General features: G+C 63.2%; 214 protein-coding genes and 1 tRNA gene (1 of these 215 running past the window's edge). 121 read left to right on the forward strand and 94 right to left on the reverse strand.

Annotated elements, in window-relative coordinates; translation table 11 throughout:
• The first annotated feature begins 212 nt into the window (after positions 1-212).
• A complete protein-coding gene (locus EJ079_RS07425) occupies positions 213-1,649 on the forward strand; it encodes an amidase (protein ID WP_127808621.1) in 1,437 nt (478 codons plus the stop codon).
• A gap of 155 nt (positions 1,650-1,804) precedes the next feature.
• Here the strand turns inward: EJ079_RS07425 and EJ079_RS07430 are convergent, their stop codons facing one another.
• Both EJ079_RS07430 and EJ079_RS07435 read right to left on the reverse strand, forming a co-directional pair.
• Positions 1,805-3,049 carry a Xaa-Pro peptidase family protein gene (locus EJ079_RS07430; protein ID WP_127808623.1) on the reverse strand — a complete coding sequence of 415 codons (1,245 nt, stop codon included), beginning with the start codon at positions 3,047-3,049 and terminating at the stop codon, positions 1,805-1,807.
• Positions 3,050-3,117: 68 nt separating this feature from the next.
• Entirely contained in the window at positions 3,118-3,684 is a 567-nt protein-coding gene (locus tag EJ079_RS07435) for an invasion associated locus B family protein (protein WP_245481823.1), read from the reverse strand.
• Between the two features lie 258 nt (positions 3,685-3,942).
• On the opposite strand from EJ079_RS07435, the gene EJ079_RS07440 reads away from it, so the two are divergent.
• The 6 genes from EJ079_RS07440 (at position 3,943) to EJ079_RS07465 (ending at position 19,946) form a co-directional block, all read left to right on the forward strand.
• Complete coding sequence (locus EJ079_RS07440; RefSeq protein WP_174800305.1) at positions 3,943-16,308, forward strand: hypothetical protein; 12,366 nt, start codon at positions 3,943-3,945, stop codon at positions 16,306-16,308.
• 194 nt (positions 16,309-16,502) lie between these two features.
• On the forward strand, positions 16,503-17,003 hold the full coding sequence (locus EJ079_RS07445) for a tail fiber protein (protein WP_127267580.1): 501 nt from the start codon (positions 16,503-16,505) through the stop codon (positions 17,001-17,003).
• A gap of 12 nt (positions 17,004-17,015) precedes the next feature.
• Positions 17,016-17,522 (forward strand): tail fiber protein, encoded by a 507-nt coding sequence (locus EJ079_RS07450; protein ID WP_127399261.1) that lies wholly within the window; start codon positions 17,016-17,018, stop codon positions 17,520-17,522.
• Between the two features lie 10 nt (positions 17,523-17,532).
• The gene (locus EJ079_RS07455; RefSeq protein WP_127267582.1) at positions 17,533-18,057 is read left to right on the forward strand and encodes a tail fiber protein; all 525 of its coding nucleotides are present in this window, start codon (positions 17,533-17,535) and stop codon (positions 18,055-18,057) included.
• A 29-nt stretch (positions 18,058-18,086) separates the two neighbouring features.
• Positions 18,087-19,397, forward strand: coding sequence for a hypothetical protein (locus EJ079_RS07460; protein WP_127808625.1), 1,311 nt, complete (start codon positions 18,087-18,089; stop codon positions 19,395-19,397).
• A gap of 18 nt (positions 19,398-19,415) precedes the next feature.
• Positions 19,416-19,946, forward strand: coding sequence for a GNAT family N-acetyltransferase (locus tag EJ079_RS07465; protein WP_281040159.1), 531 nt, complete (start codon positions 19,416-19,418; stop codon positions 19,944-19,946).
• A 297-nt stretch (positions 19,947-20,243) separates the two neighbouring features.
• Here EJ079_RS07465 and EJ079_RS07475 read toward each other — a convergent pair whose 3' ends face one another.
• Positions 20,244-20,504, reverse strand: coding sequence for a hypothetical protein (locus EJ079_RS07475; RefSeq protein ID WP_127329353.1), 261 nt, complete (start codon positions 20,502-20,504; stop codon positions 20,244-20,246).
• 358 nt (positions 20,505-20,862) lie between these two features.
• Between EJ079_RS07475 and EJ079_RS07480 the strand changes: the two genes are divergently transcribed.
• Positions 20,863-21,654 carry a SapC family protein gene (locus EJ079_RS07480; RefSeq protein WP_245481825.1) on the forward strand — a complete coding sequence of 264 codons (792 nt, stop codon included), beginning with the start codon at positions 20,863-20,865 and terminating at the stop codon, positions 21,652-21,654.
• Positions 21,655-21,701: 47 nt separating this feature from the next.
• On the opposite strand, the gene EJ079_RS07485 is transcribed toward EJ079_RS07480, so the two are convergent.
• From EJ079_RS07485 to EJ079_RS07500, 4 genes are all read right to left on the reverse strand, one after another.
• A complete protein-coding gene (locus tag EJ079_RS07485; protein WP_127808629.1) occupies positions 21,702-22,049 on the reverse strand; it encodes a hypothetical protein in 348 nt (115 codons plus the stop codon).
• Positions 22,050-22,091: 42 nt separating this feature from the next.
• Positions 22,092-22,688, reverse strand: a complete 597-nt coding sequence (locus EJ079_RS07490; RefSeq protein ID WP_127267587.1) for a hypothetical protein — start codon at positions 22,686-22,688, stop codon at positions 22,092-22,094.
• Positions 22,689-22,714: 26 nt separating this feature from the next.
• Complete coding sequence (locus tag EJ079_RS07495; protein ID WP_127811290.1) at positions 22,715-24,046, reverse strand: hypothetical protein; 1,332 nt, start codon at positions 24,044-24,046, stop codon at positions 22,715-22,717.
• Between the two features lie 136 nt (positions 24,047-24,182).
• Entirely contained in the window at positions 24,183-26,060 is a 1,878-nt protein-coding gene (locus EJ079_RS07500) for an adenylate/guanylate cyclase domain-containing protein (protein ID WP_127811291.1), read from the reverse strand.
• Positions 26,061-26,607: 547 nt separating this feature from the next.
• Between EJ079_RS07500 and EJ079_RS07505 the strand changes: the two genes are divergently transcribed.
• From EJ079_RS07505 to EJ079_RS07530, 6 genes are all read left to right on the forward strand, one after another.
• Positions 26,608-28,023 carry a tyrosine-type recombinase/integrase gene (locus EJ079_RS07505; protein WP_127808631.1) on the forward strand — a complete coding sequence of 472 codons (1,416 nt, stop codon included), beginning with the start codon at positions 26,608-26,610 and terminating at the stop codon, positions 28,021-28,023.
• A gap of 109 nt (positions 28,024-28,132) precedes the next feature.
• A complete protein-coding gene (locus EJ079_RS07510; RefSeq protein WP_127808633.1) occupies positions 28,133-28,903 on the forward strand; it encodes a hypothetical protein in 771 nt (256 codons plus the stop codon).
• An 83-nt stretch (positions 28,904-28,986) separates the two neighbouring features.
• A complete protein-coding gene (locus EJ079_RS07515; RefSeq protein ID WP_127808635.1) occupies positions 28,987-29,382 on the forward strand; it encodes a hypothetical protein in 396 nt (131 codons plus the stop codon).
• 217 nt (positions 29,383-29,599) lie between these two features.
• On the forward strand, positions 29,600-29,944 hold the full coding sequence (locus EJ079_RS07520) for an AlpA family transcriptional regulator (RefSeq protein WP_245481826.1): 345 nt from the start codon (positions 29,600-29,602) through the stop codon (positions 29,942-29,944).
• The gene (locus EJ079_RS07525) at positions 29,941-32,412 is read left to right on the forward strand and encodes a phage/plasmid primase, P4 family (RefSeq protein ID WP_164873744.1); all 2,472 of its coding nucleotides are present in this window, start codon (positions 29,941-29,943) and stop codon (positions 32,410-32,412) included. Before EJ079_RS07520 ends, EJ079_RS07525 begins: the two co-directional genes overlap by 4 nt.
• Positions 32,413-33,471: 1,059 nt before the next feature.
• Positions 33,472-37,590, forward strand: a complete 4,119-nt coding sequence (locus tag EJ079_RS07530; protein WP_127808638.1) for a hypothetical protein — start codon at positions 33,472-33,474, stop codon at positions 37,588-37,590.
• Between the two features lie 524 nt (positions 37,591-38,114).
• Here EJ079_RS07530 and EJ079_RS07535 read toward each other — a convergent pair.
• The 3 genes from EJ079_RS07535 to EJ079_RS07545 all read right to left on the reverse strand — a co-directional run bounded on the left by EJ079_RS07535 (position 38,115) and on the right by EJ079_RS07545 (position 42,134).
• A complete protein-coding gene (locus EJ079_RS07535; RefSeq protein ID WP_127808639.1) occupies positions 38,115-39,839 on the reverse strand; it encodes an adenylate/guanylate cyclase domain-containing protein in 1,725 nt (574 codons plus the stop codon).
• An 893-nt stretch (positions 39,840-40,732) separates the two neighbouring features.
• Positions 40,733-41,302, reverse strand: coding sequence for a hypothetical protein (locus EJ079_RS07540; protein ID WP_127808640.1), 570 nt, complete (start codon positions 41,300-41,302; stop codon positions 40,733-40,735).
• A gap of 442 nt (positions 41,303-41,744) precedes the next feature.
• Positions 41,745-42,134: a hypothetical protein gene (locus EJ079_RS07545; RefSeq protein ID WP_127808641.1), complete on the reverse strand. Its 390-nt coding sequence runs from the start codon at positions 42,132-42,134 to the stop codon at positions 41,745-41,747.
• 194 nt (positions 42,135-42,328) lie between these two features.
• Here EJ079_RS07545 and EJ079_RS07550 point away from each other — a divergent pair, with 194 nt between their 5' ends.
• On the forward strand, positions 42,329-42,535 hold the full coding sequence (locus EJ079_RS07550) for a helix-turn-helix transcriptional regulator (protein ID WP_127808642.1): 207 nt from the start codon (positions 42,329-42,331) through the stop codon (positions 42,533-42,535).
• 136 nt (positions 42,536-42,671) lie between these two features.
• Here EJ079_RS07550 and EJ079_RS07555 read toward each other — a convergent pair whose 3' ends face one another.
• Positions 42,672-43,433 (reverse strand): DUF3800 domain-containing protein, encoded by a 762-nt coding sequence (locus EJ079_RS07555; RefSeq protein ID WP_127808643.1) that lies wholly within the window; start codon positions 43,431-43,433, stop codon positions 42,672-42,674.
• A gap of 210 nt (positions 43,434-43,643) precedes the next feature.
• On the opposite strand from EJ079_RS07555, the gene EJ079_RS07560 reads away from it, so the two are divergent.
• Entirely contained in the window at positions 43,644-44,666 is a 1,023-nt protein-coding gene (locus EJ079_RS07560; RefSeq protein WP_127808644.1) for an HNH endonuclease signature motif containing protein, read from the forward strand.
• On the opposite strand, the gene EJ079_RS07565 is transcribed toward EJ079_RS07560, so the two are convergent.
• From EJ079_RS07565 to EJ079_RS07575, 3 genes are read right to left on the reverse strand one after another with little or no spacing between them, the layout of a single operon-like run.
• A complete protein-coding gene (locus EJ079_RS07565) occupies positions 44,663-47,506 on the reverse strand; it encodes a Z1 domain-containing protein (RefSeq protein ID WP_127808645.1) in 2,844 nt (947 codons plus the stop codon). The two genes, EJ079_RS07560 and EJ079_RS07565, sit on opposite strands and share 4 nt — an antisense overlap.
• 12 nt (positions 47,507-47,518) lie before the next feature.
• On the reverse strand, positions 47,519-48,511 hold the full coding sequence (locus EJ079_RS07570) for a PD-(D/E)XK motif protein (RefSeq protein WP_127808646.1): 993 nt from the start codon (positions 48,509-48,511) through the stop codon (positions 47,519-47,521).
• On the reverse strand, positions 48,508-49,905 hold the full coding sequence (locus EJ079_RS07575) for an ATP-binding protein (RefSeq protein ID WP_164873746.1): 1,398 nt from the start codon (positions 49,903-49,905) through the stop codon (positions 48,508-48,510). Before EJ079_RS07575 ends, EJ079_RS07570 begins: the two co-directional genes overlap by 4 nt.
• Positions 49,906-50,119: 214 nt before the next feature.
• Here EJ079_RS07575 and EJ079_RS07580 point away from each other — a divergent pair, with 214 nt between their 5' ends.
• Positions 50,120-50,533 carry a very short patch repair endonuclease gene (locus EJ079_RS07580; RefSeq protein ID WP_127808648.1) on the forward strand — a complete coding sequence of 138 codons (414 nt, stop codon included), beginning with the start codon at positions 50,120-50,122 and terminating at the stop codon, positions 50,531-50,533.
• On the opposite strand, the gene EJ079_RS07585 is transcribed toward EJ079_RS07580, so the two are convergent.
• Both EJ079_RS07585 and EJ079_RS07590 read right to left on the reverse strand, forming a co-directional pair.
• On the reverse strand, positions 50,508-51,902 hold the full coding sequence (locus EJ079_RS07585) for a DNA cytosine methyltransferase (RefSeq protein WP_127808649.1): 1,395 nt from the start codon (positions 51,900-51,902) through the stop codon (positions 50,508-50,510). The two genes, EJ079_RS07580 and EJ079_RS07585, sit on opposite strands and share 26 nt — an antisense overlap.
• A gap of 341 nt (positions 51,903-52,243) precedes the next feature.
• Positions 52,244-52,318: transfer RNA gene (locus EJ079_RS07590), tRNA-Gly, on the reverse strand.
• Positions 52,319-52,563: 245 nt separating this feature from the next.
• Here EJ079_RS07590 and EJ079_RS07595 point away from each other — a divergent pair.
• From EJ079_RS07595 to EJ079_RS07610, 4 genes are all read left to right on the forward strand, one after another.
• Positions 52,564-53,061 carry a prolyl-tRNA synthetase associated domain-containing protein gene (locus EJ079_RS07595; RefSeq protein WP_127808650.1) on the forward strand — a complete coding sequence of 166 codons (498 nt, stop codon included), beginning with the start codon at positions 52,564-52,566 and terminating at the stop codon, positions 53,059-53,061.
• 84 nt (positions 53,062-53,145) lie between these two features.
• Entirely contained in the window at positions 53,146-54,147 is a 1,002-nt protein-coding gene (gene trxA, locus EJ079_RS07600) for a thioredoxin (RefSeq protein ID WP_127808651.1), read from the forward strand.
• Positions 54,148-54,248: 101 nt separating this feature from the next.
• Positions 54,249-54,920: an LON peptidase substrate-binding domain-containing protein gene (locus tag EJ079_RS07605; protein ID WP_023810888.1), complete on the forward strand. Its 672-nt coding sequence runs from the start codon at positions 54,249-54,251 to the stop codon at positions 54,918-54,920.
• Positions 54,921-54,929: 9 nt separating this feature from the next.
• Entirely contained in the window at positions 54,930-55,166 is a 237-nt protein-coding gene (locus tag EJ079_RS07610; protein ID WP_127381787.1) for a Trm112 family protein, read from the forward strand.
• 106 nt (positions 55,167-55,272) lie between these two features.
• On the opposite strand, the gene EJ079_RS07615 is transcribed toward EJ079_RS07610, so the two are convergent.
• The 3 genes from EJ079_RS07615 to EJ079_RS07625 are packed head-to-tail and all read right to left on the reverse strand — an operon-like array spanning position 55,273 to position 61,071.
• Entirely contained in the window at positions 55,273-58,620 is a 3,348-nt protein-coding gene (locus tag EJ079_RS07615; protein WP_127808652.1) for an error-prone DNA polymerase, read from the reverse strand.
• On the reverse strand, positions 58,617-60,092 hold the full coding sequence (locus tag EJ079_RS07620; protein ID WP_127808653.1) for a DUF6504 family protein: 1,476 nt from the start codon (positions 60,090-60,092) through the stop codon (positions 58,617-58,619). Before EJ079_RS07620 ends, EJ079_RS07615 begins: the two co-directional genes overlap by 4 nt.
• A complete protein-coding gene (locus tag EJ079_RS07625) occupies positions 60,034-61,071 on the reverse strand; it encodes a hypothetical protein (RefSeq protein ID WP_127808654.1) in 1,038 nt (345 codons plus the stop codon). The genes EJ079_RS07620 and EJ079_RS07625 overlap by 59 nt, the downstream gene beginning before the upstream one ends.
• A 182-nt stretch (positions 61,072-61,253) precedes the next feature.
• On the opposite strand from EJ079_RS07625, the gene EJ079_RS07630 reads away from it, so the two are divergent.
• Together EJ079_RS07630 and EJ079_RS07635 are read left to right on the forward strand one after the other, a co-directional pair.
• Positions 61,254-61,676 (forward strand): metallopeptidase family protein, encoded by a 423-nt coding sequence (locus EJ079_RS07630; RefSeq protein WP_023763026.1) that lies wholly within the window; start codon positions 61,254-61,256, stop codon positions 61,674-61,676.
• A gap of 7 nt (positions 61,677-61,683) precedes the next feature.
• Positions 61,684-62,109 (forward strand): hypothetical protein, encoded by a 426-nt coding sequence (locus EJ079_RS07635; RefSeq protein WP_127808655.1) that lies wholly within the window; start codon positions 61,684-61,686, stop codon positions 62,107-62,109.
• Positions 62,110-62,147: 38 nt separating this feature from the next.
• Here EJ079_RS07635 and EJ079_RS07640 read toward each other — a convergent pair whose 3' ends face one another.
• A complete protein-coding gene (locus tag EJ079_RS07640) occupies positions 62,148-62,825 on the reverse strand; it encodes a TetR/AcrR family transcriptional regulator (protein WP_245481827.1) in 678 nt (225 codons plus the stop codon).
• Positions 62,826-62,952: 127 nt separating this feature from the next.
• On the opposite strand from EJ079_RS07640, the gene EJ079_RS07645 reads away from it, so the two are divergent.
• Entirely contained in the window at positions 62,953-63,639 is a 687-nt protein-coding gene (locus EJ079_RS07645) for a hypothetical protein (protein ID WP_210214656.1), read from the forward strand.
• Here the strand turns inward: EJ079_RS07645 and EJ079_RS07650 are convergent.
• Positions 63,626-63,832 carry a DUF1737 domain-containing protein gene (locus EJ079_RS07650; RefSeq protein ID WP_127808656.1) on the reverse strand — a complete coding sequence of 69 codons (207 nt, stop codon included), beginning with the start codon at positions 63,830-63,832 and terminating at the stop codon, positions 63,626-63,628. The genes EJ079_RS07645 and EJ079_RS07650 overlap by 14 nt on opposite strands.
• A 51-nt stretch (positions 63,833-63,883) precedes the next feature.
• The gene (locus EJ079_RS07655; RefSeq protein ID WP_127808657.1) at positions 63,884-64,759 is read right to left on the reverse strand and encodes a CoA ester lyase; all 876 of its coding nucleotides are present in this window, start codon (positions 64,757-64,759) and stop codon (positions 63,884-63,886) included.
• A gap of 430 nt (positions 64,760-65,189) precedes the next feature.
• Between EJ079_RS07655 and EJ079_RS07660 the strand changes: the two genes are divergently transcribed.
• Genes EJ079_RS07660 through EJ079_RS07675 form a run of 4 tightly spaced genes read left to right on the forward strand, consistent with a single transcriptional unit; the run spans position 65,190 to position 70,203 of the window.
• Positions 65,190-66,719, forward strand: a complete 1,530-nt coding sequence (locus EJ079_RS07660; protein ID WP_127808658.1) for a DUF4173 domain-containing protein — start codon at positions 65,190-65,192, stop codon at positions 66,717-66,719.
• A 3-nt stretch (positions 66,720-66,722) separates the two neighbouring features.
• On the forward strand, positions 66,723-67,415 hold the full coding sequence (locus EJ079_RS07665; protein ID WP_127808659.1) for a response regulator transcription factor: 693 nt from the start codon (positions 66,723-66,725) through the stop codon (positions 67,413-67,415).
• On the forward strand, positions 67,406-69,007 hold the full coding sequence (locus EJ079_RS07670) for an ATP-binding protein (protein ID WP_127808660.1): 1,602 nt from the start codon (positions 67,406-67,408) through the stop codon (positions 69,005-69,007). The genes EJ079_RS07665 and EJ079_RS07670 overlap by 10 nt, the downstream gene beginning before the upstream one ends.
• Positions 69,008-69,036: 29 nt before the next feature.
• Positions 69,037-70,203 (forward strand): FAD-binding oxidoreductase, encoded by a 1,167-nt coding sequence (locus tag EJ079_RS07675; RefSeq protein ID WP_127808661.1) that lies wholly within the window; start codon positions 69,037-69,039, stop codon positions 70,201-70,203.
• 72 nt (positions 70,204-70,275) lie between these two features.
• Here the strand turns inward: EJ079_RS07675 and EJ079_RS07680 are convergent, their stop codons facing one another.
• Positions 70,276-70,701 carry a GNAT family N-acetyltransferase gene (locus EJ079_RS07680; RefSeq protein WP_127808662.1) on the reverse strand — a complete coding sequence of 142 codons (426 nt, stop codon included), beginning with the start codon at positions 70,699-70,701 and terminating at the stop codon, positions 70,276-70,278.
• A 127-nt stretch (positions 70,702-70,828) separates the two neighbouring features.
• Between EJ079_RS07680 and leuD the strand changes: the two genes are divergently transcribed.
• From leuD to EJ079_RS07710, 6 genes are all read left to right on the forward strand, one after another.
• Positions 70,829-71,434, forward strand: coding sequence for a 3-isopropylmalate dehydratase small subunit (gene leuD / locus EJ079_RS07685; RefSeq protein WP_023810900.1), 606 nt, complete (start codon positions 70,829-70,831; stop codon positions 71,432-71,434).
• An 83-nt stretch (positions 71,435-71,517) separates the two neighbouring features.
• Entirely contained in the window at positions 71,518-72,441 is a 924-nt protein-coding gene (locus EJ079_RS07690) for a hypothetical protein (RefSeq protein WP_127808663.1), read from the forward strand.
• Between the two features lie 328 nt (positions 72,442-72,769).
• The gene (locus EJ079_RS07695; protein ID WP_127808664.1) at positions 72,770-73,153 is read left to right on the forward strand and encodes a RidA family protein; all 384 of its coding nucleotides are present in this window, start codon (positions 72,770-72,772) and stop codon (positions 73,151-73,153) included.
• Positions 73,154-73,166: 13 nt separating this feature from the next.
• Positions 73,167-73,517 (forward strand): VOC family protein, encoded by a 351-nt coding sequence (locus EJ079_RS07700; RefSeq protein WP_127808665.1) that lies wholly within the window; start codon positions 73,167-73,169, stop codon positions 73,515-73,517.
• Between the two features lie 161 nt (positions 73,518-73,678).
• Positions 73,679-74,782: a 3-isopropylmalate dehydrogenase gene (gene leuB / locus EJ079_RS07705; protein ID WP_127297862.1), complete on the forward strand. Its 1,104-nt coding sequence runs from the start codon at positions 73,679-73,681 to the stop codon at positions 74,780-74,782.
• A 4-nt stretch (positions 74,783-74,786) separates the two neighbouring features.
• Positions 74,787-75,263 carry a GNAT family N-acetyltransferase gene (locus EJ079_RS07710; RefSeq protein ID WP_127808666.1) on the forward strand — a complete coding sequence of 159 codons (477 nt, stop codon included), beginning with the start codon at positions 74,787-74,789 and terminating at the stop codon, positions 75,261-75,263.
• Here the strand turns inward: EJ079_RS07710 and EJ079_RS07715 are convergent.
• Positions 75,260-75,931 (reverse strand): DUF805 domain-containing protein, encoded by a 672-nt coding sequence (locus tag EJ079_RS07715; RefSeq protein ID WP_127808667.1) that lies wholly within the window; start codon positions 75,929-75,931, stop codon positions 75,260-75,262. The two genes, EJ079_RS07710 and EJ079_RS07715, sit on opposite strands and share 4 nt — an antisense overlap.
• 63 nt (positions 75,932-75,994) lie before the next feature.
• A complete protein-coding gene (locus EJ079_RS07720) occupies positions 75,995-76,708 on the reverse strand; it encodes a DUF805 domain-containing protein (protein ID WP_127808668.1) in 714 nt (237 codons plus the stop codon).
• A gap of 132 nt (positions 76,709-76,840) precedes the next feature.
• Here EJ079_RS07720 and EJ079_RS07725 point away from each other — a divergent pair, with 132 nt between their 5' ends.
• Positions 76,841-78,256, forward strand: coding sequence for a glycosyltransferase (locus EJ079_RS07725; protein WP_127808669.1), 1,416 nt, complete (start codon positions 76,841-76,843; stop codon positions 78,254-78,256).
• Positions 78,257-78,377: 121 nt separating this feature from the next.
• On the opposite strand, the gene EJ079_RS07730 is transcribed toward EJ079_RS07725, so the two are convergent.
• Positions 78,378-80,252 carry a DEAD/DEAH box helicase gene (locus EJ079_RS07730; protein ID WP_127808670.1) on the reverse strand — a complete coding sequence of 625 codons (1,875 nt, stop codon included), beginning with the start codon at positions 80,250-80,252 and terminating at the stop codon, positions 78,378-78,380.
• Positions 80,253-80,448: 196 nt separating this feature from the next.
• Between EJ079_RS07730 and EJ079_RS34145 the strand changes: the two genes are divergently transcribed.
• Positions 80,449-80,580, forward strand: a complete 132-nt coding sequence (locus EJ079_RS34145) for a hypothetical protein (RefSeq protein WP_281040148.1) — start codon at positions 80,449-80,451, stop codon at positions 80,578-80,580.
• Between the two features lie 107 nt (positions 80,581-80,687).
• The gene (locus tag EJ079_RS07735) at positions 80,688-81,722 is read left to right on the forward strand and encodes an aspartate-semialdehyde dehydrogenase (protein WP_023814446.1); all 1,035 of its coding nucleotides are present in this window, start codon (positions 80,688-80,690) and stop codon (positions 81,720-81,722) included.
• Between the two features lie 162 nt (positions 81,723-81,884).
• Here the strand turns inward: EJ079_RS07735 and EJ079_RS07740 are convergent, their stop codons facing one another.
• Positions 81,885-82,292: an ACT domain-containing protein gene (locus tag EJ079_RS07740; protein ID WP_127808671.1), complete on the reverse strand. Its 408-nt coding sequence runs from the start codon at positions 82,290-82,292 to the stop codon at positions 81,885-81,887.
• Positions 82,293-82,454: 162 nt separating this feature from the next.
• Here EJ079_RS07740 and EJ079_RS07745 point away from each other — a divergent pair, with 162 nt between their 5' ends.
• From EJ079_RS07745 to EJ079_RS07755, 3 genes are all read left to right on the forward strand, one after another.
• Complete coding sequence (locus EJ079_RS07745; protein ID WP_245481828.1) at positions 82,455-83,384, forward strand: bestrophin family ion channel; 930 nt, start codon at positions 82,455-82,457, stop codon at positions 83,382-83,384.
• Positions 83,385-83,494: 110 nt separating this feature from the next.
• Positions 83,495-83,905, forward strand: a complete 411-nt coding sequence (locus tag EJ079_RS07750; RefSeq protein WP_127808672.1) for a DoxX family protein — start codon at positions 83,495-83,497, stop codon at positions 83,903-83,905.
• Positions 83,906-84,039: 134 nt separating this feature from the next.
• On the forward strand, positions 84,040-84,303 hold the full coding sequence (locus tag EJ079_RS07755; protein ID WP_027037482.1) for a glycine zipper domain-containing protein: 264 nt from the start codon (positions 84,040-84,042) through the stop codon (positions 84,301-84,303).
• 80 nt (positions 84,304-84,383) lie between these two features.
• On the opposite strand, the gene rpsP is transcribed toward EJ079_RS07755, so the two are convergent.
• The 7 genes from rpsP to EJ079_RS07790 form a co-directional block, all read right to left on the reverse strand.
• Positions 84,384-84,782, reverse strand: coding sequence for a 30S ribosomal protein S16 (rpsP, locus tag EJ079_RS07760; RefSeq protein ID WP_127808673.1), 399 nt, complete (start codon positions 84,780-84,782; stop codon positions 84,384-84,386).
• A gap of 35 nt (positions 84,783-84,817) precedes the next feature.
• The gene (locus tag EJ079_RS07765) at positions 84,818-85,150 is read right to left on the reverse strand and encodes a chorismate mutase (protein WP_127261568.1); all 333 of its coding nucleotides are present in this window, start codon (positions 85,148-85,150) and stop codon (positions 84,818-84,820) included.
• Between the two features lie 7 nt (positions 85,151-85,157).
• Positions 85,158-86,768: a signal recognition particle protein gene (ffh, locus tag EJ079_RS07770; RefSeq protein WP_127808674.1), complete on the reverse strand. Its 1,611-nt coding sequence runs from the start codon at positions 86,766-86,768 to the stop codon at positions 85,158-85,160.
• Positions 86,769-87,045: 277 nt separating this feature from the next.
• Positions 87,046-87,996, reverse strand: a complete 951-nt coding sequence (locus tag EJ079_RS07775; protein WP_127808675.1) for a CPBP family intramembrane glutamic endopeptidase — start codon at positions 87,994-87,996, stop codon at positions 87,046-87,048.
• 172 nt (positions 87,997-88,168) lie between these two features.
• Positions 88,169-88,768, reverse strand: a complete 600-nt coding sequence (locus tag EJ079_RS07780) for a DUF1236 domain-containing protein (RefSeq protein ID WP_127397842.1) — start codon at positions 88,766-88,768, stop codon at positions 88,169-88,171.
• Positions 88,769-88,830: 62 nt separating this feature from the next.
• Positions 88,831-89,928, reverse strand: coding sequence for a putative zinc-binding metallopeptidase (locus EJ079_RS07785; RefSeq protein WP_127382298.1), 1,098 nt, complete (start codon positions 89,926-89,928; stop codon positions 88,831-88,833).
• Between the two features lie 91 nt (positions 89,929-90,019).
• Positions 90,020-91,267 carry an NAD(P)/FAD-dependent oxidoreductase gene (locus EJ079_RS07790; protein WP_127808676.1) on the reverse strand — a complete coding sequence of 416 codons (1,248 nt, stop codon included), beginning with the start codon at positions 91,265-91,267 and terminating at the stop codon, positions 90,020-90,022.
• A 141-nt stretch (positions 91,268-91,408) separates the two neighbouring features.
• On the opposite strand from EJ079_RS07790, the gene EJ079_RS07795 reads away from it, so the two are divergent.
• A complete protein-coding gene (locus tag EJ079_RS07795) occupies positions 91,409-92,206 on the forward strand; it encodes a lytic transglycosylase domain-containing protein (RefSeq protein ID WP_127398635.1) in 798 nt (265 codons plus the stop codon).
• Positions 92,207-92,251: 45 nt separating this feature from the next.
• Here EJ079_RS07795 and EJ079_RS07800 read toward each other — a convergent pair whose 3' ends face one another.
• From EJ079_RS07800 to EJ079_RS07810, 3 genes are all read right to left on the reverse strand, one after another.
• Positions 92,252-92,731, reverse strand: a complete 480-nt coding sequence (locus EJ079_RS07800) for a hypothetical protein (RefSeq protein ID WP_348629730.1) — start codon at positions 92,729-92,731, stop codon at positions 92,252-92,254.
• A gap of 88 nt (positions 92,732-92,819) precedes the next feature.
• Complete coding sequence (locus EJ079_RS33715) at positions 92,820-93,074, reverse strand: hypothetical protein (RefSeq protein WP_245481829.1); 255 nt, start codon at positions 93,072-93,074, stop codon at positions 92,820-92,822.
• A gap of 284 nt (positions 93,075-93,358) precedes the next feature.
• Positions 93,359-94,582 carry an argininosuccinate synthase gene (locus tag EJ079_RS07810; protein WP_127808677.1) on the reverse strand — a complete coding sequence of 408 codons (1,224 nt, stop codon included), beginning with the start codon at positions 94,580-94,582 and terminating at the stop codon, positions 93,359-93,361.
• Between the two features lie 298 nt (positions 94,583-94,880).
• On the opposite strand from EJ079_RS07810, the gene EJ079_RS07815 reads away from it, so the two are divergent.
• A complete protein-coding gene (locus EJ079_RS07815) occupies positions 94,881-96,956 on the forward strand; it encodes a bifunctional diguanylate cyclase/phosphodiesterase (RefSeq protein ID WP_127808678.1) in 2,076 nt (691 codons plus the stop codon).
• Between the two features lie 125 nt (positions 96,957-97,081).
• Positions 97,082-97,723, forward strand: a complete 642-nt coding sequence (locus tag EJ079_RS07820) for a LysE family translocator (protein ID WP_127808679.1) — start codon at positions 97,082-97,084, stop codon at positions 97,721-97,723.
• A gap of 6 nt (positions 97,724-97,729) precedes the next feature.
• Here EJ079_RS07820 and EJ079_RS07825 read toward each other — a convergent pair whose 3' ends face one another.
• Genes EJ079_RS07825 through rlmN form a run of 3 tightly spaced genes read right to left on the reverse strand, consistent with a single transcriptional unit; the run spans position 97,730 to position 99,890 of the window.
• Positions 97,730-98,209, reverse strand: coding sequence for a hypothetical protein (locus tag EJ079_RS07825; RefSeq protein ID WP_127808680.1), 480 nt, complete (start codon positions 98,207-98,209; stop codon positions 97,730-97,732).
• Positions 98,209-98,658, reverse strand: a complete 450-nt coding sequence (locus EJ079_RS07830; RefSeq protein ID WP_127321011.1) for a hypothetical protein — start codon at positions 98,656-98,658, stop codon at positions 98,209-98,211. Before EJ079_RS07830 ends, EJ079_RS07825 begins: the two co-directional genes overlap by 1 nt.
• Positions 98,655-99,890 carry a 23S rRNA (adenine(2503)-C(2))-methyltransferase RlmN gene (gene rlmN, locus EJ079_RS07835; protein WP_127329343.1) on the reverse strand — a complete coding sequence of 412 codons (1,236 nt, stop codon included), beginning with the start codon at positions 99,888-99,890 and terminating at the stop codon, positions 98,655-98,657. The genes EJ079_RS07830 and rlmN overlap by 4 nt, the downstream gene beginning before the upstream one ends.
• Positions 99,891-100,048: 158 nt before the next feature.
• Here rlmN and EJ079_RS07840 point away from each other — a divergent pair, with 158 nt between their 5' ends.
• The gene (locus EJ079_RS07840; RefSeq protein WP_127808681.1) at positions 100,049-101,404 is read left to right on the forward strand and encodes a chloride channel protein; all 1,356 of its coding nucleotides are present in this window, start codon (positions 100,049-100,051) and stop codon (positions 101,402-101,404) included.
• A 68-nt stretch (positions 101,405-101,472) separates the two neighbouring features.
• Here the strand turns inward: EJ079_RS07840 and EJ079_RS07845 are convergent, their stop codons facing one another.
• The 3 genes from EJ079_RS07845 to EJ079_RS07855 form a co-directional block, all read right to left on the reverse strand.
• Entirely contained in the window at positions 101,473-101,976 is a 504-nt protein-coding gene (locus EJ079_RS07845) for an invasion associated locus B family protein (RefSeq protein ID WP_127268363.1), read from the reverse strand.
• Between the two features lie 269 nt (positions 101,977-102,245).
• On the reverse strand, positions 102,246-102,608 hold the full coding sequence (locus tag EJ079_RS07850) for a YkvA family protein (protein WP_127322074.1): 363 nt from the start codon (positions 102,606-102,608) through the stop codon (positions 102,246-102,248).
• Between the two features lie 123 nt (positions 102,609-102,731).
• Positions 102,732-103,028 (reverse strand): 4a-hydroxytetrahydrobiopterin dehydratase, encoded by a 297-nt coding sequence (locus EJ079_RS07855; RefSeq protein WP_127808682.1) that lies wholly within the window; start codon positions 103,026-103,028, stop codon positions 102,732-102,734.
• Positions 103,029-103,078: 50 nt separating this feature from the next.
• On the opposite strand from EJ079_RS07855, the gene EJ079_RS07860 reads away from it, so the two are divergent.
• Positions 103,079-103,597, forward strand: a complete 519-nt coding sequence (locus EJ079_RS07860; RefSeq protein ID WP_127808683.1) for a low molecular weight protein-tyrosine-phosphatase — start codon at positions 103,079-103,081, stop codon at positions 103,595-103,597.
• On the opposite strand, the gene thpR is transcribed toward EJ079_RS07860, so the two are convergent.
• Positions 103,501-104,097, reverse strand: a complete 597-nt coding sequence (gene thpR, locus EJ079_RS07865) for an RNA 2',3'-cyclic phosphodiesterase (RefSeq protein ID WP_127329347.1) — start codon at positions 104,095-104,097, stop codon at positions 103,501-103,503. The genes EJ079_RS07860 and thpR overlap by 97 nt on opposite strands.
• Positions 104,098-104,221: 124 nt before the next feature.
• Positions 104,222-104,866 (reverse strand): arylesterase, encoded by a 645-nt coding sequence (locus EJ079_RS07870; protein ID WP_127268358.1) that lies wholly within the window; start codon positions 104,864-104,866, stop codon positions 104,222-104,224.
• Between the two features lie 85 nt (positions 104,867-104,951).
• On the opposite strand from EJ079_RS07870, the gene EJ079_RS07875 reads away from it, so the two are divergent.
• The 4 genes from EJ079_RS07875 to EJ079_RS07890 all read left to right on the forward strand — a co-directional run bounded on the left by EJ079_RS07875 (position 104,952) and on the right by EJ079_RS07890 (position 109,883).
• Positions 104,952-105,647, forward strand: a complete 696-nt coding sequence (locus tag EJ079_RS07875; protein ID WP_127396961.1) for an ABC transporter ATP-binding protein — start codon at positions 104,952-104,954, stop codon at positions 105,645-105,647.
• The gene (locus EJ079_RS07880) at positions 105,647-108,196 is read left to right on the forward strand and encodes an ABC transporter permease (RefSeq protein ID WP_127808684.1); all 2,550 of its coding nucleotides are present in this window, start codon (positions 105,647-105,649) and stop codon (positions 108,194-108,196) included. Before EJ079_RS07875 ends, EJ079_RS07880 begins: the two co-directional genes overlap by 1 nt.
• A gap of 228 nt (positions 108,197-108,424) precedes the next feature.
• Positions 108,425-109,204 (forward strand): Bax inhibitor-1/YccA family protein, encoded by a 780-nt coding sequence (locus tag EJ079_RS07885; protein WP_127271172.1) that lies wholly within the window; start codon positions 108,425-108,427, stop codon positions 109,202-109,204.
• Positions 109,205-109,310: 106 nt separating this feature from the next.
• Complete coding sequence (locus EJ079_RS07890; RefSeq protein WP_127808685.1) at positions 109,311-109,883, forward strand: GNAT family N-acetyltransferase; 573 nt, start codon at positions 109,311-109,313, stop codon at positions 109,881-109,883.
• A gap of 100 nt (positions 109,884-109,983) precedes the next feature.
• On the opposite strand, the gene EJ079_RS07895 is transcribed toward EJ079_RS07890, so the two are convergent.
• A complete protein-coding gene (locus EJ079_RS07895; RefSeq protein ID WP_127269004.1) occupies positions 109,984-110,370 on the reverse strand; it encodes a DUF2794 domain-containing protein in 387 nt (128 codons plus the stop codon).
• 606 nt (positions 110,371-110,976) lie between these two features.
• A complete protein-coding gene (locus EJ079_RS07900) occupies positions 110,977-111,777 on the reverse strand; it encodes a thioredoxin family protein (protein WP_127269003.1) in 801 nt (266 codons plus the stop codon).
• Positions 111,778-111,949: 172 nt separating this feature from the next.
• Between EJ079_RS07900 and EJ079_RS07905 the strand changes: the two genes are divergently transcribed.
• A complete protein-coding gene (locus EJ079_RS07905; RefSeq protein ID WP_127808686.1) occupies positions 111,950-112,636 on the forward strand; it encodes a ceramidase domain-containing protein in 687 nt (228 codons plus the stop codon).
• An 88-nt stretch (positions 112,637-112,724) separates the two neighbouring features.
• Here the strand turns inward: EJ079_RS07905 and acnA are convergent, their stop codons facing one another.
• Positions 112,725-115,415: an aconitate hydratase AcnA gene (gene acnA / locus EJ079_RS07910; RefSeq protein ID WP_127808687.1), complete on the reverse strand. Its 2,691-nt coding sequence runs from the start codon at positions 115,413-115,415 to the stop codon at positions 112,725-112,727.
• A gap of 280 nt (positions 115,416-115,695) precedes the next feature.
• Here acnA and ccmA point away from each other — a divergent pair, with 280 nt between their 5' ends.
• The 4 genes from ccmA to EJ079_RS07930 all read left to right on the forward strand — a co-directional run bounded on the left by ccmA (position 115,696) and on the right by EJ079_RS07930 (position 117,880).
• Positions 115,696-116,319, forward strand: coding sequence for a heme ABC exporter ATP-binding protein CcmA (ccmA, locus tag EJ079_RS07915; protein ID WP_127808688.1), 624 nt, complete (start codon positions 115,696-115,698; stop codon positions 116,317-116,319).
• 25 nt (positions 116,320-116,344) lie between these two features.
• Entirely contained in the window at positions 116,345-117,010 is a 666-nt protein-coding gene (ccmB, locus tag EJ079_RS07920; RefSeq protein ID WP_127808689.1) for a heme exporter protein CcmB, read from the forward strand.
• Between the two features lie 124 nt (positions 117,011-117,134).
• Entirely contained in the window at positions 117,135-117,302 is a 168-nt protein-coding gene (ccmD, locus tag EJ079_RS07925; protein WP_127268184.1) for a heme exporter protein CcmD, read from the forward strand.
• Positions 117,299-117,880, forward strand: a complete 582-nt coding sequence (locus tag EJ079_RS07930; RefSeq protein ID WP_127808690.1) for a DsbE family thiol:disulfide interchange protein — start codon at positions 117,299-117,301, stop codon at positions 117,878-117,880. Before ccmD ends, EJ079_RS07930 begins: the two co-directional genes overlap by 4 nt.
• 181 nt (positions 117,881-118,061) lie before the next feature.
• On the opposite strand, the gene EJ079_RS07935 is transcribed toward EJ079_RS07930, so the two are convergent.
• Positions 118,062-118,229, reverse strand: coding sequence for a hypothetical protein (locus tag EJ079_RS07935; RefSeq protein WP_013528833.1), 168 nt, complete (start codon positions 118,227-118,229; stop codon positions 118,062-118,064).
• Positions 118,230-118,492: 263 nt separating this feature from the next.
• Here EJ079_RS07935 and EJ079_RS07940 point away from each other — a divergent pair, with 263 nt between their 5' ends.
• Together EJ079_RS07940 and EJ079_RS07945 are read left to right on the forward strand one after the other, a co-directional pair.
• Complete coding sequence (locus EJ079_RS07940; protein WP_127268186.1) at positions 118,493-119,413, forward strand: SMP-30/gluconolactonase/LRE family protein; 921 nt, start codon at positions 118,493-118,495, stop codon at positions 119,411-119,413.
• A 92-nt stretch (positions 119,414-119,505) separates the two neighbouring features.
• Complete coding sequence (locus tag EJ079_RS07945) at positions 119,506-119,712, forward strand: 4-oxalocrotonate tautomerase family protein (protein ID WP_023811297.1); 207 nt, start codon at positions 119,506-119,508, stop codon at positions 119,710-119,712.
• Between the two features lie 25 nt (positions 119,713-119,737).
• Here EJ079_RS07945 and EJ079_RS07950 read toward each other — a convergent pair whose 3' ends face one another.
• From EJ079_RS07950 to EJ079_RS07985, 8 genes are all read right to left on the reverse strand, one after another.
• Positions 119,738-120,268 carry an NADPH-dependent FMN reductase gene (locus tag EJ079_RS07950; protein WP_127808691.1) on the reverse strand — a complete coding sequence of 177 codons (531 nt, stop codon included), beginning with the start codon at positions 120,266-120,268 and terminating at the stop codon, positions 119,738-119,740.
• A 40-nt stretch (positions 120,269-120,308) separates the two neighbouring features.
• Positions 120,309-120,929, reverse strand: coding sequence for a pyridoxamine 5'-phosphate oxidase family protein (locus tag EJ079_RS07955; RefSeq protein WP_023811295.1), 621 nt, complete (start codon positions 120,927-120,929; stop codon positions 120,309-120,311).
• Between the two features lie 51 nt (positions 120,930-120,980).
• Positions 120,981-121,655, reverse strand: a complete 675-nt coding sequence (locus EJ079_RS07960) for a septation protein A (protein ID WP_127808692.1) — start codon at positions 121,653-121,655, stop codon at positions 120,981-120,983.
• A gap of 61 nt (positions 121,656-121,716) precedes the next feature.
• Positions 121,717-123,666: a signal recognition particle-docking protein FtsY gene (ftsY, locus tag EJ079_RS07965; RefSeq protein WP_127808693.1), complete on the reverse strand. Its 1,950-nt coding sequence runs from the start codon at positions 123,664-123,666 to the stop codon at positions 121,717-121,719.
• A gap of 11 nt (positions 123,667-123,677) precedes the next feature.
• Positions 123,678-124,991: a tRNA (N(6)-L-threonylcarbamoyladenosine(37)-C(2))-methylthiotransferase MtaB gene (gene mtaB, locus EJ079_RS07970; RefSeq protein ID WP_127808694.1), complete on the reverse strand. Its 1,314-nt coding sequence runs from the start codon at positions 124,989-124,991 to the stop codon at positions 123,678-123,680.
• Positions 124,991-125,875: a diaminopimelate epimerase gene (gene dapF, locus EJ079_RS07975; RefSeq protein WP_127808695.1), complete on the reverse strand. Its 885-nt coding sequence runs from the start codon at positions 125,873-125,875 to the stop codon at positions 124,991-124,993. The genes mtaB and dapF overlap by 1 nt, the downstream gene beginning before the upstream one ends.
• Positions 125,876-125,971: 96 nt before the next feature.
• A complete protein-coding gene (locus EJ079_RS07980) occupies positions 125,972-126,133 on the reverse strand; it encodes a DUF1328 family protein (protein WP_013528842.1) in 162 nt (53 codons plus the stop codon).
• Positions 126,134-126,215: 82 nt separating this feature from the next.
• Complete coding sequence (locus EJ079_RS07985) at positions 126,216-127,235, reverse strand: MBL fold metallo-hydrolase (protein ID WP_127808696.1); 1,020 nt, start codon at positions 127,233-127,235, stop codon at positions 126,216-126,218.
• Positions 127,236-127,496: 261 nt separating this feature from the next.
• On the opposite strand from EJ079_RS07985, the gene EJ079_RS07990 reads away from it, so the two are divergent.
• From EJ079_RS07990 to EJ079_RS34260, 13 genes are all read left to right on the forward strand, one after another.
• The gene (locus tag EJ079_RS07990) at positions 127,497-128,036 is read left to right on the forward strand and encodes a protease inhibitor Inh/omp19 family protein (protein WP_023811288.1); all 540 of its coding nucleotides are present in this window, start codon (positions 127,497-127,499) and stop codon (positions 128,034-128,036) included.
• A gap of 53 nt (positions 128,037-128,089) precedes the next feature.
• Positions 128,090-129,289, forward strand: coding sequence for a cell division protein ZapE (gene zapE / locus EJ079_RS07995; RefSeq protein WP_127397342.1), 1,200 nt, complete (start codon positions 128,090-128,092; stop codon positions 129,287-129,289).
• A 372-nt stretch (positions 129,290-129,661) separates the two neighbouring features.
• Positions 129,662-130,630, forward strand: coding sequence for a malate dehydrogenase (gene mdh, locus EJ079_RS08000; RefSeq protein ID WP_013528846.1), 969 nt, complete (start codon positions 129,662-129,664; stop codon positions 130,628-130,630).
• 43 nt (positions 130,631-130,673) lie between these two features.
• The gene (gene sucC, locus EJ079_RS08005; protein ID WP_127808697.1) at positions 130,674-131,867 is read left to right on the forward strand and encodes an ADP-forming succinate--CoA ligase subunit beta; all 1,194 of its coding nucleotides are present in this window, start codon (positions 130,674-130,676) and stop codon (positions 131,865-131,867) included.
• Between the two features lie 4 nt (positions 131,868-131,871).
• The gene (locus tag EJ079_RS08010) at positions 131,872-132,243 is read left to right on the forward strand and encodes a cupin domain-containing protein (protein WP_127397252.1); all 372 of its coding nucleotides are present in this window, start codon (positions 131,872-131,874) and stop codon (positions 132,241-132,243) included.
• 41 nt (positions 132,244-132,284) lie between these two features.
• On the forward strand, positions 132,285-133,187 hold the full coding sequence (sucD, locus tag EJ079_RS08015; protein WP_127808698.1) for a succinate--CoA ligase subunit alpha: 903 nt from the start codon (positions 132,285-132,287) through the stop codon (positions 133,185-133,187).
• A gap of 127 nt (positions 133,188-133,314) precedes the next feature.
• Entirely contained in the window at positions 133,315-136,302 is a 2,988-nt protein-coding gene (locus EJ079_RS08020; RefSeq protein WP_127808699.1) for a 2-oxoglutarate dehydrogenase E1 component, read from the forward strand.
• Positions 136,303-136,350: 48 nt separating this feature from the next.
• Positions 136,351-137,631 (forward strand): 2-oxoglutarate dehydrogenase complex dihydrolipoyllysine-residue succinyltransferase, encoded by a 1,281-nt coding sequence (gene odhB, locus EJ079_RS08025; protein WP_127808700.1) that lies wholly within the window; start codon positions 136,351-136,353, stop codon positions 137,629-137,631.
• 10 nt (positions 137,632-137,641) lie between these two features.
• Complete coding sequence (locus EJ079_RS08030; protein ID WP_127382344.1) at positions 137,642-138,223, forward strand: hypothetical protein; 582 nt, start codon at positions 137,642-137,644, stop codon at positions 138,221-138,223.
• Between the two features lie 65 nt (positions 138,224-138,288).
• Entirely contained in the window at positions 138,289-138,741 is a 453-nt protein-coding gene (locus EJ079_RS08035) for a hypothetical protein (RefSeq protein WP_245481888.1), read from the forward strand.
• On the forward strand, positions 138,738-139,493 hold the full coding sequence (locus EJ079_RS08040) for an SDR family oxidoreductase (RefSeq protein WP_127397752.1): 756 nt from the start codon (positions 138,738-138,740) through the stop codon (positions 139,491-139,493). Before EJ079_RS08035 ends, EJ079_RS08040 begins: the two co-directional genes overlap by 4 nt.
• Before the next feature lie 55 nt (positions 139,494-139,548).
• Positions 139,549-140,979 carry a dihydrolipoyl dehydrogenase gene (lpdA, locus tag EJ079_RS08045; protein ID WP_127808702.1) on the forward strand — a complete coding sequence of 477 codons (1,431 nt, stop codon included), beginning with the start codon at positions 139,549-139,551 and terminating at the stop codon, positions 140,977-140,979.
• A 426-nt stretch (positions 140,980-141,405) separates the two neighbouring features.
• Positions 141,406-142,137, forward strand: coding sequence for a DUF2867 domain-containing protein (locus tag EJ079_RS34260; RefSeq protein ID WP_348629382.1), 732 nt, complete (start codon positions 141,406-141,408; stop codon positions 142,135-142,137).
• Positions 142,138-142,147: 10 nt separating this feature from the next.
• Here the strand turns inward: EJ079_RS34260 and EJ079_RS08060 are convergent, their stop codons facing one another.
• Together EJ079_RS08060 and EJ079_RS08065 are read right to left on the reverse strand one after the other, a co-directional pair.
• Positions 142,148-143,218, reverse strand: coding sequence for a TraB/GumN family protein (locus EJ079_RS08060; protein WP_127808703.1), 1,071 nt, complete (start codon positions 143,216-143,218; stop codon positions 142,148-142,150).
• Positions 143,219-143,598: 380 nt separating this feature from the next.
• Entirely contained in the window at positions 143,599-144,537 is a 939-nt protein-coding gene (locus EJ079_RS08065; protein ID WP_127808704.1) for a tyrosine recombinase XerC, read from the reverse strand.
• A gap of 400 nt (positions 144,538-144,937) precedes the next feature.
• Between EJ079_RS08065 and rimM the strand changes: the two genes are divergently transcribed.
• The 3 genes from rimM to EJ079_RS08080 all read left to right on the forward strand — a co-directional run bounded on the left by rimM (position 144,938) and on the right by EJ079_RS08080 (position 146,784).
• Positions 144,938-145,537, forward strand: coding sequence for a ribosome maturation factor RimM (rimM, locus tag EJ079_RS08070; RefSeq protein WP_127330189.1), 600 nt, complete (start codon positions 144,938-144,940; stop codon positions 145,535-145,537).
• On the forward strand, positions 145,534-146,235 hold the full coding sequence (gene trmD / locus EJ079_RS08075) for a tRNA (guanosine(37)-N1)-methyltransferase TrmD (protein WP_127808705.1): 702 nt from the start codon (positions 145,534-145,536) through the stop codon (positions 146,233-146,235). The genes rimM and trmD overlap by 4 nt, the downstream gene beginning before the upstream one ends.
• A gap of 81 nt (positions 146,236-146,316) precedes the next feature.
• On the forward strand, positions 146,317-146,784 hold the full coding sequence (locus EJ079_RS08080; protein ID WP_127808706.1) for a hypothetical protein: 468 nt from the start codon (positions 146,317-146,319) through the stop codon (positions 146,782-146,784).
• Between the two features lie 50 nt (positions 146,785-146,834).
• Here EJ079_RS08080 and EJ079_RS08085 read toward each other — a convergent pair whose 3' ends face one another.
• Entirely contained in the window at positions 146,835-147,587 is a 753-nt protein-coding gene (locus EJ079_RS08085) for a sulfite exporter TauE/SafE family protein (RefSeq protein WP_127808707.1), read from the reverse strand.
• 327 nt (positions 147,588-147,914) lie between these two features.
• Here EJ079_RS08085 and rplS point away from each other — a divergent pair, with 327 nt between their 5' ends.
• From rplS to leuC, 7 genes are all read left to right on the forward strand, one after another.
• Positions 147,915-148,466, forward strand: coding sequence for a 50S ribosomal protein L19 (gene rplS, locus EJ079_RS08095; RefSeq protein ID WP_013528861.1), 552 nt, complete (start codon positions 147,915-147,917; stop codon positions 148,464-148,466).
• A gap of 154 nt (positions 148,467-148,620) precedes the next feature.
• Positions 148,621-149,034, forward strand: a complete 414-nt coding sequence (locus EJ079_RS08100) for an organic hydroperoxide resistance protein (protein WP_027037425.1) — start codon at positions 148,621-148,623, stop codon at positions 149,032-149,034.
• Positions 149,031-149,540, forward strand: coding sequence for a MarR family transcriptional regulator (locus EJ079_RS08105; protein ID WP_127808708.1), 510 nt, complete (start codon positions 149,031-149,033; stop codon positions 149,538-149,540). Before EJ079_RS08100 ends, EJ079_RS08105 begins: the two co-directional genes overlap by 4 nt.
• Before the next feature lie 177 nt (positions 149,541-149,717).
• A complete protein-coding gene (locus EJ079_RS08110; RefSeq protein WP_127808709.1) occupies positions 149,718-150,515 on the forward strand; it encodes a transporter substrate-binding domain-containing protein in 798 nt (265 codons plus the stop codon).
• A gap of 66 nt (positions 150,516-150,581) precedes the next feature.
• Positions 150,582-151,394 carry an amino acid ABC transporter permease gene (locus EJ079_RS08115; RefSeq protein WP_127808710.1) on the forward strand — a complete coding sequence of 271 codons (813 nt, stop codon included), beginning with the start codon at positions 150,582-150,584 and terminating at the stop codon, positions 151,392-151,394.
• Positions 151,395-151,449: 55 nt separating this feature from the next.
• On the forward strand, positions 151,450-152,085 hold the full coding sequence (locus tag EJ079_RS08120) for a class I SAM-dependent methyltransferase (protein ID WP_127808711.1): 636 nt from the start codon (positions 151,450-151,452) through the stop codon (positions 152,083-152,085).
• Between the two features lie 288 nt (positions 152,086-152,373).
• Positions 152,374-153,783 carry a 3-isopropylmalate dehydratase large subunit gene (leuC, locus tag EJ079_RS08130; protein WP_127808712.1) on the forward strand — a complete coding sequence of 470 codons (1,410 nt, stop codon included), beginning with the start codon at positions 152,374-152,376 and terminating at the stop codon, positions 153,781-153,783.
• A 39-nt stretch (positions 153,784-153,822) separates the two neighbouring features.
• On the opposite strand, the gene EJ079_RS08135 is transcribed toward leuC, so the two are convergent.
• Entirely contained in the window at positions 153,823-154,140 is a 318-nt protein-coding gene (locus EJ079_RS08135) for a hypothetical protein (protein ID WP_127267369.1), read from the reverse strand.
• Positions 154,141-154,300: 160 nt separating this feature from the next.
• Here EJ079_RS08135 and EJ079_RS08140 point away from each other — a divergent pair, with 160 nt between their 5' ends.
• On the forward strand, positions 154,301-155,497 hold the full coding sequence (locus EJ079_RS08140; protein ID WP_127808713.1) for a GGDEF domain-containing protein: 1,197 nt from the start codon (positions 154,301-154,303) through the stop codon (positions 155,495-155,497).
• Positions 155,498-155,572: 75 nt separating this feature from the next.
• Complete coding sequence (locus EJ079_RS08145; RefSeq protein ID WP_127808714.1) at positions 155,573-156,781, forward strand: GGDEF domain-containing protein; 1,209 nt, start codon at positions 155,573-155,575, stop codon at positions 156,779-156,781.
• On the opposite strand, the gene EJ079_RS08150 is transcribed toward EJ079_RS08145, so the two are convergent.
• A complete protein-coding gene (locus tag EJ079_RS08150; RefSeq protein ID WP_127808715.1) occupies positions 156,765-157,127 on the reverse strand; it encodes a hypothetical protein in 363 nt (120 codons plus the stop codon). The genes EJ079_RS08145 and EJ079_RS08150 overlap by 17 nt on opposite strands.
• Positions 157,128-157,390: 263 nt before the next feature.
• On the opposite strand from EJ079_RS08150, the gene EJ079_RS08155 reads away from it, so the two are divergent.
• The 6 genes from EJ079_RS08155 (at position 157,391) to EJ079_RS08180 (ending at position 162,390) form a co-directional block, all read left to right on the forward strand.
• Complete coding sequence (locus EJ079_RS08155; protein ID WP_127808716.1) at positions 157,391-157,819, forward strand: hypothetical protein; 429 nt, start codon at positions 157,391-157,393, stop codon at positions 157,817-157,819.
• 260 nt (positions 157,820-158,079) lie between these two features.
• Entirely contained in the window at positions 158,080-158,499 is a 420-nt protein-coding gene (sdhC, locus tag EJ079_RS08160; protein WP_032900823.1) for a succinate dehydrogenase, cytochrome b556 subunit, read from the forward strand.
• Between the two features lie 2 nt (positions 158,500-158,501).
• Positions 158,502-158,897, forward strand: coding sequence for a succinate dehydrogenase, hydrophobic membrane anchor protein (sdhD, locus tag EJ079_RS08165; RefSeq protein ID WP_127330207.1), 396 nt, complete (start codon positions 158,502-158,504; stop codon positions 158,895-158,897).
• Position 158,898: 1 nt separating this feature from the next.
• On the forward strand, positions 158,899-160,734 hold the full coding sequence (gene sdhA / locus EJ079_RS08170) for a succinate dehydrogenase flavoprotein subunit (protein ID WP_127808717.1): 1,836 nt from the start codon (positions 158,899-158,901) through the stop codon (positions 160,732-160,734).
• 9 nt (positions 160,735-160,743) lie between these two features.
• Positions 160,744-161,523, forward strand: coding sequence for a succinate dehydrogenase iron-sulfur subunit (locus EJ079_RS08175; RefSeq protein ID WP_013528877.1), 780 nt, complete (start codon positions 160,744-160,746; stop codon positions 161,521-161,523).
• A 237-nt stretch (positions 161,524-161,760) separates the two neighbouring features.
• Complete coding sequence (locus tag EJ079_RS08180) at positions 161,761-162,390, forward strand: DUF480 domain-containing protein (RefSeq protein ID WP_127808718.1); 630 nt, start codon at positions 161,761-161,763, stop codon at positions 162,388-162,390.
• Positions 162,391-162,442: 52 nt separating this feature from the next.
• Here EJ079_RS08180 and EJ079_RS08185 read toward each other — a convergent pair whose 3' ends face one another.
• Positions 162,443-162,868, reverse strand: coding sequence for an OsmC family protein (locus EJ079_RS08185; protein ID WP_127322672.1), 426 nt, complete (start codon positions 162,866-162,868; stop codon positions 162,443-162,445).
• 231 nt (positions 162,869-163,099) lie between these two features.
• Between EJ079_RS08185 and EJ079_RS08190 the strand changes: the two genes are divergently transcribed.
• The 3 genes from EJ079_RS08190 (at position 163,100) to EJ079_RS08200 (ending at position 164,350) form a co-directional block, all read left to right on the forward strand.
• Complete coding sequence (locus EJ079_RS08190; RefSeq protein ID WP_127808719.1) at positions 163,100-163,330, forward strand: hypothetical protein; 231 nt, start codon at positions 163,100-163,102, stop codon at positions 163,328-163,330.
• Positions 163,327-163,683 (forward strand): YciI family protein, encoded by a 357-nt coding sequence (locus EJ079_RS08195; RefSeq protein WP_127808720.1) that lies wholly within the window; start codon positions 163,327-163,329, stop codon positions 163,681-163,683. Before EJ079_RS08190 ends, EJ079_RS08195 begins: the two co-directional genes overlap by 4 nt.
• 139 nt (positions 163,684-163,822) lie before the next feature.
• Positions 163,823-164,350: a hypothetical protein gene (locus tag EJ079_RS08200; protein ID WP_127382880.1), complete on the forward strand. Its 528-nt coding sequence runs from the start codon at positions 163,823-163,825 to the stop codon at positions 164,348-164,350.
• 237 nt (positions 164,351-164,587) lie between these two features.
• Here EJ079_RS08200 and EJ079_RS08210 read toward each other — a convergent pair whose 3' ends face one another.
• Positions 164,588-165,865 (reverse strand): ubiquinone biosynthesis hydroxylase, encoded by a 1,278-nt coding sequence (locus EJ079_RS08210; protein WP_164873929.1) that lies wholly within the window; start codon positions 165,863-165,865, stop codon positions 164,588-164,590.
• A 98-nt stretch (positions 165,866-165,963) separates the two neighbouring features.
• On the opposite strand from EJ079_RS08210, the gene tesB reads away from it, so the two are divergent.
• From tesB to EJ079_RS08230, 4 genes are all read left to right on the forward strand, one after another.
• On the forward strand, positions 165,964-166,839 hold the full coding sequence (gene tesB, locus EJ079_RS08215; RefSeq protein WP_127397385.1) for an acyl-CoA thioesterase II: 876 nt from the start codon (positions 165,964-165,966) through the stop codon (positions 166,837-166,839).
• A gap of 217 nt (positions 166,840-167,056) precedes the next feature.
• Positions 167,057-167,395: a P-II family nitrogen regulator gene (locus EJ079_RS08220; RefSeq protein ID WP_127397384.1), complete on the forward strand. Its 339-nt coding sequence runs from the start codon at positions 167,057-167,059 to the stop codon at positions 167,393-167,395.
• A 31-nt stretch (positions 167,396-167,426) separates the two neighbouring features.
• Positions 167,427-168,848: an ammonium transporter gene (locus tag EJ079_RS08225; protein ID WP_127267327.1), complete on the forward strand. Its 1,422-nt coding sequence runs from the start codon at positions 167,427-167,429 to the stop codon at positions 168,846-168,848.
• Between the two features lie 254 nt (positions 168,849-169,102).
• Complete coding sequence (locus tag EJ079_RS08230) at positions 169,103-169,378, forward strand: hypothetical protein (RefSeq protein WP_127267328.1); 276 nt, start codon at positions 169,103-169,105, stop codon at positions 169,376-169,378.
• Between the two features lie 210 nt (positions 169,379-169,588).
• Here the strand turns inward: EJ079_RS08230 and EJ079_RS08235 are convergent, their stop codons facing one another.
• A complete protein-coding gene (locus tag EJ079_RS08235; protein ID WP_127808722.1) occupies positions 169,589-169,837 on the reverse strand; it encodes a hypothetical protein in 249 nt (82 codons plus the stop codon).
• A 204-nt stretch (positions 169,838-170,041) separates the two neighbouring features.
• Between EJ079_RS08235 and EJ079_RS08240 the strand changes: the two genes are divergently transcribed.
• The 3 genes from EJ079_RS08240 (at position 170,042) to EJ079_RS08250 (ending at position 174,523) form a co-directional block, all read left to right on the forward strand.
• A complete protein-coding gene (locus tag EJ079_RS08240) occupies positions 170,042-172,711 on the forward strand; it encodes a DNA translocase FtsK (RefSeq protein ID WP_127808723.1) in 2,670 nt (889 codons plus the stop codon).
• A 151-nt stretch (positions 172,712-172,862) separates the two neighbouring features.
• A complete protein-coding gene (locus EJ079_RS08245) occupies positions 172,863-173,546 on the forward strand; it encodes an outer membrane lipoprotein carrier protein LolA (RefSeq protein ID WP_127811296.1) in 684 nt (227 codons plus the stop codon).
• Positions 173,547-173,716: 170 nt separating this feature from the next.
• On the forward strand, positions 173,717-174,523 hold the full coding sequence (locus EJ079_RS08250; RefSeq protein ID WP_127267331.1) for an exodeoxyribonuclease III: 807 nt from the start codon (positions 173,717-173,719) through the stop codon (positions 174,521-174,523).
• A 28-nt stretch (positions 174,524-174,551) separates the two neighbouring features.
• On the opposite strand, the gene EJ079_RS08255 is transcribed toward EJ079_RS08250, so the two are convergent.
• The 4 genes from EJ079_RS08255 to EJ079_RS08270 form a co-directional block, all read right to left on the reverse strand.
• Positions 174,552-175,226: a hypothetical protein gene (locus EJ079_RS08255; RefSeq protein WP_127808724.1), complete on the reverse strand. Its 675-nt coding sequence runs from the start codon at positions 175,224-175,226 to the stop codon at positions 174,552-174,554.
• Positions 175,227-175,467: 241 nt separating this feature from the next.
• Positions 175,468-176,535 (reverse strand): glycosyltransferase family 9 protein, encoded by a 1,068-nt coding sequence (locus EJ079_RS08260; RefSeq protein ID WP_210214657.1) that lies wholly within the window; start codon positions 176,533-176,535, stop codon positions 175,468-175,470.
• Between the two features lie 150 nt (positions 176,536-176,685).
• On the reverse strand, positions 176,686-177,141 hold the full coding sequence (locus EJ079_RS08265) for a cyclic nucleotide-binding domain-containing protein (protein ID WP_023811239.1): 456 nt from the start codon (positions 177,139-177,141) through the stop codon (positions 176,686-176,688).
• A 120-nt stretch (positions 177,142-177,261) separates the two neighbouring features.
• On the reverse strand, positions 177,262-177,945 hold the full coding sequence (locus tag EJ079_RS08270) for a response regulator transcription factor (protein ID WP_013528898.1): 684 nt from the start codon (positions 177,943-177,945) through the stop codon (positions 177,262-177,264).
• Between the two features lie 144 nt (positions 177,946-178,089).
• On the opposite strand from EJ079_RS08270, the gene EJ079_RS08275 reads away from it, so the two are divergent.
• Positions 178,090-178,626 (forward strand): L,D-transpeptidase, encoded by a 537-nt coding sequence (locus tag EJ079_RS08275; RefSeq protein ID WP_174800339.1) that lies wholly within the window; start codon positions 178,090-178,092, stop codon positions 178,624-178,626.
• Positions 178,627-178,768: 142 nt separating this feature from the next.
• Here EJ079_RS08275 and EJ079_RS08280 read toward each other — a convergent pair whose 3' ends face one another.
• On the reverse strand, positions 178,769-179,035 hold the full coding sequence (locus EJ079_RS08280; RefSeq protein WP_127808726.1) for a hypothetical protein: 267 nt from the start codon (positions 179,033-179,035) through the stop codon (positions 178,769-178,771).
• 130 nt (positions 179,036-179,165) lie between these two features.
• Between EJ079_RS08280 and gcvA the strand changes: the two genes are divergently transcribed.
• Complete coding sequence (gene gcvA / locus EJ079_RS08285) at positions 179,166-180,101, forward strand: transcriptional regulator GcvA (protein WP_127319562.1); 936 nt, start codon at positions 179,166-179,168, stop codon at positions 180,099-180,101.
• Positions 180,102-180,221: 120 nt separating this feature from the next.
• Here gcvA and EJ079_RS08290 read toward each other — a convergent pair whose 3' ends face one another.
• From EJ079_RS08290 to tsaD, 6 genes are read right to left on the reverse strand one after another with little or no spacing between them, the layout of a single operon-like run.
• On the reverse strand, positions 180,222-180,638 hold the full coding sequence (locus EJ079_RS08290) for a DUF1761 domain-containing protein (protein ID WP_127808727.1): 417 nt from the start codon (positions 180,636-180,638) through the stop codon (positions 180,222-180,224).
• 50 nt (positions 180,639-180,688) lie between these two features.
• Positions 180,689-181,387: a methyltransferase gene (locus EJ079_RS08295; RefSeq protein ID WP_174800306.1), complete on the reverse strand. Its 699-nt coding sequence runs from the start codon at positions 181,385-181,387 to the stop codon at positions 180,689-180,691.
• Positions 181,342-181,767: an EVE domain-containing protein gene (locus EJ079_RS08300; RefSeq protein ID WP_023811233.1), complete on the reverse strand. Its 426-nt coding sequence runs from the start codon at positions 181,765-181,767 to the stop codon at positions 181,342-181,344. The genes EJ079_RS08295 and EJ079_RS08300 overlap by 46 nt, the downstream gene beginning before the upstream one ends.
• A 37-nt stretch (positions 181,768-181,804) precedes the next feature.
• Positions 181,805-182,101, reverse strand: coding sequence for a YciI-like protein (locus EJ079_RS08305; protein WP_127808728.1), 297 nt, complete (start codon positions 182,099-182,101; stop codon positions 181,805-181,807).
• 32 nt (positions 182,102-182,133) lie between these two features.
• Positions 182,134-183,156, reverse strand: coding sequence for an NAD(P)H-dependent glycerol-3-phosphate dehydrogenase (locus EJ079_RS08310; protein ID WP_127808729.1), 1,023 nt, complete (start codon positions 183,154-183,156; stop codon positions 182,134-182,136).
• Positions 183,153-184,238, reverse strand: a complete 1,086-nt coding sequence (gene tsaD, locus EJ079_RS08315) for a tRNA (adenosine(37)-N6)-threonylcarbamoyltransferase complex transferase subunit TsaD (RefSeq protein WP_174800340.1) — start codon at positions 184,236-184,238, stop codon at positions 183,153-183,155. Before tsaD ends, EJ079_RS08310 begins: the two co-directional genes overlap by 4 nt.
• Positions 184,239-184,339: 101 nt before the next feature.
• Here tsaD and hemC point away from each other — a divergent pair, with 101 nt between their 5' ends.
• The 6 genes from hemC to EJ079_RS08345 all read left to right on the forward strand — a co-directional run bounded on the left by hemC (position 184,340) and on the right by EJ079_RS08345 (position 190,469).
• Positions 184,340-185,266 carry a hydroxymethylbilane synthase gene (gene hemC / locus EJ079_RS08320; protein WP_127322722.1) on the forward strand — a complete coding sequence of 309 codons (927 nt, stop codon included), beginning with the start codon at positions 184,340-184,342 and terminating at the stop codon, positions 185,264-185,266.
• 1 nt (position 185,267) lies between these two features.
• Entirely contained in the window at positions 185,268-185,984 is a 717-nt protein-coding gene (locus EJ079_RS08325) for a uroporphyrinogen-III synthase (RefSeq protein WP_127808731.1), read from the forward strand.
• Positions 185,985-186,094: 110 nt separating this feature from the next.
• Positions 186,095-187,609 carry a COG4223 family protein gene (locus tag EJ079_RS08330; protein ID WP_127808732.1) on the forward strand — a complete coding sequence of 505 codons (1,515 nt, stop codon included), beginning with the start codon at positions 186,095-186,097 and terminating at the stop codon, positions 187,607-187,609.
• A 10-nt stretch (positions 187,610-187,619) separates the two neighbouring features.
• The gene (locus EJ079_RS08335; protein ID WP_127808733.1) at positions 187,620-189,224 is read left to right on the forward strand and encodes a heme biosynthesis protein HemY; all 1,605 of its coding nucleotides are present in this window, start codon (positions 187,620-187,622) and stop codon (positions 189,222-189,224) included.
• A 36-nt stretch (positions 189,225-189,260) separates the two neighbouring features.
• Positions 189,261-189,740 carry a TerB family tellurite resistance protein gene (locus EJ079_RS08340; protein ID WP_127268697.1) on the forward strand — a complete coding sequence of 160 codons (480 nt, stop codon included), beginning with the start codon at positions 189,261-189,263 and terminating at the stop codon, positions 189,738-189,740.
• Between the two features lie 15 nt (positions 189,741-189,755).
• Positions 189,756-190,469: a glutamine amidotransferase gene (locus tag EJ079_RS08345; RefSeq protein WP_127808734.1), complete on the forward strand. Its 714-nt coding sequence runs from the start codon at positions 189,756-189,758 to the stop codon at positions 190,467-190,469.
• A 101-nt stretch (positions 190,470-190,570) separates the two neighbouring features.
• Here the strand turns inward: EJ079_RS08345 and EJ079_RS08350 are convergent, their stop codons facing one another.
• From EJ079_RS08350 to EJ079_RS08390, 8 genes are all read right to left on the reverse strand, one after another.
• Entirely contained in the window at positions 190,571-190,879 is a 309-nt protein-coding gene (locus EJ079_RS08350; protein WP_027037386.1) for an NIPSNAP family protein, read from the reverse strand.
• A gap of 54 nt (positions 190,880-190,933) precedes the next feature.
• Positions 190,934-192,172: an MFS transporter gene (locus EJ079_RS08355; protein ID WP_127808735.1), complete on the reverse strand. Its 1,239-nt coding sequence runs from the start codon at positions 192,170-192,172 to the stop codon at positions 190,934-190,936.
• A gap of 463 nt (positions 192,173-192,635) precedes the next feature.
• Positions 192,636-193,736, reverse strand: coding sequence for an aminotransferase class I/II-fold pyridoxal phosphate-dependent enzyme (locus tag EJ079_RS08365; RefSeq protein ID WP_127808736.1), 1,101 nt, complete (start codon positions 193,734-193,736; stop codon positions 192,636-192,638).
• A gap of 223 nt (positions 193,737-193,959) precedes the next feature.
• Positions 193,960-194,421: a MucR family transcriptional regulator gene (locus EJ079_RS08370; RefSeq protein ID WP_127270031.1), complete on the reverse strand. Its 462-nt coding sequence runs from the start codon at positions 194,419-194,421 to the stop codon at positions 193,960-193,962.
• A gap of 215 nt (positions 194,422-194,636) precedes the next feature.
• Positions 194,637-195,356, reverse strand: a complete 720-nt coding sequence (locus tag EJ079_RS08375; RefSeq protein WP_127808737.1) for an ROK family protein — start codon at positions 195,354-195,356, stop codon at positions 194,637-194,639.
• Between the two features lie 12 nt (positions 195,357-195,368).
• Complete coding sequence (zwf, locus tag EJ079_RS08380; protein WP_127808738.1) at positions 195,369-196,745, reverse strand: glucose-6-phosphate dehydrogenase; 1,377 nt, start codon at positions 196,743-196,745, stop codon at positions 195,369-195,371.
• 22 nt (positions 196,746-196,767) lie between these two features.
• The gene (gnd, locus tag EJ079_RS08385) at positions 196,768-197,781 is read right to left on the reverse strand and encodes a phosphogluconate dehydrogenase (NAD(+)-dependent, decarboxylating) (protein ID WP_127808739.1); all 1,014 of its coding nucleotides are present in this window, start codon (positions 197,779-197,781) and stop codon (positions 196,768-196,770) included.
• A gap of 63 nt (positions 197,782-197,844) precedes the next feature.
• Entirely contained in the window at positions 197,845-200,265 is a 2,421-nt protein-coding gene (locus EJ079_RS08390; protein ID WP_127808740.1) for a glucan 1,4-alpha-glucosidase, read from the reverse strand.
• Positions 200,266-200,667: 402 nt separating this feature from the next.
• Here EJ079_RS08390 and EJ079_RS08395 point away from each other — a divergent pair, with 402 nt between their 5' ends.
• From EJ079_RS08395 to EJ079_RS08435, 9 genes are all read left to right on the forward strand, one after another.
• Positions 200,668-201,948: a histidine kinase gene (locus EJ079_RS08395; protein ID WP_127808741.1), complete on the forward strand. Its 1,281-nt coding sequence runs from the start codon at positions 200,668-200,670 to the stop codon at positions 201,946-201,948.
• Positions 201,948-202,670 (forward strand): response regulator transcription factor, encoded by a 723-nt coding sequence (locus EJ079_RS08400; protein ID WP_127318792.1) that lies wholly within the window; start codon positions 201,948-201,950, stop codon positions 202,668-202,670. The genes EJ079_RS08395 and EJ079_RS08400 overlap by 1 nt, the downstream gene beginning before the upstream one ends.
• 81 nt (positions 202,671-202,751) lie before the next feature.
• On the forward strand, positions 202,752-203,645 hold the full coding sequence (locus EJ079_RS08405; RefSeq protein ID WP_127808742.1) for a YihY/virulence factor BrkB family protein: 894 nt from the start codon (positions 202,752-202,754) through the stop codon (positions 203,643-203,645).
• A gap of 275 nt (positions 203,646-203,920) precedes the next feature.
• On the forward strand, positions 203,921-204,814 hold the full coding sequence (locus EJ079_RS08410) for an SMP-30/gluconolactonase/LRE family protein (RefSeq protein ID WP_245481831.1): 894 nt from the start codon (positions 203,921-203,923) through the stop codon (positions 204,812-204,814).
• A gap of 96 nt (positions 204,815-204,910) precedes the next feature.
• Entirely contained in the window at positions 204,911-205,924 is a 1,014-nt protein-coding gene (locus EJ079_RS08415) for an ABC transporter substrate-binding protein (protein ID WP_023811211.1), read from the forward strand.
• 49 nt (positions 205,925-205,973) lie between these two features.
• Positions 205,974-207,443 (forward strand): sugar ABC transporter ATP-binding protein, encoded by a 1,470-nt coding sequence (locus tag EJ079_RS08420; RefSeq protein ID WP_127808744.1) that lies wholly within the window; start codon positions 205,974-205,976, stop codon positions 207,441-207,443.
• 1 nt (position 207,444) lies between these two features.
• Complete coding sequence (locus tag EJ079_RS08425) at positions 207,445-208,425, forward strand: ABC transporter permease (protein WP_164873748.1); 981 nt, start codon at positions 207,445-207,447, stop codon at positions 208,423-208,425.
• A gap of 3 nt (positions 208,426-208,428) precedes the next feature.
• Complete coding sequence (locus tag EJ079_RS08430) at positions 208,429-209,376, forward strand: ABC transporter permease (protein ID WP_127808746.1); 948 nt, start codon at positions 208,429-208,431, stop codon at positions 209,374-209,376.
• 126 nt (positions 209,377-209,502) lie between these two features.
• Positions 209,503-211,572 (forward strand): 3-hydroxyacyl-CoA dehydrogenase NAD-binding domain-containing protein, encoded by a 2,070-nt coding sequence (locus tag EJ079_RS08435; RefSeq protein ID WP_127808747.1) that lies wholly within the window; start codon positions 209,503-209,505, stop codon positions 211,570-211,572.
• Positions 211,573-211,918: 346 nt separating this feature from the next.
• On the opposite strand, the gene EJ079_RS08440 is transcribed toward EJ079_RS08435, so the two are convergent.
• Positions 211,919-212,725: a LuxR C-terminal-related transcriptional regulator gene (locus tag EJ079_RS08440; RefSeq protein ID WP_127808748.1), complete on the reverse strand. Its 807-nt coding sequence runs from the start codon at positions 212,723-212,725 to the stop codon at positions 211,919-211,921.
• A gap of 114 nt (positions 212,726-212,839) precedes the next feature.
• Between EJ079_RS08440 and EJ079_RS08445 the strand changes: the two genes are divergently transcribed.
• The 6 genes from EJ079_RS08445 to EJ079_RS08470 all read left to right on the forward strand — a co-directional run bounded on the left by EJ079_RS08445 (position 212,840) and on the right by EJ079_RS08470 (position 218,695).
• On the forward strand, positions 212,840-213,976 hold the full coding sequence (locus tag EJ079_RS08445; RefSeq protein ID WP_127808749.1) for an ABC transporter ATP-binding protein: 1,137 nt from the start codon (positions 212,840-212,842) through the stop codon (positions 213,974-213,976).
• Complete coding sequence (locus tag EJ079_RS08450) at positions 213,957-215,120, forward strand: spermidine/putrescine ABC transporter substrate-binding protein (RefSeq protein ID WP_127808750.1); 1,164 nt, start codon at positions 213,957-213,959, stop codon at positions 215,118-215,120. Before EJ079_RS08445 ends, EJ079_RS08450 begins: the two co-directional genes overlap by 20 nt.
• A gap of 64 nt (positions 215,121-215,184) precedes the next feature.
• A complete protein-coding gene (locus tag EJ079_RS08455) occupies positions 215,185-216,048 on the forward strand; it encodes an ABC transporter permease (RefSeq protein WP_127808751.1) in 864 nt (287 codons plus the stop codon).
• Positions 216,048-216,860: an ABC transporter permease gene (locus EJ079_RS08460; RefSeq protein WP_127266977.1), complete on the forward strand. Its 813-nt coding sequence runs from the start codon at positions 216,048-216,050 to the stop codon at positions 216,858-216,860. The genes EJ079_RS08455 and EJ079_RS08460 overlap by 1 nt, the downstream gene beginning before the upstream one ends.
• Positions 216,861-216,870: 10 nt before the next feature.
• A complete protein-coding gene (locus EJ079_RS08465; RefSeq protein WP_127266976.1) occupies positions 216,871-217,632 on the forward strand; it encodes a glucose 1-dehydrogenase in 762 nt (253 codons plus the stop codon).
• Positions 217,633-217,930: 298 nt separating this feature from the next.
• Positions 217,931-218,695 (forward strand): hypothetical protein, encoded by a 765-nt coding sequence (locus EJ079_RS08470; RefSeq protein ID WP_127398909.1) that lies wholly within the window; start codon positions 217,931-217,933, stop codon positions 218,693-218,695.
• Between the two features lie 145 nt (positions 218,696-218,840).
• On the opposite strand, the gene EJ079_RS08475 is transcribed toward EJ079_RS08470, so the two are convergent.
• From EJ079_RS08475 to EJ079_RS08520, 9 genes are all read right to left on the reverse strand, one after another.
• Entirely contained in the window at positions 218,841-220,349 is a 1,509-nt protein-coding gene (locus EJ079_RS08475; RefSeq protein ID WP_127808752.1) for an aldehyde dehydrogenase family protein, read from the reverse strand.
• A gap of 20 nt (positions 220,350-220,369) precedes the next feature.
• The gene (locus EJ079_RS08480) at positions 220,370-220,714 is read right to left on the reverse strand and encodes a cupin domain-containing protein (protein WP_013528939.1); all 345 of its coding nucleotides are present in this window, start codon (positions 220,712-220,714) and stop codon (positions 220,370-220,372) included.
• Positions 220,715-220,736: 22 nt separating this feature from the next.
• A complete protein-coding gene (locus EJ079_RS33720; RefSeq protein WP_245481890.1) occupies positions 220,737-220,940 on the reverse strand; it encodes a cupin domain-containing protein in 204 nt (67 codons plus the stop codon).
• Positions 220,941-221,095: 155 nt separating this feature from the next.
• Positions 221,096-221,446, reverse strand: a complete 351-nt coding sequence (locus tag EJ079_RS08490) for a cupin domain-containing protein (protein WP_127266972.1) — start codon at positions 221,444-221,446, stop codon at positions 221,096-221,098.
• Entirely contained in the window at positions 221,443-222,717 is a 1,275-nt protein-coding gene (locus tag EJ079_RS08495; RefSeq protein ID WP_127808753.1) for a glycosyltransferase, read from the reverse strand. The genes EJ079_RS08490 and EJ079_RS08495 overlap by 4 nt, the downstream gene beginning before the upstream one ends.
• 12 nt (positions 222,718-222,729) lie before the next feature.
• Positions 222,730-223,803, reverse strand: a complete 1,074-nt coding sequence (locus EJ079_RS08500) for an ABC transporter ATP-binding protein (protein ID WP_127808754.1) — start codon at positions 223,801-223,803, stop codon at positions 222,730-222,732.
• Positions 223,800-224,594, reverse strand: coding sequence for an ABC transporter permease (locus EJ079_RS08505; protein WP_127321342.1), 795 nt, complete (start codon positions 224,592-224,594; stop codon positions 223,800-223,802). Before EJ079_RS08505 ends, EJ079_RS08500 begins: the two co-directional genes overlap by 4 nt.
• Positions 224,587-225,429 carry an ABC transporter permease gene (locus tag EJ079_RS08510; RefSeq protein WP_127811298.1) on the reverse strand — a complete coding sequence of 281 codons (843 nt, stop codon included), beginning with the start codon at positions 225,427-225,429 and terminating at the stop codon, positions 224,587-224,589. Before EJ079_RS08510 ends, EJ079_RS08505 begins: the two co-directional genes overlap by 8 nt.
• A gap of 355 nt (positions 225,430-225,784) precedes the next feature.
• Positions 225,785-226,849 carry a spermidine/putrescine ABC transporter substrate-binding protein gene (locus EJ079_RS08520; RefSeq protein WP_127266967.1) on the reverse strand — a complete coding sequence of 355 codons (1,065 nt, stop codon included), beginning with the start codon at positions 226,847-226,849 and terminating at the stop codon, positions 225,785-225,787.
• Between the two features lie 186 nt (positions 226,850-227,035).
• Here EJ079_RS08520 and EJ079_RS08525 point away from each other — a divergent pair, with 186 nt between their 5' ends.
• Positions 227,036-227,705: the 5' portion of a GntR family transcriptional regulator gene (locus EJ079_RS08525; protein ID WP_245481832.1), read on the forward strand. 323 nt of this gene lie beyond the right edge of the window; only the first 670 of its 993 coding nucleotides appear in the window; its start codon is at positions 227,036-227,038; the stop codon falls past the right edge of the window.

Consider the following 227,705-nt stretch of genomic DNA (forward strand, 5'->3'; position numbering starts at 1 on the left):
CCAACCCAACCGCTTGGCGCTGCCGCGAACCCATCATAAGGGGGAAAACTGTTACCTATGTATCCGGTTCAAACTGTTACCCATCTATCGGCTGGACATCGTCAGCGTTGGAGCGTCTCCCTTCTCCCCGTCACTATACGGGGAGAAGGTGCCGGCAGGCGGATGAGGGGCGCGCCAACGTTGGCAAGATCAACGAACGACGGGAGAGAGACATGGTCACCGACAGTCTGCTGAAAACCTATGCCGAGTCCGACGCGCTCGACCTTGCGGCACTTGTGAAGCGGGGCGACGTTTCACCGGCGGAACTGGTCGAGGCGGCGATCACGCTGGTCGAGCGGCTCAACCCGGCGCTCAATGCGGTCATCCATCGCCTCTACGACATGGCGCGGGCGCAGGCCGAGACGGTCGACACATCAGCGCCCTTCGCCGGCGTGCCGTTCCTGCTCAAGGAGCTGGCCTCGTCCTGGACCGGGGCACCGAACACCAACTCCTCATTCTACCTCAGGGATGTCGTTGCCGATTTCGACACCGAGGTCGTTCGCCGCATGAAGGCGGCCGGGCTGGTGCTGGTCGGCAAGTCGAACGCGCCGGAGAATGGCTGGTCGATCACGACGGAACCAAAACTCTACGGTGTGACGAAGAACCCGTGGAAGGAAGGCATCACGCCCGGCGGCTCGAGCGGCGGCGCTGCCGCGGCCATCGCTTCGCGCATGGTGCCGATCGCCGAGGCCAGCGATGGCGCCGGCTCGATCCGCATTCCGGCCTCCTGCTGCGGCATCGTCGGCCTGAAACCGTCGCGCGGCCGCGTCAGCCTCGCGCCGTTCGGCGACTATTGGTATGGCGGCGCGTACTTCCTGTGCTGCTCGCGCACCGTGCGCGACACGGCGGCCTATCTCGACGCGGTTGCCGGCGCGCTGCCGGGCGACCCCTATACGCCGCCGGTGCCCGATGGTTCTTGGCTCAGCCTGTCGGCACGGGCGCCAAAGAAGCTGCGCATCGGCTTTTCCGTCACGCCACCCAACGGCACGGCGATCGATGCGGAGGTGAAGGCGGCGGTGCTGGCAACCGTGGCTGCGCTCGAGCGGCTCGGCCACGACGTCGAGGAGCACGATATGCCGCTCGACGCGAACGCTGTGTGGAAGACCTACACCAACATGACCTGCGTGCAGACGGCGGCGACGTTCGACTACCTTGAAACGGTGATCGGCCGGCCGGTGACGCCAAGCGATGTCGAGGCGGTGACTTGGGCAATCATCGAGCGCGGCCGCTCGACCAGCGGCACCAGGCACATCTCCGATGTCGAACAGCTCAGGCAGGTCGGCCGCGACATCGTCGGCGACCTCTGCGCCTACGATCTCTTCATCACCCCGACCCTGACGCAGCTGCCGCGTCCGTTCGGCTATTACGACATGTCGGAGACGGACATCGACCGCTACAACGCCAAGTGGGCGGATTCGGTGTTTGCGTTCCCCTTCAACATCTCCGGCCAGCCGGCGATCTCGCTGCCGCTCGGCTGGTCGAAAGACGGCGTGCCGATCGGCGTGCAACTGGTCGGCCGCTACGGTGACGAGGCAACGGTGCTGGCCGCGTCGGCGCAGCTGGAGCAGGAGATGCCGTGGAGCGATCGGGGGCCACCGGTGAGTGGTTAGGTGCTGGCGGATGGCGCGCGGCTTCGAGATTGGCCAAATCGCCCATCGCTTCGTCATCCTCGGGTCTCCGCGACGGAGCTTCGCTCCTGCTCCGCCCGTGGATGACGAAGGTGGGGAGGCTTCGGCCAACCTCCAGCGTGCAGACTCAAAGCCGGCTATCCAATCCTCTCCAGCCGCCTCGGCAGGCGGTTCATGGCGACAGGCCCGTCCGGCGTGATCAGGAACTGGTCCTCGAGATTGAAGCTGGCGAGGCCGTCTATGTAGAGCGGGATCTCGAAGGCCAGCACCATGCCGGCTTCGATGACGACATCGCTATCGGCGGCGATGAACGGCCATTGCTCCGAGAAGACCGACTGGCCGACGCCATGGCCGAAATGACCGCGGCGGTAGGTGCGCAGCCCTTGCCGCGCCAGGCTGTCGGTGGCGACGCGATGCACGTGAGCGAGCGTGGCTCCCGGAACAAGCGCGGCCAGCCCGTCGTCAAAGGCCCGCTCGGCGATCGCGTGCAGTTCGGCCTGCTCGGCGGATGGCGATCCGAAGGTGAAATTGCGCGACATGTCGGAGGCGTAGCCGCCGACCGTGCAGACCATGTCGCACTTCAGCGGATCGCCAGGCATGGCTTTCGCATCGGTGCTTTTGGCCTTCGCGCCCAGCGTCACATATTCGGCTGTGGCGACCGGATGGGACAGGCCGGACGCGGCCGTGGCGACGCCTTGCCGATAGAGGGCAATGAGATCGCCCTGACGCATGCCGGCCATGGCATCGACCTGCAGCCGCTCCAGCCCGGCTTCCGACAGGATGATGCCTTGCTGGAGCAGATCGATCTCGCGCGGCGACTTGATGGCCCGCAACCTGTCGAGCACGGCCGAGCCGTCGACCATCGTGCAGCCCGGCAGCAGCGCCTGCATGACCGAGAGATCGGCGGCGGGAATAAAATCGAGATCGACGCCGATCCTTGCGCGCTCAAGTCCGAACCCGCTCAGGATCTCCTTCAGTTCGCGGACGGAACGGGCAAGTTCGAATGTTGCCGGCCGGGAAAAACCAGGCGCCCGGCCAGACGAGGCAAGGCCGGCCTCGACGCGTTGCGCCAGCCCTTGCCCTGCGGTCGAGGCGTCAAGCGTGGCGGTTTCGATCCAGATTGGGTGGCTGCGGATGACGGCATCCGACAGAGCCAGTTGCAGCTGTCCCGCATTGAAATCCGCCACCACGACGCCCATCGGCAGGTCCTGGCCCGCGGGGATGACGACGAAGCCGGCGCCGGCGCGCCGGAACAGTCCCGACGGGCCGATCGAGGCGCCGGTCGCATAGTGGAAAGCCTCGGGCGCGCACAGCACCAGCGCCTCGATGCCGGCGCGGTCCATCAGTTGCGCCGCGCGCTGGCGATCGACAAAGCCTGTCATGGGTTTCTCCACTGTCCGAAGCGGCAACGGAGCATTCCGGGCATCGACAATCAAGCCGCTGACAGCAGCTACTTGATCGATTCCAGCTTGGCGACGGCGGCGGTGAAGCCGGCCAGCGACACCGGGATGGTGACCGGCTTGCGGGTGACCGATTCCATGCCGATGTTCAGATTGGTCCCGGACTTCATGGCCTTGATGAGATCCGCCGACAGCGGCGTGGCGGCATAGGCGCCGTTCTGGTCGCTGGTCTGGATGGCAATCGTCGTCTTCTGGCCCTGGTCGATCTGGAAGGAGGCGCCGGACGGCAGGAACAGGCCGTGCGGCAGGGCAAGCAGCATGGCGAGGCTGCCATTGCCGTTGTCGCGGCGCACGGTCACGGTCAGCACGCGCTGCCCGGTCTTGGCCTCCGTCAGGTTCTGCGACACCTGGCACTGAAGCTCGGTGGTCGCCGAACCGGAGGAGCAGTTCACTGCCCACGGATTGGCATCGGCCGGTTTTGCATTGCTTTCAGCCGGCTTTGGCTGGGCCGGCTTGGCATCTTCGGCAAGGGCTGGGCCGGCGGCCAGACCAAGCCAGAGGGCGGCCAGCCCCGCGGCCATGCCAAGTAAATTAGACTTGTCTAAAGTAAGTGCCATGTTGTTTTGCCGGATGCCTTGCATGTTTCCTCGCCGCGCCCCGGTATTCTCCCGAGCATGGCTTGATACAACACTCGCGACTGTTCCGAAAGCCGAGCCGGAGGCAAGCAAGCCGGCGAAATTACTGTGGCCTTTCAGACACAGCGAGCAATTTTGCAGGAAAGCTCTAGAAATCGGATCGGCCAGGACTCGCTATACAATAGAATTCGAGTAAGAATCTACACGGGGCGCGTGTAGTCCCCGAAGGACTCGCCAGGGATGGGAACTACCGAGACTTCTCGGCAAGTTGTTGAGATAGCGGCGCGTGGGGAGGATTTCCACGTTCGCGCTGGCTATCGCCGTTCGCAAATCGCCAGGCATCTTTGGAAGACGACGGCGCTGACGACGCTGGCGCTCGGCCTTTCCGGTCTGACGGCCCATGCCGATCCGAACGGCCTGTGGCAGCCGCAGATCCGCGCCATCATCGGCGCCGACAACAATGGCGGCAACGCCGCGCTCGAAGGTTTCATCCCGCTCAAGCAGACGGCCGAATCCGTGCTGTTCCTGGATGTCCGGGCCAAGCATGATTTCAAGGATGGTTCCGGCCAGGATGTCGGCCTCGGCATTCGCCGCATCGTCAACCCGGACCTGATGATCGGCGGCTACGCCTATCTCAACCTCGAGAACTACAACTCCACCCAGTTCACCGCGGCCACGCTGGGCGCCGAGGCAATCACGCCACATTTCGATGCGCATGTGAACGTCTATCTGCCGATCAAGGGCGATTCGACGGATCACTCGACCAACTCGACCCTGTCGATGGTCAGCAACCAGCTGATCGAGCAGATCTCGGTCCTCGACCACCGCGACTACGCGGCGTGGGGCATCGAGGGCGAGATCGGTGCGCAGGTGCCGGTCGCCCTGCCCGACAAGCATTCGCTGCGGCTCGACATCGGCGGCTATCATTTCGAGGACCCGCACGGCGACGACGGCAGCGTCACCGGCGGCAAGGCCGGGTTCGAGTATACGATCGGAGATGTCTTCGGCAGCAACACGGAACTGGTCTTCGCCGGCGAGGTCCGCAACGACAATCGCGACGACACCCAGTTCGCCGGCAGTGTGCGGCTGAACATCCCGTTCAATCCCGGCAGCGGCTCGGACAATGGAGCCGAAAATGGGGCCGATAGCGGGCCGGAGCCGGTCTATCCGGTCAGCGAAGGCCTGCGCAAGCGCGTCAACGAACGCGTGCGTGGCGATATCGGCGTCCGCGTCCAGTCGCAGACGCTGACCGGCGGCTCGACGACGCGTGTCGCGATCAACGCCGCCACCAATGACGCCTTCGGCAAGTTCTATTTCGCCGATGGCGGCCTCGCCGGCGCCGGCATGCTGGCCGACCCGACGACTCTGGACGACGCCGTGACCAAGTCGGGTGCGAACGGCTTTGTCGTCGCGCTTGGCGGCAACGGCAATCTGACGACCGGCGGCGTGACGCTTGCCAATGGACAGACCGTCATCGGCGGCGGCGAAAGCGTCACCGCCAGGCTTTTCGGCGGCGGCACCAGCACCTTCAACCTGGGCGGCAGCGACGGCACGATCCAGGGCACCAACGTCGCCAACCCGGTCATCACGCTGGGCAACGGCAACACGCTCAACGGCATCACCATCACCGGCGGCGCCGACGGCATTTTCGGCAACAACATCACCGGCGCGACGCTGACCAATGTGACGGTCACCGGTGCGGGCGGCAACGGCGCCGACTTCACCGGCAGCTCGACCGGCATCACCGGCTCCAATTTCACCGCCACCGGCAACGGTCTCGACGGCCTGCACATCGACGGCGACGGCACCTACAATTTCACCGGCACGACGCTGCTGCAGGGTAATCTCGACGACGGTCTCGATATCAGCGGCAAGGGCACCTACACCTTCGCCACCGTCAATGCGCAGGACAATACTGACCGCGGCATCACCGTGCAGGGCACGTCGACCGGCGGGACGTTCACAACCACCGGCGGCACCGTATCGGGCAATGGCGGCACCGCCGTCTTCATCGATCCGATCACCGCTCATGTCGTGCTGGACTCGATCAGCCAGAGCGGCGGCACGTCGGGTGTCGTGCTCGAGAATGTCGCGGGCAGCTTCACCGTCAACGGTGCGACGACGATCTCCAACACGACCGGGCCGGCGATCGCCATTTCGGATTCGCCGGCGGCGATCCGCTTCGGCGACATCAACATCACCAATCCCGGCGCCGACGGCATCTCGTTTGCCGGCGTCAATGCGGCGGTGGTCGCCGGCAACATCGTCATCTCCGGACTGGGTGTCGGCACCGGCCTCGACTTCTCCGGATCCAAGACCAGTTTCACCGCCCAGTCGCTCAACATAACCGGCACCGGTGCTGCCGGCTCGATCGGCATCGACCTGACCTCGCCGAGCGTCGGCGGCGCGGTGATCACCGTCACCGATGGCGGCGTTATCACCAATGTCGATACCGGCGTGCGCTTCGGCCTAGCGGGGTCGCCCGCCAATTCGGCCAACGCCGAGTTCACCTTTGGCGGCGGTTCCAGCTCCATCTCCGGCATCACCGCCTCGCTCGATGCGCGCGGGCTCAATGAGGGCAGCGGCCACTACGCCTTCGGCACGACACAGTTTGCCGGCCCGCAACTCTACGACCTGCGCAATTACATCTTCGTCGCGGCCGGGGCTTCGGGCGGCGGCACGTCCATCACCGACCTCGCCTCGATCGATTATGCCGACAGCATTACCGCCAGCGACGCCATCATTGTCCTGGTCAACCGCGGGACGATCGACGACGCCACCGGCTTCTCGCTGAGCGACGGACAGGAACTTGCGTCGTTCGGCAACGGCCGCGCGTTCTCGCTCGGCGGGGTGCCGTTGAATGTCACCGGCACCAACGTCCATCATGACGAATCCATCTCGGATTCCGCGGGCGCGGCAACGCTGACCAGTTCCGGCGGCGGCGATGTCGTGACGCTGGGCAACGGCAACACATTGCTCGATTTCAATATTGCCGGGGGCGCCGCCGCCGGCATCCACGGCCTGGGCATCAATGGCCTGACCGTCCAGGGCGTGACGGTCAGCAATGTCGCAACCGGCCTCTTCCTCGATGGAGTGACCGGTACGGTCTCGGTCGACGACCTGACCGTCCAGACCGCATCTGAAATCGGCATCGTGCTTGTCGGTTCGAGCGCGACCGTCAATTTCACCGGCAACACCAAGATCACCAACGCCACCAGTGCGGCGCTGTCCGCCAACAATTTCGACGGCATCGCCACCTTCGACGATCTCGACATCACCGGCGGCGGCGTAGGCATAGGCATCGTCGGCAGCTCCAGCGGAACCTTGACCTTCGGGGTCGGGAGTTCCATCGCCAACACGAGCAGCAACGCCTTCTCCATCAGCAACTCGACGCCCAACGTCACCTACAACGGCACCATCAACCAGACCGCTGCTACCAGCGCGGTGGGGATCTCCGGCATGAGCGGCGGCAGCGCCACGTTCGGTGGAGCGATCACCGCCAGCACCGCCACCGCCTTTGCGATCAACCTGAGCGGCAACACCGGCGGCACAATCAAGTTCACCGGCGGGCTGGATCTGACCACGACGACCGGCACCGGCTTCAGCGCCACCGGGGGCGGCACGATCACAGTCGCGGCCGCAGGCACGGAGCAGATCACCACCGGCACCGGCCACGCGATCAATCTCGACGGCGTCACCATCGGCACCGGCGGCATGGCGTTCGACAGCATCACGACAGGTGTTGCGCAAGCCACGGCGCTCAACTTCAATGCCGTTTCGGGCGGCCCGTTCCTGGGTGGCAATGTCACCATCGGCGGCACCGGTGGCGGCATCAACGGCCTTGCAATCAACGCTTCGTCATCGACCTTCACCATCACCAATCTGGTGACGACCAATGTCGCGGGCACCGATGTCAGCCTGACCAACAACACCGGCTCGATCGCGATCCTCGGTGGCGCCATCGCCAATTCGGGCACTGGCGACGGTGTCGTCGTTTCCGGTGGCAGCGCGACAATCGGTGTGGCGGCCAACATCTCCAGCTCGGCAACCGTGCCAGGCACGGCGCTCAAGGTCGACGGCACCACCGGCGGCTCGGCGACCTTCAGCGGCAGCATCACCTCGACCGGCACCGGCAATCTTTTCGCGATCGGCTCGACGCTGCCCCCGGTCGGCGGCGCGATCAGCTTCATCGGCTCGACGCTGTCTGCGACGGGCGGCGGTGGCGCCGTCGTCACCGGCCTTGCCGGAACCGCGACGCTGAACGTCACAGCTCCGCTGTCGATCACCGGCGCCACTGCCACCGGCCTGGCCGTCGCCAATGTCGCCAGCACCGCATCGGCGACCTTCGGGGCGGTGACCGTGTCGGGCGCCACGGGCAATGGCATCGACATCACCAACAATGCCGGCGCCGTCACCTTCGGCACCACCAGCGTGACGATGGGTTCGACCGTCGGTCCAGCCGGCATCAACTTCGCCCTGACCAATGCCGATGTCACATTTGGAACAACCAATGTGACGATGGGCTCCGGCGCCAACCAGACCGGCATCGACTTCAGCGGTTCATCGACCACGGCCGATTTCGGCGTGACAACGATCACCGGCACCGGCGACCTCACCTCGCGCGGCATCGACCTGTCATCGACGACGGGCAACAAGACCATCACCTTTCTGCAGGGCTCCAGCATTTCCAATGCTGGTGTCGGCGTCGAACTGTCGTCGGGCGGCACGACGGCGACGTCGGCCAACGCCAACTTCACCTTCGGCGACGGCGACGCGACTGTGCTGCAATCCTCGATCACAGCGGCCAGTGGCGGCTACACGGTCAACACGATCGGGCTCGATCCGACGCTCGGCAATTATGATTTCGATGATGTCGCCTTCACCGGCAGCGCCAATCTGGCCAGCGCGGTCGGCGGGGTCGTCATGATTTCCCAGGACGGTGGCGTGATCGCTGCCGGCACCAACGGGCTCAGCGCCGCGGTGACCACGGTCACGGCCGCTCAGGCCGATGCCATGACCGGCACACTGACCTTCGCCTTTGTCGGCACGGTCGATCTGAGCGCCACGCCGTTCACGCTCGATTCGGGCCAGTCGATCACCGGCTTCGGCAACGGCAGTTCGATCATCACCTCCGGCACCATCCAGCCGATCAATGTCCAGGGCAATCTCGGCGCCACCGGTGGCAACGTCACCGGCAATGAGGGCGTGGTCAAGAGCACGGGCGGCGATACGTTGCAGCTGCTCGGCAGCAACCAGGTGCGCGACACCGCGTTCGACTTCACCGGCGGCAGCGGTTCGGTCTTCACCATCGACCAGAATGCCGGCGGCTTCAGCAATGTCGGCGGCATCGTCATCCAGGGCGTCACGGTCAGCAATGTCGCCACCGGCCAGACGGCGTTCAAGGTCGCCGGCCTCGACACCAATTTGTCGATCACGGACAACAACGTCAACGTCGCCGGCACGCTGCTCGACGTCGATGGCGGCGCCGGCAACATCACGGTCACGCGCGGCACCTTGCCCAACAGCGGACCGGCGGGCACGCTGACCGGCGGCGGCATCTCGATCGCCAACCGCACCGGCGGCACGATCAACTTCACCGGCAAGGTCACAGTCAACGGCAATGGTGCCTCGCTTACCAACAACGCTGGCTCTACGGTCACCTTCGCCGATCTGGACATCACCACATCGGGCGCGACGGCGTTCAGCGCCAGCGGCGGCGGCACGGTCAATGTCACGACCGGCACGATCAACGCCACCAACGCGCAGGCGGTGGCGCTCGACGGCATCACGGCCGGTATCAACTTCGCCTCGACAAGTGCGACTTTCGCTTCCGGCAGCGGCATCGACCTGCAGAACCTGGCCGGCACCGCAAGCTTCGGCACCGGTACGCTGACCAACACCGGTTCGGGCACGTCGTTCAATGTCGGCTCGACGATCGCCGGCAGCGGTGGCAACGCGACGATTTCCTATGGCGGCACGATTGCCAGCAACGGCACGGGCGCCGCGGCGTCGATCCAGAGCATGACCGGTGGCTCGGTGACGCTGTCGGGTAATCTGGCCGATACCAATGCGTCCGCCGGCGGCAACATCGTCGTTGCCGGTAACGACGCAGCCGCGATCACCTTCTCGGGCACCAGCAAGGTGATCAGCTCGGGCGCGACGGACGGCGTGAGCTTGGGCATCATTGGCAATTACGGCTTAGGCGCCCCGGCACTCAATACCAACAGCACGATCGACTTCACCCATGGCGGCCTTGATATATCGACAATGGCCGGGGCGGGCTTCGTCGCAATTGGCGATTTAGGCCCGGCTGGCGCAACCTCCACCATTATTACCGTCACCGGCGCGGGCAACAAGATCAATGCCGGCAGCGACGGGCTTGCTGTGTATGGTGCCAATGTCGGCAGCGCCGGCATTACCTTCGACAGCATCTCGGCGGACTCCACGATCCCCCTTCCCGGCGACCCCGGCGGTGCCGGAGTGACGCTGTTGGGCGCCAATCTCGTCGGGGATGTCAACATCGGCGGCCTGAGGGATACTGGATACACCGGCGCCTGGCTGTACGCCCTGAGTGGCACCGGAGAGGTCAATTTCACCGGGACGATCGATCTCGACGTCCAGTATGCCGGGTTCAATATCGGCGGTCCCGAGGTTGGTACCGTCAACATCGCCAATGTCGCCGGATCCACCCTGACCATCGATGGCGGCCAGTTCGGCATCATACAGAGCTCGCAGGGCGGGACCGTCAACGTCGGCATCAACGGCAGCGCCAGCATCACGAATACCACCCTCTCGGCTATCAGCCTCGGCGGCGGCAATGACCTGGCCTTCACCACGCTGACCTACAAAGGTTCGATCACGGTCGGTGTGGGCGCGGTGTTAAGCGCCACGGGCGATGCGACCCGTCTGAACATGAGCGGTTCCGTCGTTTCCACCACGTCATCGACGGCCTTCGACTTCTTTGGCCATGCCGAAGGCATATACGATATTTCGAGCACCATCGATCACAGCGGTGGCGAGGGTGTCGCCATCGGCGGCTCGGCCAACGGCACGGTCACCTTCTCCGGCACGTCGAAGATATTCAACACCGGCGCCAACGATGCCATCGTCAAGGCACCGTCGTACGTGATGGACCCGCAGACCAAGGGCACTCTCGCCTTCACCAATGGCGGCCTTGTCATCACCACCAGCAGCGGCGCCGGCTTCACCGCCAGCACCTTCGGTTCGGGAACAGTCAGCGTCACCGGCGCCGGCAACACCATCACGACCACGAACGGCGGCACGGCGCTGAAGCTTGGCGACGCGACGGCGGTCGTCGCCGGGGCGAAAGGCGCGACGGTCGGCGCCGGTGGTATCAAGTTCGATACGATTTCGGTCAATGGCGCGGCGACCGGCATATCGCTCAACAATGTCAGCGGCGGCGTAATCGATCTCGGCACGGTCAACCTGCTAGGCATCACCGGTGCCAATGCGCGCGGTGTCGACATTTCCGGCACGCTCGGCTCGACGTTGAATTTCGCCAGCCTGAACATCGGGCTTGGCGCGGCGAACACCATCGGTCTCGACCTCAACGGCGCGTCGCTCGGCGCGAGCAACATCACCGCTGGCGATTTCGACGTCGACGGCGGCGGTTTTGCCGGCACGATCGGCATCGACATGGCCGACACGACCGGCACCGGCACGATCCAGCTCGGCGACACGGTCAACAACAATCCGGCGGGACAGACCTCCAAGATCGACAATGTCGGCTATGGCGTCCAGTTCTCCAGCGCCACCAACGCCCAGCTCGTGTTCGGCGACGGCGCCGGCCCGGCCGAATCGTCGATCAAGACCACAGGCGGCCAGGTCATCCACGCCACCGACACTTTGCCGACCAACGGCGACTACAATTTCAACGACGTCAATTTCGATGGCGACATTTCGAACCTGTCTTCCTACAAGGTCTACTATGTCACGGCCGATGCCACCGCCCTTGGCGACGGCAATCTGCTCAATCCAGGCACCTACGCCAACGCCCAGACGTCTTCGGCCAATGTCATTGTGCTGATCGACAAGAACGTCGATGGCGGCCAGGCGACGATCGACCTCGGCGCGACGTCGTTCCAGCTCGATGACGGACAGGTGCTGCTCGCCTTCAAGAGCAACGACGCGGCGATCGATGTCTCGCAGCTCGGGGTCGACACCAGCGCCGGCGCGTCGCCGGCGTTCCACTTCACCACGGTGCAGAATTCGCCGATCATCGCGGCGCCGGCGGGCATCGACACGCTGCGGCCGGTCCTGCAGAGCAATAACGCCACGCAGGTCATCAATCTGGCGACATCAGGCAGCGGCATCTTCACAGGCGGCATCCAGAACCTGATCGTCAGCAATCTCGGTTCCGGTTCGGGCGTTGCCGCCAACGCGACCGGCGCCTCCAGTTTCTTCGTCAGGAACAACACCATCACCGCCGGCGGCAACGCGCTCGATTTCTCCACCACGGGAGCTCCGGCCAATACGCTTCTGCTTTCGATCGACGGCAACACGCTCAGGTCGACCGCATCCGGCCTGGCTGCGTCGTTCAACGGCCAGAACATCGATGCCGACCTGAATTCAATCGCGATCAGGTCGTTTGCCGGCAATACGGTGACCGGGGGCGCCGGCAGTGGCGGCATCGCCTTCAGCAATGTCCGCTTCGATTCCGACGGCGCCGGCGGCACCGTCAGCGCCGGCACGCTCGGCATCGGTAACCCAGGCGCTCGCGTCCAGGGCAATGGCCTCAGTTTCACCAACACCAGCGGTACCCTTAATCTAGGCACGCTCAGCCTTGCCAACAATGGCGGCACCGGTGTCATCGCCAACACCAAAACCACCACCTTCACGCTGAACAACACCGGTGGCGTGGTCACCACCACCAACGGCGCGGCGTTCGATCTCGATCCGCTGACCGTCAACATGACGTTTGCCACCGTAAACGCCAGTGGCGGCGCGAGCGGCATCATCTTCGACGGCGTCGCTGGTACCTTCACCGTTACTGGCGCGACCGCCATCGGCAACACGACAGGCTTTGGCATCGATGCCGTCAACACCAACACCGGCACCTTCAACTTCAACACGGTGACGGTGAACAATGCCACCGTCCCCAACACAGGCGGCGGCATCCGAGTCCAGACCGGCACGCTCAACGTCACCGGCCTCGCCAACATCGACACGACCAGCGGCGTTGGCCTCTCGCAGGCCGGCGGCACAACCAGCTTCACCAACGGCTTGACCATCGACACCACCGCCGGCACCGGCATTCTCGCCACCGGCGGCACGATGGGCATCACCGCTACGGCTGCCGCCCAGACGGTGAACGCAACCGGCGGCACAGCGATCAATCTCTCCGGTGTCGCCGCCACCATCGCGCTCGATTCGACCTCGTCGGCCGGTGGCATCAACAATGTCAGCCTGACCGATGTCACGGGCATTGTTGGACTTGGAACTGGTGCGCTGAGCGGCGCAACGGGCGCGTCGTTCAATGTCGTCGGCGGCACGGCTGCCGTGAGCTATTCGGGCACGGTCAACAATTCGGGCGCATTCAGTCCGGCGCTGAATGTCCAGAGCCGGCTTGCCGGCGCCGGCCCCGTCGCCCTGAGTGGTAATCTGACGGCCAGCGGGCTGGGCGTATCGCTGAACAACAATGCAGGCGGTACGGTGACGGTGTCCGGCGCCTCGAACAGCTTTACCGGTGGGGGCACCGGCATATCGATCACCGCCAACACCGGCGGCACCTACAACATCAGCGGCGTCAGCTACGCCATCGGCATGAGCAGCGGCGGGCTTGGCGTCGATATTGCCGGCAACAGCGCCCCGGTCACGGTCAATTTCAACGGCGGCGGTCTGGCGATCGTGACCTCGGCAGGCGCCGGCTTCAATGCCACGGGCTCCGGCACGATCAGCGTCACCGGCGTGGGCAACTCCATCGCCACGGGCACCGGTGTGGCGATGAACCTGAGCGGCGTCACGGTCGCGGCCACCGGCATGAATTTTTCCTCGACCAGCAACGGCGCCGGCGGCAACAGCGCCGTCGTCCTCACCAACGTCATCGGGTTGGGGACGATCAATCTCGGCGCCGGCACGCTGGTCGGCGGCAGCGCGGCAACCATCGCTGTCAGCGGCGGCACCGCCAACCTCAACTATACCGGCAATGTCAGCCAGTCGAACAATGCCACCCTGGTCAGCGTCGCGGGCGGGCACAGCGGCACGCTCAACTTCGCCACCGGTACGCTGTCGGCGACGAACGGCACCGGCCTGCAGTTCGACAATGCGGACGGCATCTACAGTTTCGTCGGCACGACGACGCTGAATGGCGGCAATGCCAGCGTCGACATCCTCAACGGCTCGGGCGGCACGTTCAATTTCGGCACCGGCACCTCGATCATCAGCCCCAGCGGCACGGCGTTCAACGTCAATGGCGGCACCGCCACCGTCACCTATGCCGGCACGATCACGCAAGCCACCGCCGGCCAGCGCATGATCGTCGTCGCCGACACCGCCGGCGGTTCGGTGAATTTCACCACTGCCGTGGCGAACGGGCTCAACGACACCGGCGGCACCGGCATCGTGATCGACGGCGCGGCGGGCAGCGTCACCGTCAACAATGCCAGCCTGACGGGCACGGCCGGCATCACCATTCTCGGCGATTCGACCAACAATGCGACCGGCACCTACACTTTCAACAATGTCGCCATCCAGACCGACGCGGGGGCTGCGAACAATGCCTTCGTCGTCGATGGCGACCAGGGCACGCCAGGCAATGACGACGTCAGCGCGGTCGTCAACCTGAACAATGTCGACATCACCAACCCTGGCGGCAATGTCGCCAACATCCGCGGCATGGCCGGCGGCTCGGTCAATTTCGACAGCGCCAGCACGATCACTCGCAACGACGGCGGGCTGGGCATTGCCGTGCTCAGCAACGCCGGCGGCACGATCAACTTCGGCGGCGCGATCAAGACTCTCTCGACCGGCGTCAACGCCGCCGTCATCCTGACCAGCAACCCCGGCGCGGCCATCAACTTCACCAATGGCGGGCTGGTTATCAACACAACGAGCGGCGGCGGCTTCAGCGCCACGGGCGGCGGCACGGTGACGGTGCAGGGCACCGGCAACACGATCACCTCCGGCACAGGCACGGCGCTCAACGTCGTCAACACGATGATCGGCGCCAGCGGGCTTAATTTCCAGAGCATTTCGGCGAATGGCGGCACCAACGGCATCGTGCTCAACAATACAGGCTCGGGTGGATTGACCGTTACAGGTGTCGGCACCACCGCCGGCTCGGGCGGCACAATTCAGAACACAACCGGGCGCGGCGCCAGTTTCATCAGCGCGAGCAACATCACGCTGAAGAACATGAATTTCACCAATGCCGGCACCGACGATCTCGATGCCGACAATTCGGGGCTTTCGACCGGTGACAACCTCACGACCAACGCGGCCATCCACCTTCAAAACGTCTCTACGGCGACGCTGGACCGGATCGCCATTTCGGGCGGCGCCGAGCAAGGCATCAACGGCAATACCGTTTCGAACTTCACGCTCAGCAACAGCAGCATATCGAATGCGGGCAATGGAGCGGACGAAGATGGCATCCATTTCTACAACATGTCCGGCACCAGCGCGGTCACCAACACCACGATCACAGGCAGCGGCGACGACAACTTCCAGCTGCAGACCCAGTCCGGCACGCTCGCGCTGACGATTTCAGGCGGCAGCTCGACTGGCGCCGTGCTTGGCAGCGGGTATCTGTTCGGCATCCGTGGAACGTCGAACGCCACGATCAACTTCTCGGGTGCCAATTCGAGCAACAACTTCAGCGGTGGCATCGTCGCCGATGCCTTCGACAACTCCACAATGAACCTGAACGTCATCAACAGCACTTCGAGCAGCAACAACGATCAGCTGTCCGTCAGCGCCGGGGACAACAGCGATGTGAGCCTCGTCGCCACCGGCAACACGCTGAGCAGCACGGCGGCGGGCGACTTCGTCGTGGTGAGCCTGCTCGGGTCGGCGTTCGACAACGGCTTTACTTTTGACGCTCGAATTGAAAACAACACCATCACGGTCGCAAACGGGCTGACAGCGGATGGCATATCCGTATTCAATGCCGGCGGCGGCGCCATGCGGGTCGGAATCAAAAACAACTCCATCGACTATGCCGGTACGCAACGTGCTATCCTTGTCCAGGCCGGACAGGACGGCGCCGGCAGCATCCTGGCCCAGATAACCGGCAACGCGATTGACATCAAACTGGATGGGACCGGAGATGCAGTTGCTGGCATTCTCGTCCAGTCAGCCGTCACGGACCCGGAGGGAAATGGTGCATCCGTCGATCTGAGCATAGGCGGCGCCGGCGCGCTCGCGAACATCTTTACGCATTCGCTTGGCGGCACCATGGCGGCTGGTGACATCCGGGTACGTCAGCGCAACAACGGGACGATCAACCTTAGCGGCTATGCTGGGGGCGCCATGGATACTGCTGCCGTGATCGCTTATCTGAACGGCCGCAATACAGTTGTTTCTGCATCTACCGCGACGGCGCAAACGAGCGGATTTACCGGGCTTGCCACGCCGCCGTTCCCATGATGGCTACGTTGATGAGGTAGAAAGGCCACCATTTGGTGCGACGATCTACAACTTTGGGTATACACTGCCTTCCTGCGCCTCTCGTTATTTAAATACTGTCTATTATTTTATAATAGTACTTGGTTTGTTAGAAACCCAAGTAGACTTCTATGTCGTTCCGTGTATTCTTCTGATATCTAATGAGGGCGCGAGACATGGCCGAGCCATTTCTATCGGAAATCAGGATTATGTCCTTTGTCTTCCCGCCCAAGGGTTGGGCGCTCTGTAACGGGCAGCTTTTGCCGATCAACCAGAACCAGGCGCTATTTTCACTGCTCGGAACCACTTTCGGCGGTGACGGCCAAGTCAATTTCGCGCTGCCCGATTATAGGGGACGTATCCCGATCCACGTTGGGAGCGGTCACACACTAGGCGAGCGCGGTGGCGAGCAAAGCCATACGCTGTCGATTTCCGAAATACCGACACACGTTCACTTTGCGCAGGCAAGCACAAACACCGGTAGCAGCCAGGATGGTGCGGGGAACGTTTTGGGGGTGGTTCCGGGGCGGCTGTATAGCGATTTCGCGAACGTGACGACGCTGAGCCCGAGCACAATTACCAGTGTCGGCGGCAGTCAGGCACATCTCAACATGCAGCCGTTCCTGACGCTGAGCTTCTGCATTGCTCTGCAGGGCATTTTCCCTTCGCCGAATTAAGGAGGCGCGATCATGGCACAGCCTTATGTTGGTGAGATACGCATGTTTGCTGGCAATTTTGCGCCGGCCGGCTGGATGTTCTGTGAGGGACAGCTTCTGCCGATCTCGGAGAACGAGACACTGTTCCAGCTGATTGGCACGACCTATGGTGGCGATGGCCAGAGCACCTTCGCGCTGCCCGACCTGCAAGGCCGTGTTCCGCTCCATCAGGGCAGCGGCTTTATCCTTGCGGAGACGGGAGGCGTGGAGGAAGTCAATCTGACAATTTCCCAGATTCCTTCACACAGCCATCCGATGGTCGCGTCCCTGAACATTGGTCAAGATACAAGTCCCAGCGGGAAGGTCGTTGCACAGATTGGCGGTGGCGCCTTGCCCTACATCCAGGACACGACCGATACCGACATGGCCCAGCAGGCTGTAACAGCCGTTGGCGGCAGCCAGCCGCACAACAATTTCCAGCCGTATCTTTGCATCAGCTTTATCATTTCACTTTTCGGCATCTTTCCGTCGCCGACCTGAGAGGGACATCATGGCTGACCCGTTCGTCGCCGAAATCCGAATCTTCCCCTTTTATTTCGCGCCCAGGGGTTGGGCGTGGTGCGACGGGCAGTTGCTGCCGCTGTCGCAGAACACGGCATTGTTCTCGTTGCTGGGCACGACCTATGGCGGCAATGGCAAAAGCAATTTTGCCTTGCCCGACCTTCAGGGCCGCTTGCCGATGCACCCGGGGCAAGGACCAGGGCTTTCGCTGCACGATCTCGGCGAGACCGACGGTACGGAAACGGTAAGCCTGCTCGAATCGGAGATTCCTAACCACACCCACGCAATGCGCGACCATGACATCGACCTAGGCGAACTCAATGCGCCGTCCTCGACGCGAAGCCTGGCCAAATCCACCAACGCAACAATCTATACCCCTGCGGCCAACCTGACGCAGATGAGCCCTCAAGCGCTCCCCCCTGCCGGCGGCGACCAGCCGCACAACAACATGCAGCCCTATCTCACCTGCTATTTCTGCATCGCGCTGCAGGGCGTCTTCCCGCCAAGAAGCTGAATTCCGAACCGAAAGGGCAGGACCGTACGATGGCCAAGAACGCAGAACCGAAGTCGAAGGTCCCCGCAGCGAAGACGCCGGCGCCGAAAGCGGCTTCCAGGGCCCGCCCGGCGCCGTCCAGCCCTCCACCCATTTTCCAGCACAAGCCGGCCGGCACGTCGTTTTTCGAACTGTCGCGGCTGATGGTGGTGGGGATCGATTCCGCCAAGGGGCAGTTGATCCAGAAGGCGCAGCTTTCGCCGAACGGGCCATGGCCCTCGGCCTGGTCGTTCATCGCGCCCGGCGCCTGGGTGATCATGACGGCGGGCCTCACCAAGGACGGCCGTGTCGCCGTGGTCGCGCAGCCATCGGGAACCACCAATCTGTCCTTCATCACCGAAGACGCCAACCAGATCGGCCCGGTCGAGAAATGGACCGCGCCGATGAGCATCGGCACGCCGCCCGGCGCCACCTCCTATCAGAAGCTTTCGATGGCGCGCGATGCCGATGGCCGCATCGAGGTCTTCGTCACCGACAATCAGGGCCGCATCTGGTGGATCTACCAGAATCCGGACCAGATCGTGCAGGTGCAGAAAACCATCACGCCGCCCGGCACGACGACACCGATCGTCGTCACCGTCGACGTGCTGACGCCGCCGGCCAAACCGTGGAGCGACTGGATCCAGATCCCCGGCGGCCTGGTGACGGTTTCGGCGATACGCCAGGGTGACGGCCGCATCGCGCTGTTCGGCCTCAATTCGAACCTGCATCTCTATCGCTGCCAACAGGCGAAGGCGCAGGCCCTGAAGGCCGCCGACTGGACGGGTTGGGTGCAGATCGACACGACCCAGACAGGTGGTTTCATCGAGATGGCGCCGGTCATCGGTCCATTGGGCGCCACCAATTTGTTCGCCCTGACCCAGAACGGCCAGGTGCTGCACACGCGCCAGATGCCCGCCGGATCGGATAGGTGGACGCAGTGGGCGACACCCGGCTACTCCAGGGCGCCCAACCAGGCGCTTGCCGCCGGCATCCAGGGCGACGGCGATATCGTGCTGGTCGCGGCCGACCAGCAGCACTTCCTCCAATTCAACGCGCAATGGGATGCCTATACCCAGAACTGGTCGGGATGGCGCGATTTCGGCGCATCCCTTCGCTCGACGCGCCTGACGCTCAACTACAATGCCGACGGCCGGCTCGCTTTGTTCAGCCTGGCGCTCATGCCGGACGGCACCAACGGGCTGTGGACGATCAACCAGATGGGCGTCGACAGTTCCGAATGGGAGTATAACTGGACGTCGCTGACCGACAACAATCTCAAGCAGATCGTCGTCGTGCGCGACCTGACGCCGCCGGTCTGACGGTTGATTTCCGGCAGCGTGGCGGAAGGCAAGCAGGCCCGTCCGGTCTGGCCCCGGTCTGACCCGGCCGGGCTCCGCTTTCGTGCGGCAGTGGAGGCGGACTTGCCGTTCCTGTCGCGGCTCTATGCCTCGACCCGCTTCGAAGAACTCGCGGTGACGTCGTGGAGCGAGGCGCAGAAGGCCGAATTCCTCGGCATGCAGTTCCAGGCCCAGCACGCGCATTACCGAAAACACTATCCCGAGGCCGATTGGCTGGTGGTGGAACGCGATAGCGAAGACATCGGCCGACTCTATATCGAGCGCTGGCCAACCCAGCACCGCATCATCGACATCGCCTTCCTGCCGCATCATCGCCGCAAGGGTTACGGCACCGCGCTGCTCTGCGACCTCATCGACGAGGCATGGTTAGCCGGCAAATCAGCGTCGATCCATGTCGAGAAGCACAATCCGGCGAGACGGCTTTATGTCGCGCTCGGCTTCGCGGTCGTCGAGGACAAGGGCGTTTATGACCTGATGGCCTGTGCGCCGCCGGGGGGCGACGATCTATGATCGTCAAAACCGATTTGTTGGCATGCGATCATTGTCTATGGTCATCGTTTGCGCTGCCCCTCACCTGCCTGCCGGCATCCTCTCCCCGTACAGTGACGGGGAGAGGGACGCTTCCATCGCGGATTTCGCCAATCTCCAGCGTTGCAAGAAAGGCGCCGGCGTCGCAGCCAGCCACTCTCGCCCCGTTTACGGGGAGAGATGTCCGGCAGGACAGTGAGGGGCGGCGCCGGCGGCAAGGATTGTCGCATTAGGCCCTGTCACGATGCGATAGGCCTGCATGCAGCCCAAAACTGGGTCCTAATTGAACACCGCCTCGTACAGCCGCCCCGTCGCATCGGCGGCGACCGGCACGATGAAGATCTCGTGGCTGCCGCTTTCCCCGGTGAAAAGATAGGTCGCCTGCGGCAGTGCGATGTCGCGCGGGCCTTTGAACAGCAGCGAGAAACCGCCACCCGGGCGCGGGCTGGCGGCGATGGGCTTGACCGCGCTCAGTTCGAGCGGGATCTGCTGGCCCCCGGCTTCTATGGTGAAGGTTTGTCCCTGCTCGAAATCCGCCATCCCGTTTGCCTCAATCTGTCCGCTGGAGCGGTTCAGCGTTCGGATCGCTGATCCGGCTTTTGTTTGTTCGCAATTGCCAGGGGAAAACCGCTCCACACTTTTCCTGGAATTGCTCCAGTGGAGGCACTGTCGCCGCTTCGCCGCAAGCTGTCCAGAGGCGGGCAGGCTGGGGTCGTGTTCCCGAAGACAATCGACCGCCGCAATCCCAAAATACAGCACCGCCTGTCCTTTTATGCGCGCGAGAGACGCTGTAGTACTTTGTTCCTGCGCGGGATTCCTTTCGACCCAAGATCAGCGCAAACAAGCATAGATCCCGGCGTCGGGACCATTGGCAGCCTGATGGGCGTGCGGGAGACGGATGATGGCTGATGCAAAGACGGAAGTGACGGGCGACGCGATGCCGCTGTTCTATTCGAGGCCCGAGGCGCTCAACCCGGCGCGGCACGGCTCGCTGGGCCTGACTTCACGCAGCGATTTCGGCTTCGCCCGCTCGGCGCACGCCATTCCGGTGGTGGCGTCGGAAATGCCGGCGGCGATGCGCTCCTACCCGATCGTCTTTATCGGCCCGGCCAAGGCGCCGGTGATCATCACCGGCGTGCGCCAGAACGAGAACCTGTTCGTCGATGCCGAAGGCAAATGGACCGCGCCGCACTACATCCCCGCCTATGTCCGCCGCTATCCCTTCATCCTGGCCGAAGACCCGACATCGGCCGGCCGGCTGACGCTGTGCGTCGAACGGACCAGCGACCGCATCGTCGACCAGTTGCTGGCGCCGTCCCGCGATGACAAGATCCTGCCGTTCTTCACCGGCAACGAGCCGACCGAAGCGACCAAACAGGCGCTCGCCTTCTGCAACCAGTTCCAGATCGACTTCCGAGCGACTCGCGAGATGGTCGAAAAGATCGATGCGCATGGCCTGTTTTCGCCACGCCAGAGCAAGGTGACACTGGAAGGCGGCGAGGTGCTCAACCTCACCGATTTCCAGGTGATCGACGAGCCGGCCTTCAACAAATTGAGCGACGAGGCGTTTCTCGACCTGCGAAAATCAGGCGCGCTCGGCCTGCTCTATTGCCATCTCGCCTCGACCAACAGTTGGACCTCGCTGGTGCATCAGGCGTCGCTGCGGAAGGCGGGGCGGCCAGCGAGCTGATTTCACCCTGGCACGCAGTAGATTGATCGTGACAACAGCGCAAGTGATTAACTTGAGGACACAGTGATAGTTCCGTCTTCAGGGCCGCTTACGATGGTCTCCTCGAAGTAATTGTTTGTGATCCGAACATAGTATTCTCCGGTCAGAGCGCCGGATTCCGCTTTAAGCTTAAAGTTAATTGTTGTTGTGTCTTCGATGTTAGTGTCGTTGTCGTTGATCAATAAACATGAGGCTATTTCTGAAGTGTCAGCATAAATAAAGTCGATTACCAGGTGCTCTGTGTCGTTAAACCAACCCCGATCCGGGGAGACCGTCACGCTCACAGTAATCGGCTCTCCGGCTCTTACAGCATTCCCTTCAGGTGTATCGACGCGAACTATATCTACTCTTGCCATGATCCATCTCCCTTTGGCATTCTCAAATGACAATCGGGAACGCTAGTCGAGATCGCCGCGCCCGTTGCGGTTCATGGCGCCGCCGGACCGCCCCATCGCACCGCCAGACCTGCCCATGGCGCCGCCCGATCGCCCCATCGCACCACCAGATCTTCCCATTGCTCCACCCGACCGGCCAAACGAATGCGGGTCCAGCTCTGCACCCAACAGAACATCTTCGAGCGTTCCCGTGTCGAGCTCCAGCCGCATTGTCAGGTCACTCTTGTCGTACACCCAGACCTGCATTCCGCGGGCAAATGAGCCTATCTGCGATGACAGTCCGGTATAGGCAGGGTCGCTTGGACCGCGGCTCATGACCTTCAGATCAGTGTCCGCCGGAGCTGGATAATCAACCGCGGTGCCAGGCCCATGAACAAGAAGTATGGTCGGTCTGGCCAGCTCGTAGAACTGCGCCTCGAAGGTGAACGCATAGATCCTTGCCAGCAGGCTGCCCGAGGCGTCGATCTGGTTCTGCAAGAATCTATTATTGCCAGGCCTTGGAGGCCGTCCCCCATCAATCCTCTTCTTCAGCTTCAAATCTTCAAGAACTCTACCGAACAAGTGTATGGCCGAGGTATTTAAAATGGTTTCAGTTATCATGGATCACCCCATCCTCTGCATGTCGATCAAAGCTCGGCGCCACTTCTGGACATCCAATATTTCTCGAAATAGCTCATATCCGGGAGACGCACCTGATCCCGTGGACGAGCGATCCGACCCTCATGAACATGGCTCTTTCGGTCTGGCCTCGTCAGGCGAGGCCCGGCACGGTAGCGAAAAATCCCTCTTCGGTCGAAATCCCGGAAGATGATGCTGGATAGTTCTCCTCCGGTCACGCGGTCGTCGACCGCGAGCATCGTTCTCGCCACGTCACGATAGTCCAGGAAATCCGGGGCGAGAGCCCACAGCGTCTCGGCGAGATAGGTACCCACGATATCGCGCGCGTCGAGCAGCGCTTCGACGAAACCGTCTGGATTGCGCGTGAAATCGCGGTCAAAGACCTTCTGGAGCGGCGCCTCGGCGGTTGGGTAGATCTCGGCGAGGTCGGCAAGATCTTCGGCCTCCGGCGAAATCAGTCCTCGATCCACCAAGCTCTCGTGAAAGACATCGACCAGAATGTCGAAGACGGCACCCGTTAGAGGTTGCGACAAGGCATGCTCGTCGGTCCAGCCGTCCGCGAAATCGGCCATCGTCAGCTTGTTGTTGGCCTCGCGTATCTGGCGGTGCGGTGAAAATTCCGAAAAGCGAGAGAGTTGATTGGCGATGTAGAGGTTCCCACGCGTCACCGTCAGAACGTTTTCGATCACGGATGGAAAATGCATGGCCGCGATCAACGAAACGCAGTCGGAAAAGGCCTCCTGAAAGCCCAGATATTCGGGGAACTCAGCTCCCGGCTTGGGTATGCCGAGGACGCTGTAGACGAACGCATGGCCAACCTCATGCGCGATAATATCGAAGTCGAGGCTGAAGGGGAGCGCGCGTCCGTCTTTCGTGAATTGGCTGCCGAGCTCGAGGAAGCCATAGCCGTATTGAGCGTTGTCCCAATCCGGCAGGATCGAGATTTCCAGACGGTCGTGGTGATCGTGGAAATGCCAGACGAGCGGTTGGCCGATGTAACGCTCCCAAACGTCGAGCGTGAAGCGCACGCATCCGAACGCGTGCGCTGCTTCGAAGCCGGGCGTCGAGGGCTGATAGTGATCGAAGTTGCCTTCCTCGTCGGGAATGGCCGGATCGAGGATCGCTCGCGTCCAGGGCGGCAGGGAGATGAAGGGCGTGCCCAACGGACCGTGGTTGACGCCATAGGGCCGCGTCTTGTCGGCCGGCTCGACGACATACATACGATCGTCGGATGGGCCAGGTCCGACACTGCCTCGCGGGGACGAAACCGTAATGATCTCGGGACTTGACGTAGGGTCTTCGAACGGAGGCTGAACGAACAACCTGAACCGGGTACCCATTCCCCACCTCTCGGTTATATTAGTAGCATAACATAATATCCGCGGGATGGCGAGGGCGTTGGTTTGTCGGGTAAATCTTCCTGAAGGCCGATTATTGATTATCGGCGACAATTTGACTCAAGAACAATGCGTATCGCTACTGCAGCAGCTGGAGCAACTTCTGGTAGCGAGGATGACTACGAACAGAGGCGAAATCGGAATCGTTCTTGAACCAGAGTCTCATCTCGGCGCCAGCCTGCGGCAGCCACGCTTCCAAAAGGTCGATCGAACGTTCGAACTCCCCCAGCAACGCATAGGTACAAGCTGCGTTGTATTGGACGTTGATATCGTTAGGGTCGATCGCCAGAGACCGGTCAAGCCACTTGGCCGCCCTATCGCGTTCACCAAGGAAGGCCAGCACGATAGCCCCCAGGCAGGCACAATTGGCGTTCTCGGGATGCAAACGGAGTTCCTCTTCAGCTCTCTCCAATGCGATTCGTGCATAAAGCTCCGCGTCGTTCTGTTGGCCGAGAGTCCGAAAGACGTTCACCAGCATGACCGGTGCGCCGTAGTCGGACGGTTTGATTTCCATCGCGCGCATGAAGTACGTGGCGGCGAACTCGAACTTGCCGCCGGTTACGCAAAACTCGGCATAGTAACGATTGGCCTCGTGGCAATTGGCGTCGAGCGTAAGAGCCTGTTCGAACGCCGCCGCGGCCTCGGAACGGCGATCGGCGAGGGAGAGGGCAAAGCCCCTGGCTGAATGCGCTTCGGCCAAATTCGCGTCCAGGGCTAGGGCCTTGTCCGCGGTCGCGAGAATGTCGTCCACATGGATCGGTGAGCCGTAGTTCGACTGAAGGCGTACGTCGCAGACCGCCAGACCTGCATAGGCACGGGCATATCCCGGATCGAGCTCAATGGCCCTGATATAGCTTTGTCTGGCCATCAGGTGGTTGGCTCTGGTCGCAATGTGGCTGTAATCGCGCCCTCGAAGGTAATGCGTATAGGCTTCCACATTGTCCGTCGGCGCCTGCTCGATAGCTTTCCTCTCCTCAGGCAGGAGCTTGACCCTGAGCTGCGCCACGACCGCTTTGGCGATTTCGTCCTGCACGGCGAAGATGTCGGTGAGGTCGCGGTCGTAGCGGGCAGCCCAAACGTGTCCGTCCGTGGCGCCCTCGATCAACTCGGCATTGATCCTGACCCGGTTTCCCGCCTTGCGGACGCTGCCCTCGACAATGTAGCCGACGCCAAGCTCCCTGGCGATGCGTTCCATCTTGTCGGTCCTGCCCTTGAACGCGAAGACTGTATTGCGGCTGAGCACGAACAGGCCGGAGACGTTCGAGAGGTCGGTTATGATGTCTTCAGTGATGCCATCGCTGAAATACTGCTGGTCGGGATCAGCGCTAAGATTGGCGAATGGCAGGATCGCCACCGACGGCTTGTCGGACCGCACCAGCGTCTGGACGGTTCTGGCCGCAAAATGCGTCTCGACATGAGACACGCCCTGGTCCCAGTTGGCGAAGTAGACATGCACCTGCTGGGCAATGTTCTTGACGGTCCTGGTGCCCTGATCGGCGAAGTCGACGCCCAGCTTGTTGCCGACCGCATGGCGCACCGCTTCCGAGCAGGCAATGCCGCCGGGCATCGCGAGGCCCTGCAGCCGCACCGCAAGATTGACACCGTCGCCCTGGAAATCATCGCCGTCGACGATGATGTCGCCAAGGTTGATGCCCATGCGAAACTTGAAATGCCGGTCCTCGGGAATGCCGGCATTCCGCTCGGGCATGCCGCGCTGGATCTCGACCGCGCAGCGCGCCGCATTAATTACGCTGCCGAACTCGACAAGAAAGCCGTCACCCATCACTTTGAAGATGCGCCCACCGTGCTTGGTGACGGTCGGATCGAAGAACTCCCGTCGATGCTGCCGAAGGAGATTGAGCGTGTGCTCTTCGTCGACCTCCATAAGGCGGCTATAGCCGACCACATCCGCGGCCAGGATCGCCGCCAGCCGACGCTCAACATGCTCCTCGGACATGTCGTCTCCTGAAATCGCAGACAATTGTTCCGCCTGAGTTAGTTCTAGCTGATTTACCTGCTCGGCGCCAACGCCGCTGGAGGTCGCTCGCGCCCGATTCGCGGTCTCGGCCGTCATGGTCGCGAAATGGAAGCGAAAGCCGTTGGCCGATTATCCATGGCATATCGATCGCCCTAGACGCAAATTCCGGAGCCGCCTCGCTCTACGCGCGGACAACCTGTTGAGGCTCAACACCCAGGTCGGATGGGCAGCCCTACGTTCCCGGCTTCGGCTGGAAACGTCGTCCCCCCGCTCCCCGGCGCCATAGCAAAAAGGCCCGGTTACCCGGGCCCTTTATGCTTTTCAAATCTAAAGAAGATTTGGAGCGGGTGAAGCGATTCGAACGCTCGACCCCAACCTTGGCAACCCATTGATTCGACGACATTTTTCGTCACAGGTCGTAACCTATTCAGCCAGAAAAGGATTGTCCAGCGCCCCGGGGAGCGGAACACTCTGTCCCACGGAGTTCCGTCGAAAACCGCGTCTTGCGGCTCCCCTCGGAAACCCGGTGGACGATTCACTCATTAAACCCGAACGCGCGGGGGAGCAAATGGCTACGACGAGCAAGAAGCGACTGACGAACCAGGTACTTGAACGCATGACGCCGCCCAAAACAGGGCGACTGGAGATCGGTGACGATCTATGCCCCGGCTTGATCCTGCGTGTCTCTGAACAAGGGGCGAAATCTTTCTCCGTGATCTACAGGGTTCTCGGCGAGGGCGGTGTCACCGACACCGGTCGCCCCCTGGCAGGTAAGCAACACCGGATTACGCTTGGTCGATGGCCGGTGGTCAGCCTGGGCGAGGTGCGAGAGCGGGCCCGGGCGATCCTGGCGAAGTCGGGTGCCGGCGCCGACCCGCGAGCCGAGCTGGCGTCCAGCGTTCGAGAGCGTCGGGCGAATACTTTCTCGGCGGTGTTGGAGCGACACATTAAGCAGGACGCCGCGAGGACGATATCGAGCTGGCCGAATGTCGAGCGGGTGTTGCGTTTGCACGTCGTGCCGCATTTGGGCGACACACCGATTGCAGATATCCGGCGATCTGACGTGCACGAAATCATCGACAACATTGTTGCAAGCGGTCGGATTGGAACCGCGCGCGAGGTCCGCAAGCAGATGTCGCGCATCTTCAATTGGGCGGCCGATCGCGAGCTTATTGCTAACAACCCACTTAGCGGCATGAAGCGAAACGATCTGGCGCGAAACACGGAGGCCGGACGCGCGCTTAGCGACATCGAAATCCGCTCGATCTGGATGGCCGCGGACGACTTGCGTTATCCGTTTGGCTCGCTCTATCAGACACTCATGCTTACAGGCCAGCGCCGGGCGGAGTGGGCCTTCTGCAAGCGTTCTGAGATCGACACAGACAATCGGTGGCTGGACCTTGGCAAGGAGCGCTTCAAGAGCCGTCGCGAACACATCGTGCCGATATCGGCACCGCTCTGGGCTTTGTTGGAGCGGCTGCCAGTTTGGACCGGCGCCAACGATTACTTCGTTTTCTCGTCGCGGCATGGTCGCGTTCCAGTTGCGGGCTTCTCCCAGGGTAAGCGAGCGCTGGACGACTTGGCCCAGGAGTATCTGCGGAAGGAACTGGGCAAGCCTGATGCGGTCCTCCAGCATTACCGCATTCATGATTTTCGGGTCACGTGTGAGACGCGACTGGCACATCTGGGTTTCAACCAAGAGGTACGCGATGCCGTGCTCGGCCACGCCAAGCCCGGTCTGCAGAAGACCTACAACAAACATGATTATCTGGAGGAGAAGCGGCGGGCGTTGCACGCTTATGCAGAGCACTTAATGGGCATCGTTGGCCGGCCCCTCAGGCCTGGCGGGCGGCTGCGGCCTGAAGCTTTAACCGCTGCCCAAGTGCCTGGCGACCGCCTTGAACCTTCCAAGTCGAGTGCCGAGGTCGAGGGGAAGCAATAGCTGCATTCTGTCTGCCGAGCTGACCAACCTGTGAATTCGCCGCTCAACGTCGCTGGGCGAAAACCCGACATTCAGCTACTGTCTGCCATGAATTGAAAAGGGCACGAACGTGGCGAAGAGGGTGAGGTTCGATCACGACCCAAATCGGGATGCGCAAGAAGATGCCCAGCGCGATTATCGCGCGGCTTCTGAGGCGATGTTTGAATCGAGAACAAAGTCAATAGGGCTGCTAGACGATAAGCTGATCCAGATTAATGATGAGATAGTGGCAGCTCATGGCATATCCGCAAAGGCACAGCACAAGCGATTGTTATTTTTACTATTGATGGTGATGGACAAGAAATCTGTTGTCGATTTGAGTGGAGCCGGGTGGAGCGTCCCCAAAGATGCGCCACCTTGGAAGGAGACGAGGCAAGCACATGTCGAGCCGATAGCATTGGCGTTAAAAAAGCTGATAGATCAGTTCGATAGAGCCATGGACAACGTGACGTTTGTCGCTGCTGTAGGCGAGGCGGACCCCAACGGTTGGTTCGCTGATCGCTATGCTGCACTCTATGACTTGCTGGATGTTATGGGCGTTGCCGCGAGCCTGAAAAAGGCTTTGCCGGAAGGGGCCGAGAGCTTCGGCGGAAATCGGCCGAATCCGGCGTGGGTACAAGATTTCGGGCGGATGGGTCAACGTTTTTGGGCAACGTACATGAAGCGTGGGACCCGGCAGCCCGGGACCCTACCGAGCTTCACAAGGGAAGCAAGCGTGGCCGGCGAGAATGCCTTCACCCGCTGGATCATTGACGTCTACACGGCGCTGACCCGGCCCGGTGAGCGCAATCTCGCAATGCTCCGCACTGAGCTTTCCAAATTGGGCGCCTATGGGGGATAAGGAGACCACCAAATAATGCCGCCGGACAGCATCCGGCCATGGTGGCATGCTCCTGCTCGTTCAATGTGCTTAAGGAGCAATAAATGACAGACGAAAACAACTCTTGCGCCGCGCCAGATATCGATCCAATTATCATGCCGCTACTTGAGTATGGGTATAACCATGTACTCGGCCCCCAGAAGAGAGTCAGCTCCATGCTACTCCGTGACCTCTTGGCCAAACCTTCGTTCTCGTTCGATGTTATCTGGAATAACCAAATTTCGGGCTATGAGCGCGCGAAGGTACGGCAATACGCAAATGACAGCCTGCGAGACATCATCAGCATGAAGCCTAAGGAGCGGGCCGCCTTCCTTGACGCGACCTCGTCTTCGATAAGTGCCCGAATAGTCCTGAACGGCCATTTCGACCGGTACCTGAACTTGGCCCGGCTGCGCTTCCGGCTGATTGAGGAGCATCACGCTCGCATCATGCGCGATTGAGGCTGAAACGGACTGCTGCTGACCTGGTGAACGGGTCGGCAGCAGTCCGCCGGTCGGGACAGCGTCGTGCCGACGCCGACTTGCGCGCATCAACGAAAGCATCAAAAAGCCAGCAGCGACCACCCCGATCAAGCGCAACACCGGGCTGCACGCTACCGACAGCGCTCAATCGGGTGCCGGAGAGCCCCGATTGATGAGAGCATCGGAACCCAGCCGGTTGAGCGACAACCTCTCCGTCCCCCGTTACGGAAAGGAATTAGCGGTGACAGATCGCTTCATCAGCATGGACGAGGTCCTCGACCGCGTCTCGTTTTCCAAAACCCATATCTACAGGAAGATTGCAAACGGCAGTTTCCCGCGTCCCGTGCAGCTCGGCAGCCACAAGGTGGCCTTCCTGGAACGGGAAATCGAGCAATGGATCACCGATCGCTTGGCGGCTCGCGACCTTGGTGTGGGCCGAGCCGAACGCGCGGAGCGGGCTCGCACTATTGCGCTTGGAAAGGTAGGGACGGCCGCCGCCGCACCCGTGGTTGGCGCCACCGGAGAGAGGAGCGGCCGGTGAACGCTCCCGTGAGGATTTCCGCAAGCGAGTTCGTCGACACGGACCAGGCGATCCAATTCCTACGGCTGGTGCATCCGACCGGACCATGGGTCCTTTGGGCCAACGCGGCCGACGGTCGAGGTCCTTGGTGCAGCGAAGCCTTCTACCCAGGCGACGAGGACAGAGTGAAGGCTTGGATCGAGGGCCACGCGCGGCACAACCAGTACTACCATGTGAACCCATACCCCAAGGTCAGGCGCAGCGAGCGTGGCGCTCTATTGAAGGCGAACAAGACCGACATCACCGAGGTGCGATACCTTCACGTAGATGTCGATCCAAGTCCGCCACCTGTCGGCGCGTCGGAGGAGGAGAAGGCGCGTCACGTCGGAGCTGAGCGCGATCGCATCGTCCCATTGCTGATGGACGCCGAGCCGACCTGCATCGTCGACAGTGGCGGCGGGTTCCAGGCGCTTTTTCGTCTCGACGTGCCGGTGCCGCTGGATGGCTCCGTGGAGATGGCAGACGAGTTCGCACGCCGCAACCATGGGCTCGCAGTTCGGCTTGGTGGCGATGTGTCGGCCAAGGACGTAAGCCGCGTGCTGCGTCTGCCTGGCACGACAAACTGGCCGGACAAGAGGAAGATCGAAAAGGGACGCGGGGTCGCGCCGGCCAAGATGCTCTGGCATGAACCCACGACATTTCCTCTTTCGTATTTTCCGGCCGCAGAGCGCGAAAAGGCGTCGCCAGGTCACCAGGGCGCGAGGCAGGCCACAGAGCGCACGGTGGACAGCAACACCGGAGAGCCAGCCACGACGGCGCCAGCGAAACCGGCATCAGGCGCCGATGTCGGCGAACTCCTCGCGCGCCTGCCGACCGACCTCTCCGCGATAATCAGGGCTGGTTCCGACGAGCGAAACCCAGGACGCTGGACCTCGCGCTCCGAAGCGGTATTCTTCGCTGCCTGCTCCCTGGTTCGCGCCGGTTGTTCCGATGAAGACATCGCCAACGTCCTGACGAATAGCGACTACGGCATCGGCGCTCACGTTCGCGATCAGAGCAACCCGCACGAATACGCGCTAAGGCAGGCACGGAGCGCACGCGAAGACGTCGACTCCGGGCCGCTGGTGCTAAGTCGCGAACATCCCATGAGCAGTGCCGGTCATTTCATTCGTCTTCGCCGGCCACATCTGATGCACACCAACGGCGAGTGGCTGGACTTCAACGGTTGTGCCTATCAAGCGGTTGAGGAGGAGACGATCAAAGCCGAGCTGTACCGCCTTATGGTGGCAGCCGTCGAGATCAGCGCCAAAGGCGAACCGAGGTCGTTTCCGGCGACGAAAGCTCGGGTAGCCGACGTCATAGACGCCCTGCAGGCCAACGCGCACCGAGAGAAAGACCGCTACCGCCCGCCATGCTGGCTGCGCGGCGACGGGCCGCCAGCAGGCGAGATACTCGCCTGCGCAAATGGCCTCGTGCACCTGCCGTCGGGAACGCTGCTGCCGCCGACGCCGGACTTTTACACTCGTAACGCGCTCGGGTTCGCGTATGACCCTGATGCGCCGGCGCCGGCGCGGTGGCTGGCTCTTCTGGAGGAGTACTGGCCCAACAGCCCCGGCTCCATCGACCTGCTGCTGGAGATGATGGGCTACCTGCTAGTCCCGGACACCTCGCTACACAAGATTCTCCTGTTCATGGGCCCGCCGCGCAGCGGCAAGAGCACCATCGCCCAGGTCATCGGACATCTGGTTGGCCAGGAGAACACCTGCGGCCCGAACGCGTCCAGCCTGTCGCATCCGTTCGGGTTGGAGCCGCTGATCGGCAAACAGCTTGCCATCCTCGGCGACATGCGCATCGGCAGCAAGACGGACCAGGCAGCCATCGCCGAGAACCTACTGCGGGTCAGCGGCGGCGACATGGTGAGCGTCAACCGGAAGTACAAGCTCGCTTGGAGCGGCCGCCTGCCCACCCGGTTCCTGATTCTAAGCAACGAGCTGCCTCACCTGGCCGACGCCTCCACCGCGCTCGCCAACCGCTACCTGCCGCTGGTCTTTACCAAAAGCTATCTCGGGCGAGAGGACCCTGACCTGCTGCCACAGCTGCTCGCCGAACTACCAGGCATTCTGAACTGGGCCATCGAGGGCTGGCGCCGGCTGAAGGCGCGTGGTCGCTTCGAGCTGCCGCCCGAGTCCAAGGAGGTGCTCGGCTCCCTTATAGACCTCGGTTCGCCTGTCACCGCCTTCGTCGAGGAGCTATGCGAGCTCGATCCCAGCGCGTCGACGGCCAAGCACGAGCTATACCAGGCATGGCACTCCTATTGCGAGGCGCGCGGCCTGCACCCCGGCACTATCGATACCTTCGGGAAGGACCTCATGGCGGCCTACCCCGGCCGCAAGATCAGGCCCAGCAAAGAGCGACGTGGTGGGGGCAGGGTCAACGTCTATCTCGGAATCCGCCTGCAGGGCGCTTTCGAGCCCGATGCGCCGTTCTAGGATCGGCCGGTACCGAACCGTGCACGTCGAAATCCAAGCCGCATGGATCGTAGGACGTCAAGTTCGCCGGCGCCGGCGGACTGCCCTCTAGCGGGTCGCGATTGCAGAAGAGGGGACCCGCGGCACGGGGCCGGCGTTGGTTTTTTGACCCGGGGGAGCCCTCCCGAACGGCGCGCGAGGGTGCCAACGCCCGCCGTATAGCGCCAGCCGAGCGCGCTGGCGGGTGCTCGACCAACAAAGGTGACACTGTCGGCGGACAGCGTGGAGGCAGGCCCCAGACAGGGCCATCGCAATCACCGAGCTGGAAGCGATCCGGCTTGCTCGGTCAGGGCGGCCTTGGGACGCGTTCACCCTGATCGTCACGGCAACACACACCGTCGCCTTGCGCGCCGGGTAGCGGTCCGGCGGCGCCACGGCCACAGAAGCCGAGTTGCACACGCCGTCCGACGGTCGGCTCGCCGGCCCGTGCAGACAGCGGGGCGAGCGGAAGGCGACCCGAGGGATGGCAGCCACAGACCTGCACGCGTTGCCACGCGTTCATGCCGACCCGCCCATTGTAGTCGAGGCGGCGGAAGCCCAGCGGCTAAGCCAGAGGCTCGGTCCGGCCGGTCCGACATAGAAGCAATTCTTCTCTTACTACTCTTCTTCCAGACGCTCTCTGACGTCTTCGCGCACCGCGATTAGAATAAGAAATGGTCGGACCGGGCGGACCGCTTTTTCGTGGACGGCTCAGGTGCCGAGCGACAACCTAGGCGAGCGCTTCGCAACGGGTAGTGTCCGGCACCGCACCGATGTAGGTCCTGGGCACGGATGATGCCGAAGGCGGTGCCGCATATGACCGCTTCGCGCCGCATCTCACCCGTACAGGCAAACCTTTTCTTCCGCTGTAAGCTGATGTAGCGACAGATCACCGAACGGCGGGAATGCGCCTAAGCCGCCTGACTGCTTTCTTTTGGCGATGATCTGGGCGTTAGCGGACGTTCACGGCGTCACTACAACCCGATGGTTTACCGGTGGCTTCGATCTGACGGGATCGGGCAAGCTGAGAGGATGTCGCCGATGGATGTGCTCGAGATGATGCCGGAACGCGCAGGCGAGCCGTCCGACAAGATGGACGGACCCGCGGCTGTCGGCCAGTTCCTACGGGAAGTTTCGTTGGTCGATCTTGTGGTCGAACTCGTTCAAAACGATCTCGACGCGGGCGCCACGCGCACATGGATCGAGTTCGGGGAGCAGGGTCTCGTCTGCGAAGGCGATGGTGAGCCGCTCGATGCCAAGGCGTGGGCCCGACTCGAGAGCGTGATCGGCGCGGGCGGAGATATCGAGGCTAAGCGCGACGGAATCGGGTCGAAGAACCACGGTCTCAGATCGCTTTTCCGTCTCGCCGACCGCATCGGGATACAGTCGGCCGGTTTGCGCAGCGACCTGACACTGCGCGGCGATCTGGCCAGACCGAAGCGGTTCAAGCCGGCGTTTTGGCCTCGGCAGGACGACCGCGGCGCGCCGCGCATGGGCACCAGAATAATTGCCCCATACCGGACGATGGCGATCAAGGTGCCGGACGGCGACAACACGACTCTGCACCCACCCGAGCCGAAGCTAATCGACGACCTATGGCGCGGGGCCGTCGATGACGCACCAGAGCGGTTCGTATCTGCCTCTCGTCCTGGGGCGCCGTGGCGCTATACGCTCAGACTCTCCCGGTACGGCCAGGGAGTTGTAGATTTCACGTTCGAGTGCGCCGCACTTGCCGGCAAGTCGCGGGGGCTGTGGCTTAGGACGTGCCGCGTGCAACAGGATGGCGGCACTACGCGGACAGTGCTCAGGCGTCACGCGTTGCGCTACCGGTGTAAGATCGGCGATGGCGGCAAGGTGCCGCGGCTGTTCCGCGCGGGTGGTCGAATCTGGGGGGAGCTTAACTGGAAGGTGGACCAGGCTGGCCGTCCGCTTCCCGATCGCGGTCGGCTGCGGTATCCGATCGCCTTTACCGGCCGCGAGGCCAGGAGCGGACACGGCTTCGACGTGTCGGCCGCCTTTATCGCGGGCCGGTCTAGGCACGACATCAGCGCCGACGCGCGCAACGACGAGCTGCTCCAGCAGGGCCGCGACGCCTTCGCTGCTGCCGGCCAGCTGCTCGCCCACTCATATGGCACGCGCGCCACGGGTCTTTTGCGCGGGCTCGAGACGCGTGACTTGGACTATCCCGCAGAAGTTGCGATCCTGAAGGAGATGGTCGCCGGCGGCGGCCTGTGCTCGGCAGTGTTCGGAAAGGAGGCGGTGCCGGCGCTCAAGGGGCACCGGGTGCTGCAAACGGGCGCTACCATCGTGCTACCGGTTGCGGACGATACCCGCCCGGCAACATTGAGGACGGTGGCCGCGCTGGGGGCGGCCGTCGGTGACATTCTGCATCCGGACACGCCGGCCTTCGTGCGCGAACACCTCCTAGGGCTTAGCCATGGGGAGGCTGCCATCCGCCGTTTCGGGATCGATGACGCAGCTCGGCAGGTGCTAATAACTGAGAACAGCGCGGATGACCGCATCGCCGACATCATCGTCAAGCGGACCGCGGCCGCGCTGCAGGCGCTGGATGCCAGGCGCGGTGCGGGCGGCATTCCGGGCGACTTGGCCGACGATCTGATGGGGAATGGCATCCTTCCGACATTCGACGGGCGCACCGTGCCGTGGAAGCGGGCGCGCCGGCTCGACCGGGTACCGCCTACGATCCCCGGCGTGCAGGCGCCGCCAGTGGTCCACAACACTGTCTCGTACTCAAATGTGCTGTTGAAGGGCACCTTGGCCGTCAAGGACTTTCGCCTTGACGAGTATCTCTCCACCCTCAACTTCGAACCGACTCAGCAGGTGACCCGTCGGAAGTTCTTCGGGTGGCTCGACGAGAACGCCCTGACCCTCAAAGCGATCACGCTGCGCAGGATCGCCGAGAAGCCGGTGTGGCCAGGCTCTGACGGCCAGCACCGGGTTCTCGACGCCTACTGCTATCCCAAGGCCCGTACGCTGCGGCAGCTACTGGCGTCCAGCATCATTGCACCGGCCGCGAGCACGGTGGCACTGATCGAGTCGTCAAAACTTCCCGCCAAGTCGCCGCGTCTACGGGGCGAACCGAGTGACGAGGAGTTGCTTGGATGGCACTCTGCGGAGCTGGCGACGGTGAAGAGCGAGCTGGATCTGGGCGCCGCTCGAGCACGCCTCGACGAACTCGAGCGGTCGATGACCTGGGTTCTGGACCGGTATCCGAGCATTTCAATCAGACTGGGCCACGCTCACGAGACGCTATCGCAGGCGGGCGAGATGGTCGCTGTTTCGGCGCTACACGTGCCGTCACCGGCCACGGCGGCTTGTGGCTTGCCGGCGACATCATTAACGCGACAACGCTCTACCGCGCTCTATCTCCGGCTGGGCGCGCGGCCGCGACCCACACCGGCCGCCATCCTGACTGCGCTTAGGAATGACCCGGATCCACAGAAGCTATTTGTGCGCCTTGAGGCATACAAGAGGGGCCAGGGCGACCTGTTCTTGCTGGCCGCCGAGAAGATCCTGACGGTCGACGGCATCGTGCGGGCTGCGGACGAGTGCGCATTTGTTGGGGAGCCAGACTTCTGGGGCGAGTGGAAGGTGGGCATCACCGCGGACGGCGTTGCCGACCACCACGCGCTTCTTTCCCAGATCGGTGTCACGCGAGCACGACCGACGAAGGATCTGTCGGTCGGCTTCTTCGATTGGCTCTCTAACCAGTCAAGGGCGGTGCAACAGCGGCACCATCCAAAGATCGACCGGCATTGGAAGGAGCCGTCGACGGGACCGGTCGCCTGGATAGGCGCGAATCAGGATGTTCGTTGCATCCCAGTCACGAGTGCTGCCAAGCCGTTCGAGCTGGTCGGACTCTCAACCGCAATGCGCACGTCGGAAGGCATCTGTCTCGACGACTTCCCGGAGATCAGGGACGCCGCGCTGGCAAGTGGGAAGCTAAGACTGACGCTGATCAAGGCACCTGGCTCGCGGTCGCCAATCCTGGACCTTCTAGCTGGTGTCGGCGTGCGTTCGTTGCGCGCTTTGGTAGGCAGCCCTCGCGCTGTCGGCGGCATCGGCTCGGTCGAGCTCGTCAGCGATCTGACCGTGGAACTTTCGTCGCTGCAGACGAAGAGGCGTCTGGCTGAGTTCCGTGCTCGGCTGCCGCTAAACGGCGTTGCTATCGCCGACCTGCGGCCAGAATGGCAGAAGATGCTTAAAGCGATCGCTGGCGTGCGCTCCCGGCCGAAGCTATCGGCGGTCTACCGACTGTTCGGCCGAGACTACGAGGTTCCAGTCCGCAGCGGCATCGACCGAGACACGAGGCTCGTTCTAGTTGCAGCCGATTCTGACAGGCTGCACGAGATGTATGAGGTAATTGCCGAATACCTCTTCAAGCCGGGTAAGATGAACGCTTGGGGCCTGCTTCGAGCGGCTCGCGATCGGCGACAGCTGGAGTTTCTCGCTACCGGCATTGAGGAAACGGAGGAGGAGACAGAAGAGGGCGACAAGGAAACAGAAGAGGACGACCAGGAGACATCAGATGCCAACATTGGCGGCGATGTAGAGAAGGGCCACGGTCTGTCTGCGGCCAAGCTCACGCCCGTCCTGCCGGACCCCAAGCCGCTTCCCCCCATCAGCACAGCTACGCTAGTGCCGCGGCCCAAGCGCAAGGGGGCGCTGGCCCGTACGCCGTCCCAGGGGACGCAGTCGCTAGAGGAGGAGGATCAGAAACGCGCGCTGAAACAGGAGCACTATGGCTATCACTGCCAGGCCTGCCTCGGTGCCATGGAGGTTCTGAAGGCCGCTCCGCCTGGGACATACGTTTTCGCTCCAGGCTACCGGCAGCGTTTCCTCCACGCGCACCATGTGCAGCATCGCCAGAACGGCGGCGCGCTCGGCGCCGGCAACTTGCTCGTCCTTTGCGAGTATCACCACCGCCTGTTCGGCGATCAGCTCTCGCGGGCGCTGGTGCTGGCTGGGCTGGCCGAGGCAACTCCGCTAAAGCGTGCTTTCCCTGTGGACGAAGCGGGCGAGAGGTTGCGGAGGCGATCGGGACTGCTGGCGCGAACCGCGTTGTCTGCCCCGCCATTCGAGGCCCGCCTCTACTTCACCGAGGAGCATGCGGCGGCATGGCGACGGAGCGAGGTATAGTGTTAGTTTTCCTACGAGTTTCCGTCGCGGGTCGGCCGGCGATGCTGTCATCGGCCCGGCCGGTCCGGGTCTCGACGATCCTTTCCTCTACTACCGCTTTCCAGCCCTTCGACGTCTTTTTCGGTTCACTGCGCTTAGAATGAAGAAATGGCCGGACCAGCCGGACCGCCGTTTTCTCGCAGGCTGGGGTTCAGCATCGACGACTGCCCAACCCTAGTCGCCCGTCACCATGCGCCTGGCGCGAGCATGCCGCTACCGGCCGATCGGCGAATCGGCCCAATGCGCGCACGTTAGAGGCAAGATCTGTCTGGGGACGAGTCGCTCTGACCTCCCAGGGCCTTTGACGGGAGGGCCATTGCCGCCGAAAAAGCGCTGCCGCTCCCCCCACGCTCCCCGAACAACGGACCAGCGCCAGCAAGACGCCAAGATCAACGGGCGTTGCCGCTCGGCACCCTAACCCTTACAGGGGTAAGCTGGGCAAATGGGGGGCGCCGAGACAGCCGTTCGAACAGCGGTGGCCCGCTTCACGCCGCTAGGCCGGCCTTCCGCAATCCGTTGAACAGCGGATCGCCCGCTTCCCTGTGCGCATACGGGCTCATCGCGACGACATCTCGCAAAGAGAGGTTCGGCTTGAGTTTCCGTCCCATCGCTAAGGCGTGGGCAGCCTCGGATGCATGGCCAAGTTGGGCGTGAGCGGCGGCAAGCTGAAGCCAGGCGCCGTATTCCTTCTGTGGGATGTTGCCAAGGGCGGCGATCGCTTCGTCGTACCGCTCCAGGTCGATCAAGATCCCGCCGCGAATCCACCAGAACCAATGCGGTGGAAATTTGCTCCTTTGCAGCGCATCGTCGATCGCAGACAAGGCAACCTCCGGCTGGCCGGCAAATCGCATCCCTTCCGCCCGGTCGGCGCGAATCTCCGCGTCAGCGGGATTGAGATCGACGGCGCGGTTGAAGTGCATGCTCGCACGTTCGTGTTGTCCCAGCCATAGCGCGACCATCGCGTTGGCCTGCTGGACGGCTGCATCGTTGCTGTCCAGTTCCAAGGCCCTTTGCGCGGCAACGCGGGCCCCTTCCAGAGTCGATGAATCGGCATCGGCCCAGTAGCTGCCGAGGTGCCCGATTGCGAGCCAGGCATGAGCCTGGGCAAATTCCGGATCGATGGAAATTGCACGAGCGAAGAAGGGTGCAGCTTCCCTGTCGCTGGCCCGGCGGGCGACTTCTCTACCTTGCATGAAGAAGTCGTAGGCGGTCCAGCTCAACGTTGGCTTCTTGCGCAGTTGCGCTACGGCGGTGCTCATCATGTGCCCTTCGAGCGTCGCAACTATCGCCGAGACGACCTCATCCTGCACGGCGAAAATGTCGTGTGTTTCGCGGTCAAATCGTTCAGCCCAGACGTGGTTGCCAGTACCGGCGTCGATCAGCTGCACGGTAATGCGTATCCGCTCGCCCGTTTTCCGGACGCTACCTTCGACAACAAAGTTCACACCGAGATCGCGCGCAGCCAGCACGGGGTTAACGCCTTTGCCGCCAAGCTGAAACGAGGCATGACGAGCGGCTACGGAAAGGTTCTTGAACCGGGACAGCTCGGTAATGATGTCCTCGGTGATGCCATCTGACAGGTATTTCTGGCCAGGATCGCCGCTAAGGTTGTCCAGCGGCAGGATGGCTATCGACGGCTTGTTGGAAACGGGTGAGATCGTCTGGGGTGCCATTGGCATGACGCTAGGTCCGGCACGATAGACGCGGACCGGCGTGCTGATATTCTTGAGCTGTCGTTCGCCCGATTCCTCGAAGATGACATCGACCTTGCCTCGGACCTCGTCGTGAACCTTGCCGGAAATACACAGGCCACCCGGCTCTGCCAGCGCTTCCAATCTCGCAGCGATGTTGATGCCTTCCCCATAGATGTCGGCACCTTCGCCGATGACGTCCCCGAGATTGATACCTATGCGGAGCACAATGCGGCTCTGGTCTGGCAAGTCCGCATTGGCTTCCGACATCTTTCGTTGCAGCTCAATCGCCGCGGTCACCGCGTTTACCGCGCTGGCGAATTCGATGAGCACGCCGTCGCCCATGAACTTGACGATGCGGCCACCCCTTGCGCGCACCGTGGGCTGCAGGATCAAGGTCCGACGCTCCTTAAGCGTGGCAAACGTGCCTGCTTCATCGGACTCCATCAGCCGCGAGTATCCGACCACGTCGGCGACGACAATGGCGGCCAATCGGCGGGTGAAGCTTTCTTCGACCAATTTGGGCAGACCTCCGACAACCGGCTGTGGTGATGGTATTTGTGCCTGTAGGCGAAGTCCATTCCGGAGGACTAGGGTTAGCACCGCCAAATCTGCATCGAGATCCGAACGGGAGAATGCCCGGACCGTCACAGACCGGTGCCTCGCGCTGGGAGCAGCCCTGGAGGCGTGTACCGCCCACGTGGGGTGGGCTCGTCTAATCGCCTGCCGTCGCTGTCTTCGCCTATCGACAGCCATACCCTGCCCACCGCCGTAGACAGAATCCGTCGCAGTCACTCGCCGTCCTTGGCTCGTGCCTGGAACACACCAGCGCGCTGCTCTCGACAATGCCGTGGCAGACGACGCGGCTCGCGTTGATCGCCTTCGATCTGCTGTACCTAAACAGCCAAGTCGATCACCGGGTAGCGTCCGATGCTTGGGTCACGAGAAAGTTCAAGGACACATGCACATCCACGATCCGTTCGTTAGCGACATCTTATCATTGTCCGTATTTTTAAGGATCGAGAAGCTGTTTTCATCCTTCTGTCTAAGCAAGAAGCAATCTTTAAATTTCGTAACGTACTGAAAAAGCAAATCCTGATTTGTTGGACCCGTCAGGTGAACGTATTCGCAGACATATGCGTTAGAGAGCTCCGGTGGAACGAACGCCACCTTTAACTTCGGATTTTCAGCAGTGGCCCTATAAACTAACTCGGTGAAGGGTTGCGTATACCCGTCCTTGGACGGAAACGTCGTATATTCTTTCGAGGCACTGCATGAGGTGACCACGAACGCGAGAACAATGCCAGTGATCGAGCCGACCACGCTGCCGACCAAAGCCGATCGGACATCTCCGACAATGCTCTCGGTCGAAAAAAGTTTATTCAGTCGGCGACCTGTCATCTCTCTTGGGCCTATTTAGAACCAAAAGGCATGTAGATCGTTAAGTGAAGGTTGGCAAAAGCCGTCTCGACCTCAAGGACTTTCAGGTTCTCACTCGTCTGACAGCTTAGAACAAGTTCCTTTTCCAACTTGAATTGTTTTCCCGCCAACGCGTCTGCAGCGCATGCTGCCAGATTATCAGCGGACTCCTCAAGCAGTTTGCTGAACGTGTTGGCGCCCGGTCTGTCGGAGTTGGAGGCCAGCTGCTCTTGCGACCATGCCACGAAGCTGGGAGCGAACTCCTTTGAGAGAACGTCCTTCCGGATATCTCCCGGCGAGGCAATAGCGTTCCAGAGTCCGATCGCGGCAGCAGCCGCTTTCGTATCCCCGGCGAGGTCCGGAGGCAAAGAGGCGGTGAAGGAACAGAAATTAACACCAGAATCGGCGAAGACGGTCACCAGGATACGATCATCCTGATTGATTTCTGCGATTGATAGGCAGTGTCGAACTATTCGATCTGCCCTCGCGACCCCGGCGGCGCAGAACGATAGCAGCGGCGAGATCAGGAGGATCGATATAAGCCGGAAGGCCACCGCTCTCATTCAGCGTTCCTTTGATCGTTGGATTTGGACATCACCTTTTCCCATAGCAGAAATGTTGGCGAAGAGCGTGGGCCTCTTGTTCAAACGTGGATTGCTCGGACCGACCGGATCGGCCCGCCTCCCTGAGGGCGACTAGCTCGCTCGCATCCCTTGTGTGGGCCGACCCGGTTGAGACGCAATGTAATGCCTTCGACGCGGTTCTGATCCGCCCAGGAGAGGATGGCGTTGAAGGTGATCTCGCTGCTATTGTGCCAGTTCAATTCGCGGGCAACCTGCATGCCCGAGAGAGACGTAGGCCCGCCAGCTGCCTGCAGTCTGCCACCCTAACCTTTGTTGGAGTATGCCAGCCAAGCGCTTCGTCGCCGGACAAGCGGTGACACCCGAGACCACTCCAATAGGCCCATCGGCGGACCCTCGCCATGGCAGTTGCATCTGTGGGAAACTATTCCGGAAGATTGCACATAATACGCGAAAGAGTCTTGTAAAAGTCTAGAACTGCTCTGCTCTCATCTTGTACAATCGTTGCCTTATTATTGCCACCGTCGTAATAAAATAGCGTATTTCCGACATAAGCACCGTATAAATTCTTGCCGTTAACGTACCCGCAAACCACGCGCGGATTTATGCCACGGAACAACCGCGAAAACTTCGCAGAGTACGGGTCATTTAACTCCATCCCGACTGCTTCAAGCGCGGCCTTTATTTCCGGTGCCGTGAACTTTCGCGCCGAGTCGTCTACTACTTCCTGAGCGGCGCCAATCCCTCCCGTCAAAAGGACAGCTAGCAAGCCTACGTAGACTAACGTTTTCGCATTGCTGTTCTGATATTCCATAAATCTCCCCTCAAGCTAACCGCGCTAGGCGGGACATAGTCCGAGCGAGCGGGCAAATGCCGAGGCAGCGCTCGCCCAGATAACACTGCCACAATACCCTAATTTGGGGTACTCCGAATTGGGGTTTTATTGAACAGCCAGTCCCAGCACTGGCGCTTCCCTTGTCCTCACTCCGTTCTGATCTTTACCGCAAAATGATCGAGCTTCTTGTTGAAGTGCGAAAGGATGCCGGCATCACCCAGATCGAGCTGGGCAGGCGCCTTGGGCAGCGACAGACGTTTGTCTCGAAATTCGAACTGGGCGAGCGGCGCCTGGACGTGGCCGAGTTCGTCACCGTCGCGAGGGCGATCGGCGCTGACCCCGTTGAGATCATACGGGTAGCGGAATCTGAAAGTCGCTGAGCGCGCGAAATCGGGGTTGCCCTCGGTCAGTGGAGTCCCGGCGCCAGTAAAAACGGAGCCGGCCTCGGGCGAAGGGCTGGCCGCCGAACTCTCCCGGTCCAGCGCCGGCAACACGCACACACAATAGGCTAGAGCCCTACGCCGCTTGGGCTGACTTCATGAGAAATTCGATCCTGCCTTCGAAACCCGCAACGGTTTCAAGGGCAATGTTGTCGAACGGCGACCCTTGCTCTTCTATAATCGCTTGGCGTTTCAGCACGTACCGGCTGATACAGAACGCGACCATGTCCGCCAGCTGCAGACCGGGAACGGACGCCGAATCGGCAGTGATGGGGCCGCCGCCTAAAAGGAACGCCCCTCCCTTCCAGTTCTCTACCGTTGGCCCGCCGCTTTTTTCTTGGTCCATTACGAGGACCGTACCTATCCCGCTTGCTTGAAGCCGCTCGAACAAGGATAGCAGGAAGACCCGCTTGAGGCCGGCTTTGTGGCCCAGATTAACGTGGCCGAGAGCCTGTGCCTCTTGCCTTAACTGCTGGTATTGGCCCTTGGAAACGAAAATATAATAGAGCTTCGTAGGAGGCTCAGCAAGAAGGTCGCGCAGGAAGGCCAACGCTGCTATGCGATTCTCTACCGACACCTGTCGCCAGGAGCAGGACTTCGGCGGGTTCACGATCTCCGTTGCGTGAAATTCGCTCTGACCGAGCGCTTGCAGGCGATTCTGCATGGCGGCCGACAGTTTGGCGTAGTGCTCAGAAGTCATCGCAACAGCGCAGAGGATTCGTAGGCCCGGCACAAGCCAATCGTTCGGGGATTTATCGATGTCGGTATCGTCACAAAAAACGACGACACGGCCTGGCTCCGTCAAACCCTCAAGGATTTGTGAAACGTGTCCGCTCATGTTCGCTCCCTTGCGACCGCCAGCTTGTGGCCGCCCAGCTCTACCATCCAGTGCCCATCTTGCCTTTCGACCAGCGCCGTGGCTTGCAATCTCCAAAAAAAGGCCTTTCCTTGTGCTTATCTGGATACGTTGACAGCATCCGCCAAGCAACGGGTTTAGCAGATCGGGCCTGCCGAGCGCAGTGTACGGCGGTCACCCTCAAATAGGTGAATGTTGACTGACAAATCTTCGAAGTACGATCCGCTCGGCCATTTTCTCGCTACATCAGAGGGGAATGAGGTAACGCTGAGCCTTGTCGATATCGCCCGGCTAGTTGGCCCTCTGCCTTCAGAAGCACAGCGAAATCAGTTCTGGGCCAATGCAGCCGACCACCATGACTCTCGGAGCCGGCAATGGCTCGGCAGTGGATTTCATGCATTCTTCGACCCTTCTGTTTCAAGAGTTCGCTTTGTCCGCGTGGGCGCCTTGAGCTCAGACTTAGATCGGTCGGACAAGCCTTGGTCTGACAGTGAGCTAAGAACCTGTGCCGAGGCCTATCGACGGTTATGGGACGCTCAACAACGTGGCGATCGCATGAACAAGTCTTCGCTCCGCCGTGAAATCCTAGACACCGGCTTAGTGGGACGGGTGAAGGGTTCCTATGAATTTCGAATGCAGAATATATCGGCGCTTTTGGACGAACTTGGCCTTCCGTTCGTCCACGGCTATCTGCCGAGGAAGAATTTGGGTGGCCTAAAGGGTCGCCTGATCGCGATTATCAACGAGGTATGGGATCGGGCCAAGGTTCCGGAGTCTCCAACCTTCGATTCCGATGAACTCGAGACGCGAGTAGTTGCCGCCCTCGACAAGTTTCGGGCTGGCGACGGCCGCCCGCCGCCGGGTATGACCAACGTGCCACGCGCTGCAGCTTTATCAAGCCGCTTTGTTCGCGACCCGAACGTGATGGCCTGGGTTCTCAGACGATCGGGCGGATTTTGTGAAGCATGCGGCGACGCCGCCCCGTTTTGCCGGTCAGACGGTACGCCGTTTCTTGAAGTCCATCATCTGAGGCCGCTGACCGAGGGAGGGCCCGACGTCGTGGCCAACGCAATTGCCGCCTGTCCGAACTGCCACAGGCGACTGCATCACGGTGCGGATCGCCTAAAATTTAAGCGATCCGTTTTTAAACGCATCCCAGGTCTAGTGGATCATCCGGAGCGAAAGATAGGTGATGCTCTCACGACATTTGGTTAGGTCGCTGTGACGACCGCCGCGTTCGGCTTGTTCTGCTGAACCACCTTAAACCTGATTGGCTCTTGGATACTGTTCTTAGGAAAAAGTAACGTGAAACCTGTGCTGAACGGCGGCTTTGCCTTCCCCTTCTCGATATCCGTGATCGGATAATAGAGCATCACACCCCGCCCTTTTTTTCGAAGAGCCTGTAGCGCGCCGTTCGGGTCTTGCAGTTCGTCCTCGTAGGCAATGTATTCCGCAAGAGCGCGATGTTTAGGGTCGTTGTAGGTGCCGAATCTATTTTCCGTGTAAGTTCGATAAATGACCGCAAACGGGACCCCCCCGATGCGAATATGATCGCGCGGCGTCGTGCTCTGTGGCGCCATTATGAGCCAGTCTTGGATGCCTGGATCATATTTCCCAGTCTTCTCTAAAAACTCCAGCTGCAGGCGAAACGGCGGCGTGCCCTCGGCCCCTTTGGTGAACCAACGAAAGGTCTTCAAAAACTCTATCATTGCCGCTGGTGTTGCGGTTGTGAGGTTGGCGTCGAACTCTATACGCTTGGCCGAGGTCGCGAGGAGCGTATCTGTTCGGATCGCTTTACCGTCAATTAGCTTCAACAGCGCATCATGGTTATGCCGGATGTCGGCATCCTTGTCGGGAGCGAAGGTAGATTCCGACAGTTTTCCGCCGAAGTTTCTGTAGGCGATTTGGGCGTTGAACATCTTGTTGGTGGCCGTCGGTTGCAACATATGGCTTGGTACCAGAGGGGGTATTTGGAGCGGTGTGATGCGCTCTTCCAAGTTGGCGTAACGCTTGAGTTCCTCCCGGAACATTTCTTCGTCCCGACAAATTGCGCCGAACGCTTTGTAGAGATCGATGGTGCCTGCCCCGCGACCTACAGGCTCCTGGCGCCCGATAAAGAGACGAACAAGGTCGCGATATTTCGGGCGGAACCCAAACCATCGGCCCATCTGCATTAGCGTGTCAGCTGTTGCCGCCCTTCTGCGATAATAGCTGATGGTGAGGCCCTCGACCGTGTAACCACGGGAAAGCTTGGTTCCACCTACCAGAATTTTCCACACTCCGGCCTTGTCGAAATCGGGAGTGTCCGCCTTGTTCTCGTTGTTAAGCACGCGGACAGCTTCGTTGGCGTCGCCGATTTCGGTCAGGCATTCGCCGACAAACGGAGCGAGCTCCCCAAAAGTTGCGGGGAACGGAAGATCGCCAGCCTGCCTCTGCGATACCGGCTGGAAGTCGTCAGTGAAGAGAGTTTGCAGCCGAGCCTGCCCCTTCTTGCCGTCGTAGGCGGCCGACTTAAGCGTCAATCGAGCTAGTGCCGCTAGTTGGTCGTGGTCCGCGACGCGGGCGGATGAGTGCGCGAGCATCGTATGGTGGCGAAACTTAATGGTTGGGTCCTTTGACGAACGATACTTCTTAATGGCTCCGGCCAGAATGAAACTGTCGATGGCCTTCTGAAGGTTCTCGGGCTTGGTGTCGTCACCCTTCAGATCGCGAACATAGTCACGCTCATTTGGACGGGAGGTGATGTCATCGTCCCGGCCATCTAGATCATAGAAGTCTCTGACGCCCATATAGCCGTCGGGCCTTGGTAGCGAGATCATGAAATCCTTTGGGAAAAGGTCCTCCTCGTTGGAAGGATCGACGAATACATTTGCGAACGGCGTAGCCGTGTAACCCACATACTGCGAGCGCGGCAAAATCCGAAGAAGTTCCGTAATGGCATCGTTGGTCGGCGTGATCCCGTTCGTGGATGCCCGAACGTTAATCGACGCCTGGTCGGATTCGTCATCGATAATGAGCGTCGGTATTTGATCGAGCGGTGCGCCAACCCCCCGACGCTGCAGCAGTTTCAAATCGCCGAGCAGTCGTTTTAATACCGACGGATTCTTCTTAACAATTGCAATGCGCGCCTTGGCGCCTGCTAAATTGTCACGATGCCAAAAGGGCTTTTGTTGATCGGCCGCTTCGAACTGGATGGCTTCCACACCTCGGCCGAGCTTCTGATAGTCCGATTCCGGTCCTGTGAGCCGGTACCAGTCAAATGCGCCAAGAGTGGCAGGTCGTGCACCGTGGCTCAAAAATTGATCCCAATCAGCGTCGGAGACATAGTCCTTGTCGAGCAATTCCTGTCCAACCATCTCCTTGTCGATCCGGCGCTGCGTTTGCGAACGAAGCACGTCGAGCGTGCCGGCCAGCAGAATAATCAGCTTGTAGCCGGCGTCGGCCGCCTTTGCGACCACACCCGTAAAATTGGCGGTCTTGCCGCTCTGCACATAACCGACGACGATTCCTTTGGTCTGATATGCACGTTCGTCGGCGGGGTCTGCCAAGCGCTCGACGATCTTGCTCGTGCTGTCATCCAGTTGGCGGACAGAATCCTCCTGCCAACCTTGTCGCTCCAACTGCTTCACATAGGCATCCCAATAAAAAGATTGCGCCCGACGACGGGGTTCGTCGTACCAAAGCGAATGCGCTTTCGCGATCACCACTGGCGCATCGAGTGGCTTAAAGGGAAACTTCTGTTCGCAAAGCGCGGCGAACGCCCCTGAAATATCAAGCGATGTGTAAATTAGAGCCCGTCGTGCGGCGGTGTTCCGGTCAGTCGCAGCACTCCAATCCCCCCCGCTCTCATTGTCCCATCCTGCCAGTGCTCGCCGAAGGGCATTCGCGGTCTCGTCTCCTGCGGATGCGGATTCGAGATGTGCCTGCAAGGCCTCGAGGGTCGCAGACGCCTCATCGAGGTCGTTGATTTCTGCGCTTAATTTCAGCGATCGCGCGAGTGGCTTTGGACCCCTCGCCATCGCACGCAGCGCACCATTAAGAAGATCAAATAACATTCAAGCCCTCATTCACTCAGAGGGAATGACGGCGGTAAATGCCGTCGTTCCCTCTACCAATCCCATGCCTTCGACATCTATACGATAGGTGACATCGCTGATCCTGGTCGGCGCAAAACGCACCGGCAATTCGACGAAAGCTCCTGCGGTAAGCCTCGGTACGCCGTCCTCGATAGGAATGAGTCGAGCGCGATCGGCCATCCGCCTTCGCCGGCTATAGTGCACAGCATCGGCCGCTCTGAAACCGACTGCGGAGAGCTTCTCTTGGAAACCGTGTAGGTCGCCGGGCGTGATGAGCGTAGAAATCCGCTCTACGGTTTCGCCCAAAGTCTCACCGCCGGCGCCAGCGTCGACAAACCTGAGAGACAGGAGATAAAGGCGAGCATCAGCGGTTGGGGCGAGCTGATGCAATCCGTTGATCATATGGACACGGCGGGCGCCGGAGGTGGCTTTCACTTCGAACTCGGCGTCGCCGAGCCGAAAGTCGTGGCTCTGGCTGCTGGGCCCGACCCAAGCCTGAAGTCCGATTGATCCGAGAGATCGAAGGAGCCGCTCCAAGAGCCATAATTCGCCGACTAGCCCAAGCTGTCGCTCGTCGCTGAGCAAGGCCGAGGTCTGTAGAAGCGCGCGCCAATGCGACAGGCTTGTATCCAAAGCTGCTATTGGCGGGATTGAACGCTCTAGCACTGCACGGACGACGTCGACCATAAGTAAATAGAATGTCCCGAACAAACTGGTCGCGTCCGTCGATATCTCGACGCAACGTGTGCCGTCGATACGAACTTCAACCATCGTGATGTCTGTGAACGGGCTCGGCAGTACCAAAGAATCTGACGGGAGAGCCAGCGTTGCCCCGAAGCGCATGCCGCCTGGGTCGACAAAGAGTTCAAGTTTGGGATTATCGCGTACCACAACCCGCCCGGGGAGCCCGGGCTCGATGAAATCGCGTCTGACGACGTCCCAACCTGGTAGGAGCAGTGACGCGGGTTCTAGCTCCGAGGTCATAGAGCTTTGACCGCTTCGTATAGAATGGCGTTGCAGCGTTCTAGCCAATCTCTGCGCTTTGCAGAAAATCGCTCGCGGTCAAACTCATTTTCGAGAAGAAGAAAGAGTAGCATTTTGACAACCGGCAAATCAGCTACGGATGCGCGACTCGGCCCGAGCATTCTTTGCCGGTACTTCTTATTGAGGAGGATGCGATCTTCTTCCGGGTCTATGGAAAAGACGGCTGCTTTCGGCAGCGTGATCCACTCGAAGGCAATCTCTCTAACGAAAGTGTCCTTAGTAACCTTGGTCGCGGCACCCCTGCGGACAGCGGCAGGCACACCCGCGCCTGGCACGATGGGGATGTTCCCCGACGGTCGCCTCTTATTTCGATCCGTCCGATACGTTTTGCGTGCATCGTCGAGATAGTTCATCAATGTCCGGCTACCAGCTTTGGCGTTGCGGAGCGCCGGGGCTAGAGCGGCGGTCAACTGCAGTCCTGATTTCTGCACGGACACGGCACGCATCGCCGATTTAGGAAGGTCGATCGCGGCCCGGGCGAGTGAAAGCTCCACGTCGGTTTCGTCCCTACAAACGCCGAGCCAACCGCCAGCCTGTACCAATCGATCGTTGCGATAGACGTAGAAGCCTTGACCGTGTGTGCCCGTGCGACGCCCTAGTCTGAAGTTCGTTTCAGTGGCACCGGCGGGCCAGATATGGGCGTCGATCTGAAGCATGCCGACGTCGGGAACGTTCGTCGTGAAGCTTCTGGGATATCCGTCGCGACCGGACCGGACATAGGCGAAGGGGTCATGCGCGCGCACTTGCCTCGGGAAAGCGAGGATCGAATCAACGTCTTGCGCTGCCAGTGTTATCGACAGTGTGCCGGCGGAGATAAAACGATGGAAAATCAATCCGAGCTGTAACTCAAGGCGGCTTAGTAGGTCGGAAATAAACTCGTCGAAGTCCCCGTCGACGTCCAACCTTGTTAGCCGGTGCCAGACCACAAGCGTGCCGGGTGCGTTCGCACGCGGCTTGGCATATCCCCCCTCGAACACTTTTCCTGCGCTTCTTGGATCGAGCGCCTCGCAGCTCCAGTTTCTGCCGATCCCTTCCTTTGTCCAGCGGCAAGCCGAGATTTCGCTGGCCTTGCGCGTTATGACGGTCAAGCTGCTGCATTGGCTGAACGAGGCGGTCTTCAGGCCCAGTCCGTACGTCCCGAGGTCACTGTCTGCGTGCTCATTGTTGCCAGCGAACCGCATGGCGGCCTGCAACGCTGCCTCCGTCATGCCGCGTCCAGTATCTGCTATGGATACTGCGGCGATGCGGTCGCCTTGCCGATGAAAGACGATTTCGACGCTGCCGGCCTTAGAGTCGACGGAGTTGTCGATGATATCTGCTAAAGCATCGACCAAGTCGTATCCTAATCGCGCAAACGCAGTAGCCGAGCCTCCGCTATCAGGCGGCAGCGAAAAGGTCTTCAGCGTAGGAATCTCATCCAGAATCATAAAATGAAGCTAGCCCCCTCCTTGCCCGTCCAGTACCCTAGTAGAAGGCGGAGCTGCTCGCTAGTCGCTATGCAACACAACTGTGTATTGAATTAACACCGACACGAGCCAGAACTATCGCATGGCAGACAGAATTTCATCAGCCGACCGATCGAAACTGATGGGGCGTGTCCGCAGCAAGAACACCGCTCCGGAATTGGCAGTGCGGAAAGCACTACACGCGGCTGGCTTTCGATTTCGATTGCATCGAAGGGATCTTGCTGGCCGACCCGATATTGTCCTTCCGCGGTTCCGCCTGGCCATATTCGTGCACGGCTGTTTTTGGCATGGCCACGACTGCCGTCGAGGGAGACTACCCGAAGACAATGCTGAGTTCTGGGCGAAGAAGATCGACCGTAACAAGGCCCGAGACGCCGCCGCGCATGCGACACTTTCACAAGCGGGATGGATCGTCGAGACGATTTGGCAATGTGAGCTTAAGAACGGTCTAGAGCCGCTGATCGAACATCTCAGGATGCTTCGCGAGCGTCCGTAAGTGAGTTGACGAGATATGTGGCAAAATACCGTGCTAGCTTAGGGGGGACGGCGTTACCGATCATCCTCGCGACGGGGTCGATCATATTGACCGGGTGAAATACGTAGTCGTCATCGAATGATTGAAGCCGGGCGGCTTCGCGCAGTGAGATGCCTCGGACCTGGTCCATGTCGTAATGGCCGAAGCGACCGTTTGAAATGCTGTGGCATTTGGTGGTTATCGTTGGCGAAGGGCGATCAGGGCGCATGCGAGTGTAGACATCACTGAAGCAGCGATCCTGCAGTCTTGCATTCACTTTGCGATGACATTCGAGACTGAGGTCGCCATGGATGGTATTCTCCATGTAGGCGTTGGACTCGCCCGGCTTGGCGCTTGAAAGCCTCTTCTGATTGAGATCGCTGAGAGCGCGTGCCCGATGGTTCGGAATTGCATCGTGCTGCTGACCAGCGATGATCGGTGGGAGATGGCCGATAGCCTGCTCGACCGTCATTATCGGTGAAGCGGGATCTGATTCGGGTACCACTAGCTCGGCAGCAAGAAAATCAGCTAGGCACTCTTGACGGACTTTCTGCTTCAGGACCGCGACTAAAATAGAGCGCTTTCGATATTGCGGAACGCCGAACCTTGATGTGCAAACCACACGTGTCCCGGTAGCATAACCCAGACGCTCAAGCTCGGAACGGAACTCCTCCCATATTCCGCCGTATCGGGCATCTTTGATGCCAGCGACATTCTCTGAGAGCACCATTTCCGGTCGAAACTGCTGCACAAACCGAGCCGCCTCTTTGAGCAGGTTACGATCCTTATCGCGTTTGGCGACGCGGACGTCGCTCATTTCCTTTCGCGACAGCGTGGTGAAGGGTTGGCACGGCGCACATATCGCGAACAATAGCGGCACGCCCGGTAGCTTCCTGCGAAACGGCGGTATCAGCATTTCCAGGTCGGCCTGAAGCTCGGCGTGTTCGCCGACGGGATATGTCTCATCGGCTGGGAAGATGTCACGCTGAAGATAAACCGGAGGCTTCTCGTCCCAACTTCTGTTGAGGTTGTTCTCGACAAAAGTTTTGCGACAGAATCCCTCTTTGTCTATCCCAGCAAGAACATAGCCCCCAGCATCGATCAAGCCGCGCGTTGTACCACCCGCACCACAGAAAAAATCGACAGCAAGAAACGCAGGCCGTTTGACCACTTGCGTCGAATCCGTTGCGATGGGATTGGAGCTGATACTATCTACTGACTTGGCCTCTCTGGCAGCTTTTCGACGCTTGCTCAGGCCCATATGCTTGAACCGCCCGGCAGATGTCGAAACTTCTGCACCACGCCGGAGCCGAGATTCTCGAATGCTCCGTCCGTTGCGGCGAATGACCATGACACCTCCAAGTGGCGAGAGTTATACTCGGCGACGGGTGCGGCGCAATAAATATTGTGCACCTCTTTAAGTTACTGAAAGGCAGTAGCTCTTGCCATCCCGGTGTGTCGGCGAATCAACAGGTTTAGAGGAGGTATCCTATCCACAAAGTTACCTCTTACCAAGCGTCCGGAGGCCGCAAGGTATCAACCGAACTCATAACGAACATTCCGATGTGGTGCTTTTGACGCAGACTCGGTGACGCCCGACCACCGTCAAAATCCCCGGCGCGCTCCCCGGCGCCAGATAGCAAAAAGGCCCGGTTACCCGGACCCTTTATGCTTTTCAAATCTAAGAAGATTTGGAGCGGGTGAAGCGATTCGAACGCTCGACCCCAACCTTGGCAAGGTTGTGCTCTACCCCTGAGCTACACCCGCTCGCGCGGCGTCTTGGCCGCAAGCCGGGCCTATATGGCTGAAGAGCGCGGCGATTGCAACAGGGAAATCGCAGGCTTTTTGCGACACGATGCGCGGGGCCGGCAAGCCGCCGGCGGGCGCGTGAGTGGCGGGCGGCGGGGCGCCAGCGCGAAGGGCGGTGCCGCTCACCATGATGTCGCATGACGGTCTTGTGTCGGCTGCCCCATTGGCCGTAAACGGCTGGCTTGAGAAACGGGACGAAACCGATGCCGAAGACCGAAGCCGATTTGATGGCCTTTCTTGCCGAACTCGGCATTGCCACGTCGACGAAGCGCCACCCGCCGCTCTATACCGTCGCCGATTCGCAGGCACTGCGCGGCGAGATCGCCGGCGGGCACACGAAAAACCTGTTCCTGAAGGACAAGAAGGACAATTTCTTCCTGGTCACCGTCGGCGAGGACGCGGTCGTCGACCTGAAGCAGATCCACCAGGTGATCGGCGCCGCCAGCCGGGTTTCCTTCGGCAAGCCGGAGATGCTGATGGAGCTGCTCGGCGTCACACCGGGCGCCGTCACGGTCTTTGGCGTCATCAACGACACGGCAAACAGGGTCAAGCTCGTGCTCGACGAGGATTTGATGGAGCATGCGGTGATCAATGGGCATCCGCTGACCAATGAGGCGACGACATCGATCGCGGCGTGCGACCTGATCAGATTCGTCGAGGCAACCGGGCACGATGCTGCTATCTTGAAAGTCTCCATGTGATCGCCACATGGATGGCTTGAGTCAGATGGTCTGAAGCATAGGGCGCCTGGCCGCCGGCCGGCGGCGCCACGGAAGGGTAGAGAGATGAGCGACAACAATCCGTTCGGCGGCTCCTTTGGCGGCAATGGCGGCCAGTACACCACCTCGGTACAGTATGGTGGAGCCGCGCCGGCGCCGGCGAAAGTCGCGCTTGGCGATGCGCCCGCCGCTCCCGCCGACGTGATCAAGGACACGACGACGGCTGCCTTTGCCGCCGATGTCATCCAGGAATCGCGCCGGCAGCCGGTGCTGGTCGATTTCTGGGCGCCCTGGTGCGGGCCTTGCAAGCAACTGACGCCGCAGTTGGAGAAGGCGGTCAAGGCCGCCGGCGGCAGGGTCAAGCTGGTCAAGATGAACATCGACGACCATCCCTCGATCGCCGGCCAGCTCGGCATCCAGTCTATCCCGGCGGTCATCGCCTTCAAGGACGGCCAGCCGGTCGATGGCTTCATGGGCGCCATCCCGGAGAGCCAGATCAACGAATTCATCACCAAGGTCGGCGGCAAGGGCAACGGCGCGCCGCCAGTGGCCGAAGCCCTGGCCGCGGCCATTGAGGCCCGCGCCGCCGGCGACATGCAGACCGCGGCCGACATTTATGACGCTATCCTGGCGCAGGCGCCGGAGACGATCGAGGCGATCGCCGGACTGGGCGAACTGTTGTTCGACGCCGGCGACACGGAAGGCGCCGAGGCGCTTTTGGCAACAGCCCCGGAGGCCAAGAAGGATGCGCCGCCGCTGGCAGCCCTGCGCGCCAGGATGGCGGTTGCGGCGCAGGCGGCGGCTCTCGGCAATCCAGCCGAGTTCGAGCGCCGGCTGGCGGAAAATCCCGGAGATCACCAGGCGCGCTTCGATCTGGCCATGATCCAGAACGCCAACGGCGACCGTACGGCCGCGGCCGACAATCTGCTGGCCATCATCAAGGCCGACCGGGCCTGGAACGAGGACGGCGCCAGGACGCAATTGCTGCAGCTGTTCGAGGCCTGGGGCATGACCGACGAGGCGACGCTGGCGGCGCGCCGCAAATTGTCGGCGCTGCTGTTCTCCTGAGCCGGCTGCCGGTTGTTTTGCCGCACGGGCTTGGCGTCGGCGACGACTGCGCCAGATTAGCTGGTATGACGCGCTTCTGGTGAAGCGATCGGAGGAATATGGTGCAAGCGGGAAACGCGCATTACCGGCTCGCCAAGGATTTGCCGTCGACGATCCCGATCTTTCCGCTCGAGGGTGCGCTTTTGCTGCCGGGAGGCCGCATGCCGCTCAACATCTTCGAGCCGCGCTATCTGCAGATGGTGGACGAGGCGATTGCCGGCTCGCGGCTCATCGGCGTCATCCAGCCCAGTCTCGATGGCGCCTTGCGCGGCGATGGCGAGCCGGAGCTCTGCAATGTCGGTTGCGCCGGGCGCATCATCGCCTTCTCCGAAAGTGGCGACGGCCGCTACCTGATTTCGCTGCAGGGCGTGTGCCGGTTCCGCATCGCTCACGAATTGACGGTCAAGACGCCGTTTCGCCAGTGCAAGCCCGCGCCTTTCCTTGCCGATCTCGACGAGGATCAGGCGGACAACGAGATCGACCGGCCATCGCTGCTCAAGGCATTTCGCGCCTATCTGCAGGCCAACGATTTGGAGGCCGACTGGGAAAGCGTCAGCCGCGCCGAAAATGCCATGCTGGTCAATGCGCTGTCGATGATGGCGCCCTACGGGCCGGCCGAGAAACAGGCGCTGCTCGAAGCAGCCGACCTGAAGACCCGGGCGGAGACGCTGATCGCCATCACCGAAATGGCGCTGGCGCGCGAGAATGAGGATTTTGGCTCGAGTTTGCAGTAAGAGGGCGCGATGGCGGACGGACGTGACGGGAAGAAGGTCGACCCCAAGCTGCTGGAACTCTTGGCCTGCCCGCTGACCAAGGGGCCGCTGGCCTGGGATCCAGAGCGCGGCGAACTGATTTCCAGGGTCGCCAAGATTGCCTATCCGGTGCGTGATGGCATCCCGATCATGCTGCCCTCCGAGGCGCGGACGCTTTCGGTGGAGGACGTGCTCGCCCCGCCGCCGCGCTTGGGTGGGTCGGGCTGAGGGGCACGTTTCTTATACCCGCCAATTTGCCGAAGGCTGGCGGGACAGCGGGGAGCGCGAAGGATCGCCGACGTCCGCTTTCGTTCCGCCCTTGGCATGGCCTTGCCTACTGAAAATTGCGCCCCTTGGGCATGACCCTTTCCGCTTCTTCCGACAGCGTTGCGAGATCCTGCCGGATCGGTGCGCTTTGTTTGGCGGGGCTGGAGCGATCCGAACCGTCCCTGGCGAGGTCTCCCGGAGGAACCGCTGGCGCGGCCCCGCTGACCTTCTCCAGAAGCACGGTCAACCAAGGCGTCAGATCCTCGATCCTCTCGGCGACGATGTGGACCACGCCCGATTCCGACTGCAATTTTCCGGTGACCTTGACGAACCGGGCGCCCATGACGATCGGCCGGTAACGGTCGAAGGTCCTTTGCCAGAAGATGACGTTGGCCACCGCCTTGTCGTCCTCCAGCGTCAGGAAGATCGCATTGCCCTTGCCGGGGCGCTGCCGCACCAGCACGAGGCCGGCGACGGAGACGCGCCTGCCGTCGCGCACGGAAGGCAGGTTCGCATTGGGGATGACGCCGGCGCGGTCGAGCCGCTCGCGCAGGAAGGCGACCGGATGCGCCTTCAGCGACAGGCCGAGCGCGCGGTAATCATGGATGACATGCTCGCCGAGCGGCATTTTCGGCAGCTTCGTCTCAGGCTCCAGCTCGCGCAGGCGAAGCGCCGGCTGGTCGAACAGCGGCAGCCTTTCGGCGGCGCTCTTGCCGTCGAGCGCGCGCACCGCCCACAAGACTTCGCGACGATCAAGGCCGAGCGAACGGAAGGCGTCGGCCTGCGCCAACCGCTCGATCTCGCCGACATCGAGGCCGGAGCGCAACCAGACATCCCGGACGGATACGTAGCCTGAGCCGCGCTGTTCGACGAAAGCCGCCATGCGCTCCTTCGACAGGCCCTTGATCTGGCGGAAGCCGAGCCGGACGGCATGCTTCGTCTCGATGACGCCGCGCATCTCGGCATGGCGTGGGAGGATGCGGGCCGGATCGAACGGCGCCTTTTCCAGCGTGCAATCCCACACCGAAAAATTGACGTCGACGTCGCGAATGTCGACGCCATGGTCGCTTGCGTCGCGCACCAGCTGGGCCGGCTGGTAAAACCCCATCGGCTGCGAATTCAGGATCGCGGCGCAGAACACGTCGGGATAGAAGGTCTTGAACCAGCAGGAGGCATAGACGAGCAGGGCGAAGGAAGCGGCATGGCTTTCGGGAAAGCCATATTCGCCAAAGCCCTCGATCTGCTTGAAACAGCGCTCGGCGAAGTCCTTCGTGTAGCCCTTGCCGACCATGCCATTGATCATACGGTCGCGGTAATTGCCGATGGTGCCGGTGCGCTTGAAGGTGGCCATGGCGCGGCGCAGTTCATCGGCCTCGCCCGGTTTGAAACCACCGGCAACGATGGCGATATTCATCGCCTGCTCCTGGAACAGCGGCACACCAAGCGTCTTGCTGAGGATCGCCTCCAGCTCCGGTTTTTGATACTCGGGTTTTTCCTTGCCTTGCCGGCGGCGCAGATAGGGGTGGACCATGTCGCCCTGGATCGGGCCCGGCCGCACGATCGCCACCTCGATGACAAGGTCATAAAAGGTTTTCGGCTCAAGGCGCGGCAGCATCGACATCTGGGCGCGCGATTCGATCTGGAAGACGCCGAGCGTATCGGCGCGGCAGATCATCTTGTAGACCTGCTTATCTTCCGGCGGCAGGGTGGCCAGCACATAGGGCTGCCCATAGTCATCCCGCGCATTAGGATAGTGATCCGTGAGCAAGGTGAAGGCGCGTTGCAGGCAGGTCAGCATGCCGAGCGCCAGCACGTCGACTTTCAGGATCTTCACCGCGTCGAGATCGTCCTTGTCCCATTCGACCATCTTGCGCTCGTCCATCGCCGTCTTGACGATGGGCACGATCTCGTCGAGCCGGTCCCTGGTTATGACGAAGCCGCCGACATGCTGCGACAGATGGCGGGGGAAGCCCATGATCTCATTGGCACGCTCCATCACGTGCCTCGACACCGGATCGGTGCGGTCGAGGCCGCCGGCGCGGGCTTCCTTCTCGCCAAGCTCCGATGTCGACCAACCCCAGATCGAGCCGGAAAGCGATGCCCTGACATCCTCGGACAGGCCCATCGCCTTCGACACTTCGCGCAGCGCCGAACGGCCGCGATAGCTGATGACGGCGGCCGCAAGTGCCGTGCGCTTGCCGCTGTATTTCTCGTAGATGTACTGGATCACGGTTTCGCGCTTTTCGTGCTCGAAATCGACGTCGATATCCGGCGGCTCGTTTCTCTCCTCGGAAATGAAGCGCTCGAAGAGCGAATCGATTTTTTCCGGTCCTACTTCGGTGATGCCGATGCAGAAGCAGACGACCGAATTGGCGGCCGATCCACGTCCCTGGCAGAGAATATCCTTGCTGCGCGCGAACTTGACGATGTCGTAGACAGTCAGGAAATAGCGGGCATAGTTGAGGCGTTCGATCAAAGCGAGCTCTTCGTCGATGCGCCTGGTCACCGAATCCGGCACACCCGCCGGATAGCGGTTGGCCGCTCCCTCCCGCGCCAGCCGCTCCAGTTCAGCCTGTGGGCCAAGACCCGATTCCGTCGGCTCGTCCGGATAATTGTACTGAAGGTCGCTCAACGAAAAGGTCAGTTCTTCCGCAAACCGCAGCGTCTCGGCCAGCGCTTGCGGATGCCTGCGGAACAGGCGGGCCATCTCCATTGGCGGCTTCAGATGACGCTCGGCATTGGCGCTGAGTTGCAGCCCGACCTCGGCGACGGGCGTGTTGAGGCGGATCGCGGTCAGCACGTCCTGCAGCGGGCGCCGTTCGGCCGTGTGGTAGAGAACGTCGTTGGTCGCCATCAGCGGAATACCGACGCTCTCGGCAAGCGCCGCGGCCTGCTCGATGCGGAAACGGTCATTGCCGGCGTAGTCGGGCGAAACGCCAAGCCGCAGGTTCCTGCCGAAGCGGCCTTTGAGGTCTCCAAGCAGGGGAAGACTATCTTCCGCGCCCGCCGACAGACCGGGCAGGACCGCCAGCGACATCAGGTCACCCCATTCGAGGAGGTCGCCGCGCTGGAGAAGGGTGGCGCCTTTTTCGTTCTCGTCGCGCAGATTGGCTTGGGTAAGCATGCGGCACAGATGTCCCCAGCCCTTGCGGTCCTGGGGATAGGCGAGGATGTCCGGCGTGCCGTCGCCGAAAACCAGCCGGCAGCCGGGGTGATAGGAGAGCTTTTCGACCTTGGCCTGCTGCCAGGCGCGCACCACGCCGGCCACCGTGTTGCGGTCGGCAAGCCCGATCGCGGAGAAGCCCAGGAGCTTGGCCGCGACCACCAGCTCCTCCGGCTTGGAGGCGCCGCGCAGGAAGGAGAAATTCGACTGGATGCCGAATTCGGCATAGGGGATGACGGTCAGCGCGTTCATGCGAAGACACCATGCATGAACCAGCGCGGCGGTACCTGCGTGTTGCCGTAAAGACCTTGCCGGTAGAGCCAATAGCGGCGGCCATCGGCATCCTCGATGCGGAAATAGTCGCGCGTCGATGCCGCCTCGTCGCTTGGCGCTTCCCGCCACCATTCGGCGGCGATGCGTTCCGGCCCTTCGGCGCGCGTGACCCGGTAGAGCGCGCGCCGCCAGCGGAAGTGCAGCGGTGGTCCTTCCGGCATTTCAGTGGCCGGCACATCGATGGGTTCGGGCGAGCGGAACAGCCGGATTGGCCGTTCCGGCGGAAAAATGGTTTGTGGCGCCTGCAGCCTGCCGGGCTTTTTCGGCGGCGTGGTCCGGCGCGGCGCTTCGGTGAAGGGGATCGTGGCGACGGCGCGCTCCGGCAGATGGCTCTCGACCGCGACCGGCCGGAGAACCGCGCCCTCGCCGAGCCGGGCGCGGATGCGGTCAGCGAACAGCGCGATATCGGCGCCATCGTCGATCGTTTCACCAGTCAGATCAGCCTGCTGCATGTCGAAGGTGGCGGCCGCCAACACCGAGAGCCGCACCAGATCGAAACCATAGCCGGCATCGATATCCTGCTCGAGCGCGGCCAGCCTCTCATGGAACAGTTTCTGGATCAGCATGGGTTCGCGCATCGGCCGCGAGGTGCCGATGGCGATGCGGCTGACGGCGCCGTCGACGCGAAAGAGCAGCAGCGCCAGCGTCCTGGCACCCTCGCCGCGGCGTTCGAGGTCGGTTTTCAAGGTCGCCGCCAGCATGCCCACCAGCCGTTCGATGTCCTCGGTCAGGGTGACGGGTTCGGCGAGGTGGCGTTCGACCGAAAGCGGCGCGACGGGAAGGCGCGGCGACACCGCTTCGTCGAGACGGCCAAGCGCCTGGTCGAGGCGCAGGAGCAGCAAGGCGCCAAAGCGGCGGGCGAGCGGCGCGCGCGGTGCCGCCATGACGGCGCCCGCCGTGCGCAGGCCGACGCTTTCCAGGCTGGTGCGGGTCGCCGGCTCGATGCGCAGTGCGGCCAGCGGCAGGGGTGCCAGCAGCGCTTCCTCCTCGCCTGACACAATGATGCGGTCACTGCAAAAGCGTGCCGCCGCCCAGGCCGCGCCCGGTGTCGCGGCAAGCCCGGCTCGGACATCGAAACCCTGATGGAAGAAGCGCGACAGGATCTCGTCCAGCATGGCGCGTTCGCCGCCGAACAGATGGGTGCAGCCGGTGACGTCGAGAAACAGGCCGTCCGCGCCATCCAGCGCCACCAGCGGGGTGTAGCGGTCGCACCAGTCGGCAAGGCCTTCGAGCAGACGGCGGTCGGCTTCCGGATCGGCCTCGACGATGTCGATCGACGGATGCATGGCGCGCGCATCGGCAATGCCCATGTCGCGCTTCAGGTGCAGGGCCTCAGCCCGCTCGTCGAGGGCCGAGATGCGCTGCGCGTTGCGGTCTCGATGGCTGATCACGAGCGGCGGGTGAGAGGGGTGATCCGACGGCCGGGAACGCCAGGACCGCCCCAGACGCTGGCGCAGGACCCTTTCCGCCGCCAGATAGGGAAACCACAGGGACAGGATTCTTTGGCCGGTTTCTTTCCCCACCTGCTCCTTCGTCGCCCGCTCTTTCGTCGAATGCGCGTTCATCGGGGTTCCACTCCAGTGTGAATTGTCCAGGCAGGGCCGTGCGGCTCTTGCCGATGGTGAGGATGAAGGCCGGGCGGTCGATCGAACCGGCCAGCGGCCCGGCGATGGTGTCGCGCGGTGTTGCCGGCGCCGATGCGACGATGAGGCGGACGGGTGCCGCCGTCGGTTCGGGTTCGGCCGCCTGCCGCAGCAGGAACACCGGGCGGCCGGCCGCTTGCGCCCTTGCATGCAGCCGGCGTGTCGCGGTCAGGTCCAGCCGCTGCGGATTGCCGCGGACTTCCAGGATGACCGCGGCCAGCGCCGTCATCCGGGCCGCCTCCTCGGCGACCCACAGCGCATCGACAAGCTTTGGCGCCTCGGTAAACAGCAATTGCTCCGGCCCGATGCCGAACGAGGCGTGAAGCCCCCTTGCATAGGGAAAGCCTGCCTCGCGGAAGATCTCCGATGTGCCGATCCACAGCACCGGCAACCCCGGCGTTTGCTTGAGGATCAGGCTGGTGAGCGACAAAGCGAAGCCGGCGACGGCCCCGGCATCGCGGGTTTCGCTGCCATGGATTTCACTCAGGGCGGCCTTCGGCAGGCCGCCGCTCAGGGCGGCGTCGAGGCGCTCGACGCCAATAGGCAGGAACGCATCCGGCAACGCCGCGGCAATGCCACGCCGGACGATTGTGAGATCGGTGTTGACGTCAGCATCAAGGGACGCGGCGGCCGGCGCAGCCAAGCGCTCGGGCAGCGTTCCCTCGATTTTCGCGATCTGGCGGCGCAGGGCAAAAACAGTCTCCCGCGCCACGGCGGTCATCGCCATGACGGTCAGCTTCCACTCACAATTGTTCCTGTTATGTTCCTATAGATTCCAGAGGCCACGGGAAGAGTCAAGCGGAGTCATGGGGAATTTATTCCTCTCCGCATGGATGGCGCAGGCGCATCGGCCCGTTCATTTGCCGATTCCGGTGCGAAAGCCTATATGCCGGGATCAAAGGACAAAGCATGGCCCGCATCTACAAGACCCGCACTTGGCACGACGAACTCTCGCCCTCGATGGACGAAATGGAGTTCCTGGCGCTGGAGGCGTACGCCCATCTGCCGGAGGATTTCCGCAAGCTGACCGGCGAGATCGTCATCCAGATCGCCGAGTTCCCGACCGACGAGATCATGGACGATCTGTCGCTGGAAACGCCCTTCGACCTGCTTGGCCTGTTTGAGGGACGCGGCATCGCCGAGCGCTGGAACCCGCAGACCGGCGAGGGCCCGAACCGCATCACGCTCTACCGCCGCGCCATCCTCGACTACTGGTCAGAGAACGAGGAGACGCTGGGCGACATCGTCACCCACGTGCTGATCCACGAGATCGGCCATCATTTCGGCCTGTCGGACGATGACATGGAGAAGATCGAAGAGGCGGCGGAATAGCGCTCAGATGACGGAAGCAGAATTCGCCGACCGGATCGATTGCAACTGGCCGTATCACGACATTCCACAAAGCCGGGAACTGATCGAAACCGCCGTCGGGATTTCACCGAATGCCGCTTTCCTCGCACTTGGTGAGCTTTGCCATCTGCCCGCAAGTGCTGCCGTCGAACCGGCCACTCTCGTTGCCCTGGTCGACTTTTGGCTATCCGAATTCGACCACCCGATGGCACCTATGACAGCGGAATGCGCGATCTCCATGATTGAACGCAAGCGGTTGCCGGTTCCTGAAATCCTTACGAGAATGGATTCCGTCTCCGGCTATCCCGGTCTCCTTGCAGCGCTATCGATCCTCTATTTCGGCTGCGATGACGTCGAGGGCCGCGCAGACGCACGGTTCAACGAAATCAGAGCCGCCTGGGAAAATCTGGCGTAGCCGGTTAGCTGATCAACCAGGCCTTTTGAGGTTTCGCCTCAGAGGTTGGTCATTCGGCTGATGAAAAGATGCAGCGCCTTGCGCACGGCGAGCGATGGCGGCTCGGACGGATGCCACTCCGGAAAATGACCATCAACCACCATTCGTGCCAACCCATAGACAAAGGCACGCGCGGCAAGAACCAGATGATCGAAGTCCGCGTTCGCAGCCAACTGACCCTGCCGCTGCGCCTGGGTCAGCAGGTCGATCATCTTCCGGCGAATGGCCTCATTCTGACCGCGAAGACTGTCCGACGCGTCGAAATCAATCAGCGTTCGGGAACTGATGATCTGGAAATGCGTGGGATTGCCGATCGCCCATTCCAGATAGCCTTGTCCGATTGCTTCGAAGGCCACGATGGGATCCGCGCTGTCGACTTCTGAAAGTGCATTGGCAACGGCCTCTGTCAGCCGGTTCATGGCTTGTTCGGCGACCGCGGTCAGCAGCGCTGTTTTCGACTGAAAATGCCGGAAGGGCGCGCCGGGCGAAACGCCGGCCCGCTTTGCGGCTTCGCGCACGCTCACATTGTCGGGGCCGCCTTCCTCGACAAGCTGGATTGCAGCATCGATCAACGTGTCGCGCAAATTGCCATGGTGGTAGCCGGTGCGGCGAGCCGTCTTGGCTTTTGCCATCTCTTTTCCTTCATTCCGTAGAGCTGCTTCACGCGTCCGTAGCACGATCCGCGATTTATGTAATCGCTGTTTACAATGCAGGTAACAGAATGTAATCAGTGATTACAGATGGGACCCGAACAGGCCTGCGGTCTTCGCGGGCTCCCCGTTTTCCCTGAATGAGGAGACGAACATGTCTGCCAGAACCGCCGAACCCCGCCGCCCGCAATCGTTGATTTCGCTGAGGAGTCCAGCCGAAGAACCTCAGCACAAGGAGAATCTCACGACTGTCCAGTCGAGCGCGGCTGTGCCCAGCGTCACGCTTTATCGGCTTGCCGCCGTCGCCGGGGTGGGAAGCGCGCTTATTCTTGTGGTTAACGCGGCCAAACGCAGCGCGCTCATCGCGACCACCGATCTGACACAACTTCTCGCGCCAGTCGCCGAGATATTGGCGCTTGGTCTTGTCGTCGGCCTGTTTCTCGCTTTTGGCCGGCGCGCGGGCCTGTTCGGCATCATCGCGTTTGTCATCAACTTCGTTGCATTGGCAAGTTTGGTCGGTGTGGAAGTGGTGATCAATCTGGTATTTTCGAAACTTCCGCTGACAACCATCGTCGAGCTGCGCGCCGGCCCTCTCGGACTGGCTCTGGTCGTCAGTTCGTTCCTTTTTCTGCTTGGGACGCTGGCGTTTGTAATATCTCTTGTGGTTGCAAGAGGCGTTCCGCGCATTCCACTCGCCCTCTATCTCATTGGCGCGGTGCCTATCGCGCTCCGTGCGTTCGTGCCGGAGTGGGCCCTTGACCTGGGTTTGGTGACGCTTGCGACAGCGATCGCCTGGCTGGCCGGCTGGCTGTGGATGCGAGCGGAGCCTACCAGTCGCTGAGCTTGGTATCGGGCCCGTATTCCTGGCCGTCGACATCCTTGACCACGGCCTGGCCGCAACGCATCGTTTTGGCTTTCTTGTCGTAGGCGTAGGTCGGCGAGCCGAACAGGTGCCAGCCCTTGTTCAGCGCCGCTGTCACCTTGTGGCAGAAGCTGGCATCGTCCGGAGCGGACAGAAAGCGGTAGAGTTTCATTGTTCAATTCCTGTCGTGAGTAGCCATAGCTCGCTCGCATCCATCGAGCATTTATGACCCGATGGCGGCTGCCTTCGCCAGCAGTTTTTCGGCCTGCGCCAGGTGCAGCCGCTCGACCATCCTGCCGTTCAACGCGATCACGCCCTTGCCGGCATTCTCGGCGAGCGCGAAGGCTTCCTTCACCGAGCGCGCCTCGGCCACCGCTTCCGCGGACGGCGCGAAGGCGAGGTTCGCGGCTTCGATCTGGGCCGGGTGGATGAGGCTCTTGCCGCCGAAGCCCATGGCCGCGGCTTCCGCGCATTCCTGGGTGAAAGCATCGAGGTTGCGAAAATCGTTGGAGACGCCGTCGAGCATGTCGATGCCGCCGGCACGCGCGGCCAGCACCATCTGCATCAGCCATGGCACGAGGTAACGTCGGTCAGGCGTTGCCAGAATGCCGGTCTCCTTGACCAGATCATTCGTTCCGGCAACGAAACAATTGAGCCGCGAGGCCGGATCGCGGCCAAGCTCGGCGATGGCGCCGATGTTGAGCAGCGCCTTGGGCGTCTCGATCATCGCCCATAGTTTCACGCTGTCGGGAGCGAAATTGTCGTCAAGCACATCGCCGGCCTCGAGCAGGTCGCGCGGCGTGTCGACCTTGGGCAACAGGATGCCGTCGGCCTCGCAGCCTGCGGCAGCCAGCAGGTCGTCGGCGCCCCATGCGCTGGCCAGCGCATTGATGCGCACGACCATCTCGCAGCGTTCGTTGGGGCGATTGGCGAAAATGCCGGCCAGTTTTGCGCGGGCGGCGATCTTGTCGGCCGGGGCGACGGCGTCTTCCAGGTCGATGATGATTGCGTCGCAGGCAAGCTGCGCGATCTTGGCCAGGGCCTTGTCGTTGGAGGCCGGGACGTAGAGCACCGAGCGGCGCGGGCGATAGGTTTCCATGGGTGATCTATGCCGCTTGTGGGTGGGTGAGGCAAGCGGGCAGGGCTGTGACCCCACCCTCCCCCTTGTGGGGAGGGTCGCTGCGAAGCAGCGGGGTGGGGGTGGGCGCCAAGCCCCCAACCCGGACCTGCGGTCCGACCCCCCACAAGGGGGAGGTGGAAGCTCGGCGCCCCTCTTCGCGCCCCTGCGCGAAAACTGCACAGGCCTGCGGAAAACCTCCTCCGATCCGCCCCATCCTCTCCCCGCCCGCCTGACAAACAAGCGGCATGCAAAAGCGAGCAGAACCCCGATGGTCCCTGCCTTGCCGGCTGCGCCGCGAAGGCTGGTGGCTGGCCGATGCGCCGCGCGCGTGTCCCGTCGCAACCCTCATTCCCTTTGTCCGCAAGAGCCCGCCGGCAACCCGGCGGGACGCCATCAGGAAAGCCCGATCATGACAGCGTTGCTCTGCGCCGCGCCGAGCTATTGCAGCCGCTTCGGTGTCGCCATCCTCCTGGCAGCACTTGCGGATTTCCTGTTCTACGGCCAGCCCGCCGGCATCACGGTTTTCCTGTTTGCCCTGCTGATTGCCGCCGCGGTTGTCGCCGTGCATCCGGCGGCTTTCAGCGACGGTCGCGTCTGGCTCAAGCCCATCGCCTTGCTTGTCGCGCTGCTGCCGCTGGCTGAAAACGTCAGCACCCTGTCGGTTTCGATCGCGCTGGCGGCGCTGACCGTCTTTGCCCTTTCGCTGAGCGGGCGGCTGCGGCACAGCATCGCCCGTATTGCCGGGCAGATCGTGCTGTTCGGGCTGGCGGCGCCGTTCCGCTTCGCCAATGATTTCGTCCGCTGGCGCAGGACGGCGCGGCGGTTCGGCCGGCGGCGCATCCGGCTGGCGGCGATCGCTGTCTGGGTGATGCCGCTGACGCTGGGCGCGGTCTTCCTGGCGCTGTTCGGCGCCGCCAATCCGGTGATCGACTACTGGCTGTCGCTGATCGACCTCATGAGGCTGCTCGATCTTATCCAGCTGGCGCGGATTGCCTTCTGGCTGTTCGTGCTCGCCGCTGTCTGGGCTTTTCTGCGACCGCGCCTGGTTCGCCGCATCCCGCGCGCGGCGCCGGCCGTCAGCGCTCAAGCCGACAAAACCGCCACCACCATCGAAGACATCCTGTTCGGCAAGGCCGCCATCCTGCGCGCCCTGATCGTCTTCAACATCCTGTTTGCGCTGCAGACGGCGCTCGACGCCACCTATCTGTGGGGCGGGGCCGCCCTTCCCGACGGGCTGAGCTACGCCTCCTACGCGCATCGTGGCGCCTATCCCCTGATCGTCACCGCGCTGCTTGCCGCCGGCTTCGTGCTGGCGGCGCTGCGGCCAGGCAGCGAGACATCGGCCGATCCGCTTATCCGCCGGCTGGTCTATGCCTGGGTGGCGCAGAATATCATGCTGGTCATTTCGTCGATCCTGCGGCTCGACCTCTATGTCGGCATCTATGCATTGACCTACTGGCGCGTCGCCGCCTTTGTCTGGATGGGGCTGGTCGCAGCAGGCCTTGCCCTGATCATTGCCCGCATCGCGCTTAGAAAATCCAACGAATGGCTGCTCTCCGCCAATCTTCTGACGTTATCCCTGACGCTTTATGCCGGCTGTTTCATCAATTTTGCAGCGACGATCGCCAACTACAATGTCGACCATTCCCTCGAAATGACCGGCCAGGGCATTCCCCTAGACGCCTGGTATCTTCACTCGCTCGGTCCGGGCGCGTTTCCCGCACTTGATCGCTTCCTCGAGCAGCAGGGCAAGACGGCGGCCGCCGGCACTGTCCGCGAACTGGCTGGCGTGCGCGGCAGCGACGAAATCTGGTATCGAACTATCCAGCAGAACTGGCGGGCCTGGAGCTTTCGCGACTGGCGGCTGCTTCGATATCTCGACTCCAAGGGGCCGTTCGTGATTCCCTCCGCTATCGAACCTTCCATGCCGGGCCGCTGATCCATGCCGCATCACATCCTCGTCGCCGACGATGACCCGCACATCCGCGAGGTGATCTGCTTTGCGCTGGAAAAGGCCGGCATGAAAACGACAGGCGTGGCCGACGGTGCCGCCGCCCTGCAGGCGATCGGCCGCCGGGCGCCGGATCTTGTCGTGCTCGACATCGGCATGCCGGAGATGGACGGGCTGGAGGTCTGCCGGCGGCTGCGGCACACATCCGATGTGCCGGTGCTGTTCCTGTCCGCGCGCGACGAGGAGATCGACCGCATCCTCGGGCTCGAAATGGGCGGCGACGACTATGTGACGAAACCATTCAGCCCGCGCGAACTGGTCGCCCGCGTCAACGTCATCCTGCGGCGCGCCCGCCCGGCGGCGTCCGAGCCGGTCGACAACAGGCAGTTTTCGCATGGCAAATTGGCTCTGGCGCCGGCCAGTCACGCTGCCAGCTTCGACGGCAAGGCGCTTGCCCTGACGGGGATCGAATTCTCGATCCTGAAGGGATTCCTGGCGCGGCCCGCGCATGTGCTCGACCGCGACGCGGTGATGGCCAGCGCCTATGCCGCAAACATCCATGTCGCCGGCCGCACCGTCGACAGCCACATCCGCAACATCCGCGCCAAGCTGGCAGCAGTGGGTTGCCCTGACGTTATCGAGACGGTGCATGGCGTCGGCTTCCGGCTCGGCCGATGCGGCTGACGACTTCGGGCAAATGGATCGGCCGCAAGTGGCGGCCACGGCTTGCCACGGTCGTCGTCGCCATCCTGATCATGGTGATGGCCCTGCCATTGGTCGGCTTGTTCTTCTTCCGCCTCTACGAGAACCAGCTGATCCGCCAGACCGAAGCGGAGCTGATCGCGCAAGGGGCGGCCATCGCCGCCATCTATGCGCAGGATGTGCGCGACGCCGGCATTGCGGCGGACAAGCTCGGCGCGCCGATGCCGGGGCCAGGCGGGGATTCAAGCCGAAGCGTCAATCCGGGCCCGCTGTACAAGCCGATCGAGCCGCAACTCGATCTCGCCTCCGACTATGTGCTGCCGACCCGGCCGGCGGCGATCGCTGCCACCGCCGATCCTGCCTTCGCGGCGATCGGTGCGCGCCTGTCCGGTATTCTCGACGCCACGCAGAAAACCACGCTGGCCGGCTTCCGGCTGCTCGATCCCCGGGGCGTCGTCATTGCCGGGCGCGGCGAGGTCGGCCAGTCGCTCAGTGCGGCCGAAGAGGTGCGCACAGCACTTGCCGGTCACTATGCCAGCGCGCTCAGGCTGCGCATTCCCGACCAGCCGACGCCACCGCTCTATTCGGTCAGCCGCGGCACCAAGGTGCGTGTCTTCGTCGCCCTGCCGGTCGCTGTCGGCGGCCAGGTCGCCGGCGTGGTCTATGTGTCGCGGACGCCGAACAACATCATCAAACATCTCTATGGCGAACGCGGCAAGGTGACGTTGGCGGCGATTGCCATAATCGGCGGCACGCTGCTCATCGGCCTCATCTTCCTGCGCACCGTCAGCCGACCGATCTATGCGCTGATCGACCGTACCGAGCGCATCGCCGCCGGCGACCGCACGGCGATCCGGCCGCTCGACCATCACGGCACGCGAGAGATGGCGGAGCTGTCCGCGGCCTTCCTCGATATGGCCGAGAAGCTTCAGGCGCGCTCGGACTCAATCCAGACTTTCGCTACCCATGTCTCGCACGAGCTCAAATCGCCGCTGACGGCGATCCAGGGCGCGGCGGAACTGCTGCGTGATTCCGGTGCGGCGATGGATGATGAAGAGCGGCGGCGCTTCTCCAACAATATTGTCACTGATGCGGGACGGCTCAACCTGCTGGTACGGCGGCTGCTCGATCTGGCGAAGGCCGAAAATCTTGCACCCAGCGGCGAAAGCACATCGATCGGTGCGGCGCTGGCGCTGCTGCCCGTCGACAACAGGCTGGCGGTTAGAATCGGGGCCGGCGGCGACATCAGATTGCGCATATCGGCCGAGAACGCGGCTATCGTGCTGGCCAATCTCATCGACAATTCGGCCAGGCACGGCGCGACGCAGGTGTGGGTCTCCGCTACGAGCGCCGACGGTAAGGCAAGCATCCTGGTCAGCGACGACGGCGCCGGCATTTCGCCCAGCAACCGGGCGCGCATTTTCGAGCCGTTCTTCACCACGCGGCGCGAGCAGGGCGGCACCGGCATGGGGCTTGGCATCGTGCTGGCCCTCCTGAAAGCGCATGATGGTATGATCGCGCTGGTTGACAGCGAACGCGGCACGCGCTTCGAGATCATTCTGCCGGTGGCGTGAAGGACACTATCGGCCGGATCGGAGAGAACATGCGCTACGACATCGTCATCATCGGCGGAGCCATCGTCGGCTCCTCGGTCGCCTACTATCTGCGCGAGCAAGGGTTTTCCGGCACGATCGCGCTGGTCGAGCGTGATCCGCAATTCGCGCATGCGGCAACGACGCTGTCCATGGCCTCGATCCGCCAGCAATTCTCGATCCCGGAAAACATCCGCCTGTCGCAGTTCACGCTAAAGCTGTTCCGGCGGCTGAAGGAAGAGTTCGGCGCCGACGCCGATATCGGCTTTCGCGAAGGCGGCTACCTCATCCTTGCCGGCGAGAACGGCTTGCCGATCCTCAAGAGCAATCACGAGGCGCAGATGGCTGAGGGCGCCGACATCGTGCTCGAGGATGCCGACCAGCTTACGCGCCGGTTCCCGTGGCTGTCGACCGAGGGCATTTCAGCCGGCGCCTATGGCCGCACCGGCGAAGGCTGGTTCGACGCGGATGCGATGCTGACGCTGTTCCGCAAGGCGCTGCGGCAGAAGAAAGTCGATTTCATCACCGCCGATGTCACCGCCATCGCGCGCGATGGCAATCGCGTCACCGGCGTGAGCCTCGGCAATGGCGAGACGCTGGAGGCTGGCATCGTCGTCAACGCCGCCGGCCCGAACGCCGGCAAGGTGGCTGCCATGGCCGGGCTTGAGCTGCCGGTCGAGCCGCGCAAGCGCAATGTCTTCGTCTTCGAGGCGCGCGAGAAATATGCCGATATGCCGCTGCTGGTCGATCCCTCCGGCATCTATGTCCGTCCGGAAGGCTCGGTCTACCTCACCGGCGGCGCCGAACCGGAGGAAGGCGACTGCGCACCCGATCCCGGTGACTTCGAGGTAAACTGGCCGCTGTTCGAAGAGGTGATCTGGCCGGTGCTGGCGACCCGCATTCCCGCCTTCGAGGCAATCAAGCCGACCCGCGCCTGGGCCGGCCACTACGACTACAACACGCTCGACCAGAACGCGGTGATCGGCCCGCATCCCGAAGTCGGCAATTTCCTGTTCGCCAACGGATTCTCCGGCCATGGCCTGCAGCAGGCGCCGGCGGTCGGCAAGGCGCTGGCCGAACTGATCGTGCATGGCGGCTATCGCACGGTGGATTGTTCGGCGTTCGGGTACGGTCGAGTCGCGGAAGGGCGGGCGTTCCGGGAATTGAATGTGATTTGAGCGTTGGCGTTTCCTTCTCCCACAGGGGGAGAAGGAAAGGCGCGCTTCTCTCGTTCCCCAACCAGAGAGACCTCAGCCCTTGCGGTCGAACCAGAAGGCATCCGCCATGCGCTTCATGCCGATACGTTCGTAGAAGCCTACGGCATCGGGCATGGAGATCAGGCTGATGGCGACCGACGGTCCAAGCTGCCGGCGCGCCTCGTCCGTCAGGCCCTTGCCGATGCCGAGCCCCTGTGCCGATCGGGAAACGGGGAGTTCGGAGATGTAGCAGACCCAGGAGAAGTCGGTGATGCCTCTGATCACGCCGACCAGCGGCTTGCCTTCGACGTCGAGACGCGCGGTCAGCACCAGATTGGCGCTCGACAGCATCGCCCGCAGCCGTGCTTCATCATCGACCGGCCGTGTCTCGCCGAGGCCGGATTCGACCAGCACACGCCGGAATTCGGCGATGTCGAGCGCGGGTTCGCTGTTATAGAGGACGTGTGCGTTTTCTGCCATGGCCGCCAGACTGCACCATCGGGCTGGCTTGTGCCACCGTGCACGAACAGTTGCCTTTTATTTGCTGCCGGCTTTGTGTAAACCGTGCCTCAGCAATCCCCCCGCAACGAAAACACGGGCAAAAGCCATGGAAAAGTTCACCAAGCTCACCGGCGTCGCCGCTCCGATGCCGATCGTCAATGTCGACACCGACATGATCATCCCGAAGGATTACCTCAAGACGATCAAGCGCACCGGGCTCGGCACCGGCCTGTTCGCCGAAATGCGCTACAAGGATGACGGCTCGGAAAATCCGGATTTCGTGCTCAACAAGCCGGCCTACCGCAAGGCGCAGATCCTGGTTGCCGGCGACAATTTCGGCTGCGGTTCCAGCCGCGAGCATGCCCCATGGGCGCTGCTCGACTTCGGCATTCGCTGCGTCATCTCGACCTCGTTCGCCGACATTTTCTACAACAACTGCTTCAAGAACGGCATCCTGCCGATCACCGTCAGCCCCGAGGATCTCGAGAAGCTGATGGACGACGCCTCGCGCGGCTCCAATGCCACAGTGTCGGTCGACCTCGAAGCCAAGGAAATCCGTGGTCCCGACGGCGGTGTCGTCACCTTCGACCTCGACGATTTCAAGCGGCACTGCCTCTTGAACGGGCTCGACGACATCGGCCTGACCATGGAGAAGGCCGGCGCCATCGCGTCGTTCGAGAAGCGCAACGCCGAACAGCGCCCCTGGGCCTGAGCGGTACACACTCCAGGCGGAGGCCCGGCCGCTCTCAGGCCTTCGTTGCGCCGGGTTCGTTGCGATTGAGTGGAGGGACAGTCATGACACGTTTGCTTCTTGCCGGCGTTTGCGGGCTGGCCTTGTTGCTAGGGCAAACCGTGAGCGCGTTTGCGCAGACACAGGCACCCGCCACCCAGCCGGCCCCGGCGACGGACCAGCCGTCCGCCGATCAGGGGACGAACGCCGCCGACGCTGCCGATGACGACAAGCAGGCGCCCGTCCCCTTCGAGGGCGGCACGCTGACCATCACCCAACCGGAACAGGACGGTGAGAAGGTGCTTGCCTATGACGGCAAGCAGCTGGCCACCAACTATGACGTCTTCTTCGACAAAATAGTCGAGGTCGGCGGCGTCAAGGTGGCGCTGTTCGATGTCGGCGACGGCGGCAACCAATGCGGGCCGGCGACGGTGATCGTCTGGAAACCGGAAGGCGGCACCATCCAGAGCACCACGGTCGAGCAGGACCAGTGCGGCGCGCCGCCCTCGGCGGTGTCCGACAACGCCATCTATTTCGTGCCCTATCTGCTGCCGGGGGATGAGAAGCCGGCTTTGCAATGGTCGCCGACCGATGGGCTGACGATTTCGGGCAATCTGACCTACATGCCGGAACCCGGCACGGACTGGAAAGACATCGATCCGGAAAAGTACCAGAACATCATCGACGCCTTCCACAACGAGGCCGTCTACAAGGAAGCCGAAAAGCTGCTCGGCAAGGACATGCCCGACATGGCGACCAGCCTGCTGGTCGGCGGCGGTACCGAAAAGGCCGCTTCGGGCGCCTTCTACGCCAGCGGCTGCGTGCCGCATAATTGCGGCGGCAATGACGGCTTCATGGCGGTCGACCCGGCCCAGCACAAGCTCTATTTTGCGCGCCGCGGCGACAATGGCCAGCCGCAGGCGTGGCCTGATGTAGCGACATGGCCGGCGGATGTGAAGGCGGCGTTGGACAAGGCGCTGGGGAACTAGACGCGGCAGCGACCACCACGCCTTCGTCATTCTCGGGCTTGACCCGAGGATCCATGCCGTGACGGTTGTCGGAGGGCGCGGCGGAGCAGAATTCTGAACCGCTGCAACGCTTTGAAGTCGCGGCATGGATCCCTTGGGCTGCGGAGCAGCTCCAGGGGTCTGCGCCGCGTCGCTTCGCTCCTTGCTTCGCCATAGGATGACGAAGACGCCAGGGTTCGGCTAATCTCCACCGTCCTAGCTCCGGCTCGTGGCAACAATTGGTGGCCTCTGGCCCATGACCCGCCCTACCCTTTTCCGGCAAAATGGCCACCAAATCCTGCGAGGCCCCATGCGCAAACTCATCTCCACCGGTTCGCCGTTCGAAAAGACCGCCGGCTATTCGCGTGCAGTGGTGCAGGGCGACTGGTGTTTCGTGTCCGGTACGACCGGCTACGACTATGCGACGATGACGATGCCGGAGACGGTGGAGGCGCAGACGCGCAATTGCCTGGCGACGATCGGCAAGGCGCTTCAGGACGGCGGCTTCGAGATGGCCGACGTGGTGCGGGCGCATTACTACATCACTGACCAGGCCTTCGTGGACGTGGTCTTCCCGATCCTCGGCGAGACGTTCGGCGACATCAGGCCGGCGGCGACGATGATCGTCTGCCAGCTCAACAGATCGGAAATGAAGATCGAGATCGAGGTGACGGCGTTGCGGCGCACGGAATGAAAGGCGACCGACGATGAAAGTCCGGCGCATCGTTGCCAATATCGAGACATCGGATGCCACTGCGGCCAAGCGTTTCTATCAGGATGTCCTCGGCCTCGATGTGCTTATGGACCTTGGCTGGATCGCCACCTACGGCTCGCAAGCAAAGATGGATGTCCAGGTCAGCTTCATGGTGCAGGGCGGCTCCGAAACGCCGGTGCCGGATCTTTCGATCGAGGTCGATGATGTCGATGCGGCGTTCGATGCCATGAAAGCGGCGGGCTTCGCCATCGAATACGGACCGGCCGACGAACCCTGGGGCGTGCGCCGCTTCTATGTCCGCGATCCGTTCGGCTGGCTGGTCAACATTCTCTCGCATCGGTGAAGGCAAGGCGCTGCAATTTGCGGGAGGCTGGCGGGGCAGAGGGGAGCGCGAAGGATCGCAAACGAACGAGGTTGTTCTTGATCGCTGCGTTACTCCTTGCGCACAACCGGCTTGGCGTTTAGCAAGGCCGCGGTTCAAATTCTTTCCAGGACGGTTCCTCCATGGCAACGAAGCATCTTTTCCTGCTCCCCGGTGACGGCATCGGTCCCGAGGCCATGGCCGAGGTCAAGAAACTGATCGCGGTCATGAACGACAAGCTCGGCAGCGGTTTTGCCACCGATGAGGGGCTGGTCGGCGGCTGCGCCTATGACGCGCATGGCGCGGCGATCTCCGATGCCGACATGGAAAAGGCGATGGCGGCCGACGCAGTGCTGTTCGGCGCCGTCGGCGGTCCGAAATGGGACGCGGTGCCCTACGAGGTGCGCCCTGAGGCCGGCCTGCTGCGCCTGCGCAAGGACATGGAGCTGTTCGCCAATCTGCGCCCGGCCATCTGCTATCCGGCGCTGGCGGCGTCCTCCTCGCTCAAGCAGGAGGTGGTCGAGGGTCTAGACATCCTCATCGTGCGCGAGCTGACCGGCGGCGTCTATTTCGGCGAGCCCAAGCAGATCATCGATCTCGGCAACGGCCAGAAGCGCGGCATCGACACGCAGGTCTACGACACGTTCGAGATCGAGCGCATTTCGGGCGTCGCCTTCGAACTGGCACGCACGCGCAAGAACCACGTCACTTCGATGGAAAAGCGCAATGTGATGAAGTCGGGCGTGCTGTGGAACGAGGTCGTCACCCAGACCCACAAGGCGCGCTATTCCGACGTCAAGCTCGACCACATGCTGGCCGATGCCGGCGGCATGCAGCTGGTGCGCTGGCCAAAGCAGTTCGACGTCATCGTCACCGACAATCTGTTCGGCGACATGCTGTCCGACATCGCCGCCATGCTGACCGGCTCGATCGGCATGCTGCCGTCGGCCTCACTCGGCGCGCCTGACGTGAAGACCAAGAAGCGCAAGGCGCTGTACGAGCCGGTGCACGGCTCGGCCCCCGACATCGCCGGCAAGGGCATCGCCAACCCGATCGCCATGATCGCGTCCTTCGCCATGTGCCTGCGCTATTCCTTCGGCATGGTCGAGGAAGCCGACCGCGTCGAAAGCGCGATCGCCGCTGTGCTCGACGCGGGCCTGCGGACGAAAGACATCATGTCCGATGGCATGACCGAGGTCGGTACGGTTCAGATGGGCGACGCGATCATCGCCAAATTCCTGGGCTGATACCGTGACGGTCGACGTCCGCTGGGCGACGATCGAGGACGCCGCGGCACTCGCGGCCATATTGTGCGAGATGGCTGTTCACTACCGGCAGCCACCTCTCGATGCCGACCGGGCCCTGTCTGCTGCACGCAAATGGCTTGGCGAGGAAAGCCCGGCCTATCCGCATTTCGCGCTCGCCTTCGTCGACGGCGAGGTCAGCGGCCTGGCGTCGGTGGCGATCGCGCATCCCGGTATCGATCTTGAGCGGCTGCTGTTCCTCAAGGATCTGTTCGTGCGCGACAAAGCCCGCAACGCCGGCGTGGGCCGGGCGCTGATCGGCTTTCTCGCCGATCATTGCCTGCGCGAAGGCATCGGCCGCATCGACCTGACCACCGAGGACTGGAACGAGGGCGCACTGCGCTTCTACGACCGGCTTGGCGCCGAACGCCACGGCCAGAAGGTCTTTCTCAGGCTTTCGGGCGAGGCGCTGAAAAGCGGCTAGCTCCTGACGCCTGCCGGCACTGGTCCCCAAGGGTTTTCGCCCACCTGGGACGGCAGAAGTCCGAAGACCAGCAAGGCAATGCTGCCAATGGGAGTGATGAAGCCCAGCAGTGCAAACCAGCCGCTCAGACCCGCGTCATGCACACGCCGCACGACGAGGGCAATCGACGGCAGGATCAATCCCGAAAAGAAAACCAGCAAGGGTATGAGCCCTATGGCCCTCATCGGCGTCCTGTCCGCATTGGTTTTGAAGCCATTGAACGCTAGGTCAACGAGTATTCCGAAGCCTAGAAGCGCCAATATCCCGAGGGTGTAGAATAGCCAGAAGGCCCAGAATTCCTTGCGGCGGGCGCGGCCTTTGAAATTGCTATAGTCTGCAATTATCGCGCGCCAGAAGTAAGCCCACAGACCCGTGGAATAGGCGGGCCTGCTCTCGGCCGAACGGCGGGGCTGCCGTGGCTGGCCCGTGCTTGGCGATGGCGCTGTCGGGGTGACGGCGACTATATCGTGCGCCGTACCGTCATCCGGTTGAAACTCGACAAGGGTGCCCCTGACGAGGGTCACTTCATGGCTCACACCGTCACGAGCAAAAATATAACGCTTGCTGTCGATTCCGTCGATGTAGCCGTAGTCCTGATCCTGATCGTAGTGGAATATCGTGCCACGCATGTTTCTCCCCCGCGTTGCGCAAATACTACCCAAGGTTGTTTATGATTGCAATACACGTGGCGGCTAAATCCTGACGCCCGTAGGCACCGGCCCCCACTGGTTTTCCCTGGCCTGCGTCGGGATCAGCGCGAAGACCAGGATGATCAGGCTGCCGATGGTCGGGATCAGGATCAGCAGGCAGAGCCAGCCCGACAGGCCGATGTCGTGCAGCCGGCGCACGATCATGCCGAGGCTGGGAAGGAGTGTCGCCAGCAGGAACGTGCCGAACAGCCCGACCGTTATCGCGCCCGAGATATCACTGTCGAAACCGCCCATATCCATATCGGTGTACAGGCCGATGCCGCCGATGATCAGCAGGCACACCGTCCAGAACAGGCAGTAGCCCCAATACTCCTTACGGCGGGCGCGCCCGCCGAAATTGAAATAGTTTTGCGTCACGCCACGCCAGAAATAGCCCCAGAGATCGCTGGGCTCGGCTGTCTCGGAAGACCGACCGAAATGCTGCGTAGGAGATGGGGCCGCTGCAGGCGGAACGCTGGCCTGGGCCGGTGCGGCCTTGATGCTGGGGTCTGCGGCCGCCGGAGGGGCGGTCGCAGCAGCGATCGAAAAGACGTCGCGCGCTTGGTCGCCGCCCGGCTGGAACTCGACGGCCGTGCCGTTGGGCATGGCGGTTTTCCGGCGCAGGTTCTCGCGGGTGAAGGTGTAACGGTTGCCGTCGGCTCCGGTGATGAAGCCAAAACCGTGGTCCTCGTCATAGTGAAGCACTTCGCCGCGCATTTGCCACCCCCGCTCGCCACGTCCCGACCGAAGGTGGCACAGGGCCGAGCCGATGGGCAAGCCGTGGCTACCCTCTTCGCGGCAAATGAAGCATAAGGCATCGAGTGCAACCGCCTTCGACAGAAGCAGAACATGACAGTCGAGAGTCCTGACAGTAAAACCGTGATTGAAGATGGAGGGGAAAGAAGGCCTCCCAGGCTGGCCATCGACGCCACCGGCCTGACGTTCTGGTCGTCCGGCCAGGGACTTGTCGGCATCCCGCGGGTGGAAAGCTTTCTCGTCAGCGCAGCCCTGGCCGATCCCGACCCTAGCGTGGAGGTGGTGGCGTTCCGACCGTGGGAAGGTCGGTTTCGCCCCCTCGCTCCTTTCGAGCAGGACCATGTGGCGACGGGCGAGATTTCACCCTGGCGCCTCAAACGATGGCCTGGGAGACGCACGGCGATGTCGCAGGCCCTCGAAGCGGTGAGGCAGCAGCCATGGGGCAAGCGCGACGCCGACCGCCATCTCGCCAAGACGGTGACCCATGGCCGCAAAGGGATTGCCTATCAGGCGACGAGGCTGCTGATCAGGGCCTATCGTCTGTACCAGCGGGCGCGGATCCAGTCGGCCCCGCGTCAGGTTCCAAGCCAACCGAACGAGACCGAACGCGGCTTTGTCCTGATCAGCCATCACATTCTGACCGGGGATGACCGAACCGCCGTCTCGGGGCGCGCCGGTGGCCTTGCGTTTCTTTGCCACGATCTCATCCCGACACTGCGCCCCGACATGGTTGGTATGAGCCCTGGCGAGGCTCGCTACGGGTCATATCTCGAGCACCTCGTGCGTTCCGGCGCGCCGGCATTTTGTGCATCCGACGAAGTTGGTGCGACGCTGACCGATCATATGCAACAGGCAGGCGTCACGCAGCCGGTGGTATACCGGTTTCCGATGCCGTCCATCCTGTACGAGACGGCTTCGCGCATCGGCCAGACTTCGCGCATCGAGGCCGACGAGCCGTTCGTGCTCTATTGCTCGACCATCGAAGTGCGCAAGAACCACATCCTGCTGGCACGGATATGGCAGCAGGCGCTCGACGAGGACGTCAAGCTGCCGCGGCTCGTCTGCGCCGGGCGCTGGGGCTGGATGATCGATCCGCTGCGCGCCTATCTTAAGGCTCATCCGAGACTGCTCGAGCGGGTTACGTTCACCGGAGCGATCAGCGATGAGGAGCTCATCCGATATTATCGCAGCGCTTCCTTCGGCGTCTTTCCCTCGTATATCGAGGGCTGGGGCTATGGCGCCTCGGAATGTCTCGATTTTGGCATTCCGGTCATCGTCTCGACCGCGCCGTCGCTGATCGAGGCGAGCGGCGGGCTGATGCCGGCGATCGATTCCAATGACCAGGCCAGCTGGTACGCTGCGATCCGCAGGATGGCGGAAGACGCGGACTGGCGCTCATCGCTGACGGAACGCATCGCAAAGCAGCATCGCCCGACGCCGGCATCGGCCAGCTGGGCTGCCATCAAGGCTGGCCTGCAGGCAAGCGCTTCCCTCCGGCCGAAGTCCTAGAGCAATTCTAGGAAAAGTGTGAAGCCGTTTTCCCGGGAAAACGCATAGTGTTTTCCCTTGGGAATTGCGTCAAAACAAAGAGTTAGAGCAGATCGCCGTTTCCGTGAAACGGTGAAATGCTCTAGGTGGGCCGTTTCTTCGCCTTCTTGTGCTTGGGCGCGCCGGTGGTGTCGAATTTCGGCTTGCCCGGCTTTTTCGCCCATGGCTTTGCCTCATGCGCGGCGGCCGGGCGCTGATCGACTGCTGCCGGTGCACGTTTTTCGAATTTGCGCTTCGGCGCGTTGGGGTCGAACGGCGCCTTGCCGCGATGCGGCTTCTTGTCGGGGCTTGGCGGCTGATAGCCGGCGCGTGAAAGATCGGGCGTACCATCGAGCCGCTTCACCAGGATGTTGCCTTGCAGCTTGCGGTCGGGACCGATCGCGGCCAGGAAGCGGTCGGCCCAGTCGGCTGATATCTGCACGTAGGTCTCTTCCGGCTGCATCTTGATGGCGCCGATCTCGCGCTTCGAGATGCTGCCGGTGCGGCACAGCATCGGGATCAGCCAGCGCGGCTCGGCATTCTGCCGGCGCCCGATCGACAGCGAGAACCAGACGCTGTCACCGAAATCGTCGCGGCGGCTGGGCGCCTCGTCGCGGCGCGCGAAACCTTCGCCCGCCGGTCTTTCACGCGACGGCGTGAACGGCGCGATCTCCATGAGGTCTTCGGGCGCCGAGCGACTGGCGCGGCACTGGCGCACGAAGGCAGCGGCCACCTGTTCGGCGCCATGTCTGGCGAGGAGCGCGTCGATGAAACCGCGTTCGTCGTCCTTCACCGGCTCGTCGAAAACCGGATCGGCCAGGATGCGCTCGTCGTCGCGCCGCATCACGTCGTCGGCCGAGGGCGGGCTCGCCCATGTTGCCTTGAGGCCGGCGTTCTGCAGCAGCCGCTCGGTGCGCTTGCGGGCGCTGTTGGGAACGATCAGCGCGCTGACGCCCTTGCGCCCGGCGCGACCGGTGCGGCCGCTGCGGTGTAGCAGCGTTTCCGGATTGGTCGGCAGATCGGCGTGGATGACCAGCTCGAGATTGGGCAGGTCGATGCCGCGCGCCGCGACATCGGTGGCGATGCAGACTTTTGCGCGGCCGTCGCGCATTGCCTGCAAGGCATGGCTGCGCTCGTTCTGGCTGAGCTCGCCCGAAAGCGCCACGACGGAGAAGTTGCGGTTGTTGAAGCGCGCGGTCAGATGATTGACGGCGGCACGCGTGTTGCAGAACACCAGCGCGTTCTTGGCTTCGTAATAGCGCAGCACGTTGATGATGGCGTTCTCGCGGTCGGGCTGGGCGACGCTCAGCGCCCGGTATTCGATGTCGAGATGCTGCTTCTCCTCGCCGGCGGCCGAAATGCGCACCGCATCGCGCTGGTAGCCCTGGGCGAGCGTGGCGATCGAGCGCGGCACGGTGGCCGAGAACATCAGCGTGCGGCGTTCGGCCGGAGCGGCGTCGAGGATGAATTCGAGGTCCTCGCGAAAGCCGAGATCGAGCATTTCGTCGGCCTCGTCGAGCACCACCGCCTTCAGCGCCGACATGTCGAGCGAGCGCCGGGTGATGTGGTCGCGCAGCCGGCCGGGCGTGCCGACGACGATATGGGCGCCGCGCTCCAGCACACGCCGCTCCGAGCGCATGTCCATGCCGCCGACGCAGGACGCCACGGTGGCGCCGGTCAGTTCGTAGAGCCATTCCAGTTCGCGCGTCACCTGCAAGGCGAGTTCGCGCGTCGGCGCCACCGCCAGCGCCAGCGGTGCGGCGGCGTGGCCAAAGCGCTCCGCGCCCTCAAGCAGGGTCGGCGCCAGAGCGAGGCCGAAGGCCACCGTCTTGCCGGAGCCTGTCTGCGCCGAAACCAGCGCATCGGCCTCGCCGAGTTCCGGCGCGACGACCGCCTTCTGGACGGGCGTCAGCTCGGAATAGCCGCGTTTTTCCAGCGCCCTGGCAAGCGCTGGAACAAGTGCTTCGAAGTTGGACATCTCACTCTTTCGGAATTTAGGGTCCGCGCTCATCATGGAGCACATGCCGGGGCCGACCTAGCGCCAGCCAAACAATCTTGACCGTTCGTACTTCGCGCAGCCGCGATTGTACAGGGCGCAGGGGAAACCGGCGTCGCTCGCCAATTGACTCTTGACGCAAACCGCGTAAAAGCCGGCACCGAACAGGACAGTTTCGATGCGCGGCCTTTTGATGGCGCTTTATGCACTCGACTTCTCCGGCCATGGCAGCATGGTTCGCGGACGGTCGGAGCACGCGTTCCTGCGTTCAACCAAAACTATGGCCAAAACCACCACCAAAACGGTGTGACTCCCTTGGCCTAACCACCCTCTCCCGGGTTCGGCCCGGGGGACGGAACCCGCATCGGCCAGCGGGTTTCTCCAAAAACCAAGCGGAGAGGGACAGGAGATTTTTCGATGAGTTTCAAGGTAGCGATCGTCGGCGCCACGGGCAATGTGGGCCGGGAAATGCTCAACATACTGGAAGAGCGCGGCTTTCCGGTAAGCGAAGTCGTGGCGCTGGCGTCGCGGCGCAGCCAGGGCACGGAAGTGTCGTTCGGCGACCGCACGCTGAAGGTGAAGACGCTCGACCAGTATGATTTTTCCGACACCGACATCTGCATCATGTCGGCCGGCGGCAGCGTCTCCAAGGAATGGTCGCCGAAGATCGGCAAGCAGGGCTGCGTCGTCATCGATAATTCGTCGGCCTTCCGCTACGACCAGGACGTGCCGCTGATCGTGCCGGAAGTGAACCCGGACGCGATCTCGCTGTTCACGCGCAAGAACATCATCGCCAATCCGAATTGCTCGACGGCGCAGCTGGTGGTGGCATTGAAGCCACTGCATGACTTCGCCACCATCAAGCGTGTCGTCGTCGCCACCTATCAATCGGTATCCGGCGCCGGCAAGGAAGGTATGGACGAACTCTTTACCCAGACCCGCGCGGTCTTCGTCGCCGATGGCGTCGAGGTCAAGAAGTTCACCAAGCGCATCGCCTTCAACGTCATCCCGCACATCGACGTGTTCCTCGACGACGGCTCCACCAAGGAAGAGTGGAAGATGGTCGCCGAGACCAAGAAGATGCTCGACCCCAAGATCAAGCTGACGGCGACCTGCGTGCGCGTGCCGGTGTTCATCGGCCATTCGGAAGCGGTCAACATCGAGTTCGAAAAGCCGATCACCGCCGACGAGGCGCGGGATATCCTGCGTGAAGCCCCAGGCTGCCAGGTCTTGGACAAGCGCGAGGACGGCGGCTACATCACGCCGCTGGAATCGGCCGGCGAGGACGCCACCTTCATCTCGCGCATCCGCGAGGATTCGACCATCGACAATGGCCTGTCGATGTGGATCGTCTCCGACAATCTGCGCAAGGGCGCCGCACTCAACGCGGTGCAGATCGCCGAACTGCTGGTCGAACGCGGCCTGATCCAGCCGAAGAAGAAGGCGGCTTAGTTTTCGCTCACGGGCCGTATCGCCGCTGCCGCGGCGGGCCCTCCGCGGGGGCGCCGAACGATCGGCGGCCCGCAGTCGCGTGTTCGGCCTTTGGCCGTTAGCTCCCTTCTCCCCGTTCACGGGGAGAAGGTCCCGGCAGGGGGATGAGGGGCAGCACCAGCCTCAGCTTCGATTCTCAGCCGCCAACCCAACCAGCAGCTCCAGCGCTTCCTCCGCCCGGTCGGCGGGGACGAACAGATGGTCGTGGTAGAAGGCCGAAACCGGGTTCACGCCCATGCCGGCGGCGGCGAGGCGCATGGTGATGGCGGCGAGGAAGCCGACGGCCTCCAGCGACGAATGGATGTTCAGCGTGACCATCCGGCAGCGGAATGACGCGGTCAGTGCCGCAGCGATGGCCTTCTCCTCGGTTACGATCAGCGTCACGCCCTCGCGCTCGCGAAACACCATCACCGGCTCGAGGCCTTCCGGCTGAGCGACGCCAGGCGCCAGCGTGGCGAAGACATAGGTGCCGGCCAGCAGTTCCGGCGTCATCGATGCCAGCAGTGTCTTCAGATCGGTCTCGCCGGTCATTCGTTTCTCTCGCCTGCAGAAATGGGCCGCAGCCCACGTGCTCTTCAATATCCGCGACCGGCGCGTGCCGATAGTCCTGGCGCTGCAAGGACGACATGGCGATGTCGCTGGCGGCTGGGCTTGCGGACCTGTCGCATCGCACAATAGAGGAGCTGAGGGCCGATGCCGGTCCGTGAAAGGCCTTCGATGATCGTTCGCCCGCGCCCCACATTCCTGCAGCTGTTCTTCATCATGCGCGGTTCGGTCGTGCCACGCATCCTGCCGCAGATATTGGGCTTCGCGCTCTATTCCGCGATCATCCTGGCCGTGGCGCGCCGGTTCCAGCTTGATTTCAGCATCTTCAACATCACGCCTTTCGGCCTGGTCGGCGTGACATTGTCGATCTATCTCTCGTTCCGCAACAACGCCGCCTACGACCGTTGGTGGGAGGCGCGCAAGCTGTGGGGCGCGCTGGTCTTCGAAATGCGCAACCTGGCCCGCGCCACCACCAGCCTCATCCCGGACCAGACCGAGCAGCGCGCCTTGCTGATGGAAGCGCTCGCCTTCTGTCATTTCCTGCGCGGGCAGTTGCGCAAGATCGACAGCATGAAGGATGCCCGCGCCTTCATCGACGCCGAGGCGGACAAGGCCGCAGCCTTTTCCAATCCGGCAGATGAGATGGTCAGGCGAATGGGCCGGCGTGCCAATGCGCAGCGCCGGGCGGGCGACGTCGACTCGATAGGCTTTCGTATCCTCGATGAGAGGCTCGCGTCGATCGCAGCCATCCAGGCCGGCTGCGAGCGGATCGCCGGTACGCCGTTACCCTTCGCCTACACGCTGCTGGTGCATCGCACGGCCTATATCGTCTGCCTGCTGCTGCCGATCGGCCTGATCTCGACCACCGGTTGGGCGACGCCGCTGTTCACGGCGTTGATCGCCTACACCTTCTTCGGCCTCGACGCGCTGTCGGAAGAGCTCGAGGATCCGTTCGGCACCGAGGCCAACGACCTTGCACTCGACGGCCTCTGCCGTGTCTGCGAAATCTCGGTGTTCGAAGCGCTGGGCGAAACGCCGCCGAAGATGATCCCCGCGGAAAAGTTTTATTTTTCCTAGGCGAAGGCGCGCGGGCTTAAAACAATCGGACCTCTGTCGGATCGCAGCCCCATGCCACGTCCTTGGTTCGACCCCAGCGAAAAGGGCTCGAACCACTAGGAGGGACCACCATGAGCATTTCCGAAATCGCGCCCGTCTCGCCGGGCGCTTTATGGGCCGGCCGCGCGCTCAGCGGCGTCATCGTGCTGTTCATGATTTTCGATGGCGTCATCAAGCTGCCGCCGCTCGATGTCGTCACCCAGACGATGGTGCCGCTCGGCTGGCCGGCCGATGCCAATGCCGCGCGCATGCTGGGCGTCATCGGCCTGATCTCGACCGCTCTCTATGCACTGCCGCGCACTTCGTTGCTCGGCGCCATCCTGCTCACCGCCTATATGGGCGGCGCTATCGCCACCAATGTCCGCGTCGACAACCCGCTGTTCTCGCACATGCTGTTCGGCGTCTATCTCGGCATTATCCTGTGGGGCGGCCTGTGTCTGCGCGATGCCAGGGTCCGCGCGCTGATCCCGTTCAGCCGTTAGATCCAGATCGAAGCATCGCTTTCAACTCGAAGCCTGAACCCTTTGCCGGGCAATGTCTCAGGGATCGAATCGCCGAGTTGCGAGTTAGAGATTTGCCTGGCGGCGGAGGCGGCTCCTATCGGAGAGGAACGATGATGAAGAAAACGATGCTTTTGATGGCGCTGCTGGTGCCGCTCGCCGCTTGTTCGCAAACGGAAAAAGGCGCGGCCGTAGGCGGCCTCGGTGGGGCTGCCGTCGGTGCGGCGGTCGCTGGCGATCCGGTTGAAGGCGCCGTCGTCGGTGGTGCTGTCGGCGCCGTTGCCGGCGCGCTGATCGGCCGGGCGAGCGAGCGTGGCGAATGCCGCTACCGTGATCGCCGTGGCCGCGTCTACGTCGACCGCTGCCCGGACGGTTATTGATCGGCAGCTCTTACAGACAGAACTGGACAGCAAAACGGCGGGCACATGGCCCGCCGTTTTCCTGGATGCGAATAGAGCAATTATTCGGCGGTGGCGGCTTCCGCCTCGGCCGGTGCAGCGGCGGCCGCAACAGCAGCAGCGGCATCTTCCTGCGCCTTCTTCAGAAGGGCAGCGCGTTCCTGCGCCTTCTTGCCCGGCTCGGCCTTCTTCGGGTTGGAACGGGCGTCGCGCTTGACGAGGCCAGCCTCGTCGAGGAAGCGCAGCACGCGGTCGGTCGGCTGGGCGCCATGCGCCAGCCAATGCTTGACGCGGTCGGCGTCGACCTTGACGCGTTCGCCGTCCTTGGGCAGCAGCGGGTTCCACGAGCCGATCGACTCGATGAACCGGCCGTCACGCGGCGAACGGGCGTCGGCAATGACGACGTGGTAGTAAGGACGCTTCTTCGAGCCCGCACGGGCCAGTCGGATCTTCAAGGGCATTTCTTTTCTCCTAAACTAAGTTCGTTGATTGGGTTTCAGTTGGTTTTCGTCACGCCGTTGGAAGCGGAAGCGGCGATCTGTTCGTGGTGGCGGATCACTTCGCGGACGACGAAGTTGAGAAATTTTTCCGCGAAATCCGGGTCGAGATGGGCGTCCTTCGCCAGCTGGCGAAGCCGGGCGATCTGCTGCTGCTCGCGTGCCGGGTCGGCCGGGGGCAGGCCATGCGTCGCCTTCAGCACACCGACCGCCTTGGTGCAGCGGAAGCGCTCGGCCAGCATGTGGATGAGGGCCGCGTCGATGTTGTCGATCGAGGCGCGGTAATCGGCCAGGAGAGCGCGGGCGTCGGCCATGTCCTTCTCTTCGTTCATGGCGTCCTCACTTCTTCTTGCCAAGGCCGGGCAGCCCGCCACCGCCGAGGCCGGGAAGCCCGGGGAGTTTCATGCCGCCGGGCAGACCGGGCATGCCGCTAGGCAGGCCACCGCCGCCGGGAAGGCCTTTCATGCCGCCGCCAAGGCCGGCTGCCTGTGCCTGCTTCTGCAAGGCTTCGAGCTGCTTAGGGTCCATCTTCGACAGGTCCGGCATGCCGCCGCCCATCATGCCGCCCATACCGCCGGGCATCATGCCGCCGAGGCCCATCTTGGAGGCGAGACCGCCCATCATGCCGCGCATCAGGCCGCCGCCTTTGCCCTTGCCGCCCATCGCCTTCATCATGTCGGCCATGCCGCGATGCATCTTGAGCAGCTTGTTGATTTCGGCCGCGTCGGTGCCGGAACCGGCGGCGATGCGCTTCTTGCGCGAATGCTTGAGCAAATCGGGATTGGCGCGCTCGGCCTTGGTCATCGACGAGATGATGGCGAGCTGGCGGCCGAACATCTTGTCGTCGAGACCGGCGGCGGCCATCTGGTCCTTCATCTTGCCCATGCCGGGCATCATGCCCATGATGCCGCCCATGCCGCCCATCTTCGACATCTGCTGAAGCTGGCCGGCGAGATCGTTCAGGTCGAACTTGCCCGACTGCATCTTCTTGGCCATCGCCGCCGCCTGTTCGGCGTCGATGTTCTCGGCGGCCTTTTCGACGAGCGAGACAATGTCGCCCATGCCGAGGATGCGGTCGGCGATGCGTTTGGGGTGGAATTCCTCCAGCCCGTCCATCTTTTCGCCAGTGCCGATCAGCTTGATCGGCTTGCCGGTGACGGCGCGCATCGAAAGAGCCGCACCGCCACGGCCATCGCCGTCCATGCGGGTCAGGACGAGGCCGGTGATGCCGACGCGCTCGTCGAAGCTCTTGGCCAGATTGACGGCGTCCTGGCCGGTCAGCGAATCGGCGACCAGCAGGATTTCGTGTGGGCTCGACACCTTCTTGATGTCGACCATCTCGACCATCAGCGGCTCGTCGATATGGGTACGGCCGGCGGTGTCGAGGATGACGATGTCGTGGCCGCCGAGCTTGGCCGCCTGCACGGCGCGGCGGGCGATGTCGACCGGCGACTGGCCGTCGATGATCGGCAGCGTGGCAACCTTGACCTGTTCGCCGAGCTGGCGAAGCTGCTCCTGCGCGGCGGGGCGCCGCGTGTCGAGCGAGGCCATCAGGACCTTCTTGTTCTGACGCTCGGAAAGACGCTTGGCGATCTTGGCCGAAGTGGTCGTCTTGCCGGAACCCTGCAGGCCGACCATCATGATGACGACCGGCGCCGGGGCATTGAGATCGATGGCGACGCCTTCGGCGCCGAGCATGTCGACCAGTTCGTCATGGACGATCTTGACGACCATCTGGCCGGGCTTGATAGACTTGACCACGGCAGCGCCGACGGCCTTCTCGCGCACCTTGTCGGTGAAGGAACGCACCACTTCCAGCGCCACATCGGCTTCGAGCAGCGCGCGGCGCACCTCGCGCAGTGCTGCCGAGACATCAGCCTCCGACAGCGCGCCGCGGCCGGTGAGGCCGTTCAGGATCGAACCAAGACGTTCCTGTAGCGATTCAAACATTCGTTTTCCTTTTCCCTGGCACCCGGATGATGCCCGAGAGGTAATGCGTTCGCGCCCAGTGTCCAACCAAAAGCCAAAACCAAAAAGCACCCGGGGGCGCTCAGCGCTGCCGGGTGTTGGCCTCCAGGATCGATTTACAGCACTTCACCTCAAAGAGGTTTCGGCGTCCTGGTCGGCTTGCTCGGAGGGATACTCGTCGCGGAATTCGGGGCGTGTAGACAGGAAATCGGACGCGGAGTCAAGACAAGGCCGGATTGCGTCGTTCCCGGGCCTGCAATCACGCCGTGCTCGTCCGGTCCGGAAGCTCGGCGGCGAGCTTGAGCGGCGAACGCGGATGTAGAAGCAGCACGATGGTCAGCAGGCTGCAGGCGATGCCGATGAAGGCGATGAGAACCGCATCCGACGTCGCCCAGCCCGGCCCTTCGAGCGGCCTGGCGTTGAACAGGGCGAAGGAATTGTAGCTGTCCTGATGCGAGATCAAGAGAAACCCGGTCAGGTTGTTGCCGAGATGAGCACCAAAGGCGGCGCCGAGATTGCCGGTTGCGTAGACCACTAGCGTCAGCAGCAGCGCGAAAGCGGCGATAGACGCCAGCACGCAAGCATTGATGGCTGGCGACGAACTCGCGCTCCAATGCAGCGAGGTGAACAGCAGGGCCGGCAGCAGGGCCCAGATTACCGGGCTCGTGAACCGGTTGGCGAGACCGCGCAGCAGATAGCCGCGAAACAGCACCTCTTCAGAGGATGTCTGCAGCAAAGTGAGCGCGGCGATCGGGATCGCAAACAGCAGCCAGGACGACAGGCCGATCGGGCCACGCGTGATCTGCGGCTGCAGCAGATAGAGCAGGACCTCGGATATGAACGACGTGATCAGCACCGCGATCAGCCCTTTGAGGAAGTCGGGCCATGAAACTCGTCGGCTGTTGCCGAGCAGCGCCGACAGCTTCTCGCCGTGCACCCAGCGCATCGCGACCCACAGGCCGATCCAGATGCCGGCGAACGAGACGAGCGCGGTGAGGATGCCGAGGGGCGAAGCGAGGAAGCCCTGAATGCCGGATGATGGGGTCGCCTGCCAGGCGATGAAGGCATAGGTGCCGCCGACCAGCACGGCCACGGTGGTTGCTCCCCAAAAAAGGACCACGATGCCCGTTCCGAGCAACAGGCGCGGTAAGGTCGTCTTGGCGTTCGGCGAATGCCTGTAACGCTCGAAGGCGGCCGGATCGATGGTCACGCGGGCTCCCTTGCCAAAGTCATCGCCTATTTGACTAACCGATGGCCGGAAAAATCGGAATGGTTTTCCGCAAAGGACTAGGCCAAGCAAGTCGGCGCAGGAGAGCGCCGCGCGGCGGCGCCGCCTGCTGGCGGCCGCTGCAATCGCAGCGGCCGCTTGTGCCGATTTGTCGTCAGCGAACGACGTACATGATGCGCCGGGTCTGCGGATCGATCAGCGCCCGCTGGCCGTTCACATAGACATAGCGGTAATTGTAGTCCGGAATCTCGCGTAGCTCGACGGTGTCGGGCAGGGTCGCGCCGGTCACCACTTCGCCTTCGAGATAGATGGGATCGAGGCGATGCGTGTCGACATAGGTGCGGATTTCAGCCGGAGGCGGCGGGAAGTCATCCACGACCGGATCGCTGGCGATGATCGCGCCGGTATAATCGGTCGAGTAGTTGCCGATGTCCTCAGGCGGCGAGACGACAGCAACGCTGGAGCGCCGTTCCGTCAGCACCACGCGGCTGCCGCCGATATCGGCCGTGACATAGTCGGAATAGACCCAGCCCTGGCCGCCGGCCTCGGCTATGGTGCACCATTTGCTGTTTTCGATGCAGCCATTGAGCGTTGCCGACTGGCCGGCGGTGAGCACGCCGATCACAGGATATTGCGGGCCGGGTCCGGCGCGCACGTTAAGATCGGTGACGGCTGAGACAGCGGTATCGGCAAGCGCGGCGCCCGACATCACGGTCAGCATTCCGGCTACCGCCGGAAACAACAGGGATTTCATGGTTTCTCTCCGTTTTCAGGTCCCTCGGCAGCCAAAACGGGGCAGCAGCTTATGCGTTCCCGCTAAAACGCTTGCGCCAACTCACGATTTGTTCCCGCTTCTTTCGGCAAATCGGTCAGAAGTTCGTGAACGAATTCCAATTTCCGCGCCGTGACGTCCGAAATGACAAAGGGATAAAGGTCGGGCAGGCCCATGCAGCGGTTGATCGAATTGGAGGCCTCCGACAGCACCAGCCAGCGGGCAAGGATCTTTTCGAAAGGCTCGGGCGCGGTCGCCGGATCCGAGGGTGCGGCCTGCAACCCGCCGCCTGTGTCGCCGCGCGGCAAGTCGTTGGCCTCCACCGTCTCCAGCCGGCCGAGCGGAAAGTTCAGCGCGTGCACCATTTCCAGCGTGTCGGTGATGTGCAGGTGGTGAGCCCAGGTCTCGGCCCAGTCCTCCCAAGGATGCGAGGTCGCATAGGCCGAGATGTGGTCTTGCTGCCAGTCGGGGGGCGCACCATTGGCATAATAGGCCTTCAGCGCCTGTTCGTAATCGGCGCGGTCATCGCCGAACAGTGCGCGGAAAGCTTCGAGCCTGTGCGGATCGTCGCGGATCAGGCGGTCCCAGTAATAGTGCCCGAGCTCATGACGGAAATGACCGAGCAAGGTGCGGTAGTTCTCGCCCATCTCGACGCGCCGCTTCTCGCGCTCGGCCGAATCCGCCTCGGCGACATTGAGCGTGATCAAACCATTGTCGTGGCCGGTCAGAATCCGCTCGCCGCCGGGGCCGCCGCCGATCGGATCGGCGAGGAAGTCGAAGGCAAGGCCGATTTCGTCGGCCGGGTTCTGCTTGGGCGCCACCGGCAGCCCGAAGGCCAGCAGCGAGTAGATGGCGCGCTTCTTCGCCGCTTCGACACGGATCCAGCGGCGGCGGTTGCCGTCGACGGAGAGATCTGGGATCAACTGGTTCAGCACGCAAGCGCGGCAAAAAGCGTGACCCGGTTCCGCCATCCAGTTGCAGGCGCATTCATCGGCGTTGGTGCACTGGAAGACGCCATCGACGCCTGCCAGCGCAAAACAGGCGTGCTCGGGATCGTAGAGCACGGGGTTCCCGCAGTTCAGGCACTGGGCGTTCTCGAAATAGATGCGATGGCCGCAATGCGGGCAGTCGAAGAGTTTCATGTTGGTCTCAATTCACCGGAGGTGACACAAATGTTCACGGCGGCCCGTGCCCAACGCGAACAGCCGCGCGGTGTTCCACATTTTCCTGAAGCTATTTGGCCGCAAGCTGGGCGACAACCTGCCTTGCCACCGCCTCGCCCGACAGCCGTGCGCCGCCGCAGGTCTGGACCAGCGAGCCGGCCAGATGCTCGCCGGCGAAGAAGATCTTGTCGGCCACCGGCTGCATGAGTGCGGCGCGCGCCAGTGAACGGCCGGGGCGGGCCGCGGCATATGCGCCGCGCACGAAGCGCTCGCCGCCCCAATTGGTCATCATTGCGCGTCCGACATGCTTGCGCGTATCGCCGCCGAAGATGCCACACAGCCGGTCGACGACGAAGTCGATGCCGGCCGCCTCGCCGGCCGCCGACATTTCCCAGGCGAAATCGCCGCCGACGAAGCCGACCATCAAGTCAAGGTCGAACGGGAAGCAGAGGAAGTAGATGTCGTGCCTGGCCATCCGTTCGATCAGCAGGTCGTCGAAGGGCTGCAGCCCGAGCCTGGTGCCCGATATTTCGACTGGCAATTTGGTCAGCATGCCCATCGGCAGGTCGAAGAAGGCGCCGAAATGCGTGTCGGGCAGGGCCGGCGAGAACGCGATCTCCTCGAAGGCGAGCACCGCCGGCGAAGCGGTCACGATCACCGCTTTGGCGCGGACGGTGCCGCGATCGGTGACGCAGGCGACGCCGGGCAGGTCCCACAGGATCTTGCGCACCGGCGTCGACAGTTCGACCGGCACGCCGGCGCCGAAACGCGCCACCAGCGCGCCAAGGCCCTCCTTGCTGAAGTAGTTCGGGTCGAGATCGGCCGCGGCCTGGAAGTCCAGGATCGAGATTTCGTCCTCGTCGGCACCGAAATCCATCGGCCCGGCGAAGGTGGCGGCGGCGCGCGGTGCATGGCCTTTTGCCAACAGCGCCGAAAGACGATCGTCATCTCCGTCCTTCACTTCATGCCTGGCCAGCAGTTCGAACAGCTTTGCGTCGGCGGCCTTCATGTCGGCTTCTTCCGCTTCGCTCGCCTTGCGCTCGCGGTAGTAGAGATGATCGACGTTCATGTCGTGATGATGCAACGTCCAGCCTGCCGCCTGGGCTTCGGGAAAATAGGGATTGCGGTCGGCGGCATGCAGCCAGGCGCAGCCGATGTCGAAAGGCACGCCGAAATGCTGGTCGCTGGTCCAGGCTCGCCCGCCGATTCGGTCCATCGCTTCGAGCAGCGTGAAGGAAAGCCCCGCGGCCTGCAGGGTCCTGGCGGCGGCAAGACCCGCCGACCCGGCACCGATGATGACGACATCAACGTCTTGCATGCAGCCCCCTTGCCACAATAATCACTTGATCCTAGGCAAATTCCACGGCATTCGCCAGCATTGCAGCGGTGACAGTGACAAGTGCGCGTTTCGCTGGCAAGTTCGCAATTGGGACGTGATTCAGGCAACCAGGAGATCAACATGGCAATTCTTGCCAAGGGAAAGATGTTTGCAGCGGCCGTGGTGGCGGTGCTTGCGCTGGCGACGGGCGCACAGGCAGCGGCCAGCTGCGGCAAGACCGGCGCCGGCTTCGAGGCCTGGAAGCAGGACTTTGCCGCGCAGGCCAGGTCGGAAGGTGTGGGCGCCAAGGGGCTGGCCGCTCTGGCCGGGGCGAACTACGCGACAAAGACGATCTCCGTCGACCGCGGCATTCACAAGGCCTTCAGCGGCTCGGTGGAGGATTTCATGCGGCGGCGCGGCGGCGCGGCGATTATTTCCAAGGGCCGGTCGCTGAAAAAGTCGAATGCGGCGCTGTTCGCCAAGATCGAAGCGAATTACGGCGTGTCGCCGGGCGTGTTGCTCGCCATCTGGGGTATGGAAACCGGCTTCGGTTCGGCCATGGGCAACCAGAACACCGTCTCTGCCATTTTGACGCTTGCCTATGATTGCCGCCGCCCGGGGTTCTTCTACCCGCATGCCATCGCAGCCCTGAAGCTGGTTGATCGCGGGGCGTTGTCAGCCTCGTCGGTCGGCGCCGCGCATGGCGAGATCGGACACACGCAGTTCCTGCCAGGAAACGTCCTGAAATATGGCGTCGGCGGCGGAAACCTGCGCGACAAGGGCACGGCGCTGGCTTCCACCGCCAACTTCCTCAAGGGCCATGGCTGGCGGGCGGGCGCGAGCGCGAGTGCGAATATGGGCGCGATTGCCGGCTGGAATTCCGCGAGCGTCTATCAGCAGGCCATCGCCCGCATTGCCACGGCGATCGACGGCGATTGACGCCATTTCTGACTTGATCGAAAACCCGGCGCGAATGCCGGGTTTTTATTTGATTTCGAGCGTGTAGGAGCAGCCGGCCAGGGTCTTGCCGGGGTGCGACTCGACGGTCGAGACGTTGAGCTTGACGTCCGTTGAGAAGGTCAATCCTTCCGACTCTTCGGTGTTTTGGACAACGACCTTCTCGCCAAGGAATTTTTGCGGCGTGGAATAAACGGCGACGACGTTGAGTTCTTTGGCAAGCTCCGGCGCGGCAACACCGTCGAGCACGGCCATCGGCCCCGCAGCGGTAAACACGATCGATCCCGTCTCGCGGTTGAACACGCGGATCTTGGCCGGCAGTTCGTATTGGCTGAGAAAGGGATTGCCCGAGTCAACCTCCTTCCAGCCAAGCGTTTCAACGGCACCCGGTGCGCTGGACAGCCACAGGGCAAAGTCGTTGTAGGTCGGAACGTCCGCCCTGCACTCGATCAGCGCGGGAAGGTCGAGGGAGGCGGGGTCATAGTCGTTGGCTTTGGCAACGGCCAAGCTCGCCAGGACAGCCAACACGGACAGAAAACGGGTGCCAAGAACGGCCGAGCGCCTGCACACATCACTCAATGATTCGCCCAGCCGCTCAACGGGCAATTCTGAGAAATGGGAACTTGGAAGGCGCCGTCAACACCGCTGCAGTTGCGGAATTTGAGCGACCGTGGCGCCGGGGCTTGCGTGACCTTGGCGGGCTTGGCTTGCCCTTGATAACCGTCCAGAATTCGGTCGCCTGATCAAGTTGCAGATTGTTTATGTCGGAATAGCTGATCCGCCCGCTGCGCAGCCCTTCGGCAATGCGGTGGCAAAACAGCGCCGGCATGCGCTCCTGCGAGACGCCCATGAAAGAGGCGATCTCGTGCTTGAACGTAAGGTCCCATGCTGCCTGGACAGCGCTGACGCAGCTGCTCAAGTCCGCCTTCGGCTCGCGCTTACCGGCTGCCTGCGAAGACTGGCTCCCTGCAAAGACGGCCGTCGCCAGAAGCAGAAGAACAATACCAGTTTTCATTGTCAAACCCCATCATCCCACAAGAGACGTAAGATGAAGTTGCGAGAAGGTCAAACTATAAACCTGGCGGCTCCCTCGGGTTTCTTGGCGCGTGTCGCCCTTGGCGATCAATAGAGCTGTCAACCCTTGCGGTTGCGCGCGGCCAGCGTCCTCAGCCGCAGCGCATTGAGACGGATGAAGCCGGCGGCGTCCTTCTGGTCGTAGGCGCCGCGGTCGTCCTCGAAGGTGACCAGCGCATCGGAGTAAAGCGTCTTCTTCGACTTGCGGCCGGTGACCATGACATTGCCCTTGTAGAGCTTGAGGCGCACCGTGCCCTCGACGTCTTCCTGGCTCTTGTCGATCATCGCCTGCAGCATCAGCCGTTCGGGCGCGAACCAGAAGCCGTTGTAGATCAGCTCGGCATAGCGCGGCATGAACTCGTCCTTGAGGTGGGCGGCCCCACGGTCGAGCGTGATCGATTCGATGGCGCGATGGGCAGCGATCAGGATGGTGCCGCCTGGTGTTTCGTAGACGCCGCGCGATTTCATGCCGACGAAGCGGTTCTCGACCAGGTCGAGCCGGCCGATGCCATTGTCGCGGCCAAGATCGTTGAGTGCCGCAAGCATTGTTGCCGGCGACAATTTCTTGCCGTTCAGCGCGATCGGATCGCCCTTCAGGAATTCGATCTCGATCTCGGTGACGGTATCAGGCGCATCCATCGGGGACACTGTGCGCTGGTGGACGAATTCGGGCGGCTCCACCCACGGGTCTTCCAGCACTTTGCCCTCGGAGGACGAATGCAAGAGGTTGGCGTCGACCGAGAAAGGTGCGTCGCCCTTTTTATCCTTCGGCACCGGGATCTGGTGCTGCTCGGCGAAATTCATCAGGTCGGTACGCGACTTGAACGACCAGTCGCGCCACGGCGCGATGACCTTGATGTCGGGGTTCAGTGCGTAAGCCGAAAGCTCGAAGCGAACCTGATCGTTGCCCTTGCCGGTGGCGCCATGCGCAATCGCGTCGGCGCCGGTTTCGCGGGCGATCTCGACCAGATGCTTGGAGATCAGCGGCCGGGCGATCGAGGTGCCGAGCAGGTAGGTGCCTTCATAGACGGTGTTGGCGCGGAACATCGGGAAGACGAAGTCGGCGACGAATTCCTCGCGCACGTCGACGATGCGGATGTCCTTGATGCCCATCATCTCGGCCTTGCGGCGCGCCGGTTCCAGTTCTTCACCCTGGCCGAGATCGGCGGTGAAGGTGATGACCTCGGCGCCGAACTCCGTCTGCAGCCATTTCAGGATGATGGATGTGTCGAGACCGCCGGAATAGGAGAGCACGACTTTCTTGATGTCTTTGGCCTTGGACATTTTTACCCCGTCGATGGCGGACGCCCCAGCCTGGGCGTCACGGATTGTCGCAGCGCCTTTTAGCAGGAACGGCAGAGCGAGCAAGCACGCGTGCGTGCATGGCTTCTGGTCCAGCGCATGGCCGGGGGCGGCCGGCAGCGAAAACAATCTGCTGCAATCAAAGGCTGCATTTGCTGGAGGGACTTAATCAAGTTTTCACGCCGTGCCGCTAACACTTACGACAAAGCCGCCTTGGGCACGTTCCGGGCGGCTTCTTGCCAGCTTTGTCGCGGGTGTCCTCGGGCTCGGGCCGTTCTTGATGCGCGTTATATCATGCATCGCCATGGAGCATAATCTGTGGCTTGTCCTGCTGGCGGCGCTGATGTGCGTCACCGGCTGCTGGGTGACGATCGGCCTCTTCGACCGTTCGAGGAAAACCACCGGCGTGCAGATGAAGGGCTGGCTGTTCCTGACCGCGGTTGCCGCCGGCTCGTCGATCTGGTGCACCCATTTCATCGCCATGCTGGCCTACCAGCCCGGCGCGCCGATCACCTTCGATCCGGTCCTGACCATGGCATCCCTGGTCATCGCCATCATCGGCACCGGGCTGGGCTTCACCCTCGCATCCGGCAAGAGCCGGCGCCTGGCTCCGGAATGGGGCGGCATCGTCGTTGGCTTGGCGATCTCGGCCATGCACTACACCGGCATGATGGCTTATCACGTTGCCGGCATCGTCGAATGGGACGGCTCCTATGTCGTGGCCTCACTGGTCATCTCGGCGGTGTTCTCCGCCTTGGCCGTCGGCCATGCCGTGCGCCGGCCATACGGCTGGTCGCATTATCTCGCTATCGGGCTGCTGGTGCTGGCGATCGTCGGCCTGCATTTCACGGCTATGGCCGCGGTGGCGGTGACGCCGCTGTCCTTCATCAGCACAGGCACCAATCCCGATATTTTGGTGGCAATGGCGGTCGCCGTCGCCGTGGTCGGCCTGATCGTCGCGGCCACCGGCTTCGCCAGCTATCTGATCGATGAGCGTGGCCGTCTGGAGAGTTTCGAGCGGCTTCAGCATCTCGCCCTCAACGACGCCCTTACCGGCCTTCCCAACCGGGTTTCCTTTAACGACCGCCTCGACCATGAGATCGACCGGGCATGCGAGGGCGAGGACACAATGACGGCGGTCATCGTCATCGATCTCGACCGCTTCAAGGAGATCAATGACCTCAGGGGGCATGCGGCCGGCGACCAGGCGCTCAAGATCGTCGCCCGCAGGCTGTCGAGACTCATCGGCGAGGGCGAATTCGTCGCCCGGCTCGGCGGTGACGAGTTCGCCGCGATCAAGCGCTTCAAGGATCAGAAGGACCTTCTCGGGCTGGTCTCGCGGCTGGAGAAGTCGCTGTTCGAGCCGTTGCGGCTCGACGATTTCGAAATCGCCGCGGGCGCCAGCATCGGCGTCGCGGTCTATCCACGCGACGGAGCCGACCGCGAGCGGCTGGTCAGCAATGCCGATCTTGCCATGTACCGGGCGAAGAACGACGTCACGCGAGCCGTCTGCTTCTACGAATCCGCCATGGACGAGACGGCGCGGGCGCGCCGTGCCTTGGCCTCCGACCTTCGCCAGGCGATCGACCGCGGCGAGCTTTCGCTGCACTATCAGGTGCAGACCTCGGTCCCGACCGGCGCCACCTGCGGCTACGAGGCGCTGCTGCGCTGGACCCATCCCGTGCACGGCATGATCCCGCCCGCTGAATTTATCCCGATTGCCGAAGAGAACGGCTCGATCATGGCGATCGGCGAATGGGTGCTGCGGACCGCGTGCCGGCAGGCGGCCTCGTGGGGCAATGGCCACAAGATTGCGGTCAATCTGTCACCGGTACAGTTCGCCCATGCCGATCTCGCCAAGCTCATCCATCAAATCCTGATCGAGACCGGACTGTCGCCGAAACGGCTGGAACTGGAGTTGACCGAATCGACGATCGTCGCCGACAAGGTGCGCACGCTGCATGTCCTGCGCCAGATCAAGGCGCTGGGGGTGACGATCGCGATCGACGATTTCGGCACCGGCTATTCATCGCTCGATACGCTGCGCTCGTTTCCCTTCGACAAGATCAAACTCGACCGCTCGTTCATGGCTGACGTCGAGCGAAGCCCGCAGGCCAAGGCCATCATCCGGGCGGTGCTGACGCTGGGCCGCAGCCTCGACATTCCGGTGCTTGCCGAAGGCGTCGAGACGCATGTCCAGCTCACCATCCTGCAGGTCGAAGGCTGCAACGAGGCGCAAGGCTATTTCCTCGGCCGGCCCAAGCCGATCGACCAGATCACCGGGGACGCCGATGTTCGCAACGATCAACTCGTCGCGGAGGAGCCGGCGAGGATGCGGCTGAGCAGGCAGGCATAGGACGCCGCGGCCGGCCGTCCAGCGAATGCCTTGCGGACGCCTTCTGGATCGACATCGGGTGGCTGCTGTGTCTGGCATCGTCATGGCGCATCCTGTATAGGCCTCCCAATTCCCTGGGGCCGCTCATGTCGTTCATTCCAGACACCGCCACGCTGATCCAGTTCGCCATTGCCACGGTCATCCTGGCGATCACGCCGGGTCCGGACATGACGCTGTTCGTCTCGCGCACGCTCCACCAGGGCCGTGCCACCGGCTTTGCCTCGATGGCCGGCGCGCTGTGCGGCACGCTGATCCACACCACGCTGGTGGTTGTCGGTGTCTCGGCGCTGATCGTCGCCTCGCCGATGGCTTTCTTCGTGCTGAAGATCTTCGGCGCGGGCTATCTCGTCTTCCTGGCCTGGCAGGCAATCACCAGGGGCTCGGCCTTTTCGCCGGAGAAGAAGACAGGCCCCGAGATTTCGCTGTTGCGCAGCTGGGCGGCGGGCCTTGGCGTCAATCTGCTCAATCCGAAGATCATCCTGTTCTTCATGACCTTCCTGCCGCAGTTCGTCTCCGCGCATGATCCGAACGCACCGGGAAAGCTGTTTTTCCTTGGGCTGATGTTCATCGTGCTGTCGGTGCCGGTGACGGTACCGATGGTGCTGGCGGCGGAAAAGTTTTCGGCGGCGATGAAGGCCAGCCCGCGCGTCACGCGGGTGGTCGACTATCTGTTTGCCGGCGTGTTCTCCGCCTTCGCCCTCAAGATCCTGACGGCCCAGGCGAAGTAGGCGCCGTCATCCTGTCTGGCCATCCTCTTTTGATCCTGGTTCGCCTTGCCACCAGCTTGCGGCCCACCGCCCGGCGCTGAGCCAGTAAAAGATACCACCGACCATGCCGCTGCCGATCACGGCCATGATGGCGCTGGTGTCCCTGACGGCGAAGGCGGTGTCACCGCTGTGGTCGGCAAGCCCGAGGAAAACACCGGCAACCACCGCGCCCGCCAGCGCATAGAACAGCCAGTCGCGCCGGCCGAGGATTTCGGCAAGCAGGATGACGACAGAGGCCGGCATCAGGGCGAAATAGGCGACGAACAGGGCGGCGAAGGGAATTGAGAAATACAGGGAAGCCGTCGCCGTCGGATGCGCATGCTCCGGCGTGTAGCCGAGCGATGCCAGCAACAGGATATTGAGGAAGGCGCTCGCCGCCAGCGAGGCGACGGCATAGCCGAACAGGATGACGGTGAAACGGACGAGGTAGCCGACGAGACGCGCCATCAATCCCGGCCCAGAGTCTGTCGCGTGCCGGATCTGCGTCCAGCCAGAAGCCAGTAGACCGAACCGGCGGCGATGCCGGCGGTGGCGAGAAAACCCAGAAAGCCCGGATTGAAGACAAAGCTGCTGGCCGAGCGCGGCATGGATACGCCAAAGGCGATGGACGTGATCGCACCCGTGGCGGCGAAGTAGAACCATCCCCGCAGCGAAAACCGTTCGGCGACGAAGAGCGCCGGACCGACGATCAACAGCGCGCCGATCATCACGGTCAACACGGCGAGCGGGAACGAGCCCAGCCAGTCGAAGGCGAAAATGATGGACCAGTTGCCGTCTTCGATGCCTTCCAGAAGAGCGATCAGCAGCACCGGCACCAGGATCGAAGTCAGCACCGCGGCGACATAGCCGACCGCCATGATGGCGAAGCGTCTTAGCCAGGCGACGGGGCGGCTCACGCCTCGCCGTGCCCCGCTATCATCATCGCTTCCAGCGCCAGCCGGTCGACCTTGCGCATGCGCTCGGAGTCGGATTTGAGCTGGCCGCAGGCGGCGAGGATGTCGCGGCCGCGCGGCGTGCGGATCGGCGAGGCATAGCCGGCATTGTTGATGTAATCGGCGAATTTCTCGATCGTCTCCCAGTCCGAGCACTGATAGTTGGTGCCCGGCCACGGATTGAACGGGATCAAATTGATCTTGGCCGGAATGCCCTTGAGCAGCTTGATCAGGCCCTTGGCGTCCTCGATGGAATCGTTGACGTCCTTCAGCATCACATATTCGAAGGTGATGCGCCTGGCGTTCGACAGGCCGGGATAGGCGCGGCAGGCGGCGATCAGCTCCTTCAGCGGATACTTCTTGTTGATCGGCACAAGCAGGTCGCGCAGATCGTCATTGGTGGCATGCAGCGAGATCGCCAGCATGACGCCGATCTCCTCGCCGGTGCGGAAGATTTCCGGCACGACGCCGGAGGTCGATAGCGTGATGCGGCGCTTCGACAAGGAAAGGCCGTCACCGTCGGAAGCGATCAGCAGCGCCTTCTTGACCGCTTCGAAATTGTAAAGCGGTTCGCCCATTCCCATCATGACGATGTTGGACACTTTGCGGCCCTCGGCCGGCACGATGGCGCCGTCGGGCGTGTCGCGGTCGGGAAAATCGCCGAGCCGGTCGCGGGCGGTGAGCAACTGGGCGAGGATCTCCTCAGCCGTCAGATTGCGCACCAGCTTCTGCGTGCCGGTGTGGCAAAACGAGCAGGTCAGCGTGCAGCCCACCTGCGAGGAGATGCACAGCGTGCCGCGACCCTCTTCGGGGATGTAGACCGTCTCGATCTCGACCGGCCGGCCGGCGCCGCGCGGCGGAAAGCGGAACAGCCACTTTCGCGTGCCGTCGGCGGAAATCTGCTCCTCGACGATCTCGGGCCTGGCGACGGTGAAGTGCTTGTCCAGCTCGGCGCGCAGATCCTTGGAAATGTTGAACATGCCGGCGAAATCGGAGACGCCGCGCACATACATCCAGTGCCAAAGCTGCTGGGCGCGCATTTTCGCCTGGCGCTCGGGCACAGTGCCTGATGCAACCAGAGCCTCGGCGAGTTCGACCCGCGTCAGGCCGATCAGCGACGGCTTTTCGGGCTGTGCCGCGCGGGCGCGCAACGCGTCGCGGGCGCCGTCAGTGGTGAGATCGAATGAAAGGGTCATGGTTGCACTGATATAAGCGGTTTGCGGCCGATTTCACGCATCGTGCCGGAAAGGAAGCGCGGCGCATAGCACAGGTTGAGGGCAGAGTCATGGGTTGTGCCGGTTTAACCTCTGGCCTGCACGTGTTAGGGCTCGATACTCCCCGCTCGAGGACAGACATGGCCGGCACATCGCGAAGATATCCCATGCTGCGGCGTTCGCGCGCGATGTGGGGCTCACGGCGGGTGTGGCAGCCGCGCCTGGTGTTCTGGGCCGGGGCGCTTGGCATCGGTGTGATCAGCGTGCTGTTCGCGGTGCTGGCGGACAGGGCGCAGGAACTGTTTCACCTGATGACAGGAGACGCAGGCGGCTGGCGTTTCTATCTGCCGCTTGCCGTTACGCCGTTGGGTTTCGTGCTGTGCGCCTGGCTTGCCCACACCTTCTTTCCCGGCTCGCAAGGCAGCGGCATTCCGCAGGCGATCGCCGCCCGCCATCTTCGCGACGACGAGGACCGAAGTCATATCCTGTCCCTCAAGCTGGTGGTCGGCAAAATCATGCTCACCATCGTCGGCCTGTTCTGCGGCGCCTCGATCGGCCGCGAGGGTCCGACCGTGCAGGTCGGCGCGTCGCTGATGCTGCAGGCGGCACGCTGGGGCGGCATGGTGCAGGCCCGGGGTCTGATCCTGGCCGGGTCGGCCGCCGGGATCGCCGCCGCCTTCAACACGCCGCTGGCCGGCATCGTCTTCGCCATCGAGGAAATGGGCCGCACCTATGAGGCACGCACCAATGGGCTGGTGCTGACGGCGGTGATCCTGGCCGGCCTCGCCTCGCTCGGCCTGCTCGGCAACTACACCTATTTCGGCGTCGCCAAAGACACCATCTCGTTTGCCGCCGAGTGGCCGCTGGTGATCGCCTGCGGCGTCATCGGCGGCGGGCTCGGCGCGCTGTTTTCGCTGCTGGCGTTGAATGTGACACGCCGGATCCGGCGCTGGAACACTGGCCAGCCTTTGCGGCGCGCCTTGCTGGTCGCGGCCGTCTGCGGGCTGCTGGTTGCAGTGATCGGCATCGCCTCGGGCGGGCCGACCTTCGGCACCGGTTACGTGCAGGCACGGGGCGCCGTCGAAGGCGCGCCGCTGCCATGGTTCTTCTTTGCCGAAAAGTTCCTGGCGGGACTGCTGTCGATGATCTCGGGCATTCCGGGCGGCATCTTCGCGCCCTCGCTGGCGGTCGGCGCCGGCATCGGCAGTTCGCTCGGCCTCCTCTTCGGCGCCAGCACGGGGGCTGCGGCACTGCTCGGCATGGCCGGCTATTTCGCCGGGGTGGTGCAGGCGCCGATGACCGCCTTCGTCATCATCCTGGAGATGACCGGCAATCACGACAATGTCATCGCGCTGATGCTGGCCTCGATGCTGGGCTACGGTACGGCGCGGATGATCTCGCACGAGCCGCTCTACCACGCGCTGTCGCGTGTTTTCATCGCCGAGGCGATCCGGCGGCGGCGGGCGGAGGCCGGGCCGGGATCGGCGCAAGGCTGAAAGCAAAAAGGCCGGGGTTTGCGGCCCGGCCTTTCATTCAAAGCGAAGTGCGTGCCTGCACTCCTTGCCTATTTGCACTTGGCAATCGACGTCAGCGCCGCCGAAATACCTTTCAGCGAGAAGACATAGGAGGTGGGATTGCCGCGGCCGGACTTCGCCGTCACCTTCATGTCGGTGCCGGTCTTCATGGCGGCGATCAGCACCGGCTCCTCGGCGGCATTCTCGACCCAGGCCGATTTGCCGCGGGTGAACATCGAAAACGTCTTCTTGTCGATGGTCACGGTGGCCTTGGAGCCGTCCTGGAAATTGTAGCCGGCAATGAATTGCGGCTCGTAGGACACTTGCTGGCCGGGCCGCTGGCTGACGAAGAAGAACATGTCGCCATGATCGAGCGTAGGCGGCTGCTTGTCGGTCGGCACGGTCAGGACATAGCAGACCTTGCCGCCCGATGCCTGGTAACTGTAGGTGCCCCAGGCATTGTGCTGGCCGATCTTGGTCGCCGACTGCGCCAGCGCCGGCGCTGCCACGGCCACCAGGACCAGGCTCGAAACTAGTGCAATTAATCCGCGCATCGCTTTTCCCGTATTCCAAATGGTGCGGAGGCAGGCCGGCTTGGCGTCCTGCCCGTCGCTTCATTTTGATTTAATCTGGGTTACCAAACGGTGAATTTCCGAAGAGAAAAGGATACTCACCCGAGGAAACCGCCGCCATTCCCGCGCCGCCGCCTTGCGAGCGGCTGGCGCGACATCCCTTTGGCGACTTGGAGGCCACGAAAGCGGCAAGAGTTTGACTTTTTACGCTGCCGCAGAAAGCCGGCTTCAACGGCGTTCCGTGCGCGAGTTCAGCCCTTGTCGGCCATGGCGTCCCTGGCGGCTTGCCGGTGCGCAGTGGTGATGTGGGCGCTGACGGCGGTGATCGCGGCGGTGAGCACGGCGATGTCGTCGGTGAAGCCAAGCCCGAAGACGAAGTCGGGGATGACATCCACCGGCAGCACGAAATAACCGAGCGCCGCGAGCAGAATGCCTTTGGCGCGCAGCGGGGTGTTCTTGTCCATGGCGCAGTAGTAGGCGGCCACGACCTCTTCCATGTAGGGGATCTGCCGCGCGGCCTTCTTGGCTGTGCGCCAGAATTTCTCGCGCACTTCGCTCTCGTCTGCCAGCTTGCCGCCAAAGCCGAAGAAATCAAAACCGGATTGTTGCGCCATCAGTGTCTCCTTGCGAGCGCCCATGCGCATCCGGCGCATGCCCGCGGGGGAAAATGTGGTGAAACCCGACCCCGGCTACAAGATGCCGGTGCCGATTTGGGCTTGTCGAGGCGATACCAGGCCTCAGGCGCCGGCAAAACGGTTCATTTTCTTGGCCAAATCGATATCGAGCGCGGTGACGCCGCCGGCGTCGTGAGTGTTCAGCGTCACATCGACGGTCTTGTAGACATTCGACCAGTCGGGATGATGGTCCATCGTCTCGGCGGCAAGCGCGACGCGGGTCATGAAGGCGAAAGCCTCGGCGAAATTCGCGAAGGTGAATGTGCGCTTGATGGAAGCGCCGTCTTCCGCCAGCGCCCAGCCGTCAAGACCGGTCAATGCGGCTTCAGCGGCTTGCCTGCCCAGTTTCTCTCTCGCCATGTCCATATCCTGTGCTATTCGAAAACGACCCTTACCATAGCGACGGATCGATGAGCGCGAAGCCCATAAACTCCATTCTCTTCGTCTGCCTCGGCAATATCTGCCGGTCGCCGTTGGCGGAAGGTGTCTTCCGCGCGGTTTGGGCCGAGCGCGGGTCGGCCCGGGATATCCTGCTCGATTCAGCGGGAACCAGTGACTGGGAGGCCGGCTCTGCCCCCGATCGACGCGCGATCGCGGTCGCGGTGCGGCACGGCGTCGACATTTCCGGGCAAAGGGCGCGCAAGGTCACGACGCAGGACCTCCACCGTTTCGACCTGATCCTCGGCATGGACCGGTCGAATGTCGCCGACCTGAAGGCGCTGGCGCCGGCGGCCGTGCAGGACCGCATCCATCTGTTCCTGGAGTTCGCGCAGGGAAAGGCACGCGACGTGCCGGATCCTTATCATGACGAGGCAGAAGCCTTCGCTTCCGCCTATCGCATGATCCGCGAGGCGTCGGAGGCGCTGGTGACAAGGCTGGAGGCGCGGGCGTCCGTGCCTGACAGCGGCCAGGCTTCCTCGACGATGTAAGGTCCGCCGCCGACCGAATCGCGCGACGACATCAGCACGAAACGGCCGATGCGGAACGGCAGCGTCGAGAAATTGCCGCGCGCCGACAGATATTGGGCGACGTCCAGCGGAGTCGAATTGCGTAAGCGCGCCAGCGTCACATGCGGCATGAACTTGCGGGGATCGGCCGGGATGCCGAGCCGCTGGCAGATGCGGTCGATCTCGCCCTGAAGGGCAGCCAGACCGGGCGAGGCGGAAGCGCCTGCCCACACCGCATGCGGCTTCTTCTGACCGAAAGCGCCGACGCCGGACAGCGCCAGCGAGAAGGAAGGGCGGTGGACGCGGTCGAGCGCGTTGGCGATCTCGTCGGCGACATGGCCGGGGACATCGCCGATGAAGCGCAGCGTCAGATGGTAGTTTTCGACATCGATCCAGCGGGCTCCCGGCAAGCCGCCCCGCAGCAGGGACAGCGAAAGGGCAGCGTCACGCGGAATTTCGAGGGCGGTGAAAAGACGCGGCATGAAGAGCCTCCCTTCCTCGAATCGAACTGTCACCCCAGCGAATCATCGATAGTCAAACGGAGCAAGAGGTTTGTTGGCCACAGTCCCTGTTAAAAGCCCCCTGCGCGGAAACAGTTCCAATCCGTTAGGAATCGCCCGGCACTGCCGCGATCACCTTCTCGACCGTCGGCAGGATGCGTTCGACTATCTGGTCGACGCCTTCAACGCTCGGATGCAGGCCGTCCTCGAGTTGCATGCCGGGCTGGCCGGCGACGCCGTCGAGAAAGAACGGGTAGAGCACGACGTCGTATTTCTTCGCCAGGTCCGGAAAAATGGCGTCGAACGCATTCTGGTAGTCGGGGCCGAGATTGGGTGCGGCACGCATGCCGGCCAGAAGCACGGCAATCTTGCGCTGCTTCAGCTTGCTCAGCATCTCGTCGAGGTTCTTCCTGGTGATGTCGGGCGAAACGCCGCGCAGCATGTCGTTGGCGCCGAGTTCGAGGATGACCAGTTGCGTGCCGTCGGGCACCGACCAGTCGAGCCGCGCCAGGCCACCGCTCGTCGTGTCGCCGGAAACGCCGGCATTGGCGACGCTCACATCATGGCCTTTGGCGCGAAGGGCGGCCTGCAGCCTGTCGGTAAAGCCCTGGTCAGGCCCAAGGCCATAGCCCGCCGTCAGGCTGTCGCCGAAGCCGACGATTTTGAACGGCTCGGCACGCGCTGACGGCATGGCGCCGCAAATGGCGAGGAAAACCATGAGGCCTGCGGCAATACTGCGTTTGAAAGACATGCGGCAGGCCCCATATGAGCTAGGAATTCTTCAGTCGATGGCTTCCGGCAAGCAGAGCCTTCCCAGATTATAGGACGATTTCATTTTGACAGAAGCCGTCGTCGCGCTGAAAGATGTATTCCTGACCCTTGGCGAGGGCGCTTCATCGGTCCATGTGCTGAAGGGTGTCAGCCTTGATGTGGCGACCGGCGAGGCGACCGGCATCGTCGGGCCTTCGGGTTCCGGCAAGTCGACATTGCTGATGGTCCTGGCAGGCCTGGAAAGGGTCGATTCGGGTACGGTCCGAATCGCTGGTGAGTTGCTCAACGGCAAAAGCGAGGACCAGATTGCTTCGTTTCGAGGCCGAAACATTGGCATCGTGTTCCAGTCCTTTCATCTCATTCCCAACATGACGGCGCTCGAAAATGTCGCGGTGCCGCTGGAACTGGCCGGCCATGCCGATCCGTTTTCGGTGGCGGCGCGCGAGCTGGCGGCGGTTGGCCTCAGCGACCGCGTCACCCACTATCCCGGCGAATTGTCGGGCGGCGAGCAGCAGCGCGTGGCGATCGCCCGCGCATTGGCGCCATCGCCGCGCATCTTGATCGCCGACGAGCCGACCGGCAATCTCGACCAGGCGACCGGGCGGCAGGTCGCCGACCTCCTGTTTGCCAAAGCGGCCGAGCGCGGCATGACGCTGGTGCTGGTGACCCATGATCCGGCGCTCGCGGCACGCTGTTCGCGCCAGGTATCGATGCGCTCGGGCCGGATCGAGGCGCCGGCGCCTGTCAAGGTGACGGCCTGATGCCGCTGTCCCGGACGTTGAGGCTCGCGGTCCGCTTCTCGTTGCGCGAGATGCGCGGCGGCCTGTCCGGCTTCCTGATCTTTCTCGCCTGCATCGCGCTCGGCGTCGCGGCCATCGGCGGCGTCAACTCGGTGGCGCGTTCGATCACCGCCGGTGTCGCCAATCAGGGCCAGACGCTGCTGGGCGGCGACCTTCGCTTCGAGATCAACCAGCGTGACGCCAGCCAGGCGGAGCGCAGCTTCCTTGACGGGCTCGGCACAGTTTCCCGGACCGCCAGCATGCGTTCGATGGCGCGTCTGGCCGACGGATCCGACCAGGCGCTGGTCGAGGCCAAGGCGGTCGACCATGCCTATCCTCTCTATGGCACGCTGGAGACCGAGCCGGCACTCTCGAAACAGGAACTGTTCGGCGAAGAGTTCGGCGTCTTCGGTGCGGCGGCACCCGACCTTCTGTTCGAGCGGCTGCACGTCAAGATCGGCGACCGGCTGAAGCTTGGTACCGCCACTTTCGAACTGCGCGCCAGGCTGGTCGCCGAACCGGACGCCGTGTCCGACGGTTTCGGCTTCGCGCCAAGGCTGATGATCTCGACGGACGGGCTGGCGGCCACTGGACTGATCCAGCCGGGCAGCCTGGTCGAGAATGCCTACAAGATCCGCCTACCGGCAGACGCCGACGAGGCGCGACTGAAGGGCATCCAGGACCAGGCGGCCACGGATTTCCCCGAAGCAGGCTGGTCGATCCGCACACGCAGCAACGCGGCGCCCGCGCTGTCGTCCAACATTGAACGTTTCTCTCAGTTCCTGACCCTGGTCGGGCTGACGGCGCTGGTGGTCGGCGGTGTGGGCGTCGCCAATGCGGTGCGCGCCTATCTCGACGGCAAGCGCGGCGTGATCGCCACCTTCAAGAGCCTGGGCGCTTCGGGCGGCTTCGTCTTTGCCGTCTATCTGGTGCAGATCCTGATCATTGCCGCATTGGGTATCGTGCTGGGCCTTGTGCTCGGCGCGCTGATGCCGTTCGCAGCGAGTGCGGCCTTGCAATCCGTCATTCCGGTGCCGGCCGCAGGCGGCTTCTATCCCGGCGCGCTCGGCATGGCGGCGCTGTTCGGCCTGCTGGTGACGTTGGCTTTCGCGCTGCTGCCGCTCGGCCGCGCCCGCGATGTGCCGGCAGCCGCGCTGTTTCGCGAGATGGGGCTGGAAGGCCGCGGCTTGCCGCGCCCCGCCTATGTCGCGGCGGCCATAGGCATCGCGCTGTTGCTGGCGGCGCTGGCCATTCTGTTTTCCGGCGACCAGCGCATCGCCTCGATCTTTGTCGGCGCTACCGTCTTCGCCTTCCTAGTGCTGCGCGTGGTCGGCGCACTGGTGCAATGGGCGGCCAGGAAGAGCCCGCGCGTGCGCTTCGTGGCGCTCAGGCTCGCTATCGGCAACATCCATCGGCCAGGCGCGCTGACGCCATCGGTGGTGCTGTCCTTGGGGCTCGGCCTGACGCTGCTGGTGACGCTGGCGCTAATCGACGGCAATCTCAGGCGGCAGATCTCCGGCAGCCTGCCGGAACGGGCGCCGAACTTCTTCTTCGTCGACATCCAGAGCGCCGATGTCGCGTCTTTCTCGGCGCTGATCGGCAAGGAGGCGCCGCAGGGTGTGCTGGCCAAGGTGCCGATGCTGCGCGGCCGGGTGATGGCGCTGAACGGTATCGATGTCGACAAGGTGAAGGTGCCGGCGGAAGGCGCCTGGGTGCTGAGGGGCGACCGCGGCCTGACCTATGACACCCGGCAGCCGGAGAACGCGACGTTGACCGAGGGCAGTTGGTGGCCCGAAAATTACAGCGGCGAGCCGCTGGTTTCGTTTTCGGCGCAGGAAGGCAAGGAGATCGGGCTGAAGCTCGGCGATACCATCACCGTCAACGTGCTGGGACGCAATGTCACCGCCAGGATCGCCAATTTCCGCCAGGTCGAGTGGGAGACGATGGGCATCAATTTCGTCATGGTGTTCTCGCCCAACACATTCGCGGGCGCCCCGCATGGCTGGATGGCGACGCTGACCGAAAAGAGTACCTCGACGGCCGACGACGCCCGCATCCTCAACGCCGTCACCCGCGCCTTCCCGGCGGTGACGACGGTGCGGGTCAAGGACGCGCTCGATGTCGTCAACCGGCTGGTCGGACAGCTCGGCACGGCGATCCGGGCGGCCGCCGGCGTGGCACTGATCGCCTCGGTGTTGGTGCTGGCCGGCGCGCTCGCCGCCGGCAACCGGGCGCGCATCCATGATGCGGTGGTGCTGAAGACGCTGGGAGCGACACGCACGACGCTGATATCGGCCTTCTCGCTCGAATATATGCTGATCGGGCTGGCAACCGCCATCTTCGCGCTGGCGGCGGGCAGTGCGGCGGCCTGGTTCGTCGTCGCGCGCATCATGACATTGCCGTCGCATTTCATGCCCGAGGTGGCAGTGGCGACCATTCTGTTTTCGCTGGTGATCACGGTCGGCATTGGTCTTGCCGGCACCTGGCGGGTGCTCGGCCACAAGGCAGCGCCGGTGCTGCGCAATTTGTGACGACAGGCCCGGAAATGGGCATGCTGGATTAAATCTTGGTAAGAAAGCCCTCCGAAAAGCCGAGGAATCGGCACTTCGCCCTCTCACGAACCGTTACATCCGGTTACGGACTTGTTCTTGACGCGAATAACCATCATATTTCGCCACAGGCATGCTGGAGCCCTGCCAGCGGCGCCTGGGTCCGGAAGGACCTGACACCCGACGGGGCAGAAGCAATAGAGGACTACAATGGCTGATCCCATTCGCAACTACCAGACGCGCGCCGTGCCCGGCGTCAGCGTCGGTGCCGACATCGATCAGGGCCTGCGCGCCTATATGATCAGGGTCTACAATCTGATGGGGCTTGGCCTCCTCATCACTGGTCTTGCCGCGATCGGCACGATCATGCTGGCCACCACCACCGATCCGGCTTCGGCTGTCGCGACGCTGCCAAGCGGCGAGATGCTGACCTCCTTCGGCTACGCGATCTTCGGCTCGCCGCTGCGCTGGGTGGTGATGCTGGCGCCGCTGGCTGCCGTGCTGTTCCTGTCGTTCCGCGTTCAGTCGATGAGCGTTTCGGCGGCGCAGACGACGTTCTGGGTCTATGCTGGTCTCGTCGGCCTGTCGCTGTCTTCGATCTTCCTGGTCTACACCACGGCCAGCATCTCACAGACCTTCTTCGCCACGGCCGCCGCCTTCGGTGCGCTGTCGCTGTTCGGCTACACCACCAAGCGCGACCTGACGGCGATGGGCTCGTTCCTGATCATGGGCGTGTTCGGCATCATCATCGCGTCGGTGATCAATATCTTCCTGCAGTCGTCGGCGCTGTCCTTTGCCGTGTCGGCGATCGGCGTGCTGGTCTTCGCGGGCCTGACCGCCTATGACACGCAGAAGATCAAGGAGATGTATTTCGAGGGCGACACTTCCGACGTCGCCGGCCGCAAGGCGATCATGGGCGCTCTGACGCTCTATCTCGACTTCATCAACCTGTTCATGTTCCTGCTGCAGTTCATGGGCGACCGCCGCTAAAGCGGCATTGGACCATCAACTTCCGGAAGGGCGGCCCAACGGCCGCCCTTTTCTTTTGTCTTGGCCTTTGCTGTTATTGCGAGCAGAGAAACGGCATGCATAAACAATGAGCAATATTGCGATCCGGCCTGCCACGGTGGCCGACCTCGACAGCGTCACGGACATCTATGCCGATGCGGTGACCCAAGGCACGGCGAGCTATGAGCTGGAGCCGCCGAGCCGTGCGGAGATGGGTGTTCGATTCGACAGCCTGACGGCCGGCGGCTTACCTTACCTGGTGGCGGAGAAGGACGGCACCGTTCTCGGCTACGCCTATGCCGGCGCCTTCCGGCCACGCCCGGCCTATCGCTTCATCGTCGAGGATTCGGTCTATGTCGCGCCCGAGGCCAAGGGCCAGGGCGTCGGGCTCAAGCTGATGCAAAGCCTGATCGAGGCAGTGACGACGGCGGGCTTTCGCCAGATCATCGCGGTGATCGGCGATGGTCGTCCCGACAGCGCCTCGGTGCGGTTGCACGAAAAGCTCGGCTTTCGCCATTCGGGACGCCTTGAAGGTTCCGGCTACAAGCATGGGCGCTGGCTGGACACGGTGTTCATGCAGCTGTCGCTGAATGGCGGTGCGACGCTGCCGCCCGATCCCGAATCGCTGCCGGAGCGGAAGTTTCGCCTTAGGGGGAACTGAAGAATTGAAGAATTGAAGAATTGAAGAACGGGCGCCGAGTGCCTTTTCATCAATTCATCAATTCTCCAGCTCTTCAATTCCCCTGCTCTAATTCCCCAGCTCAGGCTTCGACCAGCTTCAGCTTGCTGTCGAACACACCAAGCACGCGGCCAAGTTCCTGACCACGCTTCAAGATGCGGCCGCCGGCGGCGATGACGGCAAAAGCGCCCTGCTTGCGGGCCAGTTTCGGATCCTTGACGATCTGGAACAGCGGCACTTCGCTGGTGCGGCGGAATACGGAAAACACAGCGCGATCGGCAAGATGATCGATGGCGTAGTCGCGCCATTCATTGGCGGCGACCATGCGTCCGTAGAGCCTGAGGATCTGGTCCAGCTCGCGGCGGTCGAACCGCACCGGCTGATCGAGACGTTCGCGTCGCGCCTCGTGCAGCGGGATCAATATCGCGGATGCATCCCCATCCCCCGTCCCGCCGCTGTCATCGGTCATGCCTCGATCCTTCAAAATGAATCTTTGCCAACCAAAGTTGGCGTGTTCGCGACTGAATTGCAAGCCCAGCGAACCGAGCCCCGCGCCGCGCTGTTTCCGTTACGTCCAGTCACTTTTATGAAACGCCGTGTTGGAATTGGTGATGTTCCGCCACATTTCTGCCTTTTTTTATCCGCGCTCATGCCCCAATGTCCGACGAATTTACCGGTGTTGCCTGAGACGGTTCGGTCCGGCACCGGCTCGTAAACCCCAAGCCCCCCGCCCACGGGTCTGCGTCGGATCGAACCAACCTCGGTTCTTCTTCGGAAGAATCGGGTGCGACGATCCCAAAACCTAAATGACCGACGTCAGAAGCAAGCTGACGTCGGTTTTTTATTGGGTGAGAAGCGGTTCGCGCAGCGAACGAAAAGCCAATTGCTTGGCTTTTCGAGCTTCGAACGCCCTGAGCCTGCGAAGGGCCGGGCGTGGTTAGTCGATCCACCCTGCCGGGTCCGCGCTGCTTCGCAGCGTCCCGGCGTTCGCCGGCCTTCATCGTGCCACCGGCACGATGAATTCGCCTTCGACGAACCGGCTGCTCGCCCCACAAGGGGAGAAGGAAAGAAGGCCTTAAGGCTTGTGGATGAACGCGGCGCCGAGAATGGGACCGGGCATGCCGTCCTTGCCGACCGACTGCAGCAGCACGGCGCAGCCGCCCTTTTTGGCAATCTCGCTCATCGGCAGTTCGTAGCGTTGTGCCTTGCCATGCCACATGCCGGCGGTCTGTATCCCGGTGACGGCGTTCCAGTAGGTCATCTTGCGGCCGGTGTTCTCGCCCTCGCCGACCTTGACCGTCTGCGGCGGGTCGAAATAGACGATGACGACATGGGCGTCGCTGGGGCCGTTGCCGGCATCGCCAGCGTCGATCGTCACACGGTCGCTGGTGCGGCTGACCTTGACGGCGACGCGCATGCCTTCGCCGCTCTTGGCCATGCGGGCGAGCGCGCCATCGACCTCGCCGCGGCTGGCGCCGTTGACGTGGACACGGCCATTGATAACGGCCTGCGGCGTATAGACGGAGCGGCTGCCGAAGGCGCGCATGTAGTCGTATTGCCGCTCGGTGTTCTCCTTGCGGCCCAGCGTATCCTGCCAGCCGAGATAGTCCCAATAGTCGACGTGATAGGCGAGCGCGACGATATCTTCCTTGGCGGCAAGTTCGGAGAACAGCGTATCGGCCGGCGGGCAGGAACTGCAGCCCTGGCTGGTGAACAGTTCGACCACGCCCAATGGCCTGTCGATCTGGGGCCTGTCGATCTGGACCCGGTCGGCATGGGCGCGATCGGATTCGCCGGCATGCCCGGCGCCGGCAGACGCCGAGAAGGCCAGCGCAAGAGCTGCCAGCCACAATGATTTTCGCGAGGCCATGGCCATTCCGATTCCCGCCGGTGGTGCCGGCTTTATCTTGATTGCTAAAATATGTGGCAGAAGCGGAAGTCAACGGGAAGTCACGTTGCGGTGAAATTTTGCCATTGCAGCCGACCGCAACCCCGCAATAGGAAGGATCTGCGCTTCAGGATAGAAACCGATTCGGGCGGCAATCACGATGTGGCAAACGTTTTTGGCGCCAGTCGACCTCTATTGCGAGCGAACCGGCCCGGAATTCTGGTCCGAACCGGTAAACGCCCTGACCAACCTCGCCTTCATCGCCGCCGGCCTGTGGGGCGTGCGCGAGGTACGAAGGCTGGGCACCGGCGCCTTCGCCGAGGTGCTGGCCTGGTGGGTGGTGGCGATCGGCATCGGTTCGACGATCTTCCACACCTTTGCCACCAAGGGCACGGTCTGGGCCGACGTGCTGCCGATCGCCGGCTTCACGCTGGCCTACACGCTGTTCAATTTACGACGCTTCCTCGGCATGCGATGGGGCAAGGCCATTGCCATCTTCATCGCCTTCTATGTGCTTGCCGGGGCGATAACCCTGGCCGTGCCGGACTGGCTGCGCCAGGCGTCGAACGGTACGACGGGCTATCTGCCGCCGTTCCTGGCGCTCGCCTTCTTCGGTGTCTGGGTGACGGTAAGCGGCAATCGCGCCGGCTGGTATAATCTGGCGGGATCGGCGATCTTCGTCGTGTCCGTCATCTGCCGGATGATCGACCCGGTGATCTGCGGCAGCTTTCCGCTCGGAACGCACTTCCTCTGGCACATCCTCAACGGCGTGATGCTCGGCGTGCTTTTGGCGGCAGCGTCGCGGTTTGGGAAGCCTAAGGTAGGCAGTAGGGCAGTAGGGCAGTAGGGCAGTAGGGCAGTAGGGCAGTAGGGCAGTAGGGCAGTAGGGCAGTAGGGTGCTCTATTCCCTACTCCCTTACTGCCCTATTCCCTTACTAAGCCGCCAGATCGCGCAGCACGTATTGCAGGATGCCGCCGTTCTTGAAGTAATCGAGCTCATCCAGCGTATCGATGCGGCAGATGATCGGCACGTTCTTCACCGTGCCGTCGCCATAGGTGACCTTGGCGATCATCGTCTGGCGCGGTTTGATGGTGCTCAAGCCGTCGATCTCGACCAGCTCGTCTCCCTTGAGGTTGAGCGATGCCCATGAGGTGCCTTCCTCGAAGACGAAGGGAATGACGCCCATGCCGACCAGGTTCGAGCGATGGATGCGCTCGAAGGACTGGGCGATGACCGCGCGGACACCAAGGAGATTGGTTCCCTTGGCCGCCCAGTCGCGCGACGAGCCGTTGCCGTATTCGACGCCGGCGAAGACAACCAGCGGCACGCCTTCCCTTTTGTATTCCATCGCCGCGTCGTAGATCGATTCCTCTTCCTTGGACGGGTAGTGGATGGTGTAGCCGCCCTCGCGACCGTTCTCGCCCAGCATGTGGTTGCGGATGCGGATGTTGGCGAAGGTGCCGCGCATCATCACCTCGTGATTGCCGCGCCGCGTGCCGTACTGGTTGAAGTCGGCGACGCCGACGCCGTGGTCGGTGAGGTATTTGCCGGCCGGTGAGGCCGCCTTGATCGATCCGGCCGGCGAAATGTGGTCGGTGGTTATCTTGTCGCCGAACAGGCCGAGCACGCGGGCGCCCTTGATGTCGCCGATCTTGCCGAAACCTGACGTCATGCCGGCGAAATAGGGCGGGTTCTGCACATAGGTCGAGTTGTCGTCCCACGCATAGGTCTGGCCTTCCGGCGCCTTGACGTTCTGCCAGTACTCGTCGCCCTTGAAGACGTCGGCATATTTGCGGGCGAACAGCTCGCGGGTGACGTTCTTCTCGATGAACTCCTGGATCTCGGCCGAGCTCGGCCAGATATCCTTGAGGTAGACCGGCTCGCCGTTCTTGTCCTCGCCAAGCGGCTCGGTGGTCAGGTCCTTTGTGACGGTGCCGGCCAGCGCGTGTGCCACGACCAGCGGCGGCGACGCCAGATAGTTGGCCTGCACGTCGGGCGAGACGCGGCCTTCGAAGTTGCGGTTGCCGGACAAGACCGCGGCAGCGATCAGGCCCTTGTCGTTGATGGTCTTCGAGATCGGCGCCGGCAGCGGGCCGGAATTGCCGATGCAGGTGGTGCAGCCGAAGCCGACCAGGTTGAAGCCGATCTGATCGAGTTCCTTCTGCAGGCCGGATTTCTCCAGATACTCGGCCACCACCTGGCTGCCCGGCGCCAGCGAGGTCTTCACCCACGGCTTCTGCTTCAAACCGAGGCGGTTGGCGTTGCGGGCCAGGAGGCCGGCGCCGATCAGCACGCTCGGGTTCGAGGTGTTGGTGCACGAAGTGATGGCGGCAATGACGACATCGCCATGGCCGAGATCATGGTCGGTGCCTTCGACTGCGTAGCGCTTGGAGATCTCGGCGGCCTTCTTGTATTCGGTCTCCATCGCCTTGGCGAAACCTTCCGGAATGCCTTCCAGGGCGACGCGGCCTTCGGGCCGCTTGGGTCCGGCCATCGACGGCACGACGGAGCCAAGTTCCAGCTCGAGCAGATCGGTGAACACAGGATCGGTCGAGCCGGTCTCGCGCCACATTCCTTGAGCCTTGGCATAGGCCTCGACCAGCGCGATGCGGTCCTCGCTGCGGCCGGACATTGTGAGGTAGCGGATGGTTTCCGAGTCGACCGGGAAGAAGCCGCAGGTGGCGCCATATTCGGGCGCCATGTTGCCGATGGTGGCGCGGTCGGCCAGCGTCATGTTGGAGAGGCCGGGGCCGAAGAACTCGACGAACTTGCCGACGACGCCCTTCTTGCGCAGCATCTGGGTGACGGTGAGCACGAGGTCGGTGGCGGTGACGCCTTCTTTGAGCTTGCCGGTGAGGCGGAAGCCGATCACCTCAGGCAGAAGCATGGAGACAGGCTGGCCGAGCATGGCCGCCTCGGCCTCGATGCCGCCGACGCCCCAGCCGAGCACGCCAAGGCCGTTGATCATGGTGGTGTGCGAATCGGTGCCGACGCAGGTGTCGGGATAGGCCGTCGTTTCGCCGTCCTCGGTGTTGGTCCACACCACCTGGCCGAGATATTCGAGGTTGACCTGATGGCAGATGCCGGTGCCCGGCGGCACGACGCGGAAGTTGCGGAACGCCTGCTGGCCCCATTTCAGGAATTTGTAGCGCTCCTCGTTGCGCTCATATTCCAGCTCGACATTGCGGGCGAAGGCCATCGGGCTGCCGAATTCGTCGACGATGACGGAATGGTCGATGACGAGGTCGACTGGCACCAGCGGGTTGATCTTCTGCGGATCGCCGCCGAGCGAGGCCATGGCGTCGCGCATCGCGGCAAGGTCGACCACGGCCGGAACGCCGGTGAAATCCTGCATCAGCACGCGGGCCGGGCGATAGGCGATCTCGACGCCGGCGGTGCCCTTGTCGGTCAGCCAGCCGGCCACCGCCTGGATCGATTCCTTGGTGACGGAGCGGCCGTCTTCGTTGCGCAGCAGGTTTTCCAGCAGCACCTTCATCGAATAGGGCAGCTGCGAGATGCCGGTGAGACCGTTCTTCTCGGCCTCGATGAGGTCGAAATAGGCATACTCCGCGCCGCCTGCGGTCAGCGTGCGGCGGCAATTGAAACTGTCGAGGGATTTTGACACGTGCGATCCTTGTCTGTTCAGCCTGAAAGGGAACGGACGCCGATGGCATGCAATCACGCGCAAAGGTGCGGGTACGGCCATTTCCGCTGTCCGTTCCCAAGCAACCCGAGCCGTTCAAGGCGGCGCGTGCGCTGGTTCGGCGCTAATTCTGTTCCCGTGCCGACCGCTGGCACGGATGCACCGCATATAGAGAATTTTCTGGAATAGTTCTAGACAGTTGGAAAGCAAATTTGTGCGATGCGGCAGCGGCCGCGACACATGGTTTCAGGGCAGGCGAGGAATGCGGCTGATCGCCGAAAATCTGGGCGGCGAGCGAGGCGGCGACGCGGTGTTTTCCGGCATCGGCTTTGTTCTGGAGGAGCGCCAGGCGCTCATCGTCACCGGGCCGAACGGATCGGGCAAGTCGACCCTGCTGCGGGTCATCGCCGGGCTGCTGCCGGCGGCGCAAGGCAGCGTAAGGATCGAGGGTGCCATGGAGATTGAAGACGGGGACGAAGCGTTCCCGTCTGTTGCCTCGGCCTGTCACTACCTTGGCCACCAGAACGCAATGAAGCCGGCGCTCAGCGTGGCGGAGAATTTGCGCTTCTGGCGCGACTTCAACGGCGACGGACAGCTCGGCGTCGAAGAGGCGCTGGAAACGGTCGGGCTCGGCGGCATCGGCCACCTGCCGTTCGGCTATCTGTCGACCGGGCAACGCCGCCGCGCGGCTATCGCGAAACTTATGGTGAGCCACCGGCCATTGTGGTTGCTGGATGAGCCGACAGCGGGGCTGGACAAGGCGTCGGAGGGACGGTTCGCGGGGTTGATGGCGAAGCATTGCGAAGGCGGAGGGATGATTGTCGCGGCGACGCATTTGCCGCTGGGGATCGAGGGGACGGAGTTGAGGATCGGGGGAACTGGTTGATGATGGCGCGCGAGCATCTCAAATCATGCTAGCCCTCTTCCTGCGCGACATCCGCCTCAACATCCGTGCGGGCGGCGGGGCGCTGACCGGGGTCATCTTCTTCCTCGCCGTCATCGCCACCATCCCGTTCGGAGTAGGGCCAGACCTGAAGCTGCTGGCCCGCATCGGACCGGCCATCCTGTGGATCGGCGCGCTGCTGTCCTGCCTGCTCGGGCTCGACCGGTTGTTCCAGGCCGATCGCGAGGATGGCTCGCTCGATCTCCTGGTGCTCGGAAACGACCGCCACATGCTGGCCTTGACGGTGCTGGTGAAATGCCTGGCGCATTGGGCGGGCAGCGTGCTGCCGCTGGTGGTCGCCGCGCCCCTGCTCGGGCTGTTCATGAACATGGAGCCGCTCGGCATCGGCGCCACGGCGCTGACGCTGCTGGTCGGCACCCCGGCAATCACGTTCATCGGCGCCGCCGGTGCTGCGGTGGCAGTGGCGCTGCCGCGTGGCGGGCTGCTGATCTCGGTACTGGTGCTGCCGCTGACCATTCCGGTGCTGATCTTCGGTGTTTCGGCGAGCTATGGGGCGACCGCCAATCCCGATCCGTTTCTGCAGCCCTTCCTCATTCTTGCCGCGCTGACCTTGTTTCTTAGCGTGCTGGGTCCGGTCTCGGCGGCACTGGCGCTGCGTCATGGCACGGAGTGACGCAGCGTATGACTGCGGCGCGGCGACCGATTGCGAAGCCGACGGAGCGAGGCTAAGGGAAAGGCATGTCTAGACTGGGCGACATGATCGGCTTGGAAGCCCCCACTTCAGCGAGGCCCGTCGCATGAGCGCGCATGCACTCTACGTGACCGCCGCCTATGGCATTACGGCCGTGGTGCTGGCCGGATTGATCGGCTGGATCCTGCTCGACCAGCGGGCGCGCAAGCGCGAACTCGCCGAACTGGAGGCATCCGGCGTGCGGCGGCGCTCCGACAAGGCCGCAAAGCCATGAGCACCGAAACGGAAACGTCGCCCCCACGCACTCGTCGCCTGTTCGTGCTGTTGCCGCTGCTGATCTTTCTCGGCCTGGCCGGACTGTTCCTGTCGCAGCTGCTGTCGGGGCGCGATGCTTCGGAAGTGCCATCGGCCCTGATCGGCCTGCCTGCGCCGCAAACCAGCCTGCCTGCGCTGGAGGGGTCCAACCTGCCGGGGCTCGATTCGAAAACCTTCGCCGGCAAGGTCACATTGGTCAACGTCTTCGCGTCGTGGTGCGCGCCATGCCGCGAAGAGCACCCGGTGCTTCTGGCGCTGTCGCAGGATAAGCGTTTCACAATGGCGGCGCTGAACTACAAGGACCGGCCGGAAAATGCACGCCGGTTCCTCGGCGATCTCGGCAATCCGTTCCAGGCGATAGGGGTCGACGAAGCGGGCCGCGCGGCGATCGACTGGGGCGTCTACGGCGTGCCGGAGACCTTCGTCATCGGCAAGGACGGCAAGATCGCCTACAAGCATGTCGGCCCGCTGACGCCCGAGACGGCGAGGGATCTCTTGCTGCCACAGATCGACAAGGCGCTGGCGGTTCCGGGTTAGACGGCAGCGCTAGGCCCCCTCATCCGGCCGCTATGCGGCCACCTTCTCCCCGTGGGGGAGAAGAGGGAAGCGGCGGCGCCAGGTAGCTCCTCTCCTCTCGGGGAGAGGTCGGATTGCCCCGGAATTGCTCTCGCAATTCGGTTTGGCAATCCGGGTGAGGGGGATTCCCCTCAAGCCGGACTCAGCCGTAGATCTGCTTGTGGATCTGGTAGAGCATTTCCGAGCGGTCGGCGCGCATGTCGGCCAGATCGCGGCTGGAAAAGCTGTCGATTTCGGCGACAAGGCGGTTGTAGTGCTTGCGCTTGGCAATGCTGTTGCGAGCGCGGGTCATGAGACTGTCGAGGATCATAGCAAGGTTCCTTTTTTGGCGCCGCGTTTCGGCGGCGGTTTCTTCCTCCCTTGATCGATACGAAGCATGACATAGTAATGGTGCATTGCAAAAAGAAGATGTTGCAATGCACCATTGCGCTGGACGCATAGCCGGTTAATACGGCGCTAACGTCATGCGCAGAGCCGGCAAGCGATCTTTTGCATGACACTGTGCGTACCCACATTGCCTTCTGTCCCTCCGGCTGGCTTGATCCGGGTGTCATTGATGCCGGGAGGAAAAGCATGGCGGCCGCAGACTATTATGAAATTCTCGATCCGCGCTTCGCGCGCCTGTTTAATGGCAACGCGCAGGTCGAGAAGCTGTTCACCGGATGCCAGTGGGCGGAGGGGCCGGCCTGGTTCGCCGCCGGCCGCTATGTCGTCTGGTCCGACATCCCCAACAACCGCATGCTGCGCTATGACGAGACCGACGGCAATGTCAGCGTCTTCCGCCAGCCGTCCGGCAATTCGAACGGCAACAGCGTCGACCGGCAGGGCCGGCTGATCACCTGCGAGCATTCGGGCCGCCGTGTCAGCCGCACCGAGTTCGACGGCTCGGTCACCACGATCGCGTCCAAATGGAAGGGCAAGCGGCTGAATTCGCCCAACGACGCGGTGGTGAAATCCGACGGCTCGATCTGGTTCACCGATCCGAGCTACGGCATCGATACGGATTATGAGGGCGACAGGGCCGAGAGCGAAATCGGCGCCTGCCATGTCTACCGGGTCGATCCCGGCACCGGCGAGGTCGAAGCCGTCATCACCGACATGGTCCGGCCCAACGGCCTGGCTTTCTCGCTCGACGAGAGCAAGCTTTATGTCGTCGATACCGGCCGCACGCATGGCGCACAGAATCCGGCACATATGCGGGTGTTCAATGTCGGCAAGGGCGGCAAGAAGGTTTCGGGCGAGAAAATCTTCGCCGACTGCACGGCCGGCCTGTTCGACGGCTTCAGGCTCGACGAGGACGGCCGCATCTGGACGAGTGCCGCCGACGGCATCCATTGCTACGATCCGGACGGCACGCTGATCGGCAAGGTCAAGGTGCCGGAAGTCACCGCCAACTGCGTGTTCGGCGGCAACAAGCTGAATTGCCTCTATATCGCCGGCACCACGTCGCTCTACATGGTGCGGCTGATGGTCAACGGCGCCAAGACATACTGAGACTGGAGCACTGGCTGAGACTGGAGCACTGGCGGCCGTTCGACGGTTTCATCGAAGCGGGTCGCGCGCACGAACATCCCGGGAGGACAAAAATGCCATTCGTCAACATCCGCATCGTCAAGGAAGTGATATCAGCCGATCCGGCAGGCAAGAAGGCGGACATCGCCAAAAAGGTGACGGCGGCCATCATGGACGCCACCGGGCTGAGCAACGACGATGTCTGGGTGGTTTTTGAAGAGGTCAACGCGCGCGATTGGTACGTTGGGAAGACCGATGTGGAGACGCTGCGAAAGGGGTAGCTCGAAGATGTAGGGTGGCCGCCGCTCAACGCGAGCGGATAAACTCCGCGAAGGCATTCAGCGCGTCATGCATCGCCTGCCGGTTCGCCGGCGCCGCCAGGATGCCCGCCACCTCCGGCGGCTTCTTGCCGAGCAGGGCAATCTCCAGCACATCGTCACAAAGCGCGAACGACATGGTGCGCATGATCTCGGCCAGTGCGGCGCGGGCGAACAGCGAGCGCGGCGAGGCGTGTGCCAGCATGGCGGGCTTGGCGACAGCGGCATCGCGCGAGACCAGCCAATCGAGCGCGTTCTTCAGCCCGCCCGGCACGCCATGGGCATATTCCGGACAGGAAACGATCAGGCCGTCGGCTCGGCTGACGGCATCGATCAGCTTGGAGGCTTCGAGCGGCGTCCGCTCGCCCTCGTCGTCGGGATTGAAGATCGGCAGACAGCCAAGCCCGTCATAGACGCTGACGCGGCAGCCGGGCGGTGCGTTGCGCGCCAGTGCTGCGATCAGGGCCGAATTGGTGGAAGCCGCGCGCAGGCTTCCGGAAATGGTAAGGATGTTCAGCAAGGTATGGAATCGGTCCAGACGCGAATCGCGTCCGGAAAAGCTACCACATCGTCTTCTTGTATTCCTCGTCGAGCCAGCGATCGGTCGCCTCGGCGGAATCGGCAACCGCCAGCTGATCGCGCATGATCTGGCCGAGCGTCGGCAGCGTCGCGCGATCGTACCAGGTTTCCGGCTTCCACAAATCCGAGCGCATGAAGGCTTTTGCGCAGTGCATGTAGGCGGCCTTGACGCTGACCACGACGACGCTTTGCGGCTCCCTGCCGTCGACTGCGAGCCGTTCGCGCAAATTTGCGTCGACGGTGATGCGGGCATCGCCGTTGACGCGCAGCGTCTCGTTCATGCCGGGAATGAGGAAGAGCAGCCCGACCGAGGGATTGAGGAGGATGTTCTCCAGCGTGTCGAGCCGGTTGTTGCCGGGCCGGTCGGGAATGGCGATGGTGGTGTCGTCGAGAACGGTGGCAAAGCCCGGCTTATCGCCCTTCGGCGTCACGTCGGCGTTGCCGGCACCGTCGGACGAGCCGATCAGCACGAACGGGCTCTTGCCGATGAAGGAGCGGCAATGGCCGTCAAGTTTTTTCAACTCCTTGCGGATAGAACCGTCGGTCGGCCGTGGCGTCTTGTAGATCGTCCTCAACTGGTCGCGCGTGGTGATGAATTCCATGTCCCTCTCCCCAGAACGTTTCATTGTTTCACGAACGCAGAACCGCTGTTTCTACTTTCCGGTTCTCTCTTCTTTGCCGGCCGTGTCCTCGAGTGAATGCCGCAGGATCAGCGGCATCTGACTGAAGGTGAACAGAAGCGTGATCGGCATGATGCCCCAGACCTTGAAAGTAACCCAGGCGTCGGTGGAAAAATTGCGCCACACCACCTCATTGACGATGGCCAGGAACAGGAAGAACAGGCCCCAGCGGAAGGTCAGTTTCCGCCAGCCTTCGGCGTCGAGGCTGAAGGCTGAATCGAAGACATAGCCAAGCAGCGACTTGCCGAAGTAGAGGCCGCCGAGCAGCACGCCGCCGAACAGCGTGTTGACGATGGTCGGCTTCATCTTGATGAAGATGTCGTCCTGCAGATAGAGCGTCAGCGCGCCGAAGATGAAGACGACGACGCCCGACACCATCGGCATGATCGGCAAGGTGCGGGTGAGCAGCCACGAGGCAATCAGCGCGATTGCCGTGGCGGCCATGAACAGCCCGGTGGCGACGAAGATCGGCCCGCCGAACTCGGCCAGAACAGGGAATTTCTGCACCAGCCATCCGCTGCGCGCATTGGCGAAGAAGAACACCATCAACGGCCCAAGCTCCAGCACCAGCTTGAGCAGCGGATTGACGCCTTCCTTCTTCTGCTTCTGCGGGTCCGACGGATCGCGTTCGAGAATGGGTGGGTTCATGGAATCTCTTTCTTGCGCATGATCTGATCCAATAAGTCTGCGACTTTTTGGGACATGCTTATTAAGCTACTCCAGCGATCGCCCTGGCGAATTCGCTTGCCGAGAAAGGTTCGAGGTCGTCGACCTGTTCGCCGACGCCGATGAAATAGACCGGCAATTTGTGCTTTGCCGCAATCGCCACCAGAATACCGCCGCGTGCCGTGCCGTCCAGCTTGGTCATCACCAGGCCGTTGACGCCGGCGATATTGCGGAAGATCTCGACCTGATTGAGCGCGTTCTGGCCGGTGGTGGCGTCGACCGTCTGCAGCACGGTGTGCGGTGCTTCCGGGTCGAGTTTGCCAAGCACGCGGACGATCTTTTCGAGCTCCGCCATCAGTTCGGTCTTGTTCTGCAGGCGGCCGGCGGTGTCGATGATCAGCACGTCGGAACCGGCCTCCCTGGCCTTCTCGAAGGCGTCATAGGCGAGCCCTGCGGCATCGGCGCCGATCTTGGAGGCGATCACAGGCGATTTCGTCCGCTCGCCCCAGATCTTCAGTTGCTCGATCGCGGCGGCGCGGAAGGTGTCGCCGGCGGCGAGCATCACCGACAGGCCGCCATCGGTGAGCTTGGCGGCGAGCTTACCGATCGTGGTGGTCTTGCCGGTGCCGTTGACGCCGACCACCAGGATGACATGCGGTTTGTGGGAGAGGTCGAGCTCCAGCGGCATGGCGACGTGGGTCAACACCTTTTCCACCTCGGCCGCCATGATGGCGCGGACCTCGGTGTCGGAGACGTCCTTGCCGTAGCGGCTGGCGGCCAGCGCGTCGGTAACGCGCAAGGCCGTCTCCATGCCGAGATCGGCACGGATCAGCACATCCTCAAGGTCCTGCAAAGTCTCTTCGTCCAGCTTGCGCTTGGTGAAGACGCCGGCAATGTTGCCGGTTAGCTCCTTGGAGGAGCGGGCAAGCCCGTCCTTCATGCGCTGGAACCAGGAGCGCCTCGGCGCCGGCTCCGCCGCCTTCTGCGGCTCGGCCTTCTGCTCGACTTTTTTGGTGACGGTCACCTTGCCGGGAGCGGGCTTTGGCTCCGGCTTCGGCACGGCCTGCGGTTCGGGCGCGATCTCGGCAATGACCGGCTGCGTCTCGACCGGGGCCGGCTGGCGAATGAAAGGTGCGATTTCGGCGGCGGGCGCTTCGGCCACGAGAGCAGCCGGCATGGCTTCCACGGGTGGCGCCGAATCTTTCGCAAGTTCGTGCTGCCCCTCACCCCTACCCTCTCCCCGTGAAGGACGGAGAGAGGGGGGCGTCAGCGTTGAGGCTTCGTCTTCGATGTTTGCAAGAGGAGGCGCAGCTTCACCGCTAGCCCCCTTCTCCCCGTCTCTATACGGGGAGAAGGTGCCGGCAGGCGGATGAGGGGCTGTGCCGGCCTCTGAAGACGGCTGAAGAGGGGACGGCGCCGGTGTCGGCACCTCGATCGGCGCTGGTGTTTCTGCCGGAACCTCGACAGGGGTCGGCACTTCGACCGGGGCCGGCTCCGGCTGCTTTTCCGGCCGCGACGGGACGATCTCCGGCTCGGCCGGCGCCGGAGCAGGGACTTCTTGCGGCTGCGGTTCGGGCGTGGGTTCCGGAACGGCGGGAGGTGTTGGTATCTCCTCGGGCGCCGGCGGCTCGGCTGGCGTCTCGGGCGCTGGTTCTTCTTCCGGCTCGGGCTCCGGCAGAGGTTCTGGCTTTGAGGGAACAGCCGGCTCCGGTGCTGGCGGGATGGTTGGCTCCGGCTCGGGCGCCGGTTCCTCGACAGGCGCCGGTTGCGGCGCAGGAATTACCTCCGGCTCGACTACCGGCGCGGGCGTCGTTCCCGCCTCGGGCCGCGACTCGTCGCGCTTCAAGAACTCCGGAACGACCTGTTCGGCCGCCGGCTTCAGCGCATCGAGTGCTTCCCATTTGATCGGCGGCAGCGGGGCGGTCTCGTCGATCCGCTCCTCGACAACCTCTTTCTTGCCGAACGAAAATATCTTCTTGAAAAAACCAGCCATGCTTTGTGTTCTCAGGCGGCGCGGGCGGCAAGGGGCGCCGCGATCAGCCTGCTACCATCGTGGCCTGATATCTCAGCCCCGACGATCTCACCCGGTGCGCCCGTGCCGAGTGCGGCAAGCGTAAAACCCTCGGTGCGGCCAAGGCCGTCGCGCTCGATCAGGATCGACTGGCGCGTTCCGGTGAGCGACGACAGATGCCTGAAATAGGCAGCTTCACCGGCGGCACGCAGCCGGGCGGCGCGCTGCTTGACGACCTCGCGGCGGAGCTGCGGCATGCGCGCGGCGGGCGTGCCTTCGCGTGGGCTGAAGGGGAAGACGTGGAGATGGGTCAGGCCACACTCCTCGACAATTTTTTCCGAGTTCTCGAACATTTCGTCGGTCTCGGTCGGGAAGCCGGCGATGATGTCGGCGCCAAAGACGATACCGGGGCGCAGCTTGCGCACATCCTCGCAGAAGCGGATCGACTGATCGCGTAGGTGCCTTCGCTTCATCCGCTTCAGGATCATGTCGTCGCCCGATTGCAGCGACAGATGCAAATGCGGCATCAGCCTGGGCTCGGTGGCGATGGCATCGAGCAAATCGTCGTCAGCTTCGACCGAATCGATAGAGGACAGCCGCAGGCGCTTCACATCGGGCACCTGCCTGAGGATGGTCTTCACCAGCCTGCCAAGCTTCGGCGCGCCCGGCAGATCGGCCCCAAAACTGGTCATGTCGACGCCGGTCAGAACGATCTCGGCATAGCCGTTGCCGGCGAGCCGCTTGACCTGCTCGACCACGGCGCCCATCGGCACCGAGCGCGAATTGCCGCGGCCGTAGGGAATGATGCAAAAGGTGCAGCGGTGGTCGCAGCCGTTCTGCACCTGGACGAAAGCGCGTGCCCGGCCCTCGATGGCGTCGACCATGTGGCCTGCGGTCTCACGCACCGAAAAGATATCGTTGACGCGCGCCTTCTCGGTGTCGTTGACGCCGAAATCCGGCAGCGCGCGATAGGAATGCGCCTTCAGCTTCTCCTCATTGCCAAGCACGAGATCGACCTCGTCCATGGCGGCGAATTTTTCAGGCTCGGTCTGCGCGGCGCAGCCGGTGACGATGATGCGCGCCCGCGGGTTATCGCGGCGGGCCTTGCGGATCGCCTGCTTGGCCTGGCGCACTGCTTCGCCTGTCACGGCGCAGGTGTTGAAGATCACGGCGCCACCTTCCAGCGCGCCCAGACCGGCACTTTCAGCCTCGCGCCGCATCACCTGCGATTCATAGGTGTTGAGCCGACAGCCGAAGGTGACGACATCGATGCCCTGGGACATCGGGCTCTTGGGCAGAGCGGACATCAGGCCGCGCTTTCGGTGTCGCGGGCCCATGTCCCGTTCGACGGGTCGAAGCTGCCGGAAAATTCCCATTCGGCGGCGCCGGTCAGCACCACATGGTCATCGTCGCGCCATTCGACATGCAGCGTACCGCCGCCTGGCGTCAACAGACCGACGCTGCGGCCGGTCCGGTTGGTACGGGCCGCGGCCACCACGGCCGCACAGGAGGCCGAGCCGCAGGCCTTGGTCAGGCCGGCGCCGCGTTCCCAGGTGCGGATGACCATTGTTTCGGGCGAAGTGACCTGCGCGATGGTTATGTTGGCGCGCTCGGGGAACATCGGGTGGTTCTCGAGCAGCGGGCCGAAGCGGTCGAGCTCATAGGACCAGACGTTATTGTCGACCCAAAAGATGGCGTGCGGATTGCCCATCGAGACGACCGAGGGTGAATGCAGCACCGGCGCGTCGATCGGGCCGATCTGCAGCTCGATCATGCGGGTGTCGCGGAATTCCTCGGCCAGCGGGATATCCTGCCAGCCGAAGCGCGGCGTGCCCATATCGACCGAGATCGAACCGTCGGCATGTTCGCGCGCATTGAGGATGCCCGCCACGGTTTCGAAGGTGAAGATCTTCTGGCCGGTCTCGGCGGCGAGCGCCTGGACGACGCAGCGCATGCCATTGCCGCAGGCCTGCGCACCGGTTCCGTCGGAGTTCAATATGTCGATGAAAAAAGCGGTGCCCGGCGTCCTGGCATCGTGGATCGCCATGATCTGGTCGAAGCTGGTCGCGGCATCGGCGTTCAGCGCAATCGCCGCCGCCGCCGTCACTCGATCGGCACGGCCGCGCATATCGGCAACGATGATCTCGTTGCCGATGCCGTTCATCTTGGCGAAAGGGGCAGTGCTGGCCATTGCTCCGAAAAATTCCGTGTCCGTTTGGCGCTATATGGCGGAAACGGGCAGGAATTACCAGTGCGCAGCCGCTTGGTCACGGCGAAAGCGCCGGACTTACGTGACGGCGAAAATGCCCAGCACCACCAGCAGGAAGATGATCAGAACGATGCCGATAAGGATGCGCGCGCCGGTGGCGGCAGCACCTGCCAGCGCCGGCATGCCGAGCAGGCTCGCCGCCGCGGCGACGATCAGGAGGATGATGATCCATTTGAGCATGGCGATGCCTCGCAACCGACAGATTTTTCAACCGCATGAAAACGCTGTTGCCGCGCTGGGGTTCCGTCGAAACCGATGCGGATCAGGGCACTATGTGCTCCGGTACATTCCATACCTCGCCCGGCCGCAAGGCGCGAAAGCGCTGCCGTGGAATGCCTTGATCGTCAAGCGCCTCGGTCAATTTGCGCGCCGGCTCGTCGATCGGCTCGTCAGTGAGCTGGAAAGTTCCCCAATGACAGCCGGCGGCATGGGCGGCATTGCACAGCGTCATGCCTTGCACCGCTTCCCAGGGGTTCTGGTGCTGCGGCGCCATGAACCAGCGCGGTTCATAGGCGCCGATCGGCAGGATGGCGAAGCGGAAACCGCCATGTTTCTCGGCCATCCGCCGGTAGTTGATGCCATTGTGAAAGCCGGTGTCGCCGGCGAAATAGAGCTTGCTGTCAGGCGTTTCGACGACGAAGCCGGCCCACAGCGCCATGCGCCGGTCGCGGGCGCCACGCGCCGACCAGTGATGCACCGGCTCTACATGGACGGCGGCGCCATTGCCGATCTCGACCCTGTCGCCCCAGTCATGCGCCGACAGTCGCATGCCGGGCACGGCGGCTTCGATGATGGCGTCGTTGCCGAGCGGAGTGAGCACCAGCGGGTCGTGGCCGGCCTTCAGCCGCTTCAACGTGGCGAGGTCGAGATGGTCGTAATGGTTGTGGCTGACCAGCACGAGGTCGATCGGCGGCAGGTCGGCAAAGGCGATGCCTGGCGCATTGATGCGTTTTGGTCCGGCGAAGGAAAGCGGCGACGCGCGCAGCGACCAAACCGGATCGGTAAGAATGTTCAGACTTGCCGTCTGGACCAGCAAGGTGGAATGACCAATCATGGTCACTTCCAGCGCGGCGCCCTCGACCCTTGTCGCCGGCTTTGCCTGCGGAAAGGGGCTTGCATCGCTCGCCGGCCATTTCGAGCGCTGGCCATTCAACTGCCATTTCAGCAGGTCGGCGAAACGGCCGGGTGGCTGGCCGTCGGGATTGAAGAACAATGCGCCGTCGAAATGGTCGCTGGGCGGGCCGCTGTAATAGCGATTGGCGGCAGTCTTTCTCGCGGCCAATTGCGGCTCCAGCAGGGTTTCGTTTTCCAGACATAGGCGCTGAGGCGGTTCGCGCAAGCGTCCACCGACGAAGTGTTGACCGGAATTCCCAAGCGACGCGCGACAAACGGTCAGCCGTGGCGATTGCGATAAATTTGCAACAATTCTTGCTGCAAACTGTATTTTAACCATATCGGGTTGAAATTTCGCCACCTTCTCCATCTTGGTGGGGGTGAGATTGTGCGGACGGCTTCCCCCCAGCCGGATCCGACGGAGGTTGGAATGACTTTTTCGAAAACCGGTCTGGTGGCCGTATCGCTGGCGGCCCTCGTTGCGAGTGGCTGTTCGACCTCACGTTTTTCCTCGATGGATGACCAGCAGCCGGCACCGCTGGAGGCCGCGCCCGCCGGCAAGGTGACGGCGAACCAACTGCCGCCGCCGGCATCGCCCGGCACCACCGACCCTTCGCAATTCCCGACCGCGCCGGCGAACACCCAGGTCGCCGCGCTGCCTTCGGACGGCTCGGCGCCGGCCGGCGCTTCCGACGTGACCGCCGCCAGCGTCGCCGGTGTCTGGAACGCCAGCGTTGCGGGCCAGAGCTGCAAGGTGGCGACACCGCAGACCAAATTCGGCGCCGGCTTCCGCGCCGGGCCGCTGCATTGCCCGGCGCCGATGGACGGCATCAAGTCGTGGAACGTCGCCGGCAAACAGCTGACGCTCTATGACGAGAGCGGCGGTGCGCTGGCGCGGCTCTATTCCTCGGGCGGCTCGAAATTCGACGGCCAGACTTCCAACGGCCAGCCGATTTCACTTACGAGATAGTTTTTGTTTTACGCAATTCCGGTTCCCGGAATTGCTCCAGAACGACGTGACCGATGCATCTGCGTGACGGCCTTCAGACCCATGCGACCGTCAGGCAGCGCTACGACCATCTGGTGGAAACCGGTACGATCGACCGCGATCCGGCGCAGGAACGGATCGTTGCGGCGCTTGACCGGCTGACCGATGAGATTTCGGCCAAGCGGCTGGCGCATAAGTCGAGCGCGCTGGGCTGGCTGTTCGCCCGCAAGCGCGAGACCCATGAGGCCGTCAAAGGCCTCTACATCCATGGCGGCGTCGGTCGCGGCAAGACCATGCTGATGGACATGTTCTTCGACTTGCTGCCGGTGCGGCGCAAGCGCCGCGTCCACTTCAACGACTTCATGGCCGACGTGCAGGACCGTATCCAGAAGCACCGGCAGGCGCGCAAGAATGGCGACGTCAGGGAAGACGATCCGATCCCGCCGGTGGCCAAGGCCCTTGCCGAGCAAGCCTGGGTGCTGTGCTTCGACGAGTTCTCGGTCACCGACATTGCCGACGCGATGATCCTGTCCAGGTTGTTTTCGGCGCTGTTTGCCAGCGGCGTGGTGCTGGTCGCCACCTCGAATGTGGCGCCGGAAAACCTCTACAGCGACGGGCTGAACCGCCAGCTTTTCCTGCCCTTTATCGGCATACTGGAGCGGCACACACAGGTGCTGGCGCTCGATGCCGACAAAGACTACCGGCTGGAAAAGCTCGCCCGGACACCGGTCTATGTCACGCCGGCCGATGCGGCGGCGGACCAGCTACTCGACGAGGCCTGGCAAGCCATGACGCGGGGCGCGCCGACCGCCGAGACATCGATTGCCCTCAAAGGACGGCAGGTGATCGTGCCGCGTGCGGCGGGCGATGCGGCGCGGTTCTCCTTCGCCGATCTCTGCGAGAAGCCGCTTGGCGCGCGCGATTTCCTGGCAATCGCCGGGCGCTTCTCAACCATTTTCATCGACCACGTCCCGGTGCTCGGCGAAGGCAAGCGCAACGAAGCCAAGCGCTTCATCCTTCTGATCGACACGCTCTACGACCATCATGTGCGGCTGGTGATGAGCGCCGAAGCGCCGCCGCAAGCGCTTTATGCAGCCAAGCGCGGCGTCGAAGTCTTCGAGTTCGAGCGCACCGCATCGCGGCTGACCGAGATGCAAAGCCGCGACTGGCTGGAGGATTGGGCGGAGCGGCAGAAAGGGAAGCCGGCGCTAGATGCAAAGCAGGCGCAGGCCTGAGTTTCCAGAGATCCGTTGGTAGCGATCTTTCGTGCCCCCCGTCGGCAAGACAGAGGGGGACGCTGTCCCGCCGACCTCGGCTACCCGCATCACAAGGGCGTCATCGCCCGCATCCGGCCTTACGATCTCCATCTTCATCGGCTACTTCTTCCCAAGTCGGCTTACAAGCTTTGACGTTTACGTAAATCCCAAATGATCTAACCGATTGAAAATGCTGACGCCAAAATAATCGTTTGAATTTTTTCTGTGCCGGGGCTATTGGGTGCGGCGAAAATTCGCGGTTCCCCGCAGCATTCCGGCCTCTTCTTCGACGCCGCCATCAAGTCACCAGAGATTTGAGACGTCGTCACCGACAAAGGAAAACATCCTCACATGGCACGCAACAAGATAGCGCTTATCGGCTCTGGCATGATCGGCGGCACGCTCGCTCACATGATCGGCCTCAAGGACCTCGGCGACGTGGTGCTGTTCGATATTGCCGAAGGTATCCCGCAGGGCAAGGGGCTCGATATCGCGCAGTCGTCGCCGGTCGATGGCTTCGACTCCAGGCTCACCGGCATCAACGACTATGCCGGCATCGAAGGCGCCGACGTCTGCATCGTCACCGCCGGCGTGCCGCGCAAGCCGGGCATGAGCCGCGACGACCTTTTGGGCATCAATCTCAAGGTCATGGAACAGGTCGGCGCCGGGCTGAAGAAGTATGCGCCGAAGGCCTTCGTCATCTGCATCACCAACCCGCTCGACGCCATGGTCTGGGCGCTGCAGAAGTTCTCAGGACTGCCCAACAGCCATGTCGTCGGCATGGCCGGCGTGCTCGACAGCGCGCGCTTCCGCTATTTCCTGGCCGAGGAATTCAAGGTCTCGGTCGAGGACGTCACCGCCTTCGTGCTCGGCGGCCACGGCGATTCCATGGTGCCGATGATCCGCTATTCGACGGTATCGGGCATTCCGCTGCCCGATCTCATCAAGATGGGCTGGACCTCGAAGGAAAAGCTCGACCAGATCGTGCAGCGCACCCGCGACGGCGGCGCCGAGATCGTCGGCCTGCTCAAGACCGGTTCGGCCTATTACGCGCCGGCCGCTTCGGCGATCTCGATGGCCGAAGCCTATCTCAAGGACAAGAAGCGCGTGCTGCCCTGCGCGGCGTATCTCTCCGGCCAGTATGGCGTCAAGAACACCTATGTCGGCGTTCCCGTGGTGATCGGCGCCGGCGGCGTCGAGCGTATCATTGAGATCGAGCTCAACAAGAGCGAGCAGAAGATGTTCGACTCCTCGGTGGCGACGGTGCAGGGCCTGACCGAGGCCTGCGTCAAAATCGCGCCGCAACTCGCCTCCAAATGAATCTCCAGCAAGTGAACCCCCAGTCGATCCGGAGACCATCCAGATGAACATCCATGAGTATCAGGGCAAGGCGCTGCTGAAGAGCTTTGGCGCGCCGGTGGCCGAAGGCGTGCCGGTGTTCAAGGCTGATGAAGCGGAAGCCGCCGCCAAGGCGCTGCCGGGCCCGCTCTATGTGGTGAAGAGCCAGATCCATGCCGGCGGCCGCGGCAAGGGCAAATTCACCGAGCTCGGCCCGGACGCCAAGGGCGGGGTGCGGCTGGCGAAATCGGTGGCCGACGTCGTCGCCAACGCCAACGAGATGCTGGGCAACACGCTGGTGACCAAGCAGACCGGCCCGGCCGGCAAACAGGTCAACCGTCTCTACATCGAGGACGGCGCCGACATCGAACGCGAGCTCTATCTGTCGATCCTGGTCGACCGTTCGGTCGGCCGCATTGCCTTCGTCGTCTCGACCGAAGGCGGCATGGACATCGAGGCGGTCGCCCATGACACGCCGGAAAAGATCATCACCGTCGCCATCGATCCGGAAAAAGGCGTCACATCGGCCGACCTGAAGGCGCTCAACGGTGCGCTGAAGCTCGACGGCGATGCTGCCAAGGACGGCGATACGCTGTTCCCGATCCTCTACAAAGCCTTCGTCGAAAAGGACATGAGCCTGCTCGAGGTCAACCCGCTGATCGTCATGAAAAACGGCCGGCTGCGCGTGCTCGACGCGAAAGTGTCGTTCGACAACAACGCGCTGTTCCGCCACCCGGACGTGCTCGAACTGCGCGACACCACCGAAGAGGACGAGAAGGAGATCGAGGCGTCGAAATACGACCTCGCCTATGTCGCGCTCGACGGCAATATCGGCTGCATGGTCAACGGCGCCGGCCTCGCCATGGCGACGATGGACATCATCAAGCTCTATGGTGCCGAGCCCGCCAACTTCCTCGATGTCGGTGGCGGCGCATCCAAGGAAAAAGTCACGGCGGCGTTCAAAATCATCACCCGGGATCCGGCGGTCAAGGGTATCCTGATCAACATCTTCGGCGGCATCATGAAGTGCGACATCATTGCCGAGGGCGTCATTGCCGCGGTCAAGGAAGTCGGACTGGAAGTGCCGCTGGTGGTGCGTCTGGAAGGCACCAATGCCGAGCTCGGCAAGAAGATCATCAACGACAGCGGCCTCAACGTCGTGTCGGCCGACGATCTCGACGATGCAGCCAAGAAGATCGTGGCGGCGGTAAAGGGCTGAGCGGATGCCTCCGCGCAAGATAAACCTCGTCGAGGCGGCGGATCGGACCATCACCAAGGTTTTCGATCCGCATATCGCCGGCGACGTCAACGACAGCCAGGCGAAGGTCGCCAAGTTCGGCGAGATGTTCGACTGGCATGCGCATGACCATGAGGATGAAGCCTTCCTCGTGCTGCGCGGGCGTATCGCCATCGATTTCCGTGACGGTCCGGTCGAGCTCGGCGAGGGCGACTTCATCGTCGTACCGCGCGGTGTCGAGCACCGGCCGCGTTCGCTCACCGCGGAACCGGTCGTGCTGATGTTCGAGCCGGCGACGACGCTCAACACCGGCAATGCCAAGAGCGACCTCACGGTCGCTGACCTGAAGCGGCTCTGACCATGTTTTCCTCGATCAACGGTTTTTAGAAAAGGGCTCCCATGTCCATTCTCGTCGACAAGAACACCAAGGTGCTGGTGCAGGGCCTGACCGGCAAGACCGGCACGTTTCACACCGAACAGGCGCTGGCTTATCACGGCACGAAAATGGTCGGCGGCATCCACCCCAAGAAGGGTGGCGAGACGTGGACCGGCTCAAAGGGTGAAAACCTGCCGATCTTCGCCACGGTCGCCGAGGGCAAGGAAAAGACCGGTGCCAACGCTTCGGTCGTCTATGTGCCGCCGGCGGGTGCCGCCGAAGCCATCCTCGAAGCGATCGAGGCCGAGATCCCGCTGATCATCTGCATCACCGAAGGCATCCCGGTGATGGACATGATCAGGGTCAAGGCCAGGCTCGACCGCTCGACCTCGCGCCTGATTGGGCCGAACTGCCCGGGCGTGCTCACGCCCAACGAATGCAAGATCGGCATCATGCCCGGAAACATCTTCCGCAAGGGCTCGGTCGGCGTTGTTTCGCGCTCGGGAACACTTACCTATGAGGCCGTGTTCCAGACCACCAATGTCGGCCTCGGCCAGACCACCGCCGTCGGCATTGGCGGCGACCCCGTCAAGGGCACCGAGTTCATCGACGTGCTCGAGATGTTCCTCGCCGACGACGAGACCAAGTCGATCATCATGATCGGCGAGATCGGCGGTTCGGCCGAGGAAGACGCCGCGCAGTTCCTCAAGGACGAAGCCAAGCGCGGCCGCAAAAAGCCGATGGCTGGCTTCATCGCCGGGCGCACGGCGCCGGCCGGCCGCACCATGGGTCATGCGGGCGCGGTCATCTCCGGCGGCAAGGGCGGCGCCGAAGACAAGATCGCGGCAATGGAATCCGCCGGGATCAGGGTATCGCCCTCGCCGGCGCGGCTGGGCACGACGCTGGTCGAGGCGATCAAAGGTTAAGGGAATAGGGGAGTAAGGGAGTAGGGCGGTAGGGAAAATAGCAGCGGCAAAAAGCCCTACTCCCCTATTCCCTTATTCCCCTACTCCCTCCAAAAACAGGAGACGGAGCCAGGCTCCGCGGACAAAAATGGCAAGACAAGATCAGGCCAACGACCAATTTTCACTCACCTCTTTCCTCTATGGCGGCAATGCCGATTACATCGACTCGCTTTATGCGTCTTATGAGGACGATCCGGAGTCGGTAAACCCCGAATGGCAGGAGTTCTTTGCCGGGCTGAAGGACGATGCCGGCGATGTGCGCAAGAACGCCAAGGGTGCCTCATGGGCCAAGCCCTCCTGGCCGCTGCAGGCCAATGGCGAACTGGTGTCGGCGCTCGACGGCAATTGGGGTATCGTCGAGAAGACGATCGAAAAGAAAGTCAAGGACAAGGCGGTCACCAACGGCGTCGTCCTGTCCGACGCCGACGTGCATCAGGCGACGCGCGATTCGGTGCGCGCCATCATGATGATCCGCGCCTACCGCATGCGCGGCCATCTGCATGCCAATCTCGACCCGCTCGGCATCGCCAAGCCGCTCGAGGACTACAACGAGCTGTCGCCGGAAAATTACGGCTTCACCGCTGCCGACTATGACCGGCCGATCTTCCTCGACAATGTGCTCGGGCTCGAATTCGGCACCATCCGGCAGATGCTGGAAATCCTGACGCGCACCTATTGCTCGACGCTCGGCGTCGAGTTCATGCATATTTCCGACCCCGAGGAAAAGGCCTGGATCCAGGCCCGCATCGAAGGTGCCGACAAGGAGATCACCTTCACCGCCACCGGCAAGAAGGCGATCCTGCAGAAGCTGGTCGAGGCCGAAGGTTTTGAGCAGTTCATCGACGTCAAGTACAAGGGCACCAAGCGCTTCGGCCTCGATGGCAGTGAAGCGCTGATCCCGGCGCTGGAGCAGATCGTCAAGCGCGGCGGCCAGCTCGGCATGAAAGAGATCGTGCTCGGCATGGCGCATCGCGGCCGGCTGAACGTGCTCTCCCAGGTGATGGCCAAGCCGCACCGCGCCATCTTCCACGAGTTCAAGGGCGGCTCGGCCGCACCCGACGAGGTCGAGGGTTCGGGCGACGTCAAGTACCATCTCGGCGCCTCGTCGGACCGCGAGTTCGACGGCAACAAGGTGCATCTGTCCCTGACCGCCAATCCCTCGCATCTGGAAATCGTCGATCCGGTGGTGATGGGCAAGGCGCGCGCCAAGCAGGATTATCTGTTCGGCCGCAGCCGCGAAGAAATCGTGCCGCTGGAAGAGCGCGCCAAGGTGCTGCCGCTCTTGCTGCATGGCGATGCCGCCTTCGCCGGCCAGGGCGTGATTGCCGAAATCCTCGGCCTGTCCGGTCTGCGCGGCCACCGCGTCGCCGGCACGCTGCATTTCATCATCAACAACCAGATCGGCTTCACCACCAATCCGCGCTTCTCGCGCTCGTCGCCCTATCCGTCGGACGTCGCCAAGATGATTGAAGCACCGATCTTCCACGTCAATGGCGATGACCCGGAAGCCGTGGTGCACGCCACCAAGGTGGCGATCGAATTCCGCATGAAGTTCCACAAGCCTGTTGTGGTCGACATGTTCTGCTACCGCCGCTTCGGCCACAATGAGGGCGACGAGCCGGCCTTCACCCAGCCGATCATGTACCGCAACATCCGCACCCACAAGACGACCGTGCAGATCTACGGCGACCGGCTGATCGCCGAGGGTCACCTCACCCAGGCCGAGCTCGACCAGCTCAAGGCCGACTGGCGGGCGCATCTGGAATCCGAGTGGGAAGTCGGTCAGCACTACAAGCCCAACAAGGCCGATTGGCTCGACGGCGCCTGGTCTGGCCTGCGCACGGCCGACAACCAGGACGAACAAAGGCGCGGCAAGACCGCCGTGCCGGTCAAGACGCTGAAGGAAATCGGCAAGAAGCTGACCGAGGTGCCGAAGGATTTCGAGGCGCACAAGACGATCATCCGCTTCCTCGAAAACCGCCGCCAGGCGATCGAGTCCGGCGAAGGCATCGACTGGTCGACGGCCGAGGCGCTGGCCTTCGGCGCCATCCTGCTCGACGGCAATCCGATCCGCCTGTCGGGGCAGGATTCCGAACGCGGCACCTTCTCGCAGCGTCACTCGGTCCTTTACGACCAGCGCGACGAGACCCGCTACATCCCGCTCAACAATCTGTCGGCGGCTCAAGCCGGCTACGAAGTCATCAACTCGATGCTGTCTGAAGAGGCGGTGCTGGGCTTCGAATATGGCTACAGCCTTGCCGAGCCGAAGGCGCTGACATTGTGGGAAGCGCAGTTCGGCGATTTCGCCAACGGCGCCCAGGTGGTGTTCGACCAGTTCATCTCGTCGGGCGAACGCAAGTGGCTCAGAATGTCGGGCCTCGTCTGCCTCTTGCCGCATGGCTATGAAGGCCAGGGTCCGGAACACTCCTCGGCCCGGCTCGAACGCTTCCTGCAGCTTTGCGCCGAAGATAACATGCAAGTGGCCAACTGTACGACGCCGGCCAACTACTTCCACATATTGCGCCGGCAGCTGAAGCGCGACTTCCGTAAGCCGCTGATCCTGATGACGCCGAAGTCGCTGCTGCGCCATAAGCGGGCGGTGTCGACGCTGCCGGAAATTTCGGGCGAAAGCTCGTTCCACCGATTGCTGTGGGACGATGCGCAGCTGCTTTCCGGCCAGGCGATCAAGCTCACCAAGGATTCGAAGATCCGCCGCGTCGTGCTGTGTTCGGGCAAGGTCTATTACGACCTCTATGAGGAGCGCGAGAAGCGCGGCATCAACGACATCTATCTGTTGCGCGTCGAACAGCTCTATCCGTTCCCGGCCAAGGCGCTGATCACCGAACTGTCGCGGTTCCGCAATGCCGAGATGGTGTGGTGCCAGGAGGAGCCCAAGAACATGGGCGCTTGGTCGTTCATCGACCCCTATCTGGAATGGGTGCTGGCGCATATCGACGCCAAGCATCAGCGGGTGCGCTACACCGGCCGTCCGGCCGCCGCCTCGCCGGCGACCGGACTGATGTCGAAGCATCTCGCGCAGCTCGCCGCCTTGCTCGAAGACGCGCTTGGTGAATAGAGAAAATCTGGGCGAATAACAGAACCCGAAAGAAAACGGACAGGCACAATGGCTACCGAAATCCGCGTTCCCACTCTCGGCGAATCCGTCACCGAAGCGACCATCGGCAAATGGTTCAAGAAGGTCGGCGACGCGATCGTCGCCGACGAGCCGCTGGTCGAGCTCGAGACCGACAAGGTGACGGTGGAGGTGCCTGCCGCCGCCGCTGGAACCTTAAGCGAAATCACCGCCAAGGAAGGCGAGACGGTCGGTGTCGGTGCGCTGCTCGGTTCGATTTCGGCAGGTGGCGCTGCCGCCGCACCAGCGACCAAGCCGCAGGCGGTGTCGCAGGCCTCGTCGCCGGATGCGGCATCGACCGGCAAGCAGGCCGCGGCCGAGACCGCCAAGATCGCCGGCGATGCCGGCCCGGTCGAGCCGCGCACCATGCCACCGGCACCGGCCGCGGCGAAACTGATCGCCGAAAGCAATCTCTCGGTCGACCAGATCTCCGGTTCGGGAAAGCGTGGCCAGGTGCTGAAAGGCGACGTGCTCGACGCCATCTCCAAGGGTGCGCCGTCGCAGCCGGCGGAGACGCCGAAGGCGGCACCTGCACCGGTTGCCGTGCGCGCGCCGTCCTCGGGCGACGATGCGTCGCGCGAGGAGCGCGTGCGCATGACCAAGCTGCGCCAGACCATCGCGCGCCGCCTCAAGGAAGCGCAGTCGACCGCAGCCATGCTGACCACCTTCAACGAGGTCGACATGTCTGCGGTGATGGCGCTGCGCACCAAATACAAGGACGTGTTCGAAAAGAAGCACGGCGTGAAGCTCGGCTTCATGGGCTTCTTCACCAAGGCCGTCACCCACGCGCTGAAAGAAATCCCCTCGGTCAATGCCGAGATCGACGGCACCGACATCATCTTCAAGAACTATGCCCATATCGGCGTCGCCGTCGGCACCGAAAAGGGCCTGGTCGTGCCGGTCGTGCGCAATGCCGACCAGATGTCGATCGCCGAGATCGAAAAGGACATCGGCCGCTTGGGCATAGCCGCGCGCGACGGCAAGCTGTCGGTCGCCGACATGCAAGGCGGGACGTTTACGATTTCCAACGGCGGCGTTTACGGGTCGCTGATGTCGACGCCGATCCTCAATGCGCCGCAGTCGGGCATTCTGGGCATGCACAAGATCCAGGAGCGGCCTGTCGTGGTCGGCGGCCAGATCGTGATCCGGCCGATGATGTACCTGGCACTCAGCTACGATCACCGCATCGTCGACGGCAAGGAAGCGGTGACCTTCCTGGTCCGCGTCAAGGAAAGCCTGGAGAATCCGGAACGGCTGGTGCTTGATCTCTAAGGCTGACGCGGTGGCTGAATCTGTCGAGCCAATCGATCTGTTCGAGCTTGTTACGACAGGCCGGGCGGGTCCGATTGAACTCGGAAAAAGCAGCCGTGAAACGGTGCGAGGCTTGATCGATCCGGAGGATGTGCGGGCGGACAATCATTATCGCCACGAGGACGCGGAGTCAGCGTGGTGCATCTATGGTAGAAATTGCGAGTTCTTCTTCAGTCCCGATTTTCATCTGAGGTCGATTAGCGTCGAGCCTGTCTTCGGAAGATTGCAATCGGGTGGAACGATGGCGACTTGGTACGGCCATCTGGACGTCGATTTGGGCCGGCATCCTGTGATTTTTGCAGGCACAAAGCCCATAGCCATACATACCTTGCCCAAGGCATTGCAGTTCCTGAACAAGAGCGAATTCAAGTGGGCAATCAGCGGCGGTCGTGAGCGCGACGTTTATATTGAGCTGGCGGAGAGTTCTCGCATCTTGACCCTCAAATACGAGGTTAATGCGGTTCCGGTCGACAGGAATGAAAACGTTGCGTTCGAGGTAGATTATTTTCTTTCGACGGTCTTCATCCTCGATCAAGCTGTTCAAGGCGGATAGCAGTGACGATCCGTTCTTTCTTGTCCGAAAGCCTGTCTACCGCATCGATAGCGGTCGGTGCGGCGATGATCCCGGCGGCAGCGTATGCCGCCTGTCCGATCGAACTCGCTGTCTATGGCGACACCCAAAGCGGCAGCGAAATCGACTTCACGCCGACCGTCACCTCGGCGACCGTCACCAATACGTTCCGCATGATCCTCGACAACGATGTGGTGCTGAACGGCATCGTCATTTGGAACGAGGGCGTGTCGCGGCCGAACGGCGCGCTGATGTACAAATGCCCCGAGGGCGACGTCACCGGCGAGGAGCTTGCCGCCTGCACGCCCTGGCATGGCGTCATCTACACGGCGGATGACAAGGGCAACATCGGGCTGCTGCCGGCCGAAGGTGTCGAAGCGCCGAAGACGCTGATACTGCCGGATCTCGGGCCAGCGTTGCGCCAATCCAGTGCCTATGGCGGCAGCGGGTTTTCGAAAGTGCCGGGGGATGTGTTTGCCTTGAAGGGATGCCAGGAATGAGCGGGACGCAAAAGGTGCTGCTGGTCACCGGCGGCAGCCGCGGCATCGGCGCGGCGATCTGCCGGTTTGGATCGAAGGCCGGCTACAGGGTCGCGGTCAACTACGCTGCGAATCAGGACGCCGCCGATGCACTGGTCGCGGAGATCGAGGCTGCCGGCGGCGAGGCTTTTGCGGTCAAGGGCGATGTCGGCAGCGAGGCCGATATCGTGGCCATGTTCGAGGCCGTCGACCGCGCCTATGGACGGCTCGATGCTTTCGTCAACAATGCCGGCATCGTCGACGTCAAGGCGCGCGTCGACGAGATGGATGTTTCGCGGCTGGAGCGCATGATGCGCATCAATGTCGTCGGCTCGTTCCTCTGCGCCCGTGAGGCGGTCAAGCGCATGTCGACCCGCCATGGCGGGTCGGGCGGATCCATAGTCAACATCTCGTCGGCGGCAGCGACATTGGGCTCGCCGGGCGAGTACGTCGATTATGCCGCCTCCAAGGGCGCCATCGACACCTTCACCATCGGGCTCGCCCGCGAGGTGGCGCTGGAAGGCATTCGCGTCAATGCGGTGCGCCCTGGCATCATCGACACGGACATCCACGCTTCCGGCGGGCAGCCGGACAGGGTGGAGCGGTTCCGCGACCTGCTGCCGATGAAAAGAGCCGGTACAGTGGATGAAGTCGCGGGCGCGGTTCTCTATCTTCTCTCCGACGCCGCGTCCTATACGACAGGCGCGATCCTGAATGTAAGCGGCGGCCGCTGAGCGCTCTCAAGCAGATCGAGCATGATGTTATCCAAAAACCGCGTCACACGGCATCATGCTCAAACAGAAGGACAGTATCATGGCTTATGACGTCGTTATCATCGGATCGGGACCGGGCGGCTATGTCTGCGCCATCAAGGCGGCGCAGCTCGGGCTCAGGGTGGCGGTGGTCGAGAAGAACGCGACCTTCGGCGGTACCTGCCTCAACATCGGCTGCATCCCTTCCAAGGCGCTGCTCCATGCCTCCGAGATGTTCGCCGAGGCCGGTCACTCCTTCGACACGCTCGGCGTCGAGATATCGGCGCCGAAATTGAACCTGAAGAAGATGATGGCGCACAAGGATGCGACGGTGTCGTCGAACGTCAACGGCGTCGCCTTCCTGTTCAAGAAGAACAAGATCGACAGCTTTCGCGGCACTGGCAAGGTGGTCGCGGCCGGCAAGGTGTCGGTGACGGCTGAGGACGGCAAGGTCGAGGAGATCGAGACCAGGAACATCGTCATCGCCACCGGCTCGGATGTCGCCGGCATTCCCGGCGTCAAGGTCGACATCGACGAGAAGGTGATCGTGTCGTCGACCGGCGCTTTGTCGCTTGATAAGGTTCCCGGCCATCTGGTGGTGGTCGGCGGCGGTGTCATCGGGCTCGAGCTCGGCTCGGTGTGGGCACGGCTCGGCGCCAAGGTCACCGTGGTCGAATTCCTCGACACCATCCTGGGCGGCATGGACGGCGAGGTTTCCAAGCAGTTCCAGCGCTTGCTTTCAAAGCAGGGTTTCGAGTTCAAGCTCGGCGCCAAGGTCACCGGTGTCGCCAAGGCCAAGAAGGGTGCGACCGTCACCTTCGAGCCGGTCAAGGGCGGCGCCGCCGAGATGATCGAGGCCGATGCCGTGCTGATCGCCACCGGCCGCCGCGCCTATGCCGACAGTCTCGGGCTCGGGGAAGCCGGCGTCGAGGTCGACGAGCGCGGCCGGGTCAAGACCGATGCCCATCTCACGACCAATGTCCCGGGCATCTATGCCATCGGCGATGTCATCGCCGGGCCGATGCTGGCGCACAAGGCCGAGGACGAGGGCGTGGCGGTGGCCGAAACCATTGCCGGCCAGGCCGGCCACGTGAACTATGACGTCATTCCGAGCGTCGTCTACACCAGCCCGGAAATCGCCTCGGTCGGTAAAACCGAGGAAGAGCTGAAGAAGGCCGGCATCGACTACAAGGTCGGAAAATTCCCATTCAGCGCCAATGGCCGGGCGCGCGCCATGCTGCACACCGACGGTTTTGTGAAGATCCTCGCCGACAAGACGAGCGACCGCGTGCTCGGCATGCATATTGTCGGCTTCGGCGCAGGCGAGATGATCCACGAGGCGGCGGTGCTGATGGAATTCGGCGGCTCGTCTGAGGATCTCGCCCGCACCTGCCACGCGCATCCGACGATGTCGGAAGCGGTGAAGGAGGCGGCGCTGGCGACGTTCTTCAAGCCAATCCACATCTAAAGCGACAACGCTTCGTTATCCTCGGGTCAAGCCTGAGGATGACGAACGTAGCGATATCGCCAAACAAAACGGCCCGCTTTTCAGCGGGCCGTTCGTATTTGATATCGAGCCGGTCAGTTGGCCGGAGCTGGAGCCGGCGCTGGCGCTGGAGCCGGCGCAGGTGCCGGTTCTGCAGGTGCCGGAGCCGGAGCCGGAGCTGCAGGCGCCGGGGCTGGGGCCGGTTCTGCAGGTGCCGGAGCAGGTGCAGGTTCGGCTGGCTTCATCGGTTCCGCCGGTGCGGGCGCGGGGGCCGGTGTGCTGGCCGCCGGCGGCTCGGCTGGTGCCGGGTGCTCACCACTCCTTCCGAAAACATAATACGCGACAACCGCCAGAATAACGACGACCAGCGCAATCAGCCAGCCACTACCGCCGCCACCGCTCTGCTTGATGGTGGTGTTGGTGGTGTTGGGATTGAACGGGTCGTTTGGATTCGGTGCGTTCGCCATAAAAGTGTCCTCCGTGGATGAAAAATATCAATCAACACCATATAACGCGCAATCATTGAACTGGTTTCACGCTAGGGTTGGAAAACGCCAAAAACAAGGACAATCCCGCCGTTCCGGAGCCGGAATGGCGTTGTTTCGCCACGCAACGCGCCAAGTTGGTGCCTACTATGGGTTTTTCCGGAGGATTTTTGTCGTGACGAATCCCATAGCAGAGTTTGTCCCGAATCACTGCGATGTTCTCGCCGGAGCCCAGTTCGCCGACCGCTTTGTGCTGATCACCCAGGGTCTTTCTTTAACGGCACTCGGCGCGGCGGAACGCGCCCTGGGGCGAATGCCGCCCTGGGTCGGCAGGCTCATGGCGCTGCGCAACCTTGCCGTCAAGCCGTTCCGGCTGAAGACGGGCCTGGAAACTACAGTGTTGCCGTCAGGCCGGATCGGGATATTTCCGCTCATCAGCCAGTTTCCCGGCAAGGTTGTGCTTGGCCTCGACGACCGGCATCTCGATTTCCGTGTCCTGGTCGAAGTCAGGGATCTCGGCACGGGCCGGCAAGAGGTGGCCGCGACGACGATCGTCAAGACGCACAATTGGCTCGGGCGCGCCTATCTTGCGATCATCATGCCGTTTCACCGGATCATCGTTCCGGCGATGCTGGCCCAGATCCTGGCGAAGTAAACTGAAGTAGCTAAAGTCCTATAGGCGTGACGGTGTAACCGGCCTTGCGAAAATCCTCGACCAAGCCTTCGGGGCCGGGAAGGTGGAGGGCGCCGACCGCCATGAAGACGTTGCCCCTGGCAAGGATCGGTTCGGCATGCTCGACCATCACCTTGTTGCGGCTGGTGATCATGGTTTCCTCGAACGCCGCATAGCCCGCGGGGTCGTCCGTGCCTTCCGGCATGGCCACGCGAAACAGCGGCCAGAACATTCCGGTGTCGCCGCGCTGGTAGAGCACGATCATGGTTTCGTTGATGTCGTTGATCTTATCGCCGAGCTTCAGCGTGTCGACGAGGCCCTTCATGTGAAACGCCAGCGGCAGCGAGGCCATGGCGCGCAACTGGCTTTCAGCAGTCTCCAATCCTTCCACCGGCTTGCCGGAAGCCTTTGCACCTTCCGCCAGCCTGACATCGAGCACCGGGGCGCCGCCTGACTGACGGGCGAGTTCGCAGGCCGGCAGTGCCATCATGGCCGAGAGCATCCACGGCTTCATCTTGGCAACCGTTGCCGGAGGAATGCCGCGGGCGTCGAGCGCGGCGTTCATGGCCGCCGCATCGTCGGGCGACAGCAGCGACGCCAGCGTCGTCGAATCAGTGAACATCATCAGGTCCGGCTCCTTGAGCATCGCGACCATCATCTTCTGCTTGTCGAGCACGTCAGTGGTTTCGATGATGATGGTGCCGGCGGCGTCATAGGCTTTCTGCGCGTCGGGAGGCAGCGTGGTGACGCGCGGGTCGGTCATATGCATGGTGCCGAACAGGAAGGACGGCTTCTCGCCGGGCTTTTCCAGCTTCCACAACAGGCCCTTGCCGTTCGGTGTCGCGGCGGCTTCCGCTTCGATCTTGCGGTAGGTCGCCGGATCGTTCTTCTGCAAGGCCGACAGCATGTCGGCGCCGGTGCAGGTCGAGATTTCGGCATGGGCCTTGCCGGCCGCGAACAGCAGCACGGCGAGAAACGACAGGAAGAACAAAACATTGAGCGCGACGAGCAGCTTCAGCGACACGGAAGCTGCACGGTCGGCGATGGCGATGACGCGTTTCATGATCCCATTCCTAGAACCGAAAAGCGGCAAAACGGTTAATTGGTACTGCGAAATTGTCTTCGACCGGCTATCGCCCTCAGCGGACGTCGATGGTGCTCATGACTCAATGATTAGCGGAAACGCCCATTTCTTCGTCATCCACGGGCGGAGCAAGGAGCGTAGCGACGCGGCGCAGACCCGAGGATCCATGCCGGGACTCTGGAACGCTGCAACAGTGCAGAATTCCGCTCCGCAGCACTCCATGGCAAAGGTCGCGGCATGGATCCCAGGGTCTCCGCGACGGAGCTTCGCTCCTGCTTCGCCCAGGGATGACGACGTTGGGGAGGCTTTCGGCCAATGGTGAACGTTTGGCCACCGATACTATGCGACGCTACTGGCGTTCATGCCCGTGGATGGGCCTGCTCGTAAATCTCGAGCAGCCTCGCGGTGTCGACGCCGGTGTAGATCTGCGTCGTCGAAAGGCTGGCGTGGCCGAGCAGTTCCTGGATGGTGCGCAAATCGCCGCCGCGGCCGAGCAGATGCGTAGCGAAGGAATGGCGCAGCGCATGCGGCGTCGCGGTATCGGGCAGGTTGAGCGCCGAGCGCAGCTTGGCCATGTCGCGCTGGACGATGGCCGGGTTGAGCGGACCGCCGCGGGCGCCGCGAAACAACAGGCCCTTGGGGTCGAGATGGTAGGGGCAGAGCCGGCGATATTCGGCGATCGCCCTGAGCGCCACCGGCAGCACCGGCACCAGGCGCGTCTTGCCGCCCTTGCCGGTGACGCGAAGCACCGTGTCGGCCGCCGACGCCAGATCGGCGCCGGCGAGGCCAAGCGCCTCGGAAATGCGCAGGCCGGAGCCGTAGAGCAGTGTCAGCACGGCGGCGTTGCGGGCAGCAATCCAGGGTTCCTCCGCCAGTTGGCCTTCAATGGAAACAACATGCTTGGCATCGCTCGCTGTCAGCGGCTTGGGCAGCGATTTGGGTTGGCGCGGCGAGCGCAGTGCTGCCGCCCCGGCCGCATTGGCGAGGCCGCGCCGCTCGAGGAAACGCAGCAGCGAGCGGATGCCGGCGAGACCCCGGCCCAGCGTGCGGGCACCGGCACCGGCATTGCGCCGCGCCGCGAGAAAGCCGCGCAGGTCGGCCGGGCGCAGATCGGCGATGTCCGAAATGCCGGGCGAGCCGCCGCAATGGCCGGTGAGGAAATGCAGGAACTGGCGCGTGTCGCGCTCATAGGCTTCCACGGTCTTGGGCGACAGCCGACGTTCTCGCGCGAGCATCTTCAGCCAGCTTTCGCGCGCCGCCTGGAGATCGGGTTTGGCCGGGATCAGGAATTCCTGCATGGCGGCATTTTCGGGTATTCGGGTTAGGAAGCGGTGAAGAGCCGTCATTGAAATGACAGCCGGCTGAGGTTAGGAGACCATCGATTGGTGGCAGGTGACTACCTTGGTGATTGGCTGAAATGCCCGCCCCCTTCGTCATCCTGGGGCGGAGCAGGAGCGAAGCGACGTCGCGGAGACCCCGGGATCCATGCCGTGACCTGCGAGCGTTGCTGCGTTACAAGTCTGATAGCTTTGCGGTGGAGACCGCGCGAAGTGTTTGCAAATAGAGAGTTGGCAGGAACGAGACTCGTGACCCTTTCTGAACTGCCGTGCTTTTTGGTCGCCGTAACGGAATGGATCCTCGGGTCTGCGCAGTCGCTTCGCGCCTGCTCCGCCCGTGGATGACGAAGGTAAAAGCGCCATGAGCAAGCCCCAAAACCCTGTCCAGATGGCCGTGATCGGCGCCGCCCATGGCATCAAGGGCGAGTTGCGGGTGAAGACCTTCACAGGTGAGCCGCTGGCGCTGGCCGATTACGGGCCGCTCTACGCCAGGGACGGGCGCGCCTTCCAGATCGTCGACATCAGGCCTGCCAACACCGTCGTCGTGGTCCGCTTCAAGGGCATTGCCGACCGCAATGCGGCCGAGGCGCTGGCAGGCACGGAGCTGTTCGTCGACCGTTCGATGCTGCCGGACGACGGCGAGGAAGACGAATTCTACCATGCCGACCTCGTCGGCCTCGAAGTCCGCGACGACACGGCTGCCGTGCTTGGCAAGGTGGTCGCGGTGCACAATTTCGGCGGCGGCGATATTCTCGACGTGACGCTGGGCGGGCGCAAGGGCGTGCTGATCCCGTTCACACAGGCCGCCGTGCCGCAAGTGTCGATCGCCGAGGGTTTTGTCCGTGTCGATCCGGCGGCTGCCGGGCTGGTCGACGACGAGGATGGCGATGGCCCGCGCGAGGAAGACTTCGATCCGAAGGGCCGGCCGCGCGGACCGAGCGATGCCGGGGGCAACCGGTGAGTTTTTCCGCTTCGGTGCTGACGCTTTACCCCGAGATGTTTCCCGGCGCGCTCGGCCTGTCGTTGGCCGGCCGGGCGCTGGAGGCCGGGACGTGGTCGCTGGAGGCGATCCAGATCCGCGACTTCGCCCCCGACCGCCATCGCACCGTCGACGACACGCCCGCCGGCGGCGGCGCCGGCATGGTGATGCGCGCCGACGTGCTGGCGAAAGCCATCGACCATGCTTCGCCGGAAGGCGATGCGCGGCCTCGGCTGCTGATGAGCCCGCGCGGCAAGCCGCTGACCCAGGCGCGTGTGCGCGAGCTGGCGGCTGGGCCGGGTGCCGTCATCCTGTGCGGCCGCTTCGAAGGCGTCGACCAGCGGGTGATCGACGCGCGGGGATTGGAGGAGGTCTCCATCGGTGATTTCATCCTCTCGGGTGGTGAGCCGGCCGCCCTTGTGCTGCTCGACGCGGTGGTGCGGCTGTTGCCCGGCGTGATGGGCAACGCGGTGTCGGGCGAGGAGGAGAGTTTCGAAAACGGCCTGCTCGAACATCCGCACTATACGCGGCCGCAGGAGTTTGAAGGCCGCGAGATACCCGAGGTGCTGATCTCGGGCAATCACAAGAAGATCGCCGCATGGCGGCGGGCGGAGTCAGAGGCATTGACGAAAGAGCGGCGTCCGGATCTTTTGAGAGGTGGCAGGACCAGCAGTGTTTGAAGAATAGACCATTCTCTTATTTGACTGCCTCGACTTCTGTGAGAATTGAGCGCTAGTCTCCCTAAGCATTTGGGGGGATTCATGCAAAAGAGCTTCGTTTATTTGGCTATGTCTGTATTGGCGGGCTGCGCTTCGGCAAGCACGGTTCAGACGTCGCGCGATACGGCTATAGTTCAGTCGAGCGCGGCGCCCGCTTGTGGGGGCATCGGCGCATCGAAGGTTGCGGCAAAGGAGGCTGCGATAGCCACGCTCAAAGCCGGCTTCGACAGCTATGTGATTTTCAACGGTGCCTCCGAGAGTAACATTGCCGTTGTACAAGGTCCGGGTACCTATAACACGACGGCCGTCGTCAGCGGATCGATGGTGAATGCGACAACAACTTATCAGCCAGGTATGCCAATGGTTATTGGACATCACGGGCAATCATTCGCAATCAAGATGTTCCACGATGGAGACCCTGGATCAGAGAGTGCGCTTTCTGCAAAAGCCGCTCTCGGGCCGGATTGGCAAAAGCAGATGAACAATCCCGTTCTTACTTGTGTTGGTTAGTCGATTGCGCGGAGAGCGACCAGCACGCGTTCTTCGCAGTTTGGCCCGGCTCAGCCTTTCGTGAAATAGTAGAAAGCCAAGAACAGGCCGACAGCGACGACGAAGCCGCGCACCGCGTTTTGCGGCACGCGCTTGGCGATCCAGACGCCGGCATAGCCGCCCAGCGCGCCGCCCGGGATCATGATGATCGCCTGCGGCCAGGCGACGACGCCGCCCGAGACGAAGACGACGATCGCAACAGCGGCGATGACCATGGCCAGCATGTTCTTCAACGCGTTCAGCCGGTGATAGTCGCCGGCTTGCGTCAGGCCGAGCGTCGCCAGCATCATCACGCCCATGCCGGCGCCGAAGAAGCCGCCATAGATGGCAGTGAGAAATTGTGCGAGCGAGCCGGCCAGCGAGCCCACCGCCGCTTCATGGCCGGGCTTCGGCCCTGGTTTCAGCCAGGGGCCAGCGGCGAACAGGGCCGTCGCGGCCAGGAGCAGCCACGGCACCAGAGCGCGAAACGACGGATTGTCGAGCGCCAAAAGGATCAGCGCGCCGGCCAGCGCGCCCACGGCCGAGATCAGGCACAGCAGCAGCGCGCCGCGCCAGAAATGCCTGATGTCGGCCGAGTAGGCGAGGGTCGAAGTGATGTAGCCTGGAAATTGCGTCACCGAGGAGGTGGCGTTGGCGACGATCGGCGGCAGGCCGACCAACGTCATGGCGCCGAAGGTGATGAAGGTGCCACCACCGGCGACCGCATTGGCGGCGCCTGACAGAAAGCCCGCCAGAAACAGCAGGATGGCATCGAAGACAGACATGAATTGCGGCCGCTCAAAACTGTGTTATTTCAGGCTTAGAAAGCCTGAACGACCGGCGCAACCCGGCACGGCTGGATTACGATGGTGCCATGAGAGCAGAAAATGCGCGCCCAAGGCGTGACAAAGCGGCGAAATAGCTGTATGGCCCGCCCGTACCGGCCAGAAAGAATCTGCCGGACCCGTCAACAATGACGGTGTAGTCGCCCCTGCTGGATGTTTCAAAGACAAATGTCTTGGAGACAAAAGGCATAGCCAAGCGGTCAATGAAACTGCAAGGCGAGTGTCGGACGCTCTGACTGTCGGAAGAACAAGAAGTGGACTTTTGAGATGGATATCCTCCGTCAGCTCGAGGCCGAACAGGCCGCCAAGATCGAAGCCAAGCGCAAGCTTCCCGAATTCCAGCCCGGCGACACCGTGCGCGTCCAGGTCCGCGTGACCGAAGGCACCCGCACCCGCGTCCAGGCCTATGAGGGCGTCGTCATCGCCCGCGCAGGCGCCGGCTTCCAGGAGAACTTCACGGTTCGCAAGATTTCCTACGGCGAAGGCGTCGAGCGCGTGTTCCCGGTCTACTCGCCGATGGTTGAAGGCGTCGAGATCGTTCGCCGCGGCAAGGTGCGTCGCGCCAAGCTCTACTACCTGCGCGATCGTCGCGGCAAATCGGCCCGTATTTCGGAAAACACCGGCGTGCGCGCCCGCAAGCTGAACGATGAGGAGCGCGATGCGCTGAACGCCGAGAAGGCCCGCATCGAGGCCGAGAAGGTGGCAGCAGCCGAGGCCCTGGCCGTCGAGAAGGCCGCCCAGGACGCCGCCGAGAAGAAGGCCGCCGCCGAAGCCGAAGCAGCAGCCAAGGCCGCCGCGGAAGCGACCCCCGCCGAATAAGGTTTTCGGACATCCCATTCAAAAAGGCGGCTTCGGCCGCCTTTTTCGTTTCACCGGACTGTGAACGCTTTCAGCGCCAGAAACGGGATCCGCTGTTGACGGCATATTATCTTGTGTACCAAATAATCGTGCACAAGGTAATTGGAGATTTGATATGGCACTCTACACCACACAGGCTCACGTCACCGGCGGCCGCGCCGGCCACGGCGAGACCAGCGACGGTCTGCTCAAGGTCGATCTGGCAATGCCCAAGGAGCTCGGCGGGCCGGGGGGCGCCACCAATCCTGAGCAACTGTTCGCAATCGGCTATGCCGCCTGCTTCGAAAGCGCCATCCGCTTCGTCGCGCGCAAACAGAAGCTGTCGCTGACGGATGCCGGGGTAACCTCCACCGTCAGCCTGCTTCCCAATGGCGAAGGCTTTAAGCTCGGCGTCGCGCTCGCGGCGGAAACGAAAGGCCTTGATCAGGCGGCGGCGGAAGCGCTTGTATCGGAGGCGCACAAGATCTGCCCCTATTCCAACGCCATCAGCGGCAATGTCGACGTAGCGCTTTCGGTAAAGGCGGCATGACGGAAAAGACGACAAAGAGCACCAGCGACGTCCCGGCGGAGGCCACCGGGACGTTTCACGTTCCGCGGCTCGACCAGCAGCTGTGCTTCGCGCTCTATTCGGCAAGCGGGCTGATGACCAAGCTCTACCGCCCGCTGCTCGATCCGCTCGGCCTGACCTATCCGCAATATCTGGCCATGTTGGCGCTGTGGGAACGAGCTCCAAGCACGGTTGGCGAGCTTGGCGAAGCGCTTGGCCTGGATTCCGCGACGCTGACGCCGCTGCTCAAGCGGATGGAGGCTGGCGGACTGGTCACACGCCTGCGCGACCCCGCCGACGAGCGCCGGGTTATGGTCGAGCCGACAGCGAAGGGCCAAGCGTTGCGTGAGCAGGCTAAAAGCGTGCCGGCGGCGATGCTTTGCAACCTGCCGCTGGATGCCGACGAGTTGAAATCCCTGCACCGCACGCTGACGCGGTTCGTCTCCGGCTTGCGCAAGGCAGATGCCGGCATCGCGAAGCGGAGCTGATCGCTGCCGCGACACCGTTCATTCCTGAATCCCGGAAATGAAGGCACTGGAATCCGCTTTCGCGCATCCTGACGCAGCGGACCGTCTTGCATGACGCTTGCGGAAAGCTAAAGTCGGCGCCGTATTTTCCTGCAAGCCCGGCCATGTCCGGGTCCGTCAATTTCCGGGGAGTGTGTCATGACCAAATCGAAACTGCTGCTGGCAGGCCTGCTTGCCCTCGTCCTGACGCCCGTTGCCGCCTTTGCGCAGGCGCTGCCCGACCTCGGCGGCAAAAAGGTGGTGGTTGTGACCGAAAACGCCTATCCGCCGCTGCAGTTCATCGATGCCAAGACCGGCAAGCAGATCGGCTGGGAGTATGACGCGATGAACGAGATCGCCAAGCGGCTCAATTTCACGGTCGAGTACCAGAACACTTCCTGGGACGCGATGATCCAGGCGGTTTCCGACAACCAGTACAACATTGGCATGACCGGCATCACCATCAAGGACGACCGCAAGGAGAAGGTCGATTTCTCCGACCCCTATATGCGCTCGGAACAGTTCATGCTGGTGCGCGGCGATGAGAGCCGCTTCACTGACGCCAAGACCTTCGGCGACTTCAAGGACGGGCTGATCGGCGCGCAGGCCGGCACCACGCCCTTCTACACCGCCGTCTATAGCGTGCTCGACGGCAATGAGCAGAACCCGCGCATCAAACTGTTCGAGACCTTCGGCGCGACCGTGCAGGCACTGAAGTCCGGTGACGTCGATGTCGTTTTGACCGATGGCACCGCTGGCAAAGGCTATGTCGACGCCTCCGCGGGCAAACTGAAACTGATCGGCGGGCCGCTCGGCACCGAGGATTTCGGTTTCATTTTCCCCAAGGGTTCCGACCTGGTGAAGCCGATCAACGCGGCAATCGTTGCGTTGAAGGCGGACGGGACGTTCGATGCGCTAAACAAGAAATGGTTTCTTGATTACAAGATGGGGCAGTGATTTCCCGCTGACTTCGCGCTTGAACGCCCCCCTCTGCCCCCACGTCTGCTTGGCCGGCATCGCCTGATGGCAACGCCTTCCTCTTCGTCCAAAGCCGACTTCCCCTGGTGGCTTGTCGTTGCCGCAGCCCTCGCGATCGCGGTGGCCGTCTTCGTCGCCACCAGCAACCTCTATGCCCAGGTGTTCGCCACGGTCGCCAAGGGCATCGGCGTCACCATCTTCGTCACCGTGATCGCCTTCGTGCTGGCTTCGACCATCGGTCTCGGCATCGCGCTGATGGGAATGTCCGGCTCGCGCTGGCTGCGCCAGATCGCTCGCTTCTATGTCGAGATCGTCCGCGGCGTGCCGATCCTGGTGCTGCTGTTCTGGATCGCCTTTGCCGGCGCGCCGGCCTTCGTCGCGGCCTGGAACGCGCTGACCGCGCCGCTGCAAAGCGCCGGCCTGTTCGGCGAGTTGCTGGTGCGCGACGTGTCGCTGCTCTGGCGCGCCATCATGGCGCTGACCATCGGCTATTCGGCTTTCATCTCGGAGGTTTTCCGGGCCGGCATCCAGTCGGTGGAGAAGGGTCAGATCGAAGCGGCGAAGGCGCTTGGGCTGACACGCGCGCAGCGTTTCCGGCTGATCGTGTTCCCACAGGCAATCCGCACCATCCTGCCGCCGCTCGGCAATGATTTCGTCGCTTTGGTCAAGGATTCCTCGCTGGTCTCGGTGCTCGGCGTTGCCGACATCACGCAGATGGGCAAGGTCTACGCCGCCGGCTCCTTTCGCTTCTTCGAGACCTATTCGATAACGGCCTACATCTATCTCATTCTGACCGTCGGCCTGTCGCTGGCGCTCAGGGCGCTGGAGCGGCGGCTGCGCCGCCAGCACGAGGAATAGTCTTTCGGCGAAGGCAGCGCTACGATCCCGGAGCATTCCCGTTGAGGAGGTCCCCATGATCGTCGACAAAGCCAATGCGGCGCTGGATTCCGTCTATACGGCCGACACGCCGGAAGCGCTTGAGGAGGCCTATGCCGCGTGGGCTGCGACCTATGACAGCGAGACCGCCTCGCTCGGCTACCTCCTGCCTTTCCTGATCACCGCCTGGGTGGCGCGTCATGTGCCGGCGGGCGATGGCCCCTTGCTCGATGCCGGCTGCGGCACTGGCCTGTCGGGACCCTCGCTGAAGGCGCTCGGTTACCGCGACATTGCGGGGCTCGACCTCTCGCACGATATGCTGAAGATCGCCGGCAGCCGCAATGCCTACAGCGACCTGAAGCAGGCAATGCTGGGCGAAACGCTGCCATGGCCTGACAAGTATTTCCGGGCCTTCTTCTCGACCGGCGTGTTCACCATCAGCCATGCGCCGGCGTCGGGCCTGCACGAGCTGGTGCGCATCACCCGCAAGGGCGGCCATGCCATCTTCACCGTGCGCGACCAGGTGTTTGAGAGCGGCGGCTTCCAGGCGGTGTTCGATGAGCTGGAGCTAGCTGGGAAATGGCGGCCGATCGAGGAAAGCCCGTGGTTCCGCTGCTATGCGATCGCCGAGCCTGACGCGCTGGTGAAGACGTTTGTGTTTGAAGTGTTGTGACTCCACTTACCTTCTCCCCTTGCGGGAGAAGGTAAAGGCGCTGAACGCCGCAATTGCCGAAAACCCAAAACATTGGTATGAGCCACGCCATGGAAGAGCTTTTTGGCGATCCGGCCTACAAGGGGTTCGTGCTGCAGGACAGGAAACGCCTGCCGTCGCGTTTTTCCGCGCGCGTGTCCGGGGCGCTGACCAGCCGACTACCCTAGGCCGACCTGTTCGGGTCCCTTTCGCCGGGCCTGAGGTCCGGTACCTGCTCTTTCCCATTCTCATATCGACGGATTTACGCACATGAGCGCACCGCGCACCCTCTACGACAAGATTTTCGACGACCATGTCGTCGATCGCCAGGACGACGGCACCTGCCTGCTCTACATCGACCGCCACCTGGTCCATGAAGTGACCAGCCCGCAGGCCTTCGAAGGCCTGCGCATGACCGGCCGTAAAGTCCGGCATCCGGAAAAGACGCTGGCCGTGGTCGATCACAATGTCTCGACCTCGCCCGAGCGCAAGTTCGGCATCAAGAACGAGGAAAGCCGCATCCAGGTCGAGGCGTTGGCCACGAACGCCAGGGATTTCGGCGTCGAATATTATTCCGAGAACGATATCCGCCAGGGTATCGTCCACATCATCGGTCCCGAGCAAGGCTTTACACTGCCCGGCATGACCATCGTCTGCGGCGACAGCCACACCTCGACGCACGGCGCTTTCGGTGCGCTGGCGCACGGCATCGGCACATCCGAGGTCGAGCATGTTCTGGCGACACAGACGCTGATCCAGCGCAAGGCCAAGAACATGCTGGTGCGTGTCGACGGCCAGTTGCCGGAAGGCGTCACCGCCAAGGACATCATCCTGGCCATTATCGGCGAGATCGGCACTGCCGGCGGCACCGGCTATGTCATCGAATATGCCGGCGAGGCGATCCGTGCGCTGTCGATGGAAGGCCGCATGACGATCTGCAACATGTCGATCGAAGGCGGCGCGCGCGCCGGCCTGATCGCCGCCGACGAGACGACCTTCGCCTATGTCAAGGACAAGCCGCGCGCGCCGAAGGGCGCGTCCTGGGATGCGGCACTCGAATACTGGAAGACGCTGCAGTCCGACGAAGGCGCGCATTTCGACAAGGTGATCGTGCTCGACGCGGCCAAGCTGCCGCCGATCGTCTCCTGGGGCTCGTCGCCCGAGGATGTCGTGTCGGTGCAAGGCATCGTTCCGAACCCGGCCGACATCGCCGATGAAAACAAGCGCACCTCCAAGCAGCGCGCGCTCGACTATATGGGTCTGACGCCGGGCACCAAGATCACCGACATCACGCTCGACCGCGTCTTCATCGGCTCCTGCACCAACGGCCGCATCGAGGATCTGCGCGCCGTCGCCAAGGTGGTCGAAGGCAAGACGGTCAGCCCGCATGTCGATGCGATGATCGTGCCCGGCTCCGGCCTGGTCAAGGAACAGGCGGAAGCCGAAGGGCTCGACAAGATCTTTGTCGCCGCCGGTTTCGACTGGCGCGAGCCGGGCTGTTCGATGTGCCTGGCCATGAACGACGACCGGCTGAAGCCGCATGAACGCTGCGCCTCGACCTCGAACCGCAATTTCGAGGGCCGGCAAGGCTTCAAGGGCCGCACCCATCTCGTGTCGCCGGCGATGGCGGCCGCGGCGGCGATCGCCGGCCACTTCGTCGACATCCGCGAGTGGAAGTAACCCGGATTTGAACAGAACCCGAGCCGCGCCCGGCTCGGGTCAGCTCTTTCCGTCGCGGCGGACGAGCTCGTGGAACTCCTCGCGGCGTCCCGGCTGTTCGGCCGCGACCACAAGCGCAAGCTGTTGTTCCTCGAAGAGCTTGAACCATTCGTCCCATTCGACGAGTTCATAGCCTCCCGCATTGAGCGGCCGTTCAGGCTGGTCCTGATCCTGATAGGCGTGCTGGCCGAAGACCAGCCTCAACATGGGCTGCGTCCCCGCTTCGGGCGATATGTCGACGATTGCGGGAAAGCCGGCGCGCCCGGCAGCCCATGAGCGGATCGCATCGTGGTCGGTCAGTGTGATTGTGTCGGCCATGGGTCGCTCCAGATTGTGAACGGAGGAACGCTGACTGGGGACTGCGGTTCCCTGACATTATTTTGAGACGGCGGTCCTGCTTACCGCTTTCGCTTAACCGCTTGTTTGGGCTTGCCCTCTAAGCTCTTCCCTGACGTAAGCCAGGGGAAGTCACAGTCGGTTGGACACGGGTCTGCTCATTGCGCTGCTCAACCCGACGATCGCGCTGGCGCTCGGCGCGGCCTTCCTTGTGCTATGGTCCTATCAGCGCCACCGCCCCTATCTGGCCGTTTTGGCGATCAGCTACAGTCTCTCGGCGGCTGGCTTCCTGCTGCAGTATTTCACCTTGCCCATCGGGATGCCGCTGACCAAGCTTACGTCGAACATCTGCTTCACCATCGCCTCGTGCTGCCTGGCCAGCGCTGTCATCCACCGCTATGGCCGCAAGGTGCCCTATGTGGGGATCGCCGTGCTGGCCGGCGGCGGCCTGGCGTCGTTGTGCTGGTTCCTGTTCGTCGCGCCGGATCTCACCTGGCGCATCCTGGCGATGAATTTCGCATTCGGCGGCATCAGCCTTCTGGTTGCTGCCGAACTGCGCCCGGTGCGCAACAACGGCCCGACCGAAAAAATCCTGTTCGTGCTGTCGCTGCTGTCGGGCGTCAATTTCTTCGTGCGCACCCTTGCCGTCGTCATCGCGCATGGGCCCTTCGCCAGCTATGACGGGTTCTATGGCTCGTCCTACTGGACGACGGCGCTGCTGTCGCATGCGCTGCTCTCGCTGCTCATCGCGCTGTGCCTGTTTTCCGCCGCGGCACTCGACGTGTTGAAGGCATTGAAGACCGAGACCTATACCGACCCCCTGTCGGGCCTGCTCAACCGGCGTGGCTTCGAGGAACGCGGCATGCTGCTCTTGCAGCACTGCGCCTCGGCCCGGTTCCCGGTCGCGCTGGTGCTGGCCGACCTCGATCACTTCAAGGCGCTCAACGATGTGCATGGACATGGCGCGGGCGATCGGGTGATCGCCGACTTCGCCGCCAAGCTTCGGTCGGCGGCCGGCGCGCGCGGTGTTGCCGGGCGTATCGGCGGCGAGGAATTCGCGGTGCTGCTGCCACTCAGCGATCTTGCCGCGGCCCGGCTGTTCGCCGAGGCGGTGCGCACCGTCTATTCGGCCGGTCATGTCGACGGACTTCCCCAGGGAACGAGGGTGACGGCAAGCTTCGGCGTGGCGGCCCGCAGCGGTGGCGAGGCGCTGGAGCCGCTGATGCGCCGTGCCGACGATGCGCTCTACAAAGCCAAGAAGAACGGCCGCGACAGTGTACGCCTGTCCTATGAGCGGCCGGAAACGACGTTCCTGCCGGAGCCGTTCAAGACCGGCTGAATCTGCCCGGCCGGGACGGCGTTAACGTCTTCTTCGCCCGTCGATGATTAGCTGTCGGCGCGGGTGCGGGAGAACATGAGCGGCGCCAACTTCATCCTGTTGATCAATCTGTCGGTTGCCGGCCTGCTGGCGGCATCCTTCATGGCGGTCGCCTTCCACGATGTCGGCCGCCCGCCGGCGCGCTGGCTGGCGTTTGGCTATCTGCTGGGCATGGCCTATTCGGGCATCGAATTCTCCATTCCCGCTTTCTCCGACGCGCGGCTCCCGGTCGTGGCCGCCTTCGCGGTTTTCCTTGCCGCCACCATTGCGTTCAATGGCGGGCTTGCCCGCAAATACGGCGTGGCACTGCCCTGGAAGCCGATGCTGTTGTTCCTGTTGACCACCACCATAGCTGTGTATTTCGTGCAGGATCTGCCCCGCCAGTCGCTGATCCGCATCATGGCTTACCAGCTTCCCTATGCGGTCATGCAGTTCATCGGGTTGGCCATCGTCTGGTCATCGAGGCAAAAGCTTGCCCGTCTCGATCGCATGTTGATGGCCGTGCTGGCGGCGAGCGGTCTGCAGTTTGCCTCCAAGCCGTTCATCGCGCATGCGCTTGGCGGCTGGGGCGCCAATCCGCAGGCCTACCTGCAAAGCAACTACGCGCTGGTGTCGCAATCGCTCGGCACTGTCTTTGCGCTGGCGCTGGCGCTGCTGATGCTGGCCATCCTGGTTCGCGACGTGCTTGCCGAAGTGACGTCGAAGTCGGAGACGGACACGCTTTCGCGCCTGCTCAACCGCGGCGGATTCACCCGGCATGCCGAGCTGGCGGTGCTTGGCGCGATGCGGCAAGGCGTGCCGGTCGCGCTGGTCATCGCCGATCTCGATCATTTCAAGAGCGTCAACGACAGTTTCGGCCATGCGTCAGGCGACCGGGTGATCGAGACTTTTGCAGGCTTCCTGCGCGAAGCTGCAGCCGCGCATCACGTTGCGGGTCGCATTGGCGGCGAGGAGTTCGCCATCATCCTGCCGGGAACCAACCTTGCCGCGGCGCGGCTGTTCGCCGAGGGCACGCGCAGTGCCTTCGGCGCGCTGCCCATCGACGGGCTGCCGGCGGACAACCGCTGCACCGCGAGCTTCGGCGTCGCCGAACTTCATCCAAGCGAAGACTTTGCCGATCTGATGCGGCGCGCCGACCAGGCGCTCTATCAGGCGAAGAATGCCGGGCGCGATTGCGTGCGCGTCTCCGCCGGACCGGCTGGCAACTGGTTGTCAGCCGGTATCGAGGCTAGCGGCAGGGGCTGAGTTCGGGCATCTCGCCGTCGGAGAGACCGTACATATAGGAGCGGCCCTTCACCAGCACCGGCGGCCGGTAGCAATCGCTGTATCCGCTGATCTCGTCGGCTTCGTTCTCGTAGATCACCTTGGGCTGGCCGGCGCTGGTGTAGTCGGACAGCTGCTTGGCCAGCTTGCCTTCGCCGACGATGATGCGCTTGTAGCCGGCGGCGCTGTCGATAACGAGATTGCCGAAGGAATCAGCGTAGACACGATCCTGATGCCGGGCCCCTGCGAGCGCGGGCGCTGCAAAGCCAGCGACCGAGGCCGCTACGATGAGCGCCGCAAGGCGCGATCTGCCTGAATTCGAACGCATGGCGTCCTCCGTGTCCTGAGGGAAAGCCTCCTCGAATCAGAAATTAACGTTTTCTTAACCTTTGTTAAGAGGCCGGCGCGTTTGGCGGCGATGTCCCGGTAAACATGGTTAATATCCGTTAATATCCGACTGGATGGAAAACCCGGTGGTCATCATTCGGCCATGCTTGGCCGCACCATCGCGGCTGGTGTCCGTCTCGGCGTCGGGATGACCTTGATCTTGGCAAAGCATCGCGGCTGGTTTGCCGCTCGGGAGGACAGCATATGGCGCTACGCCGGCCGATTTGGGCGTCCGTTTTCCCGTTGCTCGGGGTCGTCGCTGGCTGTGTGCCACAGGACGGCGCGCCGAAGGCGGCCAATACCGTCGTCGTCTCACCTGCGCCGGCTCAGCAGTCCGTCGCAGCCGCGGCGCCTCCGGCAGCTGCAGCCAAGATCATCACCAACCTTACCGCGCCGCGATCCGGCATAGGCACGGCCACCTACCGATGCGGCAACAACGGTATGATCTCCATCCAAAATCTAGGCACGTCGTTGCGTGTGGTCGGGTCCGATGGCGCGACCGAGGAGTTTGCGGCGTCGCCCGCCAACCAGAGCAGCCGCTACCAGGCGGCCACGCATGACGCAATCGTGATCGACGGACGCGAGGCGCTGGTGATGAAGAAGGGGTCGACGCCGCAGACCTGCAAACGCTAGCGCTAATCTCAACACCGCTGGGCCCTTGGGCCAGACATGTTGCACTGCAGCGATATCGAGCCGGCTTTGGGCCTCCCGGCCTAATCGATTGAAGCCTAAGCCGGCCTTTTAGTCAGACTAAATTACGTTTTCGAAACGGTTTTCTGGCTTTGACGCGGTGCAAAAAGAGCATTAGAAACCGGCTGTCCGAAGTCGCAACCGGAAGCGGCAATGCCGCATTTCCACCTGAGGCTCCAGAGAGACGCCGAACTGGGGGAGCCATGAGCAAATCACCAGCCACCCGCGAATTTGCCAGACGTGAACGGCCGATTTCGCCGCACCTCACCGTGTACCGGCCGCCGATCACCATGACGATGTCGATCATTCACCGCATCACCGGTGGGGCGCTGTATTTCGGCACGCTGCTGGTCGCCCTGTGGCTGATGGCGGCGGCCAGCTCGCAGGCGACTTTCGATTGGGCCAATTGGGCCTTCGGCACCTGGCTCGGCCGGCTCATCCTGTTCGGCTACACCTGGGCGCTGATGCACCATATGCTGGGTGGCGTGCGTCATCTGGTCTGGGACACCGGCGCCGGCCTCGAGAAGCATACCGCCTCGAAGATCGCCTGGGCGACGCTGGCCGGCTCGATCCTGCTCACGCTGCTGATCTGGATCGCCGGCTATATGGCGCGGGGAGCCTGACCATGAGCGGCAAAAACACCGACATGCGCACGCCGCTGGCGAAGGTCCGCGGCCTCGGCTCCGCCCGCGAGGGCACCGGGCATTTCTGGCGCCAGCGCCTGACCGCGATCGCCAACATCCCGCTGATCCTGTTCTTCGTCGGCTTCCTGATCGCGCTCAACGGCGCCGACTACGCACATGTGCGGGCAGCTCTTGCCAACCCGTTCGTCGCGCTGGTGATGGCCCTGGTGCTCATTTCCGGGCTTACCCATATGCGGCTCGGCATGCAGGTGATCATCGAGGATTACGTGCATGGCGAAGGCATGAAGCTGGCGCTGATCGCGCTCAATACATTTTTCACCATAGCGGTCGGCGTCGCCTCGATCTTCGCCCTGCTCAAGCTGGCATTCGGAGGCTGAGTTGGCCAAGGACGGGAAACAAGCCAACACGGCAGGCTATACCTTTGTCGACCACAAGTTCGACGTGGTGGTCGTTGGCGCCGGCGGCGCCGGCCTGCGCGCCACGCTCGGCATGGCCGAACAGGGCCTGCGCACCGCCTGCATCAGCAAGGTGTTCCCGACCCGCTCGCACACGGTGGCGGCGCAAGGCGGCATTGCCGCCTCGCTGTCCAACATGGGTCCCGATTCCTGGCAGTGGCACATGTACGACACCGTCAAGGGCTCGGACTGGCTGGGCGATGTCGACGCCATGGAATATCTGGTGCGCGAAGCGCCGGCCGCGGTCTACGAGCTCGAACATTATGGCGTGCCGTTTTCGCGCACCGAAGAGGGCAAGATCTACCAGCGGCCGTTCGGCGGCCACATGATGAACTATGGCGAAGGCCCGCCGGTGCAGCGCACCTGTGCCGCCGCCGACCGCACCGGCCATGCCATCCTGCACACGCTTTACGGCCAGTCGCTGAAGAACAACGCGCAGTTCTTCATCGAGTATTTCGCGCTCGACCTGATCATGGAGCCGGACGGCACCTGCACCGGCGTTCTCGCCTGGAACCTGGATGACGGCACCATCCACCGCTTCTCGGCCAAGATGGTGGTGCTGGCGACCGGCGGCTATGGACGCACCTATTTCTCGGCCACCTCGGCGCACACCTGCACCGGCGACGGCGGCGGCATGGCCGCGCGTGCCGGCTTTCCGCTGCAGGACATGGAGTTCGTGCAATTCCACCCGACCGGCATCTATGGCGCCGGCTGCCTGATCACCGAGGGTGCGCGCGGCGAGGGTGGCTATCTCGTCAATTCCGAGGGTGAGCGCTTCATGGAGCGCTATGCGCCGTCAGCCAAGGACCTTGCCTCGCGCGACGTCGTCTCGCGCTGCATGACGCTGGAAATCCGCGAGGGTCGCGGCGTCGGCAAGAACAAGGACCACATCTTCCTGCATCTCGACCATCTCGATCCCGCCGTCCTGCATGAGCGGCTGCCGGGCATTTCGGAATCGGCCAAGATCTTTGCCGGTGTCGACCTCACCAAGGAGCCGATTCCGGTGCTGCCCACGGTCCACTACAATATGGGCGGCGTGCCGACCAATTACTGGGGCGAGGTGCTCAATCCGACGGCGCTCAATCCAGACCAGGTGTCGCCCGGATTGATGGCTGTCGGCGAAGCCGGCTGCGCCTCCGTGCATGGTGCCAACCGGCTCGGTTCGAATTCGCTGATCGATCTTGTGGTGTTCGGCCGCGCGGCCGCGATCCGCGCCGGCCAGGTCATCGACCGCAAGTCGGCGATCCCTTCGCCCAACGAAGCCTCGGTCGAAAAGATCATGGACCGCTTCGACCGGCTGCGCCACGCCAATGGCTCGACGCCGACGGCCAGCTTGCGTGAAAAGATGCAGAAGGCGATGCAGGAAGACGCGGCCGTATTCCGCACGCAGGAGTCCCTCGAAAGCGGCTGCAAGCGCGTTTCGCAGATCTGGGGCGAGTTGAAGGACATCAAAGTGTCCGACCGCTCGATGATCTGGAACTCCGATCTGGTCGAGACGCTGGAGCTGGAAAACCTGATGGCCAATGCCATCACCACGGTCTACAGCGCCGAGGCGCGCAAGGAGAGCCGCGGCGCACACGCACGCGAGGACTTTTCGGCGCGCGACGACGCTGTCTGGCGCAAGCACACGCTGGCCAGGCTGAGCGAAGACGGCAAGGTGACGCTCTCCTACCGGCCGGTGCACACCGAGCCGCAGCTGGCTGAAAAGGACGGCGGCATCAGCCTCGCCAAGATCGCGCCCAAGGCCCGGGTGTATTGAGGATCGAACATGGTTGAACTCACGCTCCCCAAGAATTCGCAGATCAAGCCGGGGAAGACCTGGCCAAAGCCGGAGGGCGCCACCAATCTGCGGGAATACCGCATCTACCGCTGGTCGCCGGACGATGACGAGAACCCGCGCATCGACACCTATTTCGTCGACATGGACGATTGCGGGCCGATGGTGCTCGACGCGCTGCTGTGGATCAAGAACAAGATCGACCCGACGCTGACCTTGCGGCGTTCCTGCCGCGAAGGCATTTGCGGCTCCTGCGCCATGAACATCGACGGTTCCAACACGCTCGCCTGCACCAAGGGCTGCGACGACATTTCCGGCGCGGTAAAAGTCTACCCGCTGCCGCATATGCAGGTGGTCAAGGATCTTGTGCCCGACCTCACCAATTTCTATGCCCAGCACGCGTCGATCCAGCCCTGGCTGAAGACGGTATCGCCGGAGCCGGCCAAGGAGTGGCTGCAGAGCCACGAGGACCGCGAGAAACTCGACGGGCTCTACGAATGCATATTGTGCGCCTGCTGCTCGACCTCGTGCCCGAGCTACTGGTGGAACGGCGACCGCTATCTCGGCCCGGCAACGCTTCTGCAGGCCTATCGCTGGCTGATCGATAGCCGCGACGAGGCCACCGGTGAGCGGCTCGACAACCTCGAAGACCCGTTCCGGCTCTATCGCTGCCACACCATCATGAACTGCGCGCAGACCTGCCCGAAAGGCCTCAACCCGGCCAAGGCGATCGCCGAGATCAAGAAGATGATGGTGGAGAGACGGGTCTAGGCGGAGCGGATTTGCTGCAAACCTCGGATGTAGCGATCCGTAGCGGCCCCCCTCTGTCCTGCCGGACATCTCCCCCACGTGGGGGGAGATTGGCTGTCATCGCGGCTTTAGCCAATCTCAAAGGTTGAAGGATGACGCGCGCTCGGCGAAGCTGGCGATCTCCCCCACGTGGGGGAGATGTCCGGCAGGACAGAGGGGGGGCGCTGTCCRGCCGGCCTCAGAAAGGATTTTAGTCCAATGAGCGACGATCTTCCCATCCTCTCTCCCAGCGAAGCCCGGATCCTCGGCTGCCTGATCGAGAAGAAAGAGCTGACGCCGGATGTCTATCCGCTGACGCTCAACGCAGCACTGGCCGCCGCCAACCAGAAGACGGCGCGCGAGCCGGTGATGGCACTGGAGCAGACCGAGGTGCACCGGGGGCTGAAGCTGCTTGAACAAAAGGGGCTGGTGCGGCAGATGTTCGGCTCGCGCGTCGAGCGCTACGAGCACCAGATGGCGCAGCGCTTCTCGCTGACCACGCCGCAGACTGCTTTGATCGGCCTGCTGTTGCTGCGCGGGCCGCAGACGGCCCATGAACTGCTGGCGCGGGGCGAGCGCATGGCGCGGTTCCCGTCGATCGAAGATCTGCGCGCCGAACTCGACATGCTGATCGGCCGTCGACCGCCACTCATCCAGGAAATCCCGCGAGGACCAGGCCAGCGCGAGGACCGCTACGTTCATCTCCTCAGCGGCCCGGTGGACGTTGCCGCCCTTTCGGTGCAGCGAAGTGCATCGGTCCTGCCTGCTTCCGACCTGGAGGCGCGGTTGGAGGCGTTGGAGCAGGAAGTCGCCGCACTGCGCGCTCGCCTGGACGCGCTGGGAGCATAGGCCGGCGCGCGCCTGGGCGTTCGCGCCGGGTCTTTACACGGATGCAGCGCTTTCAGCCGAGCCGGGCATCAAGCGACACGTTTATGGCGCCGAGCGCCTTCGAGACCGGGCATCCGGCCTTGGCCTTCTCGGCCAGTTCCGTGAATTTCGCCGCATCGATGCCGGGCACCTTGCCGACCACGGTGAGGGCGCTGCCGGTGATGCCGGTGCCTGGAACCAGCGTCACCACGGCCTTGGCGTCGAGTTCGGTGGCAGGCGTGCCGTTCTCGGCCAGGAAATGCGAGAACTGCATGGCAAAGCAGCCCGCATGCGCCGCGGCGATCAGTTCTTCCGGGTTGGTGCCGGATTTGCCGCTCTCGTCCTCGAAGCGCGCCTTGAACGAATAAGGCGTGCCCTTCAAGGTTCCGCTCTGGGTGTCGAGCGTGCCCGTGCCCTCTTTCAGATTGCCTTTCCAGACGGCGTTTGCGGTGCGGTCCATGAATTCCTCCTTGGTTGTCGTGGTTGGGGTTCGTTGTCGAGGCCGAGCCGGCGTCCGGTCAACTATAGCGCGCGCGGACGCGAAGGCCACTGCGCTCTTTGAACCACCGCACGGTGCCGGCACCGGTGGCCAGATTTTTCCGAAAAATGCCGGTGCAGAAATGTCGATTTTGATCTGCTTCGCCCGTCCTGCGGATGGCCACCACGGATTTGTGGCCGGATGGAGGTTCACATGGACAATATGTTTTTGGCATCGTGGAAAGGTGCAGGCTGCGGGGCCGGGCGACGAGAAGAAGACTTCTGGCTGCATCCGCCGGCATCCGGCTTTGGCCGGCTTCTGGCGGCGGTTGCCGTCATCGGCATCGCGGCATGCCTTCTCGATCATGCGGCGGCGGTCAGTGGCAACACCGATGTCCTCGTCGGCGCATCCTATGGTTCACAGCGGCAAGGGGGCTGGAAATGAAATATGTCTGCCTGGTTTATGGTGAGGAAAAGGATCTTCACGCGCTGACCCCGGCAAAGTCGGCCAAGCTCGACGCCGATTCGCTGGCCTACGACCGGGCGCTGGAGGAGAGCGGCCTGCTGATCGTCGCGCAGGCGCTGCAATCGGTGAAAACGGCCAAAACCGTGCGGCGGCGTCAGGGCAAGCGGCTGGTTATCGACGGGCCGTTCGCCGAGACCAAGGAGCAATTGCTTGGTTTCGTCATGATCGAGGCCGGAGATCTCGAAGCGGCGCTGGACATTGCCGCTGGTATTCCACTGGCCGAACTCGGCACGATCGAGGTCCGGGCCATCTACGACATACCGGGATCATAGAGCCCTGCCAGCGTTGTGGCTGCTTCGAAAACCAGGGCGTCGGGCTGAGCGTTCGGGTTTCGGTTCCGTGCGCAACTTTTGCGTGTTGAAGCAAGGCGAGAGTTCTCCTATCGTCGCCGGGGTTCTTGGGGATTTCGACATGCCTTTCCTGATTGCTATCCTTGGCGTGATGGGCGCGGCGGCGTTCTGGTGGTACCGGATGAAGGCCATGAACGAGGCCGCGCGTGACGTTGCCGATGTCATTGGCCGGGTACAGGGCTCCGTGCGCCGCAAGAAGCTGCGCAAGCAGGCGGCGCTGTCGCCGCTGACGGCGATCGATGATCCGGTCGTAGCGGCGGCTACGCTGATCACATCAATCGTCTCCGAGGATGGGCCAATCCTGCCGCAGCGCGAGGCCGTCATCCGCGCGGTGATTTCCGAGATCGCCGACAAGAAGAAGACCGACGAGGCGGTGATCTATGCCAAATGGGCGGCGGCGCAAGTCGACGACGCCACCGTTGTCATCGACAAGCTGGCGCCGTTCCTGCGCGAACGTCTCGATGTCGCCGAGCGAAACGATCTGCTGCAGATGGTCAACCGCGCCGCCCAGGGCGGCGAGAAACGCCTGGAGATATCCGACCAGAGGATATTGCGGCTGCGGCAAAAGCTGGGTTTCGAGGTCAACTGAGCGCCTACCTTGGGTGATTGGCGGAAACGCCATCGCTTTCGTCATCCTGGGGCGGAGCAAGGAGCGAAGCGACGCGGCGCAGACCCCGGGATCCATGCGCGACTCAAACGCGTCACCACGGTGTAGAATTCTGCTCCGCTGCATTCTTCTGCCAAGGTCGCGGCATGGATCCTTGGGTCTTCGCTCCGCTTCGCGTCGCTACGCCCAAGGATGACGACGTTGGGGGCGCTGAATCGATCAGATCGCCTCGCCCTTCAATAGTCGCGGCGTGCTGGCGGACAGTCCCGACGCCTGCCGGATAAAAAAATCCTTCAGGCGCGGCATGCGTTCGACGAGACCGAGGCCGATGTCGCGGACGGTGCGCAGCGGGCCGATATCGTTCGAAAACAGCCGGTTCAGCGCGTCCGTGGTGACACCCATCTGCACCGTGTCGAAGCGGCGCCACTGCTGGTAGCGCTCGAGCACGTCGAGCGCGCCGATGTCCCGGCCGAGCCGGTCGGCCTCGACGATCACCTCGGCAAGGGCCGCGACATCCTTGAAGCCGAGATTGAGGCCCTGGCCGGCGATCGGGTGGATGCCGTGGGCGGCATCGCCGGCGAGCGCGATGCGGGGTGCGACGAAGGCGCGCGCAATGGTCAGGCCGAGCGGCCAGGCGCGCGGCTTGTCGGCAACGCGGATTTCGCCAAGCTTCAGGCCAAAGCGCTGTTCGAGTTCGTGTTCGAAGAGGAGATCGTCACCGGCCACCAGCTTTTCGGCATCGGGCGTACGCTCGACCCAGACGATCGACGAGCGGTTGGTGCCGTCCTCGCCGGGCTTGAGCGGCAATGTGGCGAAGGGGCCGGCCGGCAGGAAATGCTCTTCGGCGCGACCGTTATGCGGGCGTTCATGGGCCACGGTGCAGACGATGCCCGACTGGCCATATTCCCATTTCACCGTCTTGATGCCGGCCATGTCGCGCAGCTTCGAGTTGACGCCGTCGGCGGCGACCAGCAGGCGGGCCTTCAGGGTCGCGCCGTCGGCGAGATGCACTGTGATGCCAGCGCCGTTGGTCTCGAACCCCTGCACGGCGACGCCTTCGATGATGTCGATGCCGAGCTTTTCGGCGCTGGCCCGCAAGGCGCCGTTCAGCACCCTGTTGGCGACCATATGCGCAAAGGGCTCGCCCGGCGCCACTTCGCCGTCGAAGGTCAGAAAGACCGGACGCACCGGATCGGCGGTGCGCGAATCGGTGATGATCATCTCGGTGATCGCCTGCGCCTGGGGCACGATCTCGGCCCACACGCCGAGCTGGTCGAGCATGCGGCAGGCGGCGGCGGCGATGGCCGAGGCGCGGCCATCCCTTTGCCAGGCGCCAGCAGGTGCGGCATCGACGAGAGCGATGGCGAGACCCGGTCGCGCCTGCTTCAGCGACACGGCGGCGGCCAGGCCGACGTAGCCGGCGCCGGCGACCAGGACATCGAGCCCAGATACTGTTTTCGCGTTTGGCCCGGTTTTCGTGTCCGCCTTGCGTTCCATCATCTTCGCTCCTGCGCGCCGGCCGGGTCCTGCACCCTTGACTGCCTGTCCGTCCTGTCGGAAACCGCCATAACACTTCTGCGGCGAGGGCGCGAAATATGACGGCAGCCATGGACGAGCTTCTCGGCATTCTCGACCTCGAGAAGCTGGAACACAATCTGTATCGTGGTCGCAGCCCCTTGCTCGACTGGCAGCGCGTGTTCGGCGGCCAGACCATCGCCCAGGCGCTGGTGGCGGCGCAGCGGACAGTGGATCCCGATCGGCACGTGCATTCGCTGCACGGCTATTTCATGCGGCCCGGCGACACCAAGGTGCCGATCGTCTACGAGGTCGACCGTATTCGCGACGGCGGCTCCTTCACCACGCGGCGCGTGGTGGCGGTCCAGCACGGCCAGGCGATCTTTTCGCTCGAAGCCTCGTTCCAGCAGGACGAGGTCGGTCTCGAGCACCAGGTGCCGATGCCGCAGGACGTTCCGGGGCCGGACACATTGCTGTCGCAACGCGAATTGCTGGGCAAATTCGCCGAGGCGGTGCCCGATGGCATCAAACGCTACTGGGAGCGCGACCGGCCGATCGAGATGAAGCCGGTGATGCTGAAGCATTACACCAGCCGCGAAAAGCTGGAGCCGAAGCAGAATATCTGGATCCGCACCACAGGTCCGGTGCCGGCGGACCGCGCCATCCAGGCGGCGGTGCTCGCCTATCTTTCCGACATGACGCTGCTCGACACATCGACCTTTGCGCATGGCCGCGCCATTTTCGATCGCGATATCCAGGCGGCGAGCATTGACCACGCCATGTGGTTCCATCGCAGCCATGCGCTCGACGACTGGATGCTCTACACGCAGGACAGCCCGTCGACACAGGGGTCGCGCGGCTTTACACGCGGGTCGCTGTTTGCCCGCGACGGCACGCTGATCGCCTCGGTTGCGCAGGAAGGGCTGATCCGGCTCAAGCGATCGCCTGCAGAGTAGGCATTTTTCAAAAATTGCCTAAGTTTTAGGCAGATGCATCGCTGCAGCTGTGGGCAGGTTGCGTCGGTGTGCTCTCTAATCTCTTTGTTTACAACGGGTTAACACCCTGCTTCGGCACTTGGCACGGAGCTTGAATCCTCGTGGGCACTCTCCGGCTTTTTAGGATCGGTGAAGGTGTGCAAACGCGGGGGACCGCAACAGCGAAGGGTGAAACCTTATGAAAATTGTGATGGCAATCATCAAGCCGTTCAAGCTCGACGAGGTACGCGAAGCGCTTACCGCCGTCGGCATCCAGGGCCTGACCGTCACCGAAGTCAAAGGCTACGGGCGTCAGAAAGGGCATACGGAGATCTATCGCGGGGCGGAATACGCGGTCAGCTTCCTGCCGAAGATCAAGATCGAAGTCGCCGTCAGTTCCGACATGGTGGACAAGGCTGTCGAGGCCATCTCCGCCGCCGCCAAGACCGGCCAGATCGGCGACGGCAAGATCTTCGTTTTCGGCATCGATCAGGCGGTGCGCATCCGCACCGGCGAAACAGACACCGACGCGCTCTGAGCGGCGATCACGTATTCCAATGGAGAGTTCAATGAATATTCCTTCCACCTTGAAGTCAGCGGCGCGCTCCGCGCTGCTCGGCTCGTTCGCGCTCGGAGCATTGGGCACGGTCGCCGCATTCGCGCAGGAAGCGGCTCCCGCCGCGGCCGCAGCAGCGCCAGCTTTCACCGTCGACAAGGGCGACACCACGTGGATGATGGTTTCCACCGTTCTGGTGCTGTTGATGACGGTTCCCGGTCTTGCGCTTTTCTACGGCGGCCTGGTTCGCAGCAAGAACATGCTGTCAGTGCTGATGCAGGTCTTCACCATCACCAGCGTGGTCATGATCATCTGGGTTTTCTACGGCTACAGCCTCGCCTTCACCCCGGGCAACGCCTTCGTCGGCGGCCTTTCCAAGATGTTTCTCTCCGGCGTCGATGTGACGACCCTGTCGGAAACCTTTACCAAGGGTGTCGCCATTCCTGAACTGGTGTTCGTCGTCTTCCAGATGACCTTCGCCTGCATCACGCCGGCTCTGATCGTCGGCGCCTTCGCCGAACGCGTCAAATTCTCCGCTTTGATCCTTTTCGTCATCCTGTGGGTCACTTTCATCTACTTCCCGATCGCTCATATGGTCTGGTTCTGGGGCGGCCCGAGCGCTTATAGCGATCCGACGGGCCTCATCTTCAGCTTCGGCGCCATCGACTTCGCCGGCGGCACGGTCGTTCACATCAATGCGGGCATTGCCGGCCTCGTCGGCGCGCTCATGATCGGCAAGCGCAGCGGCTACAAGAAGGATCTCATGGCGCCGCACTCGATGACGCTGACCATGGTCGGTGCTTCGCTGCTGTGGGTCGGCTGGTTTGGCTTCAACGCCGGTTCGAATCTTGAAGCGAACGCCTATGCGGTGCTGGCCATGATCAATACCTTCGTCGCCACGGCGGCGGCGGCGGTCACCTGGATCGTGCTTGAATCGCTGCTGCGCGGCAAAGCCTCCATGCTTGGTGCTGTTTCGGGTGCGGTGACCGGCCTCGTCGCCGTCACGCCCGCTGCCGGCTTTGCCGGCCCGATGGGCGCCATCGTGCTCGGCATCGTCGCCACCTTCGTCTGCTACTTCTTCGTCTCGGTGGTGAAGAACACGTTCGACTACGACGACAGCCTTGATGTCTTCGGCGTCCACTGCATCGGCGGCATCATCGGCGCGCTCGGCACAGGCATCCTGGTCAATCCTGCCCTCGGTGGCGCCGGCATTGTCGACTATTCGACGGCCGACTTTGCTGCCGGCTATGCCGGCACGGCCACCCAGCTCCTGGCGCAAGCCAAGGGTGTCCTGGTGACCCTGCTGTGGTCGGGCATCGGCAGCGCCATCCTCTACAAGATCGTCGACCTGATCATCGGCCTGCGTCCGACAGCCGACGCAGAGCGCGAAGGCCTCGACCTCACCTCGCATGGCGAAGCGGCCTACCACTCGTAAGCCCGTGCGGGACGGCATTGGCCGCCCCGCAATTCCTATCCCGTCGTGATGCTCCCGAAAGGAGTTCACGCATTGAGGCCCGGATCGCATCCGGGCCTCTTTTTTTGGCAAGTCATTCCGGCAATGCCCGCCTTAGCGCAATCACGTTCGTGTGATCAAGCTTTTTGAGGAAACAACGACCGCTCTGGTTCCGAACTGGGGGGACGATCGTCGTTCTGACGCTCGTGCCAAACAACAGGGAAGGAAACCATTTCATGAACCTCAAGAATATCTGCCTTGGAGCGCTCGCTCTTTCCATGGTCAGCGGCTTTGCATTTGCCGGCGCTCTGGATGAGCCCGACAACATGGCGCCGTTCTTCACGGATTCCGGCATGAAGACCATGAAGCCGATGGCGGATTTCAAGACCGCTTTCATGGCCATGCCGATGGAAAAGCAGGAAGCGATGAAGAAGGAATGCCAGGATGCGGCGATGAGCAAGCCGTATGCGGAATTCTGCGCCAATGTGCAGGCGCTCGGCGGCGCCAACTGATTTGTCCGGTCGGGCCGAGGCCCGATCTTTGTTCCAGACGACCAATGGCGGGCCCGGCAGTCCGCCATTGTTTCGGCAGGCGGCAGCTCTATCCGCCGGCGCCGTCGTCCATCATGGTGTTCGTCAGCGCTTCATACGCGCTGCTGCATGTCCGGGAATGCGGGCAATTCCTGACGATCAGCACAGGCGCCACTGTCAGGACCGCGGCGATCAAAACCCGCAGGCCGAGGCCTCGCACTGCAAATCCCTTGCCGAAAGACCTCTGAACAGAAAATACAGGCCTTGTCCGAGGCAGGCTGTGGCGAGGATGTGCAGCAGCGGACCGGTCGCTCTGGCGAAGGTCGTCACATAGCCGTCCGGGAAGCCCACCATGCCGAGTTCGACGAACCAGTGCAAAGCGAGCAGCAAACTGAGCCCTGCCCAGGCCAGTGCCGCCACGCGAAGGAAGACGGGTTGCATGCCTCTACCCAAATTGGCGACCCCCCTTCGCCCACACTCGGCGCCATTCTTCGAGCAGCAAACGGCTCAACCAGTGGTAACGAGGCTTGATCATCTCAACCTCTTATAGTTAATGCGCCCTTAACCTTCCCACCGATAGTCTGAGACCCGAATCTGCCGGAATGCGCCACGCACCCGGCGAGACCATGACAGACGGGGAAGAGCATGCGTTCAGGGGCTTCAGCACCGCTTGCGCTGGCCGATACGGGGCACGGCATCCAGGCGTTCGCGCGGCGTCAGGTCGGGCGGCTGGTCGGCGTCGGCCTGTTCGCGCTGGCCGCCTTTGGCGTTGCCAGCCTTGCCACCTGGAATGTCGCCGATCCGAGTTTTTCCCACGCGACGAACAACACCGTCACCAATGCCATGGGCTATGCGGGTGCCGTGTTCTCCGACCTGGCCATGCAGTTCTTCGGCCTCGCCGCCGTCGCGGCCCTGGTTCCGACGGTCATCTGGGGATTCCTGCTGTTTTCCGCGCGCGGTGTCGACAGGCTGCCCAAGCGCGGGCTGTCCTGGTTCGGCTTCGCGCTGCTGGCCGCGGCCATGGTCGGCTGCGTTGTGCCGCCCAAGACCTGGCCGCTGCCCACCGGCCTCGGCGGTGTGTTTGGCGACATGGTGCTGAAGATCCCCGGCGTCGTCATCGGCGGCTATCCGACCGGGCTGATCGCCAGCATCATCGCCATCCTGCTGGCCGCACCCGCGCTGTGGCTCTTTGCCCATGGTTCGGCGCTGATCGGTCGCAAGAACGGCTTCGCCGTGATGGAGGACGAGCCCGCCGCCGATCCGCGCGAGGACGACCTGTTGTTCGACAATGACGAGGACGAAGGCGACGAGGGTATCCTGGCGCTCGGCGCCATCACCCATTGGTGGCTGTCGCTGCGCGCGTGGATGCACCGCCGTGCCTTGCGCCGCAGGCAGGAGCGGGACGAGTACGAGCCGGAGATGGAGCAGCGCTCCACCGCCTGGCGGCGCGCCGCCGAACGGGTCGAATCGGCGGAGTTTGCCGAGCAGCGGATGAGCCAGGATGGCCGCGCCCGCGTCGAGCCCGAATTCTTCGCCGCCATGGTCAATGACCGCAGCGCCTCGCTCGACCCCGACGATGCCGACATCTTCGACGACCGCTTCGACAATGCGGGCGAGGATGCCGATTTCGACGATGAACCTGTCGTGCAACGCCGCGGCGCGCCGACCGCCAGGGTGCAGCCGTTCCGCTCCGACGCAGCCACCCGCGTCGAGGCGCCGGCGGCGCGCCCCGTGCCCGGCGCCCGCGTCCAGCGCGAGGCGCAGACATCGCTGATCGGCTCGGAAAAATTCGAAATGCCGTCGCTCCACTTCCTCTCCGAGCCGAAGAACGTGGTGCGCGACGCCAGCCTGTCCAAGGACGCGCTGGAACAGAACGCCCGCCTGCTCGAAGGCGTGCTGGAGGACTTCGGCGTCAAGGGCGAGATCATCGCCGTCCGTCCCGGTCCGGTGGTCACACTCTATGAGCTCGAACCGGCGCCCGGCATCAAATCGTCACGCGTCATCGGCCTGTCCGACGACATTGCGCGCTCGATGAGCGCCATCGCCTGCCGCGTCGCCGTGGTGCCCGGCCGCAACGCCATCGGCATCGAACTGCCGAACGCCAAGCGCGAAACCGTCTATCTCAGAGAGATTCTGGCCAGCCGTGACTTCGAGACGACGAAGGCCAAGCTGGCGCTGGCGCTGGGCAAGACCATCAATGGCGAGGCGGTCATCGTCGACATCGCCAAGATGCCGCACGTGCTGGTCGCCGGCACCACCGGCTCGGGCAAGTCGGTCGCCATCAACACCATGATCCTGTCGCTGCTCTACCGGCTGAAGCCGGAAGAATGTCGGCTGATCATGATCGATCCGAAAATGCTGGAACTTTCGGTCTATGACGGCATCCCGCATCTGCTCACGCCCGTCGTCACCGATCCGAAGAAGGCCGTGGTGGCGCTGAAATGGACCGTGCGCGAGATGGAGGACCGCTACCGCAAGATGTCCAAGGTCGGCGTGCGCAACATCGACGGCTTCAACGCCCGCGTCAGCCAGGCGGACAAGAAGGGCGAGAAGATCTCGCGCACCGTGCAGACCGGCTTCGACCGCCAGACCGGCGAGGCGATCTACGAGACCGAGAACCTCGATCTCGAGCCGATGCCCTATATCGTCGTCATCATCGACGAGATGGCCGACCTGATGATGGTCGCCGGCAAGGACATCGAAGGTGCCGTGCAGCGCCTGGCGCAGATGGCGCGCGCCGCCGGCATCCATGTCATCATGGCAACGCAGCGGCCGTCGGTCGACGTCATCACCGGCACCATCAAAGCCAATTTCCCGACCCGCATCTCCTTCCAGGTGACGTCGAAGATCGACAGCCGCACCATTCTGGGCGAGCAGGGCGCCGAGCAGCTGCTCGGCATGGGCGACATGCTCTACATGGCCGGCGGCGGCCGCATCCAGCGCGTGCACGGCCCGTTCGTCGCCGATGAAGAGGTCGAGAAGATCGTCGCGCATCTGAAGCTGCAGGGCGTGCCGGAATATCTCGACGCCATCACCGAGGATGATGGCGAGGACGACGACGAGCCGTCGGGCAAGGGTGGGTCCGGTGGCGGCAACAGCAATTTCGAGGATTCCGACGATCCCTACGATCAGGCGGTCTCCGTGGTGCTGCGCGATGGCAAGGCCTCGACCAGCTATATCCAGCGCCGGCTGGGCATCGGCTATAACCGCGCCGCCTCGATCATCGAGAAGATGGAAAAGGAAGGTATCGTCGGCCCGGCCAACCATGCCGGCAAGCGCGAGATCCTGGTGCCGACCGAAGAGGACAAGTTCTGACCAGAAAGGCCGACCCTTGTGACATCCCGGTCCGGCAACCTTGAACCTTTCAAGGCGTTGAAGCGACCAAGGGACGTCTGACCCGCCAAATTTCAGCCTAACTGGGGGTCCAAGCACAGAACAACTCAGGAATCAGATGAGAGTGACCGACATGAAAAACGATCTTTCAGCGCTCAGCACATTTGCTCCATCCCGGCGTCAGTTGCTGGGCCTCGGCCTGGCGTTTGCGGGGGCGGCAGCCTTCAACGCGGTGCCCGGCTTCCAGGTGCTGGCTTCGGCGCAGGCGGCTGTGCCGACCGCTGCGCAGAAGATCGCCGACCACTTTTCCTCGGTCAAATCGATGAGCGGCGAATTCGTGCAGTTCGGCCCCAAGGGCGAGCAGACCGGCGGCAAGTTCTTCCTCGAACGGCCAGGCAAGATCCGCTTCAACTACGACGGCTCTTCAAACTTCCGGGTGATTTCAGACGGCCAGTCGGTGGTCATCCTGAATAAGAGGCTCAACACGTCCGATCTCTATCCGCTGTCGAAGACACCCTTGAAGCTGCTGCTCGACAACAGGATCGATCTCTCCGGCGACCGCGTCAAAAGCGTCAAGCAGGAGGATGACCTCACCACCATCCAGCTCGCCGATAAATCGGTGTTCGGCAATTCGAAGATCACCATGATGTTCGATCCGAAAACCCTCGACTTGCGGCAGTGGACGATCACCGACGCGCAGGGCAAGGACACGACGGTGATGATCTTCAACACCAAGGAAGGCGTCAGCTTCGCGCCGGATACTTTCGCCATCGACTACACGGCGAACCGCGAGCTCAACACCAACAAGGCGCGCTAGGCCAATCGCACCAATAGCTGTGGAAAGCGCCGGGTCACGCCTCAGCGGGCGTGGCCCGGCTTGTCTTTGCGACTTGCGGCTGGCAGTTTCCCGGACTGACTCCGTCGAAAGGCGTCTTCCCCGCCGGGGCCCATCGGTTCTGGTCGGTCGCACGCTGTCCTGGATTGCCAATGCCCTTCTCCATCGCCACCTGGAACATCAACTCCGTTCGCTTGCGCATGCCGATCGTCGAGCGCCTGCTTGTCGAGCATGCGCCCGACGTGCTGTGCCTGCAGGAAACCAAGGTTCCCGACGAACTGTTCCCCGAAAAGGCTTTCCGCAAGCTCGGCTACGAGCACATCGCCTTCCATGGCCAGAAGGGCTACCACGGCGTAGCAACCGTGGCTCGGCGGCCGATCGAGGTGGTCGAAAAGCGACGCTTTTGCGAGATAGAGGACAGCCGGCACCTCTCGGTGACGGTGCGGGCCGGCGGCAAGGCGATCCTGCTCCACAATTTCTACGTTCCGGCGGGCGGCGACGAACCGGATCCCGTCATCAACAGGAAGTTCAAGCACAAGCTCGACTTCGTCGCCGAGATGAATGCCATCCGGGCAGAACATGACGAGGTGTCCGGCTCGGTGCTGGTCGGCGACCTCAACATCGCCCCGCTCGAACATGACGTCTGGTCGCACAAGCAATTGCTCAACGTGGTCAGCCACACGCCGATCGAGACGGAAAATTTCGAGGCGATGCGCCGCGCCGGCGACTGGGTCGACCTGATGCGGCTCAACGTGCCGCATGAGCAGAAGCTCTACACCTGGTGGAGCTATCGCGCGCAGGATTGGGAGCTGTCCAATCGCGGCCGTCGTCTCGACCACGTCTGGTCGTCGCCAAACCTGGTGCCCAGCTTTTCCGGCTACGAGATCCTGCGTCCGGCGCGCGGCTGGGAGCGCCCGTCGGACCATGTGCCTGTCATCGCGCGGTTCGATCTGGACTAGTCTGGTCGAAAATGCCCGCGTGCGGCAGTCAGTCGGCAGAGGTGGAGTCGGCTGGATCCACCCACGGACGGCCCAATCGTGTCACCATCGCCGCGTACCCAACGGCACCTGCCGCCCAAAGGAAGATGCCAAGCTCTTTGACGACGTCTTCGGCGATGGCGGCCGCAGAACCAGGGGTGGGAAACAGATCTCCGAGTTGGTCGATGGATGCCGACAGCGCGAGCAGGAAGCCTGCGGCCACAAAGACGATCGTGCCGTCGAATGTCTTCCGTCGCAGCCGAAAAAACCAGAACAGCCCGGCGGCGGCGTAGACAATCATCGCAACGATCTCTGGTATCGCAACCATGGGGAGCACGTCCTCATGGATCAACAACAGGTCATCGAGCCCCAGGAACAGGGTAAGGCCGCCGAGAAACGTGCAATCCCATCGATGCGCGAGCAGGCCAGCAAACAGGGTCACCGCGCCGGAGCCGATCCACAGTGAAGCACCCAGGGACGAAATCCACCCTGTATAGAAGCCAACTTCGGCGACCGCAGATGGATCTCGATAAAAGATCCAAGCGTCCAGACCACGAATCTGCGCAACGAACAGAGCGGCTAAGAGCATCGCGACGTTAATCGCCGTCGCCGCCAGTATGACCAAGCGCCAGGCTATCGTCCATTCGCCGCCATGCTTGGTGTTCAGCGCGTTGTTCTCTGGCATTTGCTATTCTCATTGAGGACTGAGAGGAACTCCATTGGAACCAAAATGCGACAGCCGCCAGATCTGCCGCCGAGACTCCGCCTGCATGTGCCGGTGGTCACCAGGGTTGCAGCGCTTCGCCCCACCGAACCCATTGTACCATGGCGTCGATGTTCAGGTGAGGCTGGCCTGCAAATGGCCGACCTGAATCTCAACGCGCTTCGAAGCGCGACCAAATGAATTCAAGTTCAAACGGCGCGCTTCAAGTCTTCATGCATGTCGTTGTCGCGAAATTGCTGGGCTGACAGTTTGCGAGATCCGGCAGATGGGGATGGTCGCGGCGGCGTGTCGCCAGCATGCGTTGCGCCGCTTCGATGATTGTCGGCGCAGGCACATTGGCGACCAGACCGCTTGGACTTGCAAGACGGGATTCGATCACGTCCACGCAGTTCGAAAGCGGCCTCCAACGGGCCATGTTGGCGCCGCCACTGAGGATAACCATCGGCGTCATCACGGTTGCCATGAGATGTGCGGTACCGCCTTCGGCGCCGATGTAAAGATCGGCAAACTCGCCGAGCGCCAGCAAGATGTCACCGATATCGACACCTTCGATCGCGGCGGAATCGACAAGCCGCAGCTTCGGTACGCGCTGAGCCAGTTCAGCCATATCGGGACCATCGCCTGGGGTTTTCACATAGAGAAGGTTCGCCCCGTCGGCGATCAGGCTGTCGGCGATCGCGGCAACCTGATCCGCCGACATGCGCTTGCTGGCGCTGCCGTGCGCCGCGATAATGATCAACGGAGCCTGCTTGCCGTCCGCAAGGCTCCTGGCCGCCGCTCGCGCGGCCGGGCCAGGCTCCAGCCGATGATCGAAAGGCAGCCGCTTGCCGGCAAGGCGTTCGATGAGGCGGTGGTAGCGCCAGGCATTGTGCCCGGGTCGTGCTTCAGGTCTTTGGCCCAGGCGCCAGGAAAGGGCGAAAGCCGGAAAGTTTGCCTCATAGGCGATGCCGCGGCCGAGCAGTGATGCCGAGGCTTGAAGCAGCCAACGCGCCGAGATGCGGAAATCGACAACGGCCAATCGCCCCTTGCCCTTGCGGTGATCGGCGACCAGGCGCGCCAGCGGCGTCCGCACATTGATCGCATCGACCAAATGGCCGGCATGGCGATTGAGGCTATGTTCAAGGGACGACGACCGGGTGGTTCCGTAGACGATGAAACTATCGGGGAATGCCGTTCTGGCGGCGCGCAAAGCCGGAATCCGGATCAATCCGTCGCCGAACGCGTCATTGCGGGAATACAAGATAATCGTCTCGTACCGCCCTGACGGCATGGCTCGCTCCCCCCAGGAGCCTGGTGGTGATGGCGCCTGCTGTGCCGGCCGCCTTCGGGGTGCTTTAGGATTTCACCTCGGGCCTGTCAACGGACGCTGCCGCGCTTCCGCCTTTGGCCGCGAAACAACAGCTTCGCAGGCGGGCAGCCTTCAGCCGGAGAAGCGCGGCGCCAGTTCCTCGATGCGGCGGATCATCGCCTGAAATTCCTCCGAGATGCGCTGGTGGAGCTTGACCGCGATCTCGGGATATTCCTCCAGGATACGGCGGAACATCTTGCGGCTGAGACGCATCACTTCCGAATCGATCTCGGCCGAGGCGCTGGTCAACCGGTTGGTGTCGGCGATCAACGCCAGTTCGCTGAGGATCGTGCCGGGGCCTGCCGTGCCAATCGGAATGCGTTCACCACCCTGCTCCCGGTAGAGCACGATGCGCCCACTGACGACGATATAGGCGGAATCGGCCTCGTCGTCCTCGCGATAAAGCTTGTGGTTGGCAATCAGCCTGGTGTTCTCGGCGCCAAAGGCGAGCAGGCGCAATTGTTCCTGCGTGAAGCCCTCGAAGAGCCTCACGGCGGACAGGACGCGGATGTCGTCATCCAGCGCCATCTAGCTATGTCCCCGAACCGACAGTCCGACTCCTCCTCTGCGAGTTCGATCCAAACCACCCTCCAACTGGATCGTACCCGAAAGCGGCCCCGCCCGACCGCTCATTGGATAATGAAATGTTTAAGGAACCAGCTTGTAGCCGCCGCTTTCTGTCACAAGAATTTCCGCATTGGAAGGATCGCGCTCGATCTTCTGGCGCAGCCGGTAGACATGGGTTTCCAGCGTGTGTGTGGTGACGCCGGAATTGTAGCCCCATACTTCCTCGAGCAGCACGTCGCGCGTCACCACCTTCTGGTCGGCGCGATAAAGATATTTGATGATCGAGGCTTCCTTCTCCGTCAGCCGGACCTTGCCGCCGCGCGGGTCGAGCAGCAGTTTCTGGCTGGGCTTGAAAGTATAGGGCCCGACCGAGAAGGTGGCATCCTCGCTCTGCTCATGCTGGCGCAGCTGCGCCCGAATGCGTGCCAGCAGCACGGCAAAGCGGAACGGCTTCGTCACATAGTCGTTGGCGCCGGCCTCAAGACCAAGAATCGTATCCGAATCGGTGTCGTGGCCGGTCAGCATGATGATGGGCGCCTTGTAGCCGCCCTTGCGCAGGATCTTCACCGCTTCGCGGCCATCCATGTCGGGCAGTCCGACGTCCATGATGAGCAGATCGATGAGGCCGCCGCGCGCTGCGGCGACACCTTTTGCCGCAGTCGATTCCTGTAGCACGTCGAATTCCTCGTAAAGGGATAATTGCTCGACCAGTGTGCCGCGCAGGTCGTCATCGTCGTCGACGATCAGTATGGTGCGTGAAGTCATGGATCAATCCGTTGTTTTGAAAAGAAAATTCAGTTGACCGCTGCCTGTTTATGCGGAAGCTGATCGGCGCAACAGCCGTTCACAGTGATTTGTTCCTTGGCACGATCATACAAGAAAAAACACGATCGCAATGCAGCCGGCGCAATTTTGCGAAAAGGGCTGCGTGTGCTGACCGTGCGGGCGAGGCCTGGGCATCCAAGCCAGGGCCTGCTGCAGGCCGGGAAAACGGTGTTTGCCTGTGCGTTGGGGCGCGGTGGCATCTCGGCCGGCAAGCGCGAAGGCGATGGCGCCACGCCGCTGGCCGCGATGCGGATCCTGTCGGGGTATTTCCGGGGAGATCAGTTCTCCAGCGGCCGCAGGACCCGTCTGGCGATGACGCCGATCGGGCCCGATCTGGGCTGGTGCGAAGTGCCCGACGACCGCAACTACAACAGGCCGGTCAAGATACCCTATGGCGCCAGCCACGAACGCATGCGGCGCGACGACCGGCTCTACGACGCCTGCCTTGTGCTCGACTGGAACCTGTCGCCGCGCCGGCGCGGGCGCGGCAGCGCCATCTTCTTCCATCTGGCGCGCCCCGGCTTCACGCCGACGCAAGGCTGTGTGGCTGTCACGGCGCAAACCATGGCGCGGCTGCTGCCGCTGCTGTCGGACCGGACGGTGGTGAGGGTGGTGAGATAGTAGGGGAGTAGGGGAGTAGGCAGTAGGGGAGTAGGCAGTAGGCAGTAGGCAGTAGGCAGTAGGCAGTAGGCAGTAGGCAGTAGGCAGTAGGCAGTAGGCTACCTGTCGGCGCTGACTTAAATCTTCCTCTACTGCCTATTTCCTACTGCCTATTCCCTGACCTTCGCGGTCTCTGCCAGCCGATGTCTAGCAGGCCCAGCCGGCCAAGTTCTCTGTCCATTGCGCGAGCGACGTCACGGCGCTCGCCGCCGATATCGCGCAGTTGGCGATCGGAGAGATCCTCGACGTTCTGGTAGGCAATGTCGCGGCGGGCGAGGCGTATCGCGGCCCGGGCGTGACGCAGCCAGTCGAGAGTTTCGGCCAGCCAGGCCGGGCGGGGTGTCGATGAATTCAAAACGATGATGGACATGGTGTGCTCCGTTCTCCCCGGATATCAAATCCGGCTTGATGATGTTTCGATGGATGGATGATGCCAGATTGAAATCTCTGCGAGAAACGAGTAGTTTTCTCTGGATCATCAAGTTTTATTTGAGGATAGGATGGCTCGTCTTCTGCCCGGGACTCGTGCCTTGAGGACACTGGAAGCAGCGGCCCGGCACCTCAATTTCACCCGTGCCGCCGACGAGCTCGGCCTGACGCCGGCCGCCGTCAGCCATCAGATCAAGGAAATCGAGGATCAACTCGGGCTGGTTCTGTTCACACGCACCAGCCGCACCATCCGGCTCACCGAGGCGGGGACGGTGCTGTTCGACGCCTCGGCCGACGCGCTCGACCTGCTTGGCCGGGCCGTTTCGCGGGCGCAAAAGCTGGCGCGCGGCACCGCCCTTTTGAAGGTAACGCTCGACGCGCAGTTCGCGTCAAAATGGCTGATGCGACGGGTCGACGATTTTCGCAAGCATCACCCCGATATCGAATTGCGATTCGACATTGCCTATGAAGTGCGGGATTTCGAACTCGATGACATCGATGTCGGCATCCGTTTCGGCGCCGGCAAATATCCGGGTCTTCGCACCCACCGGCTGTTCGACAACATCCTCATTCCGGTGTGCAGCCCGAGCCTCTTGACGTCCGGTCCGCCGCTGCGTGAGCCGCGCGATCTCTTCAACCACACGCTTGCGCATATCGAATGGTCGCGGCAAGGCGTGACATGGCCGAACTGGCGGATGTGGATGGCGGCGGCCGGCATCACTGATTTCGACGACAGCCGGACCGTCGTGTTCGGAAACTCCACGGATGCCGTCCAGGCAGCGCTCGACGGCAATGCCGTTGCGCTCGCCGATTTCGCCATGGTGGCGAACGACCTTTCCCAAGGCAGGCTGGTGCAGCCTTTCGAACTCGGCCTGCGGGTGGCGCCCGAGTTCGCCTACTTCCTGGTCTATCCCGAAAATACCGCCGCCGATCCGCGCATCGTCGCCTTTCGCGAATGGATGCTCGAGGAAGTCGCCAAGACGCGGACCACGGACAAAGGGCAGTAGGGCAGTAGGGCAGTAGGGCAGTAGGGCAGTAGGGCAGTAGGGCAGTAGGGCAGTAGGGATAGGCGTCGGTGCCGTCTGCCCCCTATTCCCCTACTGCCTTACTGCCCTACTGCCTTTGATTCAGGTTGCCGCCGCGCCGAACCAGCCGATCACGGCGCCGATGATCAGCAGCACGCCGAGCCAGTGGCCGCCGTCGATGAGGGTCAGGTCCCAGCCGAAATTCTCGTAGCGGTGATTGACCGAGAGCGTCGTGGCGACGAAACCCAGCCAGAGCACGAAGCCGAAGACTAGTCCGGCGATCCATGTCGGCTCGCCGCCGGTCATCGCGCCGACGACCAGGGCCAATATGGTGGCCATGACCAGTTCGGCGATGAAGCTGATGACGAAGGGCAGCGGCGATTTCTTCATCGTCGCCGGATCGAGCTTGGCGGCCTTCAGCCACGCCTTGCTCAGGCCCATGTACCAAGCGGCGCCGAACAGCCATGCGACGATCGCGGCGGCGACCACCGCCAGCCAGTTCACTGCTGAAAAATCCATGAGCTCCCCCTCTGATCTGTATGTGATGGAACGCCTGTTCGGCGATCGCGTCAAGCGAACCGCCAGACCGTCGTGCGCTTGACCAGCGCATCCTCCAGCGCCCGCGTGACGGCCACTTCATACACAGAAAGCGGCTCCAGCCCTGCCTTCGGCAGATACGACCGTCCGGGATCGCCGACGAGGATTTCGGCGCCGCGCGCCTTCAGCGTTGCGAACCATGGCATCAGCCGGTCCGCGAAAGATTTGTCGTAGAAAACATCACCGGCCAGGACCACGTCCCAACCTGCATCGGTGCCGATGCAATCCGTGCCGAGGAATTCGGTCCCGACACCGTTGATCTCGCTGTTGAGCCGGATCGCGGTGGCACAGAACGGATCGATGTCGGCTGCGGTCACCTTGGCGGCACCTGCCTTGGCGGCGGCGATGGCGACAAGACCGGAGCCGGAAGCGAAGTCGAGCACGCGCTTGCCCCGCACCGTGCCGGGATTGTCCAGGATATAGCGGGCAAGGCCCTGGCCGCCGGCCCAGGCAAAGGCCCAGAAAGGCGGCGGCAGGCCGATCTCGACCAGCTCATCCTCGGTCCGCTGCCACAAATCATGCGCTTCGTCGGCAAGATGAAGCAGGATCTCCGGGACGTGCGGCGGCGCCATCAGCGCCGTGTTGTCGAGAATGAATTGCCTCGCGCTGTTGGGCGTCAGCGCCGTCACGGAGCCGGCGTCAAGCCGCCCATGCGGCAGACTTCCTTCCATTCGGCCGGCGTCACCGGCTGCACGGAAAGCCGGCCGAGCCGCACCAGCGCCATGTCGGCAAGCTTCGGATTGGCCTTGACCTGTTCCAGCGTCGGCGGGTTCGGCACATCCCTTACGGCGCGGATGTCGACGCATTCCCAGCGCGGATCGTCCGACGTGGTGTCGGGATGGGCAAGCGCGCAGACTTCAGCGATACCGACGACGTTCAGCCCCTCGTTGGAATGGTAGAAGAAGCCGAGATCGCCGATCTGCATCGCCTTCATGTTGTTGCGCGCGGCGTAGTTGCGCACGCCGTCCCATTGCGTGCCGGCCTTGCCCTTGGCCTTCAGCATCTCGAAGGAGAACTTGAATGGCTCGGATTTGAACAGCCAGTAGTTCATGTCTTTCTCCTCCTAGGCGTCGCGCGGGCGACCGGGATTAACTAGCCGCCGGCTTGTTGAACGTCCAGTTCCACGGGCGGATTTCGACGCTTTCGAACAGCCCGGCCTTGGCGTAGGGGTCGGCCGCCGAAAGAGCCTGGGCGCCAGCCAGGTCGGACGCTTCGACGACCACGAGGCTGCCATTGGGCTTGCCTTCGGTGTCAAGAAACGGACCGGCGAAGGCCAGCTTCTTGTCGCCGTTCAACCCTTCGAGAAAGGCGATATGCTCGGGCCGCGTGTCGAGGCGCACCTGCAGGCTTCCGGGCTTGTCCTTGCAAATCACAGCAAACAGCATCTTTTTCTCCTGATCGTTCAAAGTCGTGGGGATCAATCGTTGGTTTCCGTCTTCAGCGGCCGGGTCATCAAGGCCGTCACAGCCTGCCGGACGGTGATGGCACCGTCCAGTATGGCGGCGACGGCGGCAATGATCGGCGCGTCGATGTTGCGCTCGGTGGCGATGCGGGCAGCGATCGCCGCCGTCGGCACGCCTTCGGCGAGCGGCAATCCGGCAAGCGGCTTGCCTTGGCCGAGCGCCAGGCCATAGGCGAAATTGCGCGACTGGGTGGACGAGCAGGTCAGCAGCAGGTCGCCAAGGCCGGAAAGCCCCATCAGCGTTTCGGGCCTGGCGCCGAAGGCAGCGCCGATGCGGCGCAGCTCGACAAAGCCGCGCGTCACCATGGCGGCCTGGGCGCTGGCACCGAGACCCGCGCCAGTGACGGCACCCGCCGCAATGGCGAAGACGTTCTTCAAGGCGCCGCCGATCTCGACGCCGATCAGGTCGTCGTTCGAATAGCAGCGCAGGTTTTCGGCGGAAAAGCGGGCGGCGAGATCGGCGGCCAATGCCTCGTCGCGGGCAGCGACCACAACGGCCGTCGGCAGGCCGCGGGCGACGTCGCTGGCGAAGCTCGGACCCGACAGAGCGGCAACCGGATTGAGCGGCAGGATTTCTTCGACAATCGCCGACAGCAAGGCGCCGGTCTCGCTTTCGATACCCTTGGCACACAGAACCAGCGGGATACCGGACGGCATATGGTCCTTCGCGGCCGCCAGCGTAGCCCGCAGCGACTGCGCCGGCGTCACCGCCAGCACGCAGTCGGCACCGTCGAGCGCGGCCTGGATGTTACTCGTCGCCACGATGCCGGCCTGGAGCGTAATGCCCGGCAGGTAGCGTGGATTTTCGCCGCGGTCGATCGCGGCGACGGTCTCCGGGTCGCGCGCGTAAAGGCGGACGAAATGGCCGGCGCGCAGCATGGCCAAGGCCAAGGCAGTGCCCCAGGCCCCGCCGCCGAGCACGGCAACGCGCCAGCCGGTCGGCGCGGTGTCGTTGCCGCTCATTGCCCGCTCGTTCATGCCTTGGCTCCGCGCCGGCCGGAGCCGACCATCGGCGCCGAGATGCTATCCAGCGGCCAGCGCGAGCGCGGCACGAAATCGAAGCCGTTCTCCTGCGCCATGCCGGTGCGCAGCCGCTCGATGCCGGCCCAGGCGATCATCGCCGCATTGTCGGTGCAGAGCTTCAGCGGTGGTGCAATGAAGGTGAAGCCGGTCTCGGCACAGAGCCGCTCCAGCATGATCTTGATCGTGCGGTTGGCGGCGACACCACCGGCAACGACGAGGGCCGGGTTTTTCGTGCCGGGAAATGTCTCGCGAAAGCGCGTCAGCGCGCGGGAGACGCGGTCGGCCAGCGCATCAGCCACCGCTGCCTGGAACGAAGCGCAGATGTCGGCGACGTCCTGGTCGCTCAGCGGCGCAATGGCGCTCGCCGCCTGGCGCACGGCGGTCTTGAGGCCGGAGAAGGAGAAGTCGGGCTGCGCCGAGCCCTTCATCGGGCGCGGAAAGGCAAAGCGCGAGGCATTGCCGGCCTGTGCCGCTTTCTCGACATTCGGCCCGCCGGGATAGGGCAGGCCAAGCATCTTGGCCGTCTTGTCGAAGGCTTCGCCGAGCGCGTCGTCGATGGTCGTTGCCCAGCGCTGGTAATCGCCGACGCCGCGCACGGCGACGATTTGCGTATGGCCGCCGGAGACCAGCAGCAAGAGATAGGGAAAGTCGAGCCCGTCGGTCAGCCTTGCGGTCAGGGCATGGCCTTCGAGGTGGTTGATGGCGATCAGCGGCTTGTTCGCCGCAGCGGCAATCGCCTTGGCGGTCATCAGCCCGACGATCAGCCCGCCGACAAGGCCGGGACCGGCGGTGGCGGCAATCGCGTCGATATCGGCGAGTGCTGTGCCCGAATCGGCAAGCGCCGCCTCGATGATGCCGTCCAGTGCCTCGACATGGGCACGCGCGGCGATTTCCGGCACCACACCGCCGAAAGCGGCATGCTCCTCGATCTGGCTGAGCACGATGTTGGACAGGATTTTTGGCGCGGCGTCGCCGTCGATGGCCACCACGCTGGCGGCGGTCTCGTCACAACTCGTCTCTATGCCCAGCACGCGGATCAATTCGTCGCTGTCCCTAAAGATTGTATCATGGGGCTTTCCCCGTTAGGAGAACCCCGGAAAAGCCTCGCTTGCCGGGGGGTTATCACGGACTGCGCGCCATGCAAACAATCTTGAGAATCGGAACACGCGGCAGCCCGCTGGCGCTGGCACAGGCGCATGAAGCGCAGGCGCGGCTGATGGCCGCGCATGGCATGCCGGCGGAGGCGTTCGAGGTGGTCGTCATCTCGACCAGCGGCGACCGCATCCAGGACCGGCCGCTGTCGGAAGCCGGCGGCAAGGGCCTGTTCACCAAGGAGATCGAGGAGGCGCTGCTGGCGGGCCGGATCGACATCGCCGTGCATTCGTCGAAGGACATGCCGACGCAACTGCCCGACGGTCTCGAACTCTCGGCCTTCCTGCCGCGCGAGGATGCACGCGACGCCTTTGTCGGCAAGGCGGCGAAGACGATCGCCGAACTGCCGCGCGGGGCGAAAGTCGGCTCGTCGTCGCTGCGGCGGCAAGCGCTGATCCGCCGGATGCGGCCGGATCTCGACGTGGTGATGTTCCGCGGCAATGTGCAGACGCGGCTGCGCAAGCTTGAAGAAGGCGTCGCCGCGGGCACGATCCTGGCCTATGCCGGGCTGAAGCGGCTTGGGCTCGAGCATGTCGTCACCGATCTGATACCGCTCGATGTCTTCCCGCCGGCGCCGGGGCAAGGCGCGATCGGCATCGAAACCCGTATCGGCGACCGCGATGTCGAAAAAATGCTGGCAGCCGTCCATGATGTGCCGACCGGCCAGGCGCTGGCCTGCGAGCGTGCCTTCCTGGCGGCGCTCGATGGCTCCTGCCGCACACCGATCGCCGGCTATGCGGCGATCGAGGCCGGAAAACTGTCATTCGCCGGGCTGATCATCTCGCCCGACGGCATGCAGTCGCACACGGTCGAGCTGCAGGGGCCGGCGCAAGACGCCGCCCGCATCGGCGGTGAAGCGGCCCGGAGCGTGCGCGCCAAGGCCGGCGAAAAGTTCTTCGACGGCTGGCTCTGAAATGCTTCGCGTCCTGGTGACCAGGCCGGAACCAGGTGCTTCGCGCACAGCGCATCGGCTTGAGGAGGCAGGTTTTCAGCCGGTTCTTTTGCCCCTGACCGAAACAAAGGCGTTGCCTGCCGCCGCCGGACTGATCCCGGACGGTGCCGTCGCGGTGGCCGTCACCAGCGCCAATGCCATGCGTCATGCGCCGGAAGAAATCATCGCGACGCTCGCCGCCTTGCCTTGCCATGCGGTCGGCAAAAGGACGGCGCAAGCGGCGCGTCGAGCGGGGTTTTTGTCGGTCAGTGAAGGCTGGGGCGATGCGGAGGCGCTGGCCGACAGGCTCGCCGCCGATTTTTCTGGAAAGACGATTGTCTACCTCTGCGGGCGCGTGCGTTTTCCGGCGTTCGAACAGAGGCTCGGGACGGCGGGCGTTCGGGTCCACGCCGTCGAGACCTATGACACGCTGGCAGTGGGGTATTCGGACGAAGTCATCCTCGAACGCCTGTCGGGGCAACCTGCCGACGCGGTGTTGCTCTATTCAGCCAAGGCGGCGGCGGCGATGCAGACCTTGGCAAGACGGCCCGCTCTGCGCGGTCTCTTCGAAAAAACATGGGTTTTTGCGCTTTCCACTCGCATCGCGGCAGCCTTCGGCGGTGTCGCCAGCGAAAGAATCCGCATTGCCGCGCAACCCGACGAGGATGTGCTGCTGGCGCTTTTGCAGGCGCCTAGCTGAGCCGCGTCATCACACCGCCCCTTTTCACCGCTTGGTGATGTGCTAGACCCTTTCTGAACCATCATGCGCCGCCAGGCGTTGAGACGAAGCGAATTGTGCGGAGCCCAGGCATGGTCAAGACGCCGAAGATGCGACACTCGAAAAGCCGCCGCGAGCCGGTGACCATCGATCTCGAGCCGGGCGCCGTCTCACGCATCGCCGACGAGGACGCCGCCAGGCAGGAGGCCCGGACAGACGAGGCGAAGGCCGAGGAAGCAGCGAACGCTTCGCAGCCCGAGGTTCCCGAAGAGCCGGTTCACGCCGACCAGACCGATCTCGAGCCCTGGGAGCATGCCGACGCACGGGCCGAACCGGAGCAGCCGTCGGCAGCGGCGACAAAGCCCGCTAGCGAGGCCGAGATCCCCTATCCCGGATCGTCCGACGAGCCCGGATCGTCCCACGGTCCCGGATCGTCCGATGCGCCGGCCGGCAAGACCAAAGCCTACGACTACAGTTTCGAGGACGCATCGGCGAAGCGCACGCAGACCGACGGCAACAAGGCGAAACCCGAGACACGGGACGAGAAAATGGCGCCACCCCTTGAAAAGCGCGGCGGCCTCAACGGCGTCGCCGCCGGCATCATCGGCGGCGTCATCGCGCTGGTCGGCGCCGGCGGGCTGCAATTTGCCGGCCTGCTCGGCGCGCCGGGTTCGGGCGCCGGCGTCTCGCTCGATGGCGTCAACAGCGACATCGCCTCGCTGAAGACCGAAATCGCCGGTTTGAAGGACGCCGGCGGCAACGGCGATGGAGCGGCGAAGATGGTCGGCCTGTCCTCGGGCCTTGAACAGGTCAAGGCCGATGTGGCGGCGCTGAAATCGGCTGTCGAGAAAGGTGGAGCAGGCGACGCGGCCGGGGTCGCCGCACTGGGCGACAAGGTCGCGCAGATCGAGACGGCGGTCGCCGCCCTCGGCAAGGCCGGCAGCTCGGCGCCGGTCGATCTCGGTCCGCTCAACGAGAAACTGGCTGGCCTCGACGCGCTGGTGAAGTCGGCCGGCGAGGCTACGACGGCGCAGGAGGGCCGGCTGACAGCGCTGGAGCAGTCTGTGTCGCAGCTGTCCGGCAAGGTCGAGGCGGCGGCGGGGCAGCCGAAGGTAGCGCTTGCCATCGCGGCGTCGGCCTTGAAGGCGGCGCTCGAGCGTGGCGGGCCGTTTTCGGCCGAACTCGAAACCCTCGCGGCAATTTCGCCCGATGCGCCGCAGCTTGCGGCACTGCGCCCCTATGCTGAAAAGGGCGTTCCGACCCGCGCCGAGATCGCATCGCAGGCTGATGCCGCCGCCAATGCCATGGTCACTGCCGCGACGCCCGTCGATGAGAATGCCGGCTTCCTGCAGAATCTGATGTCGAGCGCCGAATCGCTGGTCAAGGTCAGGCCGATCGGCGCCGTCGAAGGCGCCGGCGCACCGGAAACCGTCGCGCGCATGGAGGCGGCGGTCAACCAGGGCGACTACGCGAAGGCACTCAGCGAGTATGAAACGCTGCCCGAGGCCGCCAAGGCCGCTGGCGCGGACTTTGCCGGCAAGCTGAAGGCACGCATCGAGGTCGAAACCCAGGTCGATGCGCTGATCTCGGGCGCGATGAAGGCATGAGGGCAACACAATGATCCGCCTGCTCGCCTTCCTCATCGTCGTTTTCGCGCTCGGGCTGGGCTTTGCCTGGCTGGCCGACCGGCCGGGCGACATGGTCGTCACTTTCAACGGCTATCAATACCAGGTCAGCCTGATGGTGGCGGCGGTGGCCGTCGTTGCCGTGGTCGCCGCGGTGATGATCCTGTGGTGGCTGCTCAAGTCGCTGTGGAACAGCCCCTACACCATCTCGCGCTATTTCCGCGTCCGCCGCCGCGACCGTGGCTATCAGGCGCTGTCGACCGGCATGATTGCCGCCGGCGCCGGTGATGGCGCGCTGGCCCGCAAGAAGACCAAGGAAGCCGCCAAGCTGATCCGTTCCGACCAGGAGCCGCTGATCCACCTGCTGGAAGCGCAGGCGTCGCTGCTCGAAGGCGATCATGAAGGCGCGCGGCAGAAATTCGAAAGCATGCTCGACGATCCCGAAATGCGGCTGCTGGGTTTGCGCGGGCTTTATCTGGAAGCCGAACGGCTCGGCGACCGCAACGCTGCCAGGCATTATGCCGGCCGCGCCGCGGTGATGGCGCCGCAGCTGGCCTGGGCGGCGGAATCGACGCTGGAAGAGCTGACCGCGCGCGGCGACTGGGACGGCGCCCTGAAACTGGTCGACGCGCAGAAGGCGACACGGCAGATCGAACGCGATGCCGCCAATCGCCGCCGCGCCGTGCTTTTGACCGCCAAGGCGCAGGCGCTTGCCGACAGCGATCCCGCCGCCGCCAGGACGGCGGCGATCGAGGCCAACAAGCTTAGGCCGGACTTCGCGCCCGCGGCCGTTGCCGCCGCGGCCGCATTGTTCAAGCAGAACGATGTGCGCAAGGGCTCGAAGATCCTCGAGGCGGCCTGGAAGGCCGAGCCGCATCCGGAGGTCGCCGAGCTCTATACCCATGCAAGGCCGGGCGACGCCGTGCTCGACCGCCTCACCCGGGCGAAGAAGCTGCAGGAAATGAAGAAAAACCACGCCGAATCGTCGATGACGGTGGCGCGCGCCGCGCTCGACGCGCAGGATTTCTCGACCGCCCGCCGCGAGGCCGAGGCGGCGATCCGGATGGACCGCCGCGAGGGCGCCTATCTGCTGCTCGCAGACATCGAGGAGGCCGAAACCGGCGATCAGGGCAAGGTGCGGCAGCTGCTGTCCCGGGCGGTGCGGGCGCCGCGCGATCCGGCCTGGGTCGCAGACGGCGTGGTATCGGAACGCTGGGCGCCGGTGTCGCCGATCACCGGCCGGCTCGACGCCTTCGAGTGGCGTGCGCCGATGGAGCGTCTCGGCCAGTTGATCGACAGCCATGATGACATGCCAGCCGATGCGGCGCCGGTCATCGAAGCATTGGCGAAGCCGACGAGCGAAAAAGGGCCGATCGAGGTGATCGATGACGCCGGTGGCGAGACGTCGGCGGGCAAGCAAGCTGAAAGTCGCGAAGAAGATCATGTCAGGCCGATCACGGCAGCGGCCTTCGCCGCGGTGCCGAGCGATGCCGAGGGCGTCGATCCGGCCGAGGAGCTTGCGCGGTTGCCGGACGATCCCGGCGTCGATCCGGACGAGGAAGCGGAGAAATCGCCGCGCCGGTTTCGGCTGTTTTGAGTTGGGCAGGCCGTCAGGCCGTTGGGGTATGGATCTATGTTTGAACGCGTTCTGTCGTTTCTCAGGGATTTGCCGGCCGGCGCCGGCACGCGTGCCAGCACGGACGATCCGCGCATCGCCGCCTCGGCGCTGCTCTACCATGTGATGAATGCCGATGGCGTGCGCCAGGATGTCGAGTGGGAACGATTCAAGGCGGTGCTGGCGGAGAGCTATTCGATCAGCGGCACGGAACTTGAGGCGCTTGCCGCCGCCGGCGAGCGGGCCGACAATGAGGCGATCGATCTCTATGCCTTCACCAGTGTCCTGAAGCGCCATCTCGATGCCGATGCGCGCAAGGCCTTCATCGGCCTGATGTGGGAAATCGTCTATGCCGACGGCGAGTTGCACGAGCTCGAGGACAACACCGTCTGGCGCGTCGCCGAGCTGATCGGCGTCGAACGCCATGATCGCGTCGAGGCGCGCCGCAAGGCAGCGGCGCACGCGCCCGGCGCCACCGGAACATCGAGCGACGAATAGGATTTTCGCCTTCCCATGCCGCGCCAAACGAGTTCGAAGCCAAAGATACTGATCGTGCTGCATCAGGAGAGTTCGAGCCCGGGGCGTGTCGGCCACATGTTGCTGGAAGAAGGGTTCGACCTCGATATCCGCCGGCCGCCGCTTGGCGACGCCTTGCCCGAAACACTGGACGACCACGCCGGCACGGTGGTGTTCGGCGGCCCGATGAGCGCCAATGACGACGACGAGTTCGTTCGCCGCGAGACCAACTGGCTGGAAATACCGCTGAGGGAGAACCGGCCATGTCTCGGCATCTGTCTCGGCGCACAGATGCTGGTCAACTATCTCGGCGGCAAGGTCGAAGGACACGGTGAAGGGCTGGTCGAGGTTGGCTGGTATCCCCTGAAAGCGACCGAAGCCGGCAAGCAACTGATGCACTGGCCGGAGATGGTCTATCAGTTTCACCGCGAGGGTTTTTCGCTGCCCAGGGACGCGACGCTGCTGGCGACGGCCGAGACCTATCCCAACCAGGCCTTTCGCTACGGCGACAATGCCTGGGGCATCCAGTTCCATGGCGAACTGACGAGGGTGATGATGCAGCGCTGGGTGGTGCGCGGCGCGCATCGCTTCGAATTGCCCGGTGCCCAGCCCGGCCGCGATCATCTCGGCGGCCGGCTGATCTGGGACATGCATCTCAAGCGCTGGCTGGACGAGTTCCTGCGGATGATTTTCGGCAAGCCGAGCAGATAGCTAATGCATGTCGCCCAAAAGCGACCTCGGTTTTGGGAAAACGACATGCATAAAACAAGACCTAAAGCGCGGCGCGTGAATCTGTTTCGACGCGACGCGCTTTAAGGTTCGAGCACCGGCCGCAGGAAGCTGCGCTCGTAGCTGAGAATGCTGCGATTGCGTTTTTCCATTTCAAACACTTCCTGGCATTCCGGGTCGGCAGCCATACGCTTGCGATAGACCTCGTAGTCGGCGAGGCTCGGGAAGCTGAACATGGCAAAAGCGATATTGCTCGCCCCCTCGCTCGGAAGGAAATAGCCGTGATGGTTTCCGCCGAGGCGGTTGACCAGAGCTATCCAGCGACGGCCATAATCTTCGAACTCGGCAAGCTTGTAGGGGTCGATGACATATTTCAGGTAGCAAGTGATCATGAGAGCTCCTGTGGCACGGGGGCGGGGCATTTTGGCTTGTCAACTGGAGGAAGATCAGTTGCGTCCGTCGAGATGGCGCACCTTGCGCAGTTGCGGGAACAGCACCATCCACAGGCCCGCTACGGCGATGGCGCCGATGCCGCCGATCACCACGGCCGGCACCGTGCCGATCAGTGCGGCCATCGTGCCGGCGCGGAATTCGCCGACCTCGTTGGAGGCGCCGACAAAGACCTGGTTGACGGCGTTGACGCGGCCGCGCACCTCGTCGGGCGTCCACAGCTGAATTAGCGTTTCCCTGATGTAGACGCTGAACATATCGGTGGCGCCAAGGAAGACCAGCGCCACGATCGACAGCCAGGTGATGGTGGAAAGGCCGAACAGCACGGTGAAGGCGCCGAACGAGGCGGCGGCGACCAGCATGATCATGCCCGCGTGGTTGCGGAGCGGATGCCCGGCCAGCCAGATGGCGACGCAAATGGCGCCGATGCTGGGCGCCGAGCGCAGCAGGCCGAGGCCCCAGGGGCCGAGCTGAAGGATGTCGCGTGCATAGACCGGCAGCAGCGCCGAGGCGCCGGACAGGAGCACGGCGAACAGATCGAGCGAGATGGCGCCGAGCACGATCTTCTCGCTCAAGATGTAGCTGAACCCGCCGAGCAGGTGCTGCATCGTCGGCTTTTCCGACTCGGTCCGCTGCGACGGCTTCGGAATGGTGAAGATCAGCAGCCCGGACACGAGCATCAGGACGGCGGCGGTTCCGTAGGCCGCTTCCGGCGACACGCCGTAGAGCAGGCCGCCGGCGACCGGGCCGACGATGGTCGCCGTCTGCCAGGCCGATGAATTCCAGGCGATGGCGTTGGCGAAATCCTGAGGCGGCACCAGATTGGCGAACAGCGAGGCGGAGGCCGGACCGAAAAAGGCGCGGGCGACGCCGAACATGGCGAGCACGCAGAAGATCGGCAGCGGTCCGCTGATGCCGCGCAGCGTCAGGAACAGCAGCGCCAGCGCGCACATCGCCTCCACCACGACCGCCAGCGCCATGATCAGGCGGCGGCCGAAGCGATCAGCGACGACGCCGGTGACCAGCACCAGAAGCAGCGACGGCAGGAACTGGACGATGCCGACCAGGCCGAGATCGAGCGGGTCGCGGGTCAAATCGTACATCTGCCAGCCGACCGCGACGGACACGATCATGGTGGCGAATGTGGTGAGGAAACGCGCCGCCCAATAGCTCAGGAAGGATCGATGGCGGAACGCGGCATAGCGCTGGTCCGGCGATATCTGTTCTGCTGTCATGATTTAAGAGGCCCCGTTCGAATGGCATCAGCTGGCGGGGCACTTCCACGATGGGCGCTGGTCCGGCTGGCGGAACTTTTAGCTCAGTTCGCAGCGGATATGCGTCAAAATCAGTGCTGGATCAAGGAATTTTCAGCCTAAAGCGCGTCGCGACTTTTGAGCGAGATGCATTAGCGCTACTGCGCCATTAGTTTCTGGCCGAACGGAGCAATCGTTGACGTTGGCGCTGCCCCTCACTGTCCTGCCGGACATCCTATAGTGACGGGGAGAGAGGGGCGGGCGGCGACGCCGGCATTTCTCCCGCAACGCTGGAGATTGGCGAAATCGCCGATGACGGCACCCCTCCCCCCGTCACTATACGGGGAGAGGATGCCGGCAGGCAGGTGAGGGGCGGCGCAGACGCTGGCCACTATGAACGGTCGCTGTGACGCAGTAGCATCAACCGGTCGCTGGCACGGGAAACTTACTGCCGCAGCGCGACGGAAATGGCGTCGAGGCCGCCACGCAATTCGGCTTCCGTCGGCCAGCCAAAGCCGACGCGGAAGAAGCGTTTTTCCATCTCGAACCAGTGGCCGGGTCCGACATAGGTGCCGTGGTTTTCCAGCAGGTTCACATAGAACCGGTCGAGGTCGAAGCCGGGTTCGACATTGAGGCGCGGAAAGCCGACGACACCCCCTTCGGGCCGCACCCAGTCGACCAGCGGTTCGCGATCGATCCAGGCCTGGACGATGTCGCGGCGCCCCGCCATTTCGGGCAGCAACGTCGCCAGGAAGGCGTCGCGGCGCTCGAGCATCCCGCGGGCAATGCCTTCGTCGATGACGCTGCCGCAAATGCCGATCTGCTCCTTGGCGGCGAGGAATTTCTCCTGAAGCTCAGCGTCCCGGGTGATCAGCCAGCCGATGCGGATGCCGGGAATGCCGAAGGCCTTGGACAATGACGAGACGCTGATCGCTCTCGGGCTCAGTGAGGCAGCCGTCGGCAGCCGCCGGCAGTAGGAAAGGTCGCGATAGGTCTCGTCGACCAGCAGACGGCAGTTGCTGCTTTCGGCAAGCGCCACCAGCGCATCGAGCTCGGTTCGGCTCATCATCGTGCCGGTCGGGTTGTGCGGGCAGGTGACGCTGATCAGCTTCGTGTCCGGCCGCAGCGCCGCCTTGACGCGTTCGACATCGATGGCGAAGCCTTCCTCGAAGGCCAGGTCGACAAAGCTGATGGCGCAGCCGATCGCCCTTGGGGTTTCGATGTTGGTGGCGTAGTTGGGCCTGATGACGACGAGATGGTCATTGGCCGACAAGAGCGAGGTCGAGATGATGAACAGCGCGCCCGCGGCGCCGGCAGTGACCAGGACATCATCCGGCGAAATGCCGGCATCCTGCGCCGAGATCAATGCACGCAACTGCTTGTCGCCGCGATGCTCGCCATAGAAAAGCGTGAGATCAGGCAGCGAAAGGCCGATGTCGGAGAGCTTCTGGTCGGCGATCGAACTTTCCGAAAGATTGTAGCGGATACGGTCGTAGCCGTATTCTTCCGGCGCTTCTTTCTCGATCACCATCCTGGTGTAGTTCATGGCTCGCTCCCCTAGAGCAGTTCACCGTTTCACGGAAACGGCGACTCGCTCTAACTCCTTGTTTTTACGCAATTCCGGACGGAAAACCGTTTCACAATTTTCCTGGAATTGCTCTAGGAACCCGTCCACCTATCCAAGCCATAAAAATAGGAAGCCTGCCAAGGCGAATTCGCCGGCAGGCTTCTGTTCCAGTCGTCCTAACTGTTGGCTCAGGACTGAATATTCAGGCCGAGGCCTTGGCCTTCCTGCCCTTGGCGGGTGCCTTCACGGGGGCAGCCTTGCGGCCGAGGCCGATGGATTTCGCCAGCAGCGAACGCGAGGCCGCGTAGTTGGGAGCGACCATCGGATAGTCCGACGGCAAGCCCCATTTGGCGCGATAGGCGTCCGGTGTCAGGCCGAAATGCACGCCCAGGTGACGCTTCAGCGATTTGAACTTCTTGCCGTCTTCGAGGCAGATGATGAAATCGGGTGTCACCGACTTCTTGGGGTTGACAGCCGGGACCAGGGGGGCAGCCACCGGGACCGCAGGCTTGCCGAGCGCGTTTATCGAGGCGCTGACGCTGGCGATGAGGTCGGCCAGGCCGGAGGCGGGCAAGCGGTTCTTCTCGACGTAAGCGGACACGATGTGAGCGGTCAGCTCGAGCAGATCGATGTCTTTACGGGCACTGTTGCTATCGTCGGTCACTCTATTTCTCCGTCTACAGCGAATGACCTGAAAATCGGATTCGACTTCCGGAAAGGATCATGCGCGAAATTAAAATGCTATGGCGTCCTTCGTGCGTCCACGGGACGAATGGCGTTGGTGTAGCGCGGAATTCCTAGTCGGCAAATCTGCGTATTGCAACGACTTGATGTCAGGTCACACGTTATTTTGAACAACTATATTAAACAATAACAGTATCAGACTATCAGCGCTTTGTCGCGCCACAAACGAAACCCGCCTTCGAAGGCGCGTGTGTTGTCGCCGCGCCTGGAGTCGGCGGGCAATTCATCGAGCTTGTCGACGTTGCCGCCGCCAATCACGACATAGTCCGGCTGCATGGCGGCACGGAGCCGGTCGACGACGTCGAAGACGTATTTGCGCCATTTCTTCTTGCCGCGCTTTTCCAGGCCGCGTTCGCCGACATAATCCTCGAAACTCCTGCCCTTCTTGTAGGGCAAATGCGCGAGTTCCATCGGTTGGGCGACGTTGTCGGCAATCATCGCCGCACCGAGACCGGTGCCGAGCCCGAGGAACAGCATGCGCCCGCCCTCGTAGCTGCCGATGGCCTGCATCAGCGCATCATTGACCACTTTCACCGGTTTGCCGAACGCGCCCGCAAAGTCGAATCCAGCCCAGCCCTTGCCGAGATTGGCGGGGTCGGCGAGCGGCCTGTTGTGATTGACCGGGCCGGGATAGCCCATCGAGACGACGTCGTAGGACAGGCCTTCGGCGAGCTTGTTGACCACGTCGATCATCTGCTGCGGCGTCAGGCCCGGCCCCGAATCGGCGCGGCGCTCCTCGCCGCCGGCGCTGGTGAGGATCTTGACGTGCGAGCCGCCGATGTCGATCGTGAGCACGATTTTTTCAGTGTCCGGCTTCTCGGTGCCCGATGCAGGTTGCTTCACCGCCTTGGCCATCGTGTGGTCCTCTCACTTCACCGGATCGATCCAGCCATTGGGCGGCCCGAACCCGGCCATGACGTCCGCCGGTCCCCATGTGAGCGGCTCGTAGAGATGCGGCGGCGTGGTGTCGCCAAGCACCGGGCCGACGATGCGCCAGGCCAGTTCGCTGGCGTCCTGGCGGGTGAACAACTGCCCGTTGCCGTTCATGGCGTCGCCGATCAAGCGCTCATAGGGCGGCATGTCGCCCTTTGAGTCGTCGAGCGCCGTCAGTTCGACCTGCTCGCCGATCATGTCGTCGCCTGGCGCCTTGCGCTGGGCGCCGATGGCGATCACCACCTGTGGGTCGATGCGGAAGCGGACGTAGTTCTGGTCGGCTGGCTTGATCGGATCGAAGACATCGAGCGGCGGCCGCTTCAGCCGCACCACCACTTCGGTGACATGCACCGGCATGTTCTTGCCGGCGCGGATGAAGAACGGCACGTCCTGCCAGCGCCAGGTGTCGACGAAGAAACGCACCGCCGCGAAGGTCTCGACGGGCGAGTTCGGCGCCACGCCCGGTTCGGCGAGATAGCCGGTGAACTGGCCACGCACGACATCGTCTTTTGTCAGCGTCCTGATCGCGCGCAGCACCTGCACCTTCTCATCGATCAGGTCGTCGGCGGAACGGCCGACAGGCGGCTCCATGGCAAGTAGCAACAGGATGTTGAGCAGATGGTTCTCGATGACGTCCCTGATGCAGCCGACATCGTCATAGAAACGGCCACGTCCCTCGACGCCGAAATCCTCGGCCATTGTGACCTGTACGCTTTCGACGTAGTTGCGGTTCCAGATCGGCTCGAGCAGCGAATTGGCGAAGCGGAAATAGAGCAGGTTCTGGATCGCTTCCTTGCCCAGGTAATGGTCGATGCGGAAGATCGACTGTTCCTCGAACACCAGATGCAGGACCCGGTTCAGCCAGCGCGCCGATTGCAGATCGTGACCGAAGGGCTTTTCCACCATCAGCCGCGCGCCATGCGCCGTGCCTGATTGCTCCAGCCCCTGGACGACGGTCTCGAACATGGTCGGCGGCACCGCCATGTAATGCAGCGGCCGCTGTGCGGTGCCGAGCGCGCTCTTCAGTTTCTCGAACGTCGCTCCGTCACGGTAGTCGCCGCTGACGTAGCGCAGCAGCGAGGCGAATTTGGCGAACGCTTTCTCGTCGATCTTGCCGAGCGCATTGACGATGCCGTCACGGGCGCGCGCCTGCAATTGCTTGAGGTCCCAGGCATCGAAGGCGACGCCGATCACCGGTTCGGTGAGCGTGCCCTTGGCGACCATCTGGTAAAGGGCTGGAAATATCTTCTTGTGGGCGAGGTCGCCGGTTGCCCCGAAGAGCACCAGCGTGTCGGACCGTTCCTGGCTCATGCGCCTGTCTCTCCCAGTGTCGTCACTTGCCGGCCTTCGGCTTCTCGACGTGGCCGCCAAAGGCATAGCGCATGGCGGAGAGCAGCTTGTCGGCGAATTCGGATTCGCCTTGCGAGGAGAAGCGGTCGAACAGTGCCGAGGACAGCACCGGAGCCGGCACGCCGGTGTCGATAGCCGCCTTCAGGGTCCAGCGACCTTCGCCGGAATCCGAAACGCGGCCGCCGAAATTCACCAGGCCCGGATCGCTTTTCAACGCGCCGGCCGTCAGGTCGAGCAGCCAGGAGCCGATAACGCTGCCATGCCGCCAGACCTCGGCCACCTGGGGAAGGTCGATGTCGAACTGGTAGTATTGCGGGTTTTCCAGCGGACTGGTCTCGGCGTCCGCCGTCCGTTGCCGCTTGCCGGCATTGGCCGACTTCAGGATGTTCATGCCTTCGGCATAGGCGGCCATGACGCCATATTCGATGCCGTTGTGCACCATCTTGACGAAGTGGCCGGCGCCGCTCGGTCCGCAATGCAGATAGCCGAAGGGCGCGGTGCCGGCATCCCCAGGCGGATTGGAGCCGGCATCGGCGCCCGGTGCCAGCGTGGCGAAGATCGAATCGAGGTGCTGCACCGCCACGTCGGGGCCGCCGATCATCAGGCAGTAGCCACGCTCCAGGCCCCAGACGCCGCCACTGGTGCCGACATCGACAAGATGGATACCCTTGCCGGCCAGTTTCGCGGCCTGGTCGACGGCGTCGTGGTAGTAGGAATTGCCGCCGTCGATAACGATGTCGCCGGGCTCCATCAGGGCCGCCACCTGGTCGATGATCCTGCCGGTGATCGCCGCCGGCAGCATCAGCCACACGCAGCGCGGCTTGGCCAGCTTGCCGACGAATTCTTCCATCGAGGCCGCCCCTGACGCGCCGTCGGTCACCAGGGCGGCGACGCTGGCCGGGTTGATGTCGTAGACGACGCATTCGTGGCCGTCGCGCATCAGGCGCCGGACCATGTTGGCGCCCATCCGGCCCAGTCCCATCATTCCGATCTGCATGGTTTCGTCCCTGTTTTCTAAGAGATTTGCGGGGTTATCGAGGGAAGGTCTACTGGCTGTGATCTACTGGCCATCTTGGTCGCCCGATATGACGGAGAAGTCGACATTCTCCCAATCGCCGGTCGCGGGCCAGAAAAAAGTGAAGAGCAGCGTGCTTCCCTCGGGGAGGCTTGCCGCGGGCAGATCGGCAAGATGGATGCCGAAGGCGTTCTCCACCGTATGGCTGTCGTGGGCGGTCGCCCAGTTGTCGGTGCTCCAGTGGACTGTAGCCGGGTCCAACAATTCGACGCGCAACGTCTTGCCCTCCGGCATGGTGCGGATCTTGTTGTTGAACCGCCATGTCCTGAACGGCGATACGGTCTTGTCCTCGATATAGCGCTTGACGCCTTGCGGCGGCATGTCGAAGACCGCGCCGTCGCGCAGCGAGCGCAGCAGCTTGATATGCTCCGAATGCGCCCAGACCAGCGGCATGGCGCTGCCCGAGGGTCGGCCATGCAGCAGTTCGCGCTCCGGCAGATCGGCGCCGTCCCAGACCTGCTCCGGCAACAGGCCGCCCGGTCCGGCCGAGCCTTCCAGTGCTGCCAGCAGGCTGGCTGCCTTTTCCTCGTGTCCAGCCGCCAGCTCATAGTGGGCGCGTTCGCCGGCCAGCAGCGGCCAGGGGCGACCCTGGCCGGTGCCATCGAAAGGCGCGCCATCTTCATGCTCGCCGTAGCCATCGCCGTTGTAGCGATACCAGAGCGGCCCTTGCGGCAGATCGCAGCGCAATTGCGCGTCGATGACCTTGACCGTGTCTGTCATGCGCGGATCGTCGGCCGCCCGCAGACCGAAGCGGACAAGTGCCAGCGCATCCGGGCTGACGATCTCCTTGGCGGGCCGATCCGTGTCGCCGGGCGGCCGGTTCTTGATCGGGACATAGCCGTCCTTCGGCGAACCGGCCTCGGCGCTGTCGGGTGGTGCTATGCGGACATAGTAGCCTTCGACGCCGACTTGACTGCAGATCGCCGTGCCGGTGACGTAGGTCCAGCGCTCGACCTGGTCGTTCCAGACGTCTGATGTCTCGCGCAGATAGGTCGCGGCGTCTGTCTTGCCGCAAGCGTCGAGCAGGTCTGCCGCGGCAAGCAGTGCGGCGATTTCGACGGCGAGCGTGAACGGGCTGTAGCCGGCATCCTCTTCCCAGCGGTCCTCGCCGGTGACGGGTCCGTTGCGCACGACATAGCCGGCGGCGCGCTCGATCGTCGGCAGGAAGGTCATGAGCCTGGCGCGCGGCAAATGGCCGGCGCGGCGCAAAGCATCGGCCAGCAGCAGCGGAAAGGCGCATTCGTCCATCTGGATGCCGGGCCAATAGGCCGATCCGTCGAGCCAGGCGTTCTGCGGCCAATGGCCGTCCGGCTGCTGGATGGAGCTGAGGTAATCGAGGATTTGCAGGGCCGAGGCAGCATCGCCGGCAGCAAGAAAGCCGCCCGCCGTCTCGACCAGATCGCGCGGCCAGACCAGATGGTAGCCGCCGAGGTCGTCGTCACCCCTGTTGAAGCCCCACGGGATCGACAGGCTGGCGACCGCGGCGCCCGGTGTGGCGATCGACCGGTGCGTCGCCAGTACCGCGGTGCTGGTGCGATAGCTGTTGATACCCGATGATGCCGTGTGTCGATCAAGCGGCAGCAGGCCAGTCTGCCAATTGCGCCAGTTCTGAAGATAGGATTTCGCTGCGGGTTCAAAACCCTGCTTCAGGCTGGCGAAAGCATGTTCCGCGGCCTCGTCCGATGTCGCGCCGAACCCAAGCGCCAGCAAGGCCTTGGTCTCTGTGGCGGAAAAGCCGATCTCGCCCGTCAGCGCGACATTGCCGTCCTCGGCCCGCTGGTACGCAGCGTCGAGCTCACCTGTATTGTGGAGTTGCTGCCAACCGTCGGAAAAGCCGACATAGCCGGCCGAACCGGTTCGCCAGGGCAGCGACGAGGCCAGCGCCAGGCAAGAGCCGCGCCCCGAGGCGAACAGCATGGGCTTTCCCTCGTGCTCGCCGACCCAGGCGGTGTTGCCCATGCCGGCATTGACCAGATGCGGTGCCAGAAGCGCGTAGACGCGGTAGCCACCGGGCACCCCTTTCAGCGCCGTGAAGGTGATTTCCTGCAGCAGAGCCGGGCGCGCCGGGTCGGCGAGGATGCGCTTTTCGATCCGCCAGGCGCCGTCGCTCGCCGTGTTGACCAGCCTGTAGGCGGGCACGCCGTCCTCGAACGGTTCGATCGTATGCACGGCATCGCGTTTCTCTTCCGAAAAATAGCCGCCGGGACCGGTGACGATCAAGCCGAGGTCGCGGGTGCAGGCGCTGTCGACGCGCGGATAGTAGACTTCGTTGAGGATGCCGTGGCTGATCGTGAACCAGATCCGGCCGGCCGGCGAAAGCGACGTTCCGACGCCACTCTTGGCGCTTGATGTCCAGCGCGCCGGGATTCCCGGGGCGCCCGGAGCAACGTTTTGCGTCACTGGCATTCTGTTTCGGTCTCCTGGCCTCCTCCCTAGACCAGGACGCGAACCCTTTACAATCATTGCACCGCAAGTTGATCGGCCGGTCCAACGGCAGGGCAACGAACTCGGGCTGACGGGTTTCTTCGGAGCCTTCGCCCGCCATTGGCTGACGGAGCATCAAACGAAAAACCCGCCTGTGCGGCGGGTCACTGGCGCAAATCAGCACCATGGACAAAAATGTACCATAGCTGAGGGCATGGAGTCAAGAAAAAATTCCTATTACCGCCACAAGGCTGCCGGCACCGCCGAGCTGTCGTCAGGTCTTTTGTCAAGCTGAGTGCGGGACCCTATGGCCAACGGCGCCGTCGTTGACAGCGGCGGCGGCATGCGTCCACTATTTCGCGGCACGGGAGGATCGTGAAAGCAATGGCGGAAGTGTCCCTGGTCTTGATCGACCGGCTGCTGGCGATATCGCGGGCGCTTGCCGGCCATATCGATCCCGGCACGGCGTTCCGAGCGACAGCCATTGAGATCGGCTCGCTCATCCCGCACGATCACATGGATCTGGCGGTGCTGTCGCATGACGGCCGCCGGCACGCCTGTTACGAAGCCGGCTTCCACACCAGCTGGAGCGAGCTAGCCCAGCATCCGCTGCCGACCGAAGTCAGCCCGATCCGCTCGGTGCTGTGGGGCGAAGTCCCCTATCTGCTCGCCGACGATGCGTTGAGCGACGAGCGCTTCCATTTCGCCACCGCCATCGATGGTCCGATCTTCGCCGCCAGGCTGCGCAGCCGCATCGTCGTGCCGCTCAGGGCGCGCGGCGGCATCATCGGCGCGCTCAACATCAGCCGGCACGAGGTCGACTGCTACACGCTTGCCGATGTCGCGGTCGCCCAGCAATGCGCGGACCTGATCGCGCCCTACATCTTCGCGCTGATCCAGACCGAGGAGGCGCGCCGCGCCATGCTGGCCGAGAGCGAGGCGCGCAACCGGGTCGAACTGCTGCGCGTCGGCGCCTCGCAATTGACCGAAGGCATGGAGCGCGAACGGCGGCGCATGGCCATGGACCTGCACGACCAAACGCTTGCCGATCTCGCCCGCATCGCGCGCCAGCTTTCGGCCCTTCGCGGGCAAGGCGTGGCGCGGGCAGCGCAGCTTGCCGATCTCGAGCAGGAGGTCGCCGGCTGCCTGACGGAACTGCGCCACATCGTCGACGACATGCGGCCGAGCGTGCTCGAACTGTTCGGCCTGCGCGACGCGGTCGAGGCGCATCTCAACCGCAGCGTCGCCAGGGCCAAGCCGCCGATCGCCGTGCGCATCGCCGACACCAGCGACGGCGGTGCCGACAGCCTGGCCGAGCCAGTGCGGACCGCGCTCTACCGGATCGTGCAGGAAGCGATCAACAATGCCGTTCGCCATGCCGCGCCGCACCGCATCGACGTGCTGTTGGCGTCGACCGCGAGCGTGCTGCGGGTCATCGTGACGGATGACGGCCAAGGCTGCGGCACCGTCGACCCGGCCGCGTATGGCGGCATCGGCCATATGCACACGCGGGCAGCCCTTATCGGGGCGCGGCTGCGTATCGGCCAGGCCGGCCGCAAGAACGGCGGCACCCGTGTCGTCGTCGAGATCGACCGCCAGCCGTCGCGAGAATTGGCGGCGGCTGCAGCGGTGCCTGGCGAGTTCGCCGTATCGGAGGCCATGTGATGCTTGTGATGATCGCCGAGAATGACGGGCTGCACCGTAGCTTCGCGCGGCGAACGGTGGAGCAGCTGTGGCCCGGCGACGTCGAGGTGATCGAAGCGAGCGACGGCGAGGACGCCATCAACCTGGCGGCCGAACGCGAGCCACTGCATGTCGTGCTCGATTTGCAGATGCCCAAGGCGACGGGAATCGAAGTTGCCAAGGCGATCTGGAACCGTCGCGCCGGCACGCACATCCTGTTCTGGTCGAATTTCGCCGACGAAGCCTATGTGCGCGGCGTGGCGCGCATCGTGCCGCCCGGTTCGGTCTACGGCTATGTGCTCAAATCGGCGACGGAGGAGGGCATGCGGTCCGCGCTGCGCGGGGTTTTCCGCGAAGGCCACTGCATCATCGACCGCGAAATCCGCGGCATCCAGCACCGCGTGCAGGACAAGTTCGAGGGCATCACCGACGGCGAATATGAGAGCCTGATCGACATCGCGCTCGGCCTGACCGACCGGGCGATCGCGGCGCGGCGCGGCCTGTCGATCCGTGGTGCGCAGAGCCGCATCAAGCACTGCTACGACAAGCTCGGCATCGTGCCGGCGGAGGACGGCGCCGGCGATGCTTCCGTGTTCAACTCGCGGACACGGGCGATCTATCTCGCCATGGCGCGTGGCCTGATCAACATCGACGCACTGCGCCGCGAACAGGACCGGCTCGATGCCTGGCTGGCGGAGCACTGAAACAGCGGCGGCCACGCCCCGGAACTTCGGAAGGTCAGGCGCATTGCTAGTGAACGCCAACTCAATGCCTGCGGACCCGAAGTGCGACCCTCAATCACAGATTCATGGCATCTGGTGCGTGAAAGCATAGTCGGCTTCATCAACGACAATGCGCTTAGCCATGGTGCTGCGATGGCTTTCTATGCCACCACTTCGCTGGCGCCGATCTTGCTGATCGTGGTTGCGATTGCTGGTCTCGTCTTCGGCCACGATGCCGCACAATTGGCCTTGTCCGCGCAGATATCAGGGCTGATGGGACCGGAAAGCGCCGATCTCCTGAAGACTGCGCTGGAAAGTGCATCCGGCAGCCTGTACGGCACCTGGGCCGCGATCATAGGGCTGGTCACATTGCTGGTGTCCGCGTCTGGTGTCTTCGGCGAGATGCAGCAATCGTTGAACACGATCTGGAAGATCGAACCGCAAGGCAATTCCCTGTCGCGTCTGGTGCGGGCGCGGGCCGCCAGTCTGGGGTTGGTGGCCGCACTCGGGTTCCTGTTGCTGGTCTCTCTCATCGCAAGCACTGCGATTTCGGCACTGGGCGATTTCATCAACGCCTATCTGCCGTTCGGAACGATCATACTCAGCGGGATCAACGGCGTCGTTTCGTTTGCACTTATCTCGGTGATGTTTGCCGCCATCTACAAAGTTTTACCCGATCGAACCCTGGAATGGCGCGATGTGGCAATTGGCGCTGTCGGGACCGCGGCCCTGTTCACACTGGGGAAATCGCTTATCGGCTGGTATATCGGCACCAGCGCGATTGCGTCTTCGTATGGCGCCGCTGGCGGCCTGCTCGTCATATTGCTCTGGGTTTACTACTCGTCGGAAATTTTCCTCCTCGGCGCCGAGTTCACGCGCGCCTATTCCGTTCGGCACGGCAGCCGGTCCGACCTGGGCACCTTGGTTGACAGGTCTTTACCCGCGCAGCACGACTGAGCTCGAGCACGGCAGGAGTCCAACTCTGCCGGCGTGCGCGAGCGCAGCCCTGACCGCTTTTGCAGCGTGTTCGCCGGCCCTGATCTGACGTCGTCGCTATCCCGTGCTCGATAGGCACGGCCGACTGTGCAAACGCACAGTCGGCCGTGCGCTTTGACCCGTATCGGCTCGTCGGCACCGCGCCTACGCTCTGCCCCAACAAGAAGCCTATATCGGGAAGCGCTCATGCCATTTGTCACCATGCGGAGTAGCACGGCTGTTCGCGCCGGGAGCCGATGATGTCGGTGTCGGCGCGTGCGCGCCATTCCGGCTTCGACGATGTCGTCGGCGATGCGACCATTGAGACGGTGGCGAGCGGCTTCGGCTTCCTCGAAGGGCCGGTCTGGCACCCCTATGAGAAATGGCTGGTCTTCTCCGACATTCCGGAAAGTCGGATCTATCGCCGCAGTGCCGAAGGCGAGATCGAGCTGTTCCGCGCGCCGAGCCACAAGGCCAATGGCAACACGCTGGACCGCCAGGGGCGGCTGGTCACCTGCGAGCACGCAACAAGCCGGGTGACCCGCGCCGAGCCCAACGGCGGCGCGACGGTGCTTGCCACGCACCATCAGGGCAAGCAGCTCAACAGCCCGAACGACATCGTCGTTGCCACCGGCGGATCGATCTACTTCACCGATCCGGGCTATGGCCGGAGGGAATTCTATGGCGTGCCACGGCCACAGGACCTGCCGTTCCAAGGCGTCTACCGCATCGATGGCGACGGCGCCCGGCTGACATTGCTGGCCGACGATTTCGGGCAGCCGAACGGGCTTTGCTTTTCGCTGGACGAGTCGCGGCTGTTCATCAACGACACCGAACGCGGGCATATCAGGGTGTTCGGCGTCGAAGCCAATGGCGACCTCGATGGCGGCGCGGTGTGGGCAGTGACCGAGGGCGAGGGGCCGGGGGCGCCCGACGGCATGAAGATCGACAGCCGCGGCAATCTTTACTGCACCGGACCCGGCGGCATCCACATTTTCGACGCGTCGGGCGCCATTCTTGGCGTCATCCGGACACCTGAAGATTGCGCGAATTTTACTTTCGGCGACGACGATTTGCAAAGCCTCTACATCACCGCGTCGACGTCGCTGTACCGGCTCAGGGTGCGCGTGCCGGGATTGAGACTGTTTTGAGCTCGCGACAATCCGTGCTCAAATCAGAGTTGGGAGTGAGGCCGGGGTCAAAGCCGGTGGGAATGCAGCAGTCAACACATCTGGGAGGATAACGACATGAAGAAACTGTTCGTTCTGGGAGCCTTGGCGGCAATGCTCGCCTCGGGCACGGCGCTGGCCGACACCAGCGGCAAGAAGATTGCCTTTTCCAACAATTATGCCGGCAATTCCTGGCGGCAGGCGATGCTCGACAGCTATGGCATCGTCACCAAGAAGGCGGTCGCCGACAAGATCGTCGGCGCGGCCGACATCTTCACCACCGCCGACAAGGAGGTGCCGACGCAGGCAGCACAGGTGCAGAACCTGATCCTGCAGGGCTATGACGCGATCGTCATCAACGCGGCCTCGCCGGATGCACTCAACGGCGCCATCAAACAGGCCTGCGATGCCGGCATCGTCGTCGTCTCCTTCGACGGCACCGTGACCGAACCTTGCGCCTACCGTGTCGTCGTCGACTTCAAGGACATGGGCAAGCAGGAAATCGAGCAGATGGCCAAGTTCCAGCCCAAGGGCGGCAATCTTCTGGAAATCCGTGGGCTTGCCGGGACCTCGATCGACGATGCCATCCATGCCGGCATCCTCGAAGGCGTCGCCGCCCATCCCGAGTTCAAGATCGTCGGTTCGGTGACCGGCGACTGGGACCAGACGACGGCGCAGAAGGCGGTTGCGACCATCCTGCCGTCGCTGCCCGACATCGTAGGCGTCGTCGACCAGGGCGGTGACGGTTACGGGGCGGCCCAGGCCTTCGCCGCCGCCGGCAAGCCGCGCCCGACCATCATCATGGGCAACCGCCAGGACGAGCTTCAGTGGTGGAAGGAGCAGAAGGACAAGGACGGCTACCAGACCTGGTCGGCTTCGATCGCGCCCGGCGTGTCGTCGCTCGCCTTCTGGGTGGCGCAGCAGGTGCTCGACGGCCGCACCGACATTCCGCACGATCTGCTGGTGCCGTATCTGGCCTTCACACAGGACGATTTCGAGGCCGAGCTGCCGAAGATCCCCAAGGGCGGCGTCGCCAGCCACGAATACACGCAGGAAGACGCGATCGCGGCCATCAAAGCCAACATCAAGTGAGCCTTGAACAAGCGTTGCCCTCCGGATCATCGAGCGGATATCGTTGAGCATGCCTGAAGGGAACGCTGACATCATCAGACTGAACGGCGCCGAAAAGCATTTCGGCGCCGTTCGCGCACTGGGCGGCGTGGATTTCCATGTCGGCCCCGGCGAATGCGTTGGTCTCGTCGGCCACAATGGCGCCGGCAAATCGACGCTGATGCACATGGTGGCGGGCACGCTGGTGCCCGACAGTGGGCAGATCGGCGTGCATGGCGACACCGAGGACAACTACTCGGTGTCGCGCGCGCAGCAACTCGGCATACGCTGCGTCTTCCAGGAACTGTCGCTGTGCCCCAATCTCAGCGTCGCCGAGAACACGCGCATCAACCACGCGTCGCTGCGCGGCTTCGGCTGGCGGCGCAAGGCGGCGGATCTGATCGCCGCCAAGCTCGACGAGATCTTTCCGGGCCACAGCATTTCGGCGTCCGATATTGTCGGCGACCTGTCGATCGGCCGGCGCCAGATGGTGGAAGTGGCGCGCGCCTTCACCGTCACTCAGGATCGGCTCGACCTCGTCATCCTCGACGAGCCGACATCGTCGCTCGATGCGCATACGGCGGGCCAGCTGCTGGCCTTCGTCCGCCGCTTCGTTGCCGGCGGCAAAAGCTGCATCCTGATCTCGCATGTGCTGGGTGAGGTGCTGCGCAACGCCGATCGCATCGTGGTGATGCGCGACGGCAAGGTGGTTGTCGCCGACGCCGCCAGTGCCTTCGACCGCGACCGGCTGGTGACGGCGATGGGCGGAGCGGAAGCGCGCCAGAAGATCGCGGCGCAAATCGCTGCCGCCAAGCCCGGCGCCAGTCCGCTACGGGTCCGGGCGCGGCCCGCCGCGCAGAAGGACGGCACCGACCTTGTCGCCTGCGCCGGGGAGATCATCGGCCTTGCCGGTCTGGCGGGACACGGCCAGACCGACCTGCTGCTGGCGATCTTTAGCGCGGCATCGCGCGCCAAGGCAGGCATCGAGGTGACGGCGCCGGTGGCGCTGGTCGCCGGCGACCGCCAGTCGGACGGCATCTTTCCGCAATGGTCGATCGCTGAGAACATCGGCATCCGCTCGCTGGCGCGGCTGCGCAGCGGGCTGCTGATCTCGCCGCAGCGCGAGGCCGAACTCGCTGCATTCTGGCAGAAGAAGATCGGCATCCGCACGCCCGATATGAACAACAACATTTTCTCGCTGTCGGGCGGCAACCAGCAGAAGGCGCTGTTTGCCCGCGCGCTCGGCTCGGATGCGCAGATCGTGCTGATGGACGATCCGATGCGCGGCGTCGATATCGGCACCAAACTGGAGGTCTACGGCCTCGTGCGCGAAGAGGCTGCCCGAGGCCGCACCTTCCTCTGGTACACCACGGAAACCGAAGAGCTCGACAATTGCGATCACATCTATGTCTTCAAGAACGGCCGCATCGTCGCCAATCTGCGCCGCAACGAGTTGACCGAAGAGAAGATCATCCAGTCCTCCTTCGGCGATGCGGCCTGAGATGACGGCCGCCAGCCTCGACACCGCCGCCAAGACGTCCGCCGAGCGAGGCGCACTGGCCCGTGCCCGTCTGTTGCGCGGGCTGCTGCCGGCGCTGTCGCTGGCGCTGGTGCTGCTCGCCATCGCCTGGCTCAACCCGCGCGCCATCAGCTATTTCGGCTTCAGCCTGATGCTCAATTTGGCGATCCCGATCGCGTTGGCGACCATCGCGCAGATGTTCGTTATCGCCGGAAACGAGCTCGACCTGTCGATAGGCACCTTCGTCGGCTTCGTCGGCTGTGTCACCGCGACCTGGCTGAAGGACGCGCCGCTCATCGGCGTGATGATCCTGCTCGGGTCGATAGGCGTCTATGCGCTGCTCGGCGCGCTGATCCATCTGCGCAATCTGCCGTCCATCGTGGTGACGCTCGGCATGAGTTTCGTCTGGCAGGGGCTTGCCATTCTCGTCCTGCCCAAACCGGGCGGCAAGGCGCCGGACTGGCTGCTCGGGCTGATGGCGTTCAAGCCGCCCTTCATTCCGTTCCCGATCATCGCCGCGCTGCTGATCGGCGTCATCGTCCATTTCGGCCTGATGCGCACCTCCTACGGCGTGATCCTGCGCGGCTCGGGCGGCAATCCGGCGGCGCTTGGCCGCGCCGGCTGGTCGCTGCTCAAGACCAAGATCGTGCTGTTTGCGCTGGCCGGTCTGTTCGGCGTGCTGTCGGGCATGGCGCTGATCGGCATCACCACCTCGGCCGACGCCAATATCGGCAATGGCTACACGCTGCTGGCGATCGCCGGCGTCATCCTAGGCGGCGGCGAATTCGTCGGCGGCCGGGTGTCGCCGATAGGTGCTGTGATCGGCGCGCTGACGCTGGCGCTGGCCGCCTCGCCGCTGCTCACCTTCATGCACATCCCGCCCGACTGGCAGGTTGCCGCCAACGGCGCCATCCTCATCATCGTGCTGGCGGCGCGGGTGCTGATCAGCCGCAAGGAGAGGTGAGCGATGACATCGGTGAAATCGCTGCTCGCCAAACCCTGGATCTGGTCGTTCATTGGCGCGCTTCTGGTGTGGCTGGCGACGATCGCCTTCACCGGCGGTTATGGCGCCGGCGGCATGGTGACGGCGGCCCTGTCGCTGGCGGTGTTCACCGTCATTGTCGGCGTCGGCCAGATGTTCGTCATCACACTCGGCCCGGGCAATGTCGACCTGTCGCTGCCGGCCAATATCGGCCTTGCCAGCGCCGTCGCGATGAAAGTGATGGACGGCAATGATTCCATGATCGCGGTCGGGCTGCTGGCGGCGCTTGCCTGCGGGGCGGCGATCGGCGCCGCCAACTATCTGCTGATCTGGGCGCTGCGCATCCCGCCGATCATCGCCACTTTGTCGGCCAGCTTCATCATCCAGTCGATCGACATCAGCTACGGCCGCGGCCTGCAGATCAAGCCGCCGCCGGGCTTCGCCGATTTCGCCAACTGGCAAATCCTCGGCATTCCGGTGCTGGCCATCCTCACCGTGCTGTTCACCATCGGTGCGGCGGTCGCCCTGCAGCGCATGATCTATGGCCGCTCGGTGCTGGCGATCGGCCAGAATATCCGCGCCGCCTGGCTCGCCGGCGTCAATGTCGGCCGCATCCGCTTCCTCACCTACACCCTGTCGGGCGCGCTCGGCGGCATCGACGGCGCGCTGCTCGCCGGCTATTTCCGCGGCGCCAATGTCGATATCGGCAATGAATATCTGCTGGCCTCGATCGCCGTCGTCGTCATCGGCGGCACGTCGGTCGCCGGCGGCAAGGCCAATGTGCCTGGCGTGTGGGGCGCGGCGCTGTTCCTGGTGCTGCTTTTGACCATGCTCAACACGTTTGGGGTGAGTGCCGGGGTGCGATTGCTGCTGACGGGGCTGATCATTGTCGGGGTGATCACAGCGGCGGGCGGGCAGAAGGCGCCGCGGTAGGCTCCGCCTTCGTCGTCCCAGGGCTGTAATCATTGTGCCAGGCCGACACCCGGTTCCCTTCGACGTCATGGCGCTGTAAATCCCGTTCGCGCGGCCATGGCCGCTGAATAGCGCTGGGAGGTTTGCGTGTCCGATTTCGTGAAGGTCAGCCGTGACGGCGACGTCGCCGTCGTCACTATCGACAACCCGCCGGTCAACGCGCTGAGTTTTCATGTTCGCGAACCGCTGATGCAGGCGCTCGTTGAGTTGCGCGACGATGCTTCGGTTGCCGCCATCGTCATTGCATGCGCCGGCCGGACGTTTGTCGCTGGCGCCGACATCACCGAATTCGGCAAGCCGATGCAGCAGCCGGAGCTGCGCGCCATCGTGGCTATGCTGGAGACCATCGCCAAGCCGACGGTGGCCGCCATCCACGGCACCGCGCTCGGCGGCGGGCTGGAGCTGGCGCTGGGCTGCCATTTCCGCGTCGCCGATGCCGGCGCCAAGCTCGGCCTGCCGGAGGTGAAGCTCGGCCTGCTGCCGGGGGGCGGCGGCACGGTGCGGCTGCCGCGCCTGGTCGGCGCGGTGAAGGCGCTCAGGATGATCGTCTCCGGTACGCCGGTCGGTGCAACCGAGGCGCATGCCGCCGGTCTCGTCGATGCCGTCTTCGAAGGCGATCTGACGACGCATGCCGTGAACTTCGCCAGGGAAATTGCCCGCAAGGGTGGCCCCTTCACGCCAGTGCGTGATCGCGATGGGCTCAAGGAGACCGACCTCGCGGCTTTCGACGCCGAGGCTGCGGACCTCGCTAGGAAGGCGCGCGGGCTCGAGGCGCCGATCGCCTGTGCGCTGTCGGTGCGCAATGCCGTCACGCTGCCCTTCGATGCGGCGCTGGCGGCGGAACGTGCGTTGTTCGTGAAACTGGTCGGCAGCGACCAGTCGCGGGCGCAGCGGCATTTGTTCTTCGCCGAACGTGAGGCGGCAAAGGTTTCGGGAAAAGACATCGTCAAGCGCAGGATTGCCCGCGTCGGCGTCATCGGCGCCGGCACGATGGGCGGCGGCATCGCCATGGCCTTCGCCAATGGCGGCTATCCCGTGACCTTGCTGGAAACCAGCCATGAGGCATTGCAGCGCGGCTTGGCGACGATCGACAGAAACTACTCGGTGTCCGTCACGCGCGGTTCGCTAAGCGAAGTCGCCAAGCGCGAGCGGCTCGCCCAGTTCAAGGGCTCCACCGATTATGCCGATCTCGCCGATTGCGACCTGATCGTAGAGGCGGTGTTCGAGGACATGGCGGTCAAGAAGGAGGTGTTCGGCAAGCTCGAAGCGGTGGCCAAACCGGGCGCGATCCTCGCCACCAACACCTCCTATCTCGACATCAACGAAATCGCCGCCTCGACCTCGCGGCCGCAGGACGTGCTCGGCCTGCATTTCTTCTCGCCGGCCAATGTCATGAAGCTCCTGGAGATCGTGCGCGCCGACAAGACCGCGCTCGATGCGCTGGCGACCGTCGTCGACCTGGCGCGGCGGATCGGCAAGGTGGCCGTCGTCGTCGGCGTCTGCCACGGCTTCGTCGGCAACCGCATGCTGGCCGCGCGCGGCTCGGAATCGGAAGCGCTTCTTCTGGAAGGCGCGACGCCCAGCCAGATCGACCAGGTCTTCACCGATTTCGGCTGGCCGATGGGGCCTTTCCAGATGGGCGATCTCGCCGGTCTCGACATCGGCTGGCGCAACCGCAAGGCGCGTGGCTTGTCGGCCGTGATCGCCGACACGCTGTGCGAGCAAGGACGTTTCGGCCAGAAGACCGGCCGGGGTTTCTACCTTTACGAGGCTGGCGCGCGTACACCAGTGCCGGATCCCGAGGTTGAAGCGCTGATCTGCGACAAGGCCGCGGAGAAGGGCATCGTGCCGCGCGCGATCAGTGCGGAGGAAATCATCGAGCGCACGCTCTATCCCCTGGTCAACGAGGGCGCCAAGATCCTTGAGGAAGGCATAGCGGCCCGTGCGTCCGACATCGATGTCGTCTGGGTCAATGGCTACGGCTTTCCCATCGGCAAGGGCGGGCCGATGTTCTGGGCTGGCCTCGAAGGCCCGGCCAGGATCATCGAGCGGCTCGAGTACTGGCATCAACGGACAGGCAAGGACGTGTTCAAGCCGGCGCCGTTGCTGATGCGGATGGCCGAGACCGGATCGTGGAACGGCGACGCGATAGCCTGATCAAACGTCATGGGCAAGCCACCCAATTGTCGAGGTCTGCGCTGCCCCTCATCACCCTGCCGGGCGTTCGTTGTTCGAAAAGCCAAGCAATTGGCTTTTCGTCCGCTGCGCGGACCACGCCTCGACTCCCCGTATAGTGACGGGGAGAAGGGGCTCGCGGTAACCTCGTCGCCTGTCTTGCAACGTTGGAGATTGGCGAAACCGGTAATTACTGCGCCCCTCTCCCCGTCCCTATACGGGGAGAGGATGCCGGCAGGCAGGTGAGGGGCAGCGCCGGCGTTCGCAAAAAAGTGACGCGGATTCGAAATCCGAAGCGATTGCCCAGGTAAACGGCGGGGCGAAGTAGCTACCTTATCCGCGCGTCGATGATCTCGACGAAACGTGCGAACAGGCCGGCCTGCGACTTGATCTTGAGCTTGCGGTAGATGTTGCGGCGATGGACCTTCACGGTGCCCGGCACGATGCGCATGGCCCTGGCGATCGATTCCGTCGAATGCCCCTGCAGCACAAGGTCGACGACATGTTTTTCGCGCGGCGTCAGCGACAGGCTCTGCCAGATGTGGGCGCGGTCGAACTCGTTGACCGGAGTGGTCGTCTCGTCCTGCTGCGCCTCTGCAGGTTCATCGGCCGGAAGGGTGGGCCAGCGCAGCCTGGCGAAGCTGATCACCGCCGGCGCCATGTCGCGCAGCAATCTGGCATCGGCGGTGCCGAACGGGCCTGAAGCGCGCAGCCGCATCAGTGAGAGCACCAGCACATCCTTGCCCGGCAGAGGCACGAAGAAGCCGACCTCCTCGGCCAGCCTGGTCTGGCTGTAGTAGGAACGGAAATACTCGCTGGCATAGAAACGGTCCGGCGCCAGTTCGCGCATGCGCCAGAAGCCTTCCTTGCGCTCGACCGCCGCGTGATGGAACGGGTCGAGCAGATAGGGTCCCTCCTGATAGAGCGCGACGAAGACGTGGCTTTCGGCCGGCGAGAAGGTTTCGAACAGCAGCGGCGGGCGCGCCGCGCCGCGATAGCCGAACACCACGCAGTGGTCGAAGCCGACATGGAGCCGCAGCCAATCGACCAGCGCATTGCCGAACAGGTCGCCACTGGTCTCCCGCGTCGCCGCGACGAGCGTGGCGAGCTGGCTGTATTCGTCGCTGCGGGACAACCCATACCCCCTTAAACGAGAAAATAGATCAGATATACCACCTCAGAGGTATATACTAGCCGCCATTGGCTCTGCTAGCGTCCCGATATTGCCCTGTTGCTGGAGCCATCAGCCTTGACCGCAGTGCCCGACATCGAGTTTCGCGGCGTCACCAAGCGCTATGGCGCGGTGACCGCGGTCAGCGGCATCGATCTCGCTGTCCCGCCCTCCGCCTTTGTCGCGTTGCTCGGGCCGTCCGGCTGCGGCAAGACCACCTGCCTGCGCATGATCGGCGGCTTCGAACAGCCGAGCGAAGGCCGGGTGTTCATTCGCGGCCAGGATATGGCTGGGACGCCGCCCTACCGGCGGCCGGTCAACATGGTGTTCCAGCAATACGCGCTGTTTCCGCATCTCGATGTCGAGGACAATGTCGCCTACGGGCTGCGTCAGGCGCGGCCAAGGCTGTCTTCGCGCGAGATCGCCTCAAGAGCGGGCGAGGCGCTCGAAATGGTGCGGCTCGCCGGCTATGGCCGCCGCAAGATCCACGAACTGTCGGGCGGCCAGCAGCAGCGTGTGGCGCTTGCCCGCGCCCTGGTCAACAAGCCGGCGGTGCTCTTGCTCGATGAGCCGCTGGCTGCGCTCGACAAGAAGCTGCGCACCGACATGCAGATCGAGCTGCAGAACCTGCAGCGCGAGATCGGCATCACCTTCGTGCTGGTCACGCACGACCAGGAGGAAGCGCTGTCGATGAGCGATTTCGTCTGCGTCATGAACGGCGGCCGCATCGTGCAGCTCGGGCAGCCGAGCGAGATCTATGACGAACCGGCCGATTTGTTCGTCGCCGATTTCGTCGGCAAGACCAACCTCTTGAGCGGTACCGTCGCCGGACATTCGGGCGAGCTGGTGGAGGTGGCGCTTGCCGACGGCACCGTCATTGCAGCGCGCAAACGAACCGCCCTGCAGCAAGGCGAGGCCGTTTCGGTCAGCCTGCGTCCTGAATCGCTCAGCCTTGGCGCTCAGACGGGCGGCCCCTTCAAAGGCGTCGTCCGCAACCGGATCTTCCTCGGCTCGACGGCGGAATACGCGATCGAGGTCCAGGGCATCGGAACGCTGCTGGCCAGGGCCGATCACCTGATCGGCCACGGCAATCTCTTCAAGCCGGGTGAACCCGTCGCCATCGGCTTTGCCTCCGGAACGCCGCTGGCATTTCCGGAGACCAAGAACAACGGGACCAACCAGAGGGTAGATAAACATGTCGAAATCATATCGTGACGGACTGCCGATAAGCCCCGGGAACTTTGTCGACCAGCTGATGCGTTTGAAGCGCGGCTCGATCGGCCGCCGCGACTTCCTCGGCCTCACCGGCCTTGGCATTGCCACGGCGGTAATGGCGCGCGAGATCGGCATCATGCCGACACCGGCCTTTGCCGCCGAAAGCCTTGGCGACCGCATGTCGATCGCCACCTGGCCGAACTACCATGACCCGGCGACGTTCGAGAATTTCAAGAAGGACACCGGCGTCGCCGTCGAGGTCAACGTTTTCGGCTCCAACGAGGAGATGCTGGCCAAGCTGCAGGCCGGCGCCTCGGGCTGGAGCCTGTTCGTGCCGACCAACTACACGATCTCGACCTATAAGAAGCTCGGCATCATCGAGCCGCTGGAGATGGCGAAGCTGCCGAATTTCGACGGCTCGCAGCAAGATCCCCGCTTCACCGGGGAAGGCACGATCGATGCGGTGACCTACGCCGTGCCGAAGAACTGGGGCACCACCGGCTTTGCCGTCAACACCAAGAAGCTGACCCAGCCGATGACCACCTGGAAGGAGTTCTGGGATACCGCCATGGCCGAAGGCGACAGCCGCACCATGGTGCACGACTACCAGCTGACCACGATCGGCAATGCGCTGAAATATTACGGCTATTCGTTCAACTCGCTCAAGCAAGAAGAGCTCGCCAAGGCGGAGGAACTGCTGCTCAAGGTCAAGCCGCATCTCTTCGCGGTCTCCTCCGACTACCAGCCGGGCATGCGCGCCGGCGACGCCTGGATGACGATGTGCTGGACGAACGATGGCGCGCAGTTGCATCGCGACATTCCCGAGATCGCCTATGTGCTGGGCAAGGAAGGCGGCGAGATCTGGACCGATTTCTACGCCATTCCGAAAGATGCGCCGAACAAGCCGGCCGGCTACGCCCTGCTCAACTACCTGATGAATCCGCAGGTGGCGGTGAAGGAGCATTTGGCCAATGGTGCGCCGTCGACCGATGCGCGGGTCAACAAGCTGCTGCCCAAGGAAGTGCTCGACAATCCGATCCTCTATCCGGCGGCCGACCTGTTGACGCCGCTGGAATTCGGCGCGGCGGCAACGCTGACCGATCCCGGCCGCGCCGAACTGATGGCGCGCTTCAAGTCGGCCTGAGCGGCGGTCTGGCGCGGACAATTGACCGGCGGGCATATGTCCGCCGGTATCGGGGCGGTTTTCAATGCGCGGCAATAGATTTCGTTACAACCTCACGACCGCTTTGCTGCTCGGTCCGGCGACCGCGTGGCTGGTGGTGTTTCTGGTGCTTCCATTCATTGCCATCGCGGTGTTCAGCGTCGGCGAACGGGCGCCGGAAGGCGGCTATCAAGCGGCTTTTACCTTCGCGCAATATGCCAATCTTCCTGCGCGGGCGGCTGCCTTCTGGAACACGATGGTGCTGGCGCCGATAGGGGCGCTCGCCTGTCTGCTCGTCGCTTATCCCGTTGCTTATTATCTCGCTCTGCGCGCACCGCAGCGCTGGCGGCTGATCCTGCTGGCGCTGGTCGTCATTCCGTTCTGGACCAGCCTTTTGATGCGGACCTATGCCTGGATGTATATCCTGGGCGGGCGCGGCATCCCGGCTCTGCTGTCCTATATCGGTTTCGAGGATATCAGGCTGATCAACACGCCGGGCGCGGTGCTGCTCGGCATCGTCTATGGCTACCTGCCGCTGATGATCCTGCCGATCTATGTCAGCCTTGAGCGGCTCGACCGCCGGCTGCTGGAAGCCTCCGCCGATCTCGGCGCGACGCCGCTCTCGACCTTCCTCGGCGTGACCCTGAAACTGTCGCTGCCGGGCGTGATGACCGGCTTCTCGCTGGTGATGATCCTGCTGTTGGGCGAATATCTGATCCCGACGCTGCTTGGCGGCGGCAAGGTGTTCTTTATCGGCAATGCGCTGGTCGACCTGTTCCTGCAGTCGCGCAACTGGCCGTTCGGATCGGCCATCGCGATCACGCTGGTGCTGGTCTCGGTGGTGGTGCTGATTGCCGCCAACCGCATTTCGACCCGGGTTTCGGGCGCGCGCCGGGTGGATTTGATCTGATGCGCGCCTTCGTCATTGTGGTGTTCGCCTTCCTCTATCTGCCGATCGCACTGGTCGTGCTGTTCTCCTTCAACGCCGGCCACCATGCCAGCGAGTTCACCGGCTTTTCGGTGCAATGGTACGGCAAGGCGCTGGCGAACCCGTTCCTGGTCGAAGCGCTGAAGAACAGCCTGTTCATCGCCACCACCAGCGCCTTGCTGGCGGCGTTGTGCGGCACTGCGGCGGCACTCGGCCTGGCGCGCGTCGGCATCAGAACACGCGCGGTCTTCGATGCGCTTCTGGGCGCCGCGATCGTCGTTCCGGGCGTCGTCATCGGCATTTCGACACTGGTCGCGCTCGTCCAGCTGTTCACGGTCGTCAATCCGTTCCTCGCCTCGATCTGGCCCGACGACCAGCCGCCGCGCCTGGCGCTCGGCTACGGCTCGATCATCGCGGCGCACGGCCTGTTCTCCATGGCGCTGGTGACGATGATCGTCGGCACGCGTCTCGGCAGCCTCGACCGCAATCTGGTCGAGGCGTCGAGCGATCTCTACGCCACGCCATTGACGACGTTCCGCTCGATCGTGCTGCCGCAGATCATGCCGGCCGTCGTTGCCGGTTTCCTGCTCGCCTTCACCTTCTCCTTCGACGATTTCATTGTGGCCTTCTTCGTCGCCGGGGCGCAGACGACGCTGCCGATCTATGTCTTCGCGTCGATCCGGCGCGGCGTGACGCCCGAGATCAACGCCATCGCGACGATCGTGCTCGTCGCTTCCGTGCTGCTTGTGGTGCTTGCCCAATGGCAATTGCGCCAGCGCAAGCCGTCGAACTGAAAGTCGCATCATGATCCTCAAAGACCGCATCGCCGTCGTGACCGGCGCAGGCTCCGGCATCGGGCGCGCCGGCGCCATGATCATGGGCAGGGAAGGCGCGGTGGTCGTCATCGCCGACAGGGATCAGGCCGCCGGCGAAGCAACGGCTTCGGACATAAGGGCAGTGGGCGGGCAGGCCGAGGCGATCGCCACTGACGTCGCGGACGATGGGGCGCTGGAAAAGCTCATTGCCGGCACGATCGAGAGGCACAGGCGCATCGACATCCTGCACAATCACGCCGGCATCCAGGTCGGCGGAACGCTGACCGAGGTCGAGGTCGGCGGCATGGACGCGTCATGGCGGGTCAATGTGCGGGCGCAGTTCCTGGCGGCCAGGATGGTCATGCCGTCGATGGTCGCACGAGGCGGTGGTGTCATCCTCAACACCGCCTCCAATTCGGGCGTGTTCTACGACCGCGAGATGATCGCTTACGCCACTTCCAAACACGCGGTGGTGGCAATGACGCGGCAGATGTCGCTCGACTATGCCCGGCACAATGTCCGCGTCAACGCGCTCTGCCCGGGCTGGGTCGACACGCCGTTCAACGAACCGTTCATCGCCCAGATGGGCGGACGCGAGGCGATCGAAACCTATGTCCGCACCAAGATTCCGATGGGACGCTGGGCCAGCGCCGATGAGATCGCGGAAGCGATCCTGTTCCTCGTCTCCGACCGCTCATCCTTCATGACCGGCCAGGCGCTGGTAATCGACGGCGGTGAAAGTATCGGCTGAGACTTGTGCTTTCTTTATCAATTGCCCTGTTTCAAAGCCTTTCCGATATACCACGTCACGACTTTCACCCATGCCGCTGGATTCCGGCAGGACTATAGTCCTGCCGGCATGGGACTTCAGTGCCATCGCCGTTCAAGAGCGCTGATTCGTGTTTAATATCAGATGGTTATGCTTCGGGCTGATCGGCAGATCGCGTATTGAGACAGCATTTGTCTAAAGTTTACTCTGTACAATTAGCGATTTCTCATAGGACGGTCGCTAGCGGTCGGGCCAGGTGACGATTCCCGAGGAGATTACCATGACAAACCGGAAAACTCTGTTCGCGGCGCTTGCCGCATTGGCGCTTCTGGCGTCTCCGGCGCTCGCCGGAGCCGGCGGCAACGGGCACGGCGGCGGCAATGGCGGTGGCAACGGCAACGGCGGGGGCAATGCCGGCGGTAACGGCGGCAATAGCAATGGCAAGAGCGGCGCTTCGCACGGCAAGTCGTCGTCGGCTCGGGGGCAGGTGGCAAAGGCCAAAACGGACGACACCACGGTCGACAAGACCACAAAGGTCTCGTCGGTTCCCAAGGAGAAGAACATCCACGCCAAGCTCGGTCGGTTGAACTCGCTTCAGCGCAACATCAACGCCTATATGAACTCGAAGAGCAAGAAGTTCGCTGCCATCCAGGCCTTCGTGACGCAGTCCGCCAAAGCCAAGGTTGCTCAGGCCGCCGCTGAAGCGGCCCAGGAGAAGCTGGATGCGCTGAATTCTCAGTTGACCGCGCTGACATCGCTGACGCCCGAGCAGATTGCGGCCATGACGCCCGAAGATCAGGCGGCCTTGCCTGGGAAGATAACGGATCTGGAGGCCGAAATCACTGCCCAGGAGGCAGAGGTCACCGCCGCCAATGAGGCGGCTGCCGCGGCAGAGGTCGGCACCGATGATGCATCGCTCGACGCGGCACTGGCGGATATGGCCAACAAGCCGGTCGACGCTGCGGTCACGTCCTGGGCTCAGGGCGTCCTTGCCGACAAGATCGACCAGACGGCCGCCGCGATGGAAGCAGAAACGACGCCGTAACGACTTGCCGTTGAAACGGCAGTAGCCAATCGAAGAAAGATGCCGCCGGGCGAAGCCCGGCGGCATCGCTTTTTCCCGGCCATGGACTGGCTATCCCAGGATAGCCACCGAGCTGGCTATCCGGAGCTGGCGAGGTTCGAAACACTCAGACGTGCTTGCGGCCGCCGGTCTCACGGAACCAGCTGTCGGGGTACGGATACCACCATTCCTGGATTGTCGGCTTGTGGTCGATGATCACCATTTTGGAGCGGCGGAAGGCGTCGAGCCCCTGGCGTCCGAGCTCGCGGCCGAGGCCCGAGGCCTTCCAGCCGCCGAAGGGCAGGGCATCATTGTCGATCAGCGGGTTGTTGACCCAGACCATTCCGGCTTCGAGCCGTTCAGCCGCCTCGTGGGCTTCGGCCAGATCGGTGGTGAAGACAGAGGCGCCGAGCCCGAACGGGCTGTCATTGGCAAGCCGGATCGCCTCGTCGAAATCCCTGACCCGGCAGATGGCGGCGACCGGTCCAAAGCATTCTTCGCGCACGATTGCCATGTCCGGGGTGACGCCGGTCAGGATCGTCGGCTCGTAGAACCAGCCGGTGTTGTGTGCCGGAGGGATGCGTCCGCCGGTCACCGCCTTGGCGCCGCTGCGGATAGCATCGTCAACGAGGCGCATGACTTTGGTCCGCGCGCTTTCGCTGACCAGCGGTCCGATCTCGGTCTTGTCCATGCCGTTGCCGATGCGCAGCGCCCGGGTCCTTTCGGCGAACAGCTCGACGAAGCGGTCATGAACGGCGTCGACGACGAAGAAACGCTCGGCGGAGGTACAGACCTGGCCGGTGAGATGGAAGGCCGCGGTGACGCTGCCGGCCGCCGCGATCTCAAGCGGCGCGTGTTGGCTGACGATCAGCGGATCGCTGCCGCCGGCCTCGATGACGCAAGGCTTCATGCGTTCGGCGCAGGCCACCGCCACCGCCTTGCCGGCGGCGACCGAGCCGGTGAAGGCAACCGCATGGGTGCGTTCGGAGGCGATCAGCGCCTGCGCCGTAGCCGCTCCACCAGGCAGGCAGGAGACCAGCCCTTCCGGCAGCGAGCGGAACACGGTCATGTAGTCCAGCGTCGACAGCGTCGTCGCCTCGGCCGGCTTGATGACGCAGGCATTGCCGGCGGCGAGCGATGCGGCGACCGTCCAGCACATCAGCAGGATCGGGAAGTTGTAGGGCATGATGTGGACGGAGACGCCATAGGGCTCGTAGCGCGCATATTGGAACGAACCGGCCTGCGTCGTGCCGGCGATCTTGCCGGCATCGTCGCGCGCCATCTCGGCATAGTAGCGGAAGATCGGCGCGCAATTGGCGATCTCGCCGATCGCTTCGGGGTAGGGCTTGCCCATCTCGCGCACCATCAGCTCGGCGCAGCGGGTGAAGTCCGCCGCCTCGATGGCGTTGGCGACGGCATGCAGGTGCTTGGCGCGGCTCTTGGCGTCGAGCTTTTTCCAGGCGGCCTGCGCCCTGGTCGCGGCGGTGAGCGCGGCATCGATCTCGCCGTCGGTGGCCGCAGCGATCGCCCCGACGGTTTCCAGCGTCGCCGGATCGATCACCGGTTTGTTTGTGCCGGCCATCGGCCGGTAATCCGGGTTGACGAAGAAAGCCGGCCGGTCAGCTGAGAAATCCATAAGCATCCTCTCAGATCCGCTCAGCGGATCATGTAGACTTTCTTGATCGTCTCATGGACGGTGCAGACGCCCTTCCAGTCCTGCGGGAAGAAAGCTGCGGTGTCCGGTTCGATCTCGATGACCTCGCCGGATTCATGGACGTAGGTGCAGCGCCCTTCGAGGAAGTGGCAGAACTCGTCGCGGGTGACATGGCAGTGCCATTTGCCTGGTGTGCAGACCCAAAGCCCGCATTCGGAGCGGCCTTCCGGCCCCTTGTACAGCAGCTTGCCCGAGGTGTGGGATTGCCCCTCGATCATGGTCGGTATGACGCCCCAGTCGACGAGGTCGGTAATGGTGAGCGGGGATTTCATGATGGGTGTGGTCATGTCGATTTCCTTGAAAGGGTGCTCAGCGGCACATGAAGGCCTTGATCAGCGTTTGCGTGATGATGGAGATGCCGGTCCAGCCGGCTGGGAAGAATACAAGCGTGCCGGCCTCGACCGGGATTTCTTCGCCGTCGTCATGGACGTAGCTGCCACGGCCCGAGAGGAAATGGCAGAACTCGTCGGCGGCAAAGGTGACCTTGCGCGTACCCGGCGTGCATGACCACAGGCCGCATTCGCTCTATCCGTCCGGGTTCCGGGACAGGACCCTGCCCGAGGCGCGCGGCGAACCGGCGAGCGTGTTGCTGCCCGCGCCCCAGTCCTCCAGTTCCACGCTCGAGGCCTTCGGCCAGTGCGGTGTCGGCATGTCGTCAAGCTCCGTGGTCAGGCCAGCATGTAGACGTTGCGCATGGTCTCATGCACGGTGCATTCGCCTGTCCAGCCAGCCGGGAACATGACCACAGTCCCGGCGGAGATTTCTATCAGCTCACCGACATCCGACCGGTAGGTCGCGCGGCCGGCGACGAAATGGCACAATTCATCGCGCGGGATGCTCAGGCGCCAGCGGCCTGGCGTGCACACCCAGATGCCGGATTCCGGCTGGTTGTTCGGGCCTTTGTGCACGAGTTTGCCGGTCGAGTGGGAGGCACCGTCCAACGCATCCGGCTGGGCGCCCCAGTCGACGAGATCGGCGCGGGTGGAGGCCTGGTGGAGGTGGGGAGCGGAGGAGGTCATAGCAGCGTCTCCAGCAACCCGGCTGCTTTCTCCGGCCCATTCTGCGCGCGCATCTGCGCCGATGTCTTCGCCAGCTTGGCTTTCATCGCCGGGTCGGTCAGGCAGGTTTCGATCTTGGCAATCAGCTCGGCATCGGTCCAGTCGTAGCGCGGCATGCCGAAGCCGTGGCCGGTTTCCTCTACGCGGGTGGCGTTGTCGTGGCCGTCCCAGACATAGGGCATGATGATCGCCGGCTTGCCGAAATAGAGGCACTCGGTGAAGGAGTTGTTGCCGCCATGGTGGATCACCGCATCGACCTGCGGGATGACCGAAGGCTGCGGGAACCAGCTCTCGACGATCACATTGCCGGGCACGTCCGTGTACTGATCCTTGTAGCCGCCGACATTGAACAGCGCCCGGTAGCGCGTCTTGCCCAGGGTCGCGATGATGCGCTTCAAGAGCTCGACATCGCCGGCGCCGAGGCTGCCGAAGGAGACATAGAGCAGCGGCCCGTCATTGTTTTTGGCGAATGTCGGCACCGTGTAGGGTTTCTCCTGCCGCACGCAGCCTTCCAGATACTGGAACTTTGCCGGGTCGAGCGGATGGCGGCGCTTGAACTTTGCCGCTTCGGGATAGAGCAGCAGGTTGAGATGGGGCGAGGCCTCGAAGAACTGGCCGATCGGATAAGGCGCCTCGTTGTTGGCGGCGAGGAAGGCGTTGAAGTCGCCATGGATCGGCTTGATCACCGCGTTGAAATGATCGCGGTAGCGCTGGTGACCGGCGTGGTCGTTCTCGCCGCAGCCGGAGAGATGGGGCGGGATGTCCTCGTCGTCGATCTCGTTTTCCGAGCAGGAGATGACGCGCACCCACGGTTTGCCGAACTGCTTGATGGCCGGAAACAGGATGACATTGTCGACGCAGATCACATCCGGCTTGATGGCTGAGAGAACGCGCGGCAGATCCTTCTGCGCCCATTTGGCGCTGTCGACGATCGCCGTCCAGCAATCCTTGACGTAATTGTCGACCTGATCGTAAGGCGATTTGCGGAAGTTCGGGATGTGGCCGTTGATGAAATCCTCCCAGAATTTCGCCATCTGCTCGGGCGGCATCGGCTCCGACAGGTTCACCGGATGCGCCTCGAAACCGTAGCCCTTGTAGACATCGACAAAGCCGGGGTCGGACAGGAAAACGGCTTTGTGGCCGCGCGCCTCGACCGCCTGGGCGATGCCGACGGAATTGAGCGCCGGGCCGTAGGCGGCTTCTGGAAAAAACGCGATCGTCTTCTGCGCCATCAGGCTTCTCCTTTATTCTGCGAAAACTCTGACATCGGCGGCGTCCCAGCCGAGTTCGACCTGATCTCCCGACGCGACCGGCCGGCGGTCGGCGGCATCAGCGGTGACGCGCACCAGGAACGGCTTTGGCGACAGAGGTGTGCGGACATGCAGCTGCAGGTCGAGCCCCTGATAGGCCAGCGCCTCGACCGTGCCGGTGGTGCGGTTGGCGGTCTCCACCGACGGGAACAGCCGGATGCGCTCGGGCCGCACCGACGCGACAGCAGATGCACCGGGCGAGAGCGTTGCTGGAACCTTGCCGGATATTCGCGCGCCATTCGCGGCGACAACCCCATCGGTGGCGGCCTTGCCCGGCACGAAATTCATCACGCCGATGAAGTCGGCGACGAAACGGTCGGCCGGATGCTCATAGATCGCGTGCGGCGTGTCGCATTGCAGCAGTCTGCCGTCCTTGAGCACCGCCATGCGGTCGGCCATCACAAGCGATTCTTCCTGGTCGTGGGTGACGATGACGAAGGTGATGCCGACCTCATGCTGCAGGCGCTTCAATTCCAGCTGCATGGCGCCGCGCAGCTTCTTGTCGAGCGCGCCAAGCGGCTCGTCGAGCAGCAGCAGGCGCGGCCGCTTGACCAGCGCGCGGGCGAGCGCGACGCGCTGCTTCTGGCCGCCCGACAGTTGCTCCGGCTTGCGGTCGGCGAAGGGGACGAGTTCGGTTGTCGCCAGGATGGCGTCGACGCGGGAGCGGATTTCAGCCGCCGGCAAACGTTCCATCTCCAGGCCGTAGGAGACATTGGCGCGGACGCTCATATGCGGAAACAGCGCGTAGGACTGGAACATCAGATTGACCGGCCGCTTGTTGGGCGGGGTTTTGGCAATGTCGCGCCCGTCGAGCAGGATGCGCCCGTCATTGGGCGTCTCGAATCCGGCCAGCATCCGCAGCAGCGTGGTCTTGCCACAGCCGGACGGGCCGAGCAGCGCGAAGAACTCGTTCTCTCTGATATCGAGCGAGATGCCGTCGACAGCCGTCACCCGGCCGAAATTCTTCGATACATGATCGATGGCCAGCAGCGTGCGCGGTTCGCTCATTGGCCTATGATCCCACGGTTGAGCCGCTGCGACAGGGTCAGCGCGGTGATCGAGACCGCCATGACGATGGTCGCCAGCGCGTTGATCTCCGGCGTGATGCCGAAGCGGATCATGGCGTAGATCTGCATCGGCAACGTCGTCGAGGCACGGCCGGCGCCGGCGGTGAAGAAGGCGATGATGAATTCGTCGACCGAGAGCGTGAAGGCGAGCAGCGCGCCGGCGATCACCGCCGGCGCGATGACCGGCAATGTCACCCGCCTGAACGTGGTGAGCGCGGAGGCGCCGAGATCGGCGGAGGCCTCGACGATCGACCAGTCGAAGCTCTTCAGCCTTGCGCGCACCACCGAGCAGACGAAGGCGAGATTGAAGACGACATGGGCGAGGATGATGGTGTGCAGGCCCATGGTCAGATTGAGCATCGAGAAGAACGACAGCAGCGCGATCGCCAGCACGATGTCGGGAATGATCATCGGCGCGAAGATCAGCGCTTCGAGCCCCTTGCCGTATTGCCGGCGCATCTCGATGCCGATCGCCAGCAGCGTGCCGAGCAATGTTGCGATTGCGGTCGACACCAGCGCCACGATCAGCGTGTTGAGCGCAGCGGAGAGGATCGCCGAATTGCCGGCCAGCGAGGCATACCATTTCAGCGAAAAGCCCGACCATGCCGTCGGCAGCCCGCCTTCGTTGAAGGAAAGCGCGACCAGCACGGCTATCGGGATGTAGAGGAAGGCGAAGACCAGGCTCAGCACGAGCCAGAGCGTGCGCCGCGTGGCGGGGGAGCGCTCAGCCATCGGTGTCTCCGCCGGCTTGCGCGGCATGCCCCGAGGCGCGATTGGCGGCCAGCGCCTGCGCCATCAGCACCAGAAGCATGATGGCGATCAGCGCCATCGCGAGCGCGGCGCCGAATGGCCAGTCGTTGGCAGTCAGGAACTGGTCGTAGACGAGGTTGCCGATCATCTGGAAGCGGCCGCCGCCAAGCAGCGCGGGCGTGACGAAATTGCCGATCGACAGCACGAAGACGAACACCGCGCCAGCGGCGATGCCGGGCACGGTCAGCGGCAGGATGACACGGCGGAATGTGGTGGCGGCGGAGGCGCCGAGGTCACGCGAGGCTTCGGCGAGTTCCGGGTTGAGGCGCGACAGCGGCGCGTAGCAGGCGAGGATGACGAAGGGCAAATAGTTGTAGACGAGGCCGGCGATGACCGCGCCTTCGGTGTAGAGCATCGAGGGCGGTTCGCCAGTGTAGCCGAACCAGCGCAACAACTGCGTGATCAGGCCTTCGCGGTTGAGCAGCACGATCCAGGCATAGGTGCGGATCAGGTAATTGGACCAGAACGGCAGCACGGCGAAGAACAGGAATACCGGCTGCCACCGGCGCGGGGCGGCTGCGATGGCGTAGGCGGCGGCATAGCCGATCACCACCGCGATCAGGGTGGCGGTGCCGGCGATGCGCGCCGAATTGAGGAAGATGCCGGCATAGAGCGGGTCGAAGACCAGCCCGAAATTCTCGAGCGTGAAGGTGTATTCGATGCCGCCATAGATGCCGCGCCGGAAGAAGGCGAGCGCCAGCACCAATGCGCACGGCACCACCATCAAGGCCGCGAGCCAGGCCAGTGCCGGGGCCATCAGCAGGGAGGAGCGGGAGGGGAGGTGCTTCACGAAGCACCCCCCTCTGCCCTGCCGGGCATCTCAGCGACCAAAGACCCCCTCACCCGGATTGCCATCCGAATTGCGAAGGGCAATTCGGGGCAATCCGACCTCTCCCCGAGGGGAGAGGAGGTCGCTGGCGCCGGCGCTTTCCTCTTCTCCCCCACGGGGAGAAGGTGGCCGCGAAGCGGCCGGATGAGGGGGTGCTGCGCTGGAGATTGGCGACAGGCCGCGATCCAGCCAATCTCCCCCCTTGAGGGGGAGATGGCCGGCAGGCCAGAGGGGGGCGCGAAGGAACGCAAGCTTGATTCCAGCTACCGAAGTGGCGCGCCGCCTACTGCGCCGCCTTGATCTCGCTGACGATCTTCGAATAGTCGCGCTGGGCGTCGCCGACGTCGCGCAACTGCTCGAACTTGACGAGGTCGGCCACCGGCATCGCCATGTTGGGGAATTTGGCCAGGAAATCGGCCGGCAGGCTTTCCATGGCTGGCTTGTTCGGCACCTTGTAGTCGATGTTCTGCGCCGCCCAGGCGTGGTTCTTGGCGTCGAGCATGAAGTTGATGAACTGGAAGGCGGCATCCTTGTTGGCGGAGGCCTTCATCACCACCATCGTGTCAACCCAGAGGTCGGAGCCTTCCTTGGGAATGACGTATTTGATCTCGGGCTTTTCGGCGATGCCGTAATTGCACCAGCCGTCCCATGCCTGCACCATCAGCGCCTCGCCGGACACCAGCTTGGAATAGAAGGTGGTGTCGTCATAGGCGAGCAGGGTCTTCTTGGCCGAGATCAGCAGATCCTTGACCTCAGCCATCTTGGCCGGGTCGGTTTCGTTGACCGAATAGCCCTTGTCGAGCTGGCCGGCAGCCAGCAGCCAGCGGTCGGTCGCCAGCATGGTGGTCTTGCCCTTCAATTCGTCGGATGGCGCGAGCAGGTCGCTCCAGCTGGTGGGGGCAACCTTCATCAGGTCCGAACGGTAGCAGAGGCCGGTCGTGCCCCAGGTGTAGGGCACCGAGAATGCATTGCCGGCATCGTGCGGCAGCTTGGTTGCCTCGGGATAGAGATTGGTGAGGTTCGGTATCTTGGCGTGGTCGATCGGCTCGGTCAGGCCGAGCTTGTTCAGCACCTCGGCGAAGGGCGAAGAAACGAAGACCACGTCATAGCCCTTGCCGCCGGCGGCGATGAGCTTGCCCATGATCTCTTCATTGGTGGCGTGCACCACCACTTCGCCCGACACGCCGGTGGCGGTCTTGAAGGCGGCCATGGCGTCAGGCGCCATGTAGCCGTCCCAGTTGGAAATGACGAGGTCGGCAGCCGTCGCCGGCGCGGACAGCGCCAAGGCCAGGCCAAGTGCGATCGAAGATGTTTTCAGCGCACGGCGCCGCAGGCTGGTAGCGGTCATGACAGACTCCCATTTCGGTTGATCGTCGAATTGCATTCGCCGGACCAACGCTTGCGACCCTTGCCGCTGCCTCGATCCCGTTCCCTCGGTCTTTTTCTCGCCGATTGCCCTGACAGTACTATTGCAGAAAAAAGTACGTCAATCCATAATTTGCTAAGCGATCGTGGAATCTGGCCGATTGCGTCCGTGCGGGCGATCGGTCAGATCAATGCGGTCATGTCGTTTTCCACGAGACCAGTCATGCAAGCCGCAGCCCGACGACCTCGCACCAACCACCTCGATCTGGCGCAGCGCATCCTGGATGTGGCGCGGCAGCGCGGTTTTGAGCCCGGCGCACGCTTGCCGGAGCAGCAGATCGCTTCGTTGTGCAATGTCTCGCGCACGCCGGTGCGGGCGGCTCTCGGCCTGCTCGCTGAACGGGGTGTCGTGCGCTGGGAGGCAGATTCCGGTTATCACCTGGCCATCGACCTCACCGCGCAGGCTTCAGTCGCCACGGAACTGCCCGCCGCCGAGGAGGACGAGTTGGCCGAGGCGATCCTGCGCGACCGGTCGGCGCGTCGGCTGGACCAGACGGTGACCGTCGCGGGGCTGATACGGCGCTACAGTGCCGAGCGCAAGACGGTACTAAAAGCACTTAACAAACTGACCGAAGAGAATTTGTTGGACCGAGCGCCTGGCCAGTCCTGGCTGTTTCGGCGCACGCCCGACGATCCAGAGGCGCAAGGCGACAGCTATGAGTTCCGCTTGCTGCTGGAACCCGCGGCCATCCTGACGCCGGGCTTCCGGCTGGACGGCGCGCGGGCGGCGACGTTGCGCCAGGCTATGGAAGCGCTGGTGGCGCTGCCGGACGCCGCAT

The sequence above is a fragment of the Mesorhizobium sp. M7A.F.Ce.TU.012.03.2.1 genome (assembly GCF_004006095.1).
Taxonomy (GTDB): domain Bacteria; phylum Pseudomonadota; class Alphaproteobacteria; order Rhizobiales; family Rhizobiaceae; genus Mesorhizobium.

Excerpts from the sequence above, each read along its gene's own strand:
- EJ079_RS07425 (WP_127808621.1), top strand. The coding sequence starts at position 213 with ATGGTCACCGACAGTCTGCTGAAAACCTATGCCGAGTCCGACGCGCTC.
- EJ079_RS07430 (WP_127808623.1), bottom strand. The coding sequence starts at position 3,049 with ATGACAGGCTTTGTCGATCGCCAGCGCGCGGCGCAACTGATGGACCGC.
- EJ079_RS07435 (WP_245481823.1), bottom strand. The coding sequence starts at position 3,684 with ATGGCACTTACTTTAGACAAGTCTAATTTACTTGGCATGGCCGCGGGG.
- EJ079_RS07440 (WP_174800305.1), top strand. The coding sequence starts at position 3,943 with ATGGGAACTACCGAGACTTCTCGGCAAGTTGTTGAGATAGCGGCGCGT.
- EJ079_RS07445 (WP_127267580.1), top strand. The coding sequence starts at position 16,503 with ATGGCCGAGCCATTTCTATCGGAAATCAGGATTATGTCCTTTGTCTTC.
- EJ079_RS07450 (WP_127399261.1), top strand. The coding sequence starts at position 17,016 with ATGGCACAGCCTTATGTTGGTGAGATACGCATGTTTGCTGGCAATTTT.
- EJ079_RS07455 (WP_127267582.1), top strand. The coding sequence starts at position 17,533 with ATGGCTGACCCGTTCGTCGCCGAAATCCGAATCTTCCCCTTTTATTTC.
- EJ079_RS07460 (WP_127808625.1), top strand. The coding sequence starts at position 18,087 with ATGGCCAAGAACGCAGAACCGAAGTCGAAGGTCCCCGCAGCGAAGACG.
- EJ079_RS07475 (WP_127329353.1), bottom strand. The coding sequence starts at position 20,504 with ATGGCGGATTTCGAGCAGGGACAAACCTTCACCATAGAAGCCGGGGGC.
- EJ079_RS07480 (WP_245481825.1), top strand. The coding sequence starts at position 20,863 with ATGATGGCTGATGCAAAGACGGAAGTGACGGGCGACGCGATGCCGCTG.
- EJ079_RS07485 (WP_127808629.1), bottom strand. The coding sequence starts at position 22,049 with ATGGCAAGAGTAGATATAGTTCGCGTCGATACACCTGAAGGGAATGCT.
- EJ079_RS07490 (WP_127267587.1), bottom strand. The coding sequence starts at position 22,688 with ATGATAACTGAAACCATTTTAAATACCTCGGCCATACACTTGTTCGGT.
- EJ079_RS07495 (WP_127811290.1), bottom strand. The coding sequence starts at position 24,046 with ATGGGTACCCGGTTCAGGTTGTTCGTTCAGCCTCCGTTCGAAGACCCT.
- EJ079_RS07500 (WP_127811291.1), bottom strand. The coding sequence starts at position 26,060 with ATGTCCGAGGAGCATGTTGAGCGTCGGCTGGCGGCGATCCTGGCCGCG.
- EJ079_RS07515 (WP_127808635.1), top strand. The coding sequence starts at position 28,987 with ATGACAGACGAAAACAACTCTTGCGCCGCGCCAGATATCGATCCAATT.
- EJ079_RS07530 (WP_127808638.1), top strand. The coding sequence starts at position 33,472 with ATGGATGTGCTCGAGATGATGCCGGAACGCGCAGGCGAGCCGTCCGAC.
- EJ079_RS07540 (WP_127808640.1), bottom strand. The coding sequence starts at position 41,302 with ATGAGAGCGGTGGCCTTCCGGCTTATATCGATCCTCCTGATCTCGCCG.
- EJ079_RS07545 (WP_127808641.1), bottom strand. The coding sequence starts at position 42,134 with ATGGAATATCAGAACAGCAATGCGAAAACGTTAGTCTACGTAGGCTTG.
- EJ079_RS07550 (WP_127808642.1), top strand. The coding sequence starts at position 42,329 with ATGATCGAGCTTCTTGTTGAAGTGCGAAAGGATGCCGGCATCACCCAG.
- EJ079_RS07555 (WP_127808643.1), bottom strand. The coding sequence starts at position 43,433 with ATGAGCGGACACGTTTCACAAATCCTTGAGGGTTTGACGGAGCCAGGC.
- EJ079_RS07560 (WP_127808644.1), top strand. The coding sequence starts at position 43,644 with ATGTTGACTGACAAATCTTCGAAGTACGATCCGCTCGGCCATTTTCTC.
- EJ079_RS07565 (WP_127808645.1), bottom strand. The coding sequence starts at position 47,506 with ATGTTATTTGATCTTCTTAATGGTGCGCTGCGTGCGATGGCGAGGGGT.
- EJ079_RS07570 (WP_127808646.1), bottom strand. The coding sequence starts at position 48,511 with ATGACCTCGGAGCTAGAACCCGCGTCACTGCTCCTACCAGGTTGGGAC.
- EJ079_RS07580 (WP_127808648.1), top strand. The coding sequence starts at position 50,120 with ATGGCAGACAGAATTTCATCAGCCGACCGATCGAAACTGATGGGGCGT.
- EJ079_RS07585 (WP_127808649.1), bottom strand. The coding sequence starts at position 51,902 with ATGGTCATTCGCCGCAACGGACGGAGCATTCGAGAATCTCGGCTCCGG.
- EJ079_RS07595 (WP_127808650.1), top strand. The coding sequence starts at position 52,564 with ATGCCGAAGACCGAAGCCGATTTGATGGCCTTTCTTGCCGAACTCGGC.
- trxA (WP_127808651.1), top strand. The coding sequence starts at position 53,146 with ATGAGCGACAACAATCCGTTCGGCGGCTCCTTTGGCGGCAATGGCGGC.
- EJ079_RS07610 (WP_127381787.1), top strand. The coding sequence starts at position 54,930 with ATGGCGGACGGACGTGACGGGAAGAAGGTCGACCCCAAGCTGCTGGAA.
- EJ079_RS07615 (WP_127808652.1), bottom strand. The coding sequence starts at position 58,620 with ATGAACGCGCTGACCGTCATCCCCTATGCCGAATTCGGCATCCAGTCG.
- EJ079_RS07625 (WP_127808654.1), bottom strand. The coding sequence starts at position 61,071 with ATGGCGATGACCGCCGTGGCGCGGGAGACTGTTTTTGCCCTGCGCCGC.
- EJ079_RS07630 (WP_023763026.1), top strand. The coding sequence starts at position 61,254 with ATGGCCCGCATCTACAAGACCCGCACTTGGCACGACGAACTCTCGCCC.
- EJ079_RS07635 (WP_127808655.1), top strand. The coding sequence starts at position 61,684 with ATGACGGAAGCAGAATTCGCCGACCGGATCGATTGCAACTGGCCGTAT.
- EJ079_RS07645 (WP_210214656.1), top strand. The coding sequence starts at position 62,953 with ATGTCTGCCAGAACCGCCGAACCCCGCCGCCCGCAATCGTTGATTTCG.
- EJ079_RS07650 (WP_127808656.1), bottom strand. The coding sequence starts at position 63,832 with ATGAAACTCTACCGCTTTCTGTCCGCTCCGGACGATGCCAGCTTCTGC.
- EJ079_RS07655 (WP_127808657.1), bottom strand. The coding sequence starts at position 64,759 with ATGGAAACCTATCGCCCGCGCCGCTCGGTGCTCTACGTCCCGGCCTCC.
- EJ079_RS07660 (WP_127808658.1), top strand. The coding sequence starts at position 65,190 with ATGACAGCGTTGCTCTGCGCCGCGCCGAGCTATTGCAGCCGCTTCGGT.
- EJ079_RS07665 (WP_127808659.1), top strand. The coding sequence starts at position 66,723 with ATGCCGCATCACATCCTCGTCGCCGACGATGACCCGCACATCCGCGAG.
- EJ079_RS07670 (WP_127808660.1), top strand. The coding sequence starts at position 67,406 with ATGCGGCTGACGACTTCGGGCAAATGGATCGGCCGCAAGTGGCGGCCA.
- EJ079_RS07675 (WP_127808661.1), top strand. The coding sequence starts at position 69,037 with ATGCGCTACGACATCGTCATCATCGGCGGAGCCATCGTCGGCTCCTCG.
- EJ079_RS07680 (WP_127808662.1), bottom strand. The coding sequence starts at position 70,701 with ATGGCAGAAAACGCACACGTCCTCTATAACAGCGAACCCGCGCTCGAC.
- leuD (WP_023810900.1), top strand. The coding sequence starts at position 70,829 with ATGGAAAAGTTCACCAAGCTCACCGGCGTCGCCGCTCCGATGCCGATC.
- EJ079_RS07690 (WP_127808663.1), top strand. The coding sequence starts at position 71,518 with ATGACACGTTTGCTTCTTGCCGGCGTTTGCGGGCTGGCCTTGTTGCTA.
- EJ079_RS07695 (WP_127808664.1), top strand. The coding sequence starts at position 72,770 with ATGCGCAAACTCATCTCCACCGGTTCGCCGTTCGAAAAGACCGCCGGC.
- EJ079_RS07700 (WP_127808665.1), top strand. The coding sequence starts at position 73,167 with ATGAAAGTCCGGCGCATCGTTGCCAATATCGAGACATCGGATGCCACT.
- leuB (WP_127297862.1), top strand. The coding sequence starts at position 73,679 with ATGGCAACGAAGCATCTTTTCCTGCTCCCCGGTGACGGCATCGGTCCC.
- EJ079_RS07715 (WP_127808667.1), bottom strand. The coding sequence starts at position 75,931 with ATGCGTGGCACGATATTCCACTACGATCAGGATCAGGACTACGGCTAC.
- EJ079_RS07720 (WP_127808668.1), bottom strand. The coding sequence starts at position 76,708 with ATGCGCGGCGAAGTGCTTCACTATGACGAGGACCACGGTTTTGGCTTC.
- EJ079_RS07725 (WP_127808669.1), top strand. The coding sequence starts at position 76,841 with ATGACAGTCGAGAGTCCTGACAGTAAAACCGTGATTGAAGATGGAGGG.
- EJ079_RS07730 (WP_127808670.1), bottom strand. The coding sequence starts at position 80,252 with ATGTCCAACTTCGAAGCACTTGTTCCAGCGCTTGCCAGGGCGCTGGAA.
- EJ079_RS34145 (WP_281040148.1), top strand. The coding sequence starts at position 80,449 with ATGCGCGGCCTTTTGATGGCGCTTTATGCACTCGACTTCTCCGGCCAT.
- EJ079_RS07735 (WP_023814446.1), top strand. The coding sequence starts at position 80,688 with ATGAGTTTCAAGGTAGCGATCGTCGGCGCCACGGGCAATGTGGGCCGG.
- EJ079_RS07740 (WP_127808671.1), bottom strand. The coding sequence starts at position 82,292 with ATGACCGGCGAGACCGATCTGAAGACACTGCTGGCATCGATGACGCCG.
- EJ079_RS07745 (WP_245481828.1), top strand. The coding sequence starts at position 82,455 with ATGCCGGTCCGTGAAAGGCCTTCGATGATCGTTCGCCCGCGCCCCACA.
- EJ079_RS07750 (WP_127808672.1), top strand. The coding sequence starts at position 83,495 with ATGAGCATTTCCGAAATCGCGCCCGTCTCGCCGGGCGCTTTATGGGCC.
- EJ079_RS07755 (WP_027037482.1), top strand. The coding sequence starts at position 84,040 with ATGAAGAAAACGATGCTTTTGATGGCGCTGCTGGTGCCGCTCGCCGCT.
- rpsP (WP_127808673.1), bottom strand. The coding sequence starts at position 84,782 with ATGCCCTTGAAGATCCGACTGGCCCGTGCGGGCTCGAAGAAGCGTCCT.
- EJ079_RS07765 (WP_127261568.1), bottom strand. The coding sequence starts at position 85,150 with ATGAACGAAGAGAAGGACATGGCCGACGCCCGCGCTCTCCTGGCCGAT.
- ffh (WP_127808674.1), bottom strand. The coding sequence starts at position 86,768 with ATGTTTGAATCGCTACAGGAACGTCTTGGTTCGATCCTGAACGGCCTC.
- EJ079_RS07780 (WP_127397842.1), bottom strand. The coding sequence starts at position 88,768 with ATGAAATCCCTGTTGTTTCCGGCGGTAGCCGGAATGCTGACCGTGATG.
- EJ079_RS07785 (WP_127382298.1), bottom strand. The coding sequence starts at position 89,928 with ATGAAACTCTTCGACTGCCCGCATTGCGGCCATCGCATCTATTTCGAG.
- EJ079_RS07790 (WP_127808676.1), bottom strand. The coding sequence starts at position 91,267 with ATGCAAGACGTTGATGTCGTCATCATCGGTGCCGGGTCGGCGGGTCTT.
- EJ079_RS07795 (WP_127398635.1), top strand. The coding sequence starts at position 91,409 with ATGGCAATTCTTGCCAAGGGAAAGATGTTTGCAGCGGCCGTGGTGGCG.
- EJ079_RS33715 (WP_245481829.1), bottom strand. The coding sequence starts at position 93,074 with ATGGGCGTCTCGCAGGAGCGCATGCCGGCGCTGTTTTGCCACCGCATT.
- EJ079_RS07810 (WP_127808677.1), bottom strand. The coding sequence starts at position 94,582 with ATGTCCAAGGCCAAAGACATCAAGAAAGTCGTGCTCTCCTATTCCGGC.
- EJ079_RS07815 (WP_127808678.1), top strand. The coding sequence starts at position 94,881 with ATGCGCGTTATATCATGCATCGCCATGGAGCATAATCTGTGGCTTGTC.
- EJ079_RS07820 (WP_127808679.1), top strand. The coding sequence starts at position 97,082 with ATGTCGTTCATTCCAGACACCGCCACGCTGATCCAGTTCGCCATTGCC.
- EJ079_RS07825 (WP_127808680.1), bottom strand. The coding sequence starts at position 98,209 with ATGGCGCGTCTCGTCGGCTACCTCGTCCGTTTCACCGTCATCCTGTTC.
- rlmN (WP_127329343.1), bottom strand. The coding sequence starts at position 99,890 with ATGACCCTTTCATTCGATCTCACCACTGACGGCGCCCGCGACGCGTTG.
- EJ079_RS07840 (WP_127808681.1), top strand. The coding sequence starts at position 100,049 with ATGGCCGGCACATCGCGAAGATATCCCATGCTGCGGCGTTCGCGCGCG.
- EJ079_RS07845 (WP_127268363.1), bottom strand. The coding sequence starts at position 101,976 with ATGCGCGGATTAATTGCACTAGTTTCGAGCCTGGTCCTGGTGGCCGTG.
- EJ079_RS07850 (WP_127322074.1), bottom strand. The coding sequence starts at position 102,608 with ATGGCGCAACAATCCGGTTTTGATTTCTTCGGCTTTGGCGGCAAGCTG.
- EJ079_RS07855 (WP_127808682.1), bottom strand. The coding sequence starts at position 103,028 with ATGGCGAGAGAGAAACTGGGCAGGCAAGCCGCTGAAGCCGCATTGACC.
- EJ079_RS07860 (WP_127808683.1), top strand. The coding sequence starts at position 103,079 with ATGAGCGCGAAGCCCATAAACTCCATTCTCTTCGTCTGCCTCGGCAAT.
- thpR (WP_127329347.1), bottom strand. The coding sequence starts at position 104,097 with ATGCCGCGTCTTTTCACCGCCCTCGAAATTCCGCGTGACGCTGCCCTT.
- EJ079_RS07870 (WP_127268358.1), bottom strand. The coding sequence starts at position 104,866 with ATGTCTTTCAAACGCAGTATTGCCGCAGGCCTCATGGTTTTCCTCGCC.
- EJ079_RS07880 (WP_127808684.1), top strand. The coding sequence starts at position 105,647 with ATGCCGCTGTCCCGGACGTTGAGGCTCGCGGTCCGCTTCTCGTTGCGC.
- EJ079_RS07885 (WP_127271172.1), top strand. The coding sequence starts at position 108,425 with ATGGCTGATCCCATTCGCAACTACCAGACGCGCGCCGTGCCCGGCGTC.
- EJ079_RS07890 (WP_127808685.1), top strand. The coding sequence starts at position 109,311 with ATGAGCAATATTGCGATCCGGCCTGCCACGGTGGCCGACCTCGACAGC.
- EJ079_RS07895 (WP_127269004.1), bottom strand. The coding sequence starts at position 110,370 with ATGACCGATGACAGCGGCGGGACGGGGGATGGGGATGCATCCGCGATA.
- EJ079_RS07900 (WP_127269003.1), bottom strand. The coding sequence starts at position 111,777 with ATGGCCATGGCCTCGCGAAAATCATTGTGGCTGGCAGCTCTTGCGCTG.
- EJ079_RS07905 (WP_127808686.1), top strand. The coding sequence starts at position 111,950 with ATGTGGCAAACGTTTTTGGCGCCAGTCGACCTCTATTGCGAGCGAACC.
- ccmA (WP_127808688.1), top strand. The coding sequence starts at position 115,696 with ATGCGGCTGATCGCCGAAAATCTGGGCGGCGAGCGAGGCGGCGACGCG.
- ccmB (WP_127808689.1), top strand. The coding sequence starts at position 116,345 with ATGCTAGCCCTCTTCCTGCGCGACATCCGCCTCAACATCCGTGCGGGC.
- ccmD (WP_127268184.1), top strand. The coding sequence starts at position 117,135 with ATGAGCGCGCATGCACTCTACGTGACCGCCGCCTATGGCATTACGGCC.
- EJ079_RS07930 (WP_127808690.1), top strand. The coding sequence starts at position 117,299 with ATGAGCACCGAAACGGAAACGTCGCCCCCACGCACTCGTCGCCTGTTC.
- EJ079_RS07935 (WP_013528833.1), bottom strand. The coding sequence starts at position 118,229 with ATGATCCTCGACAGTCTCATGACCCGCGCTCGCAACAGCATTGCCAAG.
- EJ079_RS07940 (WP_127268186.1), top strand. The coding sequence starts at position 118,493 with ATGGCGGCCGCAGACTATTATGAAATTCTCGATCCGCGCTTCGCGCGC.
- EJ079_RS07945 (WP_023811297.1), top strand. The coding sequence starts at position 119,506 with ATGCCATTCGTCAACATCCGCATCGTCAAGGAAGTGATATCAGCCGAT.
- EJ079_RS07955 (WP_023811295.1), bottom strand. The coding sequence starts at position 120,929 with ATGGAATTCATCACCACGCGCGACCAGTTGAGGACGATCTACAAGACG.
- EJ079_RS07960 (WP_127808692.1), bottom strand. The coding sequence starts at position 121,655 with ATGAACCCACCCATTCTCGAACGCGATCCGTCGGACCCGCAGAAGCAG.
- ftsY (WP_127808693.1), bottom strand. The coding sequence starts at position 123,666 with ATGGCTGGTTTTTTCAAGAAGATATTTTCGTTCGGCAAGAAAGAGGTT.
- mtaB (WP_127808694.1), bottom strand. The coding sequence starts at position 124,991 with ATGTCCGCTCTGCCCAAGAGCCCGATGTCCCAGGGCATCGATGTCGTC.
- dapF (WP_127808695.1), bottom strand. The coding sequence starts at position 125,875 with ATGGCCAGCACTGCCCCTTTCGCCAAGATGAACGGCATCGGCAACGAG.
- EJ079_RS07980 (WP_013528842.1), bottom strand. The coding sequence starts at position 126,133 with ATGCTCAAATGGATCATCATCCTCCTGATCGTCGCCGCGGCGGCGAGC.
- EJ079_RS07990 (WP_023811288.1), top strand. The coding sequence starts at position 127,497 with ATGACTTTTTCGAAAACCGGTCTGGTGGCCGTATCGCTGGCGGCCCTC.
- zapE (WP_127397342.1), top strand. The coding sequence starts at position 128,090 with ATGCATCTGCGTGACGGCCTTCAGACCCATGCGACCGTCAGGCAGCGC.
- mdh (WP_013528846.1), top strand. The coding sequence starts at position 129,662 with ATGGCACGCAACAAGATAGCGCTTATCGGCTCTGGCATGATCGGCGGC.
- sucC (WP_127808697.1), top strand. The coding sequence starts at position 130,674 with ATGAACATCCATGAGTATCAGGGCAAGGCGCTGCTGAAGAGCTTTGGC.
- EJ079_RS08010 (WP_127397252.1), top strand. The coding sequence starts at position 131,872 with ATGCCTCCGCGCAAGATAAACCTCGTCGAGGCGGCGGATCGGACCATC.
- sucD (WP_127808698.1), top strand. The coding sequence starts at position 132,285 with ATGTCCATTCTCGTCGACAAGAACACCAAGGTGCTGGTGCAGGGCCTG.
- EJ079_RS08020 (WP_127808699.1), top strand. The coding sequence starts at position 133,315 with ATGGCAAGACAAGATCAGGCCAACGACCAATTTTCACTCACCTCTTTC.
- odhB (WP_127808700.1), top strand. The coding sequence starts at position 136,351 with ATGGCTACCGAAATCCGCGTTCCCACTCTCGGCGAATCCGTCACCGAA.
- EJ079_RS08035 (WP_245481888.1), top strand. The coding sequence starts at position 138,289 with ATGATCCCGGCGGCAGCGTATGCCGCCTGTCCGATCGAACTCGCTGTC.
- EJ079_RS08040 (WP_127397752.1), top strand. The coding sequence starts at position 138,738 with ATGAGCGGGACGCAAAAGGTGCTGCTGGTCACCGGCGGCAGCCGCGGC.
- lpdA (WP_127808702.1), top strand. The coding sequence starts at position 139,549 with ATGCTCAAACAGAAGGACAGTATCATGGCTTATGACGTCGTTATCATC.
- EJ079_RS34260 (WP_348629382.1), top strand. The coding sequence starts at position 141,406 with ATGGTGGTGTTGGTGGTGTTGGGATTGAACGGGTCGTTTGGATTCGGT.
- EJ079_RS08060 (WP_127808703.1), bottom strand. The coding sequence starts at position 143,218 with ATGAAACGCGTCATCGCCATCGCCGACCGTGCAGCTTCCGTGTCGCTG.
- EJ079_RS08065 (WP_127808704.1), bottom strand. The coding sequence starts at position 144,537 with ATGCAGGAATTCCTGATCCCGGCCAAACCCGATCTCCAGGCGGCGCGC.
- rimM (WP_127330189.1), top strand. The coding sequence starts at position 144,938 with ATGAGCAAGCCCCAAAACCCTGTCCAGATGGCCGTGATCGGCGCCGCC.
- EJ079_RS08080 (WP_127808706.1), top strand. The coding sequence starts at position 146,317 with ATGCAAAAGAGCTTCGTTTATTTGGCTATGTCTGTATTGGCGGGCTGC.
- EJ079_RS08085 (WP_127808707.1), bottom strand. The coding sequence starts at position 147,587 with ATGTCTGTCTTCGATGCCATCCTGCTGTTTCTGGCGGGCTTTCTGTCA.
- rplS (WP_013528861.1), top strand. The coding sequence starts at position 147,915 with ATGGATATCCTCCGTCAGCTCGAGGCCGAACAGGCCGCCAAGATCGAA.
- EJ079_RS08100 (WP_027037425.1), top strand. The coding sequence starts at position 148,621 with ATGGCACTCTACACCACACAGGCTCACGTCACCGGCGGCCGCGCCGGC.
- EJ079_RS08105 (WP_127808708.1), top strand. The coding sequence starts at position 149,031 with ATGACGGAAAAGACGACAAAGAGCACCAGCGACGTCCCGGCGGAGGCC.
- EJ079_RS08110 (WP_127808709.1), top strand. The coding sequence starts at position 149,718 with ATGACCAAATCGAAACTGCTGCTGGCAGGCCTGCTTGCCCTCGTCCTG.
- EJ079_RS08115 (WP_127808710.1), top strand. The coding sequence starts at position 150,582 with ATGGCAACGCCTTCCTCTTCGTCCAAAGCCGACTTCCCCTGGTGGCTT.
- EJ079_RS08120 (WP_127808711.1), top strand. The coding sequence starts at position 151,450 with ATGATCGTCGACAAAGCCAATGCGGCGCTGGATTCCGTCTATACGGCC.
- leuC (WP_127808712.1), top strand. The coding sequence starts at position 152,374 with ATGAGCGCACCGCGCACCCTCTACGACAAGATTTTCGACGACCATGTC.
- EJ079_RS08135 (WP_127267369.1), bottom strand. The coding sequence starts at position 154,140 with ATGGCCGACACAATCACACTGACCGACCACGATGCGATCCGCTCATGG.
- EJ079_RS08145 (WP_127808714.1), top strand. The coding sequence starts at position 155,573 with ATGAGCGGCGCCAACTTCATCCTGTTGATCAATCTGTCGGTTGCCGGC.
- EJ079_RS08150 (WP_127808715.1), bottom strand. The coding sequence starts at position 157,127 with ATGCGTTCGAATTCAGGCAGATCGCGCCTTGCGGCGCTCATCGTAGCG.
- EJ079_RS08155 (WP_127808716.1), top strand. The coding sequence starts at position 157,391 with ATGGCGCTACGCCGGCCGATTTGGGCGTCCGTTTTCCCGTTGCTCGGG.
- sdhC (WP_032900823.1), top strand. The coding sequence starts at position 158,080 with ATGAGCAAATCACCAGCCACCCGCGAATTTGCCAGACGTGAACGGCCG.
- sdhD (WP_127330207.1), top strand. The coding sequence starts at position 158,502 with ATGAGCGGCAAAAACACCGACATGCGCACGCCGCTGGCGAAGGTCCGC.
- EJ079_RS08175 (WP_013528877.1), top strand. The coding sequence starts at position 160,744 with ATGGTTGAACTCACGCTCCCCAAGAATTCGCAGATCAAGCCGGGGAAG.
- EJ079_RS08180 (WP_127808718.1), top strand. The coding sequence starts at position 161,761 with ATGAGCGACGATCTTCCCATCCTCTCTCCCAGCGAAGCCCGGATCCTC.
- EJ079_RS08185 (WP_127322672.1), bottom strand. The coding sequence starts at position 162,868 with ATGGACCGCACCGCAAACGCCGTCTGGAAAGGCAATCTGAAAGAGGGC.
- EJ079_RS08190 (WP_127808719.1), top strand. The coding sequence starts at position 163,100 with ATGGACAATATGTTTTTGGCATCGTGGAAAGGTGCAGGCTGCGGGGCC.
- EJ079_RS08195 (WP_127808720.1), top strand. The coding sequence starts at position 163,327 with ATGAAATATGTCTGCCTGGTTTATGGTGAGGAAAAGGATCTTCACGCG.
- EJ079_RS08200 (WP_127382880.1), top strand. The coding sequence starts at position 163,823 with ATGCCTTTCCTGATTGCTATCCTTGGCGTGATGGGCGCGGCGGCGTTC.
- EJ079_RS08210 (WP_164873929.1), bottom strand. The coding sequence starts at position 165,865 with ATGGAACGCAAGGCGGACACGAAAACCGGGCCAAACGCGAAAACAGTA.
- tesB (WP_127397385.1), top strand. The coding sequence starts at position 165,964 with ATGACGGCAGCCATGGACGAGCTTCTCGGCATTCTCGACCTCGAGAAG.
- EJ079_RS08220 (WP_127397384.1), top strand. The coding sequence starts at position 167,057 with ATGAAAATTGTGATGGCAATCATCAAGCCGTTCAAGCTCGACGAGGTA.
- EJ079_RS08225 (WP_127267327.1), top strand. The coding sequence starts at position 167,427 with ATGAATATTCCTTCCACCTTGAAGTCAGCGGCGCGCTCCGCGCTGCTC.
- EJ079_RS08230 (WP_127267328.1), top strand. The coding sequence starts at position 169,103 with ATGAACCTCAAGAATATCTGCCTTGGAGCGCTCGCTCTTTCCATGGTC.
- EJ079_RS08235 (WP_127808722.1), bottom strand. The coding sequence starts at position 169,837 with ATGCAACCCGTCTTCCTTCGCGTGGCGGCACTGGCCTGGGCAGGGCTC.
- EJ079_RS08240 (WP_127808723.1), top strand. The coding sequence starts at position 170,042 with ATGCGTTCAGGGGCTTCAGCACCGCTTGCGCTGGCCGATACGGGGCAC.
- EJ079_RS08245 (WP_127811296.1), top strand. The coding sequence starts at position 172,863 with ATGAAAAACGATCTTTCAGCGCTCAGCACATTTGCTCCATCCCGGCGT.
- EJ079_RS08250 (WP_127267331.1), top strand. The coding sequence starts at position 173,717 with ATGCCCTTCTCCATCGCCACCTGGAACATCAACTCCGTTCGCTTGCGC.
- EJ079_RS08255 (WP_127808724.1), bottom strand. The coding sequence starts at position 175,226 with ATGCCAGAGAACAACGCGCTGAACACCAAGCATGGCGGCGAATGGACG.
- EJ079_RS08260 (WP_210214657.1), bottom strand. The coding sequence starts at position 176,535 with ATGCCGTCAGGGCGGTACGAGACGATTATCTTGTATTCCCGCAATGAC.
- EJ079_RS08265 (WP_023811239.1), bottom strand. The coding sequence starts at position 177,141 with ATGGCGCTGGATGACGACATCCGCGTCCTGTCCGCCGTGAGGCTCTTC.
- EJ079_RS08270 (WP_013528898.1), bottom strand. The coding sequence starts at position 177,945 with ATGACTTCACGCACCATACTGATCGTCGACGACGATGACGACCTGCGC.
- EJ079_RS08280 (WP_127808726.1), bottom strand. The coding sequence starts at position 179,035 with ATGTCCATCATCGTTTTGAATTCATCGACACCCCGCCCGGCCTGGCTG.
- gcvA (WP_127319562.1), top strand. The coding sequence starts at position 179,166 with ATGGCTCGTCTTCTGCCCGGGACTCGTGCCTTGAGGACACTGGAAGCA.
- EJ079_RS08290 (WP_127808727.1), bottom strand. The coding sequence starts at position 180,638 with ATGGATTTTTCAGCAGTGAACTGGCTGGCGGTGGTCGCCGCCGCGATC.
- EJ079_RS08295 (WP_174800306.1), bottom strand. The coding sequence starts at position 181,387 with ATGGAAGGAAGTCTGCCGCATGGGCGGCTTGACGCCGGCTCCGTGACG.
- EJ079_RS08300 (WP_023811233.1), bottom strand. The coding sequence starts at position 181,767 with ATGAACTACTGGCTGTTCAAATCCGAGCCATTCAAGTTCTCCTTCGAG.
- EJ079_RS08305 (WP_127808728.1), bottom strand. The coding sequence starts at position 182,101 with ATGCTGTTTGCTGTGATTTGCAAGGACAAGCCCGGAAGCCTGCAGGTG.
- EJ079_RS08310 (WP_127808729.1), bottom strand. The coding sequence starts at position 183,156 with ATGAACGAGCGGGCAATGAGCGGCAACGACACCGCGCCGACCGGCTGG.
- hemC (WP_127322722.1), top strand. The coding sequence starts at position 184,340 with ATGCAAACAATCTTGAGAATCGGAACACGCGGCAGCCCGCTGGCGCTG.
- EJ079_RS08325 (WP_127808731.1), top strand. The coding sequence starts at position 185,268 with ATGCTTCGCGTCCTGGTGACCAGGCCGGAACCAGGTGCTTCGCGCACA.
- EJ079_RS08330 (WP_127808732.1), top strand. The coding sequence starts at position 186,095 with ATGGTCAAGACGCCGAAGATGCGACACTCGAAAAGCCGCCGCGAGCCG.
- EJ079_RS08335 (WP_127808733.1), top strand. The coding sequence starts at position 187,620 with ATGATCCGCCTGCTCGCCTTCCTCATCGTCGTTTTCGCGCTCGGGCTG.
- EJ079_RS08340 (WP_127268697.1), top strand. The coding sequence starts at position 189,261 with ATGTTTGAACGCGTTCTGTCGTTTCTCAGGGATTTGCCGGCCGGCGCC.
- EJ079_RS08345 (WP_127808734.1), top strand. The coding sequence starts at position 189,756 with ATGCCGCGCCAAACGAGTTCGAAGCCAAAGATACTGATCGTGCTGCAT.
- EJ079_RS08350 (WP_027037386.1), bottom strand. The coding sequence starts at position 190,879 with ATGATCACTTGCTACCTGAAATATGTCATCGACCCCTACAAGCTTGCC.
- EJ079_RS08355 (WP_127808735.1), bottom strand. The coding sequence starts at position 192,172 with ATGACAGCAGAACAGATATCGCCGGACCAGCGCTATGCCGCGTTCCGC.
- EJ079_RS08365 (WP_127808736.1), bottom strand. The coding sequence starts at position 193,736 with ATGAACTACACCAGGATGGTGATCGAGAAAGAAGCGCCGGAAGAATAC.
- EJ079_RS08375 (WP_127808737.1), bottom strand. The coding sequence starts at position 195,356 with ATGGCCAAGGCGGTGAAGCAACCTGCATCGGGCACCGAGAAGCCGGAC.
- zwf (WP_127808738.1), bottom strand. The coding sequence starts at position 196,745 with ATGAGCCAGGAACGGTCCGACACGCTGGTGCTCTTCGGGGCAACCGGC.
- gnd (WP_127808739.1), bottom strand. The coding sequence starts at position 197,781 with ATGCAGATCGGAATGATGGGACTGGGCCGGATGGGCGCCAACATGGTC.
- EJ079_RS08390 (WP_127808740.1), bottom strand. The coding sequence starts at position 200,265 with ATGCCAGTGACGCAAAACGTTGCTCCGGGCGCCCCGGGAATCCCGGCG.
- EJ079_RS08395 (WP_127808741.1), top strand. The coding sequence starts at position 200,668 with ATGGCGGAAGTGTCCCTGGTCTTGATCGACCGGCTGCTGGCGATATCG.
- EJ079_RS08400 (WP_127318792.1), top strand. The coding sequence starts at position 201,948 with ATGCTTGTGATGATCGCCGAGAATGACGGGCTGCACCGTAGCTTCGCG.
- EJ079_RS08410 (WP_245481831.1), top strand. The coding sequence starts at position 203,921 with ATGATGTCGGTGTCGGCGCGTGCGCGCCATTCCGGCTTCGACGATGTC.
- EJ079_RS08415 (WP_023811211.1), top strand. The coding sequence starts at position 204,911 with ATGAAGAAACTGTTCGTTCTGGGAGCCTTGGCGGCAATGCTCGCCTCG.
- EJ079_RS08420 (WP_127808744.1), top strand. The coding sequence starts at position 205,974 with ATGCCTGAAGGGAACGCTGACATCATCAGACTGAACGGCGCCGAAAAG.
- EJ079_RS08425 (WP_164873748.1), top strand. The coding sequence starts at position 207,445 with ATGACGGCCGCCAGCCTCGACACCGCCGCCAAGACGTCCGCCGAGCGA.
- EJ079_RS08430 (WP_127808746.1), top strand. The coding sequence starts at position 208,429 with ATGACATCGGTGAAATCGCTGCTCGCCAAACCCTGGATCTGGTCGTTC.
- EJ079_RS08450 (WP_127808750.1), top strand. The coding sequence starts at position 213,957 with ATGTCGAAATCATATCGTGACGGACTGCCGATAAGCCCCGGGAACTTT.
- EJ079_RS08455 (WP_127808751.1), top strand. The coding sequence starts at position 215,185 with ATGCGCGGCAATAGATTTCGTTACAACCTCACGACCGCTTTGCTGCTC.
- EJ079_RS08460 (WP_127266977.1), top strand. The coding sequence starts at position 216,048 with ATGCGCGCCTTCGTCATTGTGGTGTTCGCCTTCCTCTATCTGCCGATC.
- EJ079_RS08465 (WP_127266976.1), top strand. The coding sequence starts at position 216,871 with ATGATCCTCAAAGACCGCATCGCCGTCGTGACCGGCGCAGGCTCCGGC.
- EJ079_RS08470 (WP_127398909.1), top strand. The coding sequence starts at position 217,931 with ATGACAAACCGGAAAACTCTGTTCGCGGCGCTTGCCGCATTGGCGCTT.
- EJ079_RS08475 (WP_127808752.1), bottom strand. The coding sequence starts at position 220,349 with ATGGATTTCTCAGCTGACCGGCCGGCTTTCTTCGTCAACCCGGATTAC.
- EJ079_RS08480 (WP_013528939.1), bottom strand. The coding sequence starts at position 220,714 with ATGACCACACCCATCATGAAATCCCCGCTCACCATTACCGACCTCGTC.
- EJ079_RS08490 (WP_127266972.1), bottom strand. The coding sequence starts at position 221,446 with ATGACCTCCTCCGCTCCCCACCTCCACCAGGCCTCCACCCGCGCCGAT.
- EJ079_RS08495 (WP_127808753.1), bottom strand. The coding sequence starts at position 222,717 with ATGGCGCAGAAGACGATCGCGTTTTTTCCAGAAGCCGCCTACGGCCCG.
- EJ079_RS08500 (WP_127808754.1), bottom strand. The coding sequence starts at position 223,803 with ATGAGCGAACCGCGCACGCTGCTGGCCATCGATCATGTATCGAAGAAT.
- EJ079_RS08505 (WP_127321342.1), bottom strand. The coding sequence starts at position 224,594 with ATGGCTGAGCGCTCCCCCGCCACGCGGCGCACGCTCTGGCTCGTGCTG.
- EJ079_RS08510 (WP_127811298.1), bottom strand. The coding sequence starts at position 225,429 with ATGGCCCCGGCACTGGCCTGGCTCGCGGCCTTGATGGTGGTGCCGTGC.
- EJ079_RS08520 (WP_127266967.1), bottom strand. The coding sequence starts at position 226,849 with ATGACCGCTACCAGCCTGCGGCGCCGTGCGCTGAAAACATCTTCGATC.